The organism is Mesorhizobium sp. P3_A2, from assembly GCF_056403115.1.
Map to the genome: position 1 here is coordinate 1 of NZ_JBFUGC010000010.1, position 220,520 is coordinate 220,520.

The 220,520-nt window shown below is 62.6% G+C and carries 227 protein-coding genes and 3 pseudogenes (1 of these 230 running past the window's edge); 137 read left to right on the forward strand and 93 right to left on the reverse strand.

The genetic code is table 11. From position 1 onward, the window contains the following. The coding region (locus AC1DXM_RS22100) for a DUF1963 domain-containing protein (protein WP_477236155.1) at positions 1-844 on the forward strand (844 nt) is incomplete at its 5' end. Positions 845-956: 112 nt separating this feature from the next. On the opposite strand, the gene AC1DXM_RS22105 is transcribed toward AC1DXM_RS22100, so the two are convergent. After that, positions 957-1,436 (reverse strand): hypothetical protein, encoded by a 480-nt coding sequence (locus AC1DXM_RS22105; protein ID WP_477236157.1) that lies wholly within the window; start codon positions 1,434-1,436, stop codon positions 957-959. 41 nt (positions 1,437-1,477) lie between these two features. Here AC1DXM_RS22105 and AC1DXM_RS22110 point away from each other — a divergent pair, with 41 nt between their 5' ends. Further along, the gene (locus AC1DXM_RS22110; protein WP_477236159.1) at positions 1,478-1,648 is read left to right on the forward strand and encodes a hypothetical protein; all 171 of its coding nucleotides are present in this window, start codon (positions 1,478-1,480) and stop codon (positions 1,646-1,648) included. Between the two features lie 174 nt (positions 1,649-1,822). Beyond that, positions 1,823-3,130, forward strand: a complete 1,308-nt coding sequence (locus tag AC1DXM_RS22115; protein WP_142868641.1) for a mechanosensitive ion channel family protein — start codon at positions 1,823-1,825, stop codon at positions 3,128-3,130. Here AC1DXM_RS22115 and AC1DXM_RS22120 read toward each other — a convergent pair. Continuing rightward, the gene (locus AC1DXM_RS22120; protein ID WP_477236162.1) at positions 3,105-3,554 is read right to left on the reverse strand and encodes a pyridoxamine 5'-phosphate oxidase family protein; all 450 of its coding nucleotides are present in this window, start codon (positions 3,552-3,554) and stop codon (positions 3,105-3,107) included. The two genes, AC1DXM_RS22115 and AC1DXM_RS22120, sit on opposite strands and share 26 nt — an antisense overlap. Positions 3,555-3,616: 62 nt before the next feature. Further along, positions 3,617-4,156 (reverse strand): flavodoxin domain-containing protein, encoded by a 540-nt coding sequence (locus tag AC1DXM_RS22125; RefSeq protein ID WP_477236164.1) that lies wholly within the window; start codon positions 4,154-4,156, stop codon positions 3,617-3,619. A 397-nt stretch (positions 4,157-4,553) separates the two neighbouring features. Here AC1DXM_RS22125 and gloA2 point away from each other — a divergent pair, with 397 nt between their 5' ends. Continuing rightward, positions 4,554-4,937: an SMU1112c/YaeR family gloxylase I-like metalloprotein gene (gene gloA2, locus AC1DXM_RS22130; RefSeq protein ID WP_477236166.1), complete on the forward strand. Its 384-nt coding sequence runs from the start codon at positions 4,554-4,556 to the stop codon at positions 4,935-4,937. Between the two features lie 197 nt (positions 4,938-5,134). Here gloA2 and AC1DXM_RS22135 read toward each other — a convergent pair whose 3' ends face one another. Further along, positions 5,135-5,974, reverse strand: a complete 840-nt coding sequence (locus AC1DXM_RS22135) for a hypothetical protein (protein ID WP_477236168.1) — start codon at positions 5,972-5,974, stop codon at positions 5,135-5,137. Positions 5,975-6,299: 325 nt separating this feature from the next. Between AC1DXM_RS22135 and AC1DXM_RS22140 the strand changes: the two genes are divergently transcribed. After that, positions 6,300-6,785: a hypothetical protein gene (locus tag AC1DXM_RS22140; protein WP_477236170.1), complete on the forward strand. Its 486-nt coding sequence runs from the start codon at positions 6,300-6,302 to the stop codon at positions 6,783-6,785. Between the two features lie 75 nt (positions 6,786-6,860). On the opposite strand, the gene AC1DXM_RS22145 is transcribed toward AC1DXM_RS22140, so the two are convergent. From AC1DXM_RS22145 to AC1DXM_RS22175, 7 genes are all read right to left on the reverse strand, one after another. After that, on the reverse strand, positions 6,861-7,673 hold the full coding sequence (locus tag AC1DXM_RS22145) for an SDR family NAD(P)-dependent oxidoreductase (protein ID WP_477236172.1): 813 nt from the start codon (positions 7,671-7,673) through the stop codon (positions 6,861-6,863). Continuing rightward, positions 7,673-8,695, reverse strand: a complete 1,023-nt coding sequence (locus AC1DXM_RS22150; RefSeq protein WP_477236174.1) for a sugar phosphate isomerase/epimerase family protein — start codon at positions 8,693-8,695, stop codon at positions 7,673-7,675. The genes AC1DXM_RS22145 and AC1DXM_RS22150 overlap by 1 nt, the downstream gene beginning before the upstream one ends. Further along, a complete protein-coding gene (locus AC1DXM_RS22155) occupies positions 8,692-9,471 on the reverse strand; it encodes an SDR family NAD(P)-dependent oxidoreductase (RefSeq protein WP_477236176.1) in 780 nt (259 codons plus the stop codon). The genes AC1DXM_RS22150 and AC1DXM_RS22155 overlap by 4 nt, the downstream gene beginning before the upstream one ends. Positions 9,472-9,482: 11 nt before the next feature. Continuing rightward, positions 9,483-10,589: an ABC transporter ATP-binding protein gene (locus AC1DXM_RS22160; protein ID WP_477236178.1), complete on the reverse strand. Its 1,107-nt coding sequence runs from the start codon at positions 10,587-10,589 to the stop codon at positions 9,483-9,485. Between the two features lie 82 nt (positions 10,590-10,671). Continuing rightward, the gene (locus AC1DXM_RS22165) at positions 10,672-11,577 is read right to left on the reverse strand and encodes a carbohydrate ABC transporter permease (RefSeq protein WP_477236180.1); all 906 of its coding nucleotides are present in this window, start codon (positions 11,575-11,577) and stop codon (positions 10,672-10,674) included. After that, positions 11,570-12,505: a carbohydrate ABC transporter permease gene (locus AC1DXM_RS22170; RefSeq protein WP_477236182.1), complete on the reverse strand. Its 936-nt coding sequence runs from the start codon at positions 12,503-12,505 to the stop codon at positions 11,570-11,572. Before AC1DXM_RS22170 ends, AC1DXM_RS22165 begins: the two co-directional genes overlap by 8 nt. 65 nt (positions 12,506-12,570) lie before the next feature. Further along, a complete protein-coding gene (locus AC1DXM_RS22175) occupies positions 12,571-13,839 on the reverse strand; it encodes an ABC transporter substrate-binding protein (RefSeq protein WP_477236184.1) in 1,269 nt (422 codons plus the stop codon). Positions 13,840-14,050: 211 nt separating this feature from the next. Here AC1DXM_RS22175 and AC1DXM_RS22180 point away from each other — a divergent pair, with 211 nt between their 5' ends. Next, the gene (locus tag AC1DXM_RS22180) at positions 14,051-15,190 is read left to right on the forward strand and encodes an ROK family protein (protein WP_477236186.1); all 1,140 of its coding nucleotides are present in this window, start codon (positions 14,051-14,053) and stop codon (positions 15,188-15,190) included. Between the two features lie 131 nt (positions 15,191-15,321). Here AC1DXM_RS22180 and AC1DXM_RS22185 read toward each other — a convergent pair whose 3' ends face one another. The 4 genes from AC1DXM_RS22185 to AC1DXM_RS22200 all read right to left on the reverse strand — a co-directional run bounded on the left by AC1DXM_RS22185 (position 15,322) and on the right by AC1DXM_RS22200 (position 21,643). Next, positions 15,322-15,993 (reverse strand): VOC family protein, encoded by a 672-nt coding sequence (locus tag AC1DXM_RS22185; RefSeq protein ID WP_477236188.1) that lies wholly within the window; start codon positions 15,991-15,993, stop codon positions 15,322-15,324. 96 nt (positions 15,994-16,089) lie between these two features. After that, positions 16,090-17,382 carry an epoxide hydrolase family protein gene (locus AC1DXM_RS22190; protein ID WP_477236637.1) on the reverse strand — a complete coding sequence of 431 codons (1,293 nt, stop codon included), beginning with the start codon at positions 17,380-17,382 and terminating at the stop codon, positions 16,090-16,092. 125 nt (positions 17,383-17,507) lie between these two features. Further along, on the reverse strand, positions 17,508-20,378 hold the full coding sequence (locus AC1DXM_RS22195) for an ATP-binding protein (protein ID WP_477236190.1): 2,871 nt from the start codon (positions 20,376-20,378) through the stop codon (positions 17,508-17,510). Positions 20,379-20,602: 224 nt separating this feature from the next. After that, positions 20,603-21,643 carry an aminopeptidase gene (locus tag AC1DXM_RS22200; RefSeq protein WP_477236639.1) on the reverse strand — a complete coding sequence of 347 codons (1,041 nt, stop codon included), beginning with the start codon at positions 21,641-21,643 and terminating at the stop codon, positions 20,603-20,605. A gap of 244 nt (positions 21,644-21,887) precedes the next feature. On the opposite strand from AC1DXM_RS22200, the gene AC1DXM_RS22205 reads away from it, so the two are divergent. From AC1DXM_RS22205 to AC1DXM_RS22235, 7 genes are all read left to right on the forward strand, one after another. Then, positions 21,888-22,118 carry a hypothetical protein gene (locus AC1DXM_RS22205; protein WP_454577861.1) on the forward strand — a complete coding sequence of 77 codons (231 nt, stop codon included), beginning with the start codon at positions 21,888-21,890 and terminating at the stop codon, positions 22,116-22,118. 306 nt (positions 22,119-22,424) lie between these two features. Continuing rightward, entirely contained in the window at positions 22,425-23,090 is a 666-nt protein-coding gene (locus tag AC1DXM_RS22210) for a coiled-coil domain-containing protein (protein WP_203280667.1), read from the forward strand. A 7-nt stretch (positions 23,091-23,097) separates the two neighbouring features. Further along, on the forward strand, positions 23,098-25,776 hold the full coding sequence (locus tag AC1DXM_RS22215) for an OmpA family protein (RefSeq protein ID WP_477236193.1): 2,679 nt from the start codon (positions 23,098-23,100) through the stop codon (positions 25,774-25,776). Between the two features lie 11 nt (positions 25,777-25,787). Next, positions 25,788-26,282, forward strand: coding sequence for a Rab family GTPase (locus tag AC1DXM_RS22220; RefSeq protein WP_203280665.1), 495 nt, complete (start codon positions 25,788-25,790; stop codon positions 26,280-26,282). A gap of 3 nt (positions 26,283-26,285) precedes the next feature. Next, entirely contained in the window at positions 26,286-27,356 is a 1,071-nt protein-coding gene (locus AC1DXM_RS22225; RefSeq protein WP_477236195.1) for an adenylate/guanylate cyclase domain-containing protein, read from the forward strand. Positions 27,357-27,914: 558 nt separating this feature from the next. Continuing rightward, the gene (locus tag AC1DXM_RS22230; protein ID WP_477236197.1) at positions 27,915-29,102 is read left to right on the forward strand and encodes a magnesium transporter; all 1,188 of its coding nucleotides are present in this window, start codon (positions 27,915-27,917) and stop codon (positions 29,100-29,102) included. Between the two features lie 175 nt (positions 29,103-29,277). Further along, positions 29,278-29,457, forward strand: coding sequence for a LysR family transcriptional regulator (locus tag AC1DXM_RS22235; protein ID WP_203280661.1), 180 nt, complete (start codon positions 29,278-29,280; stop codon positions 29,455-29,457). 101 nt (positions 29,458-29,558) lie between these two features. On the opposite strand, the gene AC1DXM_RS22240 is transcribed toward AC1DXM_RS22235, so the two are convergent. Next, positions 29,559-30,122, reverse strand: a complete 564-nt coding sequence (locus tag AC1DXM_RS22240; RefSeq protein ID WP_203280679.1) for a TetR/AcrR family transcriptional regulator — start codon at positions 30,120-30,122, stop codon at positions 29,559-29,561. A gap of 214 nt (positions 30,123-30,336) precedes the next feature. On the opposite strand from AC1DXM_RS22240, the gene AC1DXM_RS22245 reads away from it, so the two are divergent. The 5 genes and pseudogenes from AC1DXM_RS22245 (at position 30,337) to AC1DXM_RS22265 (ending at position 32,847) form a co-directional block, all read left to right on the forward strand. Further along, a complete protein-coding gene (locus AC1DXM_RS22245; protein WP_283073175.1) occupies positions 30,337-30,711 on the forward strand; it encodes a tautomerase family protein in 375 nt (124 codons plus the stop codon). A 315-nt stretch (positions 30,712-31,026) separates the two neighbouring features. After that, a pseudogene (locus AC1DXM_RS22250) lies at positions 31,027-31,356 on the forward strand (transposase); the annotation flags it as partial. A 225-nt stretch (positions 31,357-31,581) separates the two neighbouring features. Continuing rightward, entirely contained in the window at positions 31,582-31,710 is a 129-nt protein-coding gene (locus AC1DXM_RS22255) for a hypothetical protein (RefSeq protein ID WP_477236200.1), read from the forward strand. Between the two features lie 30 nt (positions 31,711-31,740). Then, positions 31,741-32,331, forward strand: a complete 591-nt coding sequence (locus tag AC1DXM_RS22260; protein WP_477236202.1) for an ankyrin repeat domain-containing protein — start codon at positions 31,741-31,743, stop codon at positions 32,329-32,331. A 12-nt stretch (positions 32,332-32,343) separates the two neighbouring features. Then, positions 32,344-32,847, forward strand: a complete 504-nt coding sequence (locus tag AC1DXM_RS22265; RefSeq protein ID WP_477236204.1) for a YHS domain-containing (seleno)protein — start codon at positions 32,344-32,346, stop codon at positions 32,845-32,847. 12 nt (positions 32,848-32,859) lie between these two features. On the opposite strand, the gene AC1DXM_RS22270 is transcribed toward AC1DXM_RS22265, so the two are convergent. Together AC1DXM_RS22270 and AC1DXM_RS22275 are read right to left on the reverse strand one after the other, a co-directional pair. Beyond that, complete coding sequence (locus AC1DXM_RS22270) at positions 32,860-35,037, reverse strand: adenylate/guanylate cyclase domain-containing protein (RefSeq protein ID WP_477236206.1); 2,178 nt, start codon at positions 35,035-35,037, stop codon at positions 32,860-32,862. A 104-nt stretch (positions 35,038-35,141) separates the two neighbouring features. Beyond that, complete coding sequence (locus AC1DXM_RS22275) at positions 35,142-37,316, reverse strand: tetratricopeptide repeat protein (protein ID WP_477236208.1); 2,175 nt, start codon at positions 37,314-37,316, stop codon at positions 35,142-35,144. A 175-nt stretch (positions 37,317-37,491) separates the two neighbouring features. Between AC1DXM_RS22275 and AC1DXM_RS22280 the strand changes: the two genes are divergently transcribed. Beyond that, the gene (locus AC1DXM_RS22280) at positions 37,492-38,139 is read left to right on the forward strand and encodes a class I SAM-dependent methyltransferase (protein ID WP_477236210.1); all 648 of its coding nucleotides are present in this window, start codon (positions 37,492-37,494) and stop codon (positions 38,137-38,139) included. A 79-nt stretch (positions 38,140-38,218) separates the two neighbouring features. Here AC1DXM_RS22280 and AC1DXM_RS22285 read toward each other — a convergent pair whose 3' ends face one another. Continuing rightward, positions 38,219-38,479 carry a hypothetical protein gene (locus tag AC1DXM_RS22285; protein WP_477236212.1) on the reverse strand — a complete coding sequence of 87 codons (261 nt, stop codon included), beginning with the start codon at positions 38,477-38,479 and terminating at the stop codon, positions 38,219-38,221. Positions 38,480-38,916: 437 nt separating this feature from the next. On the opposite strand from AC1DXM_RS22285, the gene AC1DXM_RS22290 reads away from it, so the two are divergent. Beyond that, positions 38,917-39,072 carry a DUF1127 domain-containing protein gene (locus AC1DXM_RS22290; RefSeq protein WP_142867119.1) on the forward strand — a complete coding sequence of 52 codons (156 nt, stop codon included), beginning with the start codon at positions 38,917-38,919 and terminating at the stop codon, positions 39,070-39,072. A 104-nt stretch (positions 39,073-39,176) separates the two neighbouring features. On the opposite strand, the gene AC1DXM_RS22295 is transcribed toward AC1DXM_RS22290, so the two are convergent. Beyond that, the gene (locus AC1DXM_RS22295; protein ID WP_477236214.1) at positions 39,177-39,917 is read right to left on the reverse strand and encodes a sulfotransferase family protein; all 741 of its coding nucleotides are present in this window, start codon (positions 39,915-39,917) and stop codon (positions 39,177-39,179) included. A 233-nt stretch (positions 39,918-40,150) separates the two neighbouring features. Between AC1DXM_RS22295 and AC1DXM_RS22300 the strand changes: the two genes are divergently transcribed. After that, on the forward strand, positions 40,151-41,356 hold the full coding sequence (locus AC1DXM_RS22300) for an aminotransferase-like domain-containing protein (protein WP_477236216.1): 1,206 nt from the start codon (positions 40,151-40,153) through the stop codon (positions 41,354-41,356). A gap of 167 nt (positions 41,357-41,523) precedes the next feature. Here AC1DXM_RS22300 and yghU read toward each other — a convergent pair whose 3' ends face one another. Then, positions 41,524-42,396 (reverse strand): glutathione-dependent disulfide-bond oxidoreductase, encoded by an 873-nt coding sequence (gene yghU / locus AC1DXM_RS22305; protein ID WP_477236218.1) that lies wholly within the window; start codon positions 42,394-42,396, stop codon positions 41,524-41,526. Between the two features lie 426 nt (positions 42,397-42,822). On the opposite strand from yghU, the gene AC1DXM_RS22310 reads away from it, so the two are divergent. The 9 genes from AC1DXM_RS22310 to AC1DXM_RS22350 all read left to right on the forward strand — a co-directional run bounded on the left by AC1DXM_RS22310 (position 42,823) and on the right by AC1DXM_RS22350 (position 52,556). After that, a complete protein-coding gene (locus AC1DXM_RS22310; protein ID WP_192249129.1) occupies positions 42,823-43,734 on the forward strand; it encodes a S1C family serine protease in 912 nt (303 codons plus the stop codon). 354 nt (positions 43,735-44,088) lie between these two features. Then, positions 44,089-44,685, forward strand: a complete 597-nt coding sequence (locus tag AC1DXM_RS22315; protein ID WP_477236221.1) for a YdeI/OmpD-associated family protein — start codon at positions 44,089-44,091, stop codon at positions 44,683-44,685. A 217-nt stretch (positions 44,686-44,902) separates the two neighbouring features. Next, positions 44,903-45,610 carry an SDR family NAD(P)-dependent oxidoreductase gene (locus AC1DXM_RS22320; RefSeq protein ID WP_477236223.1) on the forward strand — a complete coding sequence of 236 codons (708 nt, stop codon included), beginning with the start codon at positions 44,903-44,905 and terminating at the stop codon, positions 45,608-45,610. A gap of 355 nt (positions 45,611-45,965) precedes the next feature. Next, a complete protein-coding gene (locus tag AC1DXM_RS22325; RefSeq protein ID WP_477236225.1) occupies positions 45,966-47,174 on the forward strand; it encodes an ABC transporter substrate-binding protein in 1,209 nt (402 codons plus the stop codon). Between the two features lie 14 nt (positions 47,175-47,188). Further along, positions 47,189-47,971, forward strand: coding sequence for an ABC transporter ATP-binding protein (locus tag AC1DXM_RS22330; protein WP_477236227.1), 783 nt, complete (start codon positions 47,189-47,191; stop codon positions 47,969-47,971). Beyond that, on the forward strand, positions 47,964-48,668 hold the full coding sequence (locus AC1DXM_RS22335) for an ABC transporter ATP-binding protein (protein WP_477236229.1): 705 nt from the start codon (positions 47,964-47,966) through the stop codon (positions 48,666-48,668). The genes AC1DXM_RS22330 and AC1DXM_RS22335 overlap by 8 nt, the downstream gene beginning before the upstream one ends. A gap of 4 nt (positions 48,669-48,672) precedes the next feature. Continuing rightward, positions 48,673-49,560 (forward strand): branched-chain amino acid ABC transporter permease, encoded by an 888-nt coding sequence (locus tag AC1DXM_RS22340; RefSeq protein ID WP_477236231.1) that lies wholly within the window; start codon positions 48,673-48,675, stop codon positions 49,558-49,560. A 1-nt stretch (position 49,561) separates the two neighbouring features. Beyond that, on the forward strand, positions 49,562-50,533 hold the full coding sequence (locus AC1DXM_RS22345) for a branched-chain amino acid ABC transporter permease (RefSeq protein ID WP_477236233.1): 972 nt from the start codon (positions 49,562-49,564) through the stop codon (positions 50,531-50,533). Between the two features lie 313 nt (positions 50,534-50,846). Next, positions 50,847-52,556: an adenylate/guanylate cyclase domain-containing protein gene (locus tag AC1DXM_RS22350; protein WP_477236235.1), complete on the forward strand. Its 1,710-nt coding sequence runs from the start codon at positions 50,847-50,849 to the stop codon at positions 52,554-52,556. A gap of 274 nt (positions 52,557-52,830) precedes the next feature. Here AC1DXM_RS22350 and AC1DXM_RS22355 read toward each other — a convergent pair whose 3' ends face one another. The 4 genes from AC1DXM_RS22355 to AC1DXM_RS22370 are packed head-to-tail and all read right to left on the reverse strand — an operon-like array spanning position 52,831 to position 57,430. After that, a complete protein-coding gene (locus AC1DXM_RS22355; protein WP_477236642.1) occupies positions 52,831-53,787 on the reverse strand; it encodes a Csu type fimbrial protein in 957 nt (318 codons plus the stop codon). Positions 53,788-53,801: 14 nt separating this feature from the next. Then, entirely contained in the window at positions 53,802-56,219 is a 2,418-nt protein-coding gene (locus AC1DXM_RS22360; RefSeq protein ID WP_477236237.1) for a fimbria/pilus outer membrane usher protein, read from the reverse strand. After that, positions 56,191-56,913 (reverse strand): fimbrial biogenesis chaperone, encoded by a 723-nt coding sequence (locus AC1DXM_RS22365; RefSeq protein WP_477236239.1) that lies wholly within the window; start codon positions 56,911-56,913, stop codon positions 56,191-56,193. Before AC1DXM_RS22365 ends, AC1DXM_RS22360 begins: the two co-directional genes overlap by 29 nt. Before the next feature lie 25 nt (positions 56,914-56,938). Beyond that, a complete protein-coding gene (locus AC1DXM_RS22370; protein WP_477236241.1) occupies positions 56,939-57,430 on the reverse strand; it encodes a Csu type fimbrial protein in 492 nt (163 codons plus the stop codon). 695 nt (positions 57,431-58,125) lie between these two features. On the opposite strand from AC1DXM_RS22370, the gene AC1DXM_RS22375 reads away from it, so the two are divergent. From AC1DXM_RS22375 to AC1DXM_RS22390, 4 genes are all read left to right on the forward strand, one after another. Next, positions 58,126-58,227 carry a putative RiPP precursor gene (locus tag AC1DXM_RS22375; RefSeq protein ID WP_477236243.1) on the forward strand — a complete coding sequence of 34 codons (102 nt, stop codon included), beginning with the start codon at positions 58,126-58,128 and terminating at the stop codon, positions 58,225-58,227. 45 nt (positions 58,228-58,272) lie between these two features. Further along, positions 58,273-58,662 carry a DUF427 domain-containing protein gene (locus tag AC1DXM_RS22380; RefSeq protein WP_477236245.1) on the forward strand — a complete coding sequence of 130 codons (390 nt, stop codon included), beginning with the start codon at positions 58,273-58,275 and terminating at the stop codon, positions 58,660-58,662. A gap of 158 nt (positions 58,663-58,820) precedes the next feature. Further along, a complete protein-coding gene (locus AC1DXM_RS22385; protein WP_477236247.1) occupies positions 58,821-59,378 on the forward strand; it encodes a sigma-70 family RNA polymerase sigma factor in 558 nt (185 codons plus the stop codon). A 142-nt stretch (positions 59,379-59,520) separates the two neighbouring features. Beyond that, a complete protein-coding gene (locus AC1DXM_RS22390; protein WP_477236249.1) occupies positions 59,521-61,617 on the forward strand; it encodes an EAL domain-containing protein in 2,097 nt (698 codons plus the stop codon). A gap of 33 nt (positions 61,618-61,650) precedes the next feature. Here the strand turns inward: AC1DXM_RS22390 and AC1DXM_RS22395 are convergent, their stop codons facing one another. Next, on the reverse strand, positions 61,651-62,151 hold the full coding sequence (locus AC1DXM_RS22395; protein WP_477236251.1) for a hypothetical protein: 501 nt from the start codon (positions 62,149-62,151) through the stop codon (positions 61,651-61,653). A 114-nt stretch (positions 62,152-62,265) separates the two neighbouring features. Then, positions 62,266-62,496, reverse strand: coding sequence for a DUF6894 family protein (locus AC1DXM_RS22400; RefSeq protein WP_477236253.1), 231 nt, complete (start codon positions 62,494-62,496; stop codon positions 62,266-62,268). 185 nt (positions 62,497-62,681) lie between these two features. On the opposite strand from AC1DXM_RS22400, the gene AC1DXM_RS22405 reads away from it, so the two are divergent. Further along, positions 62,682-63,401: a Crp/Fnr family transcriptional regulator gene (locus AC1DXM_RS22405; RefSeq protein ID WP_477236255.1), complete on the forward strand. Its 720-nt coding sequence runs from the start codon at positions 62,682-62,684 to the stop codon at positions 63,399-63,401. Between the two features lie 45 nt (positions 63,402-63,446). Here AC1DXM_RS22405 and AC1DXM_RS22410 read toward each other — a convergent pair whose 3' ends face one another. Both AC1DXM_RS22410 and AC1DXM_RS22415 read right to left on the reverse strand, forming a co-directional pair. Further along, entirely contained in the window at positions 63,447-63,740 is a 294-nt protein-coding gene (locus AC1DXM_RS22410) for a DUF982 domain-containing protein (protein WP_477236257.1), read from the reverse strand. A gap of 185 nt (positions 63,741-63,925) precedes the next feature. After that, a complete protein-coding gene (locus AC1DXM_RS22415) occupies positions 63,926-64,102 on the reverse strand; it encodes a hypothetical protein (protein WP_477236259.1) in 177 nt (58 codons plus the stop codon). A gap of 191 nt (positions 64,103-64,293) precedes the next feature. Between AC1DXM_RS22415 and AC1DXM_RS22420 the strand changes: the two genes are divergently transcribed. Both AC1DXM_RS22420 and AC1DXM_RS22425 read left to right on the forward strand, forming a co-directional pair. Further along, a complete protein-coding gene (locus AC1DXM_RS22420) occupies positions 64,294-65,253 on the forward strand; it encodes an SDR family oxidoreductase (protein ID WP_477236261.1) in 960 nt (319 codons plus the stop codon). An 87-nt stretch (positions 65,254-65,340) separates the two neighbouring features. Then, positions 65,341-65,532, forward strand: coding sequence for a hypothetical protein (locus AC1DXM_RS22425; protein ID WP_477236263.1), 192 nt, complete (start codon positions 65,341-65,343; stop codon positions 65,530-65,532). Here the strand turns inward: AC1DXM_RS22425 and AC1DXM_RS22430 are convergent. Next, the gene (locus AC1DXM_RS22430) at positions 65,521-66,132 is read right to left on the reverse strand and encodes an RBBP9/YdeN family alpha/beta hydrolase (RefSeq protein WP_477236265.1); all 612 of its coding nucleotides are present in this window, start codon (positions 66,130-66,132) and stop codon (positions 65,521-65,523) included. The two genes, AC1DXM_RS22425 and AC1DXM_RS22430, sit on opposite strands and share 12 nt — an antisense overlap. A gap of 113 nt (positions 66,133-66,245) precedes the next feature. Between AC1DXM_RS22430 and AC1DXM_RS22435 the strand changes: the two genes are divergently transcribed. From AC1DXM_RS22435 to AC1DXM_RS22445, 3 genes are all read left to right on the forward strand, one after another. Continuing rightward, positions 66,246-66,719, forward strand: coding sequence for an Lrp/AsnC family transcriptional regulator (locus AC1DXM_RS22435; RefSeq protein WP_477236267.1), 474 nt, complete (start codon positions 66,246-66,248; stop codon positions 66,717-66,719). 404 nt (positions 66,720-67,123) lie between these two features. Then, on the forward strand, positions 67,124-67,537 hold the full coding sequence (locus AC1DXM_RS22440; protein WP_477236269.1) for a DoxX family protein: 414 nt from the start codon (positions 67,124-67,126) through the stop codon (positions 67,535-67,537). A gap of 371 nt (positions 67,538-67,908) precedes the next feature. Further along, on the forward strand, positions 67,909-68,262 hold the full coding sequence (locus AC1DXM_RS22445; protein WP_477236271.1) for a hypothetical protein: 354 nt from the start codon (positions 67,909-67,911) through the stop codon (positions 68,260-68,262). Positions 68,263-68,304: 42 nt separating this feature from the next. Here AC1DXM_RS22445 and AC1DXM_RS22450 read toward each other — a convergent pair whose 3' ends face one another. The 4 genes from AC1DXM_RS22450 to AC1DXM_RS22465 form a co-directional block, all read right to left on the reverse strand. Next, the gene (locus AC1DXM_RS22450; RefSeq protein ID WP_477236273.1) at positions 68,305-68,610 is read right to left on the reverse strand and encodes a hypothetical protein; all 306 of its coding nucleotides are present in this window, start codon (positions 68,608-68,610) and stop codon (positions 68,305-68,307) included. A gap of 145 nt (positions 68,611-68,755) precedes the next feature. Further along, positions 68,756-69,025, reverse strand: a complete 270-nt coding sequence (locus AC1DXM_RS22455) for a hypothetical protein (protein WP_477236275.1) — start codon at positions 69,023-69,025, stop codon at positions 68,756-68,758. Between the two features lie 216 nt (positions 69,026-69,241). Further along, positions 69,242-69,376, reverse strand: coding sequence for a hypothetical protein (locus AC1DXM_RS22460; RefSeq protein WP_477236277.1), 135 nt, complete (start codon positions 69,374-69,376; stop codon positions 69,242-69,244). A gap of 98 nt (positions 69,377-69,474) precedes the next feature. Beyond that, the gene (locus tag AC1DXM_RS22465; protein WP_477236279.1) at positions 69,475-69,915 is read right to left on the reverse strand and encodes a Ros/MucR family transcriptional regulator; all 441 of its coding nucleotides are present in this window, start codon (positions 69,913-69,915) and stop codon (positions 69,475-69,477) included. 340 nt (positions 69,916-70,255) lie between these two features. On the opposite strand from AC1DXM_RS22465, the gene AC1DXM_RS22470 reads away from it, so the two are divergent. The 6 genes and pseudogenes from AC1DXM_RS22470 to AC1DXM_RS22495 all read left to right on the forward strand — a co-directional run bounded on the left by AC1DXM_RS22470 (position 70,256) and on the right by AC1DXM_RS22495 (position 74,707). Further along, entirely contained in the window at positions 70,256-70,666 is a 411-nt protein-coding gene (locus AC1DXM_RS22470) for a hypothetical protein (protein ID WP_477236281.1), read from the forward strand. Continuing rightward, complete coding sequence (locus AC1DXM_RS22475; protein WP_477236283.1) at positions 70,659-71,030, forward strand: hypothetical protein; 372 nt, start codon at positions 70,659-70,661, stop codon at positions 71,028-71,030. Before AC1DXM_RS22470 ends, AC1DXM_RS22475 begins: the two co-directional genes overlap by 8 nt. Then, positions 71,008-71,664 (forward strand): terminase large subunit domain-containing protein, encoded by a 657-nt coding sequence (locus AC1DXM_RS22480; RefSeq protein WP_477236644.1) that lies wholly within the window; start codon positions 71,008-71,010, stop codon positions 71,662-71,664. Before AC1DXM_RS22475 ends, AC1DXM_RS22480 begins: the two co-directional genes overlap by 23 nt. A gap of 860 nt (positions 71,665-72,524) precedes the next feature. Beyond that, on the forward strand, positions 72,525-72,866 hold the full coding sequence (locus AC1DXM_RS22485; protein ID WP_477236285.1) for a hypothetical protein: 342 nt from the start codon (positions 72,525-72,527) through the stop codon (positions 72,864-72,866). Positions 72,867-72,876: 10 nt separating this feature from the next. After that, positions 72,877-73,494: pseudogene (locus AC1DXM_RS22490) on the forward strand (IS1 family transposase); the annotation flags it as partial. Between the two features lie 457 nt (positions 73,495-73,951). Next, positions 73,952-74,707, forward strand: coding sequence for a phage terminase large subunit family protein (locus AC1DXM_RS22495; protein WP_477236287.1), 756 nt, complete (start codon positions 73,952-73,954; stop codon positions 74,705-74,707). Positions 74,708-74,921: 214 nt separating this feature from the next. Here AC1DXM_RS22495 and AC1DXM_RS22500 read toward each other — a convergent pair whose 3' ends face one another. Further along, a complete protein-coding gene (locus tag AC1DXM_RS22500) occupies positions 74,922-75,428 on the reverse strand; it encodes a hypothetical protein (protein WP_477236289.1) in 507 nt (168 codons plus the stop codon). Positions 75,429-75,722: 294 nt separating this feature from the next. Between AC1DXM_RS22500 and AC1DXM_RS22505 the strand changes: the two genes are divergently transcribed. Next, the gene (locus AC1DXM_RS22505; RefSeq protein ID WP_477236291.1) at positions 75,723-75,983 is read left to right on the forward strand and encodes a hypothetical protein; all 261 of its coding nucleotides are present in this window, start codon (positions 75,723-75,725) and stop codon (positions 75,981-75,983) included. Between the two features lie 179 nt (positions 75,984-76,162). Here the strand turns inward: AC1DXM_RS22505 and AC1DXM_RS22510 are convergent, their stop codons facing one another. Continuing rightward, positions 76,163-76,534, reverse strand: a complete 372-nt coding sequence (locus AC1DXM_RS22510; protein WP_477236293.1) for a nuclear transport factor 2 family protein — start codon at positions 76,532-76,534, stop codon at positions 76,163-76,165. Positions 76,535-76,656: 122 nt separating this feature from the next. Here AC1DXM_RS22510 and AC1DXM_RS22515 point away from each other — a divergent pair, with 122 nt between their 5' ends. Both AC1DXM_RS22515 and AC1DXM_RS22520 read left to right on the forward strand, forming a co-directional pair. Next, positions 76,657-77,226, forward strand: coding sequence for a hypothetical protein (locus AC1DXM_RS22515; protein WP_477236295.1), 570 nt, complete (start codon positions 76,657-76,659; stop codon positions 77,224-77,226). 440 nt (positions 77,227-77,666) lie between these two features. Next, positions 77,667-78,863, forward strand: a complete 1,197-nt coding sequence (locus AC1DXM_RS22520) for an acyltransferase family protein (RefSeq protein ID WP_477236297.1) — start codon at positions 77,667-77,669, stop codon at positions 78,861-78,863. A gap of 161 nt (positions 78,864-79,024) precedes the next feature. Here AC1DXM_RS22520 and AC1DXM_RS22525 read toward each other — a convergent pair whose 3' ends face one another. Beyond that, positions 79,025-80,134, reverse strand: a complete 1,110-nt coding sequence (locus AC1DXM_RS22525) for an acyltransferase family protein (protein WP_477236299.1) — start codon at positions 80,132-80,134, stop codon at positions 79,025-79,027. 100 nt (positions 80,135-80,234) lie between these two features. On the opposite strand from AC1DXM_RS22525, the gene AC1DXM_RS22530 reads away from it, so the two are divergent. Both AC1DXM_RS22530 and AC1DXM_RS22535 read left to right on the forward strand, forming a co-directional pair. Then, positions 80,235-82,049, forward strand: coding sequence for a portal protein (locus AC1DXM_RS22530; RefSeq protein ID WP_477236301.1), 1,815 nt, complete (start codon positions 80,235-80,237; stop codon positions 82,047-82,049). Between the two features lie 137 nt (positions 82,050-82,186). Further along, positions 82,187-82,318 (forward strand): hypothetical protein, encoded by a 132-nt coding sequence (locus AC1DXM_RS22535; protein WP_477236303.1) that lies wholly within the window; start codon positions 82,187-82,189, stop codon positions 82,316-82,318. A 79-nt stretch (positions 82,319-82,397) separates the two neighbouring features. On the opposite strand, the gene AC1DXM_RS22540 is transcribed toward AC1DXM_RS22535, so the two are convergent. Beyond that, the gene (locus AC1DXM_RS22540; RefSeq protein ID WP_477236305.1) at positions 82,398-83,036 is read right to left on the reverse strand and encodes an FkbM family methyltransferase; all 639 of its coding nucleotides are present in this window, start codon (positions 83,034-83,036) and stop codon (positions 82,398-82,400) included. 99 nt (positions 83,037-83,135) lie between these two features. Between AC1DXM_RS22540 and AC1DXM_RS22545 the strand changes: the two genes are divergently transcribed. The 6 genes from AC1DXM_RS22545 (at position 83,136) to msrA (ending at position 85,464) form a co-directional block, all read left to right on the forward strand. Beyond that, positions 83,136-83,837, forward strand: coding sequence for a glycoside hydrolase family 108 protein (locus AC1DXM_RS22545; protein ID WP_477236307.1), 702 nt, complete (start codon positions 83,136-83,138; stop codon positions 83,835-83,837). Beyond that, positions 83,834-84,037: a hypothetical protein gene (locus AC1DXM_RS22550; RefSeq protein ID WP_477236309.1), complete on the forward strand. Its 204-nt coding sequence runs from the start codon at positions 83,834-83,836 to the stop codon at positions 84,035-84,037. The genes AC1DXM_RS22545 and AC1DXM_RS22550 overlap by 4 nt, the downstream gene beginning before the upstream one ends. 96 nt (positions 84,038-84,133) lie before the next feature. Further along, positions 84,134-84,373, forward strand: a complete 240-nt coding sequence (locus AC1DXM_RS22555; RefSeq protein WP_477236311.1) for an ABC transporter permease — start codon at positions 84,134-84,136, stop codon at positions 84,371-84,373. Next, complete coding sequence (locus AC1DXM_RS22560; RefSeq protein ID WP_477236313.1) at positions 84,358-84,549, forward strand: hypothetical protein; 192 nt, start codon at positions 84,358-84,360, stop codon at positions 84,547-84,549. The genes AC1DXM_RS22555 and AC1DXM_RS22560 overlap by 16 nt, the downstream gene beginning before the upstream one ends. Before the next feature lie 4 nt (positions 84,550-84,553). Further along, on the forward strand, positions 84,554-84,877 hold the full coding sequence (locus tag AC1DXM_RS22565; RefSeq protein ID WP_477236314.1) for a hypothetical protein: 324 nt from the start codon (positions 84,554-84,556) through the stop codon (positions 84,875-84,877). Between the two features lie 68 nt (positions 84,878-84,945). Continuing rightward, complete coding sequence (gene msrA / locus AC1DXM_RS22570; protein ID WP_477236316.1) at positions 84,946-85,464, forward strand: peptide-methionine (S)-S-oxide reductase MsrA; 519 nt, start codon at positions 84,946-84,948, stop codon at positions 85,462-85,464. Positions 85,465-85,580: 116 nt separating this feature from the next. Here msrA and AC1DXM_RS22575 read toward each other — a convergent pair whose 3' ends face one another. Beyond that, a complete protein-coding gene (locus AC1DXM_RS22575; protein ID WP_477236318.1) occupies positions 85,581-85,727 on the reverse strand; it encodes a hypothetical protein in 147 nt (48 codons plus the stop codon). Between the two features lie 157 nt (positions 85,728-85,884). Between AC1DXM_RS22575 and AC1DXM_RS22580 the strand changes: the two genes are divergently transcribed. Together AC1DXM_RS22580 and waaF are read left to right on the forward strand one after the other, a co-directional pair. Continuing rightward, entirely contained in the window at positions 85,885-86,826 is a 942-nt protein-coding gene (locus tag AC1DXM_RS22580; RefSeq protein WP_477236320.1) for a glycosyltransferase, read from the forward strand. After that, on the forward strand, positions 86,823-87,845 hold the full coding sequence (gene waaF / locus AC1DXM_RS22585) for a lipopolysaccharide heptosyltransferase II (RefSeq protein ID WP_477236322.1): 1,023 nt from the start codon (positions 86,823-86,825) through the stop codon (positions 87,843-87,845). The genes AC1DXM_RS22580 and waaF overlap by 4 nt, the downstream gene beginning before the upstream one ends. 74 nt (positions 87,846-87,919) lie before the next feature. Here waaF and AC1DXM_RS22590 read toward each other — a convergent pair whose 3' ends face one another. After that, on the reverse strand, positions 87,920-88,114 hold the full coding sequence (locus tag AC1DXM_RS22590) for a hypothetical protein (protein ID WP_112392710.1): 195 nt from the start codon (positions 88,112-88,114) through the stop codon (positions 87,920-87,922). 168 nt (positions 88,115-88,282) lie between these two features. Here AC1DXM_RS22590 and AC1DXM_RS22595 point away from each other — a divergent pair, with 168 nt between their 5' ends. After that, positions 88,283-88,552: a hypothetical protein gene (locus AC1DXM_RS22595; RefSeq protein WP_477236325.1), complete on the forward strand. Its 270-nt coding sequence runs from the start codon at positions 88,283-88,285 to the stop codon at positions 88,550-88,552. Here AC1DXM_RS22595 and AC1DXM_RS22600 read toward each other — a convergent pair. The 4 genes from AC1DXM_RS22600 to AC1DXM_RS22615 all read right to left on the reverse strand — a co-directional run bounded on the left by AC1DXM_RS22600 (position 88,549) and on the right by AC1DXM_RS22615 (position 90,600). Further along, entirely contained in the window at positions 88,549-89,109 is a 561-nt protein-coding gene (locus AC1DXM_RS22600; RefSeq protein ID WP_477236327.1) for a PAS domain-containing protein, read from the reverse strand. The two genes, AC1DXM_RS22595 and AC1DXM_RS22600, sit on opposite strands and share 4 nt — an antisense overlap. A gap of 396 nt (positions 89,110-89,505) precedes the next feature. Then, the gene (locus tag AC1DXM_RS22605) at positions 89,506-89,985 is read right to left on the reverse strand and encodes a GFA family protein (protein WP_477236329.1); all 480 of its coding nucleotides are present in this window, start codon (positions 89,983-89,985) and stop codon (positions 89,506-89,508) included. A 141-nt stretch (positions 89,986-90,126) separates the two neighbouring features. Further along, positions 90,127-90,333: a hypothetical protein gene (locus AC1DXM_RS22610; protein WP_477236331.1), complete on the reverse strand. Its 207-nt coding sequence runs from the start codon at positions 90,331-90,333 to the stop codon at positions 90,127-90,129. Positions 90,334-90,432: 99 nt separating this feature from the next. After that, entirely contained in the window at positions 90,433-90,600 is a 168-nt protein-coding gene (locus tag AC1DXM_RS22615; RefSeq protein WP_023694668.1) for a Thivi_2564 family membrane protein, read from the reverse strand. Between the two features lie 401 nt (positions 90,601-91,001). Here AC1DXM_RS22615 and AC1DXM_RS22620 point away from each other — a divergent pair, with 401 nt between their 5' ends. Together AC1DXM_RS22620 and AC1DXM_RS22625 are read left to right on the forward strand one after the other, a co-directional pair. Beyond that, positions 91,002-92,345, forward strand: a complete 1,344-nt coding sequence (locus tag AC1DXM_RS22620) for a PAS domain S-box protein (protein WP_477236646.1) — start codon at positions 91,002-91,004, stop codon at positions 92,343-92,345. A 54-nt stretch (positions 92,346-92,399) separates the two neighbouring features. Next, complete coding sequence (locus AC1DXM_RS22625) at positions 92,400-92,567, forward strand: hypothetical protein (RefSeq protein ID WP_477236333.1); 168 nt, start codon at positions 92,400-92,402, stop codon at positions 92,565-92,567. Between the two features lie 30 nt (positions 92,568-92,597). On the opposite strand, the gene AC1DXM_RS22630 is transcribed toward AC1DXM_RS22625, so the two are convergent. Beyond that, positions 92,598-92,924 carry a hypothetical protein gene (locus tag AC1DXM_RS22630; RefSeq protein WP_477236335.1) on the reverse strand — a complete coding sequence of 109 codons (327 nt, stop codon included), beginning with the start codon at positions 92,922-92,924 and terminating at the stop codon, positions 92,598-92,600. A gap of 270 nt (positions 92,925-93,194) precedes the next feature. Between AC1DXM_RS22630 and AC1DXM_RS22635 the strand changes: the two genes are divergently transcribed. Continuing rightward, a complete protein-coding gene (locus tag AC1DXM_RS22635) occupies positions 93,195-93,428 on the forward strand; it encodes a hypothetical protein (RefSeq protein WP_477236337.1) in 234 nt (77 codons plus the stop codon). A 796-nt stretch (positions 93,429-94,224) separates the two neighbouring features. After that, entirely contained in the window at positions 94,225-95,451 is a 1,227-nt protein-coding gene (locus tag AC1DXM_RS22640; RefSeq protein WP_477236339.1) for an anion transporter, read from the forward strand. On the opposite strand, the gene AC1DXM_RS22645 is transcribed toward AC1DXM_RS22640, so the two are convergent. Further along, positions 95,448-96,038 carry a TetR/AcrR family transcriptional regulator gene (locus AC1DXM_RS22645; RefSeq protein WP_477236341.1) on the reverse strand — a complete coding sequence of 197 codons (591 nt, stop codon included), beginning with the start codon at positions 96,036-96,038 and terminating at the stop codon, positions 95,448-95,450. The two genes, AC1DXM_RS22640 and AC1DXM_RS22645, sit on opposite strands and share 4 nt — an antisense overlap. An 83-nt stretch (positions 96,039-96,121) precedes the next feature. Here AC1DXM_RS22645 and AC1DXM_RS22650 point away from each other — a divergent pair, with 83 nt between their 5' ends. Continuing rightward, the gene (locus AC1DXM_RS22650) at positions 96,122-97,021 is read left to right on the forward strand and encodes a crotonase/enoyl-CoA hydratase family protein (RefSeq protein ID WP_477236343.1); all 900 of its coding nucleotides are present in this window, start codon (positions 96,122-96,124) and stop codon (positions 97,019-97,021) included. Positions 97,022-97,077: 56 nt separating this feature from the next. On the opposite strand, the gene AC1DXM_RS22655 is transcribed toward AC1DXM_RS22650, so the two are convergent. Beyond that, positions 97,078-98,151, reverse strand: a complete 1,074-nt coding sequence (locus AC1DXM_RS22655) for an HPP family protein (protein ID WP_477236345.1) — start codon at positions 98,149-98,151, stop codon at positions 97,078-97,080. 226 nt (positions 98,152-98,377) lie between these two features. Continuing rightward, on the reverse strand, positions 98,378-99,547 hold the full coding sequence (locus AC1DXM_RS22660; RefSeq protein WP_477236347.1) for a cystathionine beta-lyase: 1,170 nt from the start codon (positions 99,545-99,547) through the stop codon (positions 98,378-98,380). A 470-nt stretch (positions 99,548-100,017) separates the two neighbouring features. Here AC1DXM_RS22660 and AC1DXM_RS22665 point away from each other — a divergent pair, with 470 nt between their 5' ends. The 5 genes from AC1DXM_RS22665 (at position 100,018) to AC1DXM_RS22685 (ending at position 105,051) form a co-directional block, all read left to right on the forward strand. Then, the gene (locus AC1DXM_RS22665) at positions 100,018-101,046 is read left to right on the forward strand and encodes an amino acid ABC transporter substrate-binding protein (protein ID WP_352590233.1); all 1,029 of its coding nucleotides are present in this window, start codon (positions 100,018-100,020) and stop codon (positions 101,044-101,046) included. 62 nt (positions 101,047-101,108) lie between these two features. Next, entirely contained in the window at positions 101,109-102,296 is a 1,188-nt protein-coding gene (locus AC1DXM_RS22670; RefSeq protein ID WP_477236349.1) for an amino acid ABC transporter permease, read from the forward strand. A 4-nt stretch (positions 102,297-102,300) separates the two neighbouring features. Continuing rightward, positions 102,301-103,458, forward strand: coding sequence for an amino acid ABC transporter permease (locus AC1DXM_RS22675; protein WP_477236351.1), 1,158 nt, complete (start codon positions 102,301-102,303; stop codon positions 103,456-103,458). Positions 103,459-103,479: 21 nt separating this feature from the next. Continuing rightward, positions 103,480-104,283, forward strand: coding sequence for an amino acid ABC transporter ATP-binding protein (locus AC1DXM_RS22680; RefSeq protein ID WP_023671483.1), 804 nt, complete (start codon positions 103,480-103,482; stop codon positions 104,281-104,283). 102 nt (positions 104,284-104,385) lie between these two features. Continuing rightward, on the forward strand, positions 104,386-105,051 hold the full coding sequence (locus tag AC1DXM_RS22685) for a TIGR02117 family protein (RefSeq protein ID WP_477236354.1): 666 nt from the start codon (positions 104,386-104,388) through the stop codon (positions 105,049-105,051). A 24-nt stretch (positions 105,052-105,075) separates the two neighbouring features. On the opposite strand, the gene AC1DXM_RS22690 is transcribed toward AC1DXM_RS22685, so the two are convergent. Both AC1DXM_RS22690 and AC1DXM_RS22695 read right to left on the reverse strand, forming a co-directional pair. Next, positions 105,076-106,299 carry an FAD-dependent monooxygenase gene (locus AC1DXM_RS22690; RefSeq protein ID WP_477236356.1) on the reverse strand — a complete coding sequence of 408 codons (1,224 nt, stop codon included), beginning with the start codon at positions 106,297-106,299 and terminating at the stop codon, positions 105,076-105,078. 19 nt (positions 106,300-106,318) lie between these two features. Continuing rightward, the gene (locus AC1DXM_RS22695) at positions 106,319-106,564 is read right to left on the reverse strand and encodes a zinc-finger domain-containing protein (RefSeq protein WP_112562390.1); all 246 of its coding nucleotides are present in this window, start codon (positions 106,562-106,564) and stop codon (positions 106,319-106,321) included. Between the two features lie 236 nt (positions 106,565-106,800). On the opposite strand from AC1DXM_RS22695, the gene AC1DXM_RS22700 reads away from it, so the two are divergent. The 3 genes from AC1DXM_RS22700 to AC1DXM_RS22710 all read left to right on the forward strand — a co-directional run bounded on the left by AC1DXM_RS22700 (position 106,801) and on the right by AC1DXM_RS22710 (position 111,665). Beyond that, a complete protein-coding gene (locus AC1DXM_RS22700) occupies positions 106,801-109,002 on the forward strand; it encodes an RNA degradosome polyphosphate kinase (RefSeq protein ID WP_477236358.1) in 2,202 nt (733 codons plus the stop codon). Next, positions 109,002-110,534, forward strand: coding sequence for an exopolyphosphatase (ppx, locus tag AC1DXM_RS22705; protein WP_477236360.1), 1,533 nt, complete (start codon positions 109,002-109,004; stop codon positions 110,532-110,534). The genes AC1DXM_RS22700 and ppx overlap by 1 nt, the downstream gene beginning before the upstream one ends. Before the next feature lie 66 nt (positions 110,535-110,600). Continuing rightward, positions 110,601-111,665, forward strand: a complete 1,065-nt coding sequence (locus AC1DXM_RS22710) for a serine hydrolase domain-containing protein (RefSeq protein WP_477236362.1) — start codon at positions 110,601-110,603, stop codon at positions 111,663-111,665. A gap of 5 nt (positions 111,666-111,670) precedes the next feature. Here the strand turns inward: AC1DXM_RS22710 and AC1DXM_RS22715 are convergent, their stop codons facing one another. The 4 genes from AC1DXM_RS22715 to AC1DXM_RS22730 form a co-directional block, all read right to left on the reverse strand. After that, positions 111,671-112,078 (reverse strand): DoxX family protein, encoded by a 408-nt coding sequence (locus tag AC1DXM_RS22715; protein ID WP_477236364.1) that lies wholly within the window; start codon positions 112,076-112,078, stop codon positions 111,671-111,673. A 139-nt stretch (positions 112,079-112,217) separates the two neighbouring features. Beyond that, positions 112,218-112,640, reverse strand: a complete 423-nt coding sequence (locus AC1DXM_RS22720; protein ID WP_352590257.1) for a DoxX family protein — start codon at positions 112,638-112,640, stop codon at positions 112,218-112,220. A gap of 230 nt (positions 112,641-112,870) precedes the next feature. Then, positions 112,871-114,268, reverse strand: coding sequence for a class II fumarate hydratase (gene fumC, locus AC1DXM_RS22725; RefSeq protein ID WP_477236366.1), 1,398 nt, complete (start codon positions 114,266-114,268; stop codon positions 112,871-112,873). 260 nt (positions 114,269-114,528) lie between these two features. After that, entirely contained in the window at positions 114,529-115,008 is a 480-nt protein-coding gene (locus AC1DXM_RS22730; protein WP_477236368.1) for a cupin domain-containing protein, read from the reverse strand. 110 nt (positions 115,009-115,118) lie between these two features. Here AC1DXM_RS22730 and AC1DXM_RS22735 point away from each other — a divergent pair, with 110 nt between their 5' ends. Then, complete coding sequence (locus AC1DXM_RS22735) at positions 115,119-115,805, forward strand: LysR family transcriptional regulator (protein WP_477236370.1); 687 nt, start codon at positions 115,119-115,121, stop codon at positions 115,803-115,805. Positions 115,806-116,045: 240 nt separating this feature from the next. On the opposite strand, the gene AC1DXM_RS22740 is transcribed toward AC1DXM_RS22735, so the two are convergent. Next, positions 116,046-116,843, reverse strand: coding sequence for an SDR family NAD(P)-dependent oxidoreductase (locus tag AC1DXM_RS22740; protein WP_477236372.1), 798 nt, complete (start codon positions 116,841-116,843; stop codon positions 116,046-116,048). A gap of 112 nt (positions 116,844-116,955) precedes the next feature. Next, complete coding sequence (locus tag AC1DXM_RS22745) at positions 116,956-117,729, reverse strand: NIPSNAP family protein (RefSeq protein ID WP_477236374.1); 774 nt, start codon at positions 117,727-117,729, stop codon at positions 116,956-116,958. A gap of 84 nt (positions 117,730-117,813) precedes the next feature. Between AC1DXM_RS22745 and AC1DXM_RS22750 the strand changes: the two genes are divergently transcribed. Continuing rightward, positions 117,814-118,500 carry a TetR/AcrR family transcriptional regulator gene (locus AC1DXM_RS22750; RefSeq protein WP_477236376.1) on the forward strand — a complete coding sequence of 229 codons (687 nt, stop codon included), beginning with the start codon at positions 117,814-117,816 and terminating at the stop codon, positions 118,498-118,500. An 18-nt stretch (positions 118,501-118,518) separates the two neighbouring features. Here the strand turns inward: AC1DXM_RS22750 and AC1DXM_RS22755 are convergent, their stop codons facing one another. Further along, entirely contained in the window at positions 118,519-119,112 is a 594-nt protein-coding gene (locus AC1DXM_RS22755; protein WP_477236378.1) for a hypothetical protein, read from the reverse strand. A 124-nt stretch (positions 119,113-119,236) separates the two neighbouring features. Here AC1DXM_RS22755 and AC1DXM_RS22760 point away from each other — a divergent pair, with 124 nt between their 5' ends. Beyond that, positions 119,237-120,355 carry a metallophosphoesterase gene (locus AC1DXM_RS22760; RefSeq protein WP_477236380.1) on the forward strand — a complete coding sequence of 373 codons (1,119 nt, stop codon included), beginning with the start codon at positions 119,237-119,239 and terminating at the stop codon, positions 120,353-120,355. 59 nt (positions 120,356-120,414) lie between these two features. Here the strand turns inward: AC1DXM_RS22760 and AC1DXM_RS22765 are convergent, their stop codons facing one another. Then, entirely contained in the window at positions 120,415-120,594 is a 180-nt protein-coding gene (locus AC1DXM_RS22765) for a CsbD family protein (RefSeq protein ID WP_192252721.1), read from the reverse strand. A 166-nt stretch (positions 120,595-120,760) separates the two neighbouring features. Between AC1DXM_RS22765 and AC1DXM_RS22770 the strand changes: the two genes are divergently transcribed. The 9 genes and pseudogenes from AC1DXM_RS22770 to AC1DXM_RS22810 form a co-directional block, all read left to right on the forward strand. Further along, on the forward strand, positions 120,761-121,414 hold the full coding sequence (locus AC1DXM_RS22770) for a glutathione S-transferase family protein (RefSeq protein ID WP_477236382.1): 654 nt from the start codon (positions 120,761-120,763) through the stop codon (positions 121,412-121,414). A gap of 30 nt (positions 121,415-121,444) precedes the next feature. Further along, the gene (locus AC1DXM_RS22775; RefSeq protein ID WP_477236384.1) at positions 121,445-121,774 is read left to right on the forward strand and encodes a YciI family protein; all 330 of its coding nucleotides are present in this window, start codon (positions 121,445-121,447) and stop codon (positions 121,772-121,774) included. Between the two features lie 500 nt (positions 121,775-122,274). Beyond that, positions 122,275-122,484, forward strand: coding sequence for a cold-shock protein (locus AC1DXM_RS22780; RefSeq protein ID WP_023671502.1), 210 nt, complete (start codon positions 122,275-122,277; stop codon positions 122,482-122,484). A 294-nt stretch (positions 122,485-122,778) separates the two neighbouring features. After that, positions 122,779-123,003 (forward strand): hypothetical protein, encoded by a 225-nt coding sequence (locus AC1DXM_RS22785; protein WP_112562407.1) that lies wholly within the window; start codon positions 122,779-122,781, stop codon positions 123,001-123,003. Beyond that, positions 123,003-123,410: a hypothetical protein gene (locus AC1DXM_RS22790; RefSeq protein ID WP_192252739.1), complete on the forward strand. Its 408-nt coding sequence runs from the start codon at positions 123,003-123,005 to the stop codon at positions 123,408-123,410. Before AC1DXM_RS22785 ends, AC1DXM_RS22790 begins: the two co-directional genes overlap by 1 nt. A gap of 1 nt (position 123,411) precedes the next feature. Continuing rightward, positions 123,412-123,579, forward strand: a complete 168-nt coding sequence (locus AC1DXM_RS22795) for a hypothetical protein (protein WP_477236387.1) — start codon at positions 123,412-123,414, stop codon at positions 123,577-123,579. A 4-nt stretch (positions 123,580-123,583) separates the two neighbouring features. Continuing rightward, positions 123,584-123,973, forward strand: coding sequence for a YkgJ family cysteine cluster protein (locus AC1DXM_RS22800; RefSeq protein ID WP_477236389.1), 390 nt, complete (start codon positions 123,584-123,586; stop codon positions 123,971-123,973). A gap of 207 nt (positions 123,974-124,180) precedes the next feature. Continuing rightward, complete coding sequence (locus tag AC1DXM_RS22805; RefSeq protein WP_477236391.1) at positions 124,181-124,792, forward strand: LysE family translocator; 612 nt, start codon at positions 124,181-124,183, stop codon at positions 124,790-124,792. Between the two features lie 20 nt (positions 124,793-124,812). Then, positions 124,813-124,968 (forward strand): annotated as a pseudogene (locus AC1DXM_RS22810) (OsmC family protein); the annotation flags it as partial. Between the two features lie 71 nt (positions 124,969-125,039). Here AC1DXM_RS22810 and AC1DXM_RS22815 read toward each other — a convergent pair. Next, a complete protein-coding gene (locus tag AC1DXM_RS22815; RefSeq protein WP_477236393.1) occupies positions 125,040-125,924 on the reverse strand; it encodes a LysR family transcriptional regulator in 885 nt (294 codons plus the stop codon). 124 nt (positions 125,925-126,048) lie between these two features. Between AC1DXM_RS22815 and AC1DXM_RS22820 the strand changes: the two genes are divergently transcribed. Further along, entirely contained in the window at positions 126,049-126,507 is a 459-nt protein-coding gene (locus AC1DXM_RS22820) for a VOC family protein (RefSeq protein WP_352590297.1), read from the forward strand. Between the two features lie 76 nt (positions 126,508-126,583). Here the strand turns inward: AC1DXM_RS22820 and groL are convergent, their stop codons facing one another. From groL to AC1DXM_RS22835, 3 genes are all read right to left on the reverse strand, one after another. After that, positions 126,584-128,239, reverse strand: a complete 1,656-nt coding sequence (gene groL, locus AC1DXM_RS22825; RefSeq protein ID WP_477236395.1) for a chaperonin GroEL — start codon at positions 128,237-128,239, stop codon at positions 126,584-126,586. Positions 128,240-128,301: 62 nt separating this feature from the next. Next, positions 128,302-128,598, reverse strand: coding sequence for a co-chaperone GroES (gene groES / locus AC1DXM_RS22830; RefSeq protein ID WP_006203049.1), 297 nt, complete (start codon positions 128,596-128,598; stop codon positions 128,302-128,304). A gap of 185 nt (positions 128,599-128,783) precedes the next feature. Next, positions 128,784-129,581, reverse strand: coding sequence for a class I SAM-dependent methyltransferase (locus AC1DXM_RS22835; protein WP_477236397.1), 798 nt, complete (start codon positions 129,579-129,581; stop codon positions 128,784-128,786). A gap of 172 nt (positions 129,582-129,753) precedes the next feature. Here AC1DXM_RS22835 and AC1DXM_RS22840 point away from each other — a divergent pair, with 172 nt between their 5' ends. After that, positions 129,754-130,521 (forward strand): hypothetical protein, encoded by a 768-nt coding sequence (locus tag AC1DXM_RS22840; protein WP_477236399.1) that lies wholly within the window; start codon positions 129,754-129,756, stop codon positions 130,519-130,521. Positions 130,522-130,535: 14 nt separating this feature from the next. Here the strand turns inward: AC1DXM_RS22840 and AC1DXM_RS22845 are convergent, their stop codons facing one another. Next, positions 130,536-131,162 carry a TetR/AcrR family transcriptional regulator gene (locus AC1DXM_RS22845; protein WP_477236401.1) on the reverse strand — a complete coding sequence of 209 codons (627 nt, stop codon included), beginning with the start codon at positions 131,160-131,162 and terminating at the stop codon, positions 130,536-130,538. Between the two features lie 159 nt (positions 131,163-131,321). On the opposite strand from AC1DXM_RS22845, the gene AC1DXM_RS22850 reads away from it, so the two are divergent. From AC1DXM_RS22850 to AC1DXM_RS22860, 3 genes are all read left to right on the forward strand, one after another. After that, on the forward strand, positions 131,322-131,927 hold the full coding sequence (locus tag AC1DXM_RS22850; RefSeq protein ID WP_477236403.1) for a hypothetical protein: 606 nt from the start codon (positions 131,322-131,324) through the stop codon (positions 131,925-131,927). Positions 131,928-132,130: 203 nt separating this feature from the next. Further along, on the forward strand, positions 132,131-133,666 hold the full coding sequence (locus tag AC1DXM_RS22855; protein WP_477236405.1) for a DHA2 family efflux MFS transporter permease subunit: 1,536 nt from the start codon (positions 132,131-132,133) through the stop codon (positions 133,664-133,666). 298 nt (positions 133,667-133,964) lie between these two features. Then, positions 133,965-136,643, forward strand: a complete 2,679-nt coding sequence (locus tag AC1DXM_RS22860; protein WP_477236407.1) for an EAL domain-containing protein — start codon at positions 133,965-133,967, stop codon at positions 136,641-136,643. 30 nt (positions 136,644-136,673) lie between these two features. Here AC1DXM_RS22860 and AC1DXM_RS22865 read toward each other — a convergent pair whose 3' ends face one another. Further along, the gene (locus tag AC1DXM_RS22865; protein ID WP_477236409.1) at positions 136,674-137,210 is read right to left on the reverse strand and encodes a CAP domain-containing protein; all 537 of its coding nucleotides are present in this window, start codon (positions 137,208-137,210) and stop codon (positions 136,674-136,676) included. A 384-nt stretch (positions 137,211-137,594) separates the two neighbouring features. Between AC1DXM_RS22865 and AC1DXM_RS22870 the strand changes: the two genes are divergently transcribed. Continuing rightward, complete coding sequence (locus AC1DXM_RS22870) at positions 137,595-138,419, forward strand: DUF2189 domain-containing protein (protein ID WP_477236411.1); 825 nt, start codon at positions 137,595-137,597, stop codon at positions 138,417-138,419. Positions 138,420-138,486: 67 nt separating this feature from the next. Here AC1DXM_RS22870 and AC1DXM_RS22875 read toward each other — a convergent pair whose 3' ends face one another. The 3 genes from AC1DXM_RS22875 to AC1DXM_RS22885 all read right to left on the reverse strand — a co-directional run bounded on the left by AC1DXM_RS22875 (position 138,487) and on the right by AC1DXM_RS22885 (position 143,340). Next, a complete protein-coding gene (locus AC1DXM_RS22875; RefSeq protein ID WP_477236413.1) occupies positions 138,487-139,119 on the reverse strand; it encodes a LysE family translocator in 633 nt (210 codons plus the stop codon). Positions 139,120-139,263: 144 nt separating this feature from the next. Continuing rightward, on the reverse strand, positions 139,264-141,225 hold the full coding sequence (locus tag AC1DXM_RS22880) for a TadE/TadG family type IV pilus assembly protein (protein ID WP_477236415.1): 1,962 nt from the start codon (positions 141,223-141,225) through the stop codon (positions 139,264-139,266). A 204-nt stretch (positions 141,226-141,429) separates the two neighbouring features. Next, positions 141,430-143,340 carry a pilus assembly protein TadG-related protein gene (locus tag AC1DXM_RS22885; protein WP_477236417.1) on the reverse strand — a complete coding sequence of 637 codons (1,911 nt, stop codon included), beginning with the start codon at positions 143,338-143,340 and terminating at the stop codon, positions 141,430-141,432. Positions 143,341-143,680: 340 nt separating this feature from the next. Between AC1DXM_RS22885 and AC1DXM_RS22890 the strand changes: the two genes are divergently transcribed. Together AC1DXM_RS22890 and AC1DXM_RS22895 are read left to right on the forward strand one after the other, a co-directional pair. After that, positions 143,681-144,541, forward strand: coding sequence for a TIGR01459 family HAD-type hydrolase (locus AC1DXM_RS22890; RefSeq protein ID WP_477236419.1), 861 nt, complete (start codon positions 143,681-143,683; stop codon positions 144,539-144,541). A gap of 10 nt (positions 144,542-144,551) precedes the next feature. Beyond that, positions 144,552-145,535 (forward strand): bifunctional riboflavin kinase/FAD synthetase, encoded by a 984-nt coding sequence (locus AC1DXM_RS22895; protein ID WP_477236421.1) that lies wholly within the window; start codon positions 144,552-144,554, stop codon positions 145,533-145,535. A gap of 12 nt (positions 145,536-145,547) precedes the next feature. Here AC1DXM_RS22895 and AC1DXM_RS22900 read toward each other — a convergent pair whose 3' ends face one another. Then, complete coding sequence (locus tag AC1DXM_RS22900; protein ID WP_477236423.1) at positions 145,548-146,102, reverse strand: HdeD family acid-resistance protein; 555 nt, start codon at positions 146,100-146,102, stop codon at positions 145,548-145,550. A gap of 213 nt (positions 146,103-146,315) precedes the next feature. Between AC1DXM_RS22900 and AC1DXM_RS22905 the strand changes: the two genes are divergently transcribed. From AC1DXM_RS22905 to AC1DXM_RS22915, 3 genes are all read left to right on the forward strand, one after another. Beyond that, entirely contained in the window at positions 146,316-147,104 is a 789-nt protein-coding gene (locus AC1DXM_RS22905; protein ID WP_477236425.1) for a MipA/OmpV family protein, read from the forward strand. Positions 147,105-147,333: 229 nt separating this feature from the next. Then, positions 147,334-150,297 (forward strand): isoleucine--tRNA ligase, encoded by a 2,964-nt coding sequence (gene ileS / locus AC1DXM_RS22910; RefSeq protein ID WP_477236427.1) that lies wholly within the window; start codon positions 147,334-147,336, stop codon positions 150,295-150,297. A 199-nt stretch (positions 150,298-150,496) separates the two neighbouring features. Next, positions 150,497-151,180 (forward strand): hypothetical protein, encoded by a 684-nt coding sequence (locus tag AC1DXM_RS22915; RefSeq protein ID WP_477236429.1) that lies wholly within the window; start codon positions 150,497-150,499, stop codon positions 151,178-151,180. 28 nt (positions 151,181-151,208) lie between these two features. Here AC1DXM_RS22915 and AC1DXM_RS22920 read toward each other — a convergent pair whose 3' ends face one another. Continuing rightward, positions 151,209-151,661, reverse strand: a complete 453-nt coding sequence (locus AC1DXM_RS22920; protein WP_477236431.1) for a nucleoside deaminase — start codon at positions 151,659-151,661, stop codon at positions 151,209-151,211. Between the two features lie 180 nt (positions 151,662-151,841). Here AC1DXM_RS22920 and AC1DXM_RS22925 point away from each other — a divergent pair, with 180 nt between their 5' ends. From AC1DXM_RS22925 to AC1DXM_RS22945, 5 genes are all read left to right on the forward strand, one after another. Then, the gene (locus AC1DXM_RS22925) at positions 151,842-153,842 is read left to right on the forward strand and encodes a pseudouridine synthase (protein WP_477236433.1); all 2,001 of its coding nucleotides are present in this window, start codon (positions 151,842-151,844) and stop codon (positions 153,840-153,842) included. An 11-nt stretch (positions 153,843-153,853) separates the two neighbouring features. After that, the gene (rsmD, locus tag AC1DXM_RS22930; RefSeq protein WP_477236435.1) at positions 153,854-154,408 is read left to right on the forward strand and encodes a 16S rRNA (guanine(966)-N(2))-methyltransferase RsmD; all 555 of its coding nucleotides are present in this window, start codon (positions 153,854-153,856) and stop codon (positions 154,406-154,408) included. Between the two features lie 97 nt (positions 154,409-154,505). Then, positions 154,506-155,861: a M16 family metallopeptidase gene (locus AC1DXM_RS22935; protein ID WP_477236437.1), complete on the forward strand. Its 1,356-nt coding sequence runs from the start codon at positions 154,506-154,508 to the stop codon at positions 155,859-155,861. A gap of 137 nt (positions 155,862-155,998) precedes the next feature. After that, positions 155,999-157,417 carry a M16 family metallopeptidase gene (locus AC1DXM_RS22940; protein WP_477236439.1) on the forward strand — a complete coding sequence of 473 codons (1,419 nt, stop codon included), beginning with the start codon at positions 155,999-156,001 and terminating at the stop codon, positions 157,415-157,417. Then, positions 157,414-158,274, forward strand: coding sequence for a patatin-like phospholipase family protein (locus tag AC1DXM_RS22945; protein WP_477236441.1), 861 nt, complete (start codon positions 157,414-157,416; stop codon positions 158,272-158,274). Before AC1DXM_RS22940 ends, AC1DXM_RS22945 begins: the two co-directional genes overlap by 4 nt. Before the next feature lie 178 nt (positions 158,275-158,452). On the opposite strand, the gene AC1DXM_RS22950 is transcribed toward AC1DXM_RS22945, so the two are convergent. Continuing rightward, positions 158,453-158,989 (reverse strand): dihydrofolate reductase family protein, encoded by a 537-nt coding sequence (locus tag AC1DXM_RS22950; RefSeq protein ID WP_477236443.1) that lies wholly within the window; start codon positions 158,987-158,989, stop codon positions 158,453-158,455. A gap of 279 nt (positions 158,990-159,268) precedes the next feature. Here AC1DXM_RS22950 and AC1DXM_RS22955 point away from each other — a divergent pair, with 279 nt between their 5' ends. The 5 genes from AC1DXM_RS22955 to AC1DXM_RS22975 all read left to right on the forward strand — a co-directional run bounded on the left by AC1DXM_RS22955 (position 159,269) and on the right by AC1DXM_RS22975 (position 165,600). Further along, positions 159,269-160,312, forward strand: coding sequence for a LacI family DNA-binding transcriptional regulator (locus AC1DXM_RS22955; RefSeq protein ID WP_477236445.1), 1,044 nt, complete (start codon positions 159,269-159,271; stop codon positions 160,310-160,312). 69 nt (positions 160,313-160,381) lie between these two features. Continuing rightward, on the forward strand, positions 160,382-161,623 hold the full coding sequence (locus AC1DXM_RS22960; protein ID WP_477236447.1) for an ABC transporter substrate-binding protein: 1,242 nt from the start codon (positions 160,382-160,384) through the stop codon (positions 161,621-161,623). A gap of 171 nt (positions 161,624-161,794) precedes the next feature. Beyond that, a complete protein-coding gene (locus tag AC1DXM_RS22965; protein ID WP_477236449.1) occupies positions 161,795-162,721 on the forward strand; it encodes a carbohydrate ABC transporter permease in 927 nt (308 codons plus the stop codon). Continuing rightward, a complete protein-coding gene (locus tag AC1DXM_RS22970; protein ID WP_352592556.1) occupies positions 162,721-163,578 on the forward strand; it encodes a carbohydrate ABC transporter permease in 858 nt (285 codons plus the stop codon). The genes AC1DXM_RS22965 and AC1DXM_RS22970 overlap by 1 nt, the downstream gene beginning before the upstream one ends. Positions 163,579-163,620: 42 nt before the next feature. Beyond that, a complete protein-coding gene (locus AC1DXM_RS22975; protein ID WP_477236451.1) occupies positions 163,621-165,600 on the forward strand; it encodes a glycoside hydrolase family 127 protein in 1,980 nt (659 codons plus the stop codon). Between the two features lies 1 nt (position 165,601). On the opposite strand, the gene AC1DXM_RS22980 is transcribed toward AC1DXM_RS22975, so the two are convergent. The 3 genes from AC1DXM_RS22980 to efp form a co-directional block, all read right to left on the reverse strand. After that, positions 165,602-166,399, reverse strand: coding sequence for an endonuclease/exonuclease/phosphatase family protein (locus AC1DXM_RS22980; protein WP_112564939.1), 798 nt, complete (start codon positions 166,397-166,399; stop codon positions 165,602-165,604). An 82-nt stretch (positions 166,400-166,481) separates the two neighbouring features. Further along, on the reverse strand, positions 166,482-167,942 hold the full coding sequence (locus tag AC1DXM_RS22985; protein ID WP_477236453.1) for a phospholipase D-like domain-containing protein: 1,461 nt from the start codon (positions 167,940-167,942) through the stop codon (positions 166,482-166,484). A 70-nt stretch (positions 167,943-168,012) separates the two neighbouring features. Next, complete coding sequence (efp, locus tag AC1DXM_RS22990; RefSeq protein WP_477236455.1) at positions 168,013-168,582, reverse strand: elongation factor P; 570 nt, start codon at positions 168,580-168,582, stop codon at positions 168,013-168,015. A gap of 129 nt (positions 168,583-168,711) precedes the next feature. On the opposite strand from efp, the gene epmA reads away from it, so the two are divergent. From epmA to AC1DXM_RS23005, 3 genes are all read left to right on the forward strand, one after another. Next, entirely contained in the window at positions 168,712-169,752 is a 1,041-nt protein-coding gene (gene epmA, locus AC1DXM_RS22995; protein WP_477236457.1) for an EF-P lysine aminoacylase EpmA, read from the forward strand. A 211-nt stretch (positions 169,753-169,963) separates the two neighbouring features. Next, the gene (locus AC1DXM_RS23000; protein ID WP_477236459.1) at positions 169,964-171,169 is read left to right on the forward strand and encodes an ROK family transcriptional regulator; all 1,206 of its coding nucleotides are present in this window, start codon (positions 169,964-169,966) and stop codon (positions 171,167-171,169) included. A gap of 6 nt (positions 171,170-171,175) precedes the next feature. Then, positions 171,176-171,694, forward strand: coding sequence for a peptide deformylase (locus tag AC1DXM_RS23005; protein WP_477236461.1), 519 nt, complete (start codon positions 171,176-171,178; stop codon positions 171,692-171,694). Here the strand turns inward: AC1DXM_RS23005 and AC1DXM_RS23010 are convergent. The 7 genes from AC1DXM_RS23010 to AC1DXM_RS23040 all read right to left on the reverse strand — a co-directional run bounded on the left by AC1DXM_RS23010 (position 171,691) and on the right by AC1DXM_RS23040 (position 179,704). Next, positions 171,691-173,700, reverse strand: coding sequence for a beta-N-acetylhexosaminidase (locus AC1DXM_RS23010; RefSeq protein WP_477236463.1), 2,010 nt, complete (start codon positions 173,698-173,700; stop codon positions 171,691-171,693). The genes AC1DXM_RS23005 and AC1DXM_RS23010 overlap by 4 nt on opposite strands. Positions 173,701-173,728: 28 nt before the next feature. Further along, the gene (locus tag AC1DXM_RS23015) at positions 173,729-174,205 is read right to left on the reverse strand and encodes a GNAT family N-acetyltransferase (protein WP_477236465.1); all 477 of its coding nucleotides are present in this window, start codon (positions 174,203-174,205) and stop codon (positions 173,729-173,731) included. 15 nt (positions 174,206-174,220) lie between these two features. Continuing rightward, the gene (locus AC1DXM_RS23020; RefSeq protein WP_477236467.1) at positions 174,221-175,159 is read right to left on the reverse strand and encodes an ABC transporter ATP-binding protein; all 939 of its coding nucleotides are present in this window, start codon (positions 175,157-175,159) and stop codon (positions 174,221-174,223) included. After that, entirely contained in the window at positions 175,156-175,962 is an 807-nt protein-coding gene (locus AC1DXM_RS23025; protein ID WP_477236469.1) for an ABC transporter ATP-binding protein, read from the reverse strand. The genes AC1DXM_RS23020 and AC1DXM_RS23025 overlap by 4 nt, the downstream gene beginning before the upstream one ends. Further along, on the reverse strand, positions 175,959-176,861 hold the full coding sequence (locus AC1DXM_RS23030; protein WP_477236471.1) for an ABC transporter permease: 903 nt from the start codon (positions 176,859-176,861) through the stop codon (positions 175,959-175,961). The genes AC1DXM_RS23025 and AC1DXM_RS23030 overlap by 4 nt, the downstream gene beginning before the upstream one ends. Then, positions 176,858-177,841 (reverse strand): ABC transporter permease, encoded by a 984-nt coding sequence (locus AC1DXM_RS23035; RefSeq protein ID WP_477236473.1) that lies wholly within the window; start codon positions 177,839-177,841, stop codon positions 176,858-176,860. The genes AC1DXM_RS23030 and AC1DXM_RS23035 overlap by 4 nt, the downstream gene beginning before the upstream one ends. Positions 177,842-177,985: 144 nt before the next feature. Next, positions 177,986-179,704: an ABC transporter substrate-binding protein gene (locus AC1DXM_RS23040; protein WP_477236475.1), complete on the reverse strand. Its 1,719-nt coding sequence runs from the start codon at positions 179,702-179,704 to the stop codon at positions 177,986-177,988. A 323-nt stretch (positions 179,705-180,027) separates the two neighbouring features. On the opposite strand from AC1DXM_RS23040, the gene AC1DXM_RS23045 reads away from it, so the two are divergent. From AC1DXM_RS23045 to lpxK, 6 genes are all read left to right on the forward strand, one after another. After that, complete coding sequence (locus tag AC1DXM_RS23045) at positions 180,028-181,371, forward strand: TldD/PmbA family protein (RefSeq protein ID WP_477236477.1); 1,344 nt, start codon at positions 180,028-180,030, stop codon at positions 181,369-181,371. Continuing rightward, positions 181,358-182,158: a 3'(2'),5'-bisphosphate nucleotidase CysQ gene (locus AC1DXM_RS23050; protein ID WP_477236479.1), complete on the forward strand. Its 801-nt coding sequence runs from the start codon at positions 181,358-181,360 to the stop codon at positions 182,156-182,158. The genes AC1DXM_RS23045 and AC1DXM_RS23050 overlap by 14 nt, the downstream gene beginning before the upstream one ends. A 68-nt stretch (positions 182,159-182,226) precedes the next feature. Further along, positions 182,227-182,472: a DUF4170 domain-containing protein gene (locus tag AC1DXM_RS23055; RefSeq protein ID WP_477236481.1), complete on the forward strand. Its 246-nt coding sequence runs from the start codon at positions 182,227-182,229 to the stop codon at positions 182,470-182,472. 5 nt (positions 182,473-182,477) lie between these two features. Further along, positions 182,478-183,266, forward strand: a complete 789-nt coding sequence (locus tag AC1DXM_RS23060) for a lysophospholipid acyltransferase family protein (protein ID WP_477236483.1) — start codon at positions 182,478-182,480, stop codon at positions 183,264-183,266. Then, positions 183,263-184,579 (forward strand): lipid IV(A) 3-deoxy-D-manno-octulosonic acid transferase, encoded by a 1,317-nt coding sequence (gene waaA / locus AC1DXM_RS23065; protein ID WP_477236485.1) that lies wholly within the window; start codon positions 183,263-183,265, stop codon positions 184,577-184,579. Before AC1DXM_RS23060 ends, waaA begins: the two co-directional genes overlap by 4 nt. 1 nt (position 184,580) lies before the next feature. Beyond that, the gene (gene lpxK / locus AC1DXM_RS23070) at positions 184,581-185,609 is read left to right on the forward strand and encodes a tetraacyldisaccharide 4'-kinase (protein WP_477236487.1); all 1,029 of its coding nucleotides are present in this window, start codon (positions 184,581-184,583) and stop codon (positions 185,607-185,609) included. A 25-nt stretch (positions 185,610-185,634) separates the two neighbouring features. Here lpxK and AC1DXM_RS23075 read toward each other — a convergent pair whose 3' ends face one another. Then, positions 185,635-185,868, reverse strand: a complete 234-nt coding sequence (locus AC1DXM_RS23075) for a DUF2093 domain-containing protein (protein ID WP_112564953.1) — start codon at positions 185,866-185,868, stop codon at positions 185,635-185,637. Between the two features lie 114 nt (positions 185,869-185,982). On the opposite strand from AC1DXM_RS23075, the gene AC1DXM_RS23080 reads away from it, so the two are divergent. Next, complete coding sequence (locus AC1DXM_RS23080) at positions 185,983-186,585, forward strand: hypothetical protein (RefSeq protein WP_477236489.1); 603 nt, start codon at positions 185,983-185,985, stop codon at positions 186,583-186,585. A gap of 17 nt (positions 186,586-186,602) precedes the next feature. On the opposite strand, the gene AC1DXM_RS23085 is transcribed toward AC1DXM_RS23080, so the two are convergent. Beyond that, complete coding sequence (locus AC1DXM_RS23085; protein ID WP_477236491.1) at positions 186,603-187,529, reverse strand: LysR substrate-binding domain-containing protein; 927 nt, start codon at positions 187,527-187,529, stop codon at positions 186,603-186,605. 92 nt (positions 187,530-187,621) lie between these two features. On the opposite strand from AC1DXM_RS23085, the gene AC1DXM_RS23090 reads away from it, so the two are divergent. Together AC1DXM_RS23090 and AC1DXM_RS23095 are read left to right on the forward strand one after the other, a co-directional pair. Further along, positions 187,622-188,515: a DMT family transporter gene (locus AC1DXM_RS23090; protein WP_477236493.1), complete on the forward strand. Its 894-nt coding sequence runs from the start codon at positions 187,622-187,624 to the stop codon at positions 188,513-188,515. A gap of 142 nt (positions 188,516-188,657) precedes the next feature. Beyond that, the gene (locus AC1DXM_RS23095; RefSeq protein ID WP_477236495.1) at positions 188,658-189,413 is read left to right on the forward strand and encodes a hypothetical protein; all 756 of its coding nucleotides are present in this window, start codon (positions 188,658-188,660) and stop codon (positions 189,411-189,413) included. A 207-nt stretch (positions 189,414-189,620) separates the two neighbouring features. Here the strand turns inward: AC1DXM_RS23095 and mutL are convergent, their stop codons facing one another. The 3 genes from mutL to AC1DXM_RS23110 all read right to left on the reverse strand — a co-directional run bounded on the left by mutL (position 189,621) and on the right by AC1DXM_RS23110 (position 193,381). After that, positions 189,621-191,474, reverse strand: coding sequence for a DNA mismatch repair endonuclease MutL (mutL, locus tag AC1DXM_RS23100; protein WP_477236497.1), 1,854 nt, complete (start codon positions 191,472-191,474; stop codon positions 189,621-189,623). A 73-nt stretch (positions 191,475-191,547) separates the two neighbouring features. Then, complete coding sequence (locus tag AC1DXM_RS23105) at positions 191,548-192,399, reverse strand: hypothetical protein (RefSeq protein WP_477236499.1); 852 nt, start codon at positions 192,397-192,399, stop codon at positions 191,548-191,550. A 79-nt stretch (positions 192,400-192,478) separates the two neighbouring features. Then, positions 192,479-193,381 (reverse strand): LysR substrate-binding domain-containing protein, encoded by a 903-nt coding sequence (locus AC1DXM_RS23110; protein WP_477236501.1) that lies wholly within the window; start codon positions 193,379-193,381, stop codon positions 192,479-192,481. 93 nt (positions 193,382-193,474) lie between these two features. On the opposite strand from AC1DXM_RS23110, the gene AC1DXM_RS23115 reads away from it, so the two are divergent. From AC1DXM_RS23115 to AC1DXM_RS23130, 4 genes are all read left to right on the forward strand, one after another. Further along, entirely contained in the window at positions 193,475-195,025 is a 1,551-nt protein-coding gene (locus tag AC1DXM_RS23115) for a trimethylamine methyltransferase family protein (RefSeq protein ID WP_477236503.1), read from the forward strand. Between the two features lie 63 nt (positions 195,026-195,088). Continuing rightward, positions 195,089-196,738: an ABC transporter substrate-binding protein gene (locus AC1DXM_RS23120; protein ID WP_477236505.1), complete on the forward strand. Its 1,650-nt coding sequence runs from the start codon at positions 195,089-195,091 to the stop codon at positions 196,736-196,738. 94 nt (positions 196,739-196,832) lie between these two features. Then, positions 196,833-197,312: a DUF3828 domain-containing protein gene (locus tag AC1DXM_RS23125; RefSeq protein ID WP_352559451.1), complete on the forward strand. Its 480-nt coding sequence runs from the start codon at positions 196,833-196,835 to the stop codon at positions 197,310-197,312. A gap of 4 nt (positions 197,313-197,316) precedes the next feature. Next, positions 197,317-197,919 (forward strand): YqhG/Tai3 family protein, encoded by a 603-nt coding sequence (locus AC1DXM_RS23130; RefSeq protein WP_477236507.1) that lies wholly within the window; start codon positions 197,317-197,319, stop codon positions 197,917-197,919. Positions 197,920-198,130: 211 nt separating this feature from the next. Here the strand turns inward: AC1DXM_RS23130 and queF are convergent, their stop codons facing one another. Continuing rightward, positions 198,131-198,592 (reverse strand): preQ(1) synthase, encoded by a 462-nt coding sequence (gene queF / locus AC1DXM_RS23135; protein ID WP_477236509.1) that lies wholly within the window; start codon positions 198,590-198,592, stop codon positions 198,131-198,133. A 140-nt stretch (positions 198,593-198,732) separates the two neighbouring features. Here queF and AC1DXM_RS23140 point away from each other — a divergent pair, with 140 nt between their 5' ends. Beyond that, positions 198,733-200,778: an oxidoreductase gene (locus AC1DXM_RS23140; protein ID WP_477236511.1), complete on the forward strand. Its 2,046-nt coding sequence runs from the start codon at positions 198,733-198,735 to the stop codon at positions 200,776-200,778. A 157-nt stretch (positions 200,779-200,935) separates the two neighbouring features. On the opposite strand, the gene AC1DXM_RS23145 is transcribed toward AC1DXM_RS23140, so the two are convergent. After that, positions 200,936-201,343 carry a hypothetical protein gene (locus AC1DXM_RS23145; protein ID WP_477236513.1) on the reverse strand — a complete coding sequence of 136 codons (408 nt, stop codon included), beginning with the start codon at positions 201,341-201,343 and terminating at the stop codon, positions 200,936-200,938. A gap of 183 nt (positions 201,344-201,526) precedes the next feature. Between AC1DXM_RS23145 and AC1DXM_RS23150 the strand changes: the two genes are divergently transcribed. After that, positions 201,527-201,931 carry a MarR family winged helix-turn-helix transcriptional regulator gene (locus AC1DXM_RS23150; RefSeq protein ID WP_477236515.1) on the forward strand — a complete coding sequence of 135 codons (405 nt, stop codon included), beginning with the start codon at positions 201,527-201,529 and terminating at the stop codon, positions 201,929-201,931. An 18-nt stretch (positions 201,932-201,949) separates the two neighbouring features. Here AC1DXM_RS23150 and AC1DXM_RS23155 read toward each other — a convergent pair whose 3' ends face one another. After that, positions 201,950-204,016, reverse strand: a complete 2,067-nt coding sequence (locus AC1DXM_RS23155) for a putative bifunctional diguanylate cyclase/phosphodiesterase (protein WP_477236517.1) — start codon at positions 204,014-204,016, stop codon at positions 201,950-201,952. Positions 204,017-204,326: 310 nt separating this feature from the next. On the opposite strand from AC1DXM_RS23155, the gene AC1DXM_RS23160 reads away from it, so the two are divergent. Both AC1DXM_RS23160 and tdh read left to right on the forward strand, forming a co-directional pair. Then, a complete protein-coding gene (locus AC1DXM_RS23160) occupies positions 204,327-205,514 on the forward strand; it encodes a glycine C-acetyltransferase (protein ID WP_477236519.1) in 1,188 nt (395 codons plus the stop codon). A gap of 170 nt (positions 205,515-205,684) precedes the next feature. Continuing rightward, complete coding sequence (gene tdh / locus AC1DXM_RS23165) at positions 205,685-206,719, forward strand: L-threonine 3-dehydrogenase (RefSeq protein WP_023672918.1); 1,035 nt, start codon at positions 205,685-205,687, stop codon at positions 206,717-206,719. A gap of 50 nt (positions 206,720-206,769) precedes the next feature. Here tdh and AC1DXM_RS23170 read toward each other — a convergent pair whose 3' ends face one another. Further along, the gene (locus AC1DXM_RS23170) at positions 206,770-207,213 is read right to left on the reverse strand and encodes a MarR family winged helix-turn-helix transcriptional regulator (RefSeq protein ID WP_477236522.1); all 444 of its coding nucleotides are present in this window, start codon (positions 207,211-207,213) and stop codon (positions 206,770-206,772) included. Between the two features lie 128 nt (positions 207,214-207,341). On the opposite strand from AC1DXM_RS23170, the gene hmgA reads away from it, so the two are divergent. From hmgA to AC1DXM_RS23200, 6 genes are read left to right on the forward strand one after another with little or no spacing between them, the layout of a single operon-like run. Further along, the gene (hmgA, locus tag AC1DXM_RS23175) at positions 207,342-208,655 is read left to right on the forward strand and encodes a homogentisate 1,2-dioxygenase (protein WP_477236524.1); all 1,314 of its coding nucleotides are present in this window, start codon (positions 207,342-207,344) and stop codon (positions 208,653-208,655) included. Between the two features lie 10 nt (positions 208,656-208,665). After that, a complete protein-coding gene (locus tag AC1DXM_RS23180; protein WP_477236526.1) occupies positions 208,666-209,523 on the forward strand; it encodes an MBL fold metallo-hydrolase in 858 nt (285 codons plus the stop codon). Between the two features lie 2 nt (positions 209,524-209,525). Beyond that, on the forward strand, positions 209,526-209,858 hold the full coding sequence (locus AC1DXM_RS23185) for a DUF7660 family protein (protein WP_477236528.1): 333 nt from the start codon (positions 209,526-209,528) through the stop codon (positions 209,856-209,858). 32 nt (positions 209,859-209,890) lie between these two features. Further along, entirely contained in the window at positions 209,891-210,904 is a 1,014-nt protein-coding gene (locus AC1DXM_RS23190) for a fumarylacetoacetate hydrolase family protein (RefSeq protein WP_477236530.1), read from the forward strand. A gap of 15 nt (positions 210,905-210,919) precedes the next feature. After that, positions 210,920-211,216, forward strand: coding sequence for a hypothetical protein (locus AC1DXM_RS23195; protein ID WP_477236532.1), 297 nt, complete (start codon positions 210,920-210,922; stop codon positions 211,214-211,216). Further along, positions 211,213-211,749 (forward strand): DinB family protein, encoded by a 537-nt coding sequence (locus AC1DXM_RS23200; RefSeq protein ID WP_477236534.1) that lies wholly within the window; start codon positions 211,213-211,215, stop codon positions 211,747-211,749. Before AC1DXM_RS23195 ends, AC1DXM_RS23200 begins: the two co-directional genes overlap by 4 nt. Positions 211,750-211,964: 215 nt before the next feature. Here AC1DXM_RS23200 and hppD read toward each other — a convergent pair whose 3' ends face one another. Continuing rightward, the gene (hppD, locus tag AC1DXM_RS23205; RefSeq protein ID WP_477236536.1) at positions 211,965-213,080 is read right to left on the reverse strand and encodes a 4-hydroxyphenylpyruvate dioxygenase; all 1,116 of its coding nucleotides are present in this window, start codon (positions 213,078-213,080) and stop codon (positions 211,965-211,967) included. Positions 213,081-213,219: 139 nt separating this feature from the next. Between hppD and AC1DXM_RS23210 the strand changes: the two genes are divergently transcribed. Next, complete coding sequence (locus AC1DXM_RS23210; protein ID WP_477236538.1) at positions 213,220-213,687, forward strand: Lrp/AsnC family transcriptional regulator; 468 nt, start codon at positions 213,220-213,222, stop codon at positions 213,685-213,687. A gap of 232 nt (positions 213,688-213,919) precedes the next feature. On the opposite strand, the gene AC1DXM_RS23215 is transcribed toward AC1DXM_RS23210, so the two are convergent. After that, positions 213,920-214,258: a protein tyrosine phosphatase family protein gene (locus AC1DXM_RS23215; protein ID WP_112565008.1), complete on the reverse strand. Its 339-nt coding sequence runs from the start codon at positions 214,256-214,258 to the stop codon at positions 213,920-213,922. A 208-nt stretch (positions 214,259-214,466) separates the two neighbouring features. Between AC1DXM_RS23215 and AC1DXM_RS23220 the strand changes: the two genes are divergently transcribed. After that, positions 214,467-214,811 (forward strand): RidA family protein, encoded by a 345-nt coding sequence (locus AC1DXM_RS23220; RefSeq protein WP_192252993.1) that lies wholly within the window; start codon positions 214,467-214,469, stop codon positions 214,809-214,811. Between the two features lie 363 nt (positions 214,812-215,174). Here AC1DXM_RS23220 and hutC read toward each other — a convergent pair whose 3' ends face one another. Both hutC and AC1DXM_RS23230 read right to left on the reverse strand, forming a co-directional pair. Further along, positions 215,175-215,915 carry a histidine utilization repressor gene (gene hutC, locus AC1DXM_RS23225; RefSeq protein WP_477236540.1) on the reverse strand — a complete coding sequence of 247 codons (741 nt, stop codon included), beginning with the start codon at positions 215,913-215,915 and terminating at the stop codon, positions 215,175-215,177. Next, positions 215,912-217,264 (reverse strand): formimidoylglutamate deiminase, encoded by a 1,353-nt coding sequence (locus tag AC1DXM_RS23230; protein ID WP_477236542.1) that lies wholly within the window; start codon positions 217,262-217,264, stop codon positions 215,912-215,914. The genes hutC and AC1DXM_RS23230 overlap by 4 nt, the downstream gene beginning before the upstream one ends. A gap of 89 nt (positions 217,265-217,353) precedes the next feature. On the opposite strand from AC1DXM_RS23230, the gene hutI reads away from it, so the two are divergent. The 3 genes in view from hutI to hutG are tightly spaced (at most 1 nt apart) and all read left to right on the forward strand, a layout consistent with a single transcriptional unit that may run on beyond the window. Next, positions 217,354-218,583 carry an imidazolonepropionase gene (gene hutI / locus AC1DXM_RS23235; RefSeq protein WP_477236544.1) on the forward strand — a complete coding sequence of 410 codons (1,230 nt, stop codon included), beginning with the start codon at positions 217,354-217,356 and terminating at the stop codon, positions 218,581-218,583. Then, complete coding sequence (gene hutH, locus AC1DXM_RS23240) at positions 218,580-220,118, forward strand: histidine ammonia-lyase (protein WP_477236546.1); 1,539 nt, start codon at positions 218,580-218,582, stop codon at positions 220,116-220,118. Before hutI ends, hutH begins: the two co-directional genes overlap by 4 nt. Position 220,119: 1 nt before the next feature. Further along, positions 220,120-220,520, forward strand: the start of a protein-coding gene (gene hutG, locus AC1DXM_RS23245) for an N-formylglutamate deformylase (RefSeq protein WP_477236548.1). Its footprint extends 412 nt past the window's final position; the window shows 401 of its 813 coding nt (coding positions 1-401); the start codon lies at positions 220,120-220,122; its stop codon lies off the right edge, out of view.

Sequence of the window (220,520 nt, forward strand, 5' to 3'; positions counted from 1 at the left end):
GCCGACCGACGCCGAAGTCGCGACGCGTGCGGACGAAGGTCATGCTTTCGAGGTCGCCGACAAAATTCGGGCCGAAAGGGTCGACGCCTTCTACGGTCCGCCAGTTGCCCCCGATTCGCTGCTTTCCGCTCATCATGCGCCGAAAGACACGTTTTGGACGCCGTATCCCGGATTTCCGGCCAATTGGCATTCGGCGCGGACCGTTCGGAAGCTTGTGGAGGCATATCACCGCGACGAGGCGGCCGATCTCACGGCCCAGCTGAAGGCGCTTGGCGATGTTGCCGAAGATGATCCGGAGGCCAGGCGGCTGCGGACGCTGCAGCGCGAACTGTCGGCGTTCGGTTCGAAGATGTTCAACGCATTCTTTCCGACGGTCAATGCCGGACTGAAGGATTATGACGCACCGCCTCCCGAGGTGAAGCAGCAGATCCTTGCCTTTCTGGAAGATTTGGCAGCCAACGATATGCCGTCCTCCTCGGTGCGGCGGCCGCATCATCGGCAGCTTCCGCAGGTGATGAATGACTGGCTTTCCATGGCGGCCATCAAGGGCGCCGAGGGCGGACTGACGGATTCGGCCGGTGCAGCGCTCATCGGTCCCGACGTCGTAGCTGCCCTGTCTCACCGCCACATGTCCCGTACCCATCAGATGCTTGGCAAGGGTGAAGTGGTCCAGGTCGCGGCCGACGAGATGAAGGACCGCTACCTGCTGTTGCTCCAACTTGGGCCGGATATGGCGCTCAACTGGACCGTCGGGGAGATAGGCCCGCTGCAATATTGGATCACCCCAGAGGACCTTGCGGCCAAGCGATTCCAGAACACCATTCTGACGATAGAAGCCTACTGACACATAGGGCTGACGCGCGCGCCGCGTACCGCCCGACTGTTAAGCGCGATGCTGGCAAATCGCAGATGAGGTGCCGTTGGCGGGCTTTGGCCGCCCGCCAGCGGCCATCGGATTATTGCGCCGGCGCGGGCGCGGGCGCTGCCGCGGGTGCTGGCGCCGCTGCCGCGGGTGCCGCCGCCGTCGTGAACCCGCACTGCTTCTGTTCCATCTCGATCTGCTTGGTGATGCGGATGGCGTTCTGGGCGTAGGCTTCCGTCACCGAGCCGCTGTTGACGGTCTTGTCCTTCAGCGGGCTGACGGCCGCGCAGAGGTGGAAGACATGCTCGGTGGTGGACTTGGCAGCGCCGTTTTCCGGCGCGATCCAGTAGACGACATCCTGGCCATTGGGGTGTGCCGCGTCCTTCGTCGCATCGGCCACTGTGGTGGAGTCGGTGGCGATCGCCTGCGCCTGGGCGGCGACTTCGGGCGAGCAGGCCGTGGTCGGCTGCCCCGCCTTGATCTGGGCCGCGCACTGGTTCATGTCCTGCGTGTACTGTTCGACCGACGGGGGCTGGTAGCTGACCCCGATCAGCGTCGCCAGCACGGCCAGCACAGCGCCAACGCCGCCGGGGCCCGGCCGGCGGCATCGAGGCCGTGGCCAAAGGCGACTGGGTCGCAACCTTCACCTACCCGACAGGCGCCAAGGAAGCGATCGAGATGTCAAAGAAGATCCTGCTCGACTGCGCGACCGAGGTGGAGCCGACAGTGACGGTGGAGACGACCGCGATCACGGCTGAGAATGCGAAGTCGATGATGGGGAAGTAGGGCTGGCGATCATCTTGCAAGAATCAGTGGCAAGGCCCCCCTCGCGGGGCCTTGCCAAGTTTGTTCCGCCGCTGCCGCTGACAAATCCATCCTCAAGCTCAACTTGACCAATCACAAGGCCGACGACATTGTGGACCGCGAGTTGCAGTTCGTTAGCCAAGTGGTCGTGTGGCAATGGATTTTCGCGACGCCATCGATAGAGCGCTGGCCTGGGCCGGCGGGTGGTTCGACTATGCCGCCACGCCATGGTTCGTCTATCAGGTCGGCATCATCGCCTCGCTCTTTGTGGTGGCGAAGCTGGCGGCGCTGCGGGTCGAGCCCCTTGTCGAGAACCAGGCACGCCAGATCAAGGGCCATCCCGGACTCTTAAGGGTCGTCATCGCGCTGTTGCGTCGCACCGACTGGATCCTGTTCATTATCTTCCTGTTTGCCGCGCTTAACCTGTTGCTCGCCATCACCTGGCCGAGCCGCACCCATCTCCTGCTCGTCGCGCTGTTGCTCTCGCTGGCGTGGCTGTTTGCGACCGTGCTGTCGCGCATCATTCGCAACCGCCTCGTCGCGCGCACGCTGGGTTGGCTGGCCTGGATCTACGCGGCCCTTGTCATACTGGGTGTCAGTAATGAGGCGGCCGCCTTCCTCGACAGCCTGGCAATCCCTCTGGGCGCGGTTCGCCTTTCGGCCCTCATGGTGCTGAAGGCGGCGCTGCTCCTGATCGCCACGGTCTGGCTTGCGGTGGTCACCGGCAATTACATCGATGAGCGCGTCCGCCTCTCCGAGGAGCTGACACCGTCGATCCGCGTCCTCGTCGGCAAGGTCGCCAAGATCGGCCTCGTGCTGGTGGCCGGCGCCGTGGCACTTTCGGCCGTCGGCCTCGACCTGACGGCGCTGACGGTGTTTTCCGGCGCCGTTGGTGTCGGTCTCGCTTTCGGTCTGCAGAAGGTCGTCTCGAATTTCGTCTCCGGCGTGATCATCCTGCTCGACAAGTCGATCAAGCCGGGCGACACCATTTCGCTCGAAGGCACCTTCGGCTGGATCCGCGAATTGCGGGCGCGCTTCGTCTCGGTGGTGACGCGCGACGGCCGCGAATTCCTGATCCCCAACGAGGACTTCATCACCCAGAGGGTCATCAACTGGTCGTTCAGCGACAACCTCGTGCGCCTCGACGTGAACTTCGGCGTCTCCTACGACGCCGATCCGCACAAGGTCAGCGAACTGGCGATAGAGGCCGCGATCAGCGTCGGCCGGGTCGAGGCCGACCGGCGACCGGTCTGCTGGCTGACCGACTTCGGTGACTCCTCGCTGAACTTCGTCCTGCGCTTCTGGATCCGAGACCCGCAGCAAGGCCTGACCAACGTGCGCGGCAAAGTGCTGCTGGCGCTGTGGGACACGTTCAAGGCAAACGGCATAAGCATCCCTTATCCGCATCGCGAGATCATCATGAAACAGGCTGGGCCGGTCAGACCAGGGCACGACGACCAGTGATCTTCTCGATGTTGATGCGGAAGAAGAGGTGAGGCGGACTGGCCACCTTGTCCTCGGCGTGAGGTGTCTCGCTGCCAGGTTCCCACCAGTTGGGGCGCGCTTTCTGCAACAGCGACCAGGCATGGTCGCGCTCATTCTGTCGAGGGCCCGCTTCGGCCAGTTCTTCGTAGAGGCCGAAAGCAACGACACTCCACCAGCTGCGAGGGTTGGCAATCTCGTCGACTTCGAAGCAGACCTGAGGATGTTCGCGCATAGCCCGGACCTTCTGGCCGATCAGGGAGAAGCTGTAGATGTGGCTGTTCTCGTAAACGAAGCTGATCGGCACGACGTACGGCATCCCGTCCCTTAAGCACGCGAGGTGCCCGACCCTGCTGTCGGCCAGGTGCATCCTGCATTCTTGGGCGGTCATCTCAGTGACGGTCACGGGACTCCCCAGGTGAAAGGGCCAGCTTCACTTTGTGCATCTCGATGCAGGCTGCACCGGACTCAGGTACTTCCTTGTTTGGCCGTCTCGAGAAATCGATCGGCGAAGTCGGCGAGTGCGTTCCAGTCAGTGAATTCGTGATCGCGCTCGGGGCTCGGGCCGCCGCGCTTCATGACGACGAATTTGACGAACTGCTCCTGAAAGTAATCGTACTTGGTGAAGCGCAATGCGCCCCCGAGAAGAAGGGTCATGCGTGGTTGCCACCCTGTCACGGAGACGAAGCGATCCACATACTTTTGAGCCTCCGTCTTTTGGTCTTCCAGCGCCGCCGACAGACTGACGGATATGAGGGCCGAGGGCCTGGTGCTCAGCGCCTCGTGATGCGCAAATACGAAGTTCGTGACGGTTTCCTGGTGGTGCTCCTGGTGGACCGACGCGGCAATGACGAACGCGTCGAAGTGTCCGAGCTTCAAATCGGATGCGAGCGCTGCGCTATCCAGCAGCTCGACCTGGTGCCCGCGCTCGCGAATACGCGTTGCCGTCCGTGCGGAAATCTTCTCCGTCTGCCCTTCGGTCGTTCCATAGACAATCAGGACGTTCACGATGTCCCTCCGACAGCGGAAGAGACATTCACAAGGACGATCGATACGAGCCAGCCCGGCATCCCGGTACCTCAATACTGCGCGCATTATAGCCCATGGAACGGGCTGCACGAACTGCTTTTCTCAGCGGCACGAAGAACCCTATCGTGGCCAGAGCCATGATCAGCAGCATAAGCCATCCGACTATGACCATCCACCACGGGGCGGGCGCGCTGCGATTGAGGCGCTTTATTGCGTCGGGGCCCGGGCGGGCGCCGACAAACAACGGGCAGGCCGACCATCCGACGCTGTGCCCAATCCGGACGAGGCGACCCTCGCGAACGGCGACATCAACAAAGTGCCCGCGTACCCGATGGTGACCTTGGCCTCAAATCCCAGCTTGGCTAGAGTTCGTAGCATGCTGAACGCCATTCACCACGTCGCGCTCATCTGCACCGACTACGACCGGTCGCGACGGTTCTACGTCGATCTCCTCGGCCTCGATCTGATCCGGGAGGTCTATCGGGAAGAGCGGCAGTCATGGAAGGCGGATCTGCGGATCGGGTCCGTCCAACTGGAATTGTTCTCCTTCCCTGCACCAGTGATGCGGCCGTCCCATCCAGAGGCGACAGGCCTGAGACATCTGGCATTTGCCGTGGTGAATCTTGATCCCGTAATTATGCGCCTGGAAGCCGCCGGCGTTGCCGTTGAGCCAATCCGGATCGACCCATATACAGACCAACGGTTTACCTTTTTCAGAGACCCAGATGGATTGCCGCTGGAACTCTACGAAGCCCCATAAGGAACGGTTAGCTTTCGCGATCACGTCATCGGAGGTGGGAACGCCACTGCCAGGGATTTAGCGAGCCGCCGCCTGCCTACGTTGCGTTCAGCTCTGCCAGGTAAGCATTCGGTCCCTGGGAGCCGCACGCCAACGCTAGACAACTACAGTCTGGTCGGCTTTGGCGCACCCCTCGGCACGCCAGAACGCGGGCCGGTTCACGGCGTCGTCGTGAACCCGCACTGCTTCTGTTCCATCTCGATCTGCTTGGTGATGCGGATGGCGTTCTGGGCATAGGCTTCGGTCACGGTGCCGCTGTTCACGGTCTTGTCCTTCAGCGGGCTGACGGCCGCGCAGAGGTGGAAGACATGCTCCGTGTCGGACTTCGCGGCGCCGTTCTCCGGCGCGATCCAGTACACGATGTCCTGGCCGTTGGGATGTGCCGCGTCCTTCGTCGCATCAGCCACCGTGGTGGAGTCGGTGGCGATCGCCTGCGCCTGGGCGGCGACTTCGGGCGAGCAGGCCGTGGTCGGCTGCCCCGCCTTGATCTGCGCCGCGCACTGGTTCATGTCCTGCGTGTACTGCTCGACCGATGGCGGCTGGTAGCTGACCCCGATCAGCGTCGCCAGCACGGCCAGCACCGCGCCGACGCCGCCGGCAATTTTCTTGCTCTTCGGATCCATGTTCTTGTCGTTGAGGATCAAGAGAACCAGCGGCAGGAAGGCGATCAGCGTGATGATCGCGCCGAGCTGGTTCTGGACGAAGAACCGGAATGTGTCGGATTCGCGGGCCGGGTCCTTCCTGTTGGCCGCCTTCCAAAGCAGGCTGCCGGCGATGGCGAAAATCGCGATGCCGACCAGAATGCCGATCAGCAGCGGCAGGTTGCCCTGGTCGAATTTGTGCCGGTAGAGCAAGACAATGCCGGCGATCTCGCCGCCAATGGCAATGATCCACGCCAGCACGGCGAAAAGCCGCAGCCGCGTGGCGCCGGACTTCTGGCCCTGCGATGCCTGCCAATCCTTGGTAACGTCTACGGTCGGCTTGTTGTTGTCGGTCATGACCAGGTCCCCCGGTGTCGACACGTTTGCAAGGCGGCGTCAAAGGCGCCCGGCGCAGCGTCATTGATCGAACGTCGCCTGCCTCAGCGCGAAAGCGCCACGGCAGACCGTGTCTCCATCCATATTGCGCATGAGTGGATTCGTCCATAGCCACGGGGGCAGGGGCGGCGATGGTTGCGTTCTCCGTCATCTCCGCCTCATTGCAGTCATTCCCAAGGTTCCGAAAGAACCCCGCGCACGGCTGACGACGGACATTTGCCGACACTAAGTTGGTGTGGGATATTTCAATATCGCCAAAGGCAACATTCTAACTTGCAGGAATGTGATGACAGAAGACAAATATCCGGGAGAGCTTGCTTCCCCGCAGCAGATCCATGAACTGGCGGAAGAGTATCGCAAGGGGGCAGCCCTGCTTCTTCAGCTTGGCCGATCAGGCAAGCCGCTTAGCCGAGCGCCGTTTAGACTGTCCGCCATCCACGCGATCGAACTCTATCTGACCGCACTTTTGCTCCACCGTGGGCACAGTCCCAATCAAATCCGCAAAATGCACCACGACTTGGCGGCGCGGACGGAACACACTCTGGAAGCAGGACTGCGCCTTCGCACGAAAACCACCATTCATCTTCAGTCGCTCACCCAGAACCGGGAATATCTCGTCTCCCGCTATGGCCCAGAACTGGCGGCAACCGCCTCGCAGATAAACCGGCTTACCGCCACTCTGGAAGAGGTGGCGGCAAAGGTCACGCTTTTGATCGTGCCGCCCTCAAAAACAGTGCAACAGCCGGCTGCCGCCGCAACCGGCAAGGCCTGAGCCGATTACCGCCTTGCGCGGTTCAAGGCCGCAGTTCGTCGGCCTCAACGGCCAGCCAGCGGCACTGCGCCCCACTCACCCCGGAAAGATCGTAAACCCGCCATCGACGCGGATGACCTGGCCGTTGATAAAGCGCGAGCGGGGGCCGGCGAGAAAGGCCACCGCCTCGGCGATCTCTTCCGGCTCGGCATAGCGGTTCAGCGATTTCTTAGCTGAATCCATGCGCTCCGGATCGACCACGCGGGTCGCCTGGAAGCGTGCCGTCTTGGTGGCGCCGGGGCTGACCGCATTGATGCGCACGCCGTCGTCGATCAGTTCCTTGGCCAGGCAGCGTGTGTAATGCACGACCGCGGCCTTCAGAGTGGAGTAGACGACCTCGGGCGAGCAGCCGAGATGTGCCGCCGCCGAGGCGATGTTGATGACGGAGCCGCCGCCGCGCTGCTTCATTGGCGGCACGAAGGCCTGGCAGACCAGCATCGTGCCGATCAGATTGTTCTCGGTGAGCACGCGGATGTCGGCCAGTTCGATGTCGAGGGCGTTGTTGGGATTCGGCTTGCCGCCCTTGGCGCCGATGTCGCCGCCGGCACAATTGACCAGCACATGCACGTCGCCGAGATCGGCCTCGATCTTGCGCTTCATCTCGGCCACCGCCTTCTGGTCGCCGATGTTGCCGGTCACCGAGGTGACCTTCGTGCCATGCCGCTTCAGGCGCTCGACCACTTCGCCGAGATTGGCGAACTCGCCATATTTGGCCGGCGCTGTTTCGTCCATGTCGTGGATCGTGACATTGGCGCCGAGTTCCGCCAGGCGCTCGGCCATCACGCGGCCGAGGCCACGGCCGGAGCCGGTGACGAAGGCGGTCAATCCATCGAGTTCACGTGCCGTCATCAGATCTTCTCCATCAAACCAAGGTTGCGCATGTTGGCGGCGCTGCGCCGGATCATGTCGAGCTCATAGGAAACCAGGGAAGCGTCGTCTTCGCGCTCCCAGGGGGTGCGGGTGTCGGCATCGTCGGGCAGCCGGTTGCGCTGGGCTGCCGCCAGGCAGGCGGCAAATTCGCGCGCCGTCTTCTCGGGATAGCCGTGCCACCAGTCGTCCCGCAGAAACCGGACATGCCGCGCCTCCAGGGCGCCCGGTTCGAGAACGGCGGTCATGCGGTCGTGGTGTTGGCCGAGAATGGCGAACAGCTCGGCAAACGGCACCGCGCCGTCGCCGATGGCGCAGCGGATCAGCCGGTAGCCTTCACTCGTGAACTGCACGCGGTAATCCTTGAGGTGGACATGGCGGACGTAAGGGGCGATCCGCCGCGTAAAATCGAGCGGCGCTTCGCCGACCGGGAATGTGTTGCCGGTGTCGAAGGTGACACCGACGCCTTCGCCGCCGAGGCCGCAGAAATCGACGATTTCCCTACTGGTGAAGTCCTGGTGGTTCTCGATCGCGAGGACATAGCCTTCGGCAGCCGCGCGGGCACCCCACTCCACCAATCGCGCCCGAATGATGCCGGCGTATTCGCTCCATTTTTCGCCGGCAGCGTTGCGGTCGCCGCACAGAACCGGCGTCAGCGCCGTCCGGATGATCTTGGCCTTGAGCAGGCGTGCGGCCCGAAAGGCGTCGTCGAGCGGTTCGCCCACCAGAAGGCCGCCGCTGACGATCGGCGTGATGCCAAGGCCGGCGAGCCGCTCGCGCAGCGCGATCACCGCGTCGTCGGAAAGCTCGCTCAGCCATGGCACCCAGATCTCCAGCACTCGCGCGCCGAGTTCGGTCGCCAGCGCGATGAACCTTTCGAGCCCGGCGGGCCTCGGATTGGCGCGTGGCGTGCCGCGGCCCTGGAGGCCGAGATGATAGGTCAGGCCGTAGGGGTTCAGGCCGACCTCGAGCATGAAGCGATCGTTTGATTGGGCTGAGGTCATCGCAAGCCGGCATCCACGGTGATCGACTGCTTGGTGATCATGCGGCTGTCGTCGGCGGCGAGGAACAGCACCGTGCGCGCGATCTCGTCGCCGAGCAGAACCCTGCGGATCATCTGGCGCTGCACGACCTGGTCGACCGACGCCTGCGTCTTGAACCACAGCTGCCGTTGCCGGTCGGTGATGACGGCGCCCGGCTCGATGGCGTTGACGCGGATGTTGTCGGAGCCAAACGCCTGCGCCAGCGCGAATGTCAGCCCGACCACCGCGGCCTTGGCCGCCGCATAGGGCGCCATCTGTGCCGCGCCGGAACGCCAGGCGATCGAGGAAAAATTGACGATCGAACCGAAGCCTAGTTCTTTCATGTGCGGATGCACGGCCTGGGCGGCAAAGAAGTGGTGCCGCAGGTTCACGTCCTGGGCGTGGTCCCAGGTCGCCTGCGTGATGTCGGCAACCGGGTGGCGATTGTCGTCGGCAGCGTTGTTGACCAGCACCGCGACCGGTCCGAGGCGGTCGCGCACCGTGCCGATCGCAGCCTGGAGGGCAGGGATATCGGTCACGTCGCAGCGCAGGAACAGCGGGGTATGCGGCGCCGTGGCGGCGAGTTCACGCGCCAGCGCCTCGCCGGCCTCCTGCTGCAGATCGAGAAACGCGACGCGCGCGCCATTGGCGGCGAAGGCGCGGACCGTGTCGGCACCGATGCCCGACGCGCCGCCGGTGATCAGCACGACACGATCCGTCAGGCTCGGATAGGTGGCAAAGGACAAGGCGGAGCTCATTTCGGATCAGGTCAGATCAGGCGTTGGGTCGTCGGGTCGAACAGGCACGCGCGCGCCATGTCGATGCCGAGCGTCACCGTCTCGCCCATTCGCGGCGTGCCGTCGGGGTCGAAGCGACCGGTGATCTCCTTGCCGCCCAGGCGCAGAACGGCCATGGTCTCCGCACCTGTCGGCTCGACCAGTTCGACCACGGCATCGATTTGTGCGATGCCTGGCTTGCGGCGCGCAAGATCGGGATCGAACCGGTAGATGTGCTCCGGCCGGATACCGAGAATGAGCTGTCGCGGCGTATCGGATGGAAGGGTCTGGACGATCGGCAGGCTGGCCGTCTTGCCGTCGGCCGTCTGCAAGGCAACAGCGGGGCGACCGCCTTCTTCGCCGAGTTCAGCCGGCAGGAAATTCATCGCCGGCGAACCCATGAAGCCGGCGACGAACATGTTGGCCGGACGGTTGTAGATCGTGGCCGGCTCATCAAATTGCTGGACCTCGCCCTGATGCATCACGGCGATGCGCGAGGCCAGCGTCATCGCCTCGACCTGGTCGTGGGTGACGTAGACCGTGGTCTTGCCGACGCGGTGATGCAGCTTCTTGATTTCGGTACGCATGTCGACGCGCAGCTTGGCGTCGAGATTGGAGAGCGGCTCGTCGAACAGGAACAGTTTGGGATCGCGCACCAGCGCCCGGCCCATCGCGACGCGCTGGCGCTGGCCGCCCGAAAGCTGTCCTGGCTTGCGCCCAAGCAGCGGCTCGATCTGCAGGAAGGCTGCAACTCGGCTGACGGCCTCGTCCTGCTGCGGCTTCGGCACGCGGCGGCTTTCCATGCCGAAGGTGATGTTCTCGCGCACCGTCATCGTCGGGTAAAGCGCGTAGGACTGGAACACCATGGCGATGTCGCGGTCCTTCGGCGCAACCGAATTGACCAGCCTTCCGTCGATGCGGATCTCGCCGGAGGTAACAGATTCCAGCCCAGCGATCATCGCCAGCAAGGTGGACTTGCCGCAACCGGACGGTCCGACCAGCGCGATGAACTCGCCGTTCTGCGCCTCGAGATCGATGCCCTTCAGCACCTCGACCGCGCCGAAATTCTTGCGCAGGGATCGGATGGTCAATGTCGACATGCAATGCCCTTCTTGGCGGACGGGACGATCGGCGATGGGAGACAGGCTCCGCTCACTTAATCACGCCTCACTTGATTGCGGCTCACTTGATTGCACCCTGGGTCAGGCCGCGGACGAAATACTTGCCGCCGAAGAGATAAATCAGCAGCGGCGGCAGCGCGCCGATCAGCACGGCGGCGCTCATGACATCGTAGGCACGTACATTCGTGCCGCTTGCCGTCAGCGCGACGAGCGCGGCCGTGATCGGCTGTTGCTGCCCGGAGGTGAAGACGACACCGAACAGATATTCGTTCCAGATGCCGGTAAACTGCCAGATCACCGTGACGATCAGGATCGGTGAGGAGAGCGGCAGAATAATCTTGCGGAAGATGCGCCAGAAGCCGGCGCCGTCGATGCGCGCCGCCTTGATCAGATCGTCGGGGATGCTGACGTAGTAGTTGCGGCAGAACAAGGTGGTGAACGAAATGCCCTGGATGACGTGGATGAGGACGAGCCCGTAGACCGAATTGCTGAGGCCCAGATTGCCAAGGATGAACGCCCACGGCATCAACGAAATCTGGCCCGGAATGAAGACGCCGAGCAGCATGCAGGTGAACAGCGCTTCCGAACCCCTGAAACGCCATTTCGACAGGATGTAGCCGTTCATTGCGCCGACCGCTGTCGAGATGATCGTCGCCGGGATGGTCATTTTCAGCGAGTTGTAGAAGTTGCGCTGCATGCCCTCGCAGGTGCCGCCGATGCAATAGGTGCTCCAGGCCTGGCCCCAGGCGTCGAGGCGGAAGCTGCGCGGCAGCGAGATCAGCCCGTTGAGCGCGATCTCCTGCTGATCGCGGAATGAATTCAGCACCACGACCAGCAACGGCACCAGGTAGATCGCCGCGAAGACGACCAGCAGCCCATAGATGGCCAAGCGGGTGAGGAAATGCCTGCGCGCCGCAACCGTGGCGGCGCGATGATCGAGCGACTGGTCGAGCGTTGTGTCAGCCATGGCCGGCTTCCTTGCGCCGCCGCCAGACCACCCAGAACGAATAGGGCACCAGCACCACGGCAAGAGCGGCAAGCATCATGATGGCTGCTGCTGCCCCTTCGCCGATCTGGCCGCGTTGGAACATCAGGTCATAGACATAGATGGCGGGGAAGGTGGTCGAGATCCCCGGGCCGCCTTTCGTGAGGGCCGCCACCAGGTCGAAGGTCTTGATGGCGAACTGGATCTGGATGACGGCGACCGCCAGGAAGATCGGCGCAATCGTCGGCAAAAGCACTTTGCGATAGATGCGAAAGGTCGATGCGCCATCGATCTGCGCGGCCTTGACGAGGTCGGAATCGACCGAGCGCAGACCAGCCAGGAACAGCGCCATGGCAAAGCCCGAGGCCTGCCAGACACCAGTGATGATCACCGCGTAGATCGCGTAGTGCCGGTCGCTGGCGAGTGCGAAACTGAAGCTCGTCCAGCCCAAACCACGCACCAGCGCCTGGATACCGTCCACCGGGTTGTAGAGCCAACTCCAGACTGTGCCGGTGACGATGAAGGAGACGGCCAGCGGATAGAGGAAGATCGTGCGCCAGGCCGCTTCGCCGCGCACGCGCTGGTCGATCAGGATCGCCAGCAGCAATCCCACGGCCATCGAGCCGACAATGTAGAAACCGCTGAACAAGAACAAATTGTTGTAGGCGATGTTCCAGCGTCGGTTCGCCCACAGTGACGCGTAGTTGTCGAGGCCGACGAAGCCGTAGGTCGGCAGCAGCGAGGAGTTCGAGAGCGAGATGTAGAGCGTCCAGCCGGTGAAGACGAAGACGTAGACGAAGCTCGCCACCAGCGAGGGGCCGAGCACCAGCAAGGGCATCGCGGAGCCCAGCCGCTCGCGCCAGGGGCGGGCGGGGGCCGGGACCGACAGGATCAGGTCGTGATTTGACATTCAGGGCGCGGAACTGGGATGGAGGAAGGCCGGGTGCGGAGACATTGCGCCCGGCCGTTTCCCGTCTACTTCTGTGCTTCGGCCGCGTCGGCCATCGCGTTGGCGCCGTCCTCGGCTGACATGTCGGGCGTCGCTACGAACTCGGTGATGGAGTCCATGATCGCGCCGCGCATCTTCTGCGGGATGGTCATGTTGTGGGCCATCGAGCGGACCAGCGTGCCCTCCTTGATCGAAGCCTGCAGATCCTTCTGCGACAGCTGCTGGCACGGATTGAAGCCCTTCGACAGATCGATATCCAGGCGTGCCGGGATCGAGCCCTTGGCCTGGTTGAAGACCGTCTGGAAGTCGGGCGACAGGATCAGGCTGGCAAGCAGCTTCTGGCCGTCGATGTAATCCTGGTCCTTCTGCTTGAAGAACACCACCGAGTCCGAGTTGAGGATGAAGCCGGGTTTGCCCCAATCGGTCGGCGCCTGGGCGCAGACATAGTCGGTGCCTTCCTTGAAGCCGGCCGCGGTCAAGAGGCCGATCGTCCAGTCGCCCATGATGTGGAACGCCGCGTCACCCTTGCCGACCAGCGCCGACATCGAATCCCAGTCGCGGCCGACCATGCCCGGATCCATGTACTTGCTCGTCATCAGGCGCATCTGCTCGAAGGCCTTGACCATCCCCGGGCTGCGCATGGCTTCGACATCGCCTTCGACGAAGGCCTTGCGATAGAGATCGATGTCCTGGCCGTAGAGCACGACCTCGAACACCGTCGAATCCGTCCAGTCCGCGGTCGAATGCGAAATGCAGATCTTGCCTGAGGCGACGATCTTGTCGCAGGCCGCATTGAACTCGGCCCAGGTCTTGGGCATTTCCGCCACGCCGGCGGCCTGCATGACTTTCGGCGAAGCCCAGAGCCAGTTGATGCGGTGGATGTTCATGGGCGCTGCGACCCATTTGCCGGTCGGCTTCATCACCGGCAGCAATTCCGGCGCGACCACTTTCTCCCAGCCTTCCGAGGCCGCCAGCGCGTCGAGATCGGCGGTCATGCCGGTCTCGTTCCACTCGGCGATTTCCGGGCCTTTGAGCTGCACGGCGGGCGGGGCATTGCCGGCGATCACGTCGGCACGCAGCTTCGCCAGCGTGTTGGCCGTGTGACCTGCGATCGAGGTCTGTTCCCATTTGCCGCCCTTGGCGGTGAACATCTCGCCGAGCTTTGCGATCGCCTGCGCGTCCGATCCGGTCGCCCATTGGTGCAGAAGGTTCGTCTTGGGTTCGGCAAAGGCTGCCCCGGCGACAAGGGTGCACGTAGCAGCAGCGACCGCGAAGGCGGTCATAACAGATTTCATGGTTTCACTCCCACATATGGTTGCACGGTTCGTTTCGACCGCTTATGGCCGCGGTTTGAAGCCGCTGCCGGCGAGATGCGTTAATCTCGAGTTCTTTCCAAAATGACATATTGGAGCTATCAGTCAATGATGTTTATGTTGATCCATGACAAAACTTTCGCTTAGAACCTGGCTGATCGACAGGCCGTCCGCGTCGCCCGAGAGCGTGATTGTGCGCTGCCTGAGCGAGCGCGGCGTACTTTCCGCGTCGCAGATCGCGCGCGTTACCGGTCTGGCACGCTCGACGGTCTCAACCGCGCTCAGTGGTTTGAAAAAGTCGGGGATGGTGATCGAAGCCCCGGCCAGCAGCGATGGCATCAGAGGTATTGGCAGGCCAGCCGCGGCCGTGACCCTCAATCCGACAGCAGGCACCTGTGTCGGAATTCACCTAGCTCTTCAGCAGATACGGCTCATCGTCGCCGATGTCTCGCATTCCGTCATTGTCGAACAAACTATACCAATGGATCTGGACTACCAGCCGCAACAGGCGGCCCAGATGGTCAAATCGGCAATTGCCCAATCTTACAAGGAAAACGGTCTGCCGATGGCGGGGCTCCTGGGGGTAGGGGTCTCCGTCTCCGGCCCTGTCAGCCGCGACGGAGTGGTGCTGCGCGCGAGCATGGTTCCAACATGGGCCGGCGTCAACATACGCGATGTGTTCGGACCCGTCCTCGAACAGCCGATCTTCGCCGACAATGAGAGCAACTGCGCAGCCATCGCGGAACTCATGTGGGGCGCGGCCGTCGGCCAGGATGATTTCGTGCTGTTCAAGATCGATCTGGGTGTCGGCGGGGCCATTGTCCAGCATGGCCGGCTGGTGACGGGCATCGCCGGCGGCGCCGGCGAATTCGGGCACATCAGCATCGATCCCGGCGGCGATCTTTGCCGGTGCGGCAATCGCGGATGCCTGGAGCTCTATGCGAGTTTTGCGCGGCCGCTGGAACAGATTTCGCGTGTCGTGGGGCGGCAAGTCACCATGGACGACGTCATCACCATGGCCGAGCAGGGCGACGTCAGGGCGTTGCGGATGATCGAGGATACCGCCGAGATCGCCGGCCGGGGTCTCGGCCTGATCGGCTCGGTGCTCAATCCGCCGCTTATCATCATCGGCGGCCACATGGCTTTGGCAGGCGACATTCTGCTGACGCCGCTGATCGCCTCCTATGAACGCCACACGCTCATCAAGTCCCGCGATGTCGCCCCGGCGCTCCGCACGCGAATCATCGTCGGCAAGCACACCGAAAACGATTCGCTGCTTGGCGCGGTCGGCCTCGTGCTGCGACACCAGACGAAGGAACTGTCGCTGGGGTGATCGCAGCCGCGAATCTGCGTTGAGCCGCCGCTCGACTAAATGCCTTCGCCGCCATGTTGCAGGCCAGTCCGTTCACAAAGGCGGACATCGCTATTGCAGAGGCCGCAGGCAACTTTGTGCCAGAAGCGGCCTTATAGAGGCAGCTCCTTGCCCGCGTGTTCCGCCGCCATGTGCTGCGCGTACCAGTCCGGCCAATTCTCATCATGCTGGCCGCCTGTCCGCTTCTCGTGTTCACCATGGGCCACGGACGCACGCCGGAGCGCGGCTGCGAGCTCGGCCGACGAGCCGAATGTGGTTTCGCCGGTGTCGACGCGGCCGGGCGCTCGCGCAGTGACCTCCTGCAACATCCAGACATTTCCGGCCGGATCGCTGAAGGATGCCCACGACAAGTAGCTGCTCCGTTCGGGGTGCGGACCGCTGACACGGCCTTCGCTGCCGGCATAGTGGAACACTTCGCTCACGTCGACGCCGCGATCGGCGAGTTCGGCGCGCGCTGCCTCGATGTCCGATACGACGAGCTCACCACAGCTTTTGAGGACATCGGTTTCGAGCCGGGCATAGGGTTCCGTTGTGGTCCTTGAGCCGAACACTACCGAACACGGGGAGCCCGGAGGCGTAAACTGGATGACACGAAATCCGTCGCCTGTGAGGTCGGCGTCCAGTCGCCAACCCAAGCCGCTATAGAAGTGCTTGGCACGGTCGACGTCCGAAACGGGAATGACCGCGACTTCGAGCCTTATGTCTACTCCCCGCGCTGCGGGTGTCGCGATTGCGGCTTCGCCGCGCTGTGGAATTCTGTTCATAGCAATCTCCTGGTTCGTTCTGAGTTAGTGTGCGGTGGACCGGTCAATTGGCCCGGTCCATGCTTGAGAGAGCGGGCGGCATACCGCCCGCCCGCTTCAGATCGACCGACGCAGCGAACGGAACCCGGCCCTCAGTTCATCGCAAAACAACTTGGGTTGTTCCCAGGCGGCAAAGTGCCCACCCTTGGGGAGTTTGTTGTAGTGGATGAGCTTGGGATAGGCCTGCTCTGTCCAGCTCTGCGGGGCTGGATAGAGTTCGTCCGGGAAGACGCTCACGGCAACCGGGATGGAGACGCCTTTGGCATTGAAATACCCTTTGCCCCAATATTCCCAGTAGAGACGGGCGCCGGAAAGCGCCGTGTTCGTCAACCATGTGATGGTTATGTTGTCGAGGACGTCGTCGCGCGTAAGTCCCTCCGGCTGCCCGTCAAACACGCGCGCAATGAGCTCATAGCTGCGCGCGTCGTGGTCGAGGAAATAGGCCGCCAGGCCGACGGGTGAATCCGCGATTCCGTACAATGTCTGCGGCCGCAGACCCATCTGGAAGCCGTAGGCGATTCCCTTCTGATAGACGAACTGCAAACGGTCGTAAGCGAGCTTTTCATCGGCTGAGAGGTCCGCTGGCGCCGCCGCTCCGGAAAAAGCGGCTGCGTCGATTTCGGCCGGAAAGATGCCGGGCATGTTGGTGTGAATGGCGAGCAATTCCGGGGCTGCCTGCAGGCCCATTTGGTCGACGACAATCGCGCCCCAATCGCCGCCTTGCGCCACAAATTTCGAGTAACCAAGGCGCTTCATCAGCACGACCCATGCGCGCGCGATATGGTCAGGGCCCCAACCGGGCGTGGTCGGCTTGCCGGAGAAGCCGTAACCCGGCATCGACGGGATCACCACGTCGAAAGCATCCGCAGCAGTCCCTCCATGCGCCGTGGGATTGACGAGCGGGTCGATGATCTTCAACTGCTCGACGACCGACCCAGGCCAGCCGTGCGTGACGATGACCGGCAACGCGTTTTCGTGCTTCGAACGCACGTGAATAAAGTGAATGTCGAGGCCATCGATCTCGGTGATGAAATTCGGCAAGGCGGCGAGTTGCGCCTCGCATCTGCTACAGTCGTAGTCTGTTGCCCAGTAGCGCGCGAGTTTCTGCGTCGTCTTGAGTTGAACGCCTTGCGTTGCATCCGTAACTGTTTCCCGCTCAGGCCATCGCGTCGATGCAATTCGCCGACGAAGCTCGTCGATCTCCTGCTGCGGGAACCTGACTGTGAAAGGGCGGATCGAGTCGCTACCCGCAGCTGCGAACAGCGTACCCGGAAGCGTGCTGATGACGCCGGCAGCAGCCGACACTGCAAGCAGCTCGCGCCGCGTAGGCGACAGTGATTTTGATGACATGACATCCTCCATTGTCGAACGAACTTGTTCGGATACGGTCAAGCAGATCGCATGCCGCAGAGGCATGTTCGCTCGGAGAGGAAGGAATTGCGCGTTATGCGTTGTTAAGAGTCGTTACGCTGGGGTCAGCTTGGTGCATTTGCACTGTTCAATTCGGCGAGCAGGAGGCTCGCTGCATTTACATCCGCGGTTTGCACGCCTTCGCCGAACCGGTGAAGGAGCCTGCCGAGCAAATCCCGGGCACGGCCTGCCTGACCCTGTTGCTGCCACATTCTGGCCAGCGGTATGGCTGCCCTCAACTCCCACGCCGTCGCCGATTGTTTACCTGCCCAGTAGATCGCTTGAAGCAGCGAGTCCTCAGCCGTACTCACATCGGGCGGAGAATATGCCAGGCGAATTTCGGCCCGCACACGCAGCAGATCCGGACGATCATACGTCTCGCCGGCCTGGTCCGCCAAGGCAATCGCCCGGTCGATTGTGGTTGCAGCCTCATCAAGCTGGCCGCTTCGCATCATGCCTTCGGCAAGCGCTCGCAAGAATGCCGTCGCAAGGATATTGAACCGTTCAGCGCTCAGCGTCGCAACAGCGCTCCGGAGCAATTGCGCGCCCTCGGCCGGCTCGCCTTGCAAGATCATGAGCTCGCCCTTCAAAGCAAGCCCCATGGCGTGATAGGGAGCCAGGGAATACTTCGCTGCATAAGCCAGAACACGTTCGATCCATTGCGCCGCGCGGTCAAAGTCGCCGCTCCAGAGGTAGACCGGCACAGTGTAAACAAGCGACATGCAAACCGCGACCGGATGCTCGCGTTTGGTTGCCTCCTCGACGGCCTGGTCCGCAGTTTTGAGCGCTCTCTCCGGCATGCCGCGTAACCACAAGGCTCGCGCCAGCGCTATCAGTGCGCGTATCCTGTGGTCGTAGCCGAAGAAGTCGACCTGGACGCTGCCGGCGTCTGCTTCCAGCTCCAGTCCTTGCTCGCTGTGTCGCTGTGACGCCGCCTGGTTTCCGACCAGGTGATGCGATACGCCGAGCATCCACTCGGCCATGATGATCCCTGACTGCTCCCCAAGCTCTGCCGCAACGAGCACGCTCCGCTCGGCGCAGGCGAGGGCCCCGCGAAAGTCCCCGATGCGAGTAAGAAAGATGTTCAGCCCGGCCAGCAGATGCAACTTGTATTGGCCGTCCCGCAGCGCCTCCGCCAGTCCGACGCCTCGCTCGATGGCCTTTCTGACGGCATCGCTGTTACCGCGCGTGAACATCGACGAGATCGCCAATGCTGCTTGAAGCGCCAATTCGCGCTCCGTGCCGCGATCTGTCTCCCCTAAAGCGGACAGGCCCCGCTCGCACCACCGTTCGCACTCGCCCAGAAGCGAGAACCCCAAGAACAGAGGCGCCGCTCCGGCTGCAAGTTGGACACCGTTCTGGGCCTCGCCGCCGTCCGAAAAGCTCCACTCGAGTGCTGCTCGAATATTGCCCATGTGCGGCTCGTAAGCGGAGACGTCGCGGTTCCCGAACGCCGTCGCTCTTGTCGAGTCTGGTTTGAAGCGATCGGCATAGTGATGCGCATGTCGCCTCGACAGCACCGCGCCTTCGCCGGTTTCGGCAAGCTTGGCTGCCGCATACACTCGACTGGTGTCGAGGAGCCGGTGGTAAGTCGATCCCGCCAACTCGGACATCCTGATAAGCGACTTGTTGACCAGGCTCTCGACGGCGTCTGCCACCGCTGATGCATCGGCTTCACCGTCCGACGCGATTGCTATGGCATCGTTGAGCGTGAAAGGGCCGACAAATACAGACAACCGGCGCAAGATCGTCTGTTCGTACGGGGAGAGCAGGTTGTAGCTCCAGTCGAACATTGCCTGAAGCGTTTGATGACGCGGAATAGCGCTTCGCCGGCCATGCCACAGAAGCTTGAAGCGATCATCAAGCAGTTCGGCGGTTCCGCGAATTCCGTAGGTGCCCACGCGGCCGGCCGCGAGTTCGATTGCCAGTGCTATCCCGTCAAGCCGACGGCATATCGCCGCCAGGATCGGCGCGTCCGCATCACTGAGTTCGGCACCAAGGCCGCCCGCGACGGCGCGTTCCATGAAGAGCTGCACAGCCGGCGCGGCAAGTGCCTGCGCAGCGGTCAGCCCACTGTCTTCGGGCGGCCCTTCAAGGGGCGTCAGCAGATGCACATTCTCGCCCTCGACACGCAGGGCCTCGCGGCTGGTTGTCAACAGATGCATAAGAGGGATCTCGGCAAAGAGACGCTCCGCCAGCACGGCGACGGCATCGATCATATGCTCGCAACTGTCGAGGACGAGAAGGGTCGGTTTGTCGACCAGAAAGGCAACCAAGGCAGAAACTGGGTCCTGTGTCGCCTGACTGCTCAAACCCAACGTTGACGTCACAGCGCCGGGGACGAGGGATGCATCTCCCAGCGCGCCGAGATCGAGAAAATAGATCTGATCGGAAAACGCGCCGCGCAAGGAGTGGGCTATCGCAACCGCGACGGTCGTCTTGCCCATGCCTCCCGGTCCGACCACATTGACGAACCGCCGCTCCGAAAGGAGAGAGGACAAGGCGGCAACTGTTTCTTCGCGCCCGATCATCCTTTCAAGTCGCGGCGGCAGCCTTTTGGGCCGACCGGCTCCCCCGCTGGGTGCCGGGATCATGCGAGCGGAGTGCCGCACCGGTGCTACGAAACTGTAGCCACGTCCGGCCACATTGGCGATGTATCGGTTGCCATCCTTCCCGTCACCCAAAGCCTTGCGAAGATTGGAGAGGTGTACCCGGAGACTTCCCTCCTCAACAATCACATCGGGCCAAACACGCCTGAGCAGCTCTTTGCTGCTCAGGACTTCCCCGGCGTGCTCCACCAGAACGATGAGGATATCCAACGCCCGCCCGCCAATCGCGACAGGCTCCCCGCCTCTTGCGAGCAATCTCTCAGAGACGCTCAAGCGAAAAGGGCCGAAAGACGCAATCACGTCATGAGAAACGTCCTGATCGAGCATGGCGGACTCCGGTAGCCCGTGACTACCTTCACGGTCGCGCTCAATGCGGGGGAGAACATCCGCCTGCGAGACGGGCGTCGACCGTTCACGGTTTATGCCGCATTCGAACTTATACGACATGCGCATTCCGGTGCAATCCGGCGAATTTCAATCAGGACCAGCCGCGTGGGCTGTCACTGAACTCGATGCTCGTTTCGGACCATTCGCGGGGCCGGCTTTTCCGTTCAGCCACACCTATCCGCAGCCTTGAGCGCCTCGGCGCGGGACGCTTTGGGCAGATCCGCGATCCGTCGAACAGCGGCGTAAAACCTTGGATAATCGCCCGAACACAAGTCGAACAAGCGAAGAAAGGCCGGAACCTGTTCACCGTAGACCGCCGTCGCGGCGAGCTTTGCGTTGTTGATCGGGGAATTGAACCAGGCATCGTATCCCCGGTATCCGGCCCAGTCTTTGTCGCGCATCTGCCGGTAGCGCATCCGCAGCCTGTCGATCGTGGCCGCTTTGGCAGCCGCCATCTGCTCCGGCGTGCGGGGACTTGCATAGACCTGCCTTAACTCGTCGCGCGTTTTCGACACCAGTCCGAGAAAATCGGCGCTGCGCTTGCGATCGGCTTCGTAGCGGCGCAATCCGGCTCGATCGCCGGCGGCGCGGAGCCATTTCCGGACCCCGGTGGTTTCGACGGCAACGGCGAACGCCTCGTTGAATGCGGAATCGCTATCCACATAGAGGCGCTGATGCGCCAGTTCGTGAAAGACAAGGCTTGCCAGATAGGTGTCGTCCTGGCGCAGCATGGTGCTCAGCAACGGATCACTGGACCAGCCCAGCGTCGAATAGGCGGTGACGCCCGAGACATAGACGTCCAGCCCCTGTCCATGAAGCTCGACAGCGCTCTCGGTCGCCGATTTCCGGGAGAAGTAACCCCGGTAGGGAACGCAGCCGAAGACCGGAAAGCACCATGTTATGGGCGCGAGCGAGAATTGCGGCGCGGCAAAAACGGCAAAGGTCACGGCGTCGCGGTGGATATCGACATAGCTGCGGTAGCTGCTGTTATCGGGCAGGGCCAGTTCGTCTGTCGCAAACCGTCTTATGGCGCTCGCCGACGTCAGCTTGGCGCGCAAGGCTTCGGGCGTCGCAGGATCATGGATGAGTTTCCCGACATTCCTGCGCGCGGCCATGATCTGTACATGGCCTTCCAGCGACTGCGCGTAATAGGAAATGCTTGTGCAGCCGGCCACCCCGGACGCCATGATCGCCGCGGCAAGCATCCGAAGAACGCGCTTCACTTTGTGCCCACCCTTGCTCGTCGCCCCTGCAGCGATGTCTCGATCCTCCGCTCTCAAACAGGCGCACCGATTTTCGTCAAGCTCTACAGGGGCAGCGGGTCGGACTTTCGACTTTGGCTGGGTTGGCAATGCGGCCATTCGCCTTCGATGGACGCAAGTCCACCGGTATCGGCGGAGCCGCGAATCTGTGTTAAGCCGCCGCTCAACCAACCAAAGGACGACAGCTGTGAGCGAACCCACCGTGGCCCAGGCGACCGAGAGCATCTATGCCTCGCTTCGGGCGGACAATGCCGACATCGACGCCCATATCGCGACACTCAAGGCGGCGCTGGCTCGAGAAGGAATAAAACAGGCGGTGTTCGATCCGACCAAATTGGCGCAGAACAACCGCCAGGGCCGCAAGTTGATGCAGGCTTATTTTCGGCAGCGCGGCGTGAGCGTAAGTTTTTCGAACTAGCAGAGCCGCGCGCGTCGACTAGCTGCCGGCCATAGCCCAGACTGGAAACTCCCGCAGTATTGCTTTGTAATTGGTGAAGCGCTCCTTATCGAATAATATTGAGCGCAATATTGCAGTTGCCGCCGCCGCCATTTGAAATGGCCTGGCCCCAAACGTCCATTGCTGAATCGGCGCGCGGCAATCGGCTGCCTCATGAATCAACTTAAGTCAAGAGATACCGACTTGCGAGCCGGGTATTTTGCTGACATGCTCTGTTTTTTATGGGGTTTTGCACCTTGGCAGGTGCTCAGATGGAAGGGCAAAAGCATGGCAAAGGAATCTACGAATACCGTTTCTTCGGAAAAGAAGGCGGACGCAAATCTGATAGGTAACGCAGAAGGAAACGGGCTGAACTTCCTGGGAGTTCAGGCTCGCGAGAACGGGGCCCCCGGCGACGCTGTAGGTGTCGACAAGATACGCGATCTGCTGTTCGGCAACCAGATGCAGGACTATGACCGCCGCTTTTCCAAGCTTGAAGAACGGGTCTTGCAGCGCTTCAAGGATGTCGAATCCGAGGCCAAGCGCAATCTCGAAATGTACGAGTCGAACGCAAAGAAGCAGATCGATTCGCTTGCGGGGCAGTTGCGGAACGAAAAAGATTCGCGAGCCGACGCCGACAAGGAGATCGATCGGAATCTTCGCGAGCAAAACCAGGCACTTGAAAAGCAGGTGCGGGCGTTGTCGGATCAACTAAGCGCGCTTGAGCGCGACGTTTCGGACCGGATAAATCGGAACGATCATTCGCTGCGTGAGGAAATCAAGCAGAAGAATGAAGGCGTTCAGATGCTGATCGAGAAAATGTTTGCCGATCTCAGCAACGTCAAGACCGACCGGAATCTTTTGGCTGGCCTGTTTGTGGAGGTTGCAAAAGCTCTGAATCAGGATCCCGTCGGCAGCAAGAGCAACTCGGACCGTAGCTGGAAAGTGAGTTGATGGGACCTTGACGTCAACCGTCGACCCATTCAACCTTCCGAAAAGAACAGCCTCGAACGATACAGAGATTGATCGCGAGGCTCTGGCTCGTCTTTTGATCGAAATTGCCCGGAACGTCGATCCCGACTACCGGGCGCAGTTCGAGGCAGTTCCAACCGCCGATCCGCGCATGGAAACGCTGCGGCAGTTGCTGGTCGGCCGCGAAATTTCGGAGCTTTCACGCGTTACGCAGCTGCTCGGCGAACCCGAGCAGCTTGCAGCAGCCGTGGGCGACGTTCTTCCCAATGCGGCCGCACTAGCGCCTCATGCACAACTCGGCGAGGCGCTTGCGCCAGCTGTCGAACGGGCTGTGCAACGGTCGATCCAGAGAAGCCCGCGCACGCTGACGGATATATTGTATCCGGTGTTTCTGCCGGCAATTCGCAAGTCGATCGGAGAAAAGATCGACCAGACCTTCCAGTCGCTGAATGAAACTTTAAGGCATATATTTACCTGGCATGGCCTAAAGTGGAGATTTGAGGCTTGGAGAACTGGCGCTAGTTTCTCGGAAGTTGTTCTCAAGCACTCTCTTGTCTACCGTGTAGAACATGCCTTTCTCATTCATCGCACTTCCGGTCTTTTGATAGCGCATGTAACGGCCGATAATGCGACGAGCGAAGATCCTCAGCTCATTTCTTCGATGCTCAGCGCAATTCAGGATTTTGTGAAGGACTCGTTCAACGAGAAAGAGCAGGGCGGCCTGGACACGATCCGTTTCGGCGAGCTTCGTCTCTGGTCGGAAGTTGGACCGTTCGCGACCCTGGTTTCGGTGATCCGGGGAAATCCACCGGAGGAATTGCATGAAATCGTTCGCGATGTGCTGCTTCGCATCCATGAGGAATCCTCACAGGCTTTAGAGCAGTTTGACGGCGACGGTTCGCAGTTGGCCAGCGTAGAGGCGCAGTTGCAGACCTGCGTCGAGCTGAAGCAGGATGAATCACACGAGGGATTTCCGTGGCTGGTGGCGGCCGTGGCCTTGCTGCTTTTGAGTCTGGCAGGCGGTTGGTATTTTCTTTCCTGGCAATCAGCGCAGCGCTGGCAAGCTTACGTGTCGCGCTGGCAGGCTTACGTGTCGCGAGTGGAGGCCCAGCCGGGCATCATCGTTGCCGAACAACAGGTACGCGATGGCCAGTTCTATATTGCCGGCCTGAGAGACCCGCTTGCCGTCGACCCGCAGTCGCTGTTGTCAGGCACGGAGGTCGATCCCGCCCAGGTTCATTCGCAGTGGCAATTCTATCAGAGTCTTGAACCGGAGTTCGTGTTGAAGCGGCTGACGGCGTCGCTGGCTCCGCCTGAAACAGTGCGGCTTTCGATCGTCAATGATCGCATCGTTGCCGAGGGTGAGGCTCCCGACACGTGGATCAACCGGGCGCGCGCAGCAGCCCAGCAGCTTTCGGCAGGCGGGCCGGTCTTCGATATCTCGGCGGTCCGTGATGTAAGTCCCGAAGTGCGCGCTGCGGAGCGCTGGCAGGCCTATGTGTCGCGACTGGAGACCCAGCCGGGCATCATTGTTGCAGACCAAAAGATACGCGACGGCCAATTCTACATTGCCGGCCTGCGGGACCCGCTTGGCGTTGATCCGCAGTCGCTGTTGTCGGGAACGCAGGTCGATCCCGCCCGGGTTCATGCGCAGTGGCAGTTCTATCAGAGCCTTGAGCCGGAGTTCGTGTTGAAGCGGCTGAAGGCGTCGCTGTATCCGCCCGATACAGTGCGGCTTTCGATCGTCGACGATCGCATCGTTGCCGAGGGTGAGGCTCCCGACACCTGGATAGATCGGGCGCGCGCAGCGGCCCGACAGCTTTCGGCCGGCGGACCGGAATTCGACATCTCCAAGGTTCATGATGTGAGCCCCGAAGCACGCGCGGCGGAGCACTGGCAATATTATGTGTCGCGACTTGAGGCCCAACCGGGAATCATCGTCGCCCAACAAACGGCGAGGGGCGGACAGTTCTACATTTCCGGCCTGAGAGATCCGCTTGCGGCCGACCCGCAAGCTCTGCTGTCCGGAACGGAGGTTGATCCTGCCCGTGTTCATTCACAGTGGCAATTCTATCAGAGCCTTGATCCGAAGTTCGTGGTGAAGCGGCTGACGGCGTCGCTGAACCCGCCGAAAACGGTTCAGCTTTCGATCATCCAGGGTCGCATCGTTGCCGTCGGTGAGGCTCCTGCCGGCTGGATCAGCCGGGCGCAGGCCGCCGCCGAACAGCTTTCGGCGGACGGAGTGGTTCTGGATGTCTCGCAGCTGAGTGAGCTGAACCTTGCTGAACTTAATTATTTGCGAGAGGCCATCCAGGCGACCAATATTTTCTTCCCTTCCGGCAAAGTTGTGCCGGGACCAGAGCAGGCGCCGGTTCTCGACAGGTTGGCGGGTCAAATCAAGGAATTCGCCGAAAATGCCCGCAAGTCAGGCGTAACAGCGCGGTTCATGTTGACGGGCCATTCGGACGCCACTGGTCGTGAGACGGCCAACGCGTCGATCAGCACCGCACGCGCCGAGGCAGTTCGTGCGCTTCTCAACAAGCGCGGCGTCGCTCCGGAACTGCTGCTGGTTCGGGGCGCGGGCACCTTTGAGCCGCTAGTACCTGAAAATAGTCAAGCCGGGAGCTCCACCAATCGCCGGGTTTCGATTACTGTAAACCTGGACTAGCGGAGCCCAAGATGTTGCAAAAAAAGATCTGCATGCTGGGCGGCTTCGCTGTCGGGAAGACGAGCCTGGTTCGCAGGTTCGTGCAAAGCATCTTTTCAGAAACCTACCTGACCACGGTGGGCGTGAAAATCGACAAGAAAAGTGTCGAACTCCCGGGCAAAACCGTGGATCTGATTTTGTGGGATTTGGCCGGCGAAGACGATATCGGCTCATTCCGCGTCAGCTATGTTCGAGGTGCGACCGGGCTCGTGCTTGTCGTCGATGGAACCCGCGCCGCAACCCTTGCCGTGGCGCTCACGCTGCGCGAACGGGTCGAGGCCGAATTCGGCGCCATGCCGTTTATATTGCTGATCAACAAATCCGATCTGGCCGATCGGTGGGCAATATCGGATAGTGAGATTGACGAACTGAGGCAGCGTGGATGGCAAATCTATCTGACAAGTGCGCTCACTGGTGAGCATGTTGATGATGCGTTTCATCAGCTTGCTTCGATGGTCACAAAATAGACCATGCATGGATTGCCAAAAGAGGTCAGAAGTTGGATTTTCAACTTCTTCTACAATGGGCACTCTGTCGCATATGTGAAAATCGACGCCCAGCTTTGCGTAGCCGCCAAGGGCGGTAATGTCGAACATCACGGGCTCTCATCGCTTTGCATTGGCAAGCCTGTTGCCGAGCAGCTTGAATTCATGGAAGGTTTGCTGCCTTGCCCGGAGCTGCCGTTTCATATTCCCATGGTCGAACTGCCCAGCGGGCGTGTCGCGGACCTTCATTTTTTTGCTGACGATGATTGCGTGTGGCTGGTCTTTCTTGACGCCTCCGCCGAGCGCGCCAACAGGCAGCGGCTTCAGCAGAAGGCTTATGAAATGACGCTCCTGCAAGAGAGGGAGCGTGAACTCAACGAGAAATTGCAAGCGGCGAACGAGGCGTTGAGGAAGAGCCAGGAGGGATTGGCACGTGAATACCAGCGCGCCGAAGCCCTGCTCCTCAACATTCTTCCGGCCTCGATCGCGGAGCGGTTGAAAGCGCACAAGAAAATTGCCGACAACCACGCAGAAGTCAGTGTGCTTTTTGCCGACATCGTCGGTTTTACGGAACGGGCGAGGACCGTCGGTGCCGTGACGACGCTCGCTATTTTGAATTACTTCTTCAAGGCGGCGGATCGGCTCTCGGAACGACATGGCTGCGAAAAGATCAAGACAATCGGCGATTGTGTGATGGTGGTCGCCGGCCTGCCCACCGCGCGATCCGATCATGCAAAAGCCCTCGCGCGCTATGCCGTTGAGCTGCGCAAGGCGGTTAAGCGCGAACGCTTCGCAGGAGAACCGATAAGGCTCAGAATTGGAATTCACTCAGGCCCAATCGTCGCCGGCGTCATAGGCAAGAGGCGGTTCGCCTATGACCTGTGGGGTGAGACCGTTAATCTCGCCTCACGCATTCAAACGTCCGCGGAGCCCGACGAAATCCGTATTTCCGATGCAACGCACCAACTGCTCGGACCAAAGTTCGCTTGCGACCCACTCGGGGAAACGGAATTGCGTGGTGCAGGTCGTGTGCGAATGTGGCGGCTCCCGGCCTGATTTGCCGCCTGGCAGTGACGACCCTGAAGCGCATTGCGTCTCAAGCCAGCCAAACATCATGGTTTCGAATGTTCGCGGAGGTGCGGACTGCCCATTAAGGTTGCCGCGTTCCCCCAAGCTGCCCGCCCGCTTGCGGCCAAAATACTGCAGGGCGGCAATGCGCCTCATCTCGGTCATTGAGATGTTAGCAGCCGCTTCCAAAAAGCAGACATCACAGTGACCGCGCCGTAGCTCTCCATGCGCAACGATATCAGACTCTCCAACCCGCCATGGGCAGAGATTGAATTGAAGCCGGCTGCAAGATGTTGCCCACATGCATCTCCAGGACGGCCATTGATCGCTCAGGCAAGAATTCCGGGCCGGTCCGGATCACCCCAGGTGAGATGGCGTCTGCTGGGTCGACGCTGATGTCAGTCGGCGTACGTCAACTCATAGTAGGCCGCAATAACTTCGGAGAACAAGGCGGACTGCTGGGGCCGGAAGAAGCTGGGGTACTTCCACACTGGTGCGATCCGATACTTTACATATTATGTGACCTTCAATTGGGGGCTATAGCAAATGAAAGATGAGACCGGCGTTCAGAACTTGGTGCGCACGCTGCGTGCCCGAGCACCTGATGACGCAGCTGAATTGCTCGCCAGAGAGTCGCCCGAGTTCATCCGCGACACACTAAAGCTGTTGCCGGACGGGCACGCCCGTAAGGTGGCCGAGCATTTGCCACTGCATATGCGGCCCATCGGGTCTCATGGCGATGGCAAGGGTTTCGCGATGCCCGAGTCGCTCATTGAGCTGATGGACCCGATTTCCGCCAGCGTTCCTGTCGGGACGACCGTTGCTGCCGCGGTTGAAGCTGTCAGACGCGCCCAGGTGCCGACCGAGCTCACTTATCTCTACGTCACGGACGAGGGCAATAAACTGGTTGGCCTTGTGGTCCTACGCGATCTGATGCTGAGCGAACCAGCCGCCATTGTCGATCAGATCATGCTGCCCAGGCCGTTTGCTCTCAAGGTCGATCTCCCTTTGAGCAACGCATGCGAGGCAGCGGTCCGGCGTCACTACCCTGTCTACCCGGTGGTGGACGCCGAGAACCGGCTGCTCGGGCAGGTTCGCGGTTGGCGGTTGTTCGAGCAGCAAATCATTGAGATTTCCGCCCAGTCTGGCCAGATGGTAGGTGTCCAGAAGGAGGAGCGCTCTTTTACGCCGCTGTTTTCAGCCTTCTTGAAGCGTCATCCGTGGCTGCAGTTGAACCTCCTGACGGCCTTCCTGGCCGCATTCGTGGTCAGTTCGTTCACCGGCACGATCGAGAAGATCGTCGCCCTGGCGGCGTTCCTCCCGGTCTTGGCCGGGCAGAGCGGAAACACCGGCTGCCAGGCACTGGCTATGACGCTGCGTGGCCTTGCCCTGGGGGATGTGGACAAACGACCAAAGCTCCACTTGGTGATGAGAGAGGGCGCGCTAGGGATCGCCAACGGCTTGCTCGTCGGCCTTCTTGCGGCTGCGGCGATGTGGTTCTACGCCTCGAGGCAGCCGGAGTCGGCGGCCCAAGCGCCCATGCTGGCACTTGTGATCCTGCTTGCCATGTGCGGATCGTGCCTCTTGTCCGGAATCTCTGGCGTGCTGATCCCGTTGGGCCTGCGCCGGGTCGGCGCCGACCCGGCGGTCGCTTCGGCGATCTTCCTCACCACCTTGACCGATATTGTAGGCATGGGCCTGATGCTGGGGCTGGCCACCGTGCTGGTGCTGTAGCAAGGTCAGTCGGAAATCTGACGTCCGGCCCTCCTCTAAAGATTGATCGGAAATGCTCAGCGCCACCGAGTTCGTTTGACGACGAAAGCTGCATCGATGTCTCGTTTCACTCCTGAGCAAGGGATCAGACTGGCCAAGGCGCACGACGCGGCGCTCCGCCGTCACGGAAGCGGTAATGGCATTCTATGACCGGGTGAGGCCAGCAGTGGCCGAGATCGCCGACGCGCGGCTTGAAGCCAGCGAGCGGCGCGCGCGGCCTCGCGGCCTTCTGCGCATCGGTGCGCCAACCGCTTTCGCCACCAGATTCGTGGTACCGACGATTGGGGCATTGCAGGACAGGCTGTGCGAAAACTAATCTCTACGACTGAATTATCTGCGGCAGCTCCCGACCACTTTAAGTCTTTCGGTCTGCTAACTGCAGCCCCTGAAACGGACGTCGCAAGTTCTGCGCAGTATCTATCTCGGGAGCGGCCCCGCTGCGCGGTAGCTCTCGATCAATCCGTCGAAGACTGAGATGTCCGACCGACTCCGAGCGATTATTTGAGCGCCAGCTACGGCGGCATAGATCGCGCGAGCCCTTGGTTCGCTTTCGTCGGGCCCGACAATTCCCGCAGCGGTGAGATGCCGACTCAACCAAGCGACATTGACGTCGGCAAAGGTCTGCACTTCTTTCAAGACCGCTTCGGGCAGTTCGGCGTGTTCGGTTGCCATAAAGCTGGCCAGGCAAATGCGATTATCGCGCTCGAGCGACGCTCGGAAGACGCTCGGATAGCGGCGCAAGGCGTCGATCGGATCTCGAGCTTCCGCTGAGATGGCGTCCAGGTCAGCGGCAATGTCTTCCCAATAGCGCTTCGCGACTGCCTCGCCGAGGGAGGCTTTGTTTGGGAAATAGTAATTGATGCTGGCGGCCTTGATGCCGACGGTTTCCGCAAGATCGCGGAAGTTTATCCCACCGTAACCGTACGCCATCGCCGCTTCCCGCGCGGCCAGAAGGATCGCTTCCCTCGCATTCTCTTTCATCGTCGCTGCCATTTTTCACACCTTATCTGTCATATGGCAGACAGGGGTTGACGTTGCAAGCTTCGGGTGTTAGTTGGATACCTGTCATCTGACAGGCAGGTGGCGAGCTAGATGAAAGCGAGACATCCGATGACCGACAAGTTGAAACTCTCGGGTCTGAACACTCGCTCCTCGACCGACGCTTAATCCGAAACCCAACCTGAAGGAGGCTACAATGCCGTTCGCACGCATCGATCTGATCCAAGGCAAAACCCCCGAGTACCGCGCCGCAGTGGCCGACATCGTTTACAGGGGCATCATCGATATCCTCAAGGCGCCCGACGGTGACCGCTTCGTGGTTGTCGGCGAACACACCGCCGAAAACCTAATTTATGATCCCAAATTCCTCGGCTTCAGTCGGTCCCCCGACTTCATGCTGATCCAGGTAACCAGCACCGTCGGAAACGAGAGAGACACTAAGTTCGCCTTCTACCGGTTCATCGCCGACGAGCTGAAAACCAAGCTGGCCATCCGTGCAGACGACATCATGATCAACATGGTCTTCGTGGACAAAGAGGACTGGTCGTTTGGCGACGGCCAGCCCTGGTGAATGGCTGAATCTGAACTGTAACGGTGAGGCGGAGGCAAAGCCTCCGTCATTCCAACAGGAGGCTCGCGTTCACACGGCTTGGTGCATGGGGGCCGCCGGGTGGGCAAAGCCTACGCAGAGACTTCCCAGCCGCAGGTTTTGGGCAGGGTTCTCATGGCCGGTTCGGGTCGTTAGCGAAGGGCGCAGCCCTTCCGCGAACCGGACCTTCGCGAGGCTCCCCGTCAAGGGTGGCGAGACCCAGAGACGCCCCAAGAACTTCGTCAAATCCAGTAAATCACCGTAGAATCAGCATGTTAAAATGGATGGAGGCGGACGGTGAGCTTCATCGAAGGCGATAGCCGAGATCAGATCAGCCTGCTGCCAGCGTGCGTCGACGACTACGTCGCGCCAGACGCCCTCGTCCGTGTCGTCGATGCATTCGTCGCCAGCCTGGAACTGGCCGACCTGGGCTTCAACCGGGCAGTCGCGGCGGCGACTGGCAGGCCAGGATTCCAGCCTGGCGACATGCTCCGCCTTTACATTTGGGGCTATCTCAACCAAGTCCGATCATCGCGGCATCTTGAGCGCGCTTGCGTTCGGGACCTCGAAGCGTTGTGGTTGATGCGCCGGCTGGCGCCGGACTACCGGACCATTGCCGCGTTCCAAATACGGAGTGCCTCGTCGTATTCGGCATCAGCGGGCCGGATTAAGTGTCCAGCCAACCCGAAAGCGAACTCATCGATAAGATCGGCGCCAATCGGCATACCACTGCGGTCTTGAAGCTCCGTCGCTGCCATCAGCCGCCCGTGGATTTGGCGTACCCCCTAGCCACTTACTTTACGTTCAGCTCCACCATGTAAGGCTTCGCAATCGCGGGGGGCCGTACGGCCAATGCTGGACAATTACGAGATCGACCGGTTTGGCGTGATCCACCAGATCGACGTCACGCCAAGGGCGGTAATGTTGAACATCACGGACTCCGCCGGCATCTGCCCCGATAAGTCGAACCAGCTTGTATGATTCCAAGCTAATATATGCTACCTCTACGTCATGCGCGGACTGCTGGCACTTGGTATGCTGGTATTGGCGGCTACAACTGCAGCCGCAGGTGAGCAATTGTTCGACTCCATCGCCGCCGGCGACAAGGGTGCCGTAGAGCAAGCCTTGGCAGGCGGTGCCGATGTCGACAGCCGGGCACGCGACCAGGCAACCCTCCTCATCGCTGCAGCGCTCGACAATCAGCCCGAAATCGCCGAATTGCTGCTGGGCAAGGGCGCCGACGTCATGGCGCGTAACTCGGGCGGCTTTACCCCGCTTCATGCGGCGGCCTTCTCTGGCAGCCTGCCGATCGCCAAGCTGCTGCTGGAGAAAGGCGCGGTGCTCGACGATGCCGCCAACAAGGCGGGCGCTACGCCGTTATTGGTGGCCGGCGAGGAAAACCACGTTGAACTGGCCGAATTCCTTATCGCGAAAGGTGCCGATGTGAACCATGCCGAGGGGCATGGTTACATGCCGATAACGCGCGCATTCTGGAAGGGCAACACGGATATCATACGACTTTTCAAACGCCATGGTGCTACCTGCCAAGCCAAAATCCTTGGCGAGGCGAACGCGGCGAAGTGCGCAGAAATCCACGACTGACGGAGGATGCAGATGAGCACGATGATCAAGTCACGACTGGTTCGTAATCTGGAGGCGGCGGCCCTGGTCGCGGTAGCTGCGGTCGCCGGCGCGGGATCGGCCTGGGCCGACGACTCGGTAAACACCGGCTATTTCGGCGGTGTGGCGATCATGGGCTACGACACGGTCGCTTACTTCACTGACGGCAAGGCCGTGAAGGGCTCCGAAGAATTCACTTATGAATGGCTGGGGACACCTTGGCATTTCGCTAGCAAGAAACACCAGGAAATGTTCATGAGCGAACCGGTCAAGTACGCTCCTCAATATGGCGGCTACTGTGCCGGCGAAGTCGTGGGCGGTGGGGTCACGATCAATGTTGATCCGGAAGCATTCAAAATTATCGACGGCAAGCTCTACCTGATCTACGACGTCCGCAATGCGGATGATTTCGCCGCGCATGCGGCTGAAGAAATACCGAAAGCCGATGCCAACTGGCCGAAGGTCGCGGCCAATTTGGAGCTCGACAAGTATCACTGAGACCAGGGTCGCCTACTGGACGACCGTGAAGTGAAACACCTTACTTGTATTGACAAAGGAGTAGCCTTTGTCGGATGCGTCATTGCGTCTGTAGACGGGGCCGCAGTCGGGGCGCCCGAACAGGTTCTCGCTCTGCTCGCACAAGAGATCGCCATCGACGTAGACGGTCTCTGTGACCAGCCGCGTCGTCGTGCGGAAGGCCGCCTTGCCGTCGCTCCCGATCTGAAGGAAGGCTGGTTGTAGTGCGGGTTCGATCTGGCCTTGCAGTGTATGGCCAAGGACGAGGGACGCGATCTCCGCACCCTTCAACTGGTCGTGTTCGTCCGGGGTAAAGCCGTAGGGCCATTCGGGTAGTCCTGCCTGGCGCAGGGCATTGACGATGGTCGCCAGATCCTGCGGGTTTCGGAAATGTTGAGTCATCTGCCACCCAGCCAAGGAGTCCACGTAGCTGGACGCTGCTCCGAGGCGGAGCCCATCGGCAATTGCGGCTTTCGCATCCGGTAGACGGCCGCCGCGGACATACGCCGCAGCGAGCGTAAACCGAAAGTTAGCAACTGTGGGCGCGTCGTCGCGGGTGCGTTCGAGAGTCTCGATCGCTTTCTCGACATTCCCCTGCAGAAGAAAAGCCAGCCCAGCAGCTTCTCGGTTGATGGCGGAAAGGTCGGGGTCGAGCCTGAGCGCCGTCTCGACCGCATTGGCTGCTTCGGCGTGATTGCCGGCGTATAACTGAACATATCCAAGGGCTGCTTGCGCCTCTGCATCGCCCGGACCGATTGAAACAGCCTTCTTGGCAGAGGCAATCGCATCTTCGTAGCGGCGATTCACGACCTGCATGATACCGAGAATGGCATAGGGCGACGAAAGGTCCGGTTCGAGTTCCAAAGCTCGGCTCGCCTTCTCATAGGCTCTCTTTCGTGCGGGCGCGCTCTGGATGATGTCGTTGAAGGACTCGCGCCAGACATAGACGGTCGTGCGCGCGTCGGCCGCAAAGGCTTCTGCGAAGGCGGAGTCGAGCCCCTCCGCCTTTTCATAGAGCGCAAGCGCCTGCCTCAGACCGGCCAGAAGGCCGCTGCGTGACGCCGTCTCGGCTTGTAGATAGTAGTCGTACGCCTCGAGATTGTTCGTCGGCGGGCGTGCCATGCGCTTGCTCTCCGCTGCCGAAGCCTGGATACCGAGCGCTTTGGCGATCTCCCCGCTCATCTCGTCCTGGACGGCAAACACGTCAGCCATGCCGCGGTCGAACCGGTTGGCCCACAGATTATCGCCGCTTGCTGTGTCAATGAGCCGGGCATTGACGCGGATTTGCTCGCCGGTGCGGCGGACGCTGCCCTCAACGACGTAGCGGACGCCAAGGTCGCGCGCGACGTCCGCCAGCGCTGCAGGCTTGTTCTTGTAGGCGAACACCGAGTTGCGCGCGATGACGTCCAGACCGGAAAGCTTGGTGAGGTCGGTGATCAAATCCTCGGTGATGCCGTCCACAAAATAGTCCTGGCTCGGATCACCGCCGAGATTTGCAAACGGCAGCACGGCAACCGATGGCCGCGATGGCATCGAGAACTTCTGCCATGCGAAAAAGCCGGCAAGCACCGCGAATGCCAGAGCCGCGGCGCCTGCCAGGATCATGACGCGCGGACCCGGCCGGTGTGGCGTGGCTGTGACCTTGCCCGATGCTGCGGGATCCAGCAGCAGCCGATACGCGCGAACCGGATCGGCGATGTTCTTGAGGCGCTGCTCGCCAAGACTGGCAAAGCCGACATCAACCTTGTGCAGCGCGTGGTCGAATGCCGTGCCCGAGATGCAAATACCCCCAGGCTCCGCCATTGCCTCCAGGCGCGCGGCAATGTTCACGCCATCGCCATAGATGTCATTTTCCTCGACGATGACGTCGCCGAGATTGACGCCGATGCGAAACCGGATCAGCCGGGCATCAGCGGTGCCATTGTTGCGATCGGCCATCCGGCGTTGGATCATGGCAGCACACTGGACCGCATCGACGACGCTCGCGAACTCGACCAGTGCCCCGTCGCCCATGAGCTTGATAATGCGCCCGTGGAATTCCTTGATCGCGGGGTCAACCAGTTCGCGACGGCAACTTTTCAACCGCTCGAGTGTTCCGACCTCGTCCTCGCCCATGAGGCGGCTGTAGCCAACCACATCGGCAGCAAGGATTGCAGTGAGCCGTCGCTCCATACCTGCCTGCGCCCTCCCGGTCGATCACGCGGCTTCGCTGCAGCCTATTCCAGTCCCGCGTCGGACGCGAGTGTAAGCAGCCGCTTTCACCGAGACGCGTGCATCTACTGAATCACCGCGAAGTGGAACACCTTGCTTGAGTTGACGAAGGAATAGCCGCCTCCATCGTCGCGGCGTTTATAGACGGGTCCGCAGTCCGGGCGCCCGAACATATTCTCGCTCAGCTCGCACAAAAGGTCGCCATCCACACGGACAGTCTCGGTGACCAGCCGCGTCGTGGAGCGGAAGGCAGCCTTGCCGTCGCTCCCGATCTGGAGGAAGGCTGGTTGGAGACCAGGTTCAAGCTGGCCCTGCAGCGTATGGCCCAGCACCAGCGAGGCGATCTCCTCGCCCTTCAAGCGGTCGTGCTCGTCGCCGGTGAAGCCGAACGGCCATTCGGGCAAGCCGGCCTGCTGCAACGCGTCGATGATGAGAGCCAAATCGCGCGGGTTACGGTATTGGGCACCGTTGAGCCGATATGCAGACAATGAATCGGACCCAGCTGTCGACGTGGAACGTAGTCCCTCGGCGACCGCCGCTCTTGCATCGGGCAAACGGCCGGCGCGGGCGTAGGCCGCAGCGAGGTCAATCCTGAAATCTCCAACTGACGGCGCCTCGTCGCGGGCGCGTTCGAGCGCCTCGATCGCCTTGTCGGTGTTGCCTTGAATGAGAAAGACCAGACCGGCAATTTGCCGGTTGATGGGGGAAAGGTTGGGATCGAGCCTGAGCGCCGTCTCGACGGCAACGGCTGCCTCGGCATGATTGCCGGCAAACAGCTGGACATATCCCCGCGCGATCTGTGTCTCGGCATCTCCGGGGCCGAGCGCGACGGCTCGCTCGGCCGAAGCGATGGCTTCCTCGTAGCGGCGATCCACGACCTGCATGATGCCTAGAATCGCATAAGGCGACGAAAGGTCCGGGTCGAGTTGCAGCGCACGGCTTGCCTTCTCATAGGCGCGCTTGCGCGCGGGCGCGCTCTGCATGATGTCGTTGAACGATTCGCGCCAGATATAGACTGTCATGCTTGCGTCCGCCGCGAAGGCTTCGGCAAAGGTGGGGTCAAGCTCCTCCGCCTTGTCGTAGAGGGTGAGCGCCTCCCGCAGCCCGTCGCGCCGGCCGGTCCGTGCTGTCTGCTCGGCGCGAAGGTAGAAATCGTAGGCCTCGAGGTTTTCGGTCGGCGGACGCGCCATGCGTTCGCTTTCCGCCGCCGAAGGTTGCATGCCGAGCGCCTTGGCGATCTCCCCGCTCATCTCCTCCTGGACGGCAAACACGCCGGCCATGCCACGGTCGAACCGGTTGGCCCACAGATTGTCGCCCGTTGCCGTATCGATGAGCTGGGCGTTGAGGCGGATCTGCTCGCCGGTGCGGCGCACGCTCCCCTCGACGACGTAGCGGACGCCAAGGTCGCGCGCGACGTCCGCCAGCGCCGCAGGCTTGTTCTTGTAGGCGAACACCGAGTTGCGCGCGATGACGTCGAGACCGGAAAGCTTGGTGAGGTCGGTGATCAGATCCTCGGTGATGCCGTCGGCGAAATAGTCCTGGCCTGGATCGCCGCCGAGATTTGCAAACGGCAGCACAGCAACCGATGGCCGCGACGACACCGAGAACTTCTGCCACGCAAAAATGCCGGCAAGCACGGCAAATGCCAGAGCCGCGGCGCCTGCCAGGATCATGACGCGCGATCCCGGCCGGTGTGGCGCAGCCACGACCTTGCCCGATGCCGCGGGATCCAGCAGCAACCGATACGCGCGAACCGGATCGCCGATGTTCTTGAGGCGCTGCTCGCCAAGACTGGCAAAGCCGACATCAACCTTGTGCAGCGCATGATCGAACGCCGTGCCCGAGATGCATACACCTCCCGGCTCGGCCATCGACTCCAGTCGCGCGGCAATGTTCACGCCATCGCCGTAGATGTCATTTTCCTCGACGATGACGTCGCCGAGATTGACGCCGATGCGAAACCGGATCTGGCGAGCATCAGCGGTGCCATTGTTGCGATCGGCCATCCGGCGCTGGATCATGGCAGCGCACTGGACGGCATCGACGACGCTGGCGAACTCGACCAGCGCCCCGTCGCCCATGAGCTTGATCATGCGGCCGTGGAATTCCTTGATTGCAGGGTCGACCAGTTCGCGACGGCAACTTTTCAACCGCTCGAGCGTGCCGACCTCGTCCTCGCCCATGAGGCGGCTGTAGCCAACCACATCGGCAGCAAGGATCGCGGTAAGCCTTCGCTCCATGTGCGGTGTCTTCCCCCCTAGGTCAACGCCTCGCTGACGAGCGTATTCCAGTACTCCTTTGATTGCGAGCGTTCTCGGCCCCTGGGGCAGCGGTCAATGCAACCACCACCCTGGCCACTTACTTTACGTTCAGCTCCATCGTGTAAGGCTTCGCACTCCCGGGGGCTTTGCGCCAATGCTGGACAATTACGAGATCGACCGGTTTGGCGTGATCCATCAGATCGACGTCACGCCGATCAAGTACGACAAGCAATACATGTCCTATTACGAGGATCTGAGCGACCGCACCATCAAGCTCGGCTATCAGCGGCTTGGCTGGGTGCTGGGGATCACCGGTGAAATACCGCGTTCGGTGCTGGAGATCGGCTATGGCACCGGCACATTCATCGAGGCTGCGAAGATAACCGGGGTTGCCGACTGCGCCGGCTGCGACATCACCAGGTTCCCGCTGCCCAAGGGTGTGCGCTTTGTCGATTGGGAGGAGGCGCTCGCCGGTTCGTGGGATCTCGTCGCCATGTTCGACGTCCTCGAGCACATCCCTGACTTAAGTTTTCTCGACCGCCTTCAGGCACGCCATCTGGCCATCGCCGTCCCCTATTGCCGCTGGCGTGAGCTCGGCGCCGATGGTGATGCGTGGTTCGAGACGTGGCGCATGCGCCTGCCCAACGAGCATTTGCACCATTTCGACCGGGGGTCGCTGGTGGCGCTGCTGGCGCACCACGGCTTCGAATGCGTGACGCTGAATGGATTTGAGGACGGCATCAGGCTGCGGCCGGGCGAGGCGGGTCCGAACATTCTCTCCGGCTTCTTCAGGAAGCTATAGGCGGGTTCCCTCCGGGGCAGACCTTATTCAAAAAAGGCGAGGCCCGCGAACGGGCCTCGTCCCGTCGACGGCTGGCTTGTCAGCCCTTCTTCATTGCCTTCATGGCCATGTCCATGTGCATCACGCAATCGTCGGCCTTGTTGGCCTTCATGGCTTCCTTTGCCATGTCCATTTCCTTCATGGCTGCGTCCTTCTTCATGGCGTCGCCGGTCATGGCGTCCATGTCGGTCTGCAACTTCATCATCGATGCGTCGTCGCATTTCATCATTGCATCGTCTGCGAACGCCGGTTGAGCGACGACCACAGCCAAAGCAGCAGCTGCAAGTATGGATTTCAGCATGACGTTTCTCCTACCTTTTCCCAATCGGGGATGAATCTCCCCCTTGTTGTTTCGGTGGCAGGCAAAAAACGTTACGCTGGCGGCCAGCTTAATATTTTCGTTCTCTCGGGGAACCTCTTCAGAGAAACAGATTTCGCGGACCCCTGCAGGCTGAAGCGTTGCCTGGCGGATATTACCGCCGTGCCCTTTGCGTCACCCCGACGGCGGCTGAATCGACACTTCAGGCCAGCAGGCCAAGTGTCTGACATCGCTGGCCAGATGTACTCTGGCGCGGCCCTTCGTAGCGCCTCTCTCATTCCGTGAACTGATTTGCATACAAATGTTTCTGGGCGGGCACGCTATGTGAACCGCTTCACCGTTGCCGCGCAATCGATCGGTTACAGAGGCGGTGCAAGAGCGGGCTCGAGGCAGCGCTCTGCTGCTGCATGGAGGAACCGATGTTTGAAAGTCTCACCAGAATTCGCGCCGCCTTGGCGCGCGCCAGCAGGCACAGGAAGACCGTGCGGGCACTGAATGCATTGCCGACGGAGATCCAGAAGGACATTGGCTGGACGGAGTCGAAGGCGATCGATGAGATACGGCTGCCGTTCTAGGGCGGTCGCGGCGCGCCGAACTCGCACGCGCCAGGCGCGGCGACTGCTGAAGTAAGCCAGTCGTCCGCCTCCTCAAGATGGAGGCAGGCTCTTGCTCTCCTTGCCTACCCCAGCCACCACCACAGCGCCGCAAGTACAAGCACGACGGCGCCGATCGACAGCCCCAGCATGATGTAGCTGCCCTTGATGATGTCGCGGATGATCTTCTTGACGCTTTCGCGGTCGTTGAGGTTGGGGAAGGGCTCGTTGGGCAGCGCGACGCCGAGGAAGGCGCAGAGCGGCGCCCAGCCGTCGCTGACCTTAAACACCAGAAGCTTCTCCGGCGGTACGGCCGCTATTACTTCTTCGGTGTAGGCGTTGTAGCGCGCCACCGCCTTGGCGCGGTCGTCCATCACGCCGGCAAGCGTGCGGCCCCAGACCAGCTTGTGCGCCATGTCGCCGAATTTGCGGCCGAACGGCGTCAGCCATTCCAGCACCTTGAACTGCCAGACATTCTCGGTGAAGTAGATCGTGTCGATGGTGCTGTCGTACCAGGCTTCGGCGCCGCGCGGGTGCAGGGTGAGCAGAACCTTGGCGTCGGGATAGGCAGCCATCAATTCGCGCCACACGCAGCAGCCGGGGTTGTCGACCGTCGCCTTGTAGCTGGCAAAGACCCGGTTCCAGTCGTGCTGCGTGCCGGGCGGGCTGTTCGCCACCTTGCGCCAGAAGTCGAGATGGCCCTTGTTGGCTTTGTTGAGGATGACTTCCTGCATGTGGTAGCTCGGAAAGCCGAGCCTGTTCAGCGCGGCGAAGGTCGACCACGTGCCGGTGCGGCCGAATCCGGCTCCGATGACCTCGAGCGTCATTTTATCCCCCTGCTTGAGACCGCTTTTCTTTTTATGCCGGTCGGCTCGGAATGAGGTTGCATCCACGCCTTCGGTCGCGCAACAATTTTCCACGTTGCGCGGTGAAAATGTGTTTGCTTTTCCGCCTGGGCCACGCGGAATGGCATTCTGGCTATTCCAGCAGGCGAGGGAGCCTGATAATAGGTCAGCCAGATTGACCTAAATGGTCGAACCATCCACGGGGAGGTGGGCTGATGAGTTTGATGGACCTGTTGGCGTCGCGCGCCTCGCGCATGAAGGCGTCGGAAATCCGCGAGCTGCTGAAACTGCTCGACCAACCTGACATCATCTCCTTTGCCGGCGGCATCCCCGATCCGGCTTTGTTTCCGTCGCAAGCCATCGCCGATGCCTATGCCTCGGTTCTCGGCGGCCCGGACGCGGGTACGGCACTGCAATACCAGGTCTCGGAAGGCTATCTGCCGCTGCGGCGCTGGCTGGCCGGCCAGATGGGCAAGCTCGGCATCGGCTGCGATGAGCACAACATCTTCATCACCTCCGGCTCGCAGCAGGCGCTGGATTATCTCGGCAAGCTGTTTTTGTCGCCCGGCGACACCGCGCTGGTGACGTGGCCGACCTATCTCGGCGCGCTGCAGGCCTTCAACGCCTATGAGCCGCGCTATGACCGGCTGACGCCGGATGGCGGCAACATGACGCCGGCCGCCTACCAGGCGGCGGCTATGGCCGCTGGCGGTAAGGTCAAGTTTGCTTATCTCGTTCCGGATTTCGCCAACCCGACCGGTGAGACGCTGAACCGCGCGCAACGCGAGGCAGTGCTCGATCTTGCCGCCGAGCTAGACATCGCCGTCATCGAGGACGCCGCCTATCGCGCGCTGCGCTATGACGGCGAGGGCGAGCCGCCAATCCTGGCGCTCGACTGCGAACGCTCCGGCGGCATCGAAAACGCCCGCACGCTCTATTGCGGCTCGTTCTCAAAGATCCTGTCGCCGGGCATGCGCGTCGGCTGGGTGTGCGCGCCGCGCCGCGTCGTCGAGCGCCTGGTGCTGATGAAGCAGGCGTCGGACCTGCACAGCCCGTCGATCAACCAGCTGGTCATGCACCGTGTCTCCGAGGCGGTGTTCGACGGCCAGGTGGAAAAGCTGATCGACGCCTATCGCGGTCGCCGCGATGCCCTGCTTGCCGCGCTCGAAGCTGAAATGCCCGACGGTGTGAGCTGGAGCCGCCCCGAAGGCGGTATGTTCGTCTGGCTGACGCTGCCTGAGGGCTCGGACGCCACGGCGCTGCTCGCCCGCTCGGTCAAGGAAGCCCGCGTGGCGTTCGTGCCAGGCAATGCGTTTCATGCTGACGGTTCAGGCCGCAACACGATGCGGATGAGCTTTACGCTGGCGGACGAGAGAGCGGTGGGTGAGGGCGTGCCGAGATTGGCGAAGTTGATGGGGTAATCTCCCCCCTTGAGGGGGAGATGTCGCCGAAGGCGACAGAGGGGGTCGCCGGGCGTGGAGAGCTAACCTTCTTCTGTCGCGAGAGGTCGCGCCCAGTCGGGCCGACCCCTCTGGCCTGCCGGCCATCTCCCCCTCAAGGAGGGAGATTACAGTTCCGGCGCCGCGCCTCAGTCTGCTACGGCCACCAGCTTGTCCTGCGTCTTCGTCTCGAAATCGCCGGCGTCGTGGCGTTCGTGCAGCTGCATCGCCGGATCGCCGAAGGCGCGGTTGACCATGCGGCCGCGCTGCACCGTCGGGCGGGCGTCGACCGCCTTGGCCCAGCGCTGCACGTGCTCGTACTCCTGCACCGACAGGAACTCGGCGGAATCATTGTACATGCGGCCGAGCGCCAGGCCGCCATACCAGGGCCACACCGCCATGTCGGCGATCGAATAGCCGGCTCCGCCGAGATATTCGGTCTCCGCCAGCCGGCGGTCGAGCACGTCGAGCTGGCGCTTGGTCTCCATGGCGAAGCGGTCGATGGCGTATTCGAATTTCTCCGGCGCGTAGGCATAGAAATGGCCGAAACCGCCGCCGAGATAGGGCGCCGACCCCATCTGCCAGAACAGCCAGGACAAGGTTTCCGCGCGCGCCGGCTGTTCGGTCGGCAGGAACTCGCCGAACTTTTCCGCGAGGTAAAGCAGGATCGAGCCGGATTCGAAGACGCGAACCGGCGTCTTGCCGCTCCGGTCGAGCAGCGCCGGGATCTTGGAATTGGGATTGACGTCAACGAAGCCCGAACCGAACTGGTCGCCATCGTTGATGCGGATCAGCCAGGCGTCGTACTCGGCGCCCTTGTGGCCGAGCGCCAAGAGTTCCTCCAGCATGACAGTCACCTTGACGCCGTTCGGCGTCGCCAGCGAATAGAGCTGCAGCGGATGCTTGCCCACCGGCAGCACCTTGTCATGCGTCGGGCCGGCGATCGGCCGGTTGATGCTGGCGAACGTGCCGCCATTGGCTTTCTTCCAGCTCCAGACTTTCGGCGGGGTGTATTCGGTCATGCGAGAATTCCTTGGATTTGGCGGGCGGAAACGGCTTGCGCGACGGCGCGAGACTGATGGCGGAAAAGTCGGCGGAACGTAGATATTGACAGAGATAGGTGCAATTCAGAAAGGTTCAACTTCCGTTGAACTATTATCAATGGTTAGCAGCCGGTTCGCGAAGCGAATTCATCGTGCCAGTGGCACGATGAAAGGCCGGCGAACGCCGGGACGCTGCAAAGCAGCGAGGACCCGGCCAGTAGATGAGGGGCAGCGCGAGGCCGAATGTTGCCCGGCCCTTCGCATGGCTCAGGGCGCTCGAGCCTCGAAAAGCCAAGCAATTGGCTTTTCGTTCGCTGGGCGAACCGTCTCTCGCCCCCTTGCGCCTTCTGCAGCGCGGCATACCTATAGAGGATACTGCCCACGCCTATCTGCCAGGATGAAAGCATGCCCATAGATCCCCTGTCCCCGCTCTTGCGCTCCGTCGTCGCCGTGCGCGCCACGGTTCCCGACGACGCCTTCACGGCGAACGCCCTGGGCACGCGCCGGGAAGGCAGTGGCGTCGTTATCCGCGCTGACGGGCTCGTGCTCACCATCGGCTATCTCATCACCGAGGCTGAGGAAGTCTGGCTGACCGATCAGGACGGCCGCGTCGTGCCGGCGCATGCGCTGGCCTATGACCAGGAAACCGGTTTCGGCCTGGTGCAGGCGCTGGCGCCGCTCGGCCTGCCGGCGGTGGCCCTGGGCGATGCCGAGAAAGCCAAGGTCGGCGACCCCGTGGTGTTTGCCGACGGCACCGGCCGCTCGGTCAAGGCGCACATCGTCACCAAGCAGGAATTCGCCGGCTATTGGGAATATCTGCTCGATGAGGCGATCTTCATCGCGCCGGCGCACCCGTCCTGGGGCGGCGCGGCGCTGCTCGGCCAGGACGGCAGCCTGCTCGGCATCGGCTCGCTGCTGTTGCAGATGAGCCGCAACGGCGAGGTGGCCGACATCAACATGGTCGTGCCGATCAATCTGCTGACGCCGATCCTCGACGATCTGCTGACGCGCGGCCAGGTGGCGAAGCCGCCTCGTCCGTGGCTTGGCGCTTTCTCGGCGGAGTCGAACGGCGCCGTGATTGTGATGAGCGTCGCCGAAGGCGGCCCCGCCGCCAAGGCGGGCCTGCGCCAGGGCGACATCATCTCCGACGTGCGCGACGGCGAGGTCGACGGCCTCGCCGATTTCTACCGCAAGCTATGGCAGAACCCCGCCGGCTCCGAGATTCCGCTAAGGGTCGTGCGTGACGGCCGCGAAACCTGGCTCAGGGTGAAATCCGCCGACCGCAACAGCTTTTTGAAGAAGCCGCATTTGCAGTGAAGGCCGATCCCCCTCGTGGGGGTTGAGGAGCGCTCCGCAAAGCGGACGGAAAGCCAATTGCTTGGCTTTCCGAGCGACGAACGCCCGGCAGGGCAGAGGGGGGCGCGAAGGATCGCGACCTCTCGATCTATTTTCTGACGAGAAACACGACTTAGGCGTGGCCGATACTGGCTGATATGCTGGCGGGACAGCGCCCCCCTCTGGCCTGCCGGCCATCTCCCCCACGAGGGGGGAGATCAGCTGTCACCTGCGGCGCAAGCCAACTTCGAACTAGGCTAGGGGGTTATCGACGCTGCTGACAGAAACTGGCATCGACAACCGAAAGAACCGGGTCCGGCAACAAACGAGGTGATGATGGCGCCGATCAAGGTCGATCCGGAAAAAGTTCGCGAATTCCCCGATCCCGAAAGTTTTTACGCCTGGCTGCGGGAGAACCACGCCGACGAGACCGAGGTCTGGATCAAGGTGCACAAGGTCGGCTCCGGCCTCGCCTCGATCACGCCCAAGCAGGCAATCGACGTGGTGTTGTGCTTCGGCTGGATCGATGCCGTGCGCAAGTCGCTCGATGACAAGAGCTTTCTGCAGCGCTACACGCCGCGCGGCAAAAAGAGCATCTGGAGCAAGATCAACATCGACAATGTCGCCCGCCTGGTCGAGGAGGGCCGCATGACCGAGCACGGGCTGAAACAGGTCGAGGCGGCCAAGGCCGACGGCCGCTGGGACCGCGCCTATGCCAGTGGCAAGGACATGAAGATCCCCGACGATCTGCAGGCCGCCATCGACGCCGAGCCGAAGGCAAAAGAAATGCTGGCAAAGCTGTCCGCCCAGAACCGCTTCGCGCTGGCGTTTCGAACGCACAACATGAAAACCGAGGCAGGGCGCAGGAAGAAGATCGAGGCCTTCGTCGAAATGCTGAAGCGCGGCGAGACGATCTATCCGCAGAAGCGGTGAGGGGGCTCGCCATCGATTCCGGTTTGCGCTTGAACACCCCCCTCTGTCCTGCCGGACTGTCCGGCAGGACAGAGGGGGGTGTGACGGAACTCGACCTCTCTCACCGACTCGCCATTCATGCAACGCGTCGCATGATGATTGCGCTTCCCACGCCTAATCATTCGATCTTACTCATGCCATGTTCGATGGGTGATCGTCGTGGACCAAGGAGCCAGCCATGCCTTCCACCCCTACCCATTCCGGCAAGGTCGCGCTCGTCACCGGCGGAAATCGCGGCATCGGCCTGGAGGCCGGCCGCCAGCTGGCGGCGCTCGGCTTCACCGTGCTGCTTGGCACGCGTGATCCGGCCAAGGGCGAGGCGGCGGCGAGGCAACTGGGCGGCAAGGTGGAAGCGATCGCGCTAGATGTCGCGGCAGTCGATGCAGCAGCCCTTGCCGCGGCCGAAATCGAGCGCCGCTTCGGCCGCCTCGACGTGCTCGTCAACAACGCCGCCATCCACTACGACCCGCGTGCGCGGGCGCTGAAGCCCGACTGGACGGTGATCCGCGAAGCCTTCGAGACCAATGTCTTCGGCGCCTGGCGCATAGCTGCCGCCTGCGCGCCGCTGCTCAGCACCTCCGGCCATGGCCGGCTGGTCAACGTCTCCTCCGAGGGCGGTTCGCTCGCCTCGATGGGCGCCGGCGCGCCGGCCTATTCGACGACCAAGGCGACGCTCAACGCGCTGACCTGCATCCTGGCGGCCGAATTGCGCGGCGCCGGCGTGCTGGTCAACGCCATCTGCCCCGGCTGGGTCGCGACTGACATGGGCGGTCCGGGCGGGCGTCCCGTGGCACAAGGGGCTGCCGGCATCGTCTGGGCCGCGACCTTGCCGGACGACGGCCCGACCGGCGGCTTCTTCCGCGATGGCAAAAGGCTGCCGTGGTGAATGAAGCCGAGATTTGCAAGATAAGCCGCTGAAAAACATGGGTTTTCCACTCGATCGACGTGAAATCGAGATAGGAGTGGAAAAATCAGCCCGGTCAATGCCTTAGCCAGCAAGCAGCCGAAACCCAGCTCGTTGGATCTGAAAGCCGCCGAGACGCCCATCCGCCATGCTACGAAAATAGCATTCTCGCCGCGCGAAATGTGATGCTACGTTCCCAGCGCACCCGAGGCGGAGGGGCGCAGAGGAGGAGTGGCGGGCGCGACGGCGCGAATTTCACTGAAATTCGGACGGAACTGTTGAACCATTGCAAGGCCGCCGCGTTTCCCGGCGTCGGCCACAAGGGAGGAACCCACCTGTGAAAGCATCCTATCTCGTCTCCGCCGCGCTGCTTGCGGCGACCGCCATGCCCGCGGCAGCGGCCGAAATTTCCGACGGCAAGGTCAAGATCGGCATCCTCAACGACCAGTCGGGCGTCTATGCCGATTTCGGCGGCAAATGGTCGGTCGAGGCCGCCAAGATGGCCGTCGAGGATTTTGGCGGCAAGGTGCAAGGCGCGCCGATCGAAATCATCAACGCCGACCACCAGAACAAGCCCGACATCGCCTCCAACATCGCCCGCCAGTGGTACGACACCGAACAGGTCGACGCGATCATGGAGCTGACGACCTCTTCGGTGGCGCTCGCCGTCCAGGGGCTGTCCAAGGAAAAGAAGAAGATCGACATCGTCACCGGCGCCGCTTCGACAGAGCTGACCGGCAAGCAGTGCTCGCCCTATGGCTTCCACTGGGTCTACGACACGCATTCGCAGGCCGTCGGCACCGGCGGCGACCTCGTCAAGCAGGGCGGCGACAGCTGGTATTTCATCACCGTCGACTATGCCTTCGGTTATTCGCTGAAGGACCAGACCGCAAAGCTGGTTGAAGCCAGCGGCGGCAAGGTGCTCGGCGAAGTGCGCTACCCCTTGGGCTCCACCGACTATTCCTCCTTCCTGCTGCAGGCGCAGTCCTCGGGCGCCAAGGTCGTCGGCCTCGCCAATGCCGGCCTCGACACCTCCAACTCGATCAAGCAGGCGGCGGAATTTGGCATCGTCGCCGGCGGTCAGCGGCTGGCGGCCCTTCTCTTCACCCTTGCCGAAGTGCATGGCCTCGGCCTGCAGGCCGCACAGGGCGTGGTGCTGACCGAAGGTTTCTACTGGGACCGCGACGACAAGAGCCGCGACTTCGCCGACCGCTTCTTCAAGCGCACCAACCGCATGCCCAACATGGTCCAGGCCGGCACCTATTCAGCGGTGCTGCAATATCTGAAGGCCATCGACAAGGCCGGCACCGACGAGACCGAAGCGGTCGCCAAGCAGCTGCATGAATTGCCGGTCGACGACGTTTTCACCGCCAACGGCAAGGTGCAGGCCGACGGCTCGATGGTGCACGACATGTATCTCTATCAGGTCAAGAAGCCCGAGGAGAGCAAGAAGGACTGGGACTACTACACCTATCTGGCGACCATTCCGGGCGACAAGGCCTTCACCAAGGCCGAAGACAGCGGCTGCCCGCTCGTCACCAAGTGACAGCGGCGCAAGCTGTGGCCGGCCAGTCGGGCGGCGCAAAGGACACGCCGCGGGTGGTGCTTTCCGCCCGCGGCCTCAGGCGTGATTTCGCCGGTTTCGTCGCCGTCAACAATGTCGATCTCGACGTCCATCACGGCCAGATCCATGCGCTGATCGGGCCGAACGGCGCCGGCAAGACCACGATCTTCAACCTGTTGACCAAATTCCTGCAGCCGACCAGTGGCAGGATCGAATTGTTGGGCAACGACATCACCCGCACCGCGCCGGCCAGGGTGGCGCGCATGGGGCTCGTGCGGTCGTTCCAGATCTCGGCGACCTTTCCGCATCTGAGCGTGCTCGACAATGTCCGGGTCGCCCTGCAGCGGCCGAGCGGGCTGGGCTTCCAGTTCTGGCGCTCGCTGGCCGCACTCGACCAGCTGACACCGAGAGCACGCGAGCTTCTCGCCATCGTCGGCCTCGACGACGTCGCGCTCCGTATGGCCGGCGATCTCTCCTATGGCAGGAAGCGCGTGCTCGAGATCGCCACCACGCTGGCGCTCGACCCCAAGGTGCTGCTGCTCGACGAGCCGATGGCCGGCATGGGGCACGAGGATGTCGGCGCCATCTCCGGCATCATCCGCTCGCTCGCCAGGGACCGCGCCGTGCTGATGGTCGAGCACAACCTCACCGTCGTCGCCGATCTCTGCGACTGGATCACTGTCATGCAGCGCGGCCAGGTGCTCGCCGCCGGCGACTACGCAACGGTGAGCACGGACGAGCGCGTCCGCATCGCTTACATGGGGACGGAGCATGAGTGAGCCGCTGCTTGCCGTGCGCGATCTCCACGCCTGGTACGGCGAGGGCCATGCGCTGCATGGCGTCAACCTCGATGTCTTTCGCGGCGAGACGGTGACGCTGCTTGGCCGCAACGGCGTCGGCAAGACCACCACGCTGCGCGCTATCATGGGGCTGGTCCGCAAGCGCTCTGGCAGTGTGACCTTCGACGGCAGCGACCTGATGCGCCTGCCATTGCATCGTGTTGCCCATAAGGGCCTGGGCTTCGTGCCGGAGGAACGCGGCATCTTCGCCACGCTCACCGTCGACGAGAACCTGATCCTGCCGCCGGTGGTGGCCAAGGGCGGCATGAGTGTCGAGGAAATCTTCGATCTCTTCCCCAATTTGAAGGAGCGCCGCAACAGCCCGGGCACAAAGCTCTCCGGCGGCGAACAGCAGATGCTGGCCATCGCCCGCATTCTGCGCACGGGAGTGCAGATGCTGCTGCTCGACGAACCGACCGAGGGCCTGGCGCCGGTCATCGTCCAGCGCATCGGCGAATTGCTGGCGACCTTGAAAAAGCGCGGCATGACCATCCTGTTGGTCGAACAGAATTTCCGCTTTGCCGCCCGCATCGCCGACCGCTTCTATCTGATGGAGCACGGCAAGGTGGTGGAGGGTTTTGCCGTAAGCGAGCTTTCTGCTCACACCGAACAGCTGCACGAGGTGCTTGGGGTATGACGCCATGACGATGATCTTCGGCATCCCCGTCCAGGCCTTGCTCGGGCAGATGCTGGTCGGGCTGATCAACGGCTCCTTCTATGCCATGCTGAGCCTTGGGCTGGCCGTCATCTTCGGCTTGCTTCGCATCATCAATTTCGCCCATGGCGCGCTCTACATGTTCGGCGCCTTCATCGGCTATCTGATGCTCGTTCACCTCGGCATCGGCTACTGGCCGGCACTGGTCCTGGTGCCGCTCGTTGTCGGCGTATTCGGCATGGCGGTCGAGCGCCTGGCGCTGTCGCGGCTCTACCGGCTCGATCCGCTCTACGGCCTGCTCTTCACCTTCGGCCTGGCGCTGGTCATCGAAGGCGTCTTCCGTTTCTATTACGGTGTCTCCGGCAATCCCTACGCCGTGCCGACGCAGCTCGCCGGCGGCACCAATCTCGGCTTTATGTTTCTGCCCAACTATCGCGGCTGGGTGGTGGTTGCTTCGCTCATCGTCTGCATCGGCACCTGGCTGCTGATCGAAAAGACCAGGCTTGGCTCCTATCTCCGCGCCGCGACCGAAAACCCCGAGCTGGTGCAAGCCTTCGGTGTCAACGTGCCGCTGCTGCTCACGCTCACCTACGGGCTGGGCGCGGCCCTTGCGGGGCTCGCCGGCATCCTCGCAGCACCGGTCTACCAGGTCAGCCCGCTGATGGGGTCGGACTTGATCATCGTCGTCTTCGCCGTCGTCGTGGTCGGCGGCATGGGCTCTATCCTCGGCGCCATCGTCACCGGCTACATGCTCGGCCTCGCCGAGGGCCTGACCAAGGTGTTTTATCCCGAGGCGTCGAACCTCGTCGTCTTCGTCATCATGGCAATCGTGCTGCTGCTGCGCCCCGCCGGCCTGTTTGGAAGGGATGCCTGAGATGAGCGAGGCGACCCTTCACGAGCAGCGCACCGCCGCTTCCGTTCGGCTTGAGCGGGTGCTGATAGCATTGGCCATACTGGCGCTCATCGCCGCGCCCTTCTTCGTCTACCCGATCTTCCTGATGAAGATGCTGTGCTTCGCGCTGTTTGCCTGTGCCTTCAACCTGCTGCTTGGCTACACCGGGTTATTGTCCTTCGGCCATGCCACCTTCTACGGCGCCGCCGCCTATTTCTGTGCCTACGCCGTCAAGGACTGGGGCTGGCCGCCGGAAGCCGGCATCCTGCTCGGCACCGCGGGTGCTGCCGTGCTCGGACTGGTCATGGGCTTCCTCGCCATCCGAAGACAAGGCATCTATTTCTCGATGATCACGCTGGCGCTGGCGCAGATGTTTTATTTCTTCTGCGTGCAAGCGCCGTTCACCGAGGGCGAGGATGGCATCCAGGGCGTGCCGCGCGGCACGCTGTTCGGCGTCATCGATCTCAACGTCACGCTGAACATGTATTTTATCGTGCTCGCCGTTTTCCTCATCGGCGTCTTCGCCGTCTGGCGCATCGTCAACTCGCCCTTCGGCATGATCCTGCGTTCGATCCGCGAGAACGAGAACCGAGCGATCTCGCTGGGCTATTCGGTCGGCCGCTACAAGCTCGCCGCTTTCGTCATGTCGGCAGCGCTCGCCGGGCTTGCCGGCGCCACCAAGGCGATCGTCTTCCAGTTCGCCACGCTGACCGACGTGACCTGGCAGATGTCGGGCGAGGTGATCCTGATGACGCTGCTCGGCGGCATCGGCACCATGGTCGGCCCTGTCGTCGGCGCCGGCCTCGTCGTCGGCCTGGAAAACACCCTCGCCACCTCCGGCTTCCCGGTGACCATCGCCACCGGCCTGATCTTCATGATCTGCGTGCTGGTCTTTCGCCGCGGCATCGTCGGCGAGATCTACGCGCGGTGGCTGGGGCGGGCGGTAAGGACATAGGGCAGTAGCGGTGAGTTTGCGGCTCTTAGCCCCTTTTCATATGATCGAAATAGCATTGTAGAAGCACTTGGAAAGTTCATCCGTTCATACACTCCGTTGGCTCGACCCGGTCGCGAATGACCCAAAGCGGACCTGGCGCGGCGTCCAGACCCCGACCCTTCGTCCGGCTGGGACGGCGGATCGTAGTGCTGCGGCGGTGATGGATTATTGTTGGGGTTCCAAGTCTCCCGCCTGAGGCTTTGACCTGCTATATTCAGTCAAACTAGCAGGGGTAGCGGTGGTTACGGCGCGCGTTGAGAGACGGTTAGCGGCGGTGTTGGCAGCGGACGTTGCCGGTTATGCGCGGTTAATGGGCGCTGACGAAGTCGGCACGCTCGAAGTCCTTAAGGCCATCCGCCGCGAAATCGTTGATCCAGCCATTGCGGAGCACAAGGGCAGGATCGTTAAGACAACTGGCGACGGTCTCTTGGTCGAATTCGCCAGCGCTGTCGACGCGGTGACTTGCGCCATGGCTGTTCAAGAGAAGATGGCCGGCCGGGAGGGGCAGATTGCCTTTCGCATTGGCATCAACATCGGCGACATTATTAGCGACGAAAACGACATCTTTGGTGATGGCGTGAATGTGGCCGCGCGCGTTGAGAACGAGTGCTCGCCGGGCTGCGTGTGTTTGTCGGGAAGTGCGTTCGAACAAGTCAGGGGAAAAACGAAGTTCGAGTTCGATGATCTAGGCGAACGATCGCTAAAGAACATTGATCGGGTGGTTCGACTATATGAAGTTAAACCTGGTAACGCACCGAAGACAACGATTGCGGATAGCAATCGACCGCTGCCATTACCCGACAAACCTTCAATCGCCGTTCTACCGTTTCAGAATATGTCCGGTGACCCGGAGCAAGAGTACTTCGCTGATGGCATGGTGGAAGACATCATCACTGCGCTTTCCCGTTTCAAATGGCTGTTCGTGATCGCCCGCAATTCGACCTTCACGTATAAGGGGCGGTCCGTTGACATCAGGCAGGTTGGACGGGACCTAGGTGTTCGTTACGTGTTGGAAGGCAGCGTGCGACGGGCCAGCGACCGAGTACGGATCACAGCGCAGCTTATTGACGCGGAGACCAGGGCCCATATTTGGGCAGATCGCTACGACCGCGCCGTCGACGACATCTTTGCTTTGCAGGATGAAATCACATTGAGCACTGTCGCCGCGATCGAGCCCAGCCTGCGCCAAGCCGAAATTGAACGGGCGAAGCGCAAGCGACCTGAAAATCTCGACGCCTACGACCTTCTGCTACGTGCGACGCCTCTGGTGGATACTGGGATGCCGGAGGGCGCGTCGCAGGCAGTGCCACTCCTTGAGCGCGCACTTTTAATTGAGCCGAACTACGCGCTCGCGCACGGCCAGACGGCGTTTTGCAATGAAATACTATATCTCCGAGCGGGAAGGCGTGAAGACAATCGCATCGCTGCGATACGGCACGCGCATACTGCAGTGGCGCTTGGCCCCGACGATGCCCCGGCACTTGTCTACGCCGCAATCGCTATCGGTCTTGTCGAACATAACCGTATCTTGGCTCAGGAAACGTTCGAGGCCGCCCTTGCAATCTCCCCATCGGCAGCGTGGGCATATTCCTGGGGCGCGTTGATTTTGGGCTGGGGAGGGGAAGCCGAGCGTGCCATCGAATGGGGCGAGCGGGGTATCCGGCTTAGTCCGCTCGATCCGTGGATTACGGCGGCGCTGCACGGCATGTGCATGGGTCATTTTCTTCGCGGGCGCTATGAAGATGCTGCGGCGGCAGCGCAACGGGCCATTCGTAGCAAGCCAGGTTTCAGTGTCTCGTACATGTTTCTGGCAGCCGCGCTTGCTAAACTCGGACGAATGGAAGATGCGAACGCGGCTGCCGGGCGCGTGATACAACTTCAACCCAACTTCAGCTGCAATGGTCAGTGCTCCGCCATCGGTTGCGTGCCGGTACTCGCAACACCTCTTATCGAAGCAATGCGCGATTCAGGTCTTCCCGAATAATCAGGATCCGCCACATCGCTGCCGATGTGGCCGGCCATTGCCAGCATCCCAGGATGTGTGCTGTTGGCCCATCGCGTCGTTTAGCTGCGCTGCAGAATTTGGTCGCTATCAGTGGATAGCGGACTCTGGCAGCCCGTCCGCCCGGCCGATTTACGGGTTCACGGCCTAGTTGGCCTCCTCAACGAACACCGCGACTGGGCGACCTGCCTTGGCGCCGCGGCATCGTCGGCGAACTTTACGCGCGGTGGCTGGCGCCCGCTGACGACGGCCGCGATCAATAGGTGATGGTCACCACCACCGTGTCGGTATAGACGCCGGCCGAGGGCGTGGTCTGCGGCGGCACGCGGCCGTAGACGGTGAGCGGTTGCGCCGCGCCGGTCCCGGTGCCGGCGACCGTGCTTCCCGGCGTTCCGGCGTCACCCCAGGGCTGCGTGCGCGCATTGTCCTTGTAGAGACCGTAGGTGACCCGCTCGGCGCCTTTCGACATCTTGCGGTTGGTCGGTGTGCCGCCTGTCGTGCCGCCATTCAGCGACACCGTATAGGCGGTCGACGGCGTGCAGGTGACCGTGACCTGGCCGGTGGCGTCGACATTGGCGTCGAGCACGCCCTTGGGGCCGAAATCGATGTTCTGGGTGGCGACCAGGCAATTGGCCGGAACCGTGGCGTTGATGGTGAAGGTCGGAGAGGCGCCCAGGGTGCCCAGGCCGGTGTCGCAATTGTTGCCCAACAGCGTCGTCCGGTAGCGGATCTCGACTTGCCCGCCCGAAAATGTCGACAGATAGGTGCCGGGCGGAACGGTCGCCTGGCCCCCGGGAACCCGGCCATAGATCGTCGCGGTGCCCGATGAACTGCCCAGCGGGTTGGGGCTCAGCAAGATCGGCGGCGGGCGCGAGGCATAGGCCCAGGCATAGGAGCCCCAGACGACGCTCATTCCGGGGTCCGAATAGAGCTGGTAGTCGAGGCTGTTGGCGCCGCTCACCATCTGCCTGGCCGCCGCCGAGGAGGCGCCGCCGGTGCCGGCAGCAAAATGCGGGCAGACCAGGATGGGCAAGAGCAATGGCAAACTGCCGCTGCACGTCATGTTGAGGGTGGCCGTCGACGTCGACGCGGTGCCCGACAGCGTGTCGATGAGGCCGAAATTCATGTTGGTTACGCTGAAGCTGCAGCTCTGCGCCCGGGCCAGCGATGGCAACATCGCCACCAGGATGGCAACGATTGCAGCGCGCAGCATTCGGCCAGGCATTGTCATTGGCACACCACATTCTTGATCGTCACTTGCTGCCCGCGCGCCGCTTCGAAGGGGAAACTTGCCCGGCATGAGCCGCCGTCCGTCAGGCCGACCACTACCACATTCTGCTTGCCGAGGCCCTTGATGTAGGCCTGCCCGTCATAGCCGACGACGAAGTCTTCCGCGCCGCCGTCAACGCGCCCCGACAGTCCGGCTTCGAGCGGCGCTCCGCTCCCATCGACCAGCGTCACAAGGGCTGCCTGCGCCGCTTCCGACACGCCGAACTTCAGCACCACGCCGTTGCGGTCGGCCGGGACGACGGTCTCCTTGGTGGTCGGGACATCGGCATCGACGGGCAGATTCTCAGGGTCGATGGAGACCGTGTTCAGCTCATAGGAGTTGAGCCCGGTGACCAGGATGCGGCCTTTGCTGTCGGTCTTTCCGACCGGCCTGTTCTGATGCAGCACCTCGACGTCAGGCGTGCCGACATCGACGACGGCAAAGGCATCGTCGATGCGGTTGGTGGCGAACACGCCGCCGCCCGCCACCGCGATGGCCCCGTCCATCTGCCCGGTCACGCGAAAATCCTTGTCGAATTGCTGGGCGCCGGCCTGGAAACGCGCAAACGGCGCGCGATAGCTGACAGCGGCCGAGCGGTTGGGGACCTCGCCCTCCGACGTTCGCAACTGCCAGCCGATGCTGAAGTCCTCCGCCCGTTCCGACTTGGCGAGGTCGGCAACGACATTGAGGCCGTCAGGCCCTTGCTCGACCCCTGTCGATGCCGTGATGTCGTCGTTGAACGGGATCGAAAGCCCGGCGAACACGCCATAGCTGCTGTCATCGTCGAGATCGGCAAAGGCGGTGGCATAGAGCGTGCTGCGCTTGAAGATCGCCTGGCTGTAGGACAGCCCGACGATCTGGCTGGTATCGCCCTCGGCGCTCTTCAAATGCGTATAGGAGAGGTTGAGGCTGGAGAAATCGAGCGGCATCGGCACGCTGAGCGTCACCTGGTCGACCGCGCGCGGCACGCCGGCGCTGAAACGGGTGAAGTCGTCGGGGTCGAGAACCGGCTGCGCCGTCACCGAGGCGATGTCTTCATAGCCGCCGAAGGCCCGCTTCATGTGCGCGTTGATCGCCCAGCCGTCATAGCCGAATTCGACGCTGGCATCGACCAGCGAGCCGGTGCGCCCGTCATGATGGCTGCCCGCCGCCGCCACCGACGCCGCACCGTAAGGTCCGAGCGAAAAGGCAGCGCCGACGCCGCCATTGATCAGGTCGGCGCCGCCCTCGGCATGGGCTTCCAGCGTCAGCCGGTCGCTCAGGCCGTAGCGCGCCGTGGCTTCGCCCATGACGCGGCCGTCATAGTCGTCGGAGGAGATGCCGAAATTGCGCCGCGCCATGCCCGCCTCGGCGGAAAAATCGAGCAGTCCCTGACGCAGCAGCATGCTGGATGCATAGAACGGCAAGGTGGCGGTGGTCTCGCGCCCGAGGCTGTCGCGCAGCACCACCTGCGCTTGCCCGGCGCCGGTGAACACCGGCAGATTGGTGACCTGGAAAGGTCCGGGCTGGATGTCGCCGGAATAGGTGCGCACGTTTTGCGTATAGACCTCGAGTGTCGACGGCACCGCCGCCGTGCCGCCGAAGGAGGGCAGCGGCAATGTCACCAGATCCGAGCGCAGGCTGAAATTGCGCTGCGCCTGGATGCCGCCGAGATAGACGGGCCGCGTCCACGACAGTCCGCCGGAGACGAAGTCGCCGGCCCGGTAGGTCATCAGCCGGTCTGGGTCGGAATAGCTCCAGGTCGTGTTGAGCCGCGTGAAGCCGCCGAGCCTGCCGTCGGAATAGCCGGCGATGAACGATTGGCTGAGCGTTCCATAAGGGCTGAACACACGTGTGTCGAAGCCGCCCGAGATGCCCTGGAACAGTTCGTTGTCGCCGTCGAACAGTGTGTTGGAGCTGGCAAACAGCGAGTAGTTCAGCACCGCGCCATAGCCTGATTGCGGCGCCGGCCGGTCCTGCAAGCGCAAGCCGAGATCGATCATGCGCGCCTCGCGGCTGTCATTGGCGGCGGTGACGTAGAGCCGCTGCGCCGCCTCGTCGATCTGAAACGACACGTCCGCCAGTTGGTCGAGCCTGACCAGGCCGCCAGCACCTTCGGCACCCTCCGGCGGCTTCAACCCGACCTCCTTCAGCTCTTGCGCCGTCGCTGCCAGGCCCCCATCCGGCATTTCGGTGAAATTGCCGATCAGTTTCGTAGAGGTGTCGTTGATGAACACCTCCAGATAGAGGCTGCGGCGGGCCGGCAAAACGGGATCAGGCTCTTCAGTGTTCGTCACGGCCGGCGGCTCTTGCGAGTTCACTGCCGGGCAAGGTGTGAAAGTCGCGAGCGCGACGACAATCGCGGTGCTAGCGGCCCTTGACGGCAACTTTGGCATCGAAGGGTCCAAGATCGCTCTGTGCCTTTAAAAGCACGGAGCCCGCGGACAGTGATTTGCTGCTGCCGATCGGCCACTGCATGGTCGCGCCGCCCAGCACATAGCCGACAAGCCCGTTTCGGTTGCCGAGCTTCTTGCCGCCCTGGGTCAGCGTCAGGTTGGACAGGCGAAAGCGGCTCTGGCCGCTGTTGCTGGCGGTGAGCATCAGGCTGCCGCCATTGCGCGACAGGCTCCACGCGATCGCCGGCGCGGCTGCGTCGGCATTGCGGAAGAACACCGGCACCGAATAGCGCAGCGCAAGCGCAACCGTACCGGCCTTCTTGCGCGAGGGGTCGGGCAGTTCGTCGACGATGACGCGGTAGCTCTCTTCGGCCCGCACCGGCGCCTTCGAGACGCGCACGACGCGAACCACGTATTGGGCGTTGGGTCCGAGCTTGGTCGATGGTGGGCTGGCGACGACATCCGTGGTTGGCGTCAGCGTCTCGATGCCGCCGGACTGGCTCCATGCGAAGACCCTGATCTGCACATTGATCGGCCGCTTGGCGTCGTCGTTGCTGAGGTTGAGGACCGCCGAGGCGTCGGGAGCGATCAGCTCAAGACCTGTCGGCGCCACCCTGAGCGAAGCGGCGTGTGAGAGACCGGCGCACAGCAACAGAACAGCCGTGGCGCCAATGCATGAAAGCATGGATCGCATGTCGTCCTCGTATTGGCGTCGTTGGTCAGTAGGTTACGGTGATCGCAACGGTGTCGGTGTAGAGGCCTGCCCCCGGCGTCGTTTGCGTTGGAACACGGCCATAGACCGTAATGTTCTGCACGCTGCCATTGCCGGTTCCCGAAACCGTTTCCGTGGGAATCGTTGTCCCCCAGAGCTGCGTGCGGGTGCTTTCCCTGTAGATCGTGTAGTTGATTGTCGCCGACGCCGGTCCGGTCATCTTGCGGACCGCGGTGGTCGCGCCCGCGCCAAGCCCGACACCCAGACCCACATCATAGGTCTGGCCGGTCGTGCACTGCACGCCGATGGTGCTGTCCACGTCGATATTGGCGTCGATGACGCCGTGTGACCCGAAATTGAGATCGCTTCCTGTCTGGACCTTGCATTCATTTGTGATCGTGATGCGCACGGTCAGATTTCCGGTCGCGGTCGCGGCGATCGCGGGCAAGGTTGGAAGCAGCGACGCTCCCGCCAGCAGCGCGTATTTCAGCAATCTCATACGTATGTTCCTCCGTCGGGCAGACCGTTCCTCGCGAACAGTCCTTACCCGGATTTCAACCCTGCAGCCCCTCCCACTATACGCCCCGCAAAGACATCAACGATATCGGCAATGTCAAAAGCGATCAGCGTAATGATTAGTACAACTTAGATTCGGATTACGACAGATGAATAGCTTCAATTGTATCGGATAATTTTAGTTAAGATTTGGTTAACAAGGATAAAATCGACACTTTTTGGAAGGGATAGTTCGTCCGTCGACAGTTTATTTTAGACTTTTTGCTCAAAAGGCGAACATTCAGACCGAATCGCCTTGATTTGATAGAGTTTTGGCTGTCGTCTCGTATTGTCGATTATTTCGCGAGGCTATGCCGACGCCAAGCGGCCATCGCCGTCGCCGCTGGTCCGCATAGCCCAAAACGCTGTTCCGGCCTGCCTAAGCCTGGCAGTTGTGCCGCCAGGGCCGCATTCCCCAAAACCGTATTCCGCCCAGCCCAAGCATGGCCGTGCCGGCTGAGATAAATCCACCGCCGTCGGATCGCGGGAAACATTTGGGAATCATTCTTGCCACGCTCACCCCGATTTCCGCCGGCCGCGCATCGGCCGGGCGGGAGATGCGCCTGTCGTCCCTTCGAGCCATGATCGCACACCGGCAGCCGCGCGGACCGGCTGCAGACGTCAAGAAAAGGAAGAACGATGAAGAAGGCATACGAGAAGCCAAGGCTTCAGAAGCGCGAAAAACTGAGCCGCGTCACGGCAGTGATCATCCTGTCGGGCCCCGTCGAGAACGGCAGCTGACGCCTTCGATCGGCATCAAACCCACCGCTGACAAGGAGAACGGCCATGGATCAGCATGCGAACCCGTCACCCGGCTTTCGGCGCAATCCGGGCAAGGTGATCACCGTCGAGCCCTTCAAGGGGCGTGTCGTCGTGTTTGCCAATGGCGCCATCATCGCCTCGTCGTCGAAAGCCAAAATAGTGACCGAGCCGCCTTATCCCTTCTCCTTCTACATCCCGTTCGAAGACATCGACTTTCGCAAGCTCAAGAAGACGGCGCTGTCGACGCTGTGCCCCTACAAGGGCGACGCCAGCTACTGGGACGTGCTGCCGGCGGGTGGAGCCGGCAAGGACGCGATGTGGGCTTATGAGCATCCATTCGATGAGATGGCGGGGATTCGCGACCACGGCGCCTTCTATCCCGACCGGGTCACCATCGACGCCGCGCCGCGCTGAGCATCATGCCTGTTGCCCGAAAAGTGCATCGCGTTTTTGGAGCCAACGACATGCATGAACAGAGGAACTTTCATGCCAGCCGAAGCTGCCCTCGGGCTCGACCCGAGGGCGCACCGGTTTTGCATCGGCGACAAGCCGACAACGAAGACAACAAGCTCATGGACGAAAAGCAGAGAGCCATCCTCGACGAAATCCCGCGTCTGCGGCGCTATGCGCGCTCGCTGCTGCGCGACCGCGATTCCGCCGACGATCTCGTCCAGGACTGCCTGGAACGGGCGCTGCTGCGGCTGGACAACTGGCAGACGGGAGAGAGCCCGCGAAAATGGCTGTTCACGATCATGCATCATCTGTTCATCGACCAGATGCGCAAGGTGAACCGGCGTGGCGAGGCCTCGATGCTGCCCCTGGAAGCCGGCGAGGTGCAGGCCTCTCCCGCCGACCAGCTGGAGAACGTCGCGGCGCGCGAGATCATCGACTCGCTGCAGGCGATCAGCCCCGACCGCCGTGCCGCGCTGACCATCGTCGCCATCGAGGGCTTTTCCTACGCCGAGGCCGCCGAGATGCTTGGCGTGCCGGCCGGCACGCTGATGTCGCGCATTGCGCGTGGCCGCGAGGAACTGCGCGGCCTGCTCGAGGACAATGCGCGCCGCCGCGCGATAAGGATTGTCGAACCCGGGCCGGGCCGGACGGGCCCAATCAGGGCGCCGATGGCATGAGGAACCCCGATCGCATGATCACGCCACACGGCATGATACGACCCGATTGCAGGCTTTGCGCCCGGTACGGGCACGCATCCGGTAACGGTTTCTTGTCTGCTTTCGTGCACAATGGCGGAGATGGGATGGACGAAACCAGGGCATGGCTGAAGAGAAAATACGCAACGGCGAGTTCTGGGCGCTGGCGCTCGAATGCGCTCATCTCGGCGTATGGGACTGGGATATTTTGAGCGGCGACTGCTTCTATTCGCCGACCTGGTCGCACATGCTCGGCTATGAGGATGGCGAGCTTGCCGACACCAGCGATCTCTGGCTGAAGCTGACGCATCCCGACGACCGCGAACGGGCGCTGGCCAGCGGCGAGCGCCACATTGCCGGCCTGACCACTTCGATCGAGACCGAGCTGCGCCTGAAGCACAAGGACGGCCACTGGATCTGGGTGCTGGACCGCGGCGGCATTGTCGAGCGTGACGAGACAGGCAAGCCGGTCAGGCTGATGGGCGTCCAGACCGATATCAGCCGGCAGAAAGAGGCCGAGGCCGAACTGGAGCGGGTCAATGTGCGCTTCCGCCTGGCGCTGGCGGCCAGCGGCACCGGCATCTGGCATCACGATATCGACGCCAACAAGAGTTATTGGGATGCCCGCACCAGGGAGATTTTCGGCCTCGTCGCAGACACTGACGAGGTGGCCGCCGATCTCTGGCACACCTATCTCCACCCCGACGACAAGGACACCACCGAGCGCGCCCATCTGGCCCCGCTTGCGACCGACGCAGTCATTGCCTCGCAATACCGCATCATCCGGCGAGACGGCGAAATCCGTCATGTCGAATCGCTGGTGCGCTTCATCTCAGCTCCGGACTCTGCGGGCCAGATTCTCGGCACCGTGCGCGACATCACCGAGGACAAGAAGCGCGAGCAAGAACTCGCCTACGCCGCGCACCACGATGCGCTGACCGGTTTGCTGAACCGCGCTGCATTCGACCGGCTGCTGGCTGTCCACATCGCCACCGTGCGGCTTCTGCCGCTGGCGGTGTTCTATGTCGATCTCGACTACTTCAAGGCGCTCAACGACTTTGCCGGCCACGCCGCCGGCGACCTGGCGCTGAAGGGCGTCGCCGCCGGCATAGTGGGCTGCCTGCCGGCATCGGCGCGCGCCGCGCGCCTGGGCGGCGACGAGTTCGCGCTGCTGGTTCCCAATTGCCAGCCGGCCGCGGCCGAGACGCTGGCCGGCGCAATCCTTGCGGCGGTGCGCGACGCCGACCTCGGCCTGCCGGCCACGTCGCGCAAGCTCGCGGCCAGCATCGGCATCGCCTTTGTCGACGACACCACCACGACGGTGGCCGATGCGTTGGCCTGCGCCGACGACGCCTGCTACGCGGCCAAGGCCGCGGGGCGCAACCGCTTTGCGGTGTTTTCGGCAGACTCGGCCTCGGGCTCCGGCGGCCTCAACGCGGCGCGTGTCGCCGCCGACACCGTCGACGCCATGGACGACGGTCGGTTGAAACTGTTCGGCCAGGAGATTCATCTGCTTGGGAAACCTTGGCGGGAGAGCCGTCATGTCGAAGTGCTGGCGCGGCTTGTGGGCAAGAATGGCAAGCTGATCCCGCCGGGCGAGTTCATTCCGGTTGCGGAGCGCTTCGGCATTGCCTCACGGCTCGACCGCTGGATCATCAGGACCGCGCTGTCGCAGCATGGCCCGGCCATGAAATCGGGCGCCATCACGCTTGGCTTCAACCTGTCGGCGCAGACACTGAGCGATCCGCTGCTGTGGGATTTCGTCGACGCCGTCATCGCCGAGGCCGGCGCGCCGCATTCCGGCATCGGCTTCGAGATCACCGAGACCGCCGCCGTCACCAATTTCGACGCCGCCGAACAGTTCGTGCGCAAGGCGCGCGAGCGGCAATGCCGCGTCAGTCTCGACGATTTCGGCGCCGGCATGAGCTCGTTCGAATATCTCAGGCGCTTTCCCGTCGACCAAATCAAGATCGACGGCTCGTTCATCGAAAACATCGCGCAAAGCCGCTTCGACCGCGAGATCGTCTCAGCCATAACGGGCATCGCCAAAAGCCTGGGCTGCGCGGTGGTGGCCGAAAAGATCGAAGAGCAGGCCGCGCTCGACATTTTACGCGACATGGGCGTCGCCTACGGCCAGGGTTTTCTGCTGCACCGGCCGGAGCCGCTGGAAGCGATCGTGGCAAGGGCGAGCGCCGAGGCGCCGCACAAGCGGTTCGGCTGAAACGGCCGAACCGCGCCGGGAGGTGCGGTCAGCTCAACCGGCGCCGGCCTTTTCCTGCTCGCGCTGTGCCGCTTCCCTCTTGCGCCGCAACACCTCGTCGGTGCCGACAATATCCTTCGACCCGCCCGAAATAGAGGTCGAGACGACAGCGGGCGGATCGCTGGCGGGAAAGCTGTCCTCGAGGCCCGATTGCAACTGCTCCTCGAGCGTCTCCGGATTCTCGGAGCGGCCCTCGGTGCGGCGCTCGCCCACGGCCTCGACATCGCTCTTGGTGTCGGGGTGATTGCGGGCTTCCGTCATCGTCGACACCACCAGCTCGATGGCAAACTCCCTCATTGCCTCGGCTTGCGGCTCATCGACGTCGGCGTTTTCGATCAGCCGGATCAGCGACTTTTCCACGTCGCTCAGTTCCTTGGTCCCCTGGCTGCGCGCCAGTCGTTTGGCCAACGAACTGATGAGAACGGGACCGAATGTCGAATAGGCAAGCCTGCGCGTGTCGTCGACATGCTCGGGATGAAGCTTTTGCAGGGACATGGGTTTGTGCCTCCAATCAATTGGCTGGCCAGCAGCTCCTGCCGCTGGGCCTCCCTTAGGAAACAGAGGGGAAGGCAAGAGGTTCCATGCCGTGGTCGACAGGGCCGCTGACGCTCAACTCCACAGCGCCGCCATGGTCAACGACGCTTCGAAGATCTGCTCCCTGTTCTGGTTCAGCATCTTGACGGTGATCTGCCGGTGCTCGCCCTCCGGCATCTCGTCGCGCGCGACGTCGTGCAATATCCGCAGCGCCTCGGCTCCCGCACGCTCGCGGCTTGGGAACAGCTGCCCTTCTTCATCGATCTGGTTTTCGGAGTTGTAGAGGTCGAAGTAGAACCGTTCCATGGCGCAAGCATCCTGCATGAGACGCTAAACCCCTGTTCGCAGCCATGGTTCCATCCGGCTGATTCTCAAACAGATTTCTCGCCGTTGCTGCCAGGCGCGAACTGCCGCCGCGCCCTGCTGCGTGCAACCGCACCCGATCTCCGGCGTTGAGCCACAGCAACCGATCCCGGACGGAAGACCCCTCAATGCTGGAATCTCTTTATCTGAACCTTGGTCAGCACGACGCCCTCTCTGAAGAGGAGAAGGGGCTGCTGGCCGGCGCCATGACGGTCGAGATGGATTTTGCCACCGGCCAGGACATCGTTTCCGAGGGATCGAGACCCGGCTACAGCACGCTCATCATCGAAGGTCTGGCGGCGCGCTACAAGGTGCTGGAGGATGGCGGCCGGCAATTCACCTCGTTGCAGGTGCCTGGCGATTTCGTCGACCTGCACGCCTTTCTGCTCAAAACCATGGACCATGGCATCATCGCGCTCTCGCCATGCCGGGTCATCGCCGCCGACCACAGCCGGCTGCGCGCCATCACCGAACAGGCGCCGCATCTGACCCGGTTGCTGTGGCTGGACACGCTCGTCGACGGCGCCATCCATCGCGAATGGATCGTGGCCATGGGCAGGCGATCCAAGACCTCGCATCTGGCGCATCTGGTGTGCGAGCTGTTCGTCCGGCTTCAAGTGGTCAAGCAGACCAATGGCATGAGTTTCCGTCTGCCTTTGTCGCAGGCCGAACTGGCCGACGTGCTGGGGCTGTCGATCGTTCACATGAACCGGGTGATCGGCGCGCTGCGCAGGCTCGGCGTCATCGGCTGGGCAAACCACATGGTGACGATCCTGGACTGGCAGCGGCTTGTCGAGATCGCCGAGTTCGACCCGACCTATCTCAGCATGAACCGCGAGCCGAGATAGGTCATCGGCGTTCCAAAGGGGCGCGACTTCGCCTCAGCCGGCCTTTCAATGATGTCCGTTCAGCGACGCCAATTCGTCGAGCATGGCAAGGGCGGCACTTGGCTTCGCCGGCTTCAGCAAGCCCTGTTGAGCGGCGGCATTTTTGAAAGCGGCAAAGGCGATGGCCGGGCGGCAAATGCCGTCCAGCGCGTCATCCACCAGCCTGACGGCCGCCTTGTAGGCCTGAGCGTCCTTGTTCTTCCACTTTCCCTCCAGCGCTCTGTTGGCGTCGGCGATCGACGACACCGTCATCGTACTGCCGTCCACGAATTTGATCGTCAGGGGAAGAAATCTGGTCATGGGAAATTCACCATCCGAACCATTCGCGCGTCCGCCACAAAAGCCCGGCGAAAGGCGCGACCAGGAAGGCAGCGGCGCCCAGAACCAGGATGGGGTTGTTTGTTGGTATCGATCTCATGGATAGACTCCGTGAATCGGGATCGCCATAAACGAGGAAATCGCGAAGTGGTTGCAGCTTGCGAAGGCTACATGTTGCTGGCCGGCCGGATCGGTTGGCGTGGCCGGTAGGGCGGTCGCGACTGCGCCTTCAAGGGGATGTCGGCGAGCGAGTTGCGGATTGGTCTGAACAGGATTGGCGGCGATGCGGCGCGCCGGCGCAGCAGTGCGGCCGACAGTTTGGCAACCAGATTTCGAACCTCCATGGACTCCTCCCTAGAGTTTTAGAGTCCCCCTTTCGCACTCACCTAGCACCTGACGTCTGTGCCTCGCATTTAACTTTGATGTAGTCCGGACGAATGCGACCGCTTTGTGCGCAATGCCTGCCGTCAACCTTTTTGCGCGGCCAACCTTTTTGCTCGGAGCGCGTTGTCCTCCGACACGGAAGGAGAATCCCATGCTGACCAAAACCTCGGTGCGCAAGCAGCGCAGCGTGCAGCGCAAGGTCGATGCCGACGACCGCCGCAAGCCGAAGGCTAAATCATCGGCAGCCATGCAGGCCGGCGCCCGGCTCTATCCCGAGCCGCCTTTTCCGAAGCAGCACCATCCCAAGCCCGGCGAGGAAGGCGAGATCAAGCCGGCGCCGCTTTATGATGCGCCGTTCTGGCAGGGCTCGAGGAAGCTCGACGGCAAGGTGGCGCTGATCACCGGCGGCGATTCCGGCATCGGCCGCGCCGTGGCAGTCTTGTTTGCACGCGAAGGCGCCGACGTCGCCATCGTCTATCTCAGCGAAGACAGGGATGCCGAAGTGACCAGGCAGGCGGTCGAGGCCGAGGGCCGGCGCTGCCTTGTGCTGCGTGGCGATGTCGCCAGCCGCGCCTTCTGCCGCCGCGCGGTGGAGCGCACGGTCAAGCAACTCGGCAAGCTGGACGTGCTGGTCAACAACGCCGCCTTCCAGGTTCACTCGGCCGATTTCGCCGACCTCACCGAGGAGCATTTCGACACCACGCTGAAGACCAACCTCTACGGCTATTTCCACATGGCTCAGGAGGCGGTCGCGCATATGAAACCGGGCTCGGCCATCGTCAACACCGGCTCGGTCACCGGCATAGACGGCTCGAAGGAACTGGTCGACTATTCGATGACCAAGGGCGGCATCCACGCCTTCACCCGCGCGCTGTCTGGCAACCTGATCGGCAAGGGCATCCGCGTCAATGCGGTGGCGCCGGGGCCGGTCTGGACGCCGCTCAACCCGTCCGACAAACAGGCTCAGGACGTCTCGCAGTTCGGCGCCAAGACGCCGATGAAGCGCCCGGCCCAGCCCGAAGAGATCGCGCCGGCCTATGTGTTCCTGGCCTCGCCGCAATGCTCGAGCTATATCACCGGCGAAATCCTGCCGATCGTCGGCGGCTATTGAGGGGCGGCTCAGGCTGGCGGTGACGCGTCCGAGCAGCGACGTCGAAGACGCTGCTGCAACCGGATGACTTTTCGTGCATTCTTGTGCATGGCCATGATACTTCGCCCCGACACGCCGGCAAAATGCTGCTCTTATTGCGGCTCGCGCGACCACGACTACGAGGATTGCCCGAAGCGCAAGGCCGACGCCGAGCGGCGGCGGGAGGAGCAACAGGAGCAACAGGAGCGGGAGAAGCAGCAGGAGCAGGGTTCTTCGCGTGAGAGATTTCTAGCCAGCTGAATTCAGGACATTGTGCGAAGACGAGCGGCCGCCGGCGTCAGCCGATGCTTGGCAATCGCCCTTCAAGTCGACGCTTCCGACGAAAACCATAAGCAGCGCCATTCCCTCCGGCCAGTCGCCGAGGCCGCTGTCGCTGTTGATGTGGCCGAGCGGCCCGGCAATGTGCAGCGCGCTGCCCCATTGTCCGGCCTTCGCCACGGCATAGCCATGCGGGTCGTAAGGATCATCGGTGCTGGCGACGATCAGCGAAGGAAAGCGGAGCGGGCCGCGCGGCGTGTCGGCGAAGGGAATTGCGTAGGCGGGATAGGCGGGCGATGCCGGATCGGGAACGGCAACCAGGAACGCGCCGGCGATCTGGCGGCTCGACGCTGCCTGCCAATGCGCCACCAGCAGGCAGCTGAGGCTGTGGGCGATGAGCACCGGCGGCGTTGTTGCCTGGGACACCGCGGTTTCCAGCGCTGCCACCCAGTCGTCGAAATCCGGCAGGTCCCAGCTCGCCGGGCTGAAGCGGCGCATTGCCGGGTTGGCCTGTTGCCAGCGTGTCTGCCAATGGGCCTCGCCCGATCCGCCGCTGCCCGGCAAGATGATGAAGTCGGTCATGGAATGCCCTGTCTCCTGGTGAACGATGCCGGCCAATTCTAGCTCTTCTCCTCGTCCGCGGAATGAGAGATCATCGGAAAGCAGCGAAGAATTCCGATGGATTGAAGGTGCGCATGGCAAACGGCGAATACCGGCCCCGGCTCGACCCCACCGACATGGCGATCATCGAGATCATGCAGGAGGATGGCCGCATCGGCATTTCCGAACTCGGCCGCCGTGTCGGCCTGTCCCAGCCCGCCACCTCGGAGCGGGTGAAGCGGCTGGAGGAGCGAGGCATCATCGCCGGCTACCGCGCGGCGATCGATCCCGCCGCCCTCGGTCTCGGCACCATGGCGATGATCCGCCTGCGCACCACGCATGAGCACATCCAGACCTGCCTGAAGAAATTCGCTGCCATGCCGCAAGTGCTCGAGGTGCTGCGGGTGACCGGCGAGGACTGCTTTCTGGTCAAGGTCGTCGTCCCGTCGCCGCCCGACCTCGAAAGCATCGTCGATGCCATCGGCCGCTACGGCGCGGTGACGACCAATGTGGTGCTGCGCGCCGAACCGCCGAAGCGGTTGGGACGGGAGTTGATGGCGAAGCTCTGAGCGGGGGCGGGGGGCTTGCTTTGGTATCCTGAGTTGCTCGCCCCATTCGTGGCAGGGCTATCGCATACGGATTCTTTCGAAGAGGACCCCCACCCTAACCCTCCCCACAAAGGGGAGGGGACGCTGCCGCGCGCCCTACCCACCTTCCTGATCAGGATGGAAACCTCGGCAATTTGCTGAGATCAGCGCTTACGGAGTCTCCCTCCCCCTTGTGGGGAGGGGTTAGGGGTGGGGGTACGTGCCGGGCAAACCTTCGAGAAGTTTCATATGCGATTGCCCCTACTATCCGTGGGGCGAGAAAACAGTCCTGCTTTACCAGCCAAGAATTTTTGCCGGATGGTGTCGGATCGGCGGCGTACCGCTCGTCCTTGGAGCGAAACCCGTTACAATCCCAGGAGGACATTATGGAAACCGTTCAATCGCCGTGGCAGACCGCGGCCATTCTCATCGCTCGCCTGATCCTGGCCGCCATGTTCGCGATGGGAGTGGCCTTCAAGTTCATGGATATGGGTATGACCGCCGGCTACATCGCCGCCGCCGGCTTCCCGTTCCCGCTGTTTCTGGCCTGGTGCGCCGCGATCCTCGAAACGCTGCTGGTGATCGCCTTCCTGACCGGCGCGTTCTTCACGCCGGCGGCCCTGGTCGCCGCCGCCTACGTGGTCTTCCTCGGCTTTGCCTTCCACGGTCCGTCGCACTGGGCCGGCAACCAGGCCGAGTTCGGCGCTTTCATGTCCCATTTCCCGTTCGCCGCCGGCTTGCTGTTTGCCGCCGTGCACGGCCCGGGCAGCGTGCTGGCCTCCAAGCTCGGCCGAGGGTGAACGTCTGCCCCCTTGGGCCGCAGGGCAATCGCATCTGACATTTTCTGAGATGTTTGCCCGGCACTTACCCCCACCCTTAATCCCTCCCCACAAGGGGGAGGGAGACCCTGCTGGCGCTGATCTCGGCAAATTATTGAGGTCTGGATGCAGGGGCGGAGGCAAAAAGGGCGCGCGGCAGCGTTCCCTCCCCCTTGTGGGGAGGGTTAGGGTGGGGGTCCCTCTTCGTAAGAATCCATATGCGATAGCCCTGCTTTCGGCCGCGGCGACGGCGACTAGTCTGGCCTAAGCTTTGCGACCGAATACGACGATATTGTCACTGTACTTGCGCGTTTTGGCGCGATAAGCACAGTGACGGGTCCAAGGGGGAATTCATGAACATTGCCACGCGTTTTGCTGCCGTTCTTGTCGGCACGTCACTGGTTGCCGGCTGCACCTCAATGTCGGAAAGCGAATTCAACACTATACCTGTCACACTCAGCAGCCCAGCTGCCAAGCGCTCTTACATCAACGAATGCGTCGCCGACGAAAGAGCCACGTCGCAGTCCGATAAGAACAATTTGTCGGCACTCATGAATGTCAGCCCGGCAAGATACGAAACCGCCTTCTGCAACCGGCTCGTCAATGCGCTGGCCAATGGCAAGATCACTTACGCCGACTATCGCAAGATGCTGTCGCCCAGCGCTGACAACAGCAAGCTCATCAAGATCCTGCAGGGACGGTATTGACATAAGCCACCTCGCGCGCTGGCCACGGCTGCGAGCAGGGCCTCACATCTGGTCGTTGTAGGGTTCCTTCATCTGGCCGACCATGCGCGCCAGCTTCGAGAAGGAAGGCATGTCCGTCTCCGGCTGGCACTGGTTGGCCAGCTCCAGCAGCCGGATCGGAAAGTTGACGGCGTCCCGGCTCGACTCCGACATGCCGCCGGACCGTTCCTCGCCGGTTTCGATGGCCTCGGCCTTGCGCAGCGCGATGTCGATGTCCTCGACCGTGAGCACGCCCTTGCGGACCAGCACCTGGTTGATCGAAGCGACGGCCATCAGCAGGCCTTCGAGTTGCAGATTGGCGACATTCATGGCGTTTGCTCCCATTGGCTAAAGCAATTCCAGGAAAAGTGTGAGGCGGTTTTCCGTTCGGAATTGCGTCAACAAAACTCCAGCGTCAACGCATGAGCGGCTGTTCCGATCCAGGGGAGGCGAATGCCGAGGTTCCGGTGCGGTCCTACTCTTCCATCCAGCGGCGGCCGTATTCGGCCCACAGCGCCTTGACCTCCCGGCTGCCGAGGCGCGGGGCCGAGCCGTCGCCAAAGGCGATCGAAACGGCGCTGATGTCGTAATGGGGGTCGGCGTCGACGACGAAGCGGATCGCCTCGCCAAGCGGCCTTCTGCTGATGACCGGATCGGCCTGGCCCCGGCCGACGCTGCGAACGCCCGAAACAGTGGCTGGCGCATGCCGCATCCTGAACACGGATGCCATGGCTGGTTTGTCCATGCTGCATTCTCCCCGAGTCGGAGCGGAATGATTCCATAAGCGCCGGCTAATGGCCAGTCGGTCGATGCCGGCAAGGCTACGTCTTGCGATCCGCCGCGATTGCCGGGTGAAGGCAGTTATGCTATGATTCGCCTATGGTGCTGTTTTGCGCCAGCGACCCGCCGCCGAGGCGGGTTTTTTGTTTCGGGCGATATCCCGCAGCTGGTTGAAGGTCCCTCAGGCCAGCGGATCCGCCGCCGGCGGCCTGGCGGGCAGGCCGAGCCTTGTCCGCTCGCTATCGGCAAAATCCTCGGCCGCTTCCTGGGCTTCGAACAGGCGCTGGGTCACCGTGCCGTTTTCGGCAACCAGCACGGCCCATTGGCGGCGATCGACGCGTTCGACACGAACGTCATTGGCTCGTCGGCCACCATGATCGTCCTCCGGTAGGCAAACGTCGCAGGGGTGTCGCGCTACGCCTTGGTCTTGCGCTTGGCCGGCGCTTTGGCGTCCGGCGTCTCTGTCCTGATGCCGAGCCCGAATTCCTTTGCCAGCTCAGAACGCTTGGCGGCGTAGCTGGGCGCCGTCATCGGATAGTCGCCGGGCAGGTCCCATTTGGCGCGATAGGCCTCCGGCGTCATGCCATGGGCGGAGCCGAGATGGCGCCGGAGCGACCTGAACTTCTTGCCGTCCTCGAGGCAGTAAATGAAATTCGGCGTCACCGAGCGCTTGCGATTGACGGCAGGCTCCGGTGCCGGTTGCGGCGGAGCAACGGGATTGTCCACGGCCGCGAGCGCTGAGTTGACGCTCTCGATCAACGCCGGCAAACCTTCCGGAGGCACCGAATTGTTGCGCACGAAGGCCGCGACGATGTCGGCGGTCAAATTTATATTTCGGATTTTGTCGTCAGACATGGCTTCTTGTGCCCCCTTGATGCCAAAGAACAAATTATCAGACAAACTTCCCCAGCGTCATGGCACTTTAGCACATATGCATATGACTTGACGACAAATATGGTAGCGCTAACTCCGCTGCGTCCTTGACTGATGTAGGAATTGTTTCTTATTTCCTATTGACGGATGAGGGCAGCTATCGTATCATTTCTCCATGGTGCTGATTTGCGCCAGCAACCCGCCGCCGAGGCGGGTTTTGTTTTTCAGGCAATCTGTTGCGAGAACCGAATGCCGGCAGGACAGAGGGGGCGCGAAGGAACGCTATCCTCGGTTCATTCTGCGATATCCGCGAGAAATCCCCATGTCCAACCGCTGTGCCACCATCATCATCGACGATGACGGCCGCGAGCTCGTCAGCGCCATCGGCCTGTTCGAAGGCGCTGCCCCGCAGGCACGTATCGGCCGCGTCGAGCCGGTCGTGCCGGCCGTGCTGATCGGCATGGTTCGTGGCGGCCCGGTCGATGCTATCGGCGGCTTCGGCTTTCCGCGCGGCGCGCACGACGGAAGCGCGATCGGTCTTGCCAGGGCAAGCCTGAAAGCCGCGCCTGCCGAAAAGAGCCACGCGCCAGCCGCTGATGCGGCCAACCGCAAGACCACCCGGAAACCGGCGAAGGCAAAACGGCGCAAGCCCGGCAAAATCAAGCGGGCGAGACCGGCAAAGCAGGTTGCCGCCAGCAAGGCAGAGCCCGCCGGGATCCCGGATCATGGCTGACCGGACGGCGCCGCGCGCGCGCCCTGGCCGCAAAGCGCCCGCCGGCGCCACCCCGAGGCGGACGAAGAAGACGCTTGGCGACGATTTTCTCGACGCGGTGCGCGCCGATTTCCGCACCCACGGCGCCGGCGTCATTGCCGCGGTTCGGGCCGACAAGCCCGACCAGTATCTGAAGATCGTGCAATCGGTGCTGCCCAAGGATTTACATGTCTCCATCGACAATCTGGAGAGCCTGAGCGATGACGAGATCCGCCGCCGTATCCGCGGCCTCGAAGCCGTCCTCGGGCCGTTCGGCGACCAGCCGGACGGCGCGCCGTCACTATCTGGCGCTGCTGCAGGAGCTGGACCGAAGACGCAGGACTAATCTGCTTGCATCTTACGCGCCGTATGAACGCCAGGCCGAGTTTCACGCCGCTGGCGCCAAAAACCGCGAGCGGCTGTTCATGGCCGGCAACCAGCTCGGCAAGACCAGGGCCGGCGGCGCCGAATGGGCCATGCATCTCACCGGCCGCTATCCCCAGTGGTGGCAAGGCAAGACCTTCGACACCGCCGTGCGGCTATGGGCGGCCGGCGTGACGGGCGAGGGCACGCGCGACAACCCGCAGCGGGTGCTGGTCGGCCCGCCGCAGCAGCAGGCCGCCTGGGGCACCGGCATGATCCCCGCCGACGCCATTCTGCACACCACCATGGGCCGCGGCGCGCCGGGCGCGCTCGACAGCATCGTGGTGCGCTGGGGCGGCGGCGGTGACGTGCAGGCCGATGAATCGGTGCTGTCGTTCAAGAGCTATGAGAAAGGCCGCGAAAAGTGGCAGGGCGAAACGCTGCATGGTGTGTGGTTCGACGAGGAGCCGTCGCTCGACATCTATTCCGAAGGGCTGACCCGCACCAACGCCACGGGCGGAATAACGATCGTCACGTTCACGCCGCTCTTGGGCATGTCGGATGTGGTGCTGCGGTTTTTGTCGGCGCAGGAGGTGGAGGGCAGGGCGGGGGGGTGACGTAGAGCCGCCCGCAGAGGGAGGGCGAGCCGGTGCTGCCGCAGCGACGCCCGGTATCTACCTCAATGCGGAAGAAGTAGGGAGATCTTTACACGAGGCGCAAAGAAGCAACGCAAATACAACTGATTGGTTATGACGTAGGTACCTTCGCAGATATGGTATTGGCCGTCTGGGGATTCCTGCACGCGGTCCGGTGGGATGATGAAATTATGCGGCAAGTAGATGTAACCACCGTCGATCCTGGATCGCACCGAAGACCGAGGTATGGCGCGGCAATCAGAACCACCGCAACACTTGAATTTCGTCTGTGGGTCAACCCTGTCTTGGTACCAGTCGTGGGCACTGGCGGCTGTCGCGGCGGCGATACACATCGCCGTGAAGATGAATCTTCGCATGGCGTTCCTCAAGCATCCGGCAGGCGCTGCTTGCTGGAGCGTCTATGTATATTAGCGTCCCATTGAGAATACCATTGGCCGCCGGCTGACAGACGCAGATCCGGCAAGCGACACTGGCTACTGAAAGAGTGAATCGGGTCGAACGCGGTCGCTGAGAGTGATTGGTTTCCTGGCCATCACTGACCGAGGTGAGGGTGGCAGCGACAACGACATGGTCGAGAAACCTGGATGATAGGCGAGGCTCGTGAAAATTCAGGCGCCATGCAGAATGGCGGCAGTCGATCGCATCGACAAATCGCCGTGGCACGATCCACTACGTCAACCGACCCGGAATATCGGCTGGCCCTCGGAGAAAGCGTAATGATCCATGCTACATTCGGGAAAATACGGTAGCGGTGAAGGCTCTCAGCGAACGCATCGACAAGATGGAGCGTTAGCGCAACAAGCATAGGCTAGCACTTAAGCATGCGAGAGGAAGAACGGCGTTCTATCATTCAGTCACTGGTTGACTTGGATCGGCCGGTTACTGAGATTGAGGCGCTTCTGGCGCCGCTTCCCTGGGATTATCCAAAACCGCTCGTCAGGCTAACCTACAATCACATTCGAAGCGTTCTCTTACGCTTTCTGGCGGGGAACCTTGGCGCGAAGGACCTAGAGGAATGGGCCGAACTCGTTGAAATGCGAGACGACATCGAGTTCGCGGACGAACGGACGAAAGAGGTGATCCACATGCTGTCCACGCCGCAAATCCACTTTCCTATCGACGGTCAGCTTGCGCGGCTTCTGCTCTCGCCAATTTCAAACTGACCCAATACTCGCTGGCGACAATTGGACGTGGACGGCTATCGATGCCGACACCAAGCTTGTCATGTCTTGGCTGGTCGGCGGGCGCGATAGCGAATACGCAATGAGCTTCATGGACGATCTTTCGCGCCGCCTTGCCAACCGCGTCCAGCCGACCAGCGATGGCCACAGGGCTTATCTAGAGGCTGTTGAAGGTGCATTCGGCGGCGACATCGACTACGCCATGCTGATCAAGCTTTACGGCGCTTCGCCTGACAGCGCCAAGGGCCGCTATAGCCCCGCCGAATGCACTGGTGCGCGGAAAGAGCGGATCGAAGGCAACCCAGACATCAAGCGCGTCAGCACGTCATTTGCCGAACGTCAGAACCTGACCATGCGGATGCACATGCGCCGCTTCACACGCCTGACCAATGGCTTTTCCAAGAAGGTGGAAGCCCACGCCAACGCCGTGGCGCTTCACTTCATGTACTACAATTTTGTTCGTATCCATGCGACCTTGCGGATGACCCCGGCAATGGTCGCTGGCGTGACTGGCAAGCTCTGGGAAATCGCTGACATCGTAGCGCTGATCGAAGCGAAGGAAGCCGAGAAGCCAATGGTACGCGGCACCTATCGAAAGGGCGAACGCTAGAGCCCGCTAGGGCCTGACCTCGTCGTCGCCTGCGTATCTCGGCAAGTCTGCTACGGCTGCCTCGAAAGCTTGTCGTATCTCGGTTTGGCTAAAATAATGATCCCATAGTTCGGTCATTAGGTAATTCATGGCGAAAGGTAGCACGGCTTGGTCAGGCCAAGGATTGCTGTCGTGCAACTCACGTAACGCGCTGCTGAAACCCTGGATGGCAGCGGAAACACGCAACTGCCAAGCGTCTTTTGGGTCGTCTGGATCCATTGGTGTCGTCATGTTGCATATTTCAGCAGCATTTCTTGCATCGGCGCAATAGGTGCAAAGGCAGCCGTCCAAATTTCAAACTGACCCAATACCGAGACTTCGGATGAAAGCTCCGAAGCTCGCTGTCCTCGTCGCGGTTCCCCATGCGTGACACAACAACCTGCCAGTTCGACCACTGGCTTGTGGATCGGGTGTGCAGATGAGCCGTCACGTCACCTTCATGACCATCGACGATGCCGAACACTATTCGCCGCAGGAGCGCGCCGCTATCATTGCTGCCTATCCCGAGCATGAGCGCGAGGCGCGTGCGCGCGGCGTTCCGGTGCTCGGCTCCGGCCGCATCTTTCCGCTTGCCGAGGAGCTGATCGCCTGCGAGCCGTTCCGGTTGCCGCGCTACTGGCCGCGGATCGGCGCGCTCGATTTCGGCTGGGACCATCCGTCGGCCGCCGTCGAGCTTGCTTGGGATACGGAGGCCGATGTCGTCTACGTCACCAAGGCGGCGCGAGCCTCGCAGCAGACGCCGGCGATGCAGGTGCTGGCGTTGAAGCCGTGGGGCGAATGGCTGCCCTGGGCCTGGCCGCGCGACGGTCGCCGCGAGACGCTGGAAGGGGCGGGCACGGCGCTGGCCAAACAATATGCCGCGCACGGGCTGAACATGCTGTCGGGCCATGCCCGCTTCGCCGATGGCTCGGTCTCGGTCGAGGCCGGGCTGATGGACATGCTCGACCGCATGCAATCCGGCCGCTTCAAGGTGTTTTCGACGCTGCTGTCCTGGCTTGAGGAATTCCGCCTCTACCACCGCAAGGACGGCCAGGTGGTCAAACTGCGCGACGACCTGATGGCCGCGACACGCTATGGCGTGATGATGCTGCGGGAAGCGGTTGTGGATCCGGCGGAGTACAGGGCGGCACGGCGGCCGGTGGGGCAGAGCGATCCGCTGGGGGCGTTCAGGTGAGCGGGTGGTGTCCGATTGAATCAAGATCGCTTCGGGGAGTCGGCAACTTCTCCGACTGAGTATTAGTTGTCGTGTTTTTGACCGCCGCGAACTAACTGTTCGGGTTTATAGAGCCACGGCGAAAATGCGTCGGCAGCTGCCTCCGGATACCGTGCCAAAAGGCTTTGATAAATATCCGGATTAAGTGCATATCCTAGCCGTTGGACGATCCTCATTAGGTCAGAAGACGGTTATCCAAAGTATCGATCTTGAAATATACTATTTCTTCGGACGTTCTCTCGCGTACTTCTGAAATGTTAGAGACAACGAAATAGCCCGCTTTGTTCTCCATATTTGGTACGGCAGAGTGGTGCGCTAGCAAATTACGAAGAAATTGAATCTGACCGAATTGATTAAAGATTTGTTCGACTTCATGAATAGTTTGCTGAGGTGAATTGACAATTCGAAGAATTCGCTTGATTGCATCTTTAAGAGATGCGGCTCGCATGCTTATAGCGATAGATTTGAGAACATCACTTCTACCCATTGTCAATTTAGATGCTTCTTCCAAAAGATGGATACTCATATTCTCCTCGGCCTTAGCAAATTCGTGCATTAGGCGGCCGAGAGCTGCGTAGTAGGCCGTCCATAGCTCCTCTGGGATATCAATTAAAAAAGATAAGCCATACTTGGTATCGGCTAGTATCGGATGTGCGGGTTCATCCGCCCCAGGTGTTATCATGACGACTCCCGACGAGAAGAACGAGACGTGAAGCGGAAGCTTCAGACGTCGCCGAAGCTACCGCCAAATCAGCAAAGCGGAAAGGTGTGGCGTATGGGCCTGCGATGGCGGCGAACCGCTATGCGTGATGATACTGCGGGAAGCGGTGGTCGACCCGGCGGAGTTCAGGGCGGCGAGGCGGGCGAAAGGGCAGGCCGATCCGCTGGGGGCGTTTCGGTAGTCTCGCCTTTGATACTTAGGCAAGATAACGTCTACAGTACCAGTGTGTGGACATAGGCCGGGCTGCGGTCGGTTATGAAGACCAAAACGCTGAAATTCATATGTGTTGCGGCATGGCTGAATGTGTTGGCCTGGATTTTAGTGGCGTCACAAATTGGCGATGCACTTGGTGGAAAGATCGTCCAAGGGCACTATTTTCTAGGAACGAAATGGGGTTTCAACGAGGTCAGTCGAGCAGTTTTCATATATAGTGCTTGCCATCTATTTCTTGTTTTCGCTGGAATTGTTTTGGCAGGGCTCGCGGCGCTAAAGTTGAAAGGCCGAGGTTCAATTTGAGGCACTGCCCGCCCTTACCTCGGCGCTCGCGGCAACACGAATCCGCAGATAGGCAGCCGCATTTAATGCCGGGTCGCCATCGCCCTTGTCCCGTATGACTATCTGCATCGTTTCCGCGACGCTACGCAGCACATGGTTGTCTGCCGCGACCTAACGAATTGGCGCTAAGGAGCCAACTCCTACTCCACGATCTTCCAGTAAGAATCCTTGCGGATCACCTTGCCGTCGCGGAACGTGTAAAAGTCGCAACCCCGGACCTCCTTTTTCACGCCCTCGCGGGTGGTGCCGGTGAGGATCCATTTGGACATGCCGGTCTCGGCAGCCGCATCGACGAAATGCTCGCCGTCGCCGTAGTGGACATCGGGCAGGCCTTCGAAGCGTGTCGCCAGCGCGTCGCGCACGTTGCGCTTGCCCTCGAAGCGCGAGCCCCAGGGGTTGCTTCCCCTCGGCATCTCCAGGACGCAGTCGTCGGCAAAGAACGCCATGATGCGATCGAGGTCGTGTGCGTTGAAGGCATCGCATAGTTCCGTCAGTGTCGATCGAATGTCCATTCGCCCGTCTCCTGGATAACCGATTGCGTGCGCGTTCGAAGTAGGTCACCGGCGACGGGGCCGGTCAAGACCTCCGACACCCTGCCCGGTAGCGGGAGGCGCGCCTACCGCTTGGGTGCCCCATGACCCTCCGCATCATCCCCGCCACGCTGCGCGATCTCTCCTACATCGCCGCCAATCTGCGCCCGCAGGACCGGGCCGAGATCGACTGCCAGCTTGACCACTGGTCGCCGGCGCTGCTGGCGCTCGCCGCGCTGCAGGGCTTTGCCTACGTCGCCGAACTCGACGGCAATCCGGAGGCGGGCTTTGGCGCTGCCGAACAGCGCGGCGGGCTGTGGATCGCCTGGAGCTGGGGCACCCGCCGCATGAAGCGCTGCGTGCCTGGGATCACCGGCTTCTTTCACGCCGTGCTGGGGCCTGAGGTCGCGGCGCGCGGCGCCTGGCGGGTCGAGGCGCGGGCGCTGGCCGCCAATCATCTCGCGCTGCGCTGGCTCGGCCGGCTCGGCGCCACGCAACGCTGCCGGCTGCCTGGATATGGCCGCAACGGCGAAGATTTTTTCCTCTATGACTGGACAAGAGAAGGCTGGAACCATGTGTCTCTTTCAAAAACCGCCGGCGCTGAAGCCGCTGCCGCCGACCCCGACCATTGCCGACAAGGACGTGCAGGCGCGCGAAGCCGCGCTTCGGGCTGAACTCGAACAGCGCCAGGGCACGTTGAGCACGGTGAAAACCGACCTCGCGCCCGGCGACCTCACCGGCCAGCGCCGCGTGCTTTTGGGGGTATGACCATGACCGCGATGAAACGCAGTTTCAGGAAGCGCGTGCTGGCGTGGTGGTATTGGCGAAGGCACGCAAGGCTGCTGAGAAGGCGCGGATAATCTCCCCCCTTGAGGGGGAGATGTCGCCGAAGGCGACAGAGGGGGTCGGTGCGACGGGGCGCGACCTTCTACCCGGAAAAGAAAACGCCAGCGCTCTACGCGCGACGACCCCCTCTGGCCTGCCCGTCCTCCGCAGCAGCTGCGCTGCAGCTGCGGAGGGTGGACCGGCCATCTCCCCCTCGAGGGGGAGATTGGCAGCTTCTATCTCTCAGCGGGTTGACAATCGCGCCTCAAGCGCCATGCTGCAGTGCAACATGGCCAGCTACGAAACCAGCATTACGGATATCAGGTCGTCGCGCATCGAATGCCTGGACGGGCTTCGCGCGCTTGCGGCGATCTGGGTGCTGGTCGGGCACTGCCTGCTTTTGACCGGCTGGCAGATTCCGGTCCTCGGCGAGCCGGATCTTGGCGTCGACCTGTTCATCATGCTGTCCGGCTTCCTGATGGTGTTCCACTATCAGCTGCGCCAGGACAAGGAACCCTGGCAAAGACCGCAAACCTGGCTGAAATTCTGGACGCGCCGCTATTTCCGCATCGCGCCGCTGTTCTACGTCATGCTTTTCGCGGCTTTGGCGCTCGGACCCTATCTCTATGATTGCCGGATCATCATCGACGATTTCCTGTCGCGATCGCACCAGGCGCCCGAACGCTACCTCGACGGCGGCCTGAAGAACATCGTTGCCCATCTCACCTTCCTGTTCGGACTGGTGCCGAACCTCGCCTACCGCACGCCGCTGCCCGACTGGAGCCTGGGGCTGGAAATGCAGTTTTACGCGGTCTTCCCGGCCGTCATGCTGCTGGTGCGCAGGCTGGACTGGATCAGGAGCGCCATCGTGGTCGCGGCCGTCGGCTGCGCCATTGTGTTTGCGATGCGGCTGCTGTCGATCCATTTTCCGATGCCGTCCTTCCTGCCGCTGAAGATGCAGATCTTCCTGTGCGGCATGCTGCTGGCCGGCATCGTGCATCAGAGCCAGCCGCGGCCGATCCTCTACCTGGCACTGGCGCTGCTGTTGGCGGCGCTGCCCTTTGGCGGCGACTACGGGCTGGGCAAGCTTCTGGTGCGCGAAGCGCTGGTGGCGGGCTTCTTTGCGCTGGTTCTCTACCGCATGCTGCCGGGAAAGGCGGGAACGCTGGCGAGGGCGATCGCCGTGACGCTCAGCAACCGGTTCTTCCATCTCATGGGCGAGCTTTCCTTCAGCATCTACCTGATCCATCTGCTGGTGCTGCAGCCCGTCGCGGCCTTCGTCATCAGCCAATACGGAAACGAACTGGCGGCGCCGTTGCGCTTCGCGATCGTCGTTGCCGTGGTGCTGCCGACGGTGACGCTGCTGTCCTGGATCACCTACAATCTGATCGAGGTCCCCGGCCAGAAGGCTGGCCGCTTCGTCGTCCAGCGCTTTGGCCGCAAGGGCGGCGCGGCGGCGGCATTGGAGAGGACGCCGGCGGAGTAGGTTGCGAAGCCAGCCGGTCCTCGAACTGAATCCACCCTAGAGCGTTTCACCGTTTCACGGAAACGGCGAACCGCTCTATCTTCTTGTTTTTACGCAATTCCCAAGGGAAAGCGCTACGCGCTTTTCCCGGGAAAACCGCTCACACTTTTCCTGGAATTGCTCTAGAACTGGGTCACGCGCTCTCGCCCGCGGCGAAGTGAAAGCCAATGCCGCAGCAGAGCGCGGATATTCTTGTCGTAGACATAATGGGCGAATGCCGAGACCGCGATGATCAGGGTGGATGTCGCCAGGATGAACGGCAGGCCGTGCTCATTCCATGAGATATCGGTCACAGCTTCGACCGCGGCGTTCGAAAGGCGGATGAGCGGCGTGTGAAGGACATAGATGGCGTAGGAGATGTTGCCGGAGAAGAGCGCAATCCAGCGCCAGAAACCGGAAAGCCGCAGGCGCGACGCCACGAGAACGAGCCAGGGCCAGATCAGGACGATAACCACCAGACTGTATAACTGGACATGTTCGGCGGGATCGAAGCACATCAGCGCTCCGCACAGCGCCAGCAGGAACAGCATGTAGAGATTGCCGTCCCGGCTGTCCCCGGTCGCATACCGGTTGAGAAAGACCCCGAGAAAGAACGAGAAGGCGATCCGGGCGGGAGCCGCGATCGTGTTGTCCCAGTAGGCGCCGCCGCCAAGCACCACACCATGCCAGGCCATCAGCACCAGGGCCAGCAAGCCAACGCCGACGATGACGGCCAGCGAACGCGCAACCAGCCTTGTGGCCAACGCGGCAAAAAAGGCATTGGCGACGAGTTCATAAAACAGCGACCATGCCGGACCATCAAGCGGGAAAAGCAGGTCGGGAGCCGTCGAGAGCGCCGGCGGCGTGGGTAGGAAAAGAACGGAAAACCCAAGGGTTGCAAGCAAATCCAGCCGCGAATACGCACCGATCCCTTGTGTCGCGATGATTGCACCGACGCCGATCATGGCCAGGCCGAGTGCGGCGAAGTAGAGCGGGTAGAGCCTGAGAAGGCGGGTCTCCGCGAAGCCCCAGAATGACATGCCTTTTCGGAACTTGTCGTCGTAGGCGTGGGCGATCACGAAGCCGCTCAGCAGAAAAAACAGGTCCACGGCGAGGAACCCTGAAGGCGCCAGATCATATTGCCGGCCGGTGTATTCGCTGAAGTGGCCGAGCATCACCAACACAGCAGCAATGCCCCTAAGTCCATGCAGCGCGTCGAAGTGGGCCGTCCTTGAATCCCGCGTCTCGGTCATCCCGTTTCCGTCAGTTTTACTTTGCCTATCTACGCACTGATTGCTGCGATGCACAAGAAAGTTTTGCGGCGCACACTCAACTCGTACCCAGGAGCCTCACATGGCCAATGCAGAAGGCTCGAGCAGCCGCGCCCGCGATATCCTGTCCCGCCAGTCCGAACTCGAAACCGAGCGCGGCCAGTATGAGGCGGTGTGGGAGCAGGTCGCGGAATTCTGCGATCCGGATGCGCCCGATGTCTGGAGCGGCCGGCGAAGCGGCGGTCCGGACTCGCAGGCCGAGCGGCAGGAGCGGCGCGGTTCCCGTGTCTACGCCAACACCATCAACTCGGCCGCCAACCGGCTGGCCGCGGGGCTGGAAAGCCTGATCATCCCGCAGTCGGAAAAATGGCACGGGCTGACCACCGCCGAAATGAACGACGAGGAGACCGACGAGGAGAAGGAGTGGGCGGAAAACCTGCGCGATTTCCTGTTTGCGTTGCGCTATTCCGCCAACTCCAACTTCGTGCCGGCGACGCAGGCCTGCCTGCGCAATGTCGTGCGCTATGGCCCGGCCTATCTCTATGCCGAGGAAGGCTTTGGCGGCACGCTGATCCGCTATGCCTCGATCCCCGTGGCGGAAGGCTATCTCGCGCGCAACCGCTGGGGCCAGGTCGACATCTTCCACCGCCGCTATGAGCGCACGGCACGGCAGGCGGCGCAGCTGCTCGGCTATGACAAACTGCCGGCGCGCATCAAAATGCTGGTCGACGATCCCGCCAAATGCGAGACCAAGATCTCGCTGATCCAGTGCATCCAGCCGCGCGACGAGCGCAAGATGTATCGGCTCTCGGGTGACTACCAGTATCTCGACACGGAATTCGCCTCCTACCACGTCATCGAGGACGAGGAGGAAATCGTGCGGGAAAGCGGCTTCCGCTCCTTCCCGGTGTCGACCTTCAACTGGCGCCGCTACGAGGGCGATCCCTACCGCAAGCTGACGCTCGCCTATGTCAGCGGCGCAGGCACCTTACCGACGACGGCCAATGGCATCTGGCTGATGTTCGACCGCGCCGGCGACAAGGGCGCCGACGGGACAGGGACGGGGGATTTTTCGGGGCCTGCGTCTTCGGTGACCGACAACATTGTCACTTTCGCGGGTGTGACGGGGAAGGTGGGGAAGGATAGTGGCATCAAGGCATCCGACCTGATCGCCGGTCCGGCCTCGGCGATCGCCGACAACATCGCCACTTTCAACGGCACGACGGGCAAGCTGGCCAAGGACAGCGGGATTGCGGTATCGAGCCTGGCGCCGAAAGCGAGCCCGACCTTCACGGGAACACCCGCCGCACCGACGGCGGCACCAGGCACCAACACGACGCAGCTTGCGACGACGGGTTTTGTCACGACAGCGATTGCAGCCCTTTCTTCGGTCTATCAGGCTGCGTCGACAGTCTTGACGGCTTTGGCTGGCATCGGCACGGCCGTTGCCGGAGACCTCATCTACGGCACAGGTGTGGGAACTTGGGGGCGCCTCGCCAAAGGATCAGATGGGCAGCTACTTCAACTGGCAAGCGGTCAGCCAGCGTGGGCAACTGTGCCTTTCGCCAAGTCGTTTGAAAGCACCCAGCAAACCATTACTGTTGGCGGTGCACTGACGCTGGCGCATGGGCTTGGCGTGAAGCCCAAACTTTATCTGGCGGTTCTTCAATGCACAACGGCAGAAGGTGGCTACTCCATAGGTGACGAAGTTAAAATAAATCCAAATACGAACCAACAGGGTAGCGGCAATAATGGTCTTTCAATTTTCATCCCGGACGCTACGAATATTGGTGTTCGTTATGGATCTGGTGTCATACCAATATTCAACAAAACAACCGGAAATCTATTTAATGTAACCCCTGCCAGCTGGAGACTAGTTGTCAGGGCTTGGGCTTAGCTGCGGATTCGAAGCCGCGATCCACCCACCAGGCAAAAGCCTGAATGCCGCCTATGCACGCAACTATTCCCAACACGAAACCAGCAAGAAACATCAGCATTTCATCGCTCCCGAAGTGATGGAAAGATTATCATCCTATGGCAAAATATTTCGTTGACGGCAATGGCATCTACATCGGCGGTTTCGAAGGCGCCGAACCGCCCGGCGGTGCGACCGAGGTGCCAGAAGCTCCCGACGACGCGCGCCAGGTCTGGGCTGATCGCAAATGAGGGTCGATACTGGCAACGGTCCCGACGCTGTCGGGCTTGTCCAGACGCTCCGGCTCAATCCTGCGGAGATACTGTCGCCTTAGCCCCAGTCCATGTTTATGTTGCGGATGCCTTCTCGCTCGATCCGGTCGCGCAAATTGCCGATCCTTTCCGCCAGGTCTGGCGAAAACCGCTCATGCGTTTCGACCAAAATCTTGCCGATCGAATGGTGGATGCCCGCATCCATGATGGCTTCGAGGCACTCCGCTTCCGCGCCTTCTATGTCCATCTTGATCACGGCGATGGGCTCTTGAAGCCCTCGCAGGAATTGAACGATGTCGACCACTTCGACCTCAAACGCGGTCCCTTTGGCGTTGTGTTTCGTTTCGAAAAGGGATGACGCTTCTGTCCGGGTCGCGTCGATTTTGGATGCTTGGTGAAATATAGCCGTCCGGGCCGAGCCGCCGATAGCCTTGGGGATGATCGTCACGCGGCTGCTTTTGCCAAACCGTGCCGTCAAAACCTGTCGAGCAACAGGGTCGGGCTCGAAAGCGATTACTCTCATCCCGTAGTCGAGAGCGTGTCTCGTAACGTCTCCGACATTGGCACCAAGGTCGATGAACAAACCGCCAGCACGGACGGTTTTCATTGTGCGGTGGAAGTCATATTCGGCCTGCCTGTTTGGTCGCGGTGGCATATGCCACTTGCGATAGAGATGCCAGCGCACCGCGAATTCCAAATAGCTTTCCTTCAACATAAACAGGCGAATAATCCCATCGCTATCCGAAGTCTAGCCGCTTTCGGCGACTTCTCCGTCCACAACCAAAGAGGCACTCCCATGGACCGCAATTTCGCGCGGGCACTTTCGCTCGTCCTCAAATCGGAAGGGGGCTGGTCCGACAATCCGGCCGATCCCGGCGGCGCCACCATGAAGGGTGTGACGCTGGCCAACTTCCGCCGCTATGTGAAGGCGGACGCCACAAAAGCTGATCTGCGCGCGATCACAAACGACCAGGTGGCGACCGTCTATCGCCGCTTCTATTGGGACGCCGTGGCCGGCGCTGAACTTCCCGGCGGTGTCGATTACGCCGTATTCGACTTTGCCGTGAACAGCGGGCCGGGCAGGGCGGCGAAAAACCTGCAGGCGGCGGTGGGCGCGGTGCAGGACGGCAGGATCGGCCCGGCCACGCTGAGCGCCGTCGGCGCCAGGCCATCGGGCGCCGTCATCGACGACCTCTGCGACGCCCGGCTGGCATTCCTGCGACGGCTTCCGACCTGGCCGGTTTTCGGCAAGGGCTGGAGCGACCGCGTCCGGTCGGTCCGTTCCCAGGCGCTGTTGATGTCTGCCCCTCAGCCCGCTCCCGCACCTTCGCCGGATCCCTCAGGCCCACGACATCCGCCCGGGCCATCCACCGCACCCGGCTCTACGCCATCGCCTGCGCCGGCCGGGGCTGCCATTGCGCCTCCCGTCGAACGCCTGCCGTTCTGGGCCACGCTGCTTCAGATCCTGAAATCCATTTTCGCAAGGAGTTCGACATGATCGCCGTCCTCATCCGCATCGGCCTGCGTTACGGCGCCGGCGTTTTGGTCGCGCGTGGCCTGCTCGGCGCCGACGACGCTGCAGCGTTTTCCTCCGATCCCGACATCCAGGCGGGACTGGAGGTCGCCGCCGGTCTTGCCATCGCGTCGGTCACCGAGACCTGGCACTGGCTTTCCCGCAAATTCGGCTGGGCGCACTGACATGGAAGGGTTGCAACAACTGCTCATCGCCTATCTCGAGGCCGCCAAACCCTACGCCATCGGCTTTGCGGCCGGGCTCGTTGCCGGGTGGCTGCTGTGAGCGCGCTCCTCGCCGGTCTGCTCGCCAACAAAGCGCTGCTGGGCTTCCTGGCATCCGTCGTCGGCGCCCTTTGCTGGGGTTTTCACCAGCGCCTGGCCGGCGCCAAGGCCGAGCGCGGCAGACAGGCGGCCGCTGAAGCCGCGGCGCGCGCGGTCGCCGACCAGGTGCAGAACGACATCGGCGCACTGCCGGCGGACGCTGTTCGAAAGGAGCTGAAATCATGGGCAAGGGACTGATGCTTGCGCTGCTCGTGGCGCTGGCCGGTTGCACGACGGCTTCGGGCGGCTTCTGCGCGGTTTCGAACCCGCTGCGTCTGTCGGTCAGGGCCGTCGATGCACTGTCGGACGCCGAGGCGAGAGCGCTCTTGGCGCACAACCGCAAAGGACAAAAGCTCTGCGGATGGAGGCTTTAAGCCGATGCACGACCTCTTCGACATACTTGGCATCAAGGGTCCCGTCGTCGCCGCCGGACTGGCCGGCGGCGTGCTGCGGGCGCTGTCGCGCCATCGCTACAAGCTGCGCGAGATGATCGCTTCGCCGATCTGCGGGGCGCTGGCGGCGGCCTATCTGACGCTGCCCGCCGTTGCCTGGTTCAAGGCGACGGGGATGCCCATTCCAGATCCGGCCGACGACACCACGACACTTGCCGCCGCCTTCCTGATCGGCGTCTCGGCAATGTGGATTTCCGACATCGTCTTCGAGGTGATCGTGCGGCGGTTCAGGCCGGCTGTCGACAAGTGACGCACTTGAGGTGCTGGAAGAAGCCAGCGACAATGCCTACTTAAGGAGCAATCCAAAGGAGGTATGATATGGCGACGTCCACCGAACGTGCAGTGCTTGCCGGCGGCTGTTTCTGGGGCATGCAGGATCTGATCCGGCGCTATCCCGGCGTGATCTCGACCCGTGTCGGCTACAGCGGCGGCGATGTGCCCAATGCCACCTACCGCAACCACGGCACCCATGCCGAAGCCATCGAGATCATTTTCGATCCGGCCAGGATCAGCTTTCGCACGCTGCTCGAATCCTTTTTCCAGATCCACGATCCGACCACGAAGAACCGGCAGGGCAACGATGTTGGAATGAGCTACCGCTCGGCGATCTTCTACACCAGCGAAGAGCAGAAGCGCGTCGCCGAAGACACCATTGCCGATGTCAACGCCTCGGGACTGTGGCCCGGCAAGGTGGTCACCGAACTTGCTCCGGTGGGCGATTTCTGGGAGGCCGAGCCCGAACATCAGGACTATCTCGAGAAATATCCCAACGGCTACACCTGCCACTTCGTCAGGCCGGGCTGGAAGCTTCCGGTCCGCGAAAAGGCCGTTTCGTAACACAGCCATAACGGGCCGATACCGGTATCGGTTCAGAGCGCCGCACCCGAAAGGGTGTGGCGTTTTTTGCGTTTGTTCGCGGCGTTTCCGCCGCGAGCGTATCCGGAGAGGGTGGCCTAGAAGCCGAAGAATTGCCGGCCGATCATATATCCAAGCGCGGCGACGACCAGCGGAAACAGGGCAGGCGCCAGCCGGCCGAGAGTGGCGCTCTTTGGCTGTTGCCTGGGGAGGATCCTGGGTGCATTGCCGAGATTCTTGGTCATTCGGCATAGTAGCAAGCGCTGATTAACGATTTCGTAACCCGGGACAAAGGCGCAATGCTGACAGTGGGTGCGGCTTTTCGCGGTTCTGGCGCTACCTTGACAATGCCCAGCCCGTGACGCAACTGAACCGTCTTTGAGAGGATTGTGAGGCAGGTCAATGCGGGTGACGCTCGTTTTGAAGGGCGTAATCCCCTGTCGGGGCTACGGCGGGATTCAACGGCAGGTCGAATGGCTGGCCACAGAGATGGTTCGTCTCGGCCATCATGTCGTGGTGGTCGCCGGCCCTGGCTCCAGCCATCCACTCTACGAGGTCCGGCACGCGTCAACCGATGCCGAATGCCGGGCGGCCATTCCGCGCGACACGCAAATCGTCCACACACACAGCTGGCCCGTCGAGGTGCCATTTCCAACGCTGAATACACAGCGCGGCTTTATGCCGGATCAACCCATGCCGGTTGCGAACTGGAGTTTTATCAGCGCCAATCATGCCCGCCAGCATGGACGCAAAACCTTCGTCTACAATGGCTTTCCGGTAGACGACTATCGTTTGTCGGCGGCAAAGGGCGACCGCCTGCTGTTTCTCGCAGGCATTGCGCGATCGAGCAAAGGCCTCAACCGCGCCGTCGATCTCGCCAAAAAGTTCGATTTCGGTCTCGATATCGCCGGTGGTTCGCGTTGGAAGCTGCTGGGCCGAAGTCAGACCCGCCGCGAAGGTTTGTTTTTCAAGAGCCTTGGCAGCCGATACCGTTTCCACGGCATCGTTGACGGCGAGCCCAAGCTTCGCCTTCTCGGTGAGGCGCGAGCCTTCCTCAATCCGATCGCCTGGGAGGAGCCGTTCGGCAACGCACCGGTCGAAGCCATGCTGTGCGGCACTCCGGTGCTGACGACTCCGCGAGGCGCGTTGCCCGAGACCGTCGATGCCGACAGCGGCCGCTTCTTCGAGAGCGATGAAGAATTTGCGGCCGCTTTCGAAGCCGTCGCCGACCTTACGCCTCAGCAATGCCGCGAATCGGCTGCGACGCGATTTCCGATTCAGAAAGCGGCGCGTAGCTATCTGGATCTCTATGCCCGCATCCTTGACGGCGAAGCGCTTCCTTGACGACCACCGATCCAATCCTCTTCGTCGGCTTTCCGGCAGTCGGCGACTTCGTCCGTTGCCACTCCGCCATCCAGATCATTGCCGAGCGATTTCCCGGCCGCCCCATCGATGTCGTTACCTCGCCGGTCGCGGCACCACTGGCTCGCCTGATGCCGCATGTCAGGAAAGGCTGGGCGCTTGCCAAGCGTCATCAACGGCCCGGTTTTGCAGAGCGCGGCCGCCTTGTCGGCGAGTTGCGAAAGGAGAACTACGGGACGGCCTATCTGATGACCAGCAGCACCAAGGCGGCGCTGATGGCGTTCATGGCCGGCATTGAGGAGCGCATCGGCTATCCACAGGAATTGCAATTCGGCCTCCTCAATCGCTTTCCCGCTGGATGGCTGGCACATCTATGGGCTTTCGGCCCGCGCAAGACGCGGCTCTTTGAGGAGGTCTGCTCGATTGCCTCTCTTGGCGAAAAGCCGGCTGCGGGGACAGAATGGCCAGCGCCCCGGCTTGTGGTCGATCCGACCGAGCTGGGCGAATGGCGCCAACGCCACAAGATCGATGCCGGCCGGCCGGCGCTGGCGCTCTATACGGCAGACATCGAAAATTTCCGCTCGTGGCCCATAGAGCGCTTCATCTCGGTGGCCAGAGACCACCATGATCGCGGCTGGGCAATCTGGATTGTCGGCGGACCGCGCGAGCGCGCCGGTGCTGTAAAAATCCGCGCCGCCATTCCTGAGGCAATCGACTTCACCTCGACCCCATCGATTGCTGATGCAATGTGCCAGATCGCTGCGTCGACCATGTTCCTGGGGGTTGACGGCGGCATTTCGCATGCCGCCGCTGCCCTGAACGTCCCATGTGCGCTTATCTACGGGCTAAATCGCCCCTACGTGCACGGTCCGGTAAACAGCCATGTTCGCTTTATCGAGCCGCCGCTCTCGACGCCCAGCTGGGTCAAGGATACGCGCGGGATCAGCGAAACCCGGGTGAGGGAGGTGCTGGCTGGCCTTTCAGCCGGTATCCACAACTGACGGTGGTCTGGATGGCCTCCGGCACCGGATCCAAAACGCACCCGTGAGGGCGCCGCCATCGCTCCGTTTCGGCTTTACCCCTTGGCCCTGCGGCTTTCGGGCTCGTGATTGCCGACCCAATGCGCGCGAATGCGATCACTGGCTTCAAGGTAAGCCATATCGATGAGATAGGTCAGAAGCTTCTCGCCGTCGGCTTCGGCTTTCTGCCGAAGTTCCCGCAGTATCCCTTGCGCGAACTGCAGGTTTTCCATCTTGCTCGGCTGGTCCATCGGTGCCCCCAATGTCTGCACATGAACTTTGCGCTGACTATGCTTGCATGAAGATTGCGGTGAAGCTCACGGTGGAGCTGTATCAGGTTGTATTAGCGCTTGATCAACGACCCTATTGCGCTTTTTGCGGAAATGTCGATATTTTACGCCGCCAATCGGACCGCGACGATGCACGAAGACGAGGGCAGTTTCCCCAACAAGTTGCAGGCCATGATGGATGTCATCGCCGGCAGCGGGTCGTCCAGCCGGGACGGACACGCCGACCTTGGCCGGCTCAGGGTCGACGCCGCCAGCGCAGCGACGGTGTTGGTCGAGTTTTACGGCGACGCTGCTCTTGAGCGCGCCAGCTTGCTGGAGCGCCGCTCGCCTCAAAGCCATTTTGCCCGCATGGTGACGGCTGAACTCCGCGGCCGCGGTGAGATTGCCCGCAAAAGCTAACAAGGTCTGCTCCAAGCCGATTTGCGCCTCATCGTCCTGCCGTCAAGGCGTTGCTGCGCCTCTTCCTGGGCATTTTCGAGAAGATAGAACAGCAGGTCCTGTCCTATCGACTGTGAGATCTCCTTAGCCTGTTCGATATGGCGGTGGACCTCGCGAAGTGCTGTCTCGCCCGAATCGCCATTGCGGGTCAGATCGATGAACCAGCCGGGGTACAAGGCTGCTTCTCCCTGACTGTCCACATAGCATTGGCCAACTGCCAGTATCCGGCGAAGCCCCATCTTGTCTGAGCGGACCTGATAGATCTCCCTGAACCCCGCTCTCCGCTCCATCGCCTTGCGGATCGCGGTATACACCCGCGGCCGATCTTCGGCGTCGATGCTCTGCATGCATCTTTCCATGGATGCGCCGTGCGAGAACTCTTCGAGCGTCAGCCCGAAATAGTCAGAAAGATTGGCGTCGCCGTAAACGCGGTCCCGCTTGATGTCCCAGGTCCAGAACCCATCAATCGGTGGATATTGCACGTGCGGACTGCCACCCTGCCCATGCGCTGACTGCATGAAAACCGCCTCATTCGGCTTCAAGATTCGCCACACTATGTAACAAAAAAGGAAACAAACAAGTTGTCCTTTTGTACGAGCTGGCAAGATTTCTTTTATGTCACGCCCAAACATACTTGGACAGCATAGTTGGCGTAACGATATTACGTGGTCTTAAGCTCTCGTTTTTAAATAAACCAGCGCCGCTCTGCAACCGCAAGACGAATTCCAACTGACCCGCTGCCCCGGTAAATCGATTGCCGTTACAAAAAGACAGCAAGCGTCGAGCCAGGCATGGGCAACAATGGTTCCACAGTAACCGTAGCACAAGCCAGACAATCGGCCGCCCGCCTTTGGCTCGACGCCAAGGCGGGCTTCTTTTCGCTTCGACTGGCCAAGGCTCTCCGGTGCGTACAACTACGCAGATTTGCGTCGCGACAAATGGCTTAATGGCGTTTCAGCGCCTTCAGAAACCGGTTCAGCTGTCAGGCCATCATTTGTCGGCCCGTCTTCCACCCGGTCATGCTCGAACTGCCGGGCGCCAGGCAATGGTTGCAACCAGTGTTCGCGGCGATTGACCCACAGCTCATAGCTGGGCTCCAGTCCTTCGGTGGGGACCTCATCGAGGCTGCCAATCGTCACCTCCACCTCGTTCTCACGAACCAGCGGAACCCGGCCGCCGCAGGTTGGACAAAAGCTTCTGTCGCCATAGCTGCTGACGATGCCCGTGGTTTCAAACGCCTCGAGCGGCCACACCGCGAACGCCGAAAAAGTCGACCCACTGGCCTTGCGGCAGTCCTTGCAATGGCAAAGGCCAATCCGAAAGGGATCTCCCGTCACCGAAAACTGGATACCGCCGCAAAGGCAGCTGCCGCTTCGCCTTGTATCATTGGGCATGACCGCTCCTCCGTCTTGTTGGGCATCACACAGCTACACCTCGTAGCGCCGTGCGCAGAATCAATTCACGCGAAGCGCAAGGGTTCCACGCCGCCTCGCTGGGTGCTTTTGCAGGTGCCGTTGGCTCCACAGCGGGTTCTATCAGTTCGGGAAGTCGAACACCGGCTCCCGGCACCAATACACGCGGCATTGCCCATCACGTGTTGGAACGGAGGCGGCGACCGGCACCTCCGGCCAGTCGCAGTCGTTGCCGAATTGGCGGACGTAGCGATCGTAAGTGTTTCGGCCGGTCGTCAGCACCGCCGAGTGATGACTCTGGATCAGACGCTGGGTCTCATCGCAGGTCATCGTACGCGTGTCCGGTCGCGCGTAGGCCGTGGTTGTTGCGGCAAACAACGCTGTTCCGACGATCCATGCGAGGCTTTGGAATCTCATAGCGGCTTTATACTAGAACACCGCCAGATATTTCAGCAGCGAAATGATGCCGATAATGATGACGACGATCTGCGCGATCTGTCTCGTGCGGCCGTCGAGCGGCAGGCGCTGGACGAGATAGAGCACCAGGATGATCACCAGGAAGGTGATCAGGATGCCGATAAGTACCGATGAAGCCATGTCCCTCACTCCGTTTGGCTATATCTGAAAAAGAGTATGCAGCGGCAAACGCTCCGACCGGCAATTGGTTCCTGTCGGTGCGATGCCGAGATGCAACAGCCAGGCTGTGGCACAGGCGTGCCGTGCCTTGGGGTAGACAGCGGGCAGCTTGCTCGAGCTGCGGCTTCGTCAGCATTTGCGCAAGCGTTACCGATCGCCGCCACATGCCGGGGAACCGGCGAGCGGCTGACGACAATGCCGCATCTGAAGGGGCGGCGGGAACCGAAACCTTTCCCAGGCATTTCAGGTGCTGGTAGCAAGCGCTTGAAGTCGAGCGGCTAGGGGAATCCGTGGCAGGGGAATACGCTGATGTCATCCAACGGCTGGAGCCAGGAATTCCAGGAATTTCCTATGCCCATTTGATGGAGGCGTTGCCCGTTGCCGTCTACACGATCGACAAACAAGGCCGTATCACATTCTTCAACGAGGCCGCGGCTGATCTGTGGGGGCACAGACCTGTAATAGGCAGAGACCTCTGGTGCGGCTCCTGGAAGCTGCGACATCTCGATGGCCGGCCGATGGCGCATGGCGAGTGCCCAATGGCAATCTCCATGCTTGAAGGACGCGATATCCCGTGGGATCAAGCGATTGCGGAGCGACCGGACGGTGAACTTATTCCGTTCAGAGCCCACCCGCGCCTGCTCCGCAGCGAATCGGGCGAAATTGTCGGCGCCATCAACACGCTGCTTGACCTGCGCACGCAGACGCAAGCCGACGAGGCGCGAATGCGACTTGCCGCGATCGTCGAATCGTCCATGGACGCTATCGTTTCGAAGGACATTAACGGCACTATCACCAGCTGGAACGATGCAGCCCAACATTTGTTCGGCTATACGCCCGCCGAGGCAATCGGCCGGCCGGTGACGATGCTTATTCCACTCGAGCGCCTCGGCGAGGAGGCTTTGATCATCTCGCGCATACGTGCCGGCGAGCGCGTGCCATCATACGAAACCATGCGCCTGCGCAAGGACGGCAGTCTCATCCCGGTCTCGCTGACCGTCTCGCCGATCCGCGACGGCATTGGGCGTATCATCGGCGCTTCCAAGATCGCGCGCGACATCAGCTCCCACAAGGAGAGCGAGCGTCGCATCCGTCTGCTTATGCGCGAAGTCAACCATCGCGTGAAGAACCAATACTCGGTCATCATCTCGATGATCCGCGAGACCACCAAGTCGGCGGGCACGCCGGCCGCTTTCCTCGAACAGGTGCGAGAGCGCATCACGGCGCTTTCGGATTCCCATGATCTCCTGGTGGAGGCCGAATGGCGGGGCGCCACCGTCGGCGACCTGATCCAGGCGCAGCTCAAGGCGTTCGCGGCGCAGGATCGTCTGTCGATGGCTGGACCGGTGATCACGCTGCAGCCGAATGCCGTCCAGTATCTCGGTATCGCCTTCCACGAACTGGCCACCAATTCGGCAAAGCACGGAGCGCTGTCGCGCCACGGCGGACGAGTCGAAATCGAATGGGATACGGCACCGGCGACCGACGGCACCGATGTTTTTCGCTTGATCTGGCGTGAGCTGGGTGGGCCGACCATGGGCGGGATCACGCGCCGCGGTTTTGGATCTGTGGTCCTCAAGCGGGTCGCGCCACAGGCCGTCGGCGGTACCGGACAGTTGGATTTTGACGAAGAGGGTGTGGTCTGGACGCTCGAAGCGCCGCTGCGCTCCGTCCAAACATCTTTCGCCGATATGGCGCTCGATTGAAGGTAACAATCGTTCTGCCGCGTGATTCTGCCATATCGAGAGAAGGCACGGTCGATGGAAAATGACGAACGTGCCCGGAAGATGGGCGAAGAGGCTTTCCTGGCAAGCGCATTGGCCAAAGAAACCGGCATCACATTGGACGAGGCGCGCAGCCTCATCGAGATGATCGGTACTGACCGCAACTCCTTGTTGCGCGAGGCGCGAATACTGAAGAACAGATAAGGCAGGCCGATTTGCCGGCTGATGGTGCGGCTATCCCTTCAGCACGGCACTTCGGGTATGGCTATCGATGGCGTCGACAATGTCGTCGCCAGGCAGTTCATGCCGATTTTCCGGCAATGGGTTGAATCTCCCCGCTTCGATGGCGGTCAGCCCATCGAATTCCATGACCGCGCCGTAGAGTTGCGCCACTTGCATCACGAGGCGCTCGACGTCTTCGAGCGCGATGTTCTCGTCCAGATTGCGCACTCGCACTTCCTCGGCGACCGTCGCGATATTGATTATTCCCCGGGACCGAAGGGCGGCCAGGACCTGTGAGTTGAGGTCCTCTCGCAGCCGATCCGAATATCCGTAGCGCATGGAAAAACCTCCCTTTGAGATGGTTTATCCCTCCTCATCAACATGCGCCGGTCATCGTCGAATGACAAGTAAAATATTAAAAATTATCAAAATAAATCAATTAGTTAGTAGGTATAGCATGGTGTGCAACCGACGCTTCATTCTCATCGTTGGTCTTGGATGTGAGTTACCAATCAGGCGTTCTTGACGCATCGTGCAGAGACTCCTAATTATGCTCCTATTGAGCCACATACTAACTCGCTGTATTTTTGGTCCTGGCGGGAGCGCAAAATGGCCGAACTCGAACGACCCGAGCGACTGCAGATCATGCTGACGGCCGAGGAATTGGCTGCCTTGGAGAACTGGCGCTTCGAAAAGCGCATGCCAAGCCGGTCCGCGGCGGTGCGGGAACTGCTGCGGCGCGGCCTCGATGCCGACGGATTCCTGACTGCCGGGCAAGGAGCAAAGTCGCAGGACTTTGGAATTCTGGGCAGCAGCGCGAATGGCGGACAGCCGGGCGAATAATCCGGCGGCGACTAACATCAATCGCCTCTGGAAATGCCGCTATCAATTATGTGCGGGCGTGTTGGCGGAAAACGCACGCGGCCGCTCGCAGCTGGATACTTACCGCTATGGCTGCAAGCCCGCTCCGGTTCGCCGGGGCGGGCTTTTTTCGTTTCCGGGAGATTTGCGCACCGGCACGTCGAACCGGAACATGCTGGGCGTCTCACACCAATCTTGTCTGGGTTTGTTTTCAGATCAGCTCAAGTGTCCCGTCCGCCACACTCCAGACAGGCGACACTGTGACCTGGGCAGCTAAGCCGATGTGTCCCCCCGGGGCAGCAATGCCCGTTCGAACTCATCCATCGGGCGCAAACAAAGACCTTGCGGGCTCCTTGGCAGCGCGGACATTCCATCGGGCGCGCCTGCAAGGCCTCGTTCTCCGAAACACGGCATTCCCTTTCAAGAATCTGGACCATCTGAAAACCCCAAGGCCGAAATACGGCTAAGCTATTGATACCCTGAAAGGATAAATTAGAATTTAATTATATAAGCCACGACCTTGGCAACAGCGAAGTTTCGCGAACGGCAGATCACGGCAGGCCGCTGCGCTTGTCTTAATCACAATCCCGGGCGTGTCAGGGATAAGCTCCAGCCGCTCGCCGCGCTGGTCAGCCCGCGATTTGCCCACCGATTTTCACATCCGGATCGTCATCGGCGCTTTCGCTTTGCTGGAGCGGCGTTAAAGCTGCGCGGCAAATGCCTGAGCGGAAAGCAATCCATTCCGGCGTCGCTTCGTTTGAACGGGGATGGTCTGCCAATGACATTGATGGGCGCGGCGGCATTGCTGGTTCTCATCCTGACCTATGCCGGCGTCGCCATCGGCCGAATCCCGGGCCTGCGTCTCGACCGGGCAGGGATCGCCTTGCTCGGCGGTGCTGCGATGATCGCCATCGGCGCGCTCAGCATGGAAGATGCCTATCGCGCCATCAACTTCGACACCATCACGCTGCTGCTCGGCATGATGATCGTCGTTGCGCACCTGAAGGTCTCGGGCGCCTTTCGCGCTCTCGGCGCCTACGCTATCGAGCATGCGCACGCGCCGTTCATGCTTCTGGTGATGGTGACGTTCCTGACCGGCGTGCTGTCGGCCTTCCTGGTCAATGACGCCATCTGCCTGGTAATGGCGCCGATCGTGGTCCACGTCACCCGCGTCATCAACCGCAATCCGATCCCCTATCTGATCGCCACCGCCACCGCATCCAACTGCGGCAGCGTCGCCACCATCACCGGCAACCCGCAGAACATGGTCATCGGCGCGCTGTCGGGAATTTCCTATCCGGCCTTTTCGGCCGCGCTTGCGCCGGTTGCCCTGTTCGGCCTCGTCGCCGTCATCGTCATCGTGCGCGTCGTCTACCGCACCGAATTCGCGCGCAGTGCCGAACTCAGCCCGGAAGTCTATCGCGGCCGCATGCTGCCTGGTCAGGTGCTGAAGGCAGTAATTGTCTGCATCGGCCTGGCGGCCGCATTCTTCGCCGGCGTTCCGGTCGCCAAGGCAGCACTCATCGGCGGCGCCATCCTGCTGCTCACCCGCGCCATCAAGCCGGCACGCATCTACCGCGAGATCGACGGGCCGCTGCTGTTCATGTTCGCCGGCCTGTTCATTGTCGTCGCCGGCGCCGAGAAAACACTGCTGACGCCCGATATCATTGCTTCCGCCAAGAACCTTGGCCTGGACGACGTCTGGCGGCTGTCCGGCTTTACCGCTGTGCTTTCCAACATCATGAGCAATGTTCCGGCGGTGCTGGCGCTGAGGCCGTTCATACCCGGCCTGGAAAACCCCGAGCGCGCCTGGCTGGTGGTGGCGATGAGTTCGACGCTGGCCGGCAACTTCACCTTGCTCGGCTCGGTCGCCAATTTGATCGTCGCCGAGCAGGCGCGGGCCGCCGGCAAACAGCTGTCCTTTTCAGCTTTCTTCAAGGTCGGCGTGCCGCTAACGCTGCTGACCCTTGCTGCCGGCACGGCTTGGCTGGCTGTTGGATTCTAGGAGATGGTCGCTGACACCAACCGTGCCCGAACCAGCGTTGCAGCGGCATGTCCTGCCGCCTCGACATAATCGGGGTCGCGGTGGATCAGCATGATCGAAAAGGCGCCGTCCATCAAAAGCACGATTTCACGCGCCAGGGTCTGCGGCTCGTCGACGCCGTAACCGGAGAGTTCGCCGGTCAGCCAGGTCTCGAAATTCTTCTTGTGCCGTGAGCCGGCCTTGACGGCGGGATGTCCGGGCATCGAAGCGAGTTCGGCTGCCGTGCGCAGGAAGCCGCAGCCTTTCCATTTCGGGTTCTTCGCCACACGCGCCAGATTGGTGAAGATCGCCTCGACCTTGCGCTCGACACCGCCTTCGGCCGCTTCGAACCAGCCAGACATCTGCCTGATGTTCGGCTGGTCGCGACCGTCGAGATAGGCGGCGATAAGATCGTCCTTGCTCTTGAAGTGATAGTAGAGCGTGCGCTTGGTCAGCCCGGCTTTTTCAGCCACCGCATCGACGCTGACGCGGCCGATCCCTTCGGCATAGAACAGCTTCGTTGCGGCATCGACAATGCGTTTGCGGGTGGGGATTGGCGCTTCGCTCATCCATCAAGTATACCGACTAGTGAATATACATACAATCGAAAGCCTGATCCTTTCCGATGATAAACCCAGGAAAGGGAAGAGACATGACCGAGCTTGTGCTCACCGAGGCTCGTAACCGAATCGCCATCTTCACACTCAATCGCCCCGAAAAACTCAACGCCCTGAACTATGCGCTGATCGATCGCCTGCTTGTGCTTCTGGATGCGATCGAGACCGACGATGCCATCCGCGCCATCATCCTCACCGGTGCAGGAGAGCGCGCCTTCTCCGCCGGCGGCGACATCCATGAATTCTCGGGCAGCGTGGCCAGTGGCGCCGACGTCGCGCTGCGCGACTTCGTCATGCGAGGACAGCGGCTGACGGCGAGGCTGGAAGCGTTTCGCAAACCCGTCATCGCTGCCGTCAACGGCATCGCCTTCGGCGGCGGCTGCGAGATCACCGAAGCCGTGCCGCTCGCCATCGCCAGCGACCGCGCGCTGTTCGCCAAGCCCGAAATCAATCTTGCAATGCCGCCGACCTTCGGTGGCACGCAGCGCCTGCCGAGGCTGGCCGGACGCAAGCGTGCGCTCGAACTGCTGTTGACCGGCGATTGGTTTCCGCCGCCGCGCGCCCTCGAACTCGGCCTCGTCAACCAGGTGGTGCCGCACGAGGAGCTGATGCCGGCCGCGCTCGATCTCGCCCGACGCATCGTCGCGCACTCTCCTGCTGCAATTGCCTCGATCCTCACCGCCGTGGCGCGCGGCTTAAACCACAGCATAGCCGAGGGTTTGCTGGTCGAGGCCGAGCAGTTCGCCCGCATGGCTCCGACCGCCGACCTGCGCGAAGGCCTCGACGCCTGGATCGAAGGGCGCAGGCCCGCCTATGATGGCTCATGGGCCCATATCACGCGGCCGGACGAGGCAAGGCGGACTTCACTGCGGCTCGACCGCGCCGAGCAGGATGGCGCTCCGCAGCCATCCATACCGCGATCGAAGTCGGGATAACGACGGCACGAAACGGGACTGACGCGGTGGCAGCCGGTTCGGCGATCTTGCCAGCGCTAGGCCGTCACCAGAGGCGTCGTCTGTATCCGAGCGGCCGCCGCCAGAAGATCGGTCTGCGTGATCAGGCCGAGGATGCGGCGCTCGCTGTCAATGATCACCACGGCATGGCTGCGCCCGTCGGTGAGCACGGGAAGCAGGCTCATTGCCGGTGTGTCGGGGGAGGCGGTGGCGGCGTTCGACATCACGCCTTTCACCGTTTCGGTAGCCCGTGTCAGCTCGCGTAGGCCGACGGCGCTGACCAGCCTTGCCTCCGCGTCGACCACCGGCAAGGTGCGGATGTTGTGGTCGAGCAGTTGCTGTCGCGCCTGATCGGGCGAGGCGTGCTCAGGCACCGACACAACATCGCGGGACATGATGTCGGCGCACAGCAACGTCCGGTGCGAGCGGATCATGGCCTGCAATTCGACCTGGCGCAGCAGCAATTCGAGATCGCTGCGGTCGATGTCGAAAGTCTCGTCCAATGCACCAAGCGCGGCATCAATATCCTCGGGCCGGAAGCCGACGCGCTGCACGGCCGGCGGATCTGCCGTTCCATGGCTGTTGGCGGCAGGGGCGGGCCGGTGCGGGTAGCTGCGTCGCGACAGCCTGTGGAAACCATAGCCGAGTGCGACCAGAATGATGGAATTCAGCGCCACCGGCACGAAGGGAAACAGGAAGCCGGCGCTGGTCACCGCCGGTCCGCCGAGGACGGCGGTCAACGCGGCGGCTCCGCCTGGCGGATGCAGGCAGCGCGTGAACGACATGGCGGCGATCGCCAGCGCCACGGCCATGCCCGTGGCGAGAGCCGGCTCCTGCACGAAATGCGCAACGATCACGCCGATCAGCGCGGATATGGTGTTGCCGCCGATGATCGACCATGGCTGCGCCAGCGGGCTCGCAGGCACCGCAAACAGCAATACCGCCGACGCGCCCATCGGCGCCACCAGCAGCGGCACATGTGGGCCGTTGCCGAGCACCAGCGCGCCGATCGCCCCGGTCAGCGCAATGCCGACCATCGCGCCGATACAGGCGATGAGGCGCTCACGCAGCGTCGCGCCGGCGAGAATGGGGACAAAGAGACGAAAGGCCATGGCAAGCTCAGTCTGGCTGGAAGTTGCGGCTCGAAGCGCCTTGCAATGCGGGCTGACTGCCCGCTTTGAAAGTCAATCCAATCCGAAAAACCGCATACGGGGGAAATAACATTGCGCACGGTCGAGCAATGAGCGGCTTTGCGACATCGGGCGTCTCACAACGCTTCCCAGCCAGTCTTTTCAGGCCTTTGGGCCGGTTTGCGGATTCAGCTTGGTAGGTTGCGGTTCATGCCGCCGCGGCAGCGGTCAGTCCGCGCAGGATGTCGGCCTTGAGGTCCTCGACGTCCTCGAGCCCGATCTGCAGGCGGATGAGTGGGCCTTCATAGGGGCCTTTGGCGACGGTGCGATCGCCGAGGAAGACCGGCACGGCAAGGCTTTCATAGCCGCCCCAGGAATAGCCGAGGCCGAAGATCTTCAGCGCATCGAGGAAGGCGTGCTGCTGTTTCTGGCCACCCCCCTTGAGCACAATGGAAAAGATGCCGCTCGAGCCGGAAAAATCGCGCTTCCACACCGCGTGATCGGGATGGCTGGGAAGCGCCGGGTGCAGCACGCGTGCCACGCCGGGCTGGCTCTCCAGCCAGCCGGCAATGGCGAGCGCGCTCTTTTGATGGTGATCCAGCCGCACGCCCATCGTGCGCAGGCCGCGCAGCACTTGGTAGACGTCGTCGGGACCGGCGCAGCAGCCCATTGTGTAGAACGTCTCGCACAGCTGTTTCCAGCAGTCGGCATTGGCTGACGCTGTGCCCATCAGCACGTCGGAATGTCCGGCGGGATATTTCGTCGCCGCATGGATCGAGATATCGACGCCGTGGTCGAGCGGGCGGAAATAGAGCGGCGTCGCCCAGGTGTTGTCCATCATGACGATGGCGCCGGCCGCATGCGCCGCCTTGACGATGGCGGGGACGTCCTGCACCTCGAAAGTGTTTGAGGCCGGCGATTCCGTGAACACGACCTTGGTGTTGGGCTTGATCAGCCCGGCGATGCCGGCGCCGGCATATGGATCGTAATACTCGACCTCGACGCCCTGCCGCTTCAGCATTGTGTCGGCGAAATTGCGGGTCGGATGATAGACGGAATCGACGATCAAAACGTGATCGCCCGCCGACAGGAAAGCCAGCAGCGGAATGGTCACCGCCGCCAGGCCCGACGGCACGATTATCGTGCCGGCCGAGCCTTCCAGAGCGTCGATCGCATGCGCCAGCGCGTCGGTCGTCGGCGTACCGCGCGTGCCGTAGGTGTATTTCTGGCTGCGCGCGGCCATCGTCGCGGCATTGGGGTAGAGCACGGTCGAGGCATGCACGACCGGCGGATTGACGAAGCCGAAATAGTCGTGCGGGTTGTTGCCGGAATGGGCAAGCCGCGTGTTGATGCCCAGTTCGCTGCCGTCTGTCGCCATGGTTCGCCGCCTGTCAAAGGATGTCAGGAGATCAGCCATAAAGCGGTGGCAAAGCCCGCGCAACAGCCGTGGACCCGCCAAGCGGTGGGTTTAGATGGGCCAATCCATCGCGGTTCGCGCCTCCAACAAAGCATCGCTGTAGTGACGGCTGAGTCAGCCGCGAGCTATGGACTTGTGCGGCTGCTTCTTTGACTGATTTGTTTGCACGGGTTGCCGATTTCCTGGTGCTCTTGTGTGCATTTCAGGCATTCGCGGCAATTGGTTTTCAAAGCTGTCGTGAATCGGTCATTTCCCTTGACCTCACAGGAATAATCGCCTTCGATGCAGTTCGTGAATGGGAGGGGCCGGGCGTCGGTTACGACGCGGGGTTCCGGAATGCACCGGATGGGAGCCGGGTTCACACGGGAAAAAGATCAGGATTTGCCTGAGGATCAGGGTTTACCTGAAAAACAGAAAAGGGTCTGTGGGTTATGAAACACATTGCAATTGGCATTCTCGGCGCCGCTGCGCTTGGATGGATGGCTTCGGCTGCGTCGGCGACCACGCTCGACGACGTCAAGGCGAAGGGCTTCATCCAGTGCGGTGTCTCGACTGGTCTGGCCGGTTTCTCGGCGCCTGACGACAAGGGCGACTGGAAAGGCATCGATGCTGATTTCTGCCGCGCTGTCGCGGCTGCCGTCTTCGGCGACGGCACCAAGGTCAAGTTCACCCCGCTTAGCGCCAAGGAGCGCTTCACTGCGCTGCAGTCGGGCGAGATCGATATCCTGTCGCGCAACACCACCTGGACCATCAATCGCGATACGGCGCTCGGCCTGAACTTCATCGGCGTCACCTACTATGACGGCCAGGGCTTCATGATCAACGCCAAGAAGCTGCCGGGCGTCAATTCGGCGCTGCAGCTTTCGGGCGCGGCGGTCTGCGTGCAGAGCGGCACCACGACCGAGCTCAACCTCGCCGACTACTTCAAGGCGAACAAGATGGAGTACAATCCGGTCGTCTTCGAAAAGCTGGAAGAGGTCAACGCCGCCTATGACGCCGGCCGCTGCGACGTCTACACCACCGACCAGTCGGGTCTCTACGGCATCCGCCTGACGCTCAGCGCGCCGGCCGATCATGTCGTGCTGCCCGAAATCATCTCCAAGGAACCGCTCGGTCCAGCCGTGCGCCAGGGTGACGACCAATGGTACCACATCGTCAAGTGGACCTACTTCGCGCTGCTGCAGGCCGAGGAACTCGGCATCACCCAGGCCAATGTCGAGGAGCTGAAGACCTCGGACAACCCGGAGATCAAGCGCGTGCTCGGTCAGGAAGCCGAAACCAAGATCGGCACCGACCTGGGCGTGTCCAATGACTGGGTCGTCAACATCGTCAAGGCAGTTGGCAATTACGGCGAGATGTTCGAGCGCAATGTCGGCACCGGCAGCCCGCTGAAGATCGCGCGCGGCATCAATGCGCTGTGGACCAAGGGCGGCCTGCAGTACGCGCCACCGATCCGCTGATCGAAATGTGATCCGGAAGGCGGATCGTCTGCCTTCCGGTTTCTCTTTCCAGGGATGGTCCAATGGCGTCGCAGGAAGTTCTTCGCGAGGAGCCGAGCCGAGGTTCCTTCATCAACGATCCAAAAGTCCGCGGGATTTTTTTCCAGGCGGTGGTTGTCATCTTGCTGGTGGCGGGCGTCTGGTGGATCGTCCACAACGTTATCGAGAATCTGCAGCGCCTGCATATCGCTTCCGGGTTCGGCTTCCTGAAGAACCGCGCCGGGTTCGACATCCCAGTCAGGCCCATCGCTTACACTTCGGACTCGACCTATGGCGATGCCATTATTGTCGGGCTGATCAACACCATCATCGTCGCCGTCGCCGGCATCGTCACCGCGACCATCATCGGCTTTGTCGTCGGTATCGGCCGCTTGTCGCGAAACTGGCTGATTCGCAAGATCTGCACCGTTTATGTTGAGGTGTTCCGCAATATCCCGCCGCTGCTGGTGATCTTCTTCTGGTATTCAGGCGTGCTGGCGGTGCTGCCGGCGCCTCGCGACAGTTTCAATTTGCCGTTCGGCTCTTTCCTCAACCAGCGCGGCTTCTATTTTCCACGGGCTATCTGGGGCGAGGGCTCCTGGCTGATCTTCGTCGCTTTGCTTGTCGGCATCGCCATGGCGTGGTTCGTAGCCCGCACGGCGCGCCAGCGGCAAATGGCGACCGGCCAGCAATTTCCGGTGTTGTGGACTTCGCTGGCGCTGATCGTCGGCCTGCCATTGCTGGCCTACGCGCTGAGTGGCTTTCCGCTGAGCTTCGATTTTCCCAAACAATCGACCTTCAACCTGACCGGCGGCTTCCAGATCGGACCCGAGTTCCTGTCGCTCTATCTGGCGCTGTCATTCTACACGGCTTCCTTCATTGCCGAGATCGTGCGCGCCGGCATTCTCGGCGTCAGCAAGGGCCAGACTGAGGCGGCTGGCGCGCTTGGGCTGCGGCCGGGATCGATCCTGCGGCTTGTCGTCGTTCCTCAGGCTATGCGCATCGTCATCCCGCCGCTGACCAGCCAGTATCTCAATCTGACCAAGAACTCGTCGCTGGCCATCGCCATCGGCTACCCGGACCTGACGGCAATCGCCGGTACTGTGCTGAACCAGACCGGCCAGGCGGTCGAGGGCGTGCTGATCATGATGGTGGTCTACCTCATAATCAGCCTGGTGACCTCGGCGGTCATGAATGTGGTCAACGCCAGGATGGCGCTGGTGGAGAGGTAAGGCCATGCAGGAACATGATACCTCCTGGGTACGCACCGAAATGGCACTGGCGCAACAGGCGCCGGCCGGAGTGCGGGGGCCTTTGGCATGGGTTCGCAAGAACCTGGTCGGTTCGGTGGGCGACGTCATCCTGACTGTACTGGCTATTGCGCTGGTGGTGATGATCGTGCCGCCCATCATCAACTGGGCCTTCATCAACGCCCAATGGGTGGGGCCGGATCGCACGGTATGCGCCACGGCAGCGCAAGGCGGCATCCAGCCGGACGGCTGGTCCGGCGCCTGCTGGGCCTTCGTCAACGCCAAGTTCGGTCAGTTGATGCTTGGCCGTTATCCGATCGAAGAACGCTGGCGGCCGATCCTGGTCGCCATCCTGTTCGTGGTGCTGCTGGTGCCCCTGCTGATCCCGCGCGTGCCACGCAAGGGGTTGAACGCCATCCTGCTCTTCCTAGTTCTGCCGATCGTCGCCTTCGTGCTGCTGGTTGGCGGTATGTTTGGCCTGCCCCATGTCGAGACGCAGCTGTGGGGCGGCCTGTTGGTGACGCTCAGCCTGTCCTTTGTCGGTATTGCCGTGTCGCTGCCGATGGGGATCGTGCTGGCGCTCGGCCGACGCTCCAAGATGCCGATCGTCAAGACGCTGTGCGTGATCTTCATCGAGTTCGTTCGCGGCATCCCGCTGATCACAGTTCTATTCTTCGCCAGCGTCATGCTGCCGCTGTTCCTGCCTGCGGGCGTTTCCTTCGACAAATATCTCAGGGCGTTGATCGGTGTGTCGTTGTTTGCCGCTGCCTATATGGCTGAAGTGATACGTGGTGGTCTGCAGGCGATCCCCAAGGGTCAGTACGAGGGCGCGGATTCGCTTGGCCTCGGCTACTGGCAGAAGATGACGCTGATCGTACTACCGCAAGCGCTGAAGCTGGTCATTCCCGGCATCGTCAACACCTTCATAGGCATGTTCAAGGACACCAGCCTGGTGATCATTATCTCGATGTTCGACCTGCTTGGCGTCGTCAAGCAGAACTTCGCGGACGCCAATTGGGCGACGCCGCAGACGGCGAGATCTGGTCTCATCTTCGCAGCCTTCGTCTTCTGGCTGTTCTGCTTCGGCATGTCGCGCTATTCGATGTACACGGAACGCCGGCTCGACACCGGCCACAAACGCTAAGAACAAAAAGGGGAACCTGCCATGGTCATAGAAAACGCCGTCAGCGCCGAAGAGATCAAGGTCGATGCCAAGAAGATGCACATCTCGACCACCGATGTCGCCATCGATATCATCGGCATGCACAAATGGTATGGCGAGTTCCATGTGCTGAAGGACATCAATCTGAAGGTGATGCGCGGCGAGCGCATCGTCATCTGCGGTCCTTCGGGCTCCGGCAAATCGACCATGATCCGCTGCATCAACCGGCTGGAGGAACACCAGAAGGGCAAGATCATCGTCGACGGCAAGGAGCTCACCAATGATCTCAAGAAGATCGACGAGGTGCGCCGCGAGGTCGGCATGGTGTTCCAGCACTTCAACCTGTTCCCGCATCTGACCATCCTGGAGAACTGCACGCTGGCGCCGATCTGGGTGCGCAAGACGCCGAAGAAGCAGGCCGAAGAAATCGCCATGCACTTCCTCAAGCGCGTGAAAATCCCGGAACAGGCCAACAAATATCCGGGCCAGTTGTCCGGCGGCCAGCAGCAGCGCGTGGCGATCGCACGTTCGCTGTGCATGAACCCGCGCATCATGCTGTTCGATGAGCCGACTTCGGCGCTCGATCCCGAAATGATCAAGGAAGTGCTGGAGACGATGGTGGGCCTTGCCGAAGAAGGCATGACGATGCTGTGCGTCACCCACGAGATGGGCTTTGCCCGCAAGGTCGCCAACCGGGTGATCTTCATGGATCAGGGCCAGATCGTCGAACAGAACACGCCGGCCGAGTTCTTCGACCATCCGCGCCACGAGCGCACGAAGCTGTTCCTGTCGCAGATCCTGCACTGAGCATTTTCATGCAAACCAGAAGAGCCCGGCCGTAATGCAGCCGGGCTCTTCTGCTATTTGGGGCCGGACGATGACGCCGGGAGACCGCAAGGCCGCTGCCGCATGAGAAAAGCCCTGCGTTTCCTGGCCATGCTGGTTGTCACGGTCGCGCTTGCCGCCGCGCTCGGCACGCTGGTGCCGCGCCCGCTCTGGCCGGCGTCGGCCGCGGGTGAGGGCACGCGCCACATTCTGGTGCTGAGGAACCCGATCCACACCGACATCGCCATTCCGGTCGACGATGCCGTACGCCAGCGCTTCCATTTCCTCGTCGATGCCGGCATCCCCGCGGACGCGCCTGAAGTGCGCTACATCGTCTTCGGCTGGGGTGGCCGCGCGTTCTATCTGGAGACGCCGACCTGGTCCGAGCTGAAAGCAGCGCCTGTGCTCAAGGCGCTGACGCTGGACGCCTCTGTCATGCATGTCGATATCGCCGGCGCCGTCGCCGAGCCGCATCCCGCCGTCACCGGCTTCGACATCGATGAGCAGCGTTTTGCAGCATTGCTCGATTATATCGAAGCGAGCTTCCAGCAAGGGCCGAACGGTCCGCTCGTCATCGAGAATGCCGCCTATTCCCGCTTCGACCGCTTTTTCGAGGCGAACGGCCATTTCAACGCGCTGGCCGGCTGCAACACCTGGACGGCGGCGGGCCTGCGCACCGCCGGTCTGCGCACCGGCTGGTGGAACCCGCTGCCGGCCTCGCTCGGCCTGTCGATGCGGCTGTACAACTAGGCGAAAACGGCATCCCGGTAACGTCTAGCGCCTGATGATTTTCCGCGGCTCCCAGCCGTAGAGCCAGTCGAGATCGGCGGCTAGTTTTTCGGGCGAGCGTATGGACAGGAAGAGATTGCGGGCGACAGCCACCGGGCCGGCGGCATGCCAGGCCAGGCGGTTGACGGCGCCGCGACGTGCGGCTTTGGCGACACGCTGCCGCCGCAGGTTCTCCCAGATATGAAGACTTCCCGCCGGATCGGCAGGGAAATCGGCAATGACGTCAGCCAGCGTCACAGCATCCTCGATCGCCATGGCGGCACCTTGTGCCGCAAAGGGCGTCATCGCGTGCGCGGCGTCGCCAATCAGGGCGATGCCTTGCGGGCTCGTCCACCGCTGCTGGACGACCGTATGGATCGGAAAGGCCGTCCAGGGGCCGGCCAGCGCCACAAGCTTGGCCAGGCCCGGCGCTGTGCCGCGCGTGGCGCCGTCGAGAAGAGCTGGGTCGGCATGGCCTGACCAGCCTTCGGCAATACGCTCGCCCTTGGTGAAGGCGGCGAGATTGAAGGCGCGGCCGTTGCTGACGGGATAGGCGACCATGTGGAAGCCGGGATGCAGGAACGTGGTGACGCAGTCGGCGGCGGCGATGGCGGCAAAGGCTTCGCCGGCGTCGCTCTCAACCGCGACAGTTGCCCGCCAGGCGAGTTCACCCGAAAAACGGCTTTTGCCGAAGCCTGCGAGTTGCGCCCGGACCGACGACCAGACGCCGTCGGCGCCGACCAGGAGCCGGCCGCTTGCCTCGATCGCGCGGCCATCCGCTTCGGCGGTCATGGCAACATCTGGCGCATTGACAGCGATGATGCTGACGCGTGCACCCGTGACAAGCTCAATCCCCGGCCGCTCAGCCACCTGCGCCAGCAGCGCCGCCTGCAGATCAGCGCGGTGGGCGACGAGATAGGGCGCCTGCCAGCGCGCTTCGGCGGCTTGCCCGAGCGGCACCCGCGCCAGTTCGCGCAGCGTCCCGGCATCCTTGAGCACCACCGCTTCCGGCCGCAAGGCCGCCGGCAGTAGGCGCTCAAGCACGCCGAGCTTTCGAAGAATGCGTGTTGCGTTGGGCGAAAGCTGGATGCCGGCGCCGGCGGCTTCGAGGCGCGACGCCTGTTCGAACAGCCTTACCGCATATCCGCGTCCGGCAAAGGCAAGGGCAGCCGTCAACCCGGCGACGCCGGCCCCGGCGATTATGACCTGCCGGGCCTGTGTGTCCTGCATCGGGCTTGCCGCGACAGGATCAGGCGGCCTGGTCGATGTAAATGCAGCCGGCCGGCACTGTTTCCGTCGCCTTCAGCTTCGCCGAATAGCGGTAGAGCGTCGAGCAATAGGGGCAGACTTTTTCATTGTCGTCGCCCATGTCGAGGAAGACATGCGGATGATCGAAGGGCGGGTTGGCGCCAGTGCACATGAATTCCCTGACGCCGATGTCGATTGCCGGATGGCCCGCATCGTTCTGGAAATGGGGAATGGAACCGCCTGCCATCGTCGTCTCCTTGATCTCGTCGAAAAGCATCTGGATCATAACAGGCCTGTTTGCAAGATCGATGAAATGAAACTGTCGCAAAAGGCTGGCAGAGGATAAGTTGAGCCGGTTAAGCGCATGACCCCGGAAGCCGAGCGATTCCGCGACGGATCACGCGTCACAAAGGCATGTTAGAGCGTCCATGACCATTCCGGCATGTGCGGCGCTTCAAAAGGAACGGTTGCGGGCAGGAAACCATGAATGAACTGAAGCCGGTGCAGAGCGAATTCATCAATGTCGAGGTGGCAAGCCCCGAGGGCGGCAACCCTGACCGCTTCGTCAACCGCGAATTCTCCTGGCTGCAGTTCAACCGGCGCGTTCTCGAGGAATCGCAGAACGAACACCACCCGCTGCTCGAACGGGTCCGTTTCCTGTCGATTTCGGCCGCCAATCTCGATGAATTCTTCATGGTCCGCGTCGCCGGTCTTGCCGGCCAGGTGCGCGAAGGCATTGCGCTCAAGAGCCCCGACGGGCGCACGCCCGAGCAGCAGCTCGAACAATTGCTGCGCGAGGTTGAGCGGCTGCAGGAGGACCAGCAAAACAGCCTGTCGGCGCTGATGTTGCTGCTCAACAAGGAAGGTATTGAGAGCATCACCCGCGATGCACTGACCAAGGATGAGAAGGTCTGGCTCGAAGACCATTTCCAGGACCAGGTCTTCCCGGTGCTGACCCCGCTGTCGATCGACCCGGCGCATCCATTCCCGTTCATTCCCAATCTCGGCTTCTCCATGGCGCTGCAATTGCGCCATCGCAAGAATGGCGAGGAGATGAGTGCGCTTCTGCGCCTGCCGGTGGCGCTGAAGCGCTTCATCCGCCTGCCGGACCGCAAGCAGCATGTTCGCTTCATTCCGCTCGAGGAGGCGGTCGGCCTCTATATCGGCAAGCTGTTCCCCGGCTACGAGGTCAAGGGCTCCGGCACCTTCCGCATCATCCGGGACAGCGATATCGAGGTCGAGGAGGAGTCGGAGGACCTCGTGCGCCTGTTCGAGACGGCGCTGAAGCGCCGCCGCCGCGGTTCGGTCATCCGCATCGAATTCGACAAGTTGATGCCCGGCGAATTGCGCGAGTTCGTTGCCGGCGAGCTTGGCGTCTCTTCGAGCCGCATCAGCGTTTTGACCGGCCCGCTGGCGCTCAGCCAGATTTCGGAGATCGTCTCCGTGCCGCGCGACGACCTCAAGTTCAGGCCCTACAATCCGCGCTTTCCCGAGCGAATCCGCGAACATGGCGGCGATTGTTTCGCGGCCATCCGCGAGAAGGACATCGTCGTCCACCACCCCTACGAATCCTTCGACGTGGTGGTGCAGTTCCTGCGCCAGGCGATGGCCGACCCGGAAGTGGTGGCGATCAAGCAGACGCTCTATCGCACCTCGAACGACAGCCCGATCGTGCGCGCGCTGGTCGATGCGGCCGAGGCTGGCAAGTCGGTGACCGCACTTGTCGAGCTCAAGGCGCGCTTCGACGAGGAAGCCAACATCCGCTGGGCGCGCGATCTCGAGCGCGCCGGCGTCCAGGTCGTGTTCGGTTTCCTCGAGTTGAAGACCCATGCGAAAATGTCGCTGGTGGTGCGGCGCGAGGACGGCAAGCTGCGCAACTATGTGCATCTGGGCACCGGCAACTACCATCCGGTCACCGCGCGCATCTACACCGACCTGTCCTTCTTCACCACCGATCCGACGATCGCGCGCGATGTCGCCCAGCTGTTCAACTTCATCACCGGCTATGCCGAGCCGACCGACGAGATGCGGATCGCCATCTCGCCGTTTACGCTGCGCAGCCGCATCCTGAAGCACATCGCCGACGAGATCGCCCATGCGCTGGCCGGCCGGCCGGCGCGTATCTGGATGAAGATGAACGCGCTCGTCGATCCGAACATCATCGACGCGCTCTATGACGCCAGCCGCGCCGGCGTCGAGATCGACCTCGTCGTGCGCGGCATTTGCTGCCTTAGGCCGCAGGTGCCGGGCCTGTCGGAAAACATCAGGGTCAAGTCGATTGTCGGCCGCTTCCTCGAACACAGCCGCATCTACTGCTTCGGCAACGGCCACGGCCTGCCCTCGGACGAGGCGATAGTCTACATCTCCTCGGCCGACCTGATGCCGCGCAATCTCGACCGCCGCGTCGAGACCATGGTGCCGATCACCAATCCAACTGTGCATGAACAGATACTTGGCCAGATCATGCTGGGCAACATCATGGACAACCAGCAAAGTTTCGACGTATTGGCTGACGGAACCTCCCGGCGCGTGGCGCTGGAGGAGGGTGAGGAACCGTTCAACGCGCAGGAATATTTCATGACCAATCCTAGCCTGTCCGGACGGGGCGATGCGCTGAAGTCGCATGCGCCCAAGCGCATCGCGCAGTTCAAGCGCCGCAAGAAAAACGCTGCAGCGTCCGGCTGATGATTTCAACTTCCCAGGGCCGGCTGCAGGATCGCCGACCGCTGTCCATCATCGACATCGGCTCGAACTCGATCCGCCTTGTCATCTATGAAGGGCTGGCGCGCTCGCCGACCCTGCTGTTCAACGAAAAGATGCTGGCCGGCCTCGGTCGCGGCATTGTGTCGACCGGCAAGCTCGATCCCGAGGGCGTGACCCGCTCGATGGAAGAGTTCCGCCGCTTCCGCGCGCTGTCCAACCAGGCCGGTGCCGAGCACATGTATGTGCTGGCGACCGCCGCTGCCCGCGAGGCAATCAACGGCCCCGATTTCATCCACCGCGCCGAGGATGTACTCAAGACCGAGATCCGCGTGCTGACCGGCCGGCAGGAGGCGCATTATTCGGCGCTCGGCGTCATCTCCGGCTTCCACCCGGCCAACGGCATTGCCGGCGACCTTGGCGGCGGCAGCCTGGAGCTCATCGACATCAATGGCGAGGCGATCGGCGACGGCATCACGCTGCCGCTGGGCGGCCTGCGGCTGCAGGACATGGCGAAGAATTCGCTCGCCCAGGCGGCCAAGATCACGCGCGAGCAACTGGCGCGGGCCAGGCTTCTGAAGGGCGGGCAGGGCAGGCCCTTCTATACCGTCGGCGGCACCTGGCGAAACCTCGCCCGGTTGCACATGGAAATGAGCAACTATCCGCTCGGCGTCATGCACCATTATGAGATATCGACCGAAAGTGCTTTGAGTTTCCTCAAGCAGGTGGCGCGGCCCGAGATTGAGAAGGTCCGCGGTATCGAAGGCGTCTCCAAGAACCGCCGCTCGCTGCTGCCCTATGGCGCGGTCGTGCTGCAGGAGATCATGGCGGCGATGCAGCCGTCGAAGATCATCGTTTCGGCACTGGGCGTGCGCGAGGGGTTCCTTTATTCGCTGCTCGACCAGGCCGAGCAGAAGGCCGATCCGCTGGTCTCCGCCTCGGAGGAACTGGCCCGGCTGCGCTCGCGTTCCGTCACCCATGCGCATGAGCTTGTCGAATGGACGGGCAAGACCTTTGCTGCCTTCGGCATCGACGAGACCGAGGACGAGGCGCGCTACCGGCATGCCGCCTGTCTGCTGGCCGATATAGGCTGGCGCGCACACCCGGAATATCGCGGCAAGCAGTCGCTCAACATCATCGCCCACGCTTCCTTCATCGGCGTTGACCATCCCGGCCGTGCCTTCCTGGCGTTGGTCAGCCTGTTCCGTCATGAGGGCGTGTTCAACGATGCCGCGCCGGAAATCCGCGGCCTGGCGACGCCGCGCTATCTCGAACGCGCCCGCATCCTGGCGGCGGTGCTGCGCGTCGTCTATCTGCTGACCGCGGCCATGCCCGGCGTCATGCCAAGACTGAAATGGGAAAACCGCGGCAATGGCACGCTGGCGCTGGTGCTACCGGCTTCGCTCTCGGACCTCTACGGCGAGCGCCCGGCCGGCCGTCTGGCGCAACTGGCGCGGGTCACCAACCGCCGGCTGGTGCTGGCGGTTGAGGGTGGGCCGAGCGTGTCGGTGAAGTAGGGCGTAGACGCCTCGGTGAGACAACCTGGAATTCGTGACGGCGGGCAAACGCGGAGCGGAAAATCCATGAAAAGCGCAAAAACATTGTCCCCGAGCGAGTCCCCAGCCGAAACGCTCGGTTTCGATCCGGCGATCAAGCGCAGATTGCTTGCCGGCATCGAGGCTGGCCTGTTGCGCGACCTGCATGTCGTTCTCGCCGCCCGCTCCGGGAGCGTCTTCCTCGATCACTATACGCAAGGCAACGACGAGGAATGGGGTCGCCCGCTTGGGCAAGTCGCCTTCGACGCCGGCGCACTGCACGATCTGCGCTCGGTCACCAAGAGCATCGTCAGCCTGATTTATGGCATCGCGCTCGATAGGGGCCTGGTACCGCCACTCGAAGCAACACTTTTGGCGCAGTTTCCGGAATATGCCGATCTCGCCGTGGATCCGGCTCGCGCCAGGATCAGCATCGGCCATGCGCTGACGATGACGCTTGGCATGGAATGGGACGAAAATCGCCCCTACAGCGACCCGCTGAACAGCGAGATTGCGATGGAACTCGCCCCCGATCGCTATCGCTTCGTCCTCGATCGCCCGATCATTGCCGAGCCCGGAAGCCGCTGGATCTATTCCGGCGGCAGTGTTGCGCTCATTGGCGCGATCATTGCGAGAGGCACCGGTCAATCGCTGCCGGACTTTGCGCGTGACGCTTTATTTATGCCGCTCGGCATTGAGCGCTTTCACTGGTCGACCGGCAATGACGGCGTTGCTTCGGCGGCATCCGGGCTCCGGTTGACCGCGCCGGATCTTCTGAGGATCGGCCAGATGCTTCTTCGCAAGGGCGTGTGGGACGGACAGAGGATCGTGTCCGAAGGCTGGATAGAGGCTTCGTTCGCGCCTGCAACCTCGACGCCGGACGGCCTGGGTTATGGCCGGCTGTGGTTCATCGGCGATGCGCCGGCGCCGGCATTTGACGCGCCAAAACCCTGGTATGCCGGCTTCGGCAATGGTGGCCAGCGGCTTTGGCTTATGCCCGAGGCCGACATCGCCGCCGTGATCTATGCAGGAAAATACAATGCCTGGGATGCCTGGGTGACGCCGACCCGTGTCTGGCGCGAGATCATTTTGGCAAACCTCCAGCGCGCCTGACGCAGTCAGGCCGCGGCGCGGCGCCCGTCGATCGAATACGCTCCCGCACCAGCCACGGCCAGCGCCAGGAAGCCGCCGGCGATGGCAATGTCCTTCATCAGCATCTGCTGGTGCATGAAGGCGAGCATAGGATCGTCGCCGCCCTGGCCGTAGTGGCCAATAGTGCCCGCGATGACGCAGAAGGCGGCAAGAAGTATCGCAACGACCGGCGTCTGAAAGCCGACCAGGATCAACAGCCCGGCGATCAGCTCGAACAGCCCTGTGCCCCAGGCGGCAAACGTCGGCAGCGGCAGGCCGAGACCGGCGAAATAGCCAGTCGTGCCGGCAATGTCGGCAAGTGCATGGTAGCCGGATGGGATGAACAGGGCGGCGAGCAGCAGCCGGGAAAGCAGAAGCAGTGCATCGCGGGGCATGGTCGTCTCCGTGTCTGTCCACCGGCTGTTCTGAGCCCGATCCTAGCCGGGATGGGACGCGGGCGCGCTTAGACAGACAACGAAAAAGCGGCGCGGAAAATTCCGCGCCGCTTTTTTCAGGCTTGGGAGGGGGAAAAGCTCAGCCGCGCCTGGCGTCGATCGAGTAGGCACCCGGACCAGAGGAAGCCAGCACAAGGAAACCGCCTGTGATGGCGACGTTCTTCAGGAAATGGATCATCTGATTCTGGTCGGCCCAGCCGGTATGGGCCACAAGAGCCGTTGCGATGGTGAAGATGGCGAGCACCCAGGCGGCGATGCGGGTCTGGAAACCAACGAGGATGGCAATGCCGCCGAGCAACTCGATCAGGCCGACGACAATGGCCGTTACGGTCGGCACCGGCAGACCCATGGCGCCGAAATAGCCGGCGGTGCCGGAAATGGCGGTGAGCTTGCCGAAGCCGGAAAGCAGGAAGATGGCGGCGAGCAGGATGCGGCCGAGCAGGATGGTGGTGGAACTGTTGGACGCGGTGCCGGCGCCGGCGGTGGAAGTGTTGATGGACATGGTGGCTCTCCAAGAAGGGTTGATGCCCTGTCAGATAGACCAAGCCGACTGTTCACCAAAGCCGCCAGCCCGGCGACACATTGTTCACAGAGCGTACATTTCCGTGATCGGACGAAGGGCGCAAAATTCGTGTCGCATCAGCCTTTGACGGCAGTAAATTTTCCCGCCGTCAAATTCTCTGATGCTAGTCGACGCAATTCCCCAGGGAATCGCGACGCGGCTGGAACTGCTTATCCCGGATGCGTCATGTCCTCGGGCCGCACCAGCCGGTCATAGTCGGCGGCGCTGACCAGCCCGGTGGCCAGCGCTTCCTCGCGCAAGGTCGTGCCTTTCTTGTGCGCGGTCTTGGCGATCTTGGCGGCATTGTCGTAGCCGATGGTCGGGGCGAGTGCGGTCACAAGCATCAACGAGCGGTCGAGTGCCGCCTTGATGTTGTCTTCGCGTGCCTCGATGCCGACGACGCAATTGTCGGTGAAGGAGATCGAGGCGTCGGCGAGCAGCTGCACCGACTGCAGGAAATTGTAGGCCATCAGCGGGTTGTAGACGTTGAGCTCGAAATGGCCCTGGCTGCCGGCGAAGGTCAGCGAGGCATTGTTGCCGAACACCTGCACGCAGACTTGCGTCATCGCCTCGCACTGGGTCGGGTTGACCTTGCCCGGCATGATCGAGGAACCCGGCTCGTTTTCCGGCAGCGACAGTTCGCCAAGGCCCGAGCGCGGGCCGGAGCCGAGGAAGCGGATGTCGTTGGCGATCTTGAAGAGTGCCGCGGCGGCCGCGTTGATGGCGCCGTGCGAGAACACCATGGAATCATGCGCGGCGAGCGCCTCGAATTTGTTCGGCGCGGTGACGAAGGCGATGCCGGTGATGGCGGCGATGCGGTCTGCCACCTTTTCGGCGAAGCCGACCGGCGCGTTGAGGCCGGTGCCGACGGCGGTGCCGCCTTGCGCCAGTTCCTGCAGGCCGGGCAGCGTCATCTCGATGCGCTTGATCGAGGAGGCGACCTGCGCCGCATAGCCCGAAAACTCCTGGCCGAGAGTGAGGGGCGTGGCGTCCTGCGTGTGGGTGCGGCCGATCTTGATGATATGGGCGAAGGCCTTGGTCTTGGCCTCGAGTGCGGCATGCAGATGCTTCAGCGCCGGCAACAGGTCATGCACGATACGCTCGGCGCAGGCGATGTGCATGGCCGTCGGATAGGTGTCGTTCGACGACTGGCTCATATTGACGTGGTCGTTGGGGTGAACCGGCTTCTTCGAGCCCATGACGCCGCCCAACAATTCGATCGCCCGGTTGGAGATCACCTCGTTGGCATTCATGTTGGACTGCGTGCCCGAGCCGGTCTGCCAGACCACCAGCGGGAAATGGTCGTTGAGCTTGCCGTCGATGACCTCTTGCGCCGCCTCGATGATCGCCTTGCCAATGGCCGGATCGAGCCGCTTCAGCTCCATATTGGCTTCCGCCGCCGCCCGCTTGACGATGCCGAGCGCGCGCACGATCGAGGCCGGCTGCTTTTCCCAGCCGATCTTGAAATTGCCGAGCGAGCGCTGCGCCTGCGCGCCCCAATAACGGTCAGCAGCGACCTCGATGGGGCCGAACGTGTCGGTTTCGGTTCTGGTCTTGGCAGCGGTCACTTGTCTCTCCGACGATCGAATTCGGCAACGGCGTATCGCGTTGCACAAATCGCTTCAAGCGAAGATTGCGAAGGGAGAGGATGCGAATCGGTTGAAGGTGCGAGTGCCCCCTTGAGGGGGAGATGTCGCCGAAGGCGACAGAGGGGGTCGGTACGTTCCTGGCGCTACTCCCAGGGCCGACGGAGCAGGCTGGCGCTCCATGCGAGACGACCCCCTCTGGCCTGCCGGCCATCTCCCCCTCAACGGGGGAGATCCGCAGCTCACCCCAACGGCGGACCAACAATGTCGATGCCATTCTTTGCGCAGAGCTGCACCAGAACCGCGATGAGTTCCGGCGTCGGTTCCATCTGCGGCGGCAGTTCCGGCCGTTCGGCCGGGCGACCCACCTGGCGCAGAAGCGTTTCGAAATCCGCACCGCGCGTGACGGTGAGGGTACGCGCGCCCTCGTGCGACTCCACCCGGTAAGTGTGCGGCAGGCCTTTCGGTGCGATGACCGTATCACCGGGGCCTGCAAGTCGCTCCTGGCCTCCGATCTGAAAGCACATCCGCCCTTCCAGAACATGAAACACCTCGTCTTCCCGGCGATGCACATGCAGCGGCGGAGAGTCGCCAAACGGCATGCGATGCTCGACGACGCAGATGCCGTCCTCTCCCGCGGCCGACGAGATGTGGATCGCGATAAGCGTGTTGTTGAACCAGAAGAGTTCCTTGCCTGTGATCGCCCCGGGGGTCATTGTCATGGCTCTCTACTCCTTTTGTCGCCTGTGCCGACTGGGTGGCACTGACGACGACCTAACCAAGGGCATGCCCGCTACGGAAATCGAATGATCGTATGGTGTGAATTGATGCGATGAATTTGAACGCGCTCGACCTCAATCTCGTCCGGGTGTTCGACGCGCTTTTGCGGGAAAGAAGCGTTACGCGTGCCGGCGAGCAGATCGGCCTCAGCCAGCCTGCCGTCAGCGCTGCGCTCAATCGCCTGCGGCATGCCCTCAACGACCAGCTGTTCGTGCGGCACGGCAATGAAATGGTGCCGACACCGCGCGCCGAGAGCCTGGCGGAGCCGTTGCGCGTGGCGCTTCGCGAAATCGAACGTGTCTTCCAGTCTGTGAAAAACTTCGATCCGGCGGAGCTCGACCGGACCTTCACGCTGATGGGCGCGGACTTCTTCTCCATGATGCTGATGCCGTTTCTGGCGGCACGTATCGCCGAGGTGGCGCCCTGCGTATCGTTCCGCTTTCTGGACAGCGCGCGCGGTGACGTTTCGAGGCTGCTCCAGGAGGATGAAATCGATGCAGCACTTGAACGTCCGTTGACCGTTTCCGATTGGGTCTCCAGCACACCGCTGTTCCATTCGCCATTTGCAATCATTGCGGCGAGGGACAACGCCGCGATCAGGCGGACCGGGATCGCGGATGGCGAGCCCCTGCCGATGGACCTTTTCTGCGAACTGCCCCACGTTCTTCGCTCAATCGACGGTTCGATGTCGGGCTCCACCGACGAGGCGCTTGGCAAGATCGGCGGACGCGTCGTGTAAGCCTGGCATTGCCGCACTTTCAGGCTGTCGCGCTGGCGGTGGCGAGCGGAAACTATCTTGCCGCGGTTCCCAGGCAGTTCGCGGTTTGGGCGGCGAAGAGCCTGCCGCTCGTCATCTTTGAACCGCCTCTCCCCATTTCTGTTCCTGAAATCAGGATGTACTGGCACGCGCGCCACGATGACGAGCCGCCGCATCGCTGGGTTCGCAATCAGATACTCGAAGCTGTAGAAGTGCTTGGTTTCAGGGACGCTGGCGGTTCATAGCGGCCGACTGGTTCTCACCCCGCCGTATACCCGCCATCGATCGCAAAAATGCCACCGCTGGTCCACGCCGCCTCGTCGCTGGCGAGGTAGAGGCGATGCCGGCAAGATCGCTGGTCTGGCCGATGCGGCCGAGCGGATAGCTGCGCTCGACATAGGCCTTGAGGTCGGCTTGCGCAGCCGCCGGCAGGTTTTCGATCGACTTGCGCCGCATGGCGGTGTCGACCGTGCCGGGCGCGATCGCGTTGACCCTGATGCCGCGCGGGCCGAGCTCGAAGGCCAGCGACTTGGTCAGCGAATTCAGTGCGCCCTTGGATAGGGAATACAGGCTCGATGGCCGCTTCGGGATCATCTTGTTGGCGAAGTAGGACGAGATGTTGATCACCGAGGCGCCCGCGCCGAACTGCGGCAGCAGCCGCTGGGTGAGGAAGAACGCCGCCGCCACATTGAGCGCGAAGGACTGCTGGAACTGGTCCTCGGTGACGGTCTCGAACGGCACCAGATAGGCGACGCCGGCATTGTTGACGAGGATATCGAGCGGGCCGGTTGCTTTCGCGCGCTCGACCACGGCATCGATGCCGGAAGATGTCGAAAGATCGGCCGACTGGGTCTCTACACTGCCCGCGGCCGCCAGTTTCTGGCAGGCAGCTTCGAGCTTGCCGGTGTCGCGGCCAACGATCAGTACTTCGGCGCCTTCGCGCAAAAAGGCTTCCGTTATGGCCAGACCGATGCCATCCGAACCGCCGGTGACCAATGCCCGTTTGCCGGAAAGTCGCATCCAGCGCTCCTGCTGTTGCCTAAGGTCAGGAAAGCAATGCCGATCGGCGAGGGCGGTCAAGCCGCGGGCCTATCGCTCAGTATGAACTTCGGTAGGTCCCGTCCCGATCCAGTTACCGCAGCAGCGATTGCGACGTCGGCGACAGGCGCAAAGTTTCAGTCGGCCTGGTCGTATCGGCCGCTTGCTGAAACGACTGCCACCATGGCGAGGCGGCAAGCGCTGCGTCATGGCGACCATGCGCTTCGACGCTGTCGAAACCTGTGACGGCGATGAAGACGTTTTCGCCCAGGCGCACCGGCAGGCGGGGAAAGCTGTTTTCGGCGTGTTCGGTGATGAAGCCCCCGAGCATTCTCCCGCCGGTGGCCGCAAGGATCGGAACGGCATCCGTTTCGAAATTGCTGGCGAAATCGGCCTCGGCGCCAGGCCGCAGATGATGAATCCGGATGACAACAATACCGGCCAAGCGATTGTCTGTGCTCGGCTTTCCATGATCCGGCAAAGCACCTCGCTGCGCGCCCGACAGGTCGAAACCGGCGCCTGGCCAGGCCGGCTTCAAGAGCAGCACATCGTCGGAATCGATCATCGTCGCATTGGCGGCGTCACGGTGCGCCGCCCACACCGGCCCGTCATAGAAGGCGGTGAGCGCCTCCTTCCGCGCTTCCATGTCGCCAAAACCGCGCAGCCAGACGAACATGTCGGGCCGGTCGAGGTCGCGAAACTGGCCGATGATGGTCATCCCGGCGTCTTCCTGGCCTTCGATGAACTGACTGTCGAAGATGTCGATCAGCGTCTCGCGCCGGCCGGGTTTCAGCGTGTATTGCCGCAACTCGACGACTGGCGAAGCGAGCAGACCGGCCGTTGCAGGCACATTCAGGGGCATGGTCATTGGTGTTGTCTCCAAAACAGGATGATCATCCGGTTTATAAAACAGACCGGTTGTCCTGTTTTGTCAATCTGCTATCGTCCGCGAATGTCAGCAGAGATTGCTCAGGTCCCAAAAGAGCCGCCGCGAAAGCGCACCAACGATCCCGAAGGCCTGCGCAACAAGGTGCTCGATGTCGCCGAAGCGTCGTTCCAGGCGCGCGGCTATCACGCCTCCGCCCTCGGCGAACTGATGGCTAGCGCCGGCGTCAGCGGCGGCGCGCTGCATCACCATTTCCCGACCAAGAAGGCGCTCGCCTTGGCGGTGATCGAGGAGCGGGTGGCTGCCGCCCTGGACGAGACCTGGATCAGCCCGGTAAGGGCGGCTGATACGGCACGCGAAGGCGTGCGCGCAGTCTTCGAGGCGGTGGCGACTGAATTGGAGCAGCAGGGCTTCGTTCGCGGCTGTCCGCTCAACAATCTGGCGCATGAATTGTCGCTCGCCGATCCGGATTTCCGTGCCGGCCTTGCACGAATCTTCGCCGAATGGCGTCAGGCGATCGCCGACAAGATCAGGGCCGATCAGCAGGCGGGGAGGGAGCAAGGCACCGATCCCGAACGCTTTGCGGCATTTGCCGTCGCCGCCTATTCCGGCGCCATGTCGATGGCCAAGACGGCGCAGGACGCCAGCGTGTTGCGCGATTGCCTGGCCGAACTTGAAGGCAGCCGAACGCCGCCATTCCGGAGCGCAGCGAAGCGGCGTCACAGGATTCTGCTGCGGCCGGGAAAACCTTGAGGCCAGACCAGCGCTGTTCTAGTTGGAAAGTGGCTTGATCGTCTCGTAGCCGTTCACCGATTCCGCGCTGGTGCCTTCATCGTAGCGCCGCGCGAGAGACGCTTGCAGATCGGGCGCATAGAGCGCGGTGAATGTGTCCAGCGTCTCGCCGGCGCCGTTCTTGAACGTCTCCTTGACGGCCAGTACGTTGTATTTGCAACCGCCGACGCTGAATGTCTCCTTGCCCTTGACGACAAGGCTCAGCGTCTTGGTGCTTTTCGGCTGCTTGTTGGGCGACAGCTCGACGAATTCTATCGTGCTCTTGGCCCCCGTCTTCAGCGGAAACAGTTTTCGCAGATCGGAAAACGGGATCATCGCCACCCGGCCGGTATCGCTGTCGCGAAACACTTCGACCAGGCCGCCGAACAGGAACTGTGTCTGCGGCGATTGCGAACCGTAGGTGTTGGCGACGGAGACCATGCCGCCGGCCACCGGCCGGAACTCGCTACGGATGCCGGGCATTTCCAGAACGAAACCGATCTTGGCCGATTTTGCGTCGACGCAATCGGTGGCATGCACCACTCCCGCCGGCAGCAACCCAGCCAGCACCATGCCTATCGAAGCAACTTTCATGAAATCCTCCTCTGCCCGCGCACTGGGCACCGGGACAGAAAAAATGCCAGAGCCACAGTGCCGTGTCGACCTGCCACGCGTGACAACTGGACGGCAGGGCGCCCGCTGTGCTGAAACTCAGACCATGAATCGCATCTCGACCCGGCGCAATCTCCTCGCGCAGGCAGCCGGCCTTGCCATGGCTGGCATGCTGCCGCGCGCCGCTCTCGGCCAGACCGGAAAGCGTATCCAGCCGATCGACGCCACCTTCCTGTTCATCGCCGATGTCCACGCCTGTCGCATGGCGAGCGGCTTGAGCCCCAATTGTCAGCAGGAAGGCAAAACCGACGCCGCGCTTTTGCGCAATGTCGCGGCCCTCAATGGCTTGGCCAACCGGCAATGGCCGGCCGAGATCGATGGTGTTGCGACCGGCCTGCGTTCGGCCGGCAGCCGCATCGGCGCGCCGCTCGGCCTCGTCGTCGGCGGCGACATCACCGACGATGGCGGCGGCCAGATCACCGAACCCAGCGAAGGCACGCAGCTTTTGCAATTCAGCCAGCGCTATCAACAGGGCATCGGCCCGGACCGCGTGCACATGCCGGTCTATGTCGGGCTCGGCAATCACGATCTCGACCAGAATGGCTCGCCGCCGCACGTCGATTGGTACCGGCGTGAATTGCGCGACTATGTCGAGGTCAACCACCGCCCCGGCGTGTTCTTCAAACCGCCGGTGCCGGCCACCGAATATGATGTCGACACCGACTGCTATTCCTGGGATTGGGGCGGCCTGCATCTCGTCCAGACGCACCGTTTTGCCGGCGACACCGGCCACGGCGCGGTGAGCAGCCTGCCATGGCTGAAGCAGGATCTGGCAACCTACGCCGCGGACGGCCGTCCCGTCATCCTGTTCCAGCACTATGGCTGGGACACTTTTTCGGTCGAGCGCTGGGATCCGGCCAAGAGCACCTATGACGATGAGGGCTCAGGCGCGCCGCACTGGTGGAGCGAGGCCGACCGGCAGGCGTTGCTGGCAGCGCTGAAGGGCTACAACGTCATCGCCATCTTCCATGGCCACCAGCATGAAGTGCCGATGATCTACAACAGCGATGGCCTCGACCTGTTCAAGCCCAAGGCCGCCTACATGGGTGGCTTCGCGCTGGCCAGGGTAACCGGCGAGGCCATGGATGTGGTGCTGGGCGAGGCGACCGATGATCATGGTGGGGTGAAATTCAGCAACGCTTTCAGCAAGAAACTGACCTTCTGACAGCGCACGAAAAAGGCGGCCGTGAGCCGCCTTTTTTGTCTGCAAAAACCGTGAAAGGGTCAGAGCGCCTTCTTGATCTTGTCCTTCACGTCGCCATAGCCCTTCTGCACTTTGCCGGCAATCTTGTCAGCCGTGCCTTCGGCTTGGGTCTGCCTGTTTCCGGTCGCCTTGCCGGCGGCCTCCTTGATAGAGCCCTTGACCTGCTTGGCCACGCCAGCAACCTGATCCTTGTTCACCATCTTTGCATCTCCTGGGATTTCATTTGCAGGGGGCAAAACGGGCAGGCGTGGCTTAGGTTCCCTGGACAGCAAATCATCGTCGCATTGGTTGCCTATCTGGTCGCCTGGATGCTTGCCGCCATCGTATGAGCGGCTAGTGTGACGAAAATCTTGGGGGGAGACCGTCTTGGCCGAATTCACGCTCATCATCGCCAACAAATGCTTTTCATCCTGGTCGCTGAGGCCATGGGTGGCGATGAAGCATCTGGAGATACCTTTCGAGGAAGGCTTCGTGCGCCTGCGCACGCCCGAGACCTTTGCCAATCTGGCGAAAGTGTCGCCGACAGGCCTCGTACCGATCCTGAATCACAATGGCAGGATCGTCTGGGAAACCCTTGCCATCCTTGAATATCTGGCCGATCTGTTTCCGGAGAAAAAGCTCTGGCCGCAGGATATCGGCGCCCGCGCCCTGGCCCGCTCGGTGGCGACCGAGATGCATTCGGGCTTTCGCGAGGTGCGCTATGGCTGGCCGATGAATTTGCGCCGGCCCAAGGGGCACAAGCCGCTCGACGCTGAAGGCGAACTGCAGCGGGCGCGCATCGAGACGATCTGGCGCCAGTGCCGCGAACAATACGGCAAGGGCGGTCCGTTCCTGTTCGGCCATTTCACCGCGGCCGACGCCATGTACGCGCCGGTCGTCACCCGCTTCGACACCTATGGCGGCGAACTGGCGCCGGACACTCGCGCCTATGTCGACGCGGTGCTGGCAACGCCGGCAATGCGGCAATGGTATGCGGAAGCGGCGAAGGAGACGTGGCCGGAACCCGGCCCGGACGAATAGGTCGACTTGACGACACCTGGGGAGGGACCGATGGCCAGCACCGACGGATCGAACGAAACCAGGGCGCCAAAAATCTTCCATTGCCGGCTGATCCCGCCCCGACCGGACTTCGCCTTCATCATGACGGAGGAGGAGAGGGAACTGATGGGCCGGCATGCCGACTATCTACGCGGCAAGCTGCGCGAGGGCACCATGATTTTGGCCGGTCCGGTCGCCGACCCGGCCGGCCCTTGGGGTCTGCTGATCCTGCGTGTCGGGAGCGAAGCCGAGGCGCGGGCAGTGACCGATGGCGATCCGGTGTCGAGTTCGGGCCGCGGTTTCCACTACGAGATCCTGCCGCTGATCAGCGCGATCCTGTAGGCCGCTAGAGCAATTCCAGGAAAAGTATGAGCGGTTTTCCCGGGAAAGGCGCGTTGCGCTTTCCCTTGGGAATTGCGTCAAACAAAGAGATAAACCGGCCCATACAAGAACGCCTCTCGCACCGTTTAATGTGCGGGAGGCGTCCTGTTGCCAGCATTCTGAGATTGCTCTCTGTACTGCTGACGCCATAGAAATGCGCCGGCTTGGGAATGGTTCCAGGCTTGGTGAATTTTTTTTACGCCCGCCTTACCCTGCGCCGGCTCACCGGTTGAGGCGGCACGGCACGGCACTCCCAGGTTGAATTCTGGCCGCGGGAAAACCAGAAATTGACTCGGTGCCAAAAGAAGTCTACAAGACATATGTCGATATTTGTTTGACCGACTTTTGTTATCCGCGCACGCATGCGCGCCTTTGACGAACTTCCCCATCAAAAATCGAGACAAACGCTGTTGTGCAGTCGCACAATGGTGAACGAATATTTGCCAGGGAAAGGGTTCTTCATGGCCACCGGCACAGTGAAATGGTTCAACGCCACCAAAGGTTTTGGTTTTATTCAGCCTGACGACGGCTCCGCCGACGTTTTCGTCCACATCTCGGCCGTAGAGCGCGCCGGCATGCGTGACATCGTCGAGGGTCAGAAGCTCGGCTACGAGATGACCCGCGATAACAAGTCGGGCAAGATGTCCGCCGACCAGTTGAAGGCGGCCTGATCAAGAAATTCGGCCTTCCGGTGACCACGGATGTACTGGCACCGGTGAAAGGCTGAAAGGAGTGCCTTGCGCATCCAATTGGATGCGCGGCGCTTCCATGGAAGGTCAGGCGGTGCCTGGCCTTTTTCATTTTGCGCGTCATGCCGCTAAAAGTGCGCTGCACGCCGGCCGGAACGTGCTAAGGGACGCTCCAGCAATCTGAACCGCCCGTATTGCCCCGATGCCGTACTGCTTTGGTCGTGACCGAAGACCGGTCTCGCTCTATCGGCATCAGGCTCCCGACAGGAGAAAGTTTTGACCACTCAATCGAAGACCGCCGACCAGGCCGGCTCGCTGTTTAGCAAGACGCAAACCCAGTCGATGTCGCTCAACCGCATCCTGTCCGAGCGTGATGCCGTTAGCGAGGCACGTGAAGCCAAGACCGCACGCTTGCGCGAATTGCGCAAGGAAAAAGAAGCCGACGAGATGGCCGCGGCCGCCGCCCTTGCGGCGCTGCCGAAGCGGGCAGGTAAACGTTGATGGCCACCAAGCGCGTACCGCCTACACCGATCGATGCCGATTCGACCATTGCGTCCATGGTCGAAGGCCTGGACAAGCCGGTCGAATATGTCCGCCGCGTGCTGGAAAAACTCGAGCGCTGCAAGCGCGCGCATGGCGATGCCCAGGTGCGCGTCGGCGTGCGCGGCCGCGCCGAAGCCCCGAACTACCTGATCGAATATGTCCGCGAGGACAAAAAGACCCTGGAGCGGGTGACCTACCAGGATGCCGCCTACAGCGGCAGCACGCATCGCGAGCTGGCGGCGCATCACATCGCCGAGGCCAGGAACTGGTCGCCCGAGGAAATGAACATCACGGCGGTCTCGGCGCTGATCGGCCGCTTGCGCAATCCGCGCGCACCATCATCGCGTTTTTCCGACGAGGACTGACATGGCCATAAAATTCTCCGCCAAGGACCAGCCGGCAGCGACGGCTGCCGCTGCAAAGCCGACCAAGCCCGCTGCCGCGCCGAAGGCCGCTGAGGCCACGGAGGCCGCGACCGACCTGTTCAAGTCGCCGGCGGACGCGCCGAAGGGCAAGGCAGGCAAGAAGAAATAGCGCCTTGCCGCAAGCTGCCGGTCATCCCGCCATCGCGCCCGCCGACCTGGCTGACGCATCAGACTTTTTGTCTGGCGATGAGGGCGCGGTCGCAATCTTCGACTGTCAGAGCTGCGGCGCCTGCTGTTCCTACTCCGCCGAATGGCCCCGCTTCTCGATGGAAGACGATGCGCAGCTCGACCGGATTCCGGAAAAGTTCGTATCGGCCGACCTGTCCGGCATGCGTTGCGAGGGCGTGCGCTGTACGGCGCTGACCGGCGAGGTCGGCAAGCACACGGCCTGCGGCATTTACGAGATCCGCCCCGACGTCTGCCGCGCCTGCATGCCCGGCGGCGACGATTGTCTGATGGCAAGGGCCGCGCACGGAATGCCGCTTATTAATCTCCCCCCTTGAGGGGGAGATGTCGCCGAAGGCGACAGAGGGGGTCGTTGCGCGTGAAGCGCCGACGTCCTTGGCAACAAAGAGGGCGTCGGCGCCCCATGCGAGACGACCCCCTCTGGCCGCTTCGCGGCCATCTCCCCCTCAAGGGGGGAGGGCGCCCGCTTGCCCAACCTTACGTCACCCGATAGCTTCCACGCCGGGCAGGGCGTTGGAGGATCCATGAGCATCGAATTCCTGTTGACGTCGCTGATCGTTGTGGCTTCGCCCGGCACCGGCGTTCTCTACACGCTGAGCGCCGGGCTTTCGCGCGGGGTGCGTGCCTCGAGCATTGCCGCATTCGGCTGCACGCTCGGCATCATCCCGCATATGGCCGCCGCCATCACCGGCCTGGCGGCGCTGCTGCACACGAGCGCTGTCGCCTTCGAGACCCTGAAGTATCTCGGGGTTGCCTATCTCCTCTACATGGCCTGGAACACGCTGAAGGAGAAGGGCGGTTTGAGCGTCGACGAAAACGCAGCACCCCGCTCGGCCGCCAAGGTCATCACCTCCGGCATTCTGATCAACATCCTCAACCCGAAACTGTCGATCTTCTTCTTTGCCTTCCTGCCGCAATTCGTCAGCACCACCGAACCGAACGCCTTCGCGAAAATGCTCGAACTCTCGAGCGTCTTCATGCTGCTGACCTTCGTCGTATTCGTCGGTTACGGCATCTTCGCCGCCTCGATCCGCAGCCACGTCGTGTCGCGGCCGATGGTGCTGACCTGGATGCGCCGCACCTTCGCCGGCGCCTTCGTCATGCTCGGCGCCAAGCTGGCGCTGGCCGACCGGTAGACGTCACCGAAGGCGTGCTGGTCGGCTTCAAGGAGATACGCCTGCGTTTCGACACCGACGCGCCGCAGAGCAGTCTCGACCAGCTGGTCGAGCTCACCGACCGCTATTGCGTGATCTTCCAGACCATCCAGAACTGCCCCGAGACCTCGGTGAAGCTGCACAGGGCAGGGCACTAACCGGCACCTGGCCCGGAATCTCGGATGCGAGGTTCCGGGTTCTGGTCTGAGCAGCTTCTAAGGCTTGGCCTCTATACTTTCATCGCGTCGACAACCGCACGCAGTCCCGCCGACATGTGCCGGCGGCTGGGGTAGTAGAGATGAAACCAATCCTCCGGAGGACACCATTCGTCCAGGCAGCGTACCAGCCTGCCGTCGAGAATGTCGCGCTGGGCGCGGTTCTCCCAGACATAGGCCAGCGCGACGCCCGATAGTGCGGCGTGCACCATCAACTCATGGTCGTCGAGCGCAATCGGGCCGCTCGGATGGAAGGCGATCGCCTCGCCCTCCAGTTCGAATTCCCAGGGGTAGCGGATGCCGTTTGGATACATGTTCTGCACGCAGACATGGCCGCCGAGGTCGCGTGGCGTCGTTGGGATTTCGTGGTTGCGGAAATAGCCCGGCGAGCCGACGACCGCAAAGCGCATACGCGGTTTGATCTTCACGGCGATCATACCGTCCCGTAGGCTTTCGCCAAGCCGGATGCCGGCGTCAAAACCTTCCTCGACGATATCGACCAGCCTGTCGGTCGCCACGATTTCGACTTCGAGGTTGGGGTTATTCGTGATGAGCGGGCCGATAATGTGCCCCAACACGAAAGGCCCGATCGAGTTTGGGACGTTGATGCGCACTTTGCCAAATGGCGTGTCGCGGAACTGGTTGAGAGCATCGAGTGCCGCGCCAATGTCGCCGAAGGCCGGCGCCAGCCGGGCCTGCAACATCGCCCCCGCATCGGTCAGCGACACGCTGCGCGTCGTGCGGTTGAGCAGGCGCAGCCCAACGCGTTCCTCGAGATTGCTCACGGCATGACTGATCGCCGACGCGGTCACGCCACGCTCTTCTGCCGCGCGGCGAAAGCTGCTGTGCCGCGCCACCGCATCGAAGGCGGCAAGTTCAGAGAGATCGGTTGCGCGCATTGATGATTCTTGCTCAGGAGTGTCAAGACAATTGCCACTCTAATAGAGCTAATTGATTTGCGCCATCTTCTCCACGTCGCCGCAAGAAACCATTCAGCGGCTCACGGTCCAAAGGAGAGATAAAATGGCTGACTTCCCGATCCCCGCCAAAAACACAGTGTCGGCTTTCGCCAATATGCGCGGCCATCACGTGGCGCTGCGCGTCGCCGACTATGAGGTTGCCAAGAGCTGGTATGTTGACAAGCTCGACTTCCGCGTGGTTCACGAATGGCCGTTCGCCGACGAGCAACTCGCCTATCTCGCGCCGGCCAATGACGACCATTTCATGATCGAACTGCTGGGCGGCGGCGATCCGTTGCCGATCGATGCGCCGACCTACACCGATCTTGGCGATAGCCTGCGCTATGCGGGCTACCACCATTTCTGCATCAGCGTGGCCGACATCGAAGCGACCGTGGCCGAACTGCGCAAGCGCGGCGTCGCCATCGTCACCGAGCCGTTCAAGCTCGACGACATCAGCCGCAAGCTGGCCTTCTTCGCCGACCCCTTCGGCAATCTGATCGAACTCGCTGAGGTCGTCTGAGGCACTCTGCCAACCAGAAAGAAAAAGGGCGGCATTGCTGCCGCCCTTTCCGTATCTGAAGGCTGATGGGCTTGGATTAGAAATCCATGCCGCCCATGCCGCCCATGCCGCCGCCGCCCATGCCGCCGGGCATGCCGCCGCCAGCCGACTCCTTCTTCGGAGCCTCCGCGATCATGGCTTCGGTGGTGACGAGCAGGCCTGCGACCGAGGCCGCGTCCTGGAGAGCCGTGCGCACGACCTTGACCGGGTCGACGATACCCATGGCGATCATGTCGCCATATTCGCCGGTCTGGGCGTTGTAGCCGAAGGTCGCGCCCTTGTTCTCAAGGATCTTGCCGGCAACGATCGAAGCTTCTGCACCGGCGTTCGAGGCGATCTGGCGGGCCGGAGCCTGCAGCGCACGACGCACGATGTTGATGCCGGCAGCCTGGTCGGCATTGGCGCCGGCAGCCTTGATGTTGGCCGAAGCGCGCAGCAGGGCGACGCCGCCGCCAGCAACGATGCCTTCTTCCACGGCCGCGCGGGTCGCGTTCAGGGCGTCATCGACGCGATCCTTCTTTTCCTTGACTTCGACTTCCGTCGCACCGCCGACGCGGATCACCGCAACGCCGCCCGCCAGCTTGGCGAGACGTTCCTGCAGCTTCTCCTTGTCGTAGTCCGACGTGGTCTCTTCGATCTGCTGCTTGATCTGGGCAACGCGGCCCTGGATCTCGGCCTTCTTGCCGGCGCCGTCGACGATGGTGGTGTTCTCCTTGGAGATCGACACCTTCTTGGCGCGGCCGAGCATGTTGAGGCCAACGTTCTCGAGCTTGATGCCGAGGTCTTCCGAGATGACCTGGCCACCGGTGAGGATGGCGATGTCTTCCAGCATGGCCTTGCGGCGATCACCGAAGCCCGGCGCCTTGACGGCGGCGATCTTCAGGCCACCGCGCAGCTTGTTGACGACCAGCGTGGCCAGGGCCTCGCCCTCGACGTCTTCCGAGATGATGAGCAGCGGCTTGGAAGTCTGCACGACGGCTTCGAGAACCGGCAGCATGGCCTGGAGGTTGGAGAGCTTCTTCTCGTGCAGGAGGATGTAGACGTCCTCGAGCTCGGCAACCATCTTGTCGGCGTTGGTGACGAAGTAGGGCGAGAGGTAGCCGCGGTCGAACTGCATGCCTTCGACGACTTCCAGCTCGGTCTCGGCGGTCTTGGCTTCTTCAACCGTGATGACGCCTTCGTTGCCGACCTTCTGCATCGCTTCGGCGATCATGGCGCCGACCGACTCGTCGCCATTGGCCGAGATCGTGCCGACCTGGGCAACTTCCTCGGAGGTCTTGATCTTCTTGGCAGCCTTGCCGAGCGCCGCGACGACTTCGGTCACTGCCAGATCGATGCCGCGCTTCAGGTCCATCGGGTTCATGCCGGCGGCAACAGCCTTGTGGCCTTCCTGGACGATCGACTGCGCCAGAACGGTCGCGGTCGTGGTGCCGTCGCCGGCGATGTCGTTGGTCTTCGAAGCAACTTCGCGGACCATCTGCGCGCCCATGTTCTCGAACTTGTCCTCAAGCTCGATTTCCTTGGCGACGGTGACGCCGTCCTTGGTGATGCGCGGGGCGCCGAACGACTTGTCGATGACGACGTTGCGGCCCTTGGGGCCGAGCGTGACCTTCACCGCGTCGGCGAGGATGTTGACGCCGCGCAGCATGCGCTCGCGGGCATCACGGGAGAATTTTACGTCTTTAGCAGCCATTTTTCAGCTCCTGGCAGGGGCTTGGGGTAAGCCCGAAATTCAGTTGACGGTGAGGCCGATAATCAGCCGATGATGCCCATGATGTCGGATTCCTTCATGATCAGAAGGTCTTCGCCATTGAGCTTGACTTCGGTGCCCGACCACTTGCCGAACAGGATGCGGTCGCCAGCCTTGACGTCCAGGGGAACCAGCTTGCCAGCTTCGTCACGAGCGCCGGAGCCGACAGCGATGATCTCGCCTTCCTGCGGCTTTTCCTTTGCCGTATCCGGGATGATGATCCCGCCGGCGGTCTTGGATTCGGATTCGACCCGGCGAACGACCACGCGGTCATGAAGCGGGCGGAACTTCGACTTTGCCATTTTTTCTTCCTCGAATGAGAACGGTGAGAACAGTTCCTCCATCCGGCGATGCCGGACATGAGTTAGCACTCACCAAGGGAGAGTGCTAACGTGGCGCTGAAATAGGCGCCTGGCTTTCGAGAGTCAAGGCGAGCGGTGGGCTCAATTTGCTCTAATTTGAGCCCTGCCGTGGTCTGACGGGAAGCCTAGCGGCGCCTCGGCGATCCAAGCACCAGCAGAGGGCATCGTTCCGCCAGCGGATAGGAGCCGCTCGGCACGACGCGCACGTCGCCGAACCACCCACTCGCCTCATCGACCAGCACGGCCAGCGTCGCGAAGCTGTAGCTTACGTCGGAGCCGGCATAGACGTCGATCGTGTTGATCGACGCGATGCTCCATCCCGTCCGCGCGGCAAGGGCCTCGCGGTCGGGGAACAGGCCGTCGAATGTATCGCGGATCATTCGTACCTGGATCGCGAAATCCGGACCGCCCGTGGTGCACGCCATGGCGATCCGCCATTTGAGCACATGGAAATTCTCGATCGCACCGGCCAGCACCTGGGCTTCGATGCTGGCCAGATCCTCGGTCGCTTCCGGGGCGGCGAAAACGCGGATCGCGGCACGCCCGCCGGGTCTCAGGACCCTGGCGATTTCGCCATGCAGGCGATTGCGCGCCGCCTTCGAGGCGACGGCGGACAGGCATCCGTCGCCAATGACTGCCTCGGTGCTGGCCCCGGCAACCGGCAGATCGAGCCAGTTTCCAGCCATCGCCCTGCGCGAGGCATTGTCGCCTGCCCATACGCCCGAGATCATGGCCGCCGACTGGTCGATTGCCAGCATCGATCTGCCGAGCACGGCAAGTTCCGGCGTCACCCCCAAAAGCAGGACATCGGCATTTGCCAGGCTGACTTCACGCTCGAAAATGTAAACGGTTTCCGGCGTCGGCCGAAGCGGCGCGTCCAGAAGCCTCCAGTGACGGTGATAGTTGTCCCAATGATTTGTCATGCTGCCTTTGCAGAGTCCGAGACTTCTGGCTTTTGGCGTTCACAGTCGCCTATTAGAAAATTGCAGGAAATCAAAGGGCAGTCTGTCTGTGGCACGAATTGTCGTCGTAACGCATGAGCACGATCGGTTCCAGAGCGGCCGCAACCTCTTGCTGCGCAGGTCGAGCCCCTACATGCTTTTCGATGTTCTCGAAGAACTGAAAAGGCGCGGCCATTCGGTGCGGATCCAGCAAGGCCCGGCCATGACGCACAGTGCCGACATCGCGATTCTACATGTCGATGCAACCGTCACACCGGCGGATTATCTCGACTATGCGCGGGGTTTTCCATTCTGCCTCAATCTCGCAACGGCCGACATCTCCAAGCGACGGGTCAGCGGCGCGTTGCTAACGCATGACGACGCCTGGCAGGGCCCGGTCATCGTCAAAACCAATCTCAACAATCAGGGCATTCCGGAGACGTTCCTCAACCGGCGATCCAGGCGCGCGGGCAAGCAGCCACCTTTTCCCGATGTGCAGGGGCTGCAGCCCTACGAGGTCTACGATTCTCTTGGCGACGTCCCGGATGGCGTCTTCGGCGACGACGATCTGGTCGTGGAAAAGTTCATTGCCGAACGGGAACCCGATGGCTTCGCAATGCGGTTCTGGGTGTTTTGCGGAGAGAGCGAGCGTTGCACCCGCTACATCTCACCAAATGGCCTCGTCAAGGCATCTGAAACGATCCGACGTGAGCCTGTCCCCGTTCCTGACGAGATCCGCGAGCGGCGACGAGAACTCGGCTTCGACTACGGCAAATTCGATTTCGTCATGCATGAGGGCAGGGCGATCCTGCTCGATGCCAACAAGACGCCGGGCCGTCCCAAAAACCTGGTGAAAATGTTTGCGGCTGGCGCTGCCCATCTGGCCGACGGCTTCGAGGGCCTCATGCGCCGGGCGCGATAGGCGGTACTCCTCGCCTAAAGAAACTGGCGCAATTGCGTATGGATGATCGACCGGTAGTCCTCGATCGTATGGCGGCTTTCCGTTTCGTCCTGGGTCAGCGCCATGCGCACGACGCCGCCGGCAAGCTGGAAGATCAGGAAGACCATGCGCCCGAACTCTTCGCGCCGTTCGGCCGCGAGAAACGGGCCGACATGGTCGCAGAACATCGCCGCCTGGCGCCGGGTTTCGGCGATATCTAGATTTTGCAGCGCCTTGTCGGCCTGGATGGCGTTCTGCAGGTCCTGGATGGCCGGGTCACCGGCGACACGTTCATAGTAATCGTCGAGCAGCCGGTCGGCGGCGGCGATGACGTCGCTCAGACCGCCGATGTCGGCAACGATCACGGCAAGCCGGGCGCGGCTCACTTCCGAGAAACGTTCGTAGAGCATCGCCAGGATCGCCGACTTGTTGGGGAAGTAATGATAGACGGTGGCGATCGGCCCGCCGGCCAGCGCGCCCACCTCCTTCATGGTAACGGCGTCGATGCCCTTTTCGCCGATCAGCCGCATGGTCGTCGACAGGATGGCGTCGATGCGCTCGCGGCTGCGCTCCTGCTTAGGCCTGCGCCTCGGTTCGGTCGCCGTTCTCACTGCATCGTTCATGCCGCCACCCTCCCGATCGCCAAGACCATTGGATCCCCAGCTTTGCTAAATGCCAAGCCTCACCAATGATTGACAAACGAATATGATCGAGTATCAGTTTCTAAATACTGACAGATTGTCAGTTTTTTTGCCGTCAGGCAAGGACGTTGGGAGGCGCCCGTGACTTCTGTTGGTAACGCCGATGCCGGAAACGGCGACTGGGTGGTCGGCAACCCGACCGGGACGCAGCTTGCCTCGGCGCTGTGGATCGGTTCGGTTGGCCTGCTCATTCTCGGCCTGCAGCCGGTGCTGCTTGGCACGCTCTATACCGAAGGGCATGTCAGCGGCGACGAACTCGCTCTGGTCGCCACGGCGGAGATGATCGCCATCGGCATCGGCTCGGCGGTCATCGCGATGCTGCTCTCCGCGCGCAATATGCGTTGGAAGAGTGCGGTCCTTTTGGTCCTGCTGGCGCTGGCGAACTGGGCAACCGCCTATGCGGTCAGCCCGAATTCGCTGATTGGCGCACGCACTGTCGCCGGTCTCGCCGAAGGTGGCCTGGTGGCGGTCGCCACCGAACTGATCGCCCGCTCGCGCCGGGCCGAGCGTATCGGCGGCTATTTCGTCACCATCCAGACCCTGGCGCAATGCGCGCTGGCGCTCTTGCTGGCGCTTTACGTCATCCCGGCCGCCGGATCGGCGGGCGGCTTCGTCGTTCTTGCCGTCGTCTGCATCGCCTCTACCGCGCTGCCGACCTTGCCCAGAAGGGCATCAATCGCGGCCTGACCAACGTCTGGCCATCTCGACGCCGATCCTTCGGTCCTTGGATTTCCGGGCGGCAAGCGCCTGATGTGTCGAGACGTTCGGTCGATGTAACCCCCACATCGATAGATCGCGTCCCACCGCGATGAGGTCTCTTCACCAGAGAGGGCCTCGCCGCCCGGAAACCTAGTGTACACGTTTTTGTTACCTGTCGGAAGTTCCGCATCATGAGCACGCCAGAGCCGTTCAAGGAAGTGCCGCATCGCGGCCTGATCACCGTGGCGTTGATGCTGGCGACGATCATGCAGGCGCTCGACACCACCATCGCCAATGTCGCATTGCCGACCATGACCGGTGATCTCGGGGCCTCGCCCGACAACATCAACTGGGTGCTGACCTCCTACATCGTTGCCGCCGCCATCATGACGCCGGTAACCGGCTGGCTGGCCGACCGCTTCGGCCGCAAGGAACTCTTCCTGGCGGCGGTGGTCGGCTTCACCGTGTTCTCGATGCTGTGCGGCATCGCCTGGAGCCTGGAGAGCATAGTGTTTTTCCGGCTGATGCAGGGCGTGTTCGGCGCTGCCATCGTGCCGCTATCGCAGACCTTCCTGCTCGATATCAATCCCAGGGAACGCCACGGCCAGGCGATGGCCATCTGGGGCGCTGGCATCATGCTGGGGCCGATCCTGGGCCCGACGCTTGGCGGCTGGCTGACCGAGAATTTCAACTGGCGCTGGGTGTTCTTCATCAATTTGCCGGTCGGCATCATCGCCTTTCTCGGCATGGCCGCCTATCTGCCGGTCGTTGCCCGACGGGTGCGCAGCTTCGATTTCTTCGGTTTCGCCATGATCTCGCTCGGCGTTGGTGCGCTGCAGCTGCTGCTCGACCGCGGCGGCGAGGTCGACTGGTTTTCCTCGGTCGAAATCTGGATCGAGCTTGCTCTTTCGATCACCGGATTCTGGGTGTTCATCATTCACACGGTGACGGCGGAACGTCCTTTCATCGACCCCAAGATTTTCCTCGACCAGAATTTCGTCACCGGGTTGGCGTTCATCTTCGTCATGGGCGTGCTGATCCTGGCTTCGATGTCGCTGCTGCCGCCGATGCTGTCGACCATCTTCGGCTATCCGACCATCACCATCGGTATCGTCTTGGGGCCGCGCGGTGTCGGCACTATGATTTCGATGCTTGTCGTCGGGCGGCTCATGAGCAAGATCGACGCCAGGATTCTCGTCGTCATCGGCTTTCTGCTCACGGCCCAGTCGCTCTACACCATGGCCGGCTTTACGCCGCAGATGGACAATTGGCTGATCCTCAGCTCCGGCGTCATCCAGGGGCTGGGCATGGGCATGGTGTTCGTGCCGTTATCGACGGTGGCCTTCGCCACGCTCGACGTGCGCTTCCGCACCGACGCCACGGCGCTGTTCAGCCTGGTGCGCAATCTGGGTTCCTCGATCGGCGTGTCGGTGGTGACGGTTCTCCTGGTGCGCAACACGCAGGTCAATCACACCGAGCTGTCGGCCTTCATCAACCCGTTCAACCCCAACCTGTGGGCGCTTTCGCCGGCGGCAGCTGGTGGCGACCCGACGGCGCTTTCGCAAATGGATCGCATGGTCAACATCCAGTCGATGATGATCTCCTACGTCAACGACTTCAAAATACTGATGATGATGACGCTGATCGCCATCCCGTTTGTGTTTCTGCTGCGCAAGCCGAAGACGGCCCCGGTTGCTGGCGCGGCGCCGGCGGCACATATGGATTAAGACGCGCGACGATATTTGCCTATATCAGATGACGTCGTCGCGGACGTGCCTGCGAATATGTAAGGTCGGGCGAATGCCGAGATGATCGCAAAATTCTCCAGACAACGGAGAATGTCGATTCTGTAGCGCCGATGGCGATTTGAAAATGGCGTTTAAGTTTCAGGTAACCAGAAATCTTCGCGTCTGATTTCGGTTCGGTTTATATGCTGTTAGTACATACCTAACACTATCAACAGACCGTCGTATGGCACATAAATGATTTTTGCGTTCTTTCAGACCCGGCTGGGAGAAGGTCTGTTTGGTTACGAAATCATCCAGGAAATCCGCCGAAACGACTGAGCCTGCCGGCTTGGCCGCGCTGGCAAAACTGGCCGACGTTTCCTATGGGTCGCTGGAGCACGAGCTGCGGGCGACGATCACGGCACTTGAAGGGCAGGCACTGCGCTTCGAGACGGTGATCGAAAACGTTTCGCAAGGCATCTGCTTTTTTGACCGCGATGAGCGGCTGATCCTGAGCAATCGCCGTTATGCGGAAATCTACCGCCTCGCACCCGAGCAGTTGCGGCCAGGTCTGACGCTGAGCGAGATCGTCGAGCGCCGCGCCGCTGCCGGTACGGCGGCGCTGACTACCGACGCCTATCTGGCGATGGCGAGATCGGTCAATTCAGGCAAGGCTCCAAGGACCTGGACCGCCAAACTCCCCGACGGCCGGACCATCCAGATTTATAACCAGTCAATGCCCGACGGCAGCTGGCTAGCCACGCATGAGGACATTACCGATCTCACCGCCAATCGACAGATCGTCGACGAGCGCATCTCGTTGCAGGCGCTGATCGACTGGGTGCCCAATTATCTCTGGGTCAAGGATACGCAAAGTCGCTTCATCGTCGTCAACAGCGCACTTGCGACTGACAGTGGCCGCGACAAGACCGCCGACATGATCGGCTTGACCGATTTCGATATCCATCCCCCGGAGGTTGCGCGGAAGTTTCGGCAAGTCGAACAGTCGGTGCTCGAAAGCGGACAACCCTTGATCGACGCGGAAGAGTTCGTCGTCAACGCGTCGGGCACCGTAAAATGGCTCTCGTCGACCAAGGTGCCGTTGCGCAATGCTCAAAACGAAATTTTCGGTCTGGTCGGCATCGCCCGCGACATTACGGCCCGCAAGCAGGCGGATGTCCTGCGCAGCGGACAGGCAAACATCCTGGAGATGATTGCGACGAGCGCTCCGCTCGAGAACGTGCTCGACAGCCTCATGCGCCTGGTCGAATCGCAACTGAAGGGGATATTCGGTTCCGTCCTGCTGCTCGACAAGGATGGCATCCATTTGCGGCACGGTGCGGCGCCGAGCCTGGCCAAAGCCTATATGAGCGCCATCGATGGATCTGCCATCGGCCCCAAGACAGGGTCGTGTGGAACTGCCGCCTACCGGCGCGAACCGGTCATCGTCACCGACATCCTGCAGGATCCGCTCTGGGAGGATTACCGCGAAGTCGCGGCGCCCTATGGCTACCGTTCGTGCTGGTCGACCCCGATCCTGTCGCATCAAGGCGTCGTGCTGGGCGTCTTTGCCATGTATTCGATGAGCGTGCGCGAGCCGACCGAGGCAGAGACTCGCCTGATCGAATTCACCACCCACATTGCCGGTATCGCGATCGAGCGCAAACGGGCTGAAGACCAGATCCACTTCATGGCCAACCATGACGCACTGACCGGGCTGCCCAATCGCGCTTTGCTGGAGGATCGGCTTTCCCAGGCGGTCCTCTACGCGCAGCGGTACAATCGCTGGGTGGCGGTGGTGTTCATCGATCTCGATAATTTCAAACTGGTGAACGACACGTTGGGCCACAATGCCGGCGACGAACTGCTCAAGACCGTGGCGAGCCGTTTGGTTGGATGCGTGAAGGCGACCGACACCGTCGTGCGGGTAGGCGGCGACGAATTTGTCATCGTCCTGTTCGATCAACCCACCAATGTCGATGTCATTTCGGAAACCCTGCAGACGATCAGGGATGCGATTGCCGAGCCGGTTCCTGTCGCCGAGCACCGCCTGCGATTAACGGCCAGCATCGGTATCGCAAATTACCCGAAGGACGGGACGAGCCCGGACAAGCTGTTGGCCAATGCCGATGCCGCCAAGTCTCGCGCCAAGGAATTCGGCCGCGACAATTTTCAGTTCTACGCCCCCGAGTTCAACTCAAGTGCACACGAAAAATTCCTGCTTCAGGGGGAGTTGCGAAGCGCGCTCGCCCGTTCGGAATTCGCGCTGCTCTACCAGCCGCAGGTCGATCTGCGATCGGGTCAGATCCTGGCCGTCGAAGCGTTGGTACGCTGGAACCACCCGGCGCGAGGCGTGGTGTCGCCCATGATGTTCATCCCGACCGCCGAGGAGACGGGGCTGATCGTGCCGATCGGCGACTGGATCCTGCATGAAGCCTGCCGGCAAAACAAAGCCTGGCAGCGCGCCGGTCTGCCGCCCGTCACCGTCTGTGTCAACGTGTCGGCGCGGCAGTTCAGGGAGAAGAACCTGATCGATCGCGTCATCAACGCATTGAAGGAAAGCGGCCTGGAGGCGAGGTATCTCGAGCTCGAGGTGACCGAAAGCCTGATCATGCAGGATTTCGAGTTGGCGGTCGCAACGATGAACGGGCTGCAAGGGCTCGGCGTGCAGATATCGATCGACGATTTCGGAACCGGCTATTCCAGCCTCAGCGCTCTCAAGACCTTTCCTGTTCAGCGGCTGAAGATCGACAAGTCCTTTATCGACGACCTCGCGACCGACGAGAACGACCAGGCGGTTACCAGTGCCGTCATCTCATTAGGTCAAAAGCTGAACCTGAGGGTGCTTGCCGAAGGCGTCGAGACGGATGACCAGGTTGCCTTCCTGCGCAAGAACAATTGCGACGAAATGCAGGGCAATTATTTCAGCAAACCGCTGTCGGCCGGGGATATCGGCAAGCTCATCGCGAAAGGCTGACGATGGGTTGGCGTCGCTAGCCGCAGTCGCTTATCTTCCCAGCACCAGGCTCCAGTAACGGACAGCGCTGTCGCGTCCGTCGCGCACATAGGCAAGGCCGAAGCGGCTGAAATCCGGATCGAGCATGTTGTGGCGGTGGCCAGCCGAATGCATCCAGATGTCGAACAGTTTCTGCTGGTCGAACCGGCCCTCCGCGATGTTCTCGGCAGCGGCGCCCCGCACGCCATTGTCCTTCATCCGCGACGCGAAATCCTTGCCCCAGCCTGTCGAGTGGCTCATGCGTTCGCGCGAGGCCATATAGCCGGCCTGCTGGAGTGCGGCTTGCTCGAGTTGTGCGTCCGGCACCAGCGCCGGCAGCCCGGCCGAGGTGCGGATGCCGGCCAGCGTCGCGGTGGCGGAGGACGAGACGCCGGCGCCTTCGCCGGTCGGCACCGAAACGGTGCTGCAAGCGGCGAGCCCGGCCATGGCCGCGAGGCCGATCAGCAGCAGGCGCCTGTTTGGTTTTGGGCTGATCTCGCCGGAACGGGATTGCAAGAGCGGATGATTGGCAGTGTTGATTGGTGTCATGCCTGCCTGACTTAGCGGCGATCATGGCTTTTGCCGGGCAGGCGAGCAAAAACCGGGTGCTTGGCGAATCCGCCGGTTGCGCTAGGTTGAGTGAAAGCATGCTCCGGATCGTCCGGACCGCTGAAATGCCCGCGTGAGCCGCGCCAGAAGGGCTGGTTCAAGGGCAGTTACCACGATTTCCGCATGTTTGGCCGGCTGGCTGACGATCGGCCCCGCGAAATTCGCATCTGCCGGCCGAGCGATGAAAATCGCGTGAAGACGAAGGAAATGCCGTCGGCACGGCGACTTTTCCCTAGATATCGGCTACGATGCGGGCGTTCTTGAAGTGGCAGCTGCGGGCGGCCATCCAGGCGATGACTGCCCCCGACACACGGGAGGAAGGTTATGGCCGGCTTTCATGTCATGGCGGACGCGCGCGGTATGCATGTGCAGCCCACGGTGCGCCATATCACCACCGCGGACCTCTGGGATGCGCTCAAGCTCGGTTTCGACGATTTCTGGGCCAAGCCTTCGCATTACGTGTTTCTCTGCCTGATCTATCCCGTCGTCGGCCTGATCCTGACGCGGTGGACCTCCGGCTCCAACGCTATCCAGCTGGTCTATCCGCTGATGTCGGGCTTCGCCCTGGTCGGCCCGTTCGCGGCGATCGGCCTCTACGAGATCAGTCGCCGGCGCGAACTCGGCATGAACACCTCCTGGCGGCATGCGCTTGATGTGCGCCGCTCGCCGGCGCTGCCGTCGATTGCGGTCATCGGCGCGATGCTGATGGTGCTGTTCTTGTTGTGGATGTTCACCGCACAGTCGATCTACACCAGCCTGTTCGGCGATCAGCCGCCCGCTTCGATCACCGGATTTCTGAGCGAGGTGCTGACGACCAGCAAGGGCTGGACGCTGATCCTGTTCGGCAATGCCGCCGGTTTCATCTTTGCCGTGATCGTGCTGGCGACGACGGTGGTTGCATTCCCGCTGCTGCTCGACCGCGACGTCGGCGCGGTGTCGGCGATCGAGACCTCGGCGCGCGCGGTGATGGCAAATCCGCTGCAGATGCTGCTGTGGGGGCTGCTCGTCGCAGTGCTGCTGGTGATCGGCTCGATCCCGCTGTTTGCCGGCCTCGCCGTGGTCATGCCGGTGCTTGGCCATGCCACCTGGCACCTCTATCGCAAGGTGGTGGAACCGGAGCGCGCGCAGCAGACACGGCGGCCGATGTAGCAGTCACCCAGCCATAGGGTGCTTTGATACCCAGGTCATGCCGACATCACCTGGATGGCAACGCACCCTAGCGTTGTGCGTCGGTTGCCATTTTCAGCGCCAGCGCGGCAAGCACCGTGCCCATCATCCAGCGCTGGATGACCATCCATAGCGGCCGCCCGGCGAGGAAGGTAGCGATTGAACCGGCCGTCACCGCGATGATCGCATTGACGGTCAGGCTGATCGAAATCTGCGTGGCGCCGAGCACGAGAAGCTGCGACAGCACATGGCCCTTGCCCAGCGAGATGAACTGCGGCAGCAGCGACAGATAGAGCACCGCCACCTTGGGGTTGAGGAGATTGGTCATCAGGCCCATGGCGAACAGCTTGCGCGGCCTGTCCTTCGGCAGTTCGCGCACCTGGAACGGCGAGCGCCCGCCGGGCCGCACCGCTTGCCAGGCGAGCCACAACAGATAGAGCGCGCCGGCAATACGCAGCGCGTCATAGGCGAACGGCACGGCAAGCAGCAGCGCGGTGATGCCCAGCGCAGCCGATACGACATAGAACAAAAAGCCGACCGCCACGCCGCCGAGCGAAATAAGCCCGGCCTTCGGGCCCTGCGACAGTGAGCGCGAGATCAGGTAGATCATGTTCGGCCCGGGCGTCAGCACCATGCCAAGGCAGACCAGCGCGAAGGTGAGATGGTTGGCGGTTTCGGGCACGGGCAATCTCCAGCGGGCGGCGGCGACCTGCGCGTTCCGTTTTCACCGCAGTGCCGATCATGGCCGCATATCTGCGCTTGGCCGAAGCGGCGCACAAGAGCATGGCGTGATCAGCCATTGCGCCACGGGCCGACAGGACCGTGCTTAGCTCACCACGCGCAGGTTCGACAGTTCGTTGGCGATTTCCTTGAAATTGTCCGACAGCGTGGCGCCCGTCGCATTCCAGAACAGTTTCGCGGGCTTGCTCGGGTCGGTCGGATCCTTGCGGAAGCGTGAGTCGGACGAACACGTCTTCAGCGCGTCCATCGCGCTCTTGTCGCCGGCGTCGGTCGTCGACATGTCGAGCGCCACCGTCATCACCATGATGTTGGCCGCCTTGGCGTTGTTGCACAACGTCGCCATCTGCTCGTTGAGCGCGGCGGTATAGTTGCTCGACGAATAGTTGAGCTGGCCGATAGCGCTCGACGTGCCGCCGAACAGGCGGGTGACCGCGGTGCCGTTGTAGCCGACGCCGGTATAGCCATAGGCGGCATAGGTCGACTTGTTGCCGGCGGGGTCGGAACTCAGCGCCGAATAGGTGTTCTCGCCATCGGTAAGCACGATGACCACCTTGTCGTTGCCGCGCTCGGTCTCCGGGCGTCCCTCGGTGAAGGGCTCGGCGCTGGAGACGGTGCGCCAGCCCCAGGCCATGCCTTCCGGCACATTGGTGTTGCCGTTGGGTGCCATCAGGTCGATCGCAGCCTTGATCTTGGCCAGCCCGTCGGCGTTGGTGACATCGGTCAGCGGCGTGATCGGCGTCGTGGTGCAGCTGTAATTAGGCCCGGCGCCTTTCGACAGCACCGGCGCATTGATCGGCCGCGGCTGGAAATACTTGGCCATGTTGGACTGTCTGGTCTTGCCGGTGGTGCTCGACGGATCGTCGTTCCACCAGCTGTTGACAGCGCCATAGGTCTTGGGCGCCGCCTCGTCGGGATCCTGCGTGATATACCAGTGGTTGCCCGGCTCATCTGGCGCAAACATCGGCACGAACATGGTCGCGGGGTCGCCGACGCCGGTGCCGGTGTTGTTCGGTCCGCCGGAGGCCGGCGCGTCGTTGACATTATAGGGATAGGGACGGACTTCGACACAGCCCTGCCAGCTGGCGAACGGACCGTATGTGTCGTTGTAGTCGTACTCGTCGTGGCTGCGCTTGCAGGTGTGGTTGGAGCGGTATTCGTCGCAGACCACGCGTTTGCTGCCGACGATGCGTTCGTGGCTGGTGACCACCTTCATGTCGCGGTAAAGCGAGAAGCGGGTCAGCATCTGGCCTTCCTCTTCGCCCCAGCCGGTACCCTTCTTGTACCAGATGCCGCCGATCTTCTGGGCGTATTTGTCGGCAGCGTTCAGCGTCGACCAGTCGAAGTTCTCATTGTGGACAGGCGACAGCCCATAGGCGTCGATCCATGACGCGTTGTCGTTGCTGGCGCCGACATTGACGGATGCGGCGAACGGCACCAGGCTGAACTGCACCGGCTTGTCGATTTGCTTGATCATCGCTGCCTGCGAGGCAAGCGTGTCGACCAGCTGCTTGGCCGCCTGTTTGAGAAGGTCGATGCGCTTTTGACCGGAGCCGGTGCCGTTGTTTGACATCGAGCCTGAATTGTCGAGCACCATGGCCACTTCCAGCGTGTTCTTCAACCGCACCTGCGAGCACACGGAGTAGTCGATGTCGCCTGACGTCTTGCCGATCAACATCGAAGCTGCCGGCAGGAAATAGGGGTTGTAAACCAGGCTTGCGCAAAGCTTGACGATGCCGCCGCCAGCTGTGCTGCTGGGCAGCGTAACGTCGAGCGTCGTGTTGGCGGGATCGACGTCGTTGAGATTTGCCTTGAAGAAGTCGAGTGCATAGGCCCGCAATTGGTCGTCGGTGGCACCTTCCACCAGCCGGCGCGCGGTGGCGAAGTTGGCGGCGTCGAGCGCGTTGACCACCTTCTGCTTCTCGCTGATCATGCCGCTGAAGTCGACCGCCATCGCCACGCCGCCCATCAGCGGCACCATGGCCAGAACGGTCATGAGAGCATAATTGCCGCGCCGGTCGCGCCAGAAGTCACGCCAGAATTTGCGCATGTTATGTAAGCGGCCCCCGCCTGCGGATTCTTCAATGCCGCCACACTTTCACAAAACGCTGAAGGACGGGTTTGGGAAACCGCTCGATTGCGCGATCGGCATTTCACCAAGCGCTAACCAAAGGGTGCCGGCGGGTGGATGATCGCTGCTCGCAGAAACGCCCCGCCGGAGAGGGGGCGCCTCGTTTCCAAGGGAATGCGCCGGTCAGCCGACGATGCGCAGGTTGGACAATTCGTCGGCGATTTCCTTGAAGCTCTGCGACAGGGTGGCACCGGTCGCGTTCCAGTAGAGCTTGGCGGGGGTCTTGCCCGTCGGGTCGGTCTTATCCTTGCGGAAACGCGAATCCGAGGAGCATTTCTTTAGCGCGTCCATTGCACTCTTTTCCGCAGGCTTCGTGTCAACCAAGTCGAGAGAAACGGTCATGACGAGAATGTTGCCGGCCTTCGCGTTGGAGCAGAGCGTTTGCATCTGCTGGTCCAGCGCGGCGGTGTAATTGGCCGCCGTATAAGTGGTCTTGGCGACGCTGGTGTTTACGAACATGCGGGTCGCGGTTTCGCCCACCTTCGGGCCGGTGTAACCGTAAGCGGCGTAGGTCGATCCATTGTTGGCATAGTTGGCGGTCATGTCGTTGGTAGGGCCAATGCTATAGGTATTGGCGCCGTCGGTCAGCACGATGACCACTTTGTCGTTGCCTCTCTCAGTCTCTGGCCGGCCTCCCGTGAAGGGCTCTTTGCTCGAGACCGTTCGCCAGCCCCAGGCAAGGCCTTCCGGAACATTGGTATTGCCGGTCGGCACCATGGCTTGAATCGCGTCGGTAATGGTCTTCTTGCCGGCGGTGGTGGTTATGTCCTGTAGTGGGGTGATCGGACCGGTCGTGCACGCTGCGTTGGGACCATCATCGGCAGCCGCGGCTGCTGCGTTCCAGGGTTTGACCATAAAGTATTTGCGCATGTCTTTCTGGCGCGGGGCAGCTTTCGTCAACAAATCGGACGAATCGACCCACCAGTTGTTCGGGTAGCCCCAGGATGTACTGTTGACGTCGTTTTTGCCGTCACCATCGGTGTCGCGCCAGAAGTTGCCGGCTTCGTCCGGCGCGAACATCGGCACGAACAGGGTGGCGGGCGTTCCTGTGGTCGGCGTCGTGTCGTCGTCATTATAGGGGTACGGCCTTGCTTCCACACAGCCCTTCCAGGCTTCATACGGGGCGACCACAGAAGTCTGGCAAGTACCGTTCGAGTTCTTTTTCGTACAGGTCTGGGCCATCATGTCTCGATAGAGGCTGAAGCGCGTCATCGGCTTGTCTTGGTCCGCGCCCCAGCCCGTACCGCGCTGGTAGTACATGCTGCCTACTTTTTCGATATATTTGTTTGGATTGGCTGCTGACGTCATTGTTGACCAATCGAAGTTCTCATTATGGATCGGTGAAATGCCGGTCGTGTCCATCCACGTCGGCAATGGAGCCGAGGAGGGCGGGACACCGACATTGACCGAAGCCGAAAACGGAACGAGGGCGAACTGCACCGGCTTGGTGACCTGCTTCATCTGCTGGGCCTGGGTGGCCAGCGTGTTCACAAGTTCGGTCGCCGCGTCCTTGAGCAGTTCTATCCGCTCTTGCCCGGTGCCAGAGCCGTTGATGCTCATCGATCCCGAATTATCGAGCACCAAGGCAACTTCAAGCGTGTTCTTGAGACGAACTTCCGAGGTGGCGGTCATATGGACATCGGTGTCGCTCGACGATTTGCCAAGCATCCAGGCCGCGACTGGCAGAAAGTATGGCTTGAACGTCAGCGTCGCCTGAAGTTTCAGCGTGCCGCCGCCGGCATTGTTGTTGGGCAATGTCACGGTCAGCAACGTATTGGCGGGTTGGACGTGGCCGAGATTGGCCTCGAAGAAGTCCTTGGCATAGGCCTTGACCGCATCGTCGGTCGCGCCGGAAACGATCTGCTGGGCAGTGGCGATGCCTGCGGCGTCGAGCGCGTTCAGCGTGTCCTGGCGCTGGCGGATCAGTTGGGTGTAGTCGATGGCGAGTGCCAGGGCGCCCATCAAGGGCACCATGGTGATCACCGTCATCAAGGCATAATTGCCGCGTCTGTCGCGTAGAAATCTGCGGATCATGCCTTCAGCACCCCTGCCAGGATCCAAATATCGAATATCGGCGCGAAGATGCCCACAAATCGTTAAATTTCGGGTTGCTGAAATACGTCCAAGATCGGCCCATCATTTCAAGGCTCGTTAACCACTCGGCCCTGGTGATCGGAGACGCGACATTTTTCGATCGACCGAAGCTTGGGGAAGGGCGCTTTCTGCGAGATGCAACCGCCATCAAGCCGTGGCGCGATGGCGTCGAAAACGCCGAAAGCTGGTGACAGGATGAACCGCTTCGGTTAATGCGGGGCCGGTTGCGGCGGACCGTCGGCTGCAGCTCTCGCAACGATCGTCACATCAGGAAAACGGCATGGCGGATTCGCCTGACATTATCGGCTCGCTCGCGGATTTGTCGGGAGCCTACTCGGCCATCCTGTGCGATGTGTGGGGCGTGATCCACAATGGCGAATGGCATTTCCCGGCGGCCGCCGAGGCGCTTGCCGCTGCGCGCGCTGCGAAGGTTCCGGTTGTCCTGATCACCAATTCACCGCGCCGCAATGCCGATGTGGTGGCGCAGATGAATGCGATCGGCGTCCCCGCCGATGCCTACGACCGTGTCGTCACCTCGGGCGATGTGACCCGCGACCTCATCGCCGAAGGCCCGCGAAAAATCTTCCACATCGGCGCCGACCGCGACTTCACCCTCTATGACGGTCTCGACGTCGATCTCGTCGAGGAGTTCGAAGCCTCCGGCGTCGTCTGCACCGGCCTGTTCGACGACGAGGTGGAAACACCTGAGGATTATGCCGAACTGCTGCGCCGGCTACGCGCCAGGAACCTGCCTTTCATCTGCGCCAACCCAGACATCGTGGTCGAGCGCGGCGAGCGCATGATCTGGTGCGCCGGGGCATTGGCCCGCGACTATGCCCAGCTCGGCGGCCGCACGCTGATTGCCGGAAAACCCTATGCGCCGGTCTATGACGCAGCAATGCGGGAGCTCGCCTTGCTTCTTGGCCGTGACGTCGAGCGCTCGGAGGTGCTGGCCATCGGCGACGGCATGATGACCGACGTCAAGGGCGCTGCCGATAATGGGATCGACGTGCTTTACGTGTCGGGCGGCATTCACGCGCGCGACTATGGCGATCCCATGCAGCCGGACCCCGCGAGGCTTGCAGCCTTTCTGCAAAAGCACGGCTACCGGCCGGTCGCGGTCATTCCGAGACTGCAGTAGGGTCGCTTCCATGAGCGCAGCCTTCGACCATATTTCTGCGACCGCGCCGCTGCCGCCGCATTTGCGTGGCGGCGTGGTGGCGATCGGCAATTTCGACGGCGTTCACCGCGGCCACCAGGCCGTGCTCGAACGCGCGCTCGCCGAGGCCGGGCGGCGCGGCGTGCCGGCGCTGGTGCTGACCTTCGAGCCGCACCCGCGCAAGGTGTTCAGGCCCGATATGCCGCTGTTCGTGCTGACGCCGCCGCCGATGAAGGCGCGGCTGTTGTCGCATCTGGGCTTTGCAGCACTCGTTGAACAGCCATTCACGCGCGCCTTTGCCGGCCTGTCGGCCGAGGCTTTCGTGGCCGATGTGCTGGAAAGGAACCTCGGCATCACCCATGCCGTCACCGGTTTCGATTTCCACTTCGGCAAGGACCGGCAAGGCGGCCCGGCCTTTCTGATGGCGGCAGGCGAGCGCCACGGTTTCGGCGTCATTTTGGTCGACGCTTTTCGCGACGAAGGCGCCGAGGTGGTGTCTTCGAGCCGCATCCGCGCATTGTTGTGCGAGGGCGAAGTCGCCGAGGCCGCCGGCCTGCTCGGCTACCGCTTCACCGTCGAAAGCGAAGTCATCGGCGGCCAGCGGCTCGGCCGCACGCTAGGCTTCCCGACAGCCAACATGAGGCTTTCTCCGGAAGCTGAACTGAAGGAAGGGATTTATGCCGTCCGCTTCCGCCGCGCCGACGGCACGCTTTACAACGGTGTGGCCAGCTTCGGCCGCCGCCCGACCGTCGACGACAATGGCGCGCCGCTGCTCGAAACCTTTGTCTTCGACTTTTCCGGCGATCTCTATGGCGAGATCTGCGAAGTCTCGTTCTTCGGCTTCCTCCGCCCCGAGGTGAAGTTCGACGGGCTCGATGCGCTGGTGGCGCAGATCAAGCGCGACGAGGCGGAGGCGCGCGCGCTGCTGGCCGGCGTCAGGCCGCTGTCGCAACTGGACAGCGCGATCGCTTTTTGAGCTTCCGGCCGCCTACCTCTTCAAGGCCAGTCCGAGAGCGATGAAGCTCCAGCCCTGGAAGATCAGGTCGATGGCCAGGAACAGGCCGAGCACCCACAGGCTGTTGACTGGCCAGCCCATGGCGATGGTCAGGCCCGCCAGCACGCTGATCAGGCCGGCCGCGACGACCCAGCCCCAGCCATTTTCGGGCCGGTGGCTGTAGCCGACCCAGGCCCTGAGCGCGCCTGAGGCGACCAGCGCCACCGCAAGCAGCAAGGTCAGCACCGTCGATGCCAGCAGCGGATTGTCGAAGGCGAAGAAGCCGGCGACGGCATAGAGCAGGCCGCTGAGCAGCCAATAGAAGAAGCGGCTCCAGGTCTTCACGCCGAAGGCATGCACGATCTCGATGATGCCGGCCATCAGCATCAGCCATCCGACGACATAGACCGAGGCGACGGTGGCGATGAACAGATTGCCAAAGGCAATGCCGCCGAAAATGAGCAGCAGCACGCCGAGCGCGACGAACCACCCCCATTTGTCTCGTGTCCGGCCGATCGCGTCTTTCAGGGTGTCACCGTGCAGGGTCATAGCCGCATCTCCTCAAAGTCACTTTGCATCAAAGATCGCCTGGCTTGTCGCCGTCCCTGAGGTTAGTCCCGGCGTCGGCACCCGTCCAGCGACTGCGGACAACCGCGATCTCTGTCTCGGACTTAAATCAAATTTTACCAAACGGCCGTCAAAGCTGTGGCCGGGGCGCGGCTGTGTTGTGTTAGTGGAGTGACCATGAGTCCGGTCAGGAAAATGTCTGCGATTGTGGCGGTTGTCATGCTGGGTGCGCCGACGGTGGCAAACGCAGGCGAGGGGACCTTCGGCTGGTTCCACGGCGACTGGTATCTGACGCTTGGCGCAACCGGCATGGTCGCGCCGAAATTCGAGGGCTCCAACAGTCTTCTGCTCAGCGCCACGCCGATCATCTCATTGGGCAAGGTCGGCCCCGCCGCCCGCTTCGCCTCGCGCAATGACAACATTTCGCTGGCGCTGGTCGATGACGGCGGCGTCCGCGCCGGCCTGACCGGAAAGTTCCTGTTTTCGCGCAGCAGCAAGGACGAGTTGAAAGGCCTCGACCCGGTGCGCTGGGGCGGCGAGGTCGGCGGTTTCTTCGAATTCTACCCGACGGACTGGCTGCGCGCCCGCGCCGAACTGCGCCACGGCATCCGTGCCCATGACGGCTTTGTTGCCGACATCGCCGCCGATGCGTTTTACGATGTGACGCCGACGGTCAGGATTTCGGGCGGCCCGCGTGTGTCGTTCGCCTCGTCGGGCTATTTCGACTCCTACTACGGCGTCAACGCCAAGGAGGCCGCAGCCTCGGGCCTTAGCGAATATCACCCCGGCGGCGGCCTGAAATCGACCGGCCTCGGCGGCGCCATCACCTGGAAGGTGACGGAGCCGATGACCGCCAGCCTGTTCGGCGAATATGCGCGCCTGATGGGCCCGGCCGCCGATTCCAGCCTGGTCAAGGAGCGCGGCCAGCGCGACCAGTTCACGGTCGGCGTCTCGACCACCTACCGTTTCAACTTTTCAATGTAGGCGATTTCCGCGCTTTATTCCTGCCGTGGCTTCGGCTAAAAGCCCAGCCATGACCAGCTTTTCGCGCCTTTTCGCGATCGCGATACGAATTACAGGCCCGGTGTTCCGGGTGGCCTGAGCGCCGCCGGAGCCGCCGGGAATCTTGGCGCGCGCTCTCGCGCTTTTTCCAGATCATGATAATTCAACGCCCGAGCCTCTACGCCCGCCGGGCAATGCACATGGCAGACCAATGACCGACACTGTTGAAACGATCGACTATTCCAAGACGCTTTATCTGCCGCAGACGGATTTCCCGATGCGCGCCGGCTTGCCGGAGAAGGAGCCGCTGCTGGTCAAGCGCTGGCAGGACATGGACCTTTATCGCAAGCTGCGCGAGAAGGCCGCCGGCCGCGAAAAATACATTCTGCATGATGGCCCGCCCTATGCCAACGGCAACATCCATATCGGCCATGCGCTGAACAAGATCCTCAAGGATGTCATCACCCGCTCGTTCCAGATGCGCGGCTACGACGCCAATTATGTGCCGGGCTGGGACTGCCATGGCCTGCCGATCGAATGGAAGATCGAGGAGCAATACCGCGCCAAGGGCAAGAACAAGGACGAGGTGCCGGTCAACGAATTCCGCAAGGAATGCCGCGACTTCGCCGCGCACTGGATCTCGGTCCAGGGCGGCGAGTTCCAGCGGCTCGGCGTCGTCGGCGACTTCAAGAACCCCTATACGACAATGGCCTTCCACGCAGAGTCGCGCATCGCCGGCGAACTGTTGAAATTCGCCATGTCGGGCCAGCTCTACCGCGGCTCAAAGCCGGTGATGTGGAGCGTGGTCGAGCGCACCGCTCTGGCCGAGGCCGAGATCGAATACCAGGATTACGAGTCGGATACGATCTGGGTGAAGTTTCCGGTCGCCAGCCTGGTCCGTCCGATCGATGGTGGCGAGTCCAAGCTGACCGAGGGCGCGCTCGATCTACTCCAGGCCCACGTCGTCATCTGGACGACCACCCCGTGGACGATCCCCGGCAACCGTGCCGTCAGCTATTCGTCACGGATCGGCTACGGCCTTTATGAGGTCACGGCAGCCGAAAATGCGTTCGGTCCACAGCCCGGTGAAAAGCTGATCTTTGCGGACGCACTGGCCGAAGACGCCTCGGCCAAGGCCAAGGTCACCTTGAATCGGCTTCGCAGCGTTTCGGCTGAAGAGCTTGGAAGCCTTACGCTTTCGCACCCGTTCAAAGGCCTCGGCGGCGGTTATGAATTCTCCGTACCGCTGCTCGCCGGCGACCATGTCACCGACGATGCCGGCACCGGCTTCGTCCACACCGCCCCCGGTCATGGCCGCGAGGACTTTGACGCCTGGATGGATGCAGCATCGGATTTGCGCCAGCGCGGCGTCGATCCCGCCATCCCGTTCACCGTTGACGATGCCGGCTTCTTCACCAGGGACGCGCCGGGTTTTGGCCCGGACCGCGAAGGTGGCGCCGCGCGCGTCATCGACGACAACGGCAAGAAGGGCAACGCCAACCAGGCGGTCATCGACGAGCTGATCCAGCGCAACGCGCTGTTCGCGCGAGGCCGGCTGAAGCACAGCTACCCGCACTCGTGGCGCTCGAAGAAGCCGATCATCTTCCGCAACACGCCGCAATGGTTCGTCTATATGGACAAGGACCTCGGCGACGGCACGACGCTGCGCAGCCGGGCGCTGAAGGCCATCGACGACACGCGCTTCGTACCGGCGGCCGGCCAGAACCGCATCCGCGCCATGATCGAGGAGCGCCCCGACTGGGTGCTGTCGCGCCAGCGCGCCTGGGGCGTGCCGATCGCCGTCTTCGCCGACGAGGACGGCAACGTGCTGAAGGACGAAGCGGTCAACCAGCGCATCATGGACGCCTTCGAACAGGAAGGCGCCGACGCCTGGTTCGCGGCCGGCGCCAAGGAGCGCTTCCTCGGTAATCACGATGCCTCCAAATGGAAGCAAGTGATGGACATCCTCGACGTCTGGTTCGATTCGGGCTCGACGCATGTCTTCACGTTGGAAGACCGTCCGGACCTGAAATGGCCGGCCGACGTCTATCTCGAAGGCTCCGACCAGCATCGCGGCTGGTTCCACTCCTCGCTGCTCGAAAGCTGCGGCACCAGGGGCAGGGCGCCCTACGACACCGTCGTCACCCATGGCTTCACCATGGATGAGGAGGGCCGCAAGATGTCGAAGTCGCTCGGCAACACCGTCGTGCCGCAGGACGTCATCAAGCAGTCCGGCGCCGATATCCTGCGGTTGTGGGTGGTGACGACAGACTATTGGGAAGACCAGCGGCTCGGCAAGAACGTGCTGCAGACCAACATCGACGCCTACCGCAAGCTCCGCAACACCATCCGCTGGATGCTGGGCACGCTCGCCCATGACGACGGCGAGGAAGTGCCGCTGGAAAAAATGCCGGAACTGGAGCGGCTGATGCTGCACCGGCTGGCTGAGCTGGATGAGGTCGTGCGCTCCGGCTACGACGCGTTCGAGTTCAAGCGCATCACCCGCACCTTGCTCGACTTCACGGTGGTCGAGCTGTCGGCCTTCTATTTCGACATCAGGAAGGACGCACTCTATTGCGACGGGCCTGCCAGCGTGAAGCGCAAGGCCTCGGTGCAGGTGGTGCGCCACCTGTTCGACTGCCTGGTGAAATGGCTGGCGCCGATGCTGCCTTTCACCATGGAAGAAGCCTGGCTCGACCGTCATCCCGATGCCGTTTCGTTGCATCTCGACCAGTTCCCTGAGATTCCGGCCAACTGGAAGAACGAGGCGCTGGCCGAGAAATGGCGCAAGGTGCGGCAGGTCCGCCGCGTCGTCACCGGCGCTCTCGAGATCGCCCGGGCGCAGAAAGTCATCGGCTCATCGCTGGAAGCCGTGCCCGTCGTGACGCTCGACGATGCCGCGCTTGAAGCCGCAATCGCCGACGTCGACATGGCCGAAATGGCGATCACCAGCGATCTTGTCATCGCCCATGGCAAGGCGCGGGAAGGCGCCTTTGCGCTCGACGATGTTAAAGGTGTCGCCGTCGTGGTCGAAAAAGCCGAGGACCGCGGCCTGGTCAAATGCGCGCGCTCGTGGCGCTATACGGCCGATGTGGGGCAGGATGCCGAATTCCCCGACGTTTCGGCCCGCGATGCCGCGGTGCTGCACGAGCTGCAGGCTCTGGGACGTTTGTGAGTCCATAAGCCGGTGCACAAAGGCCACGCCGGGTGGGCGAAAACCGCCCGCGCGTTGCCCTTAACGAGTGGTTGAGGTAAACACGCGAAACTCCGGAAGACAAATTGTCGCCGGATTTCCGTCGCAAGAGCGTGGACGATGGGGACCGGACCTTTGGCCGGTGACGATCGAGAGGCTGTCTAGAGTGGGACTTTTTGGCATGACCGACAGAACTTCCGTGCGCGTTGCGCTGCTGGCGCCGCTTGTCGCGTCCGGCCTCGCTCTGTCCGGCTGCATGAGTTCGCCCACCTACGGCACGGACAAGACGGCTGGCGAGCAGCTTGCCGGCGACCTGTCCGGCGCCTTTTCAATCTCGCCGAAGCGCAAGCAACAGATCGACTACAAGCCGCGTCCGGAGCTGGTGAAGCCCGCGCCAGGGCAAAAGGAAGTGCTGCCGGCGCCGCAGGAAAGCATCGAGACGGCGAGCACCGATTGGCCCGAATCGCCCGAGCAGCGCCGCGCCCGCCTGCGTGCCGACGCCACCGCCCACCAGGATGATCCGTCCTATCAGTCACAGATCGTCGACGATGTGCAGACCGATCCGGCTGCGGTGAAGAAGGCGATGGCGGATTCAGCGTCGAGCCACCCGCCGCGCTGGTCGCCGGCGGATTCCGACAAGGGCCGCGCCGCCGAGATCCAGCGCCGCACGGCTGAAGGCAAGCAGGGCGATCCCACCACTCGCAAATATCTGAGCGAGCCGCCTCTGGCCTATCGCGCCGCCGCCGACACCGCGCCGCAGGGTGAACTCGGCGAGGACGAATACAAGAAGGAACGCCGCCTCAAGAAAGAGGCAGCCGCCAAGAGCAAGAGCGGCGGGCTCTTCGACTGGCTGCCCTCCTGGTAGGAAGCGCCGCCTTCCGCGGTTGAAGGCTCTACGTCTCGCGCCTTTCCCGAAAGAAATCCTTGAGCAGCAAGGCCGCATCGGCTTCGGCCATGCCCGGATAGATATCGGGCGTATGGTGGCAGGTGGGTGAGGCGAAGAAGCGCACGCCGTTGACCACCGCGCCGCCCTTCTCGTCGGCCGCGCCGAAATAGAGCCGGCGCAGCCTGGCGAAGGAAATGGCGCCGGCGCACATAGCGCAGGGCTCCAGCGTCACATAGAGGTCGTGCCCGGTCAGCCGCTCGCTGGAAACCTTCTGGCAGGCCGCGCGGATCGCCAGCATTTCGGCATGTGCCGTCGGATCGGCAAGTTCACGGGTACGGTTGCCGGCGGATGCCACCACGGTGTCGCCGCTGACGATGACGGCGCCGACGGGAACTTCGCCGCGCGAGGCGGCGGCTTGCGCCTCTTTCAGCGCCAGCGCCATGAAATCCGGCCGCTTCACGCGGTTTGCATCCTGATTATCTCCTCGCCACTTAGCTGTGATCCTGTTATGGAGCGCGTCAACCCGAACATCGGAACAGATTTTCGGAAATGATCATGCGCCACATCAAAGTGCTATAGCGTTCGTTGCGCGCCCCAAAGGATGCGCCACGCTGTAGCAGCGCAAACGGACAAAGGCCACATGGACGACAACGACAAGAAATCTCCGCGCCACAAAGGCCCGGGCAAAGGCGGCCCGAGAGCCGCAGGGCCGCGCCGTGATGGCGCCGCCGGCAAGGGCGGCAAGCCTTCCTTCGGGGCCAAGAAACCCTATGCGCCGCGTGGCGCCCGGCTGATGGCGGCCGATGGCGAGCGGCCGAAGCGCGACTTCAAGAGTGGCGACCGGCCGTTCAGCAAGGGGCCGCGTCCCGAAGGCAAGCCTTTCGAAAAGCGCGAAGGGCCGCGCAAACCCTATGCGCCGCGTGGCGACCGGCCGATGGCGGCCGATGGCGAGCCACCGAAGCGCGACTTCAAGAGCGGCGACCGACCGTTCAGCAAAGGGCCGCGTCCCGAGGGCAAGCCTTATGAGAAGCGCGAAGGTCCACGCAAGCCCTACGCACCGCGCGGTGATCGGCCTGCAGCCGCCGGAGGCGAAAACCGTTTCGACCGGCCAAAGCGCGATTTCGGCGATCGCCCACAACGCGACGCCGGAGATCGTCCCAAGCGCGACTTCAGTGATCGCCCCAAGCGCGATTTCGGTGGTGACCGGCCGCAAGGCGCATCCGGCAGCGGCTTCAAGCCGCGCCCGCGCGCCGTGGAGACGGAAGAAGCCGGCGAGCGCATCGCCAAGCGGCTGGCCCGCGCCGGCCTTGCCTCGCGGCGCGATGCCGAGGATCTGATCGCGGCAGGCCGCGTCAAGGTCAACAACCGGGCTTTGACCTCGCCGGCCTTCAACGTCATGCCCGGCGACATCATCCATCTCGACGGCATGGAGATCCCGCCGATCGAGCGCACAAGGCTGTTCCTGTTCCACAAGCCGGCCGGCGTTGTCACCACCAACCGCGACCCCGAGGGACGCAAGACCGTGTTCGACGTGCTGCCGGCCGAATTGCCGCGGCTGATGACCATCGGTAGGCTCGACATCAACACCGAAGGCCTGCTGCTGCTCACCAATGATGGCGGGTTGTCGCGCGTGCTCGAACTGCCTGCCACCGGCTGGCTGCGCCGTTACCGCGTGCGTGTTCATGGCAAGGTCGAGGAAAGCGTGCTCGCAGGTCTGCGTGAAGGCATTGCCGTCGATGGCGTCTTCTACGGCGCCATCGAGGCGACGCTCGACCGCGAGCAAGGCACCAACGCCTGGCTGACGATCGGCCTGCGTGAAGGCAAGAATCGGGAAGTGAAGAACATCCTTGGTTCGCTCGGCCTCGACGTGACGCGGCTGATCCGCATCTCCTACGGGCCGTTCCAGCTCGACGACCTCGCCGAGGGCCATGTGCTGGAGATCAAGGGCCGCGTCTTGCGCGACCAGCTCGGCGAACGCCTGATCGAGGATTCCGGCGCCAATTTCGACGCCGAGATCACCAAGCCGTTTTCCAACCAGCCTGTGCGGCGTGAGCGCGAAGTGGAGCCCGAACGGCCGAAATTCACCCGCGAGGGCGACCGCCGGCCGATCGGCGAGGGCGGTCTGATCAAGAACCGCAAGCGTCGGGAAGGCAGCCGCGACGAAGCGCTGGGCAAGCTGTCGACCAGTCCCGAAAGAGGCGCTGCGCCGGCAAAGAGCTTTGGCGACCGCGGCCCCCGGCCCGAGCGAAGCGAGTTTCGCGACAAGCCACGTGGCGATTTCGGCGACAAGCCGCGTGATGGCTTCGGTGACAAACCCCGTGGCGCCTTTGGTGACAAACCGCGTGGCGGCAAAAAACCGGAGCGCGAGCAGCGGCCGATTGAGCCGCCGGGCCAGCGCAAGGCCAATGTCTGGATGGCGCCGGGCGCGCGTCCGATCGGCAAGGGCAGGGCGGAAGCAGATGCCGCCAAGGCGGCCGACGCCAAGGCGCGCAAGGCCTCGTTCAAGCCAGTCTATGGCAAGCCGGCCTATGGCAAGCCGGGCGGAGCCAAGCCATTCGGCAAGCCGCGCGGCGAGCGTCCCGATGGCGGTCGGGGCGGTGAGCGGCCGCGCAATGGTCCCAAGGGTCCCCGGACCAGATGAGAGCCGTTTAGATGAGAATCGTCGGCGGCCAGTTTCGCGGGCGTCCGCTGGCGACGCCGCGCGACCACGCCATCCGTCCGACCACCGACCGCGCCCGCGAGGCCGTCTTCAACGTGCTGGCGCACCGCTTCGCCGACAAGCTTGAGGGCGCGCGTGTGCTCGACCTGTTCGCCGGCACCGGCGCGCTCGGCCTTGAAGCGCTGTCGCGCGGCGCCTCCTATGGCGTCTTCATCGAGGAATCGGCGGAAGGGCGCGGCCTGATTCGCACCAATGTCGAAGCCTTTGGCCTCACCGGCCGCACCAAGATCTTTCGCCGCGACGCGACTGCCTTGGGCGAGGCCGGCACGCTTGCCGCCTTTGGCCTGATCTTCGCCGATCCGCCCTATGGCAAAGGTCTCGGCGAACGCGCGCTGCATTCGGCCAAGGCAGGCGGCTGGCTGCTGCCCGGCGCGCTCTGCGTGGTCGAGGAAGCCGCCTCGGCGCCCTTCGAGGTTGGGCCCGAATTCTCGGTGGTTGATGAGCGCAACTACGGCGAGACGGTGATCCGGTTCATCGAGGCTGCGTGAGGGCGGCGCGGCTGGCGCCTTCAAAATGACGCACAATTCACTTTGCCTCGGTGGCTAACCTTGCCTATCGTCGCGCTATAACAAACCGGAGCCATTGATGACACTTCATACTGAATGGCTGCGGAGAGCGTTGCTCGCCACCGCGCTGACCGTGGCCGGCCCGGCTCTGGCCGCGGACGACGGCAAGGTGGCGAACTTCCTGCTCGACAACGGCATGGAAGTGGTGGTCATCCCCGACCACCGTGCCCCGATCGTCACCCACATGGTGTGGTACAAGATCGGCAGCGCCGACGAGCCCCCAGGCAAGTCCGGCATCGCGCATTTCTTCGAACATCTGATGTTCAAGGCCACGACCAACCACGCCGCGGGCGAGTTCGACCGCGCCATTTCGGACATAGGCGGCTCCAACAACGCCTTCACGTCCTATGACTACACGGCCTTCCACGAGACGGTGACGCCCTCGGCGCTCGAACTGATGATGAGCTTCGAGGCCGACCGGATGCGCAACCTCATCTTGACCGACGAGGTCATCAAGACCGAGCGCGACGTGATCCTGGAGGAGCGCCGCTCGCGTATCGACAGCGATCCCGAGGCCGTGCTCGACGAGGAGGTCGACGCGACACTCTGGCAGAACCAACCCTACCGCATTCCTGTCATCGGCTGGATGCAGGAGATGGAACAGCTGAACCGCACCGACGCGGTCGCCTTCTATGACAAGTACTACCGCCCCAACAATGCCGTGCTGATCGTTGCCGGCGATGTCGAGCCGGACGCCGTGAAGGCGCTGGCGCAAAAGACCTATGGCAAGGTCGCGCGCGGCCCGGATCTGCCGCCGCGCATCCGCCCGGTCGAGCCGGAGCAGAATACCAGGCGCACTGTGACGCTCACCGATGCGCGCGTTTCGGTGCCGAGCTTTTCGACGCAATGGGTGGTTCCGTCCTACCACATCGCAAAGCCCGGCGAGGCCGAGGCGCTCGACCTGTTGGGAGAGATCCTTGGCGGCGGCAGCCGCAGCCGGCTTTACCAGCAGCTTGTGGTCAAGCAGGGCATTGCATCGGGGACCGGCGCCTTCTTCCAGGGCACCATGCTCGACGCTACCAATTTCACCGTCTATGGCGCGCCGCGCGGCGACGCCAAGCTGAGCGACGTCGAGGCGGCCGTCGACGCCGAGATCGCCCGCATCATCAAGGATGGCGTCACCGCCGACGAGCTGGAAAAAGCCAAGGCCCGTTACATCAGGGCCATGATCTTCGCCCGCGACAAGCAGGACGAGATGGCCAATCTCTACGGCGCCGAGCTCGCCACCGGAGGTAATGTGAAGGACATCGAGGAATGGCCGGACCGCATCCGCAAGGTCACCGCCGACGAGATCAAGGCGGTCGCCGCACGCTATTTGCTGCTCGACCATTCGACCACCGGCTATCTCTTGCCGCAGCAACAGGCGGGGAATTGATGATGAGCCTGGTTTCGACAAGCATGCGCGAGATTCCTTCTGCCCGCCAGGCTCCCCCTTCTCCCCTTGTGGGGTCCGAAGGACGGGGCGAGACCCGTGGCTCGCCCCTGGGCGGTGGCCGAGCGAAGCTCGGTCGGATGAGGGGTGCTCCAGCTTGGCAAGGACGGCGATCCGTCACTCACCCCTCATCCGTCTCGGCGCTGCGCGCCGATCCACCTTCTCCCACAAGGGGAGAAGGTAAGGCCCTCCGTACCTTCACCACTCTCTTCCTCGCCATCCTCTTCCTCGTCCTGCCGGCGCTTGCCGCGCGCGCGATGGACATCCAGCAGGTGACCTCGTCAAAGGGCATCAACGCCTGGTTGGTCGAGGATCACTCCATTCCGATCATCGCCATTCGCTTCGTCTTCGATGGTGGCTCGACGCAGGATCCCGCCGGCAAGGAAGGGCTGGTCAATCTGATGACCGGCCTGTTCGACGAGGGCGCCGGCGACCTGGACAGCGAGGCCTTTCAGACCAAGCTTGACGATGCCGGCGCCGAAATGGGCTTCGACGCGGCGCGCGACGGCACCTATGGCTCGATGCGCATGCTGGCCGAGCAGAAGGATGCGGCCTTCGACCTGCTCAGGCTGGCGGTTACCAGCCCGCGCTTCGACCAGGCGCCGATCGACCGCATCCGCTCCCAGATATTGTCCGGCATCATCGCCAGTGAACGCGACCCCAACACCGTCGCCCAGACCAAATGGCTGCGCGCCATCTATGGCGAACATCCCTACTCCCGGCCGGACCAGGGCACCAAAGACAGCATCGCCACCATCACCGCGGCGGATCTGGCTGCCTTCCACAAGGCCAATTTCGCCCGCAACGGCCTGCATGTCGCGGTGGTCGGCGACATCGACGCCGCGACGCTGAAACAGAAGCTCGATGACGTGTTCGGCGATCTGCCGGAAAAGCAGCTGCTGCGGCCGGTTGCCGATACCGAGCTGAAGCTCGGCCAGCAGCTCGAGGTCGACTACGACCTGCCGCAGACCTCGCTGCAGTTTGCCTATCCCGGTGTGAAGCGCGGTGCGCCGGATTTCTTTGCCGCGGTGCTGATGAACCAGGTTCTCGGTGGCGGCACCTTCACCTCGCGCCTCTATGACGAGGTGCGCGAAAAGCGCGGCTTGGCCTATAGCGTCGATTCCAACCTGGTCGATCACCAGCATTCCAACGCGCTGATCATCACCACGGCGACGCGTTCCGACCGCGCCGCCGAGACGCTCGGCATCGTCAAGGACGTGGTCAGGAAGATGGCCGAGGAGGGCCCGACCGAGGCCGAACTGGACGCAACCAAGAAATACATGGTCGGCTCCTATGCCATCAGCAATCTGGATTCTTCCAGCTCCATTGCCGCGACCCTGGTGGAATTGCAGCTCGACCATCTTGGCATCGATTACGTGCAGCGCCGTACGGCGCTCATCAACGGCGTGACGCTCGATCAGGTCAAGGCGGCGGCGAAGAAGCTGCTGTCGGCGGCCCCTGCGATCATGAGCATCGGCCCGAAGCTGGAGGCCAAATGACAGGTCCCACTTTCGGCATCGCCTTTGGCGGCGGCGGCGCTCGTGGCCTGGCGCACATCCACATCGTCGAAGCGCTGGACGAGCTCGGCATCAAGCCGGTGGCCATCGCCGGCTCCTCGATCGGCGCCATCATGGGCGCCGGCATGGCCGCGGGCATGAGCGGCAAGGAGATCGAGGATTATGCCCGCTCGATCCTGAGCCGCCGCGCCGAGGTTGCGGCGCGCATGTGGCGCTCGCGGCCGGGCACCATCGCGGAGGCCATGCAGGGCGGCATCCGCGTCGGCCAGTTCAACATCGAGCGCATCCTGAGGGCATTCCTGCCCGAAGCCATTCCCGAAACCTTCGCCGAGCTGAAGATCCCGCTCAAGGTGACGGCGACCGACTATTTCGGCCACAAGCTGGCCGTTTTCGACGATGGCGACCTGCACTCGGCACTCGCCGCCTCGGCTGCCATACCCGCCGTGTTCCGCCCGGTGACGCGCGACGACCGCGTGCTGATCGACGGCGGCATCTACAATCCGGTGCCGTTCGACCTGATCGAAAACGCCGCCGACATCATCATCGCCATCGACGTCGTCGGCGCACCGAGCGAGGCCGAGCGCAAGCACCCGACCACCGTCGACCTGATGTACGGCGCCACGCAATTGATGATGCAGTCGATCATCGCCCACAAGCTGAAGCAGGGTCCGCCCGACATCCTGATCCGCCCCAACGTCTCAAAATACCGCGTGCTCGATTTCATGAAGATCGACACCCTGTTGGCCGAGACGCGGGAGATCAAGGACGAGCTGAAGCGCGAGGTGGAAAGGGTGGTCGAGGCGCGCGCCAGGGGCAAGCGAGGGAAGAAGGCCGGGTAGGGGAGCTACTGGTCTCCCCCCTTGAGGGGGAGATGGCCGGCAGGCCAGAGGGGGTCGTCTCGCGTGAAGCTCGGCCCCCTACGGCGCGATAGGAGGTCGCGTCAGGACGGACCGACCCCCTCTGTCGCCTTCGGCGACATCTCCCCCTCAAGGGGGGAGATTACCCCCCACCAGCGCATCACACCTTCCCGGCCGCATATTCCAGCGCCACCACACCATTGCTGAACGTCATGGCCGAGATCGGCTCCAGCGCCACAGGCATATCGGTGGGAAACAGCTTCTTGCCCTCACCGACTGTGCCGGGGTAGCTCAGCAGCCTGACGCGGTCGACCAGGCCGTGGCGCAGCAATTCCTGCGCGACGCTGAGGCTGCCATGCACATAGATGTTGCCGCCGCTGCCTTGCTTCAGCTTGCTCACCGCTTCCGGCAAGGAACCCGTAAGCAATTCCGCCGGCTTCCAGTCCAGCGCCTTCAGGCTGGTCGAGGCGACATATTTCGGCAGCGCATTGAACCGGTCGGCAAAGTCGCCGGTTTCGCTCGGCCATGAGCCGGCAAAGATCTCATAGGTCGTGCGCCCCAGAAGCATGGCGCCGCTATCGGCAAGCTCATCCTCCTTGAACCTCTGCATCTCATCGTTCCAGGTCACTTTGGGCAGCTTCTCGACCTCGGCAATGCCGTCGACGCTAATGAATTCGGTGACGATCAATTTTCTCATGGCGTTCTCCTCTCTGTTCAGAGGACGGATGGCGCTGGGCAGATGCTACACGCTTGGAAAAAAAGAGCGCGGCGCTTCGACAACCAACCGCTGACAGGCGAGGTTTGCCGAACGCAATTGTGGTCTAACCATCCCCCTTGCCATCCCCAGCACCTTCCCCTAATCTCCTTCTGAGAAAACCTTTTCCCAAATCGCCCAACACGCGCTGACCTGACCAGTCATCACCGTGCAGGGCGGTAAGAGAAAACCTTTTCTCAGCTAAGGAACGCGCCGCGCACCATGTCCTCCGACGCCTCTGCCGCCAAGACACCGGTCACTCTGCGCGAGGTGGCGTCCGCCGCCGGCGTCAGCGTGGCGACGGCGTCGAAGGCGCTGAACGGGCAGGGGCGCATGACGGCTCAGACGCGCGAGCGCATCCGCGAGACGGCGCAGCGGCTGGGTTTTCGGCCGAACAGCCTGGCGCAGAGCTTGCTGCGCAAGCGCTCCTTCACCGTCGGCCTGCTCACCAACGATTCCTATGGCCGCTTCTCGCTGCCGCTGATGGCCGGCGTGTCCGATGCGCTGGTCGATGCCGGCGTCTCGGTGTTCCTGTGCAATGTCGAGGACGATCCGCGCCTTGGCCAGCTTCATGTCGAGGCCATGCTCGACAAGCGCGTCGACGGCATCATCGCCACGGGAAAGCGCATCGACCGCCATCTGCCGATCGATCTGTCCAATCTGCGCATCCCCGTCATCTATGCCTTCACCCAGCCCGATCCCGGTTCGGTCGCCTTCGTCTCCGACGATGCCGGCGGCGCGCGGCTGGCGGTCGAGCATTTCTGCCGGCTGGGCAGGCGGCGCATCGCCCATGTCAGCGGGCCGGCGAGTTTTGCCGTGGTGCATAGCCGCGCCCAAGCCTATCGCGATGTCCTTGTCGAGCACGGCCTGCCGGTTGCTGAGCCGATGCTCGGCGCCTGGTCGGAAGGCTGGGGGCATGAGGCAGTGGCAAAGCTCTTCGACGGCAAGGCGAACGGGGCTGAAAGGCCGGACGCCGTCTTCTGCGGCAATGACCAGATCGCGCGCGGCGCCATCGATGCGCTGCGCGAGCGCGGCATCGGCGTGCCCGACGATATCGGCGTCATCGGCTTCGACAATTGGGAGATCGTGGCCGAGGCGACGCGCCCGCCGCTGACCTCGGTCGACATGAACCTTTCAGCGCTTGGCCGCGAGGCCGGGCTTGCGCTGCTTTCGCTCGTCGGCGGCCAACCGGCCGCGCCGGGCATCCGAAAACTGCCGTGCCGGCTGGCGGTGCGTCAGTCATGCGGCCGTCCACCAGGCGGCTAGGAGAACGCGCGGCGCGATCTGGGAGAGCGCCGCAATAGGGAGGAGAACAGAACCATGAGGAGGAGAACCATGAAAACCATGATTGCCGGGCTTGCCTTTGCCGCGAGTATTTTCGCTATGCCCGCCATGGCCGCCGACACGGCCAATATCTGGGTGCGCGCCGACGGCTCGAATTTCATGCCGCGCATCGTCGACGCCTTCAACAAGGCGCATGAGAACCAGATCAAGCTCGACATCATCCCCAATGCCGAGATCATTCCGAAATATGGCGCCGCGGCCGCCGGCGGCACCGCGCCCGACGCGCTGTCACTCGACCTGATCTACACGCCGGCCTTTTCCGCCGCCGGCCAGCTGGAGGACATCACCGACTGGGCGAAGTCGCTGCCCTATTTCGCCAGCCTGTCGCCGGCGCACGTCAAGACCGGCACCTACAAGGGCCGCATCTACGGCCTGCCGTTTTCGGCCGATAGCTCGGTGCTGATCTGGAACAAGAAGCTGTTCAAGCAGGCCGGGCTCGACCCTGAAAAGGGCCCGGCCAACTGGGCCGAAATCGAAACCGACGCCGAGAAGGTCAACGCGCTCGGCGGCGACATCAAGGGCTTCTATTTCTCCGGCAATTGCGGCGGCTGCAACATCTTCACCTTCACGCCGCTGGTCTGGGCCTCGGGCGGCGACATCCTCTCCGAGGACGGCTCCAAGGCGACGCTGGACAGCCCGCAACTGCGCGGCGCCATCGACCTCTACCGGTCGATGGTCAAGAAGGATCTGGTGCCGGCCGGCGCGCAGACCGACACCGGTTCCAACTTCTTTGCCGCCTTTGCCGCCGGCAATATCGGCATCTCGCCGTCCGGGGCCTTCGCCATCGGCGCGCTCAACACGCAGTATCCTAATGTCGATTACGGCGTCACCTTCCTGCCGGGCAAGGATGCCGGCTGGTCGTCCTTCGCCGGCGGCGACAATTTCGTCGTCACCAAGGGCACCACAAAGCTCGCGGTGGTGAAGGAGTTTCTCGACTTCGCCTATTCGCTGGAGGGTCAGACCATCCTGGCGAAATACGGCAGCCTGCCGGTGCGCGGCGACATAGCCAAGGAGGCGCTGAAGGATCTCGACCCGCGCTACCAGATCGCCGCCGAGGCGATGGCCAAGGGCCGCACGCCCTATTCGGTGGTGTTCAACGATTTGATCAACTCCGCCAACGGCCCGTGGACGCAGATGGTCAACGAAGTCTTCTTCGGCGACGATGTCGACGGCGCGATTTCGAATGCGCAGGAGACCATGCAGTCGATCATCGACCAGGCGCCGCAGAAATAGCGCCGCCCTCAACCTCCCCCTTGAGGGGAGGTCGGACCCGAAGGGTCCGGGTGGGGTCGCCTGCGACGTGCTCGGCCTTTCTGTCGGCGCACTGCGCAGAGGACCCCACCCCCGGCCTTCGGCCGGACCCTCCCCTCGAGGGGGAGGGGGACGCCGCAACTGGAGCATCGCATGACCGCCATCGCAACAACCTCCGCCCCGGCGCGCTCGCGAAAATTGGTCGGTGCCGGCCGCCAGCAGTGGATCGGCCTGCTCTATGTCGCGCCGGCCGTGGCGCTGGTGGTTGTCTTTTTCATCATCCCGCTCGGCATGACGGCGTGGATGTCGTTGCACAACTGGCCGCTGATGGGCGAGCACAGCTACATCGGCCTCGATAATTATTGGGCGATCCTGCGCGACACCCGCTTCTGGAATGCGCTGCGCTTCACCGGCCTCTACACGGTGGTGGTGACGATCGCGATCTTCGCCGTCGCCTTTCCGCTGGCGCTGTTCATCGAGCGTCCCCGGCGGCTCACAGGCTTCTACCGCACGTCCTTCTTCATGCCGGCTGTTATCGGCTTTGCTTCGGCGAGCCTGCTCTGGTCGTGGCTTTTGAATGTCGATTCCGGCCTGTTCAGCCCGGCCGCCTTCGACCTCGGCCTGACCGGGAAGAAATTCAACCTTCTGGCCACCTTCCAGCCGGCCTTCTGGTCGATCATCGCCATGGTCGTGTGGAAGGTGGCGGGCTTCACCATGATCATCCTGATGACTGGCCTGCAGTCGATTCCGACCGACCTGCAGGAAGCCGCGATGATCGATGGGGCAGGGCCGTTCGCGCGCTTTCGCGCCATCACGCTGCCGCTGATGCGCCGCACCCTGGCGCTGGCGCTGATCCTGTCGGTGGCGGGCTCCATCCTCGCCTTCGACCAGTTCTACATCATCCTGCGCGGCGGCCCGCGCAATCAGACGCTGACCGCCGTCTACTGGATATTCAACCAGTCCTTCGTGTCGTTCAAGCTGGGCTATGGCGCCGCACTGTCGATGATCCTGCTCGCCATCCTGGTCGCGCTCAGCACGTTCCAGCTCTGGCTGCTGCGCAAGCCCGAGGGGGTCGACTGATGGCGCAGGCAAGAAGCCGCAACAGCCGCTTGCGCCTCGGCATCGCCGAGCACGCGACAGGCATGATCGCCTCTGTGCTGTTCCTGGCGCCGATCGTCTGGACGGTGCTGTCGGCCTTCAAGCCGTCGCAGGAGGCGCGCCTGCCGCCGCTGCCGCCTTGGCCGACCACCGGTTTTTCGGTCGAAAATTACGGCACGCTCAACACTTTCGGCGACGGGCTGTGGCTGCCGGCGCAAAACAGCCTCTATGTCTCCGTCATGACGGTGGTGTTTTCCGTCATCGTCAGCGTGCTTGCCGGCTACGGCTTCTCGCGCTTCCGCTTTCCGTTCAAGGACCTGCTCTTCGTCGTCATCCTGTCGACGATCATGATCCCGTTCCAGTCGATCCTGACGCCGATCTTCCTGGTGCTGACCAAGGTCGGCCTGCACAACACGCTGACCGGGCTGGTCTTTGTCTACGTCACGCTGCAGCTGCCGTTCTCGATCTTCATGATGCGCAACGCCTTCGACGCGGTGCCGCGCGAGATCGAGGAGGCCGCGCGCATGGACGGCGCCAACAATCTCACCATGCTGCTGAAGGTGATGCTGCCTTTGGTCTGGCCCGGCATCGTCACCATCGCGCTGTTCGCCTTCCTCGGCGCCTGGAACGAGTTCCTGGCCGCCCTCGTGCTGATGACCGATCAGTCCAAATTCACGCTGCCGATCATGATGACCGCACTTCAATCCGGCCGCTTCGGCGCCATCGACTGGGGAGCCGTGCAGGCCGGTGTTACCGTGATGATGGTGCCTTGCCTGATCCTCTTCCTGTTGCTGCAACGCTTCTACATACGCGGCCTGATGGCCGGCGCCGTGAAATGACCCGCGGTGAAATGGCAATGACGAAATCGAACGGAGCCAGCGATGACCGCACACAAATCCGCCGCCCGGAAGACGGGAAAACTGAGCCTCGCCTTCCGCCCTTTGCCGGTGCCGCAGGTCGACGTGCGCGGCTTCTGGGGCGACCGCGTCGATGCGGTCGCTTCGCGCACCGCCGACATCCTCTACGAGCGCTGTGTCGAAGCCCGCATGCTGGAGCAGATCGATCCGGACCGGCCGTCGCCAGGCGTCGTCATCCCCTTCCATTCGCCGTCGCCCGACGAGGCGGCCACGCCCGGCTTCACCGGCTCGACCGTGACGACGCAGATGTTCTGGGATTCCGACTGGGGCAAGACCATCGAGACCGCCGCCTATTCGCTCTACCGCCGCCGCAACGACCGGCTGGAGAAAAACATCGACGACGTCATCGACATGTACGAAAAGCTGCAGCAGCCCGACGGCTATCTGTCCTCCTGGTACCAGCGCATCCAGCCTGGCCTGCGCTGGACCAATTTGCGCGACTGCCACGAGCTCTACTGCGCCGGTCATCTGATCGAGGGCGCGGTCGCCTATTTCCAGGCCACCGGCAAGCGCAAGCTGCTCGACATCCTATGCCGCTATGCCGACCATATCGCCGACACGTTCGGGCCGGAGCCCGGCAAGCAGAAGGGCTATTGCGGCCATGAGGAGATAGAGCTGGCGCTGGTCAAGCTGTCGCGGGCGACCGGCCAGCGGAAATACATGGAGCTGGCGAAATACTTCATCGACCAGCGCGGCGTTGAGCCGCATTATTTCGACGAGGAGGCGCGCGCGCGCGGCGCCGACCCGAAGGCCTATCATTTCAAGACTTACGAATACAATCAGTCGCACAAGCCGGTGCGCGAGCAGGACAAGGTCGTCGGTCATGCCGTCAGGGCGATGTACCTCTATTCCGGCATGGCCGACATCGCCACCGAATATGGCGACGATACGCTGCGGGCAGCGCTCGACCGGCTCTGGGACGATCTCACCACCAAGAGCCTTTACGTCACCGGCGGCATCGGGCCGTCGGCCCACAATGAAGGCTTCACCGCCGATTACGACCTGCCCAACGAAACCGCCTATGCCGAGACCTGTGCCTCGGTCGGGCTGGTGTTCTGGGCCAGCCGCATGCTCGGCATGGGTCCCAACGCCCGCTACGCCGACATGATGGAGCGGGCGCTCTACAACGGCTCGATCTCCGGCCTGTCGCTCGACGGCTCGCTGTTCTTCTACGAGAACCCGCTGGAAAGCCGGGGCAAGCACAATCGCTGGAAATGGCACCGCTGCCCCTGCTGCCCGCCCAATATCGGCCGCATGGTGGCGTCGATCGGCAGCTATTTCTACAGCCTGGCCGACGATGCGCTGGCCGTCCACCTCTATGGCGACTCGACGGCGCGTTTCGACATCGCGGGCACGCCGATCAGCCTCGTCCAGACCAGCAACTATCCCTGGGACGGCGCGGTCTCGATCCGGGTCGAGCCGGATGCGCCCGTTGAGTTCACGCTGCATCTGCGCGTGCCGTCCTGGTGCCGCAAGGCGACGCTGAAGGTCAACGGCGCGTCTGTCGACCTCGATGCCGCGTCGAACGATGGCTACGCGGCGATCCGGCGCGAGTGGCAAAAGGGCGACCGCGTCGAGCTCGACCTCGACATGTCGATCTCGCGCCTGTTCGCCAACCCGCAGGTGCGCCAGGACATCGGCCGCGTAGCACTTGCGCGCGGCCCGTTGATCTACTGCGTCGAAGAGACCGACAATGCCGGCCAACTGCACCGCATCACCTTGCCGCGCACGGCTGAGATCGAGGCGCATCCCGAGCCGAACCTTCTGGGCGGCGTCGTCACCCTCTCGGCCACCGGCAGCCGGGAAACGGCGGAAAACTGGGACAACGGCCTCTATCGCACCGAGGCGCCAGCCATCGAGCAGGCGAAGCTCAAGGCGGTCCCTTATTACGCCTGGGACAATCGTGACCCCGGCGAGATGGTGGTGTGGTTGCGGGACGGGTGAGTTACAAGCTCACAAACGCCGTCAGCGGCAGGTGATCCGACGCCACCCGCGACAGCGGCGTGTCGTGCGCTTCCACCGACGAAACCATGCCATGCCGGTTGGCCATGATGCGGTCGAGCGCCAGCACCGGCAGGCCTGAGGGAAAAGTCGGCACGGCCGGCGGTGTGGCAAAGGTGGTGTGCAGCGTCTTCAGCGCCGAGCGGTTGCCCAGTCGCCATTCGTTGAGATCGCCGAGCAGCAGGGTCGGCCTTTCATCCTGGCTGCTCATAATGTCGAGCACGACGCGGGCCTGTTCGGAGCGCGAGCGGCGCAGCAGGCCGAGATGCGCGGCAATGACGCGCAGCGTGCGCGTTTCGTCGAGGTCGATCTCGGCCACCAGCGCGCCGCGCGGCTCCAGTCCCGGCAGCTTGATCTGATGCACGTCGCGCACCGTGCCGCGCTTGAACAACAGCACGTTGCCGCGCCAGCCATGGCCCTTGCCGTTTCCCGAAACCGGCACCGGCACCAGCCCGGTTTCGTGTTCGATGCGGGCAAGATCGAGCAGCCCGGCGCGGTCGCCGAACCGGTTGTCGGCCTCTTGCAAAGCAATGACGTCTGGGCCGATCTCGCGGATGACGCGGGCGGTCCGTTCGGGATCGAACCGGCGGTCGGTGCCGATGCATTTGTGGACGTTGTAGGAGGCGACCACCATCTCAGCGCCGTCAACCCGCTTGCGCGGCGTCGCGTTCGCCTTGCGCGCTTTCCTGCCGCGGATCGACAGGAGCACGGTTTCAGGAAGGCTGCGTCCGTTTATGTCCATGGGCCTGCGTTCAATCTGTCCTGATTCCTTGTTTTATGCATATCGTTCTCTCAAAACCGGGACCACTTTTGAGCGATATGCATTAGAGATAGGGCGATCCCAGCCATAGCAACCGGTCGAAGACACGGATGACAAATGGCCGCGCTTTCAAGGTCGCGAGTGTCACGGGTTTGGCCGCTGCGATTGCGGCTCCGATGCGCGCTTCGATCTCGGCAGCAAAGCCTGCATCCAGAACCTCGAGGTCGATCTCGAAATTCAGCCTGAGCGACCGGGCATCGAGGTTGGAGGAGCCGACATAGGCCCACACGCCATCGACCGACATGAGCTTCGAATGGTCGAACGACCCTTCATGGCGCCACACCCGGCAATAATGCTTCAGCACCTGATCGTATTGCGCCGTCATGGCGCGGCCGACCAGGAAGAGATTGTTGACCGCCGGCACGACGATATCGATCTCGACGCCGCGCCGAGCCGCCGTGGTCAGCGCGCTGATGAATTCCCGGTCCGGCAGGAAATAGGGCGACATGATGCGGATCGATTTGCGGGCGACGGAAAATGCGCCCATCAGCAATTTGTGGTTGGTTTCGATGCTGGCGTCCGGCCCCGATGCCACGGCCCGCATCAGGATTGGCTGACCGGGCGGCGGCGAGTGTTTCTCGACGTGCCAGACCTCGTCCTTGAGGGCCTCGTTGCCGGCAAAGCGCCAGTCCTCGGCGGCAACCGCAAACAGGTCGGCCACGACCGGTCCAGTGACCTGGAAATGCGTATCCGCCGAACTGGCGGTTCCCGTGAATTTGGCAGAGAATCCCTTGCGGATGTTCATGCCTCCCGTGAATGCGACCGCACCGTCGACGATCAGGATCTTCCTGTGCGTTCTCAAGTTCGCATAGGGAAGTCTCAGGCCCATGACGATGTTGCCGTTGAAGAGGTCGACGGTGACGCCGGCTTCGCGGAGAGTCGTGAGGATGCTGGGCACGGAATAGCGCACGCCGACGGCATCGATCAGCACGCGCACAGTGACGCCGCGCCGCACCGCGCCGGCCAGCGATTCGACGAACAGTTTGCCGACCTCGTCATTGTCGAAGATGTAGGTCTCGAGCAGGACGCTGCGCTGTGCCTCGTCGATCGCCTTGCGCATGGCCGCGTAAGCATCGTCGCCTGTCCTCAGCATGGTGATTGCGTTTCCCGAAAGCAGCCCGCGTCGCGCCACCCTGTCGCCCAATGTCTTCAGGCCGGCAAAGCGTTGGCCGAATTCGGCTGAGATCAGCGCTTCGAGCGCAATGTCGCGGTCGTGTTTGGCTGTCTCGGCTTCGCCGGCCACGGGCCGCATCGCGCTGATCGTCGCGCGGCGGATGCGGTTGATGCCGGCAATGGCATAGATGATGGCGCCCAGGAACGGCGACAAGATCATCACGCCCACCCAGCCGGTGGCGGCGCGGACGTCTTCCTTCGTCATGATGGCGTGGACGATGCCGATAGCGGCCATCAGCATCGGAATGATCACGAGGATCATAGGCCAGTAGGTCACAAAGGTCTGCCACATTGGCAGGACTATCGAGCCAGCGGCCGCAGAAGGCAATGCAAGGGACTAACGAGGACTGGGGCTTGCCGCCTCAGTCCTTCGCCCGCTCCACATAGGAGCCGTCCGCCGTCATCACCACCACGCGGGTGCCGGCGCTGATGTGCGGGGGGACTGCGGTGCGCACGCCATTGGAGAGAACGGCCGGCTTGTAGGAGGACGAGGCCGTCTGGCCCTTGGTCACCGGTTCGGTCTCGACCACCTCAAAGGTGGCGCGCTGCGGCAGCACCAGGGCAATGGCGATGCCGTTGAACTGCGAAATCTGCACCGCCATGCCTTCGAGCAGATAGGGCGCCATGTCGCCGACCACGCTTTCCGACACTGCGACCTGGTCGTAGGTTTCCGGATTCATGAAGTGATAGCCTTCGCTATCGGCGTAGAGGAAGGTGTGCTCGCGGTCCTCGACATAGGCGCGCTCGACCTGCTCGGTGGTGCGGTAGCGCTCCGAAACCTTCACCCCGTCGGAGATGCGGCGCATGTCGAGCTGGGTGACCGGAGTGCCCTTGCCAGGGTGGATGTTTTCGGCAAAGAGGATCACGTAAAGCTTGCCGTCCTTGTCGACGACGTTGCCTTTACGCAGGGAACTGGCGATGACCTTCACCACGGTTTTCAATCCTAGACTTCGTTGGCCTGAAACGATTGTTCGGCGCAAATCGGCTGCGAGAGCCGTCGCCGTAGCGCATCTTGGCGCGAACCGCCAGCCCTGTCAGCGATTCCGTTGCCCGGCAAATCCATGACCGGGGCCTCGCCCTGGTGGACGCCGGACGTTCACGCCGACCGTCGGCCGCGGCTGATGGCGCGCAACGCCATCGCGGCCGCCATGCGCGACTGGTTTGGCGAGCGCGATTTCATCGAGGTCGAGACGGCGGCTCTGCAGATTTCGCCCGGCAATGAGGCGCATCTTTCGGCTTTCGCCACAGAGGCAATTGGTTCTGACGGGGAGCGCCGGCCGCTTTATCTCCACACATCGCCGGAATTCGCCTGCAAAAAACTGCTCGCCGCCGGCGAAAGGCGCATCTTCAGCTTGGGTGCGGTCTGGCGCAACCGCGAGCGCGGCCCTTTGCACCATCCGGAATTCACCATGCTCGAATGGTACCGGGTCGGCGAGACCTATGAAAGCCTGATGGCCGATTGCGCCGAACTGCTCACGCTGGCGGCCGAGCGCGCCGGCGCAAAAACCATCCGCTTTCGCGGCCGCGAGGCCGATCCGTTTGCCGAGCCGGAGCGGCTTAGCGTGGCCGAGGCTTTTCAGTGGCATGCCGGCATCGATCTTCTCGCCACGGTGGCGGCAGACGGCAGCACAGACCGGGACGCACTTCATCAAGCCGTGGTCGAGGCCGGCCTGCGTACGGCGCAGGATGACAATTGGGCCGATCTGTTCAGCCGTGTGATGGTCGAAAAGATCGAGCCGGTGCTGGGGCAGGGGCGGGCCACCATCCTCTATGGCTATCCGATCTCGGAGGCAGCGCTCGCCCGGCCGAGCGCGGAGGATCCGCGCGTTGCCGAACGCTTCGAGCTCTATTGCTGTGGCGTCGAGCTCGCCAACGCTTTCGGCGAACTGACCGATGCGGCCGAGCAGCGCCGGCGCTTCGCCGCCGAGATGGACGAGAAAGAGCGCGTCTATGGCGAGCGCTACCCGCTGGACGAGGATTTTCTCACAGCCCTCGCCATCATGCCGCAAGCCAGCGGCTCGGCGCTTGGCTTCGACCGGCTGGTGATGCTTGCGACGGGGGCTAACAGGATCGACGACGTGATCTGGACGCCGGTCGCCTGAGGAGCGGGCAGGGCGGCTATCTGCCCTTGCGCGGCCGCTTCTGGCTGCCGTGGCGCCAGCAGGTTGGCGACGAAAAGCGGGACTATCGAATCTCCACGTTCGTTCTGAAATGGATGCGATCCGGTTCGGCTGGAACCCGTGCACAATAAATTAAATCAACTTGATTTTCTAAAGTGGTATTCTATGATTATGGAGCCCGGTAACAAGCCATATGACATCCAGAAAAGCCATCTCCGGCACCAATCTCGAACAGGCCAAGTCGCACAACAGGCGCGTGGTGATCGAGGCGATCCGCACCAACGGCGCCCTGTCGCGGGCGTCGATCGCGCGGCTGACGGCGCTGTCGTCGCAGACCATCTCCAACATTGTCGAGGAGCTCGAGCGCACCGAACTGCTACGTCCGGAGGCGACGCTGAAGGGCGCGCGCGGCCAGCCGGCCGTGCCCTATTCGATCAACCCCGATGGTGGCTATTCGATCGGCCTGCAGCTCGACCATCAGCTTGCCGTCGGCGTCGTCACTGACCTCTCCGGCACGATGCGCGCGCGTATCGAGAAAAACGTCGACCGGCCGACGCCTGCCGAGGCCATGCCTCTGCTGGCCGCCATCTCTGCCGAGCTGATCGCCACCTCGCGCCTCGACCGCACACGGCTGCTCGGCATCGGCATGAGCATGCCAGGCCCGTTCGGCGTCGAGGGCCTGACCTCGGTCGGCCCGACGGCGCTGCCCGGCTGGCACGATTTTCCGGTGGCCGAAGAGTTGCAGCGGCTCACCGGCATTGCCGTCATCGTTGAGAACGACGCCACCGCAGCGGCCATCGGCGAACGCCTCTACGGCGTGGCCAAAAACCTCGACAGCTTCGTCTATCTGTTCATCGGCACCGGCCTCGGCGCCGGGCTGTTCCTCAACGGCCATCTCTACAAGGGCAGCCGGCACAATGCCGGCGAGATCGGCCACATCATCGTGCGGCCGGGCGGCCTTGCCTGCGGTTGCGGCAAGCGCGGTTGCCTGGAGCGCTACGTCTCGCTGCGCGCCGCATACGAGACGCTCGATTTGCCGGACCCCGACCATGCCTCGCCCGAGCTGCTCGAGGAATTGCTGGCCAAGGGCGACAGCCGTCTCGACGCCTGGATCGCGGACGCCGTCGAGCCGCTGCGCCAGGCGATCGATGTGCTGGAACTCGCGCTCGACCCGGAAACCGTGGTTCTCGGCGGCTTCATGCCGCTGCCGGTGATCGAGGAACTGGCCAGCCGGCTCGAGCCGCTGCACCTCTCCGTCAGCGCAACCAGCGCCCGCACCACGCCGCGCGTGCTGGTGGGTGCGGCCGGCAAGGACACGTCCGTCCTCGGCGCCGCCGCCTTGCCGATCTTTTCGGAAACCAACCCACAATTCGACGTGCTGCAAAAACCGTTCGGCTGAAATCTTATGGCGGTTCGATCGATCATAAGATTTCCCAATCCGCTCCTGCGTGCTGTCGCGGAGCCGATACAGCTGTTCGACAATGAGTTGTCGAGCCTGGCTGACGACCTCATCGACACCATGCACGCAGCGCCCGGGATCGGCATCACCGCCCCGCATATCGGTATTCTGAACCGCCTGGTCGTGATCCAGCTGCCTGCTGCGGCAAAGCCGGGGATCTATGTCAATCCATCTGTCATCCAGGCCTCGCCCGAAATGATCCGTCAAACAGAAGGCAGCGTTTCGATGCCCGGCGTCACCGAAGAGATCGAGCGGCACGCACGTGTACGTGTTCGCTATCAGGATCTCGACGGCAACGAGCGGTTCGAGGATGCCGATGGACTGCTGGCGGTCTGCCATCAACATGAGATCGATCAACTCGACGGGCTCTTCTGGACGCACAGGCTCTCGCGCCTGAGGCGCGACCGCCTGATCAAGCGCTATGACAAACTGATGCGACCTTCCTGGCCTGACGTCCGGCGCTAGGACAACCCGTAGAGAACCGGCATCAATCCGGCGAGCGCACTGAACCGCTCCCATGACTTTCGCTCCGGCGTGGACCAGCCGGTTTCGGCAAGCGCCGAAAGCCTGGGAAAGACCAGCCGGTCGAAGACGGCTCGGTCGGTCATCGGTTCCGACCAGATGCAGCACTGCACGCCGAGGAAATGCTTCTTCTGTGTTGCGCTCCAGCCTTCGACGGGATCGAAGCCGTAGAGTTTCTCGGGTGATGACCAGCCGGCCCAGGCAGCGCCCGGCTCCGACCATTCCTGGCTGTTGGCCATGTCGAGGTAATAGACCTGTCCCGGATTGACGACGATGTCGTAGCCTTCGCCGGCAAGTGCGGCCGAAACCTCGACGTTGCGCCAGCCATTGAGATAGCTTTTCGTCTTGTCGATGACATTGCCGTGCGCGGCTTCCTCCCAACCACCAGTGATGCAGCCTCGCGATGCCAGGAAGGTCTGGATCCGCTTGAGAAACTGGGCTTGCAGAACGGCAGCACCCGAGCCGTCGATCTCGTCGGCGCCATGCGTGTTGGTGACCACACCGAGCCGCTTGGCATGCGACTGCGCCAGCGCCTCGCCGCCGAGTTCGGCAAGCCGTTTCAGCGCCTGCGGCGAGCCCGACCAGGCACCGATCGGCACTTCGTCGGCGCCGACATGGATCGCCTTGAACGGGAACAACTCGATCATCTCGTCGAAGATCGTTTCGAGCACCCGGTATGTTTCCTCGCGCGCCGGGTTGAGGCAGTTGTTGGGAAACCCTTGCACCGAAAAATACTGGCCGTGCTCGCCGGGGTCGCGCAGCTGCGGCAACGCCTTGAGCATGGCGTAGCAATGGCCGGGCACGTCGATCTCCGGCACCACTTCGATGCCGAACCGACCGGCAAGCCCGACGATGTTGCGGATCGCTTCCTTTGAATAATAGCCGCCGGTCTTGCCGGGGCCTGAGCCAAGCAGTGGCGGGATCGGCAGGTCATGGCCGCGCCAGGCGCCGATGCCGGTCAGTTGCGGATAGGCCGATATCTCGACCCGCCAGGCCTCGTCGTCGGACAGATGCCAATGAAAGCGGTTCAGCTTGTTCCAGGCGAAGATGGCGAGGAACTGTTCGATCTCGGCCGAGGCATAGAACTGGCGCGCCGTATCGAGATGGCAACCGCGCCAGCCCATTGACGGCTCATCATGGATTTGACCCTGCGCCGGGAAGACAAAGGTTGCCGGATGTTTTCGGGCGCCACGCAGAATCTGGCCGAGCGTGATCAGCCCGTAGAGAAACCCGGTGCGCGTCGCCGCCGACACCGTGGCCGCGTCGGCTGTGAAATCAATCGCATAGGCTTCCGGCCCAAATCCGTCTTTGCGGGAAAGATTGATCGGAAAACCGCCTTCCGCCGTGGGGCGCACAAGGCCTTCGACCGGGAACAGTCGGGCACTCAGCTCGGCGAAGGCGGCCACAGCTGCCTTGGCCTCTTCGCCTTGCGGCCTCGGGTCGATGCCGGCTGGAACGGGTAGGGCTCCGGACACCTCGACCTGGCGCGGCCATGGGATGACCGAAATGATGACTGGCGCCACGGCCGGCACCGGGTAGGGCTCGGCGCCGCGCTTCAGCGGCGCGTTGTCGCCTTTCGCTTTCGTAGGCTCGACGGAAAGACGCTGGACGCTGCCATCGGCGAGCACCAGGTACGCGCCGGTGGCGCCGTCGGTCCAATGCCGCAGCGGATAACTCAGGCCGCGCGCCGTCAATGTCCAGGCCGCACCCGGTTCGAGCACGAAGCCGGCGGGCGGTGCGAACTCGGCATGGTTCGACAGCCGCTCGACCAGTGTGGCACCTTCGATGGCGGCCGCCGGGTCGATCCGCGCCGGGCCGCTGATGCAGAGCCGGAAATCCCTGAGCGCCTGCTTTGAGGCGTTGGTGAGCTTCAGCGAATAGGCCAGTGCCTGGTTGCCGGATGCGGGCGTCCAAAAACTCTCCAGCCGCAGGGCAAGTCTCTCGGTCATGGCAATCTCATCATGTAAGCGTGAAAGGTCAGTCGGCCGACTTCAGCAGGCCGGCATAGATGCCGGGCTCCGAATTGGGGATTTGCGTCGCGCCGACAGTGCGTTCGTAGAATTCGGACGGGCCGACATCGCCAATGATGGCGTAAGCGTAGCCCATGGTTTTCAGATCGAGCAGCGAGGCCAAAAGCAGCGCATGGCCGATGCCTTGGCCGCGCACCGCCTCGTCGACGCCGGTCGGACCAAAGAAGCCCCGCGCGATCGATTCATGGCAGGCAAAGCCGACCAGCCTTTCTTCCCTTGTGGCCAGGAAACAGGTCGGCGGCTGGCGCATCATGGAAACAGCCGTCTCGCCGGCCCAGCCGGCACTGAATTTGCGCCGGACCCAGTCGGTGAGCAGCTCATATTCCGGGGCAAGCGCGCGGCGGATGGTGACGCCAGCCTTCGCCACGCGCTGGTCGAGCGCCGGGTCAGGTGCAAGCAAGGAGAGGTTGACCAGATAGTCCATACCAATATCCGTCGTTTATGAGGGTACGCCGAGTGCGCGCACAAAATGGTCCGGCCCGACCTGGTCCACGACTGTGGATGTCGGGCGCGAGCGCCGCCGCACCTCTTCGGCATGGCCAAGAAAACGTGCGCTGTCGCCCGGCACAAAGGGACGGTCCGGGTCGGGCACGGCCGACAGCAGAAGCTGCGTGTAGGGATGGCGCGGATCGCCGATGACGGCATTCGTTGCGCCCCACTCGACCATCTGTCCCGCAAACATCACGATGATGTCTTCCGCGACATGGGCGGCGGTGGCGATATCATGCGTGATGTAGAGCATGGCCAGGCTCTTGTCGCGCTCGATGCGCGCGAGCAGGTCGAGAATGCCGAGCCGGATCGAGACGTCCAGCATCGAGGTCGGCTCGTCGGCGACCAGCACTTCCGGTTGTACTGCGAGCGCCCTGGCGATGTTGATGCGCTGGCGCTGTCCGCCTGACAGCTCGTGCGGGAATTTGTGCGCGGTCAGCTCGGGATCGAGGCCGACGCCGGCAAGCAGTTCCGACACGCCCTTGGTCAGTGCCGCCTTGCCCTTGGCATGGCCATGCAACGCCAGCGGCCGCGCCAGATGGTGATGCACGGTGAACACCGGATTGAGCGAAGCAAAGGGATCCTGAAACACCATCTGGATGGCGCGGCGGTAGGCGCGTTCTTCGGCAGCGGTGCCAGGCTTGGTCGCGTCGCGGCCGCGGAAGGAGAGCGTGCCCGCGGTCGGATGGTCCATGCGCGCGATGATGCGGGCGCAGGTAGTCTTGCCGCAGCCGGATTCACCGACCAGCGCCAACGCGCGACCGGGCCGCAGCGCCAGCGTGATGCCGCGCAGCGCTTGCACAAGGCCGAAGCTGCGTTCGATCGCATCCAGGGCGATAATGGGTTCGGCGTTGACCACTGCCGAGAGCGAGGAGGGAAGCGCGTTCATACGGCCACTCGCGCCCGCGCCGGCAGCTGCGGGATCGAGCCCCACAGCTTGCGCGTATACTCATGCATGGGGGCGTGGCTGACCTGTTGCACGTCGCCGACTTCCACCAGTTCGCCTTTCAACATCACCCCGATACGGTTGCACAGTTGCGACATCAGATGCAGATCGTGGGTGATGAACAGCACGGAGAAGCCGAGGCTGCGCTGCAGGTCGATCACCTGTTCCAGGATTTCACGCTGCACCACCACATCGAGTGCCGTCGTTGGCTCGTCCATGATGATCAGCTCCGGCTCCAGCGCCAGGCAAATAGCGATGACGATGCGCTGGCGCATGCCACCGCTGAACTGGTGCGGATAGTCGCGCAGCCGGTTGGCGGCAATGCCGACCAGCTTGAACATCGCTTCGGCGCGCGCTCGCGACTGCGCGCGGCCGAAGCTGTTGTGTCGGCGCAGCACGTCGTGGAACTGGTCCTCGACGCGCATGAGCGGATTGAGCGAATTCATTGCGCTCTGGAACACCATGCCGATGCGGCTCCACCGCACTTTCTGCAGGCTGGCTTCGGTCAGCTTCAGCAGATCCTGGCCGTCGAGCAGGATCTCGCCACCCGCCACCCAGGCCGGCGATTTGGCCAGCCTGGTGATGGCATAAGCAATGGTGCTCTTGCCGCAGCCGGATTCGCCGGCAAGCCCGAACAGCTCGCCGCGGCCGATATCGAACGACACGTTCTTGACCGCCCGGAAGGCGCCCTTGTCGAGCAGATAGTCGACGCTGAGGTCGCGGACTTGCAGCAGGGGTCCGCTCACCGTGCCGCCTCCAGTTCGCGCTTGCGCTGCCGCGTCAGCCGCAGCCAGCGCGACAGCGCCGGGCCCGAACGCAGTTGCGGGTTGGCGATCTCGTCAAAGGTGAAATTGAGCAGCGCCAGGCCGAGCCCGACCAGGGCAATGCCGAGGGCCGGCGCGCCGATGTCCCACCAGGCGCCGACAATGATCGCCGACGAGTTCTGCGCATTGTAGAGCATCGTGCCCCAGGTGACGTTGAGCGGATCGCCGAAGCCGAGGTATTCGAGCGTCGTCTGCGCCACGATCGCATAGATGATCGAGCCGACGATGTTGATGCCGATCAACGGCACCAGATTGGGCAGGATCTCGACGAAGATGATGCGCCATGAAGGCTCGCCGACCATGCGCGCGGCGGTGACGAATTCACGGTTGCGCAGCCCCATCATCTGCGCCCGCGTCATGCGCGCCCCCCACGGCCAGGAGGTCAGCGTGATGATCGTCATGATGGTGAGCGGCCCCACCGTTCCGGCAAAGGACGCCAGCAGAATGAGCAATGGGATGTTGGGAATAACCAGCACTGCGTTCGTGGCAAGATCGAGCGTCGCGTCGATGCGGCCGCCGAAATAGCCGGCGAAGAGGCCGATCACCGTGCCGAGTGCCGTAATGGCCAAACCTGTGGCGAAGCCGACGGCGAGCGAGGAGCGGGCGCCCCAGACGAACTGGCTGTAGACATCGCGGCCCATCTTGGTCGTGCCGAAATAATGCTCCACTGTCGGCGGCTGATGCGAGCGGCCGACGCGCGCGCCGGGATCGTTCGGCGCCAGGATAGGTGCTGCCAGCGCCATCAGGCAGAGTGCCGCGACGATGATGAAGCCGGCCACCGCCTTCTTTTGCCGGAGCAGGAGTTGCAGCCCGAACCTCATGCCCGCTCCTCGCTGACGCGTGGGTCGACCACGCCATAGATGATGTCGACCAGCAGATTGGCTCCGAGCGTCGCCAATGTCATCAACAGAAGCTGGCCCTGGATGACCGGATAGTCGCGCGCCACGCTCGCCGTGAACAATGTCAGGCCGAGGCCTGGGTAGTTGAACACGATCTCGGTGACGATTGAGCCGCCGAACACCGCGCCCAACATCAGCGCCAGATTGGTCAGAACGGGGAGCATCGCGTTGCGCGCCGCGTAGGAGAACATCACCGCCGTTTCCGACAGGCCCTTGGCGCGGCCCATGGTGACATAGTCCTCGCCGAGCACCGAAATCATCGAGGAGCGCATTGTGGTCTGGAACTCGCCGATCATGAGAGGCGAAAGTGTCAGCACGGGCAGGACGGCGTGCCAGAACACGCTGCCGAAGAAGGTGAAGTTGAGGCCTGGATCAAGGTCGGGATTGTAGGCATAGCCAACCGGAAACCAGCGCAGCGCCACACCGAACGTGAACAGGGCCGCGAGGGCGAAGATGACGGGCGGAATGGCTTTCAGGACGACAGAAAACGGCGAGACGAACGCATCGAAACGTCCGCCTCGCCGCCAGGCTGCCACTGCGCCGAGGGAGACACCGACGCAGAGGGAAAAGATGATGGCGCAGGTGATCAGCAGCGCCGTCCAGCCGGCGGACCTCGCCAGCACCTGCGTGACCGTCTGTGGATAGTATTTCACCGACACGCCGAGATCGAAGGTGGCGAGCCCTTTGATGTAGTCGACAAACTGCAGCCAGACAGGCTGCTGCACGGCGCCGAACCGGGCCTTGATCGCCTCGATGGCCGCGGGCGTGGCGCGCGGCCCAAGCTGCGCGATCATCGAGTCCACCGGGCTGCCAGGCATTAGCCTGGGAAGAGTGAAGTTTACGACGACGGCAAACAGGAAGGCGGCGAAATAGACGCCCAGCCGCCGAAGAGGTATCCGCATTGTCATTCCCCGTGGTCTTCGCTTCAACCGGTGTGACAAGCAGTGCGAACAGGAGAGTAGCCTGATCCGCTTCGCAAGCCACCGCTGGTGCAAAATCGCGCCGCCCTTCCCCTCGCAGTCGAGAGGGGAAGGCGGCTTAACTGTTTATTGCACCGGCTTCAGCCGCAGGAGATGCATCAACCGCATGCGGTTGTTGTCATGGTTCTCGGGGTTCATCACCGGCTCGTCCTTGGTCACCCAGCCGGTGAAGCGCTTGGTCGAATACTGGTACCAGGTCGGGCCGTTGAACACCGGCACGACAGGGAAATCGTCGGCGATGATCACCTGCACCTGGTCGAACAGCTTCCTGCGCTCCTCATCCGTGGTTGCCTTGCGGTAGTCGTCGAACACCTTGTCGAGTTCAGGGTTGGAGTAGCGCGAGTCTGCGTGGACGATGCGTCCGGCGAACGCCGTCGACAGCGTCTGATAGTAGCCGCGGAACGGAGTCGGGCCGTCGGGGCGGGAGTTCATGACGGCGTCGAAAGATCCGTCCAGGAGTTGCTTCTGCCACTGCTCGTATTCCGGCGTGGCGACAGATGCATTGACGCCGATCTTGCGCAATCCCTCGGTGGCGATCTGCACGGCGTCGATCCAGTCGGTCCAGCCATTGGGCACGATGATGACGAAGGCGATCGGCTGGCCCTTCGGCGTGGTGCGCATGCCGTCGGCGCCCTTCTTGTAGCCGGCGTCGTCAAGCACCTTGTTGGCCTTGTCGACGTCGTAGGCCATCCACACATCCTTGTCGCCTTCGGCGGCCTTGTTGCGCCAGGCGTCGAAGCGCGGCGGCAGGCCGCTGGCGTGCAGGTTGACGACGGGATAGCCAAACCCGGCAATGTCGACCATCGCCGTGCGGTCCATGGCCAGGCTGAAGGCATGGCGGAAATTGATGTCGCTAAAGGCTTCGGCCAGCCCCGGATTGGCGGTCTTGAAGTTCATCTCGAAGGCGATCGTTTCCGCCGGCGGCTGCCAGTAGCCATTGTGGTCCTTGTCGAGCGCGACATAGGTCTTGTCGATCTCGGGCAGGAACGAGCCGATCCAGTCCATGTTGCCTTCCGGCAAGAGCGCAAGCATCTGGTCGTTGCCGGCAATCTGCGGCAGCTTCAGGCAGTCTACATGCAGCGAGGCAGCGTCCCAATAATTGGGGTTGCGGCATTGCTCATAGACCTGCGGCGTGAAGCGGCGGATCTCGGTCATCGGGCCGGAGCCGACCGGCTTCTCGTTCTTGAAGGTGAGCGGATCGGCGATATCTTTCCAGATGTGCTCCGGCACGACAGGGAAATCGGCCATCGATTCGGGGAAATGCGTGTCGACGTCCTTCAGCGTGATCTTCACTTCCGTCGGCGAGGGCGCCTCAACCGAAGCCACGCTTTCGCTGACGCCGACGATATCGACGGCCTTGTTCTTGAGCATCAGGTCGAGCGTGTATTTCATGTCGGCCGAGGTCAGCGGCTGGCCGTCCGACCATTTGACGCCGTCGCGCAGCGTGTAGGTGATCGTCTTCAGATCGTCGGAGAATTTATAAGCAGTCGCCAGCCGGAAGATCGGCTTGCCGCCGTCATAGTCGTTGAAGATGACCAGCGGCTCGTAGACGAAATCCATCGTGCTCTGGCGGCGGCCGCCAAGATCGAACGGATTGAAGTTCTGCACCCAGCTCGTCTGCTCCTCGATATGCATGGCGAGCACGGATTCGGCCGCTGCCGGCTTCATGCCCGAGGCAAGGGCGACTGACGCCAAAGCCGCGCCGCCCAAAGCCAAAAATCGGCGCCGGCTGAACCGCTCTCGTCCTGATATCAAGTGGTTGAATGATTGCACGCGACCGAGCATCTTTTCTCCTCCCTGAGCAGACTGATCAATGATGTAAATCAAATTGATTTAATCGTAGGCGAAAGCGGGCGTCAACCCTGCCTTCTGCGGAAAGGGCTGCTGTTTCGAGAAAGTTCGGAGCCTTGCCTCCGCGCAGTCGGCTTACCATCACCATCGCCTTGGCTTAGATCGCGAGCGCGGCGGCGCGGATGGGCTTTGCGGTCTGCTCGGGCGCTATGCCGCAGCGGCGCAATTGCCCATGCGCCATTGCACAAGCCGCATCGGGACAATAGATGGTGCAGCAGCCGCTACCGCCCGGCGCGGCTTGAAGCCAGGACATGCGCATGACCGATACATCAGAGGCAGCGAAATTGACCGACCGCGTCGCGGCACTGGTCGAGGCTGCCAAAAAGGCTGGCGCCGATGCTGCCGATGCGGTTGCCGTGCGCGGCCGCTCGACCGGCGTGTCGGTGCGGCTGGGCAAGGTCGAGAACACCGAATCCTCCGAAGGCGACGATGTCTCGCTGCGCGTCTTTGTCGGCAAACGGGTGGCGAGTGTCTCGGCGACGGCGGCATCGGACCCCAAGGCGCTGGCCGAGCGCGCCGTGGCGATGGCGAAAGTCTCGCCCGAGGATCCCTATCAGGGTCTCGCCGATCCGGCTTTGCTGGTCGGCAAGGTGCGCGACCTCGATCTGTTCGACGCCACCGAGGTCTCGGCCGATCAATTGAAGGAAGCGGCTTTGGCCGCCGAGGAAGCGGCCCTTGCCGTCAAGGGCGTCACCAATTCGGCCGGCAGCAGCGCCAGCGCTGGGCTGGGCGGGCTGGTGCTCGCGACGTCGAACGGCTTTGTCGGCCACTATGTCGCCTCGCGCTTTTCGCGCTCGGCCAGCGTCATTGCGGGCGAGGGCACCGGAATGGAGCGCGATTACGAATATTCCTCGCACCAGCATTTTTCCGATCTCGACGCCCCCGAGCTGATCGGCCGCAAGGCCGGCGAGCGCGCCGTGCGCCGCCTCGGTGCCCGCAAGGCGGCGACCGGTCCGGTCAACGTCGTGTTCGATCCGCGCGTCGCGCGCGGCATTGCCGGCCATCTTGCCGGCGCCATCAACGGCGGCTCGGTGGCGCGCAAGACCAGCTTTCTGCGCGAGATGATGGGCAAGCAGGTTGCATCGGTCGATATCACCGTCACCGACGAGCCGCTCCGGCGCCGCGGCCAGGCCTCGCGTCCCTTCGACGGCGAAGGCGTCGAGGGCGAAAAGCTGCTGATGGTCGAAAACGGCGTCCTGAAGCACTGGTTCCTGTCGACGTCCGCCGCGCGCGAATTGGGACTGACCACCAACGGACGCGGTGCGCGCAGCGGCTCGTCGGTATCGCCGTCATCGACCAATCTCGCCATCGAGCCGGGCGACAGGACGCCGGAAGATCTGATCAAGTCGCTGAAATCAGGCTTTTACGTCACCGAAGTATTCGGCCAGGGCGTCGACATGGTGACCGGCGAATACAGCCGCGGCGCGTCCGGCTTCTGGATCGACAATGGCGAGCTTGCCTATCCGGTGGCCGAGGTGACCATCGCCTCCAATCTGAAGACGATGTTCCTCAACATGGTGCCGGCGAGCGACCTCGACCGCAATTTCGGCACCGCCGCACCGACGCTGCTGATCGAAGGCATGACCCTTGCCGGCGCGTGACCCGGTCATATCGGCTGCAGAAGACCTCGAGCTTTTGCGCGATGCCGCCCGCGAGGCCGGCGCCATCGCCATGCGCTATTTCGGCAAAAACCCGCAAGTGTGGATGAAGGGCGGCACCTCGCCGGTCAGCGAGGCCGATCACGCGGCTGATGCCTATTTGCGTGAGACCCTGCTCGCGGCGCGGCCGGACTATGGCTGGCTGTCGGAGGAAACCACCGACGATCCGGCGCGGCTTCTGGCGCGCCGCACCTTTGTCGTCGATCCCATCGACGGCACCCGTGGCTTCCTCGAAGGCCTGCGCTCCTGGTGCGTCAGCGTCGCCGTGGTCGAGGACGGCCGCACGCTCACCGGCGTGCTCGAATGCCCGGCCAAGGACGAAACCTATTGGGCGCTGCCCGGACAGGGCGCATTCCTTAATGGCAAGCCCATTGCCGTGCGTCGCTTGGGCGAGACGGTCGAAATCGGCGGGCTGAAGCAGCTGATCGACCTTATGCCGGCGGAGTGGCAGAGCCGGGTGCATCGCGCGGCGCACATTCCCTCGCTCGCCTACCGGCTGGCGATGGTCGCCAACGGCATGCTCGACGCCACCTTCGTCAAGCCCAACGCGCATGATTGGGATATTGCCGCCGCCGATCTCATCCTGCGCGAAGCCGGCGGCGCCGTGCTCGACGGGCATGGCCGCGCGCCGCTTTACGCCGGCGAGGTGATCCGTCACGGAGCCTTGGTCGCGGGCAGCGGGAAGCTGCTCACCGTGCTTGCCGGCGTCATTGCCGGTACGGAAGCGTGATCGAAGGTTCCAAAGTCGACAGCTTTGGTCTAGACCTGTCACAAACTCACAATATGTGAAGGACCGAAATGGCCGCGGAAGACGGAAAGAAACAGCTTTTGCACCTGGTGTTTGGCGGCGAGCTGAAGAAGCTGGGTGGTACCGAGTTCCGCGATCTCGACGCGCTCGACATCGTCGGCGTCTATCCGGACTACCAAACCGCGCACAGCGCGTGGAAAGCCAAGGCGCAAGCCAGCGTGGACAATGCCCATATGCGTTATTTCGTCGTTCATCTGCACCGGCTGCTCGACCCTGAAAGCAAGGCCGGCAGTTGACAGCGATGGAGCATGAAGCGGTGAAAGGGCAGCCCACCGGCGCCGCGGCCAGAAGAGGGCGCGGCGGCAGCACGAAGACGTTCTGGCGCAAGATCCGCGAGCCATTGGCGCAGTCGCGAATCGTCAAGAGCATCATCGTCAGCCTGCTCGCCTGGTTCGTTCGCCTGGTGCGCTTGACCAACCGCATGGTCGAAGGCTCGGCGCAATTCTCCGGCGGCGCCTACGCCAAGTTCGAGCCCGGCATCATCGCGCTGTGGCATGGCCAGCATCTGCTCACGCCCGCCTATTATCCAAAGGGTCGGCCGCTGGTCGCCATGGTCTCGCGCAGCGCCGATGCCGAGCTCAACGCGCTGATGATCGAGAAATTCGGCATCGAGGCGGTGCGCGGCTCCGGCGGCCGCGAAAGCTCGAAGCATCTCGACAAGGGCGGCGCCAAGGCGCTCATTGCCCTGAAAAAGTCACTCGTCGCCGGCAAGAACGTCGCCATGATCGCCGACATTCCCCACGGCACGCCGCGCGACGCGGGGCTGGGCATCGTTCTGCTGGCACGGCTTTCCGGCCGGCCGATCATGCCGGCCGCCATTGCCACCAGCCGCCGCAAGGTGCTGGAGAGGAGCTGGGACAAGACCACCATCAACCTGCCGTTCGGCCGCTCCTCGATCGTCATTGGAACGCCGGTGTTTGTGCCGGCCAATGCCGACGAGGCCGAAATGGAGCGCAAGCGCCAGGAAGTCACGGCCGCGCTCAATGCCGCAACCGCCGAGGCCTATCGCCTCGTGGACGGCAATCCATGAGCGAGCGCTGGGCGCGCGCCTTCCTGACGGCGTACCGCTTCGCCGGCGCAGCCGCTTATCCGCTGATCGGGCCTTACGTTGCCTGGCGCACGTCGCAGGGCAAGGAAGACCGCAGCCGCAGCCGCGAGCGCTACGGCGTCGCCGGGCGGCCGCGCCCGGAAGGCCCGGTGATCTGGATCCATGCCGCAAGCGTCGGCGAGACCATTGCGGTCGTGCCGCTGGTGCAAAGCATCCTCGACTACGGCGTCAACATCGTGCTGACGACGGGCACGGTGACTTCGGCGCAGGTCGCCGACGAACGGCTCGGCGACCGCATCATCCACCAATATGTGCCGCTCGACCTCAAGCCGGCGGTCAGCCGCTTCCTCGATCACTGGCGGCCGGACCTGGCGATCATCGCCGAATCCGAAATCTGGCCGATGACCATCCTCGAACTCGGCGCCCGTCGCGTGCCGCAGGTGCTGGTCAATGGCCGGCTGTCCGACCGCTCGTTCAAATCCTGGAAGAAGCGCGCCAACATCGCCGAGGCGCTGTTCGAGAACCTCGCCCATGTCGTTGCCCAGTCGGATGTCGACGGCGAGCGGTTTCGCGCGCTTGGCGCCCGGCCGGTCACCGTGTCCGGCAACCTCAAGGTCGACACCTTGCCGCCGCCGGTCGACGAAAGGACTCTGGCGGCGCTGAAGCGCCAGATCGCCGGCCGCCCGACCTGGGCGGCGATCTCGACCCATGACGGCGAAGAGGTGGTCGCCGCCGAGGTCCACGCCATGCTCTACAAGCGCCACCATGGCCTGCTGACGATCATCGTTCCGCGCCACCCCGACCGCGCCGAAGCGCTTGCCGCGCAGATTTCCGGCATGGGCCTGAAGCTGGCGCGGCGCAGCAAGGGCGACCGGATCACCGCCGACACCGATATCCTGCTCGGCGATACGATCGGCGAGATGGGGCTTTATCTCCGGCTGACGGAAATCGCCTTTGTCGGCCGCTCGTTGACCTCGGAAGGCGGCCAGAACCCGCTGGAGCCGGCCATGCTCGACACCGCTGTGCTTGCCGGCCGCAACGTCCAGAATTTCCGCGAAGCCTATCAGCGTCTGCTCGACAGTGGCGGCGCCAAGCTGGTGCGCGACCGCGACATGCTGGCCGGTGCCGTCAATTTCCTGTTGAGCAATGAAGTCGCCCGCCATGAGATGATGGCGGCCGGTGCCGCCACCGTCGACCAGATGCGCGGTGCGCTGGCGCACACGTTGAAGTCGCTCGAGCCTTACATCCAGCCGCTGATCGTCAAGTCGCGCCTGAAGGGCGCCGACGGGCGCTAGGGTGGCGTCCGAAGCGCCACCTTTCTGGTGGGAAGCGCCGGACTGGCGGGTCTTCGCGCTGTCGCCGCTATCAGCGGTCTACGGCATGGTCGCCGGCCGCCGCATGCGCCGCGCGCCGCGCGAAAAGATCGACGCGCCAGTGCTTTGCGTCGGCAATTTCACCGTCGGCGGCAGCGGCAAGACGCCGGTCGCCATCGCGCTGGCAAAGCAGGCCAGGCGCATGCAGCTCAATCCCGGCTTCCTGTCGCGTGGCCATGGCGGCTCGTTCGCGCAGCCGCATATCGTCGATGTCAGCCACGACGCTGCCAAGCATGTCGGCGACGAGCCGCTGCTGTTGGCCGAGCACGCGCCGGTTGCGGTGAGCCCCAACCGCGCCGCCGGCGCCAAACTGCTCCTGGAAGCCCATGGCTGCGATTTCCTGATCATGGATGACGGGTTTCAGAGCGCGCGCATCCATATCGATTATGCGCTGGTCGTCGTCGACGCCCGCTACGGCATCGGCAATGGCCGCGTCATTCCGGGTGGGCCGCTGCGCGCCAACATCGTCGATCAGCTGGTCTTCACCGACGGGCTGCTGAAGATGGGCGAGGGCACCGCCGCCGACCAGGTCGTGCGCCAGGCCGCGCGCGCCGGCAGGCCGATCTTCGAGGCGCATGCCGAGCCCGGCGGCAAGGAACGCTTCGCCCGTCGGCGTTTCCTCGCCTTTGCCGGGATAGGTCATCCCGAAAAATTCTTCGACACGCTGCGCGACACAGGCGCTGAGGTGGCGCTGAGCCGGTCGTTTCCGGACCATCATTTGTATGCCCCTGACGAGCTCACTGAGCTGGCGGCAACCGCGCGCCGCGAGGGACTGGGCCTCGTCACCACCGCCAAGGACGCCGCCCGGCTGCGCCATGGTGCAGCCTCGGCCGAATTCCTTGGCCAACTCGACGTGCTGGAGATCGACGCCACGTTCGAGCTCGACAACGTGCCCGAACGCATCATCGACGAGACGCTGGACGCCTGGCGCCAGCGCAAGCTGCGGGGCTGAGTTCGGTGCGGCAGGTGAGCTGGCGTCAGCGCCGGCTGCGCAACTCCGGATGCGTTTCGATCTCGCGGCGCAGCGAGGCGGCGGCGCTGACATAGGGCTCCTGCCTGGCGACACTCCAGTATTTCAGCTCGTCCAGTGGGATGCTCTCGCCGGTCACCGCGCAGCGCACGAATGCGCCGGGGCTGGTGACCTGGAAGTCGCCGTCGAGATAGCGAATCCGGGCTTCCTTGCCGCCAGGGCCTTCGAAACGGTTCATCATGGGGTGATGCCAGAGTTCATGCTGATTTCATCGCCATAAATTGCCGGCAAGGTCAAGCTTGACGCAATGCTGAGGCTCTATTGTCGCGTCGCAAACCATTCTTATGGGACCGGCATGGACATTTCATCCGCCCGCCTGACCGCCCTGCTGCGCGAAGCCATGGTATTGGCGGCGGTGCCGTCGGCGAAGGCCGACCCGGCGAAAACGGTCCTTATCAAGGCGCTGGTCCAGCCATCGCCGCCATCTGGCGCGCCTTTGCCGCCGGCAGCGGTGCCAGCGCTGCAGGCTCAGTTGTCCGCCACCCCCACCAAGGCGCAGCAGACAGGATCTGCCGAAATCCTGCAGGCCTATCTGGCAATTGCCGAACCAGGCGCCGGAGCGCCAGATGCTGCGGCGCGGCCGATACGGGCCTTGGCGGCAGCACCGGCAAACGACGACGGACAGCACGGTTTGCCGGTGTTGCCGCCAAGGAACGACGATGGCGCTGCTGCGAAACCCGCAGGCCTGCCATGGCTTGCCTTTCTCGTCCCTGAAGTTTCGCCGCAGTCTCGTGCCTCCGCAACCAATGCAGCGGCGAAACGAGGGCAGGCGACGCCTCGATCGAATGGCGCAGTCCAGCCCGAAAGCCAGGAAGAGATGCGTATCGGGCTGATGGCGGTGGGGGCCGGGTTTTTGGCCGTCGCGATTGTCGGGCTCGTCCTGCTGGTGCTTCGCTGAGCACCGAACGATCGTCGCTAGCGTTCGGCTTCGAGGAACGCTTCCATCTTTTCCATCGCCAGCCCCGCCTCGATTGCGATGCGGCGCGAAAGTTCGGCGGCAGCAGTACGCGGCCGTCCCAGCGGCCGGTCGAGCCAGTATGACACCGGGTTGAGCGCGGTGCGCTCATCGACGGCGACGATGCGGCCCGCCTCCAGCTGTTGCCCGGTCAATGGCGGCCGCGCCAGCGCGATGCCGAGCCCATAGGCGGCGGCATCCAACACCAGATTGTAGTCCTCGAAGCGGCGGTCCTGCGGGCGCGGGCGGTAATCCATGCCTTGCGCGGCAAACCAGGCGCGCCAGCCCGAAGCGTCGGAATCGTTGATCAGCGGAAATTTGAGCAGCCGGGCAGGGTCGCCGCGGCCGATCTCGCGGGCAAGGCCAGGTGCGGCGACAGGGAAGACATGCTCCTCGAACAGCTTGACCGAGATGCGGCCCGGAATGCCGCCGCGCCCGCAACGGATCGACAGGTCGATGCCCTCGTCGGCAAGGTCGGCCTGGCGGATGTCGACATCGAGGACGATGCGCAGCTTGCTGGGATTGTTCTCCAGCGCCGCCATCCGCGGCATCAGCCATAGCCCGCTGACCGAGGGGATCGAGGTCAGCCGCACCACGGCGGTGCCGCGCGGCTCGACCCAGCGGTCGGAATGGGTGGAGATCAGCGCAAAAGCTTCCGCCGTGCGCAGATGCAGACGGTTGCCCTCGATGGTCAGCGAGACGCCGCGCGCGCCGCGGTCGAACACTTTCAGGCCCAGCCAGTCCTCCAGCTTGGCGATCTGCCGGCTGACGGCGCCATGGGTGATGTTGAGCTTCTCGGCGGCGGCCGAAAAGCTGCCGGTGCGTGCCGCCGCATCGAAGGCCCGCAGTGTCTCGAGCGGCACCATTGTGTCTGAGCTGTGATCCATAGTCACAGGTGACCCTCGATTTGATCGTTTGTCAACAGAGTCGAAAAGGCGCTTTCTGGCTTTCGAGACCCAAAAACACGAAGGACAGTGAGATGAGCGCAACGACCAGCACGTCGAATCCGACACAGCGGATGGACACCACAGCGGCCATCGCCGTGGCGCTGACGGTGGTCGGTTGGGCGTCCGCCTTTCCCGCGATCCGCGCCGGCCTCGCCGCCTTCGGGCCGCTCGAACTCGGTGCGCTGCGCTTTGCCATCGCCGCGGTACCGGCGGCGATCTTTCTTGCCGTCAAACGCCCGGCGCTGCCGCGGCTCGACGAATTGTGGCGCCTCGCCTTTGGCGGCGCGATTTTCGTCGCGCTCTACACGGTCATGCTCAACTACGGCGAACTGACAGTTTCGGCAGGTGCGGCCGGCTTCATCATCAATGTCAGCCCGATCTTCACCGCCATCATGGCAATGGCATTGCTGGGCGAACGCTTCTCAGGGTGGGCCTGGTTCGGCACGGCGATTTCTTTCGCCGGTATCGGCATCATCGCCGTGGCCGACGGCAATGGCTTGCATTTCGACACCGGCGCGCTGTTGGTTCTGGGCTCCGCGCTGTGCTCGGCCGTCAACACGATCGTTCAGAAGCCGCTGTTTGCCCGCCATCACCCGCTAACCATCTCGGCCTCGAACATGATCCTTGGTGCTCTTTGTCTGGCGCCCTTTCTGCCAAGCGGCTTTGCGCAGGCAGCGGTCGCCAACACAGCCGGGATCGGCGCCGTCATCTTTCTCGGCATCGTGCCGAGCCTGATCGCCTATGCCGCCTGGGCAACCGCTCTTTCGCGTCTGCCTGCGGCGCGCGCGTCAAACTTCCTCTATCTGGTTTCGCCCATGTCGGCCCTGATCGGCTTCTTCTGGCTGGCCGAAGTGCCGACGCTGCTCGGCATCGTCGGCGGCGCGCTGGCGCTTGGCGGTGTCATCGTGGTGAATTTGAAGCGCTAGATCAGATGGTTGGACGCTTTTCCTGAATCAAAATGAGAGCCGCGCCTGAATTCTGCACGCGTGCCCCATTTGACCGACCCTGCGGTGCAGACATGACCCCACCGGCTGGCTATGGTGCGTTGAAATTCACCGGGGGGTCGGGATGGTAAGGCAGTTCGTATCGGCCGTTTTCTGCTTGCTGCTGCTCAGCGGCAAGGCCACTGCAGGTTGGTATCACGTGGAAAACTACGAAGGGTCCATCGGTCCCGATCCCGTCCATCTCTCCTTGCAAACCTACAGTTTCGGCAGCGGCATCACTGTCGAGGGCAGCTACTTCTATGACGCGAAGCAAAGTCCGATCGCGCTCTACGGCAGAGCCAGTGGCGCCAGCCTTGCGCTTTGCGCGATTGCCGATGACGAGGAGTTCGAGCGCGTCATCGTCATGGGCAAGAAAACGGGCCTCGACACCTCCGGCTGCCCGTTTTCCCTGGAGCTTGGTGACGGTGTCTTGACGGGAAGCTGGAGCAAGGGCGCCGACAAATTTCCGGTCAGTCTCAGGAAGGTCGCGGGGTTGGACGACACCGGGGAGGGCAAAGTCGAAGGTGCCGTCGAGATCCCCTTCTGGGCGCAGACGGCGACCGACCGGTTTGCCGGGATCTACGCCAAAACCGACAATGGGATCTGCATGGCGAAGATGCACGTCATCAACAAGAAGCGGAAGAAGGTCGTGCAGACCATCAAATTCGGCGGCGACCTTTGCAATGCGGGCATGCTGATGACACCCATCTACTGGAACGTGCAGAAGCAGACAGAACGGGACAAGGACATCATATCGGTGAATTTCTACGATGGCCGTGCGGGGTATGCGGAGGAGTATGTCTTTGACCGCAAGGCCAAGAAGTATCGCCTGAAGAAGTGAGATTTGGGCTTGCGGCGAAGGAACCGTTCTTGGCTCGAAAAGTGCCGCTGAGAGCGGCTCTTTTCGGACCCCCACCCCGCTGCTTCGCAGCGACCCTCCCCACAAGGGGGAGGGTGGGCGCGGCGCCGATGGCTGAACTCCCTACCTCCCCCGTGTGGGGAGGTCGGGCCGAAGGTCCGGGTGGGGGTCTGCGCCCCCGCAGTCCGCTCACCGCCTTCCGAAAAGCCGCTCGATATCGGCGAGCTTGAGCTCGATATAGGTCGGCCTTCCATGGTTGCAGGTTCCGGAGCCGGGCGTCGCTTCCATCTGGCGCAGCAACGCGTTCATCTCCTCGGGTTTGAGCAGGCGGCCGGAGCGCACCGAGCCGTGGCAGGCCATGGTCGCCGCGATCTTGTCCAGCCGCTCTTTGAGTGTCTCGACCGTGTCGTTGTCGGCGATCTCGTCGGCAAGGTCGCGTACCAGTTGCTGGACATTGGTTTCGCCCAGCATTGACGGTGTCTCGCGCACCGCCACCGCACCGGGGCCGAAGCGTTCGATGCCGAGGCCGAAGCGGGCGAGTGTTTCGGAATGCACGGCCAGCCGCTCGGCGTCCTCCTCCGGCAGGTCGACGATTTCCGGCAAGAGCAGCATCTGCGAGGGCACAGCGCGGGAATGCAGCGCATTCTTCAGCGCCTCGTAGACCAGCCGCTCATGCGCGGCGTGTTGGTCGACGATGACAAGCGAATCCCTTGTTTGCGCAACGATATAGTTCTCATGCACCTGCGCGCGGGCAGCACCCAGTGCGGTGCCAAGCAGCGTCTCGGCCGGCTCGGCTGTGCCGGCGCGCGCATCGGCGCTGGCAATCGGACCGGCATCGAGCGCCGCCTGGTCGTTTTCCCGGAAGCCTCCATTTTCAAAACCCATATCCAGCGGCCGCTGCGGCGAACGATCGAAACCGGTAAAGCCCGAGGCGTGATAGGTCGCTTCGTAGCTGCGATGGCCGTTGGCCGGGCCGGCATGGGCATAGGACGCAGCGCCCGGCCGGAACGCCGCCATCATGCCGGCAGCGCCTGATGTGGCGGCGCGGATGCCGGCATTGGCCAGCGCCTCGCGAATGGCGCCGACGATCAGCCCGCGCACCAGGCCCGGGTCGCGGAAGCGCACATCGGCCTTGGCCGGATGGACGTTGACGTCGACGGTCGCCGGATCGAGCGTCAGGAACAGCACGGCGACCGCATGGCGGTCGCGCGGCAGCACATCGGCGAAGGCGCCGCGAATGGCGCCGGCGATCAGCTTGTCGCGCACCGGGCGGCCGTTGACATAGGCATATTGCTGCAACGCGTTGGCGCGGGTGAAGGACGGGATCGAGACATGGCCGGTCAGATGCACACCGTCGCGGCTGGCATCGATGGCGATGGAGTTGTCGGGAAACTCCGCGCCCATCACCTGGGCGACGCGGCGCAGGCTGCCTTCCGCGCTGTCGTCGGTGGCCGGCAGTTCCAGCGTCGAGCGATCGGAGCCGGCCAGCGTGAAGCGCACGGCGGGAAAGGCGATGGCGATGCGCTTGACGACATCGCTGGTCGCCGAGCTTTCGGCGCGCTCGCCCTTCATGAATTTGAGCCTTGCCGGCGTCGCGAAGAACAGGTCGCGCACCTCGACCGTGGTGCCGCGATTGGCGGCCGCCGGTTTGACGGCGGAAACGCGGCCGCCTTCGATGCCGATTTCGGCGGCAGCGTCGCCCAATGCCGTGCGCGAGCGGATCGACAGCCGTGCCACCGAGCCGATCGACGGCAGCGCCTCGCCACGGAAGCCGAGCGAACGGATGTCGTGAATGTTGTCGGCAAGCTTGGAGGTGCAGTGACGCGCAATCGCCAGAGAAAGCTCCGGTTCAGGAATGCCCGAGCCGTCATCGGTAACGCGGATCAGATTCAGTCCGCCGCCAGCGGTGACGATCTCGACGCGGGAGGCGCCGGCGTCGAGCGCGTTCTCGACCAGCTCCTTCACCACGCTCGCCGGACGCTCGATGACTTCGCCGGCGGCGATCTGGTTGATCATCGTTTCGGAAAGCTGGCGAATGGGCATCCGTAGACTATAGGCGGATTCGACGTCGATGCGGATAGGCCATTTTGCATCAGACCATCTGCTGTCATTCGGATCACCCAGGTTTAACCACTTGGCGCAGATCCACGCCGTCCGGCAGTCGAACTTGCCGTGTCAGCTTTGGGATATCCTTCCAGCCTTTCTTGCTCAGAATCTGAACCTTCTGGGTGAGAAGTTGTGTTTTGCAATGCGTGCAACCGAGAAGGTCCGACCCGACCAAAACCGTATCCAAGGCGGGTTTGCGGATTTTCGGATTAGCTCTCATCAAATCCGCAAAAGGCTTACTGTCGACAGGGTGCTGAAAAAGGCTGTCGTAGTGTTTGGCGAATAGATCGTGGTCTGAAAACATCTGACCTGTTTTGCTAATTTTCCGCAGGTATCGACTGCATTTCCAGCAACTCGGATAAGTCTGCAGCATGAAAAAGACGAATAACCCACCAAGGACGAAACCGATGAAATCTATAACCGCCAACCAGTAGCCAAAATCGCCAACCTCTCCTGTGTCGATATGGCCGCCATGCCCAGCCCTAAGATGCATCGATCGCAGATAGATATCGAGGTAGTCCCAAAAGCCGATGGCGTCGGAAGCCATTGTGCCATCATCGAGGACCAGCGAGTGGTATTCCCCATAGTAGATGACCAATTGTGCCGCTGCGGTCACTATGAGAATTTGGACAAGAAGAAACCAGGTGGGCCGAGTGTGTAAGAATAGGCTGGCAAAATAGTATCCCGACGCTGCAGCCACACCCGTGAGCAACGCCCCTGCTGGGATGAAAACCCAAAAGCTGAACGAAAAAACGTTGAAGCCGGTTAGGCGGTTGACGACAATCACAGCCAGGGTAACCAGTCCGAAAGAGATCAAACCGAATACGGCAACGCCCAGATGGCGACCAAGTTTGGCAATCATTGTTCCCCCGCATAAAGTAGGTAGTCACGAAATCACAACTGCTACTTATGGTAGAAGATATCTGCGGTTGCAACCGATTTCAAGCCTGTGCGACCAGCCAATCCCTGACCTTGCGCGCATTCTCGCTCAATTCCCGGTTCTTCGGCCAAACCACATAGAACGCCTTGCCGGTCCTCAGCACGTGATCCGTCACCGGCACCAGCAGCCCCGTCGCCAGCAGCCGTTCGGCCAGATGCCGCCAGCCGAGTGCGATGCCCTGGCCCTCCATGACGCCCTGGATCACCAGGCCGTAATCGTTGATGCGCAGGCCGCGTGCGGTGTCGCCGAGGCTGCCGCCGGCCGACTGGAACCATTCGTCCCAGCTCGCCGCCTCGCGATAAGGTTCCTCGAGATGGATCAGCCGGTGCGTGGCCAGTTCCTCGACGCTTTTCGGCATGCCGAACTTTGCGAGATAGCTGGCGCCGACGACCGGGAAAATCTCCTCGTCGGCGAGCGGCAGCGAATGATAATCGGCCCAGTCGCGCGGTTCGCCGCCGCGCACGGCGAGCGGAATGCCTTCGGCGATGATGTCGAGGTCGCGGTCGGCGGTCTGGATTCTGAGATCAATGCCCGGCAGTTCGTCGCGGAACTGCTGCAGCCGCGGCATCATCCAGAACGAGCCGAAGGCAGTCGAGGCCGCCAGCGTGACATGGCCGCCGGTCGCCTGCAGGCGCAGGTCCTCCGCCGATTTGCGGATGTGCGAGAGGCCGAGCGAGACGTCGGCATGGAAACGCTCGCCGGCCTCGGTCAAAATCACCTGGCGGTGCCGGCGCTGGAAGAGCTGCGCGCCGAGCTGTTCCTCCAGCCCGCGCACCGCATAGGAGACGGCGGCCTGCGTCATGCCGAGCTCACGCCCGGCGGCGGTGAAGCTCGACAGCCGGCCCGCCGCCTCGAAGACGATCAGGCTGCCGGCCGAGGGCAGGAGGTGGCGCAGGCTTCGCATAAGCTGAGCTTATACAAGAGATCAGGATTTTCCAGCGTCACATCCATATTTCGTCTCGCTAACTTGACTGGATAAGACCGCAAGGGAGGCACCATGAACGCACCGGCCGCTGAACTGACCGAGCAGACCCACCGCCGTGGTGGCGGCCGCCTTGGGCGCAAGGCGTTGAGGAGTGCGCCCGTCACCTCGTTCCCGACCCTGGTTCGCGAGATTCCAACCTATCAGATGGTCCCGGATGAGGCGGTGGAGCTGATCCACCAGGAGTCGCTTTCCATCCTCGAAGAGGTCGGATGCGAGTTCCGCGACGACGAGGCTATCGCCATGTGGAAGGCGGCGGGCGCGGACGTCTCGGAAACCCGTGTCCGCATCGACCGCGCTCTCCTGACTGATCTGGTCTCGAAGGTCCCATCCGAGTTCACCCTCAATGCGCGCAATCCCGAGCGGACTGTGCGCGTCGGCGGCAAGAACTCGGTCTTCGTGCCGATGTATGGCGCGCCCTATGTGCGCGACCTCGACAACGTCAGGCGCTACGGCACGCTTGCAGACCTGAACAATTTCCACAAGCTCGCCTACATGGCGCCGGCGCTGCATTCGTCGAGCTCGATCATCTGCGAGCCGATGGAGATTGCGGTGCCGAAGCGGCATTTGCACATCATCCATTCGGCGCTGAAGCATTCCGACAAGCCGTTCATGGGCATCGTCACCTCAAAGGAGCGGGCCGAGGACACGATGGCAATGGCCGGAATTGTCTTCGGCGAAGAGTACGTCCGCGAAAACCCGGTGCTGGTGTCGATCACCAACTGCAATTCGCCGCTGGTGTGGGACGCCACCATGCTGGACGCGATGAAGGTCTATGCGCGCCACAACCAGCCTTTGATCCTGGCGCCTTTCGCGCTGTGCGGCGCCTCGACGTCGGCCTCTGCAGTCGGCGCGGTGGCGCAGGTCAATGCCGAAGCACTGGCCGGCGTCGCCTTCACCCAGCTCATCCGCCCGGGCTCGCCGCAGATCTACGGCCAGTTCATGGTCACCGTCGACATGAAGACCGGTGCCCCGATGGGCGGCACGCCGGAGGCCGCGCAAATGATGTATCTGATGGGAGCGCTGGCGCGGAAATACAAACTGCCCTGGCGCACCTCCGGCTTCCATGTCGGCTCGAAACTCAACGACGCCCAGGCCGGCTATGAATCCAACATGCTGATGCATGCCGCCATCCTCGCCGGCGCCAACTACATCTGGCATTCCGCCGGCTGGCTCGAAGCCGGGCTCACCTGCGGCTATTCGAAATTCGCCACCGACTGCGAGCAGCTCGTCGGCTGGTACAAATATGCTGGCGGCTTGCCGTTCGACGATTTCAAGGAGGCGATGGCGGCGATCCGCGAGGTTGGGCCGCAGGGCCATTTCCTTGGCACTCAGCACACGCTCGAGCATTTTGAGTCCGCTTTCTTCATGCCCACCATCATGGACTTCAACTCCTACGAACAGTGGAAGGCCGAGGGCGCCAAGGACCACGACACGCGCGGCCGCGAGAAAGCCCGCAACATGCTCGCCGACTATGAGGAACCGAAGCTGGATGAGGGCATCGCCGAGGGCCTCAAGGATTTCATCGCGCAGCGCGAAGGGAGTCTGCCCGACAGCGTCAGCTGACGGAAACACCAGCGTGAATTGATAACGGGCAAAGACCCGACGGGAACCGCAAGGGAGGAAGACATGACACTGTTCAGAAGCAATGGCGATCGCGTGCCTGATACCATCGAGGCGATGGCGCAGGAAACGCGTGCGGGCCGCATGGACCGGCGCGAGTTTCTTGCATTGGCAAGCGCGTTCGGCGCCTCGACGGCGCTGGCCTACGGCATGATCGGCCTCGCTGCGCCGGGACAGGCTTTGGCCGAGGAGCCGAAGAAGGGTGGCACGCTGCACATTTCGATGTCGGTCAAGGCCCAAAAAGATCCGCGCACCTACGACTGGGTGGAGCTCGCCAACATCTCGCGCTGCTGGCTGGAGCCACTGGTCCGCTACACCAGGGAATTCACCTTCGAGCCGGTGTTGCTCGAAAGCTGGGACGTCAATGACGACGCCACCGAATACACGCTGCATGTGCGCAAAGGCATCACCTGGAACAATGGCGACGCTTTCAACGCCGATGACGTGGTCTTCAACGTGACCCGCTGGTGTGAGAAGGCTGTCGCCGGCAATTCCATGGCCGCGCGCGTCGGTGGGCTGATCGATGAAAAGTCGGGCAAGGCGCGGGATGGCGCGATCACCAAGGTCGACGACTTCTCGGTCAAGCTTACGCTCGCAGCACCCGACATTTCGCTGATCCCCAACCTCACCGACTATCCCGCACTCGTAGTTCACCGCAATTTCGATGCCGACGGCGCCGACCCGATCAAGAAGCCGATCGGTACCGGACCGTTCGAACTGGTGTCTTACGATGTCGGCCAGAAGGCGGTGGTCAAGCGCCGTGAAAACGGCAAGTGGTGGGGCGGCGAGGCGCCGCTCGACAGTGTCGAGTTCATCGACTACGGCACCGACTTCAACGCCTCGGTGAACGCCTTCGATTCCGGCGAGATCGACCTCAATTTCGAAACGCCGTCCGATTTCATCGACATCCTCGACAAGATGGGTTTGCAGAAGTCGGAAGTCGCGACTGCGACCACGCTGGTTGCCCGCACCAACATCACCCACAAGCCCTATGACGACCAGCGCGTGCGCAACGCGCTGCAGATGGCGGTGGACAACAATACGGTTCTGCAGCTCGGCTATAACGGTCGTGGCACGGTCGGCGAAAACCACCATGTCAGCCCCATCCATCCAGAGTATTTTGCGCTCCCCAAGAAGACGCGCGATGCCGCAGGCGCCAAGAAGCTGATGGCGGATGCCGGCCAGGCCGATTTCGAGCACGAGCTGATCACCGTCGAGGACGATTGGCAGAAGAACACCGGCGACGCGATTGCCGGCCAATTGCGCGACGCCGGCATCAAGGTGAAGCGCACGGTGTTGCCGGGCTCGACCTTCTGGAACGACTGGACGAAGTATCCTTATTCGATGACCATCTGGTACATGCGCCCGCTCGGCGTCCAGGTGCTGGCGCTCGGCTACCGCACTGGTGAGGCCTGGAATGAATCGGCCTACGCAAATCCAGATTTCGACGCCAAGCTTAAGCAGGCGCTTTCCTTGATCGACGTCGAGAAGCGGCGCGAAGTGATGAAGGATGTCGAGCAGATCCTGCAGGATTCCGGTGTCATCATTCAGCCCTTCTGGCAGAAGCTTTACAGCCACATGAACAAGAAGGTGAAGAACTACGGCGTCCACCAGACCTTCGAGATGGACCTGCAGAACGTCTGGCTGGACGGTTGAGACGGCGACGCCGGGACTTCATGAGCCGCAAAAAAGCCGATATGCAGGATGTGTGGTATTGCCACCTTGCCGCCAAACATCCGGAGATTCCTGCATGAGACCGATAGTGCTGGCCGCTGCCCTTTCGATTGCCTTGCCCGCCGCCGCGCTGGCCGGGCCGGCTTCGAACGCCGTGAAGTTCTTTTATGTGCCTGAAGTGAAATTCGAAGGGGACGCCAAATACCGCGACCGCTTCACCGAGCCGGTGACGAAACTCTTCGATCTCAACGACCAGGCGCAGAAGAACAAGCCCGATGAGGTCGCCTGCCTCGACTTCGATCCCGGCCTCGACGCCCAGGATTTCGACCAGAAGACGATTGCCAAGACATTGAAGCTGGCCGAGTCCGTCAACGGTGATACAGCCGAGGTGACGGCGACGTTCAGCCTTTTTGCGGAAGGCGATGAGTCCAAACGCGAAATGCTGTGGTCGTTGAAGAAAATCGACGGCAAATGGAAGATCGCCGACATCACTTCGAAGACCAGCAACTGGACGCTGAGCGCGCTCGAATGCATGCCGGATAAAGCGCCGGAGTGATCCGGTGTTCCGCCGTCTCGCCCTGGCGCCGCCTACTCTGTGCCTGCTGGCGGTGGGTATGAGCGGCGCCGCCGCTCAGGGGTTGCTGGGTCCGCCACCCGCAAATGCCCCGGCCGAGACAGCGCCGGGCGGCGCACCGCCCGCAAATCCACCTGGTAATGCGGTGGAGCCGGCGACGCCACCTCTGGCATGGCCGCCATCTGAGCCGGCCGCGCTCATCCTGCCGGGCTCGCCGACCGCGGTAATCAAACCGTTCTACGAACATCTCGGCCTGGAGCTCGATCCGACCCAGCGCAAGAATTTCGTCGATCCGGCCAAGACCGTGCTCGACAAGAGCGATGCACTGCGGGCGTCGGGGCAGGGCGAATGCCTCGACCCCAACATGGCGCTCGACAATGCCGATTACGACAAGCTTGCAATCGACAAGAGCCTGAAGAGCATCGAGGCCGTCAACGGTGATCAGGCCAAGGTGGTGGTCGCCTTCGTCGTCGAAGGCAATCAGCACCGGCTGGAGTGGAAACTGAAAAAGGTCGACGGCGCCTGGAAGATTTCCGACCTGCTCTCGGTGACCGGCGAATGGGCGCTCAGCCAGTATCAGTGCGAATGATGATTGAGGATCGGCTGCGATCCTTCGCGCCCCCCTCTGTCCTGCCGGACATCTCCCTCACAGGTGGGGAGATCAGCAGTTCCAGCGCGTCGCTCGCTCCGCATAGTTTGAGATTGGCGAAAGCGGACGTCGCGACCAATCTCCCCCCAAGTGGGGGAGATGTCCGGCAGGACAGGGGGGGCGCTATCCCGCCAAAGTTCCGCAAATAGAATCAGCCGCGGCCGCGATAGGGGGCAACGCCGGTGTCGGGCAGCCAGGCGTCTTGGGGTGGCGCCCCCGTCTGCCAGAAGACGTCGATCGGAATGCCGCCGCGCGGATACCAATAGCCGCCTATGCGCAACCACAGCGGCTTCGTCGCCGCCACAATGCGGCGGCCGATCATCACCGTGCAGTCTTCATGGAAAGCGCCATGGTAGCGAAACGAGGTCATGAACAGTTTGAGCGACTTCGATTCCACAAGGGCGGCATCGGGTGCGTAGTCGATGACGATATGGGCAAAGTCCGGCTGGCCGGTGACCGGGCAGAGCGAGGTGAATTCCGGACAGGTGAAGCGCACGATCGCCGGCGGCCCGTCGCCGCGCTGGAACGGCACGGTCTCGAGGACCGCAGTTTCGGGGCTCTGTGGCGTCTCGACGTGCGCGCCGAGCTGGGTAAGGGTTTTGGTATCGATCATAAGCGGTTGTCCTTGGATTTTCCGCGCTCATTAGCATCGGATCGAAAAGTGTGCAGCGGTTTTCGGATAGGTCCGATGCTTAAAATAGGAACTGGAGCAGTGCACGCTGCTCCAACACAAAATGAAGATGCAGGAAGACGATGACCTCCAACGATCCGCTTCTCCAGCCCTATCAGCTCAAGCACTTGACGCTGAAGAACCGGGTGATGTCGACCAGCCATGAGCCGGCCTATTCCGAGGACGGCATGCCGAAACAGCGCTATCGGCTCTACCATGCCGAAAAGGCCAAGGGCGGCATGGCGCTGACCATGACCGCGGGCTCGGCCATCGTCTCGCGCGACAGCCCGGCTGCCTTCGGCAATCTGCATGTTTATGACGACCGCATCGTGCCGTGGTTGGCCGAGCTTGCCGACGCCTGCCATGAGCATGACTGCAAGGTGATGATCCAGATCACCCATCTCGGCCGCCGCACCGGCTGGAACAAGGCCGACTGGCTGCCGGTGCTGTCAGCTTCGCCGGTGCGCGAGCCGGCGCACCGCGCTTTCCCGAAAACCATCGAGGACTGGGATATCGAGCGCATCGTCGCCGACTATGCGTCGGCCGCCCAGCGCTGCCAGGCGGCCGGCCTCGACGGCGTCGAGTTCGAATCCTACGGCCATCTGATGGACGGTTTCTGGTCGCCGGCCACCAACCACCGCGACGACGAGTTCGGCGGTTCGCTCGACAACCGGCTGCGCTTCACCGACATGGTGCTGGATGCCGTACGGGCGGCGGTAGGCGAAAAATTCGTCGTCGGCATCCGCATGGTCGCCGACGAGGATTTTGAAAAGGGCCTGTCGAAAGCGGAGGGCGTCGAGATCGCCAAGCGGCTCGCTGGCTCCGGCAAGGTCGACTTCCTCAACATCATCCGCGGCTCGATCGAGACCGATGCGGCACTGACCAAGGTCATCCCGGTGACCGGCATGCGCTCTTCGCCGCACCTCGATTTCGCCGGCGAGGTGAGGGCGGCGACGAAATTCCCGACCTTCCATGCGGCGCGCATTTCCGATGTCGCCACCGCGCGCTATGCCATAGCGACGGGAAAACTCGACATGGTCGGCATGACCCGCGCCCATATCGCCGATCCGCACATCATCAAGAAGGTCATGGAAGGCCGCGAGCACGAGATCCGCCCTTGCGTCGGCGCCACCTATTGCCTCGACCGCATCTATGAAGGCGGCGAGGCGCTGTGCGTCCACAATGCCGCGACCGGCCGCGAGGCCGAAATTCCACACATCATCGTCAAGACCGAAGGGCCGAAGCGGAAAGTCGTCGTCGTTGGCGCGGGGGCAGGTGGGCTGGAGGCTGCCCGCGTCATGGCCGAACGCGGCCATGACGTCACGGTGCTCGAAGCCTCTGGCCAGGCCGGCGGCCAGGTTCGACTGGCGACGCAGAACCCGCGCCGCAAGGAGTTGATCGGCATCATCGACTGGCGGCTGGCCGAACTCGACCGGCTCGGTGTCGAGATCCGCTACGACACATGGGCCGAGCAGGACGATGTGCTGGCGCTGGCGCCCGATGTGGTGGTGATCGCCACCGGCGGCCTGCCGCAAAACCCGCCGCTGACAGCGGGTGACAATCTCGTCACGTCGAGCTGGGACATCATGGCCGGCAGCGTCAAGCCGGCGGAGAACGTGCTGCTCTTTGACGACAATGGCGGCCACCAGGGCATGGGCGCGGCGGAACTGATCGCCAATGCCGGGTCAAAGCTGGAACTGGTTTCGCCGGAACGTTTCTTCGCCCCGGAAATGGGCGGCATGAACCACGTTCCCTATATGCGCGCCTTCCAGGAAAAGGGCGTCACCATCACCATCAACACCAGGCTGCGCTCGGTGCGGCGCGAGGGCAACCAGCTGGTCGCTGAACTGGCCTCCGACTTTGCCGATGGCTGGCGCGGCGAAAGGCGGGTCGACCAGGTCGTGGTCGAGCATGGTACCGCCCCCCTCGACGATCTCTATCTCGCGCTGAAGCCGCTGTCGAAGAACGGTGGCGCGATCGACTACGAGCGGCTCGTCGGCGGCGGCGACATTTTTCCGCAGCGCAACCCGCAGGGCAGCTTCGTGCTGTTGCGCATCGGCGATGCCGTCGCCTCGCGCAATATCCATGCCGCCATCTATGATGGCATCAGGTTCGGCTTGCGGGTCTGAACCCTGTTCTTCGGTCGATGGGTGGCGCGCAGCCAAACCTTTGTGCGGAGAGCCACCTTGCACATCCGTCCGAGCTGCGCGCCGCGTACGCCGCCGACTTGGAGCCAGGCGACGCACGATGCGGAATGCTTTCAACCGGGAGATAACGCGGCAGGGCTCAAACCATCCTGGCGGTCGCCATGCAAAGTACGGTGAGCACCAGCAGCCATGCGGCGATGCGCTCGCCACCAGCCATCCTGGCGCGCAAAGCCCTCTCCGTTGCGGCGTCCGCGCCCGCAAGCTGCCGGCTGGTCTTGCGAACCACGACACTGAGAACGCCGGCCGCCGCGAAGGCAGCCAAAATGCCCAGCGCCAGCACCATTTCCATCGAGCCGAAATAGGCGCCATGGAAGAAATACCAGAGCAGCGCGCCGGTCAGGAACACCACGCCCGCCGAGCCCAGTTGCGGCTGGATGAAACGCTCGGCCTTGATTTCGGGATCGCGGGCCAGCGTGATGGTGGTGCCGGCCCAGAACACCCCCGCCATGACGTGAAGGCCGATAACGACGATGTAGACATATTGCATGATCGTTTCCTCCTTGCCCGCCTCGAGTCCCTGTCGAATGCAGGACAACACGCCCTGGTAGATCGACAGACACGATAGTTAGGTATCGAATGATTCGATGTCAATGAATAATGCTGCGTTCCCTCGCTCGGTGCCTTGTTCTACTGTCGGCTCATGACTCCCTTTGACCGCCCGCCCGTCGGCATGAATCTCGCGCGTACCTCCAAGCTGGTGGCGCAGGCTTTTGACGCCGCTTTGGTCGAGGCCGGCGGCACTTTGCCGGTGTGGCTGACCCTGCTTTCGGTCAAGTCGAGCGAGCTTGCCAATCAGCGCAAGCTTGCCGGCATGATCGGCATCCAGGGCGCCACGCTCACCCACCATCTCAACACCATGGAGGCGCAAGGCCTACTGACGCGCCGCCGCGATCCCGACAACCGCCGGGTTCATCTGGTCGAGCTGACGCAAGCCGGCGAAGCCATGTTCGTGAAACTACGCGCGGCAGCTCTCGTTTTCGACAAACGGCTGCGCACCGGATTGCCGGACGACCGGCTGGCGGAGTTCGCCGACGTGCTGGCGGCGCTGCGGGCCAATGTCGCGCCCGCCAAATGACCGACGCGGTCTGAGCCGCTATGCCAGATTGCCCTGCAACACCTTGAGCTTGGCTTTCTTCGGGCTGCGGGCCAGCAGCCATTCGCGCGCCTTGTCCTGCGGCATCGGGAAGGCGATGGAATAGCCCTGCACCTGGTCGCAGCCGATCGCCATCAGCGAATCGAGCTCGGCCTCGGTTTCCGCGCCCTCGGCGACGATCGAGATGCCGAGGCCGCGCGCCAGTTCGGTGATGGCGCGCACGATCTTGGTGTTGTCGCCATTCTCGTTGATGTTCTGGACGAAGCGGCGGTCGATCTTCAGCCGGTCGATCTCGTTCGGATTGACGTGGCTGAGCGAAGCATAGCCGGTGCCGAAATCGTCGAGTTCGAGATGGACGCCGGCGGCTCGGATGTGGCGCAGCTTGGCCGCGATGCCGGTCTTCTCGTCGTCGAGAATGACGGATTCGACGATTTCCAGCGACAGTTTCTGCGGCGCCAGACCAGCCTTTTCCAGCGTCGCGAACAGGAAGCGGTCGAAGTCGGGTTCGCGCAGTTCGGTGCCCGACACGTTGACGGCAAGCCGCCCGAAAGCAATGCCGGCGCGGTCCCATTCCGCTGCCTGCTCGATCGCCTTGGCAAAGACGATGCGGCCGATCTCGGGCATGAAGCCGCATTTTTCGGCGACGGGAATGAACTCGCCTGGCGAGATCATGCCGCGCTCGGCATGTTTCCAGCGCACCAGCGCCTCGATGCCGCTGATGGTGCCATTGGTCAGCGACACCTGCGGCTGGAAATAGACCTGGAAAGCATTCTCAGAAATGGCGACCCTGATGTCGTGCTCGAGCTGCTTGCGGTAATCGAGTTCGCGCCTGAGCTCCTCGGAGAAGAACGAGAAGCTGCCGCCGCCGAGCTTCTTGGCGGAATAGAGCGCGAGGTCGGCATGGACGAGCAGATCAGCCGCATTGTCGGCGTCGATGGGGTAGACGGCAATGCCGGCGCTGGCGCCCGGAAGGACGGTCGTGCCCTGGAACATGATCGGCTCGTTGATCTGTTCGAGGATGCGCCTGGCCAGCATGTTGATGTCCTCGGTGCCACCGGCGCCGTTGAGGATCATCACGAATTCGTCGCCGCCAAGACGCGCGCACAAATCCGAGGCGCGGCAGGAATCGCGCATGCGTTGCGCGGTGACGACCAGCACATAGTCGCCGGCGGCATGGCCGAGCGTGTCGTTGATCTGCTTGAACCGGTCAAGATCGAGCTGGATCACCGCTAGCCTTTCACGCCGGCGATGCGCGCCCTTGATCAGCGTTTCGAAGTGATCGGTCAGGAAGGTGCGGTTGTGCAGGCCGGTCAGCCCGTCATGCACGGCAATGAAGGCCATCGAATTGCGGGCGTCGATAAGCTCATGCGTCTTGCGCAGGATCGCCTTCGACATCGGCCGGAAGATGAAAAGCGCGACCAGCACGATGACGGCGATGGTGGCGTAGAACAAGGTGCGGTGGAGATCGAGCAGCTTTTCCGACCGCTCGTCGGCGAAAGCGCTAATGCGCTGGCCAAGGGCGGCATAGCCCGACAGCGTCGCGTTGGCGACGGAGGCGTCGAGATTGACGCGCTCGCCGCCACCCTTGTAGGCGGCCTTGCCGGAGAGCTGGGACTCAAAGGACGAGATCAGCCTTTCGCCATTGGCGATAAGTCCGACCGAGAAATAGTCGAGGTGGAACGGCTTGGCGAACAGCACGTTTTCGATCGATTTTGGGTCGGACCGCGCCGGTGACTGGGGATCGGCCCCGGTCTGCTCGAGCAGCAGATCGTAATTCGTCTCGAACTCGGTGGTCGCCTGCTTCAGCGCAGAAACCAGGGCCGGCTGTTTGTCGCGCGAGGCAGAGCCGGTTGCACTTGCCAGGAAGACGATGCGCTGCGACAGTGCCTTCTGGGTGCTGACGATATCGAGCAAAGTGTCGTTGTGCTGCTGGGCCGCCATCATCTGCTGCAGCAGGATGAAGGAGGCCATCACCATGGCCGCTATGATCAACAGCGCCAGCCAGTAGCCGGTCTTGATCAGCAGGATGAGTTTGCCCGAGATGGTTTGCGCCGGCTGCTGCGACATATTCTAGGTGACCCCTCGGTCGAACGGATTCTGCCACGGATTCATGGCGAGAAGACCATTGGCTTGAAAGGGTTAACAGGTCTCGAAGCCGGCGGAATGGTTGCTTCAGCAGTGAACGAAAGCTGCTGAAATGGTTATCATGTTCTTTCGCGGCACGGCCATATTTGCACGTCTGCTACTCCAACATGCTGGTTTTGCGACCGGATCGCGCCAAGGTTGAGCTTGCCGCGCCACCGAAGCGGTCGCATTTACGGTGGATTTTTCATTCAGGGGGCGCGACAGTCGCCGCCAATCTCAATAGGACCTGATCATGAGCGCGGCATTCCTCTCCCATATCGACAATGAACTGCAAGGGTTGAAATCCGCCGGGCTCTACAAATCCGAGCGTGTGATCACCTCGACGCAGTCGGCTGAGATCGAAGTCGGTGGCGACAAGGTTCTGAACTTCTGCGCCAACAACTATCTCGGCCTTGCCGACAGCCCCGAATTGCGCACCGCAGCCAAAGGCGCGCTCGACCGCTATGGCTACGGCATGGCTTCGGTGCGCTTCATCTGCGGCACGCAGGAAGAGCACAAGCAGCTCGAGGCCACGATTTCTTCTTTCCTCGGCCTGGACGACACCATTCTCTATGGCTCCTGCTTCGACGCCAATGGCGGCCTGTTCGAGACGCTGCTCGGCGAGGAGGATGCGATCATTTCCGATGCGCTCAACCACGCCTCGATCATCGACGGCGTGCGATTGTCGAAGGCCAAGCGTTTCCGCTACGCCAACAACGACATGGCCGATCTCGAAGCCCGGCTGAAGGAGGCCAAGGATTGCCGCTTCCGGCTGATCGCCACCGACGGCGTGTTCTCCATGGACGGCATCATCGCCAATCTGAAAGGTGTCTGCGATCTGGCGGAAAAATACGACGCCATGGTGATGGTCGATGACAGCCACGCCGTCGGCTTCGTCGGCAAGAACGGCCGCGGCTCGGCCGAACATTGCGGCGTCGAGGGCAGGGTGGACATCATCACCGGCACGCTCGGCAAGGCGCTGGGCGGCGCCTCGGGCGGCTACACCTCGGGCAAAAGCCAGGTGGTCGACTGGCTGCGCCAGCGCTCGCGGCCCTATCTCTTTTCCAACACGCTGATGCCGGCGATTGCGGGCGCGTCCATCAAGGTGTTCGAGCTGATCCGCAATGGCGACGCCTTGCGCGAGCGCCTATATGCCAATGCGGCGCGGTTCCGCTCCGAAATGGGCAAGCTGGGCTTCACGCTTGCTGGTGCCGATCATCCGATCATCCCGGTGATGCTGGGCGATGCCAGTCTGGCGCAGGAGATGGCACAGCGCATGCTGAAGCGCGGCATTTATGTCATCGGCTTTTCCTTCCCGGTGGTGCCGAAAGGCCAGGCGCGCATCCGCACGCAGATGTCGGCGGCGCATTCCAGCGCTGATATCGACCGCGCCGTGGCGGCATTCGCGGCGGTCGGCCGAGAACTGGGCGTGATTGGCTGAGAATTTTACCCTCCCCCTTGTGGGGAGGGTCGACTTTCGACCGCTTGCGAAAGCAAGCGGGCGGGAGGCGGGGCGGGGGTCTGCAGGGTCTGACCTTCGCCAGTTTGTTTGACCCCCACCCGGCCCTTCGGGCCACCCTCCCCACAAGGGGGAGGGTAAGGAGCTGTAGAATGTCGAACATGATGAAGGCGCTGGTGAAGGCCAAGGCCGAACCGGGCATCTGGATGGAAGAGGTGCCGGTGCCGGAGATCGGCCCCAACGACGTGCTGATCAAGGTCAAGAAGACGGCGATCTGCGGCACCGACGTGCACATCTACAATTGGGACCAGTGGGCGCAGAAGACCGTGCCGGTGCCGATGGTGACCGGCCATGAATTTGTCGGCACGGTTGCCGATTTCGGCGCCGCGGTCACCGAATACAAGGTCGGCCAGCGCGTCTCCGGTGAAGGCCACATCGTCTGCGGCCATTGTCGCAACTGCCGCGCGGGCAGGGGCCACCTCTGCCGCAACACGCTCGGTGTCGGCGTCAACCGTCCCGGCGCCTTCGGCGAATATCTGGCGATCCCGCAGCACAATGTCGTGCCGATCCCTGACGATGTGCCCGACGAGATCGCCGCCATCTTCGATCCACTGGGCAATGCCGTGCATACCGCTCTGTCCTTCGATCTGGTCGGCGAGGACGTGCTGGTCACCGGCGCCGGCCCGATCGGCATCATGGGCGCACTGGTGGCGCAATGCGTGGGCGCGCGCAAAGTCGTCATCACCGACATCAATCCGGTGCGGCTGGCGCTGGCCAAAAAGCTCGGCGTCCAGCATGTCGTCGACGCCTCCAAGGAAAAGCTTAGGGATGTCATGCCGGCGCTCGGCATGACCGAGGGTTTTGACGTCGGCCTCGAAATGTCGGGCGCCGCGCCCGCCTTCCGCGACATGATCGACACCATGAACAATGGCGGCAAGATCGCCATTCTGGGCATTGCACCGACCGGTTTCGAGATCGACTGGAACAAGGTCATCTTCAAGATGCTGCATCTCAAGGGCATCTACGGCCGCGAGATGTTCGAGACCTGGTACAAGATGATCGCCTTGGTGCAGGGCCCGTTGGACGTGTCGGGCCTGATCACGCACCGCATCGGCATCGACGATTTCCAGACGGGGTTCGATGCGATGAGGAGCGGTAGTTCTGGCAAGGTGGTGATGGATTGGTGAACACGTCGATAGAGACGTAGAGTTCCTTCGCGTCCCGTCAGCCTATCGGCTCACTTTTCTTTCAACGCACCCTCCAGCGCCGCCACCCCAGTCACAATCGCCGCCCGCTCCTCCGCGCTCAGCCTCGCCAGTAACTCCCGTTCAAACGCCTTCGCCAGCGGTACCATTTCGCGATAGGCGGCCAGTCCCGCCTTGGTCAGCGCCAGATGCTCCACACGCCGGTCGTTCTCGTCCGGCGTGCGCGTCAGCCAGCGCCGCCGTTCCAGCTCAGCCACAGCCCGCGACACCTTGGTCTTGTGCATGGCCGATTGTTCGCCGAGCGCCGTTGCGGTCATCGTGCCGCGCTGCCCAAGTCCGGAAAGCGTGCGCCATTCCGGCCGCGTCAGGCCGTGGCGGTCTCGGTAGATTTTCGAGAATTCGCGGCTGACCGCGTCCGCTAGCCGGTAAAGCCGATAAGGCAGGAAGCTTTCAAGCTCTAAGATTTCCGATTCCATCTGCGCACCTTGTGCGGCGTTCGCGGTTGATAGTTACATTCTCAATGGTTACAAATGAAACCAGTTTGGTCAACAGTACCGGCAAGCCGCGTTCAGCTGGCTCAGAGACCGGGATCAGGGAGGATCGGATGGCCTTTTCCTATATGCCGGGCTTCGGCAATGATTTTGAAACCGAAACCTTGCCCGGCTCGCTGCCGCAGGGGCGCAATTCCCCGCAGCGGCCGGCCTACGGTCTCTATGCCGAGCAACTGTCCGGCTCGCCCTTCACTGCCCCGCGGGGCACCAACGAGCGCTCCTGGCTCTACCGCATCCGGCCGAGCGTAAAACACACCGGTCGCTTCAAGGCAGTGAGCTATCCCTTGTGGAAGACCGCCCCCAATGTCGGCGACCATGAGCTGGCGCTCGGCCAGTACCGCTGGAACCCGGTGCCGATGCCGAAGGAGCCGACCGAATTCATTCAGGGCATGCGCACGATAACCACTGCCGGCGACGTGCTGGGACAGAGCGGCATGGCGGCGCATGTCTATGTCGCCAACCGTTCGATGGTTGACGACCATTTCTTCAACGCCGACGGCGAGTTGCTGGTTGTGCCGCAGGTCGGCGCCTTGCGCTTCGTCACCGAGATGGGCGTCATCGAATTGCGCCCCGGCGAGATCGCCGTGCTGCCGCGCGGGCTGGTGTTCAAGGTCGAACTCGTCGATGCCGAAGTGCGCGGCTATGTCTGCGAAAACTACGGCGCCAAGCTCACCATGCCCGACCGCGGCCCGATCGGCGCCAATTGCCTGGCCAATCCGCGCGACTTCAAGACGCCCTGCGCCTGGTTCGAGGAGAAGGAGACGCCGTGCCGGCTGACGGTGAAATGGTGCGGCAATTTCCACGTCACCGAGATCGGCCATTCGCCGCTCGACGTCGTGGCGTGGCACGGCAACTATGCGCCCTACAAATATGATCTGGCGACGTTTTCGCCGGTTGGCGCCATCCTGTTCGACCACCCGGATCCGTCGATCTTCACCGTGCTGACGGCGCCGAGCGGCGAGGAGGGCACCGCCAACATAGACTTCGTCATCTTCCCGCCGCGCTGGCTGGTGGCGGAGGATACGTTCCGGCCGCCCTGGTATCACCGCAACATCATGAGCGAGTTCATGGGCCTGATCCATGGCCAGTACGACGCCAAGGAGGAAGGTTTCGTGCCCGGCGGCATCAGCCTGCACAATCTGATGCTGGCCCACGGCCCCGATGCCCCTGGCTTCGAAAAGGCCTCGCGTGTGGAACTGAAACCGGTCAAGCTCGACAACACCATGGCCTTCATGTTCGAGACCCGATTCCCGCAGATGCTGACCCGCTACGGCGCCGAGCTGGAGACCCGGCAGGACAATTACATCGACTGCTGGTCTGACCTGAAGAAGCGTTTCAACGGCACGCCGGAAGGCGACTGGTCTTGAGATCGGCCCGATGAGCGACCGGCTGGTATGTCTCGGCTCCAAGGGTGGCCCGGCGCTGCGGCCGGGCGGGCCATGGCCGAGCTCGTCGCTGCTGGAGCTCGGCGGGCGAACCATCGTCGTCGATTGCGGGCTTGGCGTCACCCGCGGCCTTGTCGATGCCGGCATCAGCCTCAAGGCGCTCGACCTGGTCTTCATCACCCATCTGCATTCCGACCATGTGCTGGAACTGGGGCCGTTGCTGCACACCGCCTGGACGGCCGGTCTGGCCAGTCCGGTGACGTTGTTTGGTCCGCCCGGCACCGGCCATTACTGGCGGCGTTTCTGCCAGGCGATGGAGTTCGACATCGAAACCCGGATCGTCGACGAGGGCCGGCCGGACATTCGCGAACTGGTTTCGATCGTCGAATTCGGCGAGGGCGAAATTCTTGCGCAGCGCGGTCTGAAGGTTTCGGCGCTGCGCGTCGATCATCCGCCGGTGACCGATTGTTTCGCGCTGCGCTTCAAGCATGGCGCGAGAAGCGTCGTGTTCTCGGCCGATACGGCTTTCTTTCCGCCACTCGCCGGCTTTGCCAGAAATGCTGACATTCTCGTCCATGAAGCCATGCTGAAACAGGGCATCGAGCGGCTGGTCGCCAGAACCGGCAACGGCGCTCGACTCAAGGAACATCTGCTTGCCAGCCACTCCTTTGCCGAGGAAGCCGGGCGCATCGCCAGCAACGCCGGCGTCAGGAGACTGGTGCTCAACCACCTCATTCCGGCCGACGACCCCGCGATCGGCGAGGCCGATTGGGAGGCCGCTGTCAGGAAATCGTGGGCCGGTGACTTGACGATTGCCCGCGACGGCCTTGTTGTGGGGTTTCGGGAGTGACGATGGCCGACGAAGAGCTTTGGGAAGAGGTGAGAACATCCGGGACGACGTCTTGGGCACAGCTCTCTCCGTTCCTCGATCGAGTGGAGGACTTGCCGTCCTTTGTCCGTTTCATTGATGCGCTGCGGAAGGACCGCGAGGACGCCGACCGCAAGGAGGACACGAGGCCCGGACCATCCGACCCGGGCTGGAATGGCTGGTACAACGGGTCGATAGCCACCTTTCTCGAAGCGGCGGTCGCCTGCGTCCAAGACAATGGGCCGGAATTTCTAGCTGACGAAAACCCCTGGAAAGCCGCTGCCAGAATTCTCTATGCCGGCAAATCTTACGAATAACCGCATACTACGAATAACCACTGGGAGGACGCATGAAGCTTGCCACATTGAAGGACGGGACGCGCGACGGAAAGCTCGTCGTCGTCTCGCGCGACCTGACGCGCTTCACCGACGCCTCGTTCCTGGCGCGAACGCTGCAGGCCGCGCTCGACGATTGGCAGCGGATTTCGCCGCATCTGGCGACCATCGCGGAATCGCTGGAAAACAATGCAGTGCCGTCGGCACGCTTTCATGAGCATGACGCGCATTCGCCGCTGCCGCGCGCCTATCAATGGGCTGACGGGTCGGCATATGTGAACCATGTCGAGCTGGTGCGGAAGGCGCGCAGCGCCGAGATGCCGGCAAGTTTCTGGACAGATCCGCTGATCTATCAGGGCGGCTCCGATTCCTTCATCGCGCCACGCGAGCCGATCCGCATGGCCGACGAGGCCTACGGCATCGATATGGAGGCGGAGGTCGCCGTCATCGTTGATGATGTGTCGATGGGCGCAAGCCTCGACCAGGCGCGCGCTGCGATCCGGCTGGTCATGCTGGTCAATGACGTGACGCTGCGCGCGCTGACCGGTCCCGAACTCGCCAAAGGGTTCGGCTTCTTCCAGTCAAAGCCGTCCTCGGCCTTTTCGCCGGTGGCGGTGACGCCGGACGAACTCGGTGATGCCTGGGATGGCGGCAAGGTCAGCCTACCGCTGCTCGCCGACCTCAACGGCAAAGCGTTTGGCCGCGCCAATGCCGGCGTCGACATGACTTTCGATTTTCCGGCGCTGATTGCCCATGCCGCCAGGACAAGGCCATTGATAGCAGGCACCATCATCGGTTCCGGCACCGTCTCCAACAAGCTGGATGGCGGGCCGGGCAAGCCGGTGTCGGCCGGCGGCGCCGGTTATTCCTGCATTGCAGAATTGCGCATGATCGAGACCATTGAATCAGGCGAAGCCAAAACGCCGTTCCTGCGCTTCGGCGACACGGTGCGCATCGAAATGAAGGACAAGACCGGCCATTCGATCTTCGGCGCCATCGAGCAGAAGGTCGAGAAATACCAGGCGTAAACGGGGGATCATGTAATGACCGGCGAGTCATTCTATCTGTTGGCTGGGGTCTGGGCGCTTGGGATATTGGTGGTGTTCATCCAGGCGATCCGGCTGAGCTACCGCATCGAGGCGCGCTCGCCCGATCTGACCAACCGCAGCGGCTACCCGCGCAAGGCGATGATGTTCCACACCATCACCAACACCAATGTGGCGCGTGACGAGGAAACGCAGGCCATGCGCCGGCGCATGAACCGGCTGTTGCTGATCGTTGTCGGCGGCTTCGCGGTCATGGCGGCAGGCATTGGCCTGGTCAGACGAATGAACTCGTGACCCTGCTCGATCATCTGCGCCGCATGGCCGGCAACAATCTCTGGTCGAACGACCGGCTCTACCGCGCCGTGCTGCAGCTCAAGCCGGGCGAATTCGAAGCTGAACGCACCAGCTTCTTCCCGTCGATCAAGGCGACGCTCAACCACATCCTCGCGGTCGATCATCTCTATCTCGATTTCCTGGAGGAAGGTGGCGTGGGTGCTGCCGCCCATGACGATTACGTGCCGTTCGATGAACCGCAGGCGCTGTTTGCCGCCCAAGCCGCGTCCGACCGGCGGCTGATCGCCTTTTGTGACGGGCTGTCGGCGGACGATCTTCGCCGTCGCGTCATCACCGACCGGCGCGAGGACGGCATGATCCCCGAAAAGATCGGCGACATCCTCGCCCATGTCTTCCTGCACGACATCCACCATCGCGGCCAAGTGCACGCGATGTTGTCCGGCACTTCGGTCGCACCGCCGCAGCTGGACGAGTTCCTGCTGGATTATGATTGGAAGGTGAGGAAGGAAGAGGTCGAGCGGCTGGGATTGTGATCGACCAATCCCCGATGTTGGCGCCGCCCCTAATTGCCCTGCCGGGCATTTCTCTCCGTAAAACGGGGAGAAAGAGGCTGGCCGCAACGCTAGCGCCATCTTCTGAGACGGTGGTAGTTGGCGAAAGCAGTCGCGACAGCGTTCCTCGCCCCGTTCACGGGGAGAGGATGCCGGCAGGCAGGTGAGGGGCAGCTCGGCGCTGGCAATTTTTGGCGTTAAGCCGCCTTGCCGTCTACCTTGATCACGCCGCGCTTGATCTGGTCCTGCTCGATCGACTCGAACAGAGCGCGGAAATTGCCTTCGCCAAAGCCTTCGTCGCCCTTCCTCTGGATGAACTCGAAGAAGATCGGCCCGATCACGGTCTTGGAGAAGATCTGCAGCAGAATCTTAGTCATGCCGCCATCGACCACGCCTTCGCCGTCGATCAGGATGCCGTGCTTCTTCATCCGCTCGATCGGCTCGTCATGGCCGTGCACGCGCTCGTGCGACATCTCGTAATAGGTGTCGGGCGGGCCGGGCATGAACTTCAGCCCGTTGGCGGCGAGCTTGTCGGTGGCTTCGTAGATCGCGTCGGTGCCGACCGCGATATGCTGGATGCCCTCGCCATTGTACTTCTTCAGATATTCGGCGATCTGGCTGGTTTCGTCCTTGGACTCGTTCAGCGGGATGCGGATCTTGCCGCAGGGCGAGGTAATCGCGCGGCTCACCAGCCCGGTGATCTTGCCGTCGATGTCGAAGAAATGGATCTGCTTGAAGCCGAACAGGTCGCGATAAAAATCCCACCATTTGTCCATCTGGCCGCGATAGACATTGTGGGTGAGGTGATCGAGGAAATAGAAGCCGACGCCTTGCGGCCGCGGATCGCGCTCGCCCAGCCACTCGAACTCGGCGTCATAGGCCGAGCCCTTCTTGCCATAGGCGTCGATGAAATAGAGCAGCGAGCCGCCAATGCCGACAATGGCCGGCACGTCGAGCGCCTTATCGTCGCCTTCATAGGGCGTCGCGCCTTTCGAGACAGCATGGTCGAAGGCATGTTTTGCGTCGACCACGCGCCACGCCATCGAGGCGGCGCAAGGACCGTGCTTGTCGGCGAATTTCATCGCATGCGAGCCCGGCTCGGCATTGACGACATAGTTGATGTCGCCCTGGCGCCAGACGGTGATGTCTTTCGTGCGGTGCTTGGCCACCGCGACATAGCCCATGCGGGTGAACAGTTCGGCGAGCTTCTGCGGCTCCGGATGCGAGAACTCAACGAACTCGAAGCCGTCGGTGCCGGCGGGGTTCTCCTTGCTGATCTTGGCGGGCGGGGCGTCGTGCGGGAAGGGACCCATGGCATTCCTCCAAACGGATGGTGGCCGCATCGGACCACAAAGTGTCCAATGATAGCGCGAAGTGGCCGCACGGTGCTTGCATTCAAACGCCTGAAATGATCATCTCGTGCGTAATTCATGCATGATTGGAGATAAATCCATGGATAATGCGCGCATCGATCAATTCGACCGCAAGATAATGGCGCTCTTGCAGGGCGACGCGCGGCTCACCAACAACGACCTGTCGGAGCGGGTGAACCTGTCGGCGTCGCAATGCTCGCGCCGCCGCCAGCGGCTGGAGGAAGACGGCTATATCAAGGGCTATCGCGCCGTGCTCGACCGCGACAAGCTCGGCTTCTCGCTGGTCAACGTCATCTCGGTGACCTTAGCCACCCACAACCGCGACAATGCCAGGCGCTTCGGCGAACTCTTGGCACGGCTGCCGGAAGTGCAGGAGGCGCACGCGCTGACCGGCGAGATGGATTATATCTTGAAAGTGGTGACGCCGGATCTCAAATCACTGTCGGAGTTCGTCAACGGCGTGCTCCTGCCGCACGAGTCGGTGCAGCATGTGAAGACAGCGATCGTGTTGGAGACGTTGAAGGAAACCGGCGCGCTGCCAATCTAGTTTTCCTGGATTTTATCGGATGCGTCGGCGGGACAGCGCCCCCCTCTGTCCTGCCGGACATCTCCCCCACAAGGGGGGAGATCGGATGTCGCGCGGGCTTTCGCCAATCACCTAACGTTGTAGGAAAGGCGCCGTCGGCGAAGCTGCTAATCTCCCCACCTGTGGGGGAGATGTCCGGCAGGACAGAGGGGGGCGCGAAGGATCGCCAGCCCTTGGGGACTGCGCTAACCCTTCACCCCTTCGACTGCTGGATCAGCCCATAAAGATTGGTGCAACGCGCCCCAGACCGGCAGTAGGCAAAAACTGGGCCTTCGAGCGCGTCGAGCGCCTCGGCCTGGTCCTCGACGTTCTCGGCCGTGATCTGGCCGCTGATCACCGGGATGTAGCGGAAGGCCAGCCCCGCGGCTTCGACCGCCGCCTTGACGCTGTCGGCCGAGGGTTGGCCGGGCTGCTCGTCATCCGGCCGGTTGCAGATCACACTCTTGAAACCGGCGGCCTTGATGGCGGCGGCATCTTCGGGCTGGATCTGGCCCGAGACCGAATAGTCTTCGCTGATTTCGCGATATTCCATGGCTCTCATCCTCGCAATCTGGTTCGGCGCAAAGTCTTGCCACTCTCGAGCGAGGTCGGCAATCCGCGCAACAGGAAATCCTTTTGCGCAGATAGAGATTTGCGACCTGAGATCCAACCCAGGCTCAAGAGGTTTCATGCTGTTGGCCTTGCCCGGAGCCAGCGCCAACTCTAAACAGGCCCCCTCCGACAACAGGAAGGAACCTCCTATGAGCATTCGTCGCATTGATGTTGGCCCGCGCATGAGCCAGATCGTCATCCACGGCAACACCGTCTATCTGGCCGGCCAGGTTGGAACGCCTGGCGCCAGCGTCGGCGAACAGACCAAGTCGATCCTAGCCACCATCGACGAATTGCTGGCCAAGGCCGGCACCGACAAGACCAAGATCCTGCAGGCGATCATCTGGCTGGCCGACATGGGTACCTTCGCCGAGATGAACAAGGAATGGGACAAGTGGGTCCCGCAAGGCAACACGCCCGCCCGCGCCACTGGAGAGGCCAAGCTTGCCGGCCCGGAATACACGGTCGAGATTATCATTACGGCGGCGATCTGAGGTTTACCTCCCCCTTGTGGGCAGGGGAATCGCATATGCGGAACAAAGATGGAATCTCGCGACGTTTGTTCTCGACGCGATTCCGATTTGTTCGCCGTTCGATTCCTCGAAAGAGTCCATATGCGATAGCCCTACCCTTGTGGGGGTGAGCAGCCGGTTCGCGCCAGCGAATTCAGCGCGCCAGTGGCGCGCTGAAAGGCCGGCGAACGCTGGGACGCTGCCGCAGGCAGCGGGGACCCGGCCCTGTGCGACCGCCCTTCGCTATGGCTCCGGGCGTTCGGCGTTCGAAAAGCCAAACCGTTGGCTTGTCGCCAGCCTTCGGCTGGACACGCCTCACCCCCACAAGGGGGAGGGTAGAAAGCGCTACCCCTGCGAAGGCCTGAACCTTGCCACCAGCGTGTGGCTCTCCGCAGCATAGGTGAACCTCACCTGCGTCACTGGATACTCGGCGCTCCAGGTCCGGCGTTCGACCACCAGGCATGGCGCGCTGATTGCAATATCGAGCGCTTCGGCAATGTGCCTGTCCGCCGCTACCGCGCGGATGCGGTGCTCTGCCTCGCTCCATGGCACACGGCCGATCAGCCAGGGGCCGGGGGCGATGTCGAGAAATTCTTCCTCAGCGGCTTCCGCGACAGCCGCGAGATTGATCAACCGCTGTTCATGCGCGAATGGCCGCTTTCCGGCAAAATGCCGGCATTCCAGCGCCAGCACCTGTCCTGCGGCGCTGAGTTCCAGCAGGCCACGATCCTCGGCGCTGCTGCGCCTCTTTTGCCGCGCCACGCGCTCATAGCGATAGGGCAGCCCCAGCGCCTCGACCTCGATCCTGATGTCGTGGATCTCCAGCACCGCCGCTTGCGACTGCGGTTGGCGCACAAAGCTGCCAGAGCGGCGGCGACGCTCGATCAGCCCGGCCTTGGCCAGCTGCGACAGCGCCTTGTTCACCGTCATGCGCGAGCAATTGTATTCAGCGGTCAGTTCGTGCTCGAACGGGATGCGGAAGCCAGGCGCCCAGACGCCGGACATTATTTTCTCGCTGATGTCGGACAGGATACGCTGGTGCAGCGAGCCGCCGCCTTCCACCGCCGCTGTCTCGATCATGCTCATGCCGAAAGCGCCGTCATCACCTGGCGAAAGCGCTCGGCGATCGCCTCGCGCCTGGCGTGCCGGCCGCCGCTGACCTGCTTTATGCCATGCACCCAGACGCAATCGACCTTGCTGCCATTGGCAAAAATCCAGGCATCGAGAATGGCATCGCCGCTCTTGCCGGCGAGCGAGGGATGGTTCTGGTCGAGCGAGACGAAATCGGCCGGACCGCCGGCGGCGATCCGCGACGGGCCAGCGCCCAGCGCCACGCTGCCGCCGTCGAGGGCTGCGTCGAACAAAGCGCGCCCGGTCGAGCCGCCAGCCACCGCCAGAACATTGCGGGCGCGATGCGCCAGGCGCTGCGAATATTCGAGCTGGCGCAATTCGTCCGGCAGGCCGATCAGCACGTTGGAATCGGAGCCGACGCCGAAGCGGCCGCCCTGTTCGGTGAACAGCGGCGCGGCGAAAGTGCCGTCGCCGAGATTGGCCTCGGTGATCGGGCACAGGCCGGCAATGGCGCCGCTTTTCGCCATGCCGATGATCTCAGTCTCGGTCATATGGGTGGCATGGATCAGGCACCAGCGTTGGTCGATGCCGGCATTGGCGAGCAGCCATTCGACCGGCCGCGCGCCCGACCAGGCCAGGCAGTCCTCGACCTCCTTCACCTGCTCGGCGACGTGGATGTGGATCGGGCCTTCCGGCGCCATAACAGCGACCGCGCTGAGTTCCTCCGGCGTTGCGGCGCGCAGGCTGTGCGGGGCGACGCCGACGACAGCCTGATTCAACCCGCGAACGGATTCGCGGCTTTTCTCAAGCAAGCGTCCGAAGCGATTCACATCGTTGATGAATCGGCGCTGGCCTTCATTGGGTGCTGCACCGCCGAACGAAGAATGCGCATAGAATACCGGCAGCAGCGTCAGGCCGATACCGGTCTCGGCGGAAGCGGCAGCAATGCGCTCGGCCATCTCGGCAAGGTTGGCATAGGGTTCTCCGTCACGGTCGTGGTGGAGATAGTGGAATTCGCCGACGCGCGAGAAGCCGGCCTCCAGCATCTCGACGTAAAGCTGCGTAGCAACCGCCTCGACCTGATCCGGCGTCATCGACAGCGCGAAGCGGTACATCACCTCGCGCCAACTCCAGAAACTGTCGGCCGAGGGCCCGCGCAGTTCAGCCAGCCCTGCCATGCCGCGCTGGAAGGCGTGGCTGTGCAGGTTCGGCATGCCTGGAACAACAATGGCGTGCCGCTCGTCGTTGGCTTGCGGCGAGGAGCCTGGCTCGACGGCCGCGATGCGACCGTCGGCTAACGAAATCCGCACCTTGTCGTGCCAGCCGTCGGGCAGCAGCGCCTGTTCCGCAAAGATCGCCGTCACGTTTTTCTCCGCATTCCATGAACAATGCACTTGCAGTGCGTTTCAATATGTATATACATAATCGCCATCCAATCAAACGGAAAAATATGATGGCGGCACAGAACAAAAGCCGGGCAGGGGACCTTCACCTTTGGCGCAATGCGCGCCTGGCGACCATGGCCGAAGCCGGACTGGGTATCGTCGAGAAGGGAGCGATCGCAGCCCGCGACGGCGTCATCGTCTATGCCGGCCCGGAAGCGGACATGCCGTCAGCCCTGGCTCAGGGCAGCGAGACGACCAACTGCGAAGGCCGCTGGATCACGCCCGGCCTGATCGATTGCCACACCCATCTCGTCCATGCCGGCAACCGCGCCAATGAGTTCGAGATGCGGCTGGCCGGCGCTACCTATGAAGAGGTCGCCCGCGCCGGCGGCGGCATCGTTTCCTCGGTCAAATCCTTGCGTGCTGCCAGTGAAGACGAGTTGGTTGCGCAGACGCTGCCACGCCTCGATGCGCTGATGGCAGAGGGCGTCACGACGGTGGAGGTAAAGTCGGGCTACGGGCTCGATCTCGAAAATGAACAGAAGTCGCTGCGCGCGGCCCGGCGTCTCGACAAGGAGCGGCCGGTGACGGTTCGCACCACCTTCCTCGGCGCGCATGCGCTGCCACCGGAAGCCAAGGGCGACAAGGACGCTTTTGTCGATCTGGTCGCCAACACGATTCTGCCGGCCATCGCCGGAGAGGGCCTTGCCGACGCCGTCGACGGCTTCTGCGAAGGCATCGCTTTTTCGCCGGAGCAGATCGCCCGCGTCTTCGACAAAGCAAGGGCACTCGGCCTGCCCGTAAAACTCCATGCCGACCAGCTGTCCAACCTGCATGGTGCAGCCCTTGCCGCCCGCTATGGCGCGTTGTCGGCCGACCATCTCGAATATACAGACGACGCCGGTGCTGCGGCGATGGCCAAGGCCGGCACCGTGGCGACCATCCTGCCCGGCGCCTACTACTTCATTCGCGAAACCAAGAAGCCGCCGATCGGCCTGTTTCGCCAGCACGGCGTCAAGATGGCCGTCGCCACCGACAACAATCCCGGCACCTCGCCGCTGACCTCGCTGCTGCTGACCATGAACATGGCTGCGACCTTGTTCGGCCTGACCGTCGAGGAATGCCTGGCCGGCACCACCCGCGAGGCCGCCCGCGCGCTCGGACTGCTCAGCCAGACCGGCACGCTCGAGGCAGGCAAATCCGCCGACCTGGCGATCTGGAACATCGAGCGCCCGGCCGAACTCGTCTACCGCATGGGGTTCAACCCGCTTCATGCCCGCATCTGGAGAGGACAATGACCGAACTCAACCTGAAGCCCGGCAATGCGACGCTGGCCGACTGGCGCGCGATCTACCGTGGCGCCGTGCCGAAGCTCGACGTTGCCTGTCGCCCGAAGATCAAGGCCAGCGCCGAGGCGGTCGCCCGCATCGTCGCCAAGGGTGAGCCGGTCTATGGCATCAACACCGGCTTCGGCAAACTGGCCAGCGTCCGTATTCCGGCCGCCGATCTCGAAACGCTGCAGCGCAACATCGTTCTGTCGCATGCCGCCGGCGTCGGCGAGCCGATGCCGGTCGCGGTGGTCCGGCTGATGATGGCGCTAAAACTCGCTAGCCTGGCGCAGGGCGCTTCCGGCGTGCGGCCGCAAACCATCGAATTGCTGGAAGCAATGCTCGCCAACGACGTCATCCCCGTCGTGCCGGCGCAAGGCTCGGTCGGCGCCTCCGGCGACCTTGCGCCGCTGTCGCACATGACGGCGGTGATGATCGGCGTCGGCGAATGCTTTACTCCGCATGGCCGCTTTCCGGCCAAGGTTGCTTTCGTCTCGCACGGCCTGGAGCCGGTGACGCTCGGCGCCAAGGAAGGTCTTGCACTGCTCAACGGCACCCAATTCTCGACCGCCTATGCGCTGGCCGCTTTGTTCGAGGCCGAGGTGCTTTACCAGTCGGCGCTGGTCGCCGGTGCGCTGTCGACCGACGCCGCCAAGGGTTCGGACGCGCCCTTCGATCCGCGCATCCATCTCTTGAGAAAGCACCCCGGCCAGATCGAGACGGCGGCTGCGCTGCGCGATCTGATGGCGGGCAGCGCCATCCGTGAATCACACCGCATCGGCGACGAACGCGTGCAGGACCCGTACTGCCTGCGCTGCCAGCCGCAGGTGATGGGTGCAGCGCTCAGCGTGCTGCGTCAGGCCGCCGATACGCTCGGCACCGAAGCCAATGGCGTCACCGACAATCCGCTGATCTTCGCCGAGGACGATACCGCGCTCTCCGGCGGCAATTTCCACGCCGAGCCGGTGGCCTTCGCTGCCGACATGATCGCGCTCGCCGTCTGCGAGATCGGCTCGCTGTCGGAACGCCGCATCGCCATGCTGGTCGATCCGGCGCTCTCCGGCATGCCGGCGTTTTTGACGCCGAAGCCCGGCCTGAACTCCGGCTTTATGATCCCGCAGGTGACGGCGGCAGCGCTGGTTTCCGAAAACAAGCAGAAGGCCTATCCGGCCAGCGTCGATTCCATCCCGACCTCGGCCAACCAGGAAGACCACGTCTCGATGGCGGCGCACGGCGCCCGCCGGCTGATCGGCATGGTGGAGAATGCCACGGCCGTCATCGGCATCGAACTTTTGGCCGCCGCGCAAGGCTGCGATTTCCATGCACCATTGGCGTCGAGCGCAGCCCTTGAAGCGGTGCGCAAGCTGGTCCGCGCCGAGGTGCCGCATCTCGACACCGACCGGCATTTCCATCCCGACATGGAAAAGGCCATCGCCATGGTGCGCAGCGGCGCCACCATCAAGGCTGCCGGCGCGGTGACACTGCCTTCGATTTCGGGAGCCTGACATGACCGACTGGCTGACAGTCACAGAAGGCACCGCACCTCTTCTGGTGTCGATCCCGCACACCGGCATCGATCTCGCCGGCATCGACAACCGGCTGGTCTCGCCCTGGCTCGGCCGCCGCGATTGCGACTGGTGGATCGACAATCTCTATGATTTTGCCGCCGGCCTTGGCGCAACGGTTGTGCATACGTCGATCTCGCGCACCGTCATCGACGTCAACCGCGATCCCTCCGGCGCCTCGCTCTATCCTGGGCAGACGACGACTACACTTTGCCCCACCGAGACCTTCGACGGCGATCCACTCTATTTGCCCGGTGCGGAACCGACGCCGTCGGAGATAGATCAGCGCCGCATATCCTATTTCGTGCCCTACCATGAAATGCTGGCGGCCCAGGCCGTCAG

What these genes read in the sequence shown, in the direction of transcription:
- AC1DXM_RS23090 (WP_477236493.1), top strand. Translation starts at nt 187,622, where the DNA reads ATGAGCGCAACGACCAGCACGTCGAATCCGACACAGCGGATGGACACC.
- AC1DXM_RS22870 (WP_477236411.1), top strand. Translation starts at nt 137,595, where the DNA reads ATGGCCGGCTTTCATGTCATGGCGGACGCGCGCGGTATGCATGTGCAG.
- AC1DXM_RS22455 (WP_477236275.1), bottom strand. Translation starts at nt 69,025, where the DNA reads ATGGACAAACCAGCCATGGCATCCGTGTTCAGGATGCGGCATGCGCCA.
- AC1DXM_RS22360 (WP_477236237.1), bottom strand. Translation starts at nt 56,219, where the DNA reads ATGCCAAAGTTGCCGTCAAGGGCCGCTAGCACCGCGATTGTCGTCGCG.
- AC1DXM_RS22735 (WP_477236370.1), top strand. Translation starts at nt 115,119, where the DNA reads ATGAATTTGAACGCGCTCGACCTCAATCTCGTCCGGGTGTTCGACGCG.
- AC1DXM_RS22235 (WP_203280661.1), top strand. Translation starts at nt 29,278, where the DNA reads ATGGCATTCTATGACCGGGTGAGGCCAGCAGTGGCCGAGATCGCCGAC.
- AC1DXM_RS22645 (WP_477236341.1), bottom strand. Translation starts at nt 96,038, where the DNA reads ATGAGCGAAGCGCCAATCCCCACCCGCAAACGCATTGTCGATGCCGCA.
- AC1DXM_RS22915 (WP_477236429.1), top strand. Translation starts at nt 150,497, where the DNA reads ATGACCGACAGAACTTCCGTGCGCGTTGCGCTGCTGGCGCCGCTTGTC.
- AC1DXM_RS22980 (WP_112564939.1), bottom strand. Translation starts at nt 166,399, where the DNA reads ATGGACATAAACGGACGCAGCCTTCCTGAAACCGTGCTCCTGTCGATC.
- AC1DXM_RS23010 (WP_477236463.1), bottom strand. Translation starts at nt 173,700, where the DNA reads ATGACCGAGAGACTTGCCCTGCGGCTGGAGAGTTTTTGGACGCCCGCA.
- yghU (WP_477236218.1), bottom strand. Translation starts at nt 42,396, where the DNA reads ATGACCGAATACACCCCGCCGAAAGTCTGGAGCTGGAAGAAAGCCAAT.
- AC1DXM_RS23120 (WP_477236505.1), top strand. Translation starts at nt 195,089, where the DNA reads ATGACACTGTTCAGAAGCAATGGCGATCGCGTGCCTGATACCATCGAG.
- AC1DXM_RS22840 (WP_477236399.1), top strand. Translation starts at nt 129,754, where the DNA reads ATGCTTTTCGATGTTCTCGAAGAACTGAAAAGGCGCGGCCATTCGGTG.
- AC1DXM_RS23125 (WP_352559451.1), top strand. Translation starts at nt 196,833, where the DNA reads ATGAGACCGATAGTGCTGGCCGCTGCCCTTTCGATTGCCTTGCCCGCC.
- AC1DXM_RS22565 (WP_477236314.1), top strand. Translation starts at nt 84,554, where the DNA reads ATGCACGACCTCTTCGACATACTTGGCATCAAGGGTCCCGTCGTCGCC.
- AC1DXM_RS22280 (WP_477236210.1), top strand. Translation starts at nt 37,492, where the DNA reads ATGCTGGACAATTACGAGATCGACCGGTTTGGCGTGATCCATCAGATC.
- AC1DXM_RS22985 (WP_477236453.1), bottom strand. Translation starts at nt 167,942, where the DNA reads ATGTGGCAGACCTTTGTGACCTACTGGCCTATGATCCTCGTGATCATT.
- AC1DXM_RS22740 (WP_477236372.1), bottom strand. Translation starts at nt 116,843, where the DNA reads ATGCGACTTTCCGGCAAACGGGCATTGGTCACCGGCGGTTCGGATGGC.
- AC1DXM_RS22905 (WP_477236425.1), top strand. Translation starts at nt 146,316, where the DNA reads ATGTCTGCGATTGTGGCGGTTGTCATGCTGGGTGCGCCGACGGTGGCA.
- AC1DXM_RS22145 (WP_477236172.1), bottom strand. Translation starts at nt 7,673, where the DNA reads ATGACGGCACGTGAACTCGATGGATTGACCGCCTTCGTCACCGGCTCC.
- AC1DXM_RS23140 (WP_477236511.1), top strand. Translation starts at nt 198,733, where the DNA reads ATGACCTCCAACGATCCGCTTCTCCAGCCCTATCAGCTCAAGCACTTG.
- AC1DXM_RS22955 (WP_477236445.1), top strand. Translation starts at nt 159,269, where the DNA reads ATGTCCTCCGACGCCTCTGCCGCCAAGACACCGGTCACTCTGCGCGAG.
- AC1DXM_RS22965 (WP_477236449.1), top strand. Translation starts at nt 161,795, where the DNA reads ATGACCGCCATCGCAACAACCTCCGCCCCGGCGCGCTCGCGAAAATTG.
- AC1DXM_RS22195 (WP_477236190.1), bottom strand. Translation starts at nt 20,378, where the DNA reads ATGCTCGATCAGGACGTTTCTCATGACGTGATTGCGTCTTTCGGCCCT.
- AC1DXM_RS22550 (WP_477236309.1), top strand. Translation starts at nt 83,834, where the DNA reads ATGATCGCCGTCCTCATCCGCATCGGCCTGCGTTACGGCGCCGGCGTT.
- AC1DXM_RS22945 (WP_477236441.1), top strand. Translation starts at nt 157,414, where the DNA reads ATGACAGGTCCCACTTTCGGCATCGCCTTTGGCGGCGGCGGCGCTCGT.
- gloA2 (WP_477236166.1), top strand. Translation starts at nt 4,554, where the DNA reads ATGCTGAACGCCATTCACCACGTCGCGCTCATCTGCACCGACTACGAC.
- AC1DXM_RS22595 (WP_477236325.1), top strand. Translation starts at nt 88,283, where the DNA reads ATGCACGAAGACGAGGGCAGTTTCCCCAACAAGTTGCAGGCCATGATG.
- AC1DXM_RS22165 (WP_477236180.1), bottom strand. Translation starts at nt 11,577, where the DNA reads ATGGCTGACACAACGCTCGACCAGTCGCTCGATCATCGCGCCGCCACG.
- AC1DXM_RS22155 (WP_477236176.1), bottom strand. Translation starts at nt 9,471, where the DNA reads ATGAGCTCCGCCTTGTCCTTTGCCACCTATCCGAGCCTGACGGATCGT.
- AC1DXM_RS22170 (WP_477236182.1), bottom strand. Translation starts at nt 12,505, where the DNA reads ATGTCAAATCACGACCTGATCCTGTCGGTCCCGGCCCCCGCCCGCCCC.
- AC1DXM_RS22440 (WP_477236269.1), top strand. Translation starts at nt 67,124, where the DNA reads ATGGAAACCGTTCAATCGCCGTGGCAGACCGCGGCCATTCTCATCGCT.
- AC1DXM_RS22795 (WP_477236387.1), top strand. Translation starts at nt 123,412, where the DNA reads ATGGCCATAAAATTCTCCGCCAAGGACCAGCCGGCAGCGACGGCTGCC.
- AC1DXM_RS22560 (WP_477236313.1), top strand. Translation starts at nt 84,358, where the DNA reads ATGGGCAAGGGACTGATGCTTGCGCTGCTCGTGGCGCTGGCCGGTTGC.
- AC1DXM_RS22340 (WP_477236231.1), top strand. Translation starts at nt 48,673, where the DNA reads ATGACGATGATCTTCGGCATCCCCGTCCAGGCCTTGCTCGGGCAGATG.
- ppx (WP_477236360.1), top strand. Translation starts at nt 109,002, where the DNA reads ATGATTTCAACTTCCCAGGGCCGGCTGCAGGATCGCCGACCGCTGTCC.
- AC1DXM_RS22485 (WP_477236285.1), top strand. Translation starts at nt 72,525, where the DNA reads ATGCGAGAGGAAGAACGGCGTTCTATCATTCAGTCACTGGTTGACTTG.
- AC1DXM_RS22270 (WP_477236206.1), bottom strand. Translation starts at nt 35,037, where the DNA reads ATGGAGCGACGGCTCACTGCAATCCTTGCTGCCGATGTGGTTGGCTAC.
- AC1DXM_RS22525 (WP_477236299.1), bottom strand. Translation starts at nt 80,134, where the DNA reads ATGACCGAGACGCGGGATTCAAGGACGGCCCACTTCGACGCGCTGCAT.
- AC1DXM_RS22285 (WP_477236212.1), bottom strand. Translation starts at nt 38,479, where the DNA reads ATGCTGAAATCCATACTTGCAGCTGCTGCTTTGGCTGTGGTCGTCGCT.
- epmA (WP_477236457.1), top strand. Translation starts at nt 168,712, where the DNA reads ATGACCGGGGCCTCGCCCTGGTGGACGCCGGACGTTCACGCCGACCGT.
- AC1DXM_RS22505 (WP_477236291.1), top strand. Translation starts at nt 75,723, where the DNA reads ATGAAGACCAAAACGCTGAAATTCATATGTGTTGCGGCATGGCTGAAT.
- AC1DXM_RS23155 (WP_477236517.1), bottom strand. Translation starts at nt 204,016, where the DNA reads ATGTCGCAGCAGCCGGCGCAAACCATCTCGGGCAAACTCATCCTGCTG.
- AC1DXM_RS22140 (WP_477236170.1), top strand. Translation starts at nt 6,300, where the DNA reads ATGACAGAAGACAAATATCCGGGAGAGCTTGCTTCCCCGCAGCAGATC.
- AC1DXM_RS22750 (WP_477236376.1), top strand. Translation starts at nt 117,814, where the DNA reads ATGTCAGCAGAGATTGCTCAGGTCCCAAAAGAGCCGCCGCGAAAGCGC.
- AC1DXM_RS22835 (WP_477236397.1), bottom strand. Translation starts at nt 129,581, where the DNA reads ATGACAAATCATTGGGACAACTATCACCGTCACTGGAGGCTTCTGGAC.
- AC1DXM_RS22970 (WP_352592556.1), top strand. Translation starts at nt 162,721, where the DNA reads ATGGCGCAGGCAAGAAGCCGCAACAGCCGCTTGCGCCTCGGCATCGCC.
- AC1DXM_RS22530 (WP_477236301.1), top strand. Translation starts at nt 80,235, where the DNA reads ATGGCCAATGCAGAAGGCTCGAGCAGCCGCGCCCGCGATATCCTGTCC.
- AC1DXM_RS23195 (WP_477236532.1), top strand. Translation starts at nt 210,920, where the DNA reads ATGACCGGCGAGTCATTCTATCTGTTGGCTGGGGTCTGGGCGCTTGGG.
- AC1DXM_RS22775 (WP_477236384.1), top strand. Translation starts at nt 121,445, where the DNA reads ATGGCCAGCACCGACGGATCGAACGAAACCAGGGCGCCAAAAATCTTC.
- queF (WP_477236509.1), bottom strand. Translation starts at nt 198,592, where the DNA reads ATGATCGATACCAAAACCCTTACCCAGCTCGGCGCGCACGTCGAGACG.
- AC1DXM_RS23115 (WP_477236503.1), top strand. Translation starts at nt 193,475, where the DNA reads ATGAACGCACCGGCCGCTGAACTGACCGAGCAGACCCACCGCCGTGGT.
- AC1DXM_RS22495 (WP_477236287.1), top strand. Translation starts at nt 73,952, where the DNA reads ATGAGCCGTCACGTCACCTTCATGACCATCGACGATGCCGAACACTAT.
- AC1DXM_RS22135 (WP_477236168.1), bottom strand. Translation starts at nt 5,974, where the DNA reads ATGACCGACAACAACAAGCCGACCGTAGACGTTACCAAGGATTGGCAG.
- AC1DXM_RS22640 (WP_477236339.1), top strand. Translation starts at nt 94,225, where the DNA reads ATGACATTGATGGGCGCGGCGGCATTGCTGGTTCTCATCCTGACCTAT.
- AC1DXM_RS22780 (WP_023671502.1), top strand. Translation starts at nt 122,275, where the DNA reads ATGGCCACCGGCACAGTGAAATGGTTCAACGCCACCAAAGGTTTTGGT.
- AC1DXM_RS22620 (WP_477236646.1), top strand. Translation starts at nt 91,002, where the DNA reads ATGGAGGCGTTGCCCGTTGCCGTCTACACGATCGACAAACAAGGCCGT.
- AC1DXM_RS22150 (WP_477236174.1), bottom strand. Translation starts at nt 8,695, where the DNA reads ATGACCTCAGCCCAATCAAACGATCGCTTCATGCTCGAGGTCGGCCTG.
- AC1DXM_RS22675 (WP_477236351.1), top strand. Translation starts at nt 102,301, where the DNA reads ATGCAGGAACATGATACCTCCTGGGTACGCACCGAAATGGCACTGGCG.
- AC1DXM_RS22615 (WP_023694668.1), bottom strand. Translation starts at nt 90,600, where the DNA reads ATGGCTTCATCGGTACTTATCGGCATCCTGATCACCTTCCTGGTGATC.
- AC1DXM_RS22665 (WP_352590233.1), top strand. Translation starts at nt 100,018, where the DNA reads ATGAAACACATTGCAATTGGCATTCTCGGCGCCGCTGCGCTTGGATGG.
- AC1DXM_RS22395 (WP_477236251.1), bottom strand. Translation starts at nt 62,151, where the DNA reads ATGTCCCTGCAAAAGCTTCATCCCGAGCATGTCGACGACACGCGCAGG.
- AC1DXM_RS22310 (WP_192249129.1), top strand. Translation starts at nt 42,823, where the DNA reads ATGCCCATAGATCCCCTGTCCCCGCTCTTGCGCTCCGTCGTCGCCGTG.
- AC1DXM_RS22660 (WP_477236347.1), bottom strand. Translation starts at nt 99,547, where the DNA reads ATGGCGACAGACGGCAGCGAACTGGGCATCAACACGCGGCTTGCCCAT.
- ileS (WP_477236427.1), top strand. Translation starts at nt 147,334, where the DNA reads ATGACCGACACTGTTGAAACGATCGACTATTCCAAGACGCTTTATCTG.
- AC1DXM_RS22375 (WP_477236243.1), top strand. Translation starts at nt 58,126, where the DNA reads ATGAAGAAGGCATACGAGAAGCCAAGGCTTCAGAAGCGCGAAAAACTG.
- tdh (WP_023672918.1), top strand. Translation starts at nt 205,685, where the DNA reads ATGTCGAACATGATGAAGGCGCTGGTGAAGGCCAAGGCCGAACCGGGC.
- AC1DXM_RS23150 (WP_477236515.1), top strand. Translation starts at nt 201,527, where the DNA reads ATGAATCTCGCGCGTACCTCCAAGCTGGTGGCGCAGGCTTTTGACGCC.
- mutL (WP_477236497.1), bottom strand. Translation starts at nt 191,474, where the DNA reads ATGCCCATTCGCCAGCTTTCCGAAACGATGATCAACCAGATCGCCGCC.
- AC1DXM_RS22210 (WP_203280667.1), top strand. Translation starts at nt 22,425, where the DNA reads ATGGCAAAGGAATCTACGAATACCGTTTCTTCGGAAAAGAAGGCGGAC.
- AC1DXM_RS23190 (WP_477236530.1), top strand. Translation starts at nt 209,891, where the DNA reads ATGAAGCTTGCCACATTGAAGGACGGGACGCGCGACGGAAAGCTCGTC.
- AC1DXM_RS22695 (WP_112562390.1), bottom strand. Translation starts at nt 106,564, where the DNA reads ATGGCAGGCGGTTCCATTCCCCATTTCCAGAACGATGCGGGCCATCCG.
- AC1DXM_RS22925 (WP_477236433.1), top strand. Translation starts at nt 151,842, where the DNA reads ATGGACGACAACGACAAGAAATCTCCGCGCCACAAAGGCCCGGGCAAA.
- AC1DXM_RS22425 (WP_477236263.1), top strand. Translation starts at nt 65,341, where the DNA reads ATGGCCATGATACTTCGCCCCGACACGCCGGCAAAATGCTGCTCTTAT.
- AC1DXM_RS22185 (WP_477236188.1), bottom strand. Translation starts at nt 15,993, where the DNA reads ATGAACAGAATTCCACAGCGCGGCGAAGCCGCAATCGCGACACCCGCA.
- AC1DXM_RS22365 (WP_477236239.1), bottom strand. Translation starts at nt 56,913, where the DNA reads ATGCGATCCATGCTTTCATGCATTGGCGCCACGGCTGTTCTGTTGCTG.
- AC1DXM_RS22465 (WP_477236279.1), bottom strand. Translation starts at nt 69,915, where the DNA reads ATGTCTGACGACAAAATCCGAAATATAAATTTGACCGCCGACATCGTC.
- AC1DXM_RS22855 (WP_477236405.1), top strand. Translation starts at nt 132,131, where the DNA reads ATGAGCACGCCAGAGCCGTTCAAGGAAGTGCCGCATCGCGGCCTGATC.
- AC1DXM_RS22935 (WP_477236437.1), top strand. Translation starts at nt 154,506, where the DNA reads ATGACACTTCATACTGAATGGCTGCGGAGAGCGTTGCTCGCCACCGCG.
- AC1DXM_RS22600 (WP_477236327.1), bottom strand. Translation starts at nt 89,109, where the DNA reads ATGCAGTCAGCGCATGGGCAGGGTGGCAGTCCGCACGTGCAATATCCA.
- AC1DXM_RS22275 (WP_477236208.1), bottom strand. Translation starts at nt 37,316, where the DNA reads ATGGAGCGAAGGCTTACCGCGATCCTTGCTGCCGATGTGGTTGGCTAC.
- hutH (WP_477236546.1), top strand. Translation starts at nt 218,580, where the DNA reads ATGACCGAACTCAACCTGAAGCCCGGCAATGCGACGCTGGCCGACTGG.
- AC1DXM_RS22255 (WP_477236200.1), top strand. Translation starts at nt 31,582, where the DNA reads ATGCTGGACAATTACGAGATCGACCGGTTTGGCGTGATCCACCAGATC.
- AC1DXM_RS22730 (WP_477236368.1), bottom strand. Translation starts at nt 115,008, where the DNA reads ATGACAATGACCCCCGGGGCGATCACAGGCAAGGAACTCTTCTGGTTC.
- AC1DXM_RS22670 (WP_477236349.1), top strand. Translation starts at nt 101,109, where the DNA reads ATGGCGTCGCAGGAAGTTCTTCGCGAGGAGCCGAGCCGAGGTTCCTTC.
- AC1DXM_RS22845 (WP_477236401.1), bottom strand. Translation starts at nt 131,162, where the DNA reads ATGAACGATGCAGTGAGAACGGCGACCGAACCGAGGCGCAGGCCTAAG.
- AC1DXM_RS23035 (WP_477236473.1), bottom strand. Translation starts at nt 177,841, where the DNA reads ATGCGGATACCTCTTCGGCGGCTGGGCGTCTATTTCGCCGCCTTCCTG.
- AC1DXM_RS22380 (WP_477236245.1), top strand. Translation starts at nt 58,273, where the DNA reads ATGGATCAGCATGCGAACCCGTCACCCGGCTTTCGGCGCAATCCGGGC.
- AC1DXM_RS22345 (WP_477236233.1), top strand. Translation starts at nt 49,562, where the DNA reads ATGAGCGAGGCGACCCTTCACGAGCAGCGCACCGCCGCTTCCGTTCGG.
- hutI (WP_477236544.1), top strand. Translation starts at nt 217,354, where the DNA reads ATGGCGGCACAGAACAAAAGCCGGGCAGGGGACCTTCACCTTTGGCGC.
- AC1DXM_RS22950 (WP_477236443.1), bottom strand. Translation starts at nt 158,989, where the DNA reads ATGAGAAAATTGATCGTCACCGAATTCATTAGCGTCGACGGCATTGCC.
- AC1DXM_RS22265 (WP_477236204.1), top strand. Translation starts at nt 32,344, where the DNA reads ATGAGCACGATGATCAAGTCACGACTGGTTCGTAATCTGGAGGCGGCG.
- AC1DXM_RS22630 (WP_477236335.1), bottom strand. Translation starts at nt 92,924, where the DNA reads ATGCGCTACGGATATTCGGATCGGCTGCGAGAGGACCTCAACTCACAG.
- hutC (WP_477236540.1), bottom strand. Translation starts at nt 215,915, where the DNA reads ATGAGCATGATCGAGACAGCGGCGGTGGAAGGCGGCGGCTCGCTGCAC.
- AC1DXM_RS22415 (WP_477236259.1), bottom strand. Translation starts at nt 64,102, where the DNA reads ATGGAGGTTCGAAATCTGGTTGCCAAACTGTCGGCCGCACTGCTGCGC.
- AC1DXM_RS23110 (WP_477236501.1), bottom strand. Translation starts at nt 193,381, where the DNA reads ATGCGAAGCCTGCGCCACCTCCTGCCCTCGGCCGGCAGCCTGATCGTC.
- AC1DXM_RS23015 (WP_477236465.1), bottom strand. Translation starts at nt 174,205, where the DNA reads ATGGACTATCTGGTCAACCTCTCCTTGCTTGCACCTGACCCGGCGCTC.
- hppD (WP_477236536.1), bottom strand. Translation starts at nt 213,080, where the DNA reads ATGGGTCCCTTCCCGCACGACGCCCCGCCCGCCAAGATCAGCAAGGAG.
- AC1DXM_RS22190 (WP_477236637.1), bottom strand. Translation starts at nt 17,382, where the DNA reads ATGTCATCAAAATCACTGTCGCCTACGCGGCGCGAGCTGCTTGCAGTG.
- AC1DXM_RS22885 (WP_477236417.1), bottom strand. Translation starts at nt 143,340, where the DNA reads ATGATCCGCAGATTTCTACGCGACAGACGCGGCAATTATGCCTTGATG.
- AC1DXM_RS22220 (WP_203280665.1), top strand. Translation starts at nt 25,788, where the DNA reads ATGTTGCAAAAAAAGATCTGCATGCTGGGCGGCTTCGCTGTCGGGAAG.
- AC1DXM_RS22430 (WP_477236265.1), bottom strand. Translation starts at nt 66,132, where the DNA reads ATGACCGACTTCATCATCTTGCCGGGCAGCGGCGGATCGGGCGAGGCC.
- AC1DXM_RS22760 (WP_477236380.1), top strand. Translation starts at nt 119,237, where the DNA reads ATGAATCGCATCTCGACCCGGCGCAATCTCCTCGCGCAGGCAGCCGGC.
- AC1DXM_RS23215 (WP_112565008.1), bottom strand. Translation starts at nt 214,258, where the DNA reads ATGGAATATCGCGAAATCAGCGAAGACTATTCGGTCTCGGGCCAGATC.
- AC1DXM_RS22890 (WP_477236419.1), top strand. Translation starts at nt 143,681, where the DNA reads ATGGCGGATTCGCCTGACATTATCGGCTCGCTCGCGGATTTGTCGGGA.
- AC1DXM_RS23045 (WP_477236477.1), top strand. Translation starts at nt 180,028, where the DNA reads ATGACCGATACATCAGAGGCAGCGAAATTGACCGACCGCGTCGCGGCA.
- AC1DXM_RS23005 (WP_477236461.1), top strand. Translation starts at nt 171,176, where the DNA reads ATGGCGGTTCGATCGATCATAAGATTTCCCAATCCGCTCCTGCGTGCT.
- AC1DXM_RS23170 (WP_477236522.1), bottom strand. Translation starts at nt 207,213, where the DNA reads ATGGAATCGGAAATCTTAGAGCTTGAAAGCTTCCTGCCTTATCGGCTT.
- AC1DXM_RS22240 (WP_203280679.1), bottom strand. Translation starts at nt 30,122, where the DNA reads ATGAAAGAGAATGCGAGGGAAGCGATCCTTCTGGCCGCGCGGGAAGCG.
- AC1DXM_RS22580 (WP_477236320.1), top strand. Translation starts at nt 85,885, where the DNA reads ATGCGGGTGACGCTCGTTTTGAAGGGCGTAATCCCCTGTCGGGGCTAC.
- AC1DXM_RS23210 (WP_477236538.1), top strand. Translation starts at nt 213,220, where the DNA reads ATGGATAATGCGCGCATCGATCAATTCGACCGCAAGATAATGGCGCTC.
- AC1DXM_RS22880 (WP_477236415.1), bottom strand. Translation starts at nt 141,225, where the DNA reads ATGCGCAAATTCTGGCGTGACTTCTGGCGCGACCGGCGCGGCAATTAT.
- AC1DXM_RS22545 (WP_477236307.1), top strand. Translation starts at nt 83,136, where the DNA reads ATGGACCGCAATTTCGCGCGGGCACTTTCGCTCGTCCTCAAATCGGAA.
- AC1DXM_RS22720 (WP_352590257.1), bottom strand. Translation starts at nt 112,640, where the DNA reads ATGTCCATCAACACTTCCACCGCCGGCGCCGGCACCGCGTCCAACAGT.
- AC1DXM_RS22755 (WP_477236378.1), bottom strand. Translation starts at nt 119,112, where the DNA reads ATGAAAGTTGCTTCGATAGGCATGGTGCTGGCTGGGTTGCTGCCGGCG.
- AC1DXM_RS22865 (WP_477236409.1), bottom strand. Translation starts at nt 137,210, where the DNA reads ATGACACCAATCAACACTGCCAATCATCCGCTCTTGCAATCCCGTTCC.
- groL (WP_477236395.1), bottom strand. Translation starts at nt 128,239, where the DNA reads ATGGCTGCTAAAGACGTAAAATTCTCCCGTGATGCCCGCGAGCGCATG.
- AC1DXM_RS22300 (WP_477236216.1), top strand. Translation starts at nt 40,151, where the DNA reads ATGAGTTTGATGGACCTGTTGGCGTCGCGCGCCTCGCGCATGAAGGCG.
- groES (WP_006203049.1), bottom strand. Translation starts at nt 128,598, where the DNA reads ATGGCAAAGTCGAAGTTCCGCCCGCTTCATGACCGCGTGGTCGTTCGC.
- rsmD (WP_477236435.1), top strand. Translation starts at nt 153,854, where the DNA reads ATGAGAATCGTCGGCGGCCAGTTTCGCGGGCGTCCGCTGGCGACGCCG.
- AC1DXM_RS22625 (WP_477236333.1), top strand. Translation starts at nt 92,400, where the DNA reads ATGGAAAATGACGAACGTGCCCGGAAGATGGGCGAAGAGGCTTTCCTG.
- AC1DXM_RS22940 (WP_477236439.1), top strand. Translation starts at nt 155,999, where the DNA reads ATGAGGGGTGCTCCAGCTTGGCAAGGACGGCGATCCGTCACTCACCCC.
- AC1DXM_RS22475 (WP_477236283.1), top strand. Translation starts at nt 70,659, where the DNA reads ATGGCTGACCGGACGGCGCCGCGCGCGCGCCCTGGCCGCAAAGCGCCC.
- AC1DXM_RS22225 (WP_477236195.1), top strand. Translation starts at nt 26,286, where the DNA reads ATGCATGGATTGCCAAAAGAGGTCAGAAGTTGGATTTTCAACTTCTTC.
- AC1DXM_RS23145 (WP_477236513.1), bottom strand. Translation starts at nt 201,343, where the DNA reads ATGCAATATGTCTACATCGTCGTTATCGGCCTTCACGTCATGGCGGGG.
- AC1DXM_RS22745 (WP_477236374.1), bottom strand. Translation starts at nt 117,729, where the DNA reads ATGACCATGCCCCTGAATGTGCCTGCAACGGCCGGTCTGCTCGCTTCG.
- AC1DXM_RS22335 (WP_477236229.1), top strand. Translation starts at nt 47,964, where the DNA reads ATGAGTGAGCCGCTGCTTGCCGTGCGCGATCTCCACGCCTGGTACGGC.
- AC1DXM_RS23185 (WP_477236528.1), top strand. Translation starts at nt 209,526, where the DNA reads ATGGCCGACGAAGAGCTTTGGGAAGAGGTGAGAACATCCGGGACGACG.
- AC1DXM_RS22115 (WP_142868641.1), top strand. Translation starts at nt 1,823, where the DNA reads ATGGATTTTCGCGACGCCATCGATAGAGCGCTGGCCTGGGCCGGCGGG.
- AC1DXM_RS22175 (WP_477236184.1), bottom strand. Translation starts at nt 13,839, where the DNA reads ATGAAATCTGTTATGACCGCCTTCGCGGTCGCTGCTGCTACGTGCACC.
- AC1DXM_RS23060 (WP_477236483.1), top strand. Translation starts at nt 182,478, where the DNA reads ATGGAGCATGAAGCGGTGAAAGGGCAGCCCACCGGCGCCGCGGCCAGA.
- AC1DXM_RS22610 (WP_477236331.1), bottom strand. Translation starts at nt 90,333, where the DNA reads ATGACCTGCGATGAGACCCAGCGTCTGATCCAGAGTCATCACTCGGCG.
- AC1DXM_RS23075 (WP_112564953.1), bottom strand. Translation starts at nt 185,868, where the DNA reads ATGATGAACCGTTTCGAAGGCCCTGGCGGCAAGGAAGCCCGGATTCGC.
- AC1DXM_RS22445 (WP_477236271.1), top strand. Translation starts at nt 67,909, where the DNA reads ATGAACATTGCCACGCGTTTTGCTGCCGTTCTTGTCGGCACGTCACTG.
- msrA (WP_477236316.1), top strand. Translation starts at nt 84,946, where the DNA reads ATGGCGACGTCCACCGAACGTGCAGTGCTTGCCGGCGGCTGTTTCTGG.
- AC1DXM_RS22590 (WP_112392710.1), bottom strand. Translation starts at nt 88,114, where the DNA reads ATGGACCAGCCGAGCAAGATGGAAAACCTGCAGTTCGCGCAAGGGATA.
- AC1DXM_RS23030 (WP_477236471.1), bottom strand. Translation starts at nt 176,861, where the DNA reads ATGAGGTTCGGGCTGCAACTCCTGCTCCGGCAAAAGAAGGCGGTGGCC.
- AC1DXM_RS22315 (WP_477236221.1), top strand. Translation starts at nt 44,089, where the DNA reads ATGGCGCCGATCAAGGTCGATCCGGAAAAAGTTCGCGAATTCCCCGAT.
- AC1DXM_RS22400 (WP_477236253.1), bottom strand. Translation starts at nt 62,496, where the DNA reads ATGGAACGGTTCTACTTCGACCTCTACAACTCCGAAAACCAGATCGAT.
- AC1DXM_RS23160 (WP_477236519.1), top strand. Translation starts at nt 204,327, where the DNA reads ATGAGCGCGGCATTCCTCTCCCATATCGACAATGAACTGCAAGGGTTG.
- AC1DXM_RS22370 (WP_477236241.1), bottom strand. Translation starts at nt 57,430, where the DNA reads ATGAGATTGCTGAAATACGCGCTGCTGGCGGGAGCGTCGCTGCTTCCA.
- AC1DXM_RS22245 (WP_283073175.1), top strand. Translation starts at nt 30,337, where the DNA reads ATGCCGTTCGCACGCATCGATCTGATCCAAGGCAAAACCCCCGAGTAC.
- AC1DXM_RS22515 (WP_477236295.1), top strand. Translation starts at nt 76,657, where the DNA reads ATGACCCTCCGCATCATCCCCGCCACGCTGCGCGATCTCTCCTACATC.
- AC1DXM_RS22605 (WP_477236329.1), bottom strand. Translation starts at nt 89,985, where the DNA reads ATGCCCAATGATACAAGGCGAAGCGGCAGCTGCCTTTGCGGCGGTATC.
- AC1DXM_RS22510 (WP_477236293.1), bottom strand. Translation starts at nt 76,534, where the DNA reads ATGGACATTCGATCGACACTGACGGAACTATGCGATGCCTTCAACGCA.
- AC1DXM_RS22410 (WP_477236257.1), bottom strand. Translation starts at nt 63,740, where the DNA reads ATGACCAGATTTCTTCCCCTGACGATCAAATTCGTGGACGGCAGTACG.
- AC1DXM_RS22700 (WP_477236358.1), top strand. Translation starts at nt 106,801, where the DNA reads ATGAATGAACTGAAGCCGGTGCAGAGCGAATTCATCAATGTCGAGGTG.
- AC1DXM_RS22710 (WP_477236362.1), top strand. Translation starts at nt 110,601, where the DNA reads ATGAAAAGCGCAAAAACATTGTCCCCGAGCGAGTCCCCAGCCGAAACG.
- AC1DXM_RS22200 (WP_477236639.1), bottom strand. Translation starts at nt 21,643, where the DNA reads ATGCTTGCCGCGGCGATCATGGCGTCCGGGGTGGCCGGCTGCACAAGC.
- AC1DXM_RS22960 (WP_477236447.1), top strand. Translation starts at nt 160,382, where the DNA reads ATGAAAACCATGATTGCCGGGCTTGCCTTTGCCGCGAGTATTTTCGCT.
- AC1DXM_RS23095 (WP_477236495.1), top strand. Translation starts at nt 188,658, where the DNA reads ATGGTAAGGCAGTTCGTATCGGCCGTTTTCTGCTTGCTGCTGCTCAGC.
- AC1DXM_RS22535 (WP_477236303.1), top strand. Translation starts at nt 82,187, where the DNA reads ATGGCAAAATATTTCGTTGACGGCAATGGCATCTACATCGGCGGTTTC.
- AC1DXM_RS22805 (WP_477236391.1), top strand. Translation starts at nt 124,181, where the DNA reads ATGAGCATCGAATTCCTGTTGACGTCGCTGATCGTTGTGGCTTCGCCC.
- AC1DXM_RS22390 (WP_477236249.1), top strand. Translation starts at nt 59,521, where the DNA reads ATGGCTGAAGAGAAAATACGCAACGGCGAGTTCTGGGCGCTGGCGCTC.
- AC1DXM_RS23000 (WP_477236459.1), top strand. Translation starts at nt 169,964, where the DNA reads ATGACATCCAGAAAAGCCATCTCCGGCACCAATCTCGAACAGGCCAAG.
- AC1DXM_RS22385 (WP_477236247.1), top strand. Translation starts at nt 58,821, where the DNA reads ATGGACGAAAAGCAGAGAGCCATCCTCGACGAAATCCCGCGTCTGCGG.
- AC1DXM_RS22900 (WP_477236423.1), bottom strand. Translation starts at nt 146,102, where the DNA reads ATGACCCTGCACGGTGACACCCTGAAAGACGCGATCGGCCGGACACGA.
- AC1DXM_RS23085 (WP_477236491.1), bottom strand. Translation starts at nt 187,529, where the DNA reads ATGGATCACAGCTCAGACACAATGGTGCCGCTCGAGACACTGCGGGCC.
- AC1DXM_RS22635 (WP_477236337.1), top strand. Translation starts at nt 93,195, where the DNA reads ATGGCCGAACTCGAACGACCCGAGCGACTGCAGATCATGCTGACGGCC.
- AC1DXM_RS22895 (WP_477236421.1), top strand. Translation starts at nt 144,552, where the DNA reads ATGAGCGCAGCCTTCGACCATATTTCTGCGACCGCGCCGCTGCCGCCG.
- AC1DXM_RS22680 (WP_023671483.1), top strand. Translation starts at nt 103,480, where the DNA reads ATGGTCATAGAAAACGCCGTCAGCGCCGAAGAGATCAAGGTCGATGCC.
- AC1DXM_RS22650 (WP_477236343.1), top strand. Translation starts at nt 96,122, where the DNA reads ATGACCGAGCTTGTGCTCACCGAGGCTCGTAACCGAATCGCCATCTTC.
- AC1DXM_RS22295 (WP_477236214.1), bottom strand. Translation starts at nt 39,917, where the DNA reads ATGACGCTCGAGGTCATCGGAGCCGGATTCGGCCGCACCGGCACGTGG.
- waaA (WP_477236485.1), top strand. Translation starts at nt 183,263, where the DNA reads ATGAGCGAGCGCTGGGCGCGCGCCTTCCTGACGGCGTACCGCTTCGCC.
- hmgA (WP_477236524.1), top strand. Translation starts at nt 207,342, where the DNA reads ATGGCCTTTTCCTATATGCCGGGCTTCGGCAATGATTTTGAAACCGAA.
- AC1DXM_RS23105 (WP_477236499.1), bottom strand. Translation starts at nt 192,399, where the DNA reads ATGATTGCCAAACTTGGTCGCCATCTGGGCGTTGCCGTATTCGGTTTG.
- AC1DXM_RS23180 (WP_477236526.1), top strand. Translation starts at nt 208,666, where the DNA reads ATGAGCGACCGGCTGGTATGTCTCGGCTCCAAGGGTGGCCCGGCGCTG.
- AC1DXM_RS22575 (WP_477236318.1), bottom strand. Translation starts at nt 85,727, where the DNA reads ATGACCAAGAATCTCGGCAATGCACCCAGGATCCTCCCCAGGCAACAG.
- AC1DXM_RS22820 (WP_352590297.1), top strand. Translation starts at nt 126,049, where the DNA reads ATGGCTGACTTCCCGATCCCCGCCAAAAACACAGTGTCGGCTTTCGCC.
- AC1DXM_RS22690 (WP_477236356.1), bottom strand. Translation starts at nt 106,299, where the DNA reads ATGCAGGACACACAGGCCCGGCAGGTCATAATCGCCGGGGCCGGCGTC.
- AC1DXM_RS23055 (WP_477236481.1), top strand. Translation starts at nt 182,227, where the DNA reads ATGGCCGCGGAAGACGGAAAGAAACAGCTTTTGCACCTGGTGTTTGGC.
- AC1DXM_RS22500 (WP_477236289.1), bottom strand. Translation starts at nt 75,428, where the DNA reads ATGATAACACCTGGGGCGGATGAACCCGCACATCCGATACTAGCCGAT.
- AC1DXM_RS22765 (WP_192252721.1), bottom strand. Translation starts at nt 120,594, where the DNA reads ATGGTGAACAAGGATCAGGTTGCTGGCGTGGCCAAGCAGGTCAAGGGC.
- AC1DXM_RS22520 (WP_477236297.1), top strand. Translation starts at nt 77,667, where the DNA reads ATGGCCAGCTACGAAACCAGCATTACGGATATCAGGTCGTCGCGCATC.
- AC1DXM_RS22685 (WP_477236354.1), top strand. Translation starts at nt 104,386, where the DNA reads ATGAGAAAAGCCCTGCGTTTCCTGGCCATGCTGGTTGTCACGGTCGCG.
- AC1DXM_RS22435 (WP_477236267.1), top strand. Translation starts at nt 66,246, where the DNA reads ATGGCAAACGGCGAATACCGGCCCCGGCTCGACCCCACCGACATGGCG.
- AC1DXM_RS22260 (WP_477236202.1), top strand. Translation starts at nt 31,741, where the DNA reads ATGCGCGGACTGCTGGCACTTGGTATGCTGGTATTGGCGGCTACAACT.
- AC1DXM_RS23040 (WP_477236475.1), bottom strand. Translation starts at nt 179,704, where the DNA reads ATGCTCGGTCGCGTGCAATCATTCAACCACTTGATATCAGGACGAGAG.
- AC1DXM_RS22230 (WP_477236197.1), top strand. Translation starts at nt 27,915, where the DNA reads ATGAAAGATGAGACCGGCGTTCAGAACTTGGTGCGCACGCTGCGTGCC.
- AC1DXM_RS22815 (WP_477236393.1), bottom strand. Translation starts at nt 125,924, where the DNA reads ATGCGCGCAACCGATCTCTCTGAACTTGCCGCCTTCGATGCGGTGGCG.
- AC1DXM_RS23220 (WP_192252993.1), top strand. Translation starts at nt 214,467, where the DNA reads ATGAGCATTCGTCGCATTGATGTTGGCCCGCGCATGAGCCAGATCGTC.
- AC1DXM_RS22790 (WP_192252739.1), top strand. Translation starts at nt 123,003, where the DNA reads ATGGCCACCAAGCGCGTACCGCCTACACCGATCGATGCCGATTCGACC.
- AC1DXM_RS22355 (WP_477236642.1), bottom strand. Translation starts at nt 53,787, where the DNA reads ATGCTGCGCGCTGCAATCGTTGCCATCCTGGTGGCGATGTTGCCATCG.
- AC1DXM_RS22160 (WP_477236178.1), bottom strand. Translation starts at nt 10,589, where the DNA reads ATGTCGACATTGACCATCCGATCCCTGCGCAAGAATTTCGGCGCGGTC.
- AC1DXM_RS22975 (WP_477236451.1), top strand. Translation starts at nt 163,621, where the DNA reads ATGACCGCACACAAATCCGCCGCCCGGAAGACGGGAAAACTGAGCCTC.
- AC1DXM_RS22655 (WP_477236345.1), bottom strand. Translation starts at nt 98,151, where the DNA reads ATGGCCTTTCGTCTCTTTGTCCCCATTCTCGCCGGCGCGACGCTGCGT.
- AC1DXM_RS23080 (WP_477236489.1), top strand. Translation starts at nt 185,983, where the DNA reads ATGGACATTTCATCCGCCCGCCTGACCGCCCTGCTGCGCGAAGCCATG.
- AC1DXM_RS22450 (WP_477236273.1), bottom strand. Translation starts at nt 68,610, where the DNA reads ATGAATGTCGCCAATCTGCAACTCGAAGGCCTGCTGATGGCCGTCGCT.
- AC1DXM_RS22320 (WP_477236223.1), top strand. Translation starts at nt 44,903, where the DNA reads ATGCCTTCCACCCCTACCCATTCCGGCAAGGTCGCGCTCGTCACCGGC.
- AC1DXM_RS22290 (WP_142867119.1), top strand. Translation starts at nt 38,917, where the DNA reads ATGTTTGAAAGTCTCACCAGAATTCGCGCCGCCTTGGCGCGCGCCAGC.
- AC1DXM_RS22715 (WP_477236364.1), bottom strand. Translation starts at nt 112,078, where the DNA reads ATGCCCCGCGATGCACTGCTTCTGCTTTCCCGGCTGCTGCTCGCCGCC.
- AC1DXM_RS22420 (WP_477236261.1), top strand. Translation starts at nt 64,294, where the DNA reads ATGCTGACCAAAACCTCGGTGCGCAAGCAGCGCAGCGTGCAGCGCAAG.
- AC1DXM_RS22405 (WP_477236255.1), top strand. Translation starts at nt 62,682, where the DNA reads ATGCTGGAATCTCTTTATCTGAACCTTGGTCAGCACGACGCCCTCTCT.
- AC1DXM_RS23020 (WP_477236467.1), bottom strand. Translation starts at nt 175,159, where the DNA reads ATGAACGCGCTTCCCTCCTCGCTCTCGGCAGTGGTCAACGCCGAACCC.
- AC1DXM_RS22470 (WP_477236281.1), top strand. Translation starts at nt 70,256, where the DNA reads ATGTCCAACCGCTGTGCCACCATCATCATCGACGATGACGGCCGCGAG.